General features: G+C 66.4%; 204 protein-coding genes, 1 tRNA gene, 12 pseudogenes and 1 riboswitch (1 of these 218 cut by a window edge). Of the genes and pseudogenes, 119 read left to right on the forward strand and 98 right to left on the reverse strand.

Features of this window, described 5'->3' with window-relative positions:
* Window positions 1-376, forward strand: partial view of a cupin domain-containing protein gene (locus AADZ55_RS05010; protein WP_085323426.1) — the 3' portion only. 32 nt of this gene lie to the left of the window's left edge; the window shows 376 of its 408 coding nt (coding positions 33-408); the start codon falls outside the window, past its left edge; it ends in the stop codon at window positions 374-376.
* Between the two features lie 67 nt (window positions 377-443).
* Here the strand turns inward: AADZ55_RS05010 and whiB3 are convergent, their stop codons facing one another.
* Window positions 444-752: a redox-responsive transcriptional regulator WhiB3 gene (gene whiB3, locus AADZ55_RS05015; RefSeq protein ID WP_085323137.1), complete on the reverse strand. Its 309-nt coding sequence runs from the start codon at window positions 750-752 to the stop codon at window positions 444-446.
* A gap of 373 nt (window positions 753-1125) precedes the next feature.
* On the opposite strand from whiB3, the gene AADZ55_RS05020 reads away from it, so the two are divergent.
* The 3 genes from AADZ55_RS05020 (at window position 1126) to AADZ55_RS05030 (ending at window position 3630) form a co-directional block, all read left to right on the forward strand.
* On the forward strand, window positions 1126-1953 hold the full coding sequence (locus AADZ55_RS05020; RefSeq protein WP_085323138.1) for a hypothetical protein: 828 nt from the start codon (window positions 1126-1128) through the stop codon (window positions 1951-1953).
* 80 nt (window positions 1954-2033) lie between these two features.
* The gene (gene sigD, locus AADZ55_RS05025) at window positions 2034-2609 is read left to right on the forward strand and encodes an ECF RNA polymerase sigma factor SigD (RefSeq protein WP_207568993.1); all 576 of its coding nucleotides are present in this window, start codon (window positions 2034-2036) and stop codon (window positions 2607-2609) included.
* On the forward strand, window positions 2602-3630 hold the full coding sequence (locus AADZ55_RS05030; RefSeq protein WP_085323139.1) for an anti-sigma-D factor RsdA: 1029 nt from the start codon (window positions 2602-2604) through the stop codon (window positions 3628-3630). Before sigD ends, AADZ55_RS05030 begins: the two co-directional genes overlap by 8 nt.
* Before the next feature lie 8 nt (window positions 3631-3638).
* Here AADZ55_RS05030 and AADZ55_RS05035 read toward each other — a convergent pair whose 3' ends face one another.
* Window positions 3639-4046 carry a DUF5319 domain-containing protein gene (locus tag AADZ55_RS05035; protein WP_085323140.1) on the reverse strand — a complete coding sequence of 136 codons (408 nt, stop codon included), beginning with the start codon at window positions 4044-4046 and terminating at the stop codon, window positions 3639-3641.
* A 173-nt stretch (window positions 4047-4219) separates the two neighbouring features.
* Here AADZ55_RS05035 and guaB point away from each other — a divergent pair, with 173 nt between their 5' ends.
* The 3 genes from guaB to AADZ55_RS05050 all read left to right on the forward strand — a co-directional run bounded on the left by guaB (window position 4220) and on the right by AADZ55_RS05050 (window position 8801).
* Window positions 4220-5809 carry an IMP dehydrogenase gene (guaB, locus tag AADZ55_RS05040; RefSeq protein ID WP_085323141.1) on the forward strand — a complete coding sequence of 530 codons (1590 nt, stop codon included), beginning with the start codon at window positions 4220-4222 and terminating at the stop codon, window positions 5807-5809.
* An 8-nt stretch (window positions 5810-5817) separates the two neighbouring features.
* Window positions 5818-6945, forward strand: coding sequence for a GuaB3 family IMP dehydrogenase-related protein (locus tag AADZ55_RS05045; RefSeq protein ID WP_085323428.1), 1128 nt, complete (start codon window positions 5818-5820; stop codon window positions 6943-6945).
* A gap of 119 nt (window positions 6946-7064) precedes the next feature.
* Window positions 7065-8801, forward strand: coding sequence for a GMC oxidoreductase (locus AADZ55_RS05050; RefSeq protein ID WP_085323142.1), 1737 nt, complete (start codon window positions 7065-7067; stop codon window positions 8799-8801).
* A 144-nt stretch (window positions 8802-8945) separates the two neighbouring features.
* Here AADZ55_RS05050 and AADZ55_RS05055 read toward each other — a convergent pair whose 3' ends face one another.
* Both AADZ55_RS05055 and AADZ55_RS05060 read right to left on the reverse strand, forming a co-directional pair.
* On the reverse strand, window positions 8946-9794 hold the full coding sequence (locus tag AADZ55_RS05055) for a class I SAM-dependent methyltransferase (RefSeq protein ID WP_085323143.1): 849 nt from the start codon (window positions 9792-9794) through the stop codon (window positions 8946-8948).
* A 315-nt stretch (window positions 9795-10109) separates the two neighbouring features.
* Window positions 10110-10997 (reverse strand): TauD/TfdA dioxygenase family protein, encoded by an 888-nt coding sequence (locus AADZ55_RS05060; protein WP_085323144.1) that lies wholly within the window; start codon window positions 10995-10997, stop codon window positions 10110-10112.
* A 58-nt stretch (window positions 10998-11055) separates the two neighbouring features.
* Between AADZ55_RS05060 and AADZ55_RS05065 the strand changes: the two genes are divergently transcribed.
* Window positions 11056-11622: a TetR/AcrR family transcriptional regulator gene (locus AADZ55_RS05065; protein ID WP_085323145.1), complete on the forward strand. Its 567-nt coding sequence runs from the start codon at window positions 11056-11058 to the stop codon at window positions 11620-11622.
* Between the two features lie 54 nt (window positions 11623-11676).
* Here AADZ55_RS05065 and AADZ55_RS05070 read toward each other — a convergent pair whose 3' ends face one another.
* Together AADZ55_RS05070 and AADZ55_RS05075 are read right to left on the reverse strand one after the other, a co-directional pair.
* Complete coding sequence (locus tag AADZ55_RS05070) at window positions 11677-14130, reverse strand: glycoside hydrolase family 65 protein (protein ID WP_165759317.1); 2454 nt, start codon at window positions 14128-14130, stop codon at window positions 11677-11679.
* Window positions 14127-14867 carry a beta-phosphoglucomutase family hydrolase gene (locus AADZ55_RS05075; RefSeq protein WP_085323146.1) on the reverse strand — a complete coding sequence of 247 codons (741 nt, stop codon included), beginning with the start codon at window positions 14865-14867 and terminating at the stop codon, window positions 14127-14129. The genes AADZ55_RS05070 and AADZ55_RS05075 overlap by 4 nt, the downstream gene beginning before the upstream one ends.
* Before the next feature lie 315 nt (window positions 14868-15182).
* On the opposite strand from AADZ55_RS05075, the gene guaA reads away from it, so the two are divergent.
* Entirely contained in the window at window positions 15183-16760 is a 1578-nt protein-coding gene (gene guaA / locus AADZ55_RS05080; protein ID WP_085323147.1) for a glutamine-hydrolyzing GMP synthase, read from the forward strand.
* A gap of 53 nt (window positions 16761-16813) precedes the next feature.
* On the opposite strand, the gene AADZ55_RS05085 is transcribed toward guaA, so the two are convergent.
* Window positions 16814-17455 carry a hypothetical protein gene (locus AADZ55_RS05085; protein ID WP_165759318.1) on the reverse strand — a complete coding sequence of 214 codons (642 nt, stop codon included), beginning with the start codon at window positions 17453-17455 and terminating at the stop codon, window positions 16814-16816.
* 90 nt (window positions 17456-17545) lie between these two features.
* Here AADZ55_RS05085 and AADZ55_RS05090 point away from each other — a divergent pair, with 90 nt between their 5' ends.
* A complete protein-coding gene (locus AADZ55_RS05090; protein WP_085323149.1) occupies window positions 17546-18166 on the forward strand; it encodes a hypothetical protein in 621 nt (206 codons plus the stop codon).
* Between the two features lie 5 nt (window positions 18167-18171).
* Window positions 18172-19746, forward strand: a complete 1575-nt coding sequence (locus AADZ55_RS05095; protein WP_119184873.1) for a DNA polymerase Y family protein — start codon at window positions 18172-18174, stop codon at window positions 19744-19746.
* Window positions 19747-19801: 55 nt separating this feature from the next.
* On the opposite strand, the gene AADZ55_RS05100 is transcribed toward AADZ55_RS05095, so the two are convergent.
* Window positions 19802-20854 carry a nucleoside hydrolase gene (locus AADZ55_RS05100; RefSeq protein ID WP_278248512.1) on the reverse strand — a complete coding sequence of 351 codons (1053 nt, stop codon included), beginning with the start codon at window positions 20852-20854 and terminating at the stop codon, window positions 19802-19804.
* Between the two features lie 31 nt (window positions 20855-20885).
* On the opposite strand from AADZ55_RS05100, the gene cmaA1 reads away from it, so the two are divergent.
* On the forward strand, window positions 20886-21749 hold the full coding sequence (gene cmaA1 / locus AADZ55_RS05105) for a cyclopropane mycolic acid synthase CmaA1 (protein ID WP_085323150.1): 864 nt from the start codon (window positions 20886-20888) through the stop codon (window positions 21747-21749).
* A gap of 8 nt (window positions 21750-21757) precedes the next feature.
* On the opposite strand, the gene AADZ55_RS05110 is transcribed toward cmaA1, so the two are convergent.
* The gene (locus AADZ55_RS05110) at window positions 21758-23737 is read right to left on the reverse strand and encodes an SDR family oxidoreductase (RefSeq protein ID WP_085323431.1); all 1980 of its coding nucleotides are present in this window, start codon (window positions 23735-23737) and stop codon (window positions 21758-21760) included.
* 46 nt (window positions 23738-23783) lie between these two features.
* On the reverse strand, window positions 23784-24488 hold the full coding sequence (locus AADZ55_RS05115; RefSeq protein WP_085323151.1) for a histidine phosphatase family protein: 705 nt from the start codon (window positions 24486-24488) through the stop codon (window positions 23784-23786).
* A gap of 94 nt (window positions 24489-24582) precedes the next feature.
* Between AADZ55_RS05115 and AADZ55_RS05120 the strand changes: the two genes are divergently transcribed.
* A complete protein-coding gene (locus AADZ55_RS05120) occupies window positions 24583-25455 on the forward strand; it encodes a MaoC family dehydratase (protein WP_085323152.1) in 873 nt (290 codons plus the stop codon).
* Here AADZ55_RS05120 and otsB read toward each other — a convergent pair.
* Complete coding sequence (gene otsB / locus AADZ55_RS05125; RefSeq protein ID WP_085323153.1) at window positions 25452-26618, reverse strand: trehalose-phosphatase; 1167 nt, start codon at window positions 26616-26618, stop codon at window positions 25452-25454. The two genes, AADZ55_RS05120 and otsB, sit on opposite strands and share 4 nt — an antisense overlap.
* A gap of 41 nt (window positions 26619-26659) precedes the next feature.
* Window positions 26660-28012 carry a WS/DGAT/MGAT family O-acyltransferase gene (locus AADZ55_RS05130; protein WP_085323154.1) on the reverse strand — a complete coding sequence of 451 codons (1353 nt, stop codon included), beginning with the start codon at window positions 28010-28012 and terminating at the stop codon, window positions 26660-26662.
* A gap of 232 nt (window positions 28013-28244) precedes the next feature.
* Here AADZ55_RS05130 and AADZ55_RS05135 point away from each other — a divergent pair, with 232 nt between their 5' ends.
* Window positions 28245-31532 carry an error-prone DNA polymerase gene (locus AADZ55_RS05135; protein ID WP_207568994.1) on the forward strand — a complete coding sequence of 1096 codons (3288 nt, stop codon included), beginning with the start codon at window positions 28245-28247 and terminating at the stop codon, window positions 31530-31532.
* Window positions 31533-31617: 85 nt separating this feature from the next.
* Here the strand turns inward: AADZ55_RS05135 and AADZ55_RS05140 are convergent, their stop codons facing one another.
* The gene (locus AADZ55_RS05140) at window positions 31618-32028 is read right to left on the reverse strand and encodes a TIGR03667 family PPOX class F420-dependent oxidoreductase (protein WP_085323155.1); all 411 of its coding nucleotides are present in this window, start codon (window positions 32026-32028) and stop codon (window positions 31618-31620) included.
* A 23-nt stretch (window positions 32029-32051) separates the two neighbouring features.
* On the opposite strand from AADZ55_RS05140, the gene AADZ55_RS05145 reads away from it, so the two are divergent.
* Window positions 32052-32696: a nitroreductase family protein gene (locus tag AADZ55_RS05145; RefSeq protein ID WP_085323156.1), complete on the forward strand. Its 645-nt coding sequence runs from the start codon at window positions 32052-32054 to the stop codon at window positions 32694-32696.
* 225 nt (window positions 32697-32921) lie between these two features.
* On the opposite strand, the gene AADZ55_RS05150 is transcribed toward AADZ55_RS05145, so the two are convergent.
* Window positions 32922-33386, reverse strand: a complete 465-nt coding sequence (locus AADZ55_RS05150; RefSeq protein WP_085323157.1) for a tRNA (cytidine(34)-2'-O)-methyltransferase — start codon at window positions 33384-33386, stop codon at window positions 32922-32924.
* Between the two features lie 263 nt (window positions 33387-33649).
* Between AADZ55_RS05150 and AADZ55_RS05155 the strand changes: the two genes are divergently transcribed.
* From AADZ55_RS05155 to mfpA, 5 genes are read left to right on the forward strand one after another with little or no spacing between them, the layout of a single operon-like run.
* A complete protein-coding gene (locus AADZ55_RS05155) occupies window positions 33650-36340 on the forward strand; it encodes a sensor histidine kinase (RefSeq protein ID WP_085323158.1) in 2691 nt (896 codons plus the stop codon).
* On the forward strand, window positions 36337-36729 hold the full coding sequence (locus AADZ55_RS05160) for a serine protease inhibitor (protein ID WP_085323159.1): 393 nt from the start codon (window positions 36337-36339) through the stop codon (window positions 36727-36729). Before AADZ55_RS05155 ends, AADZ55_RS05160 begins: the two co-directional genes overlap by 4 nt.
* Window positions 36686-37108: a DUF742 domain-containing protein gene (locus tag AADZ55_RS05165; protein ID WP_423202351.1), complete on the forward strand. Its 423-nt coding sequence runs from the start codon at window positions 36686-36688 to the stop codon at window positions 37106-37108. The genes AADZ55_RS05160 and AADZ55_RS05165 overlap by 44 nt, the downstream gene beginning before the upstream one ends.
* Entirely contained in the window at window positions 37089-37682 is a 594-nt protein-coding gene (locus AADZ55_RS05170) for a GTP-binding protein (protein ID WP_085323161.1), read from the forward strand. The genes AADZ55_RS05165 and AADZ55_RS05170 overlap by 20 nt, the downstream gene beginning before the upstream one ends.
* A gap of 6 nt (window positions 37683-37688) precedes the next feature.
* Window positions 37689-38249 carry a pentapeptide repeat protein MfpA gene (mfpA, locus tag AADZ55_RS05175; RefSeq protein ID WP_085323162.1) on the forward strand — a complete coding sequence of 187 codons (561 nt, stop codon included), beginning with the start codon at window positions 37689-37691 and terminating at the stop codon, window positions 38247-38249.
* Between the two features lie 4 nt (window positions 38250-38253).
* On the opposite strand, the gene AADZ55_RS05180 is transcribed toward mfpA, so the two are convergent.
* The 4 genes and pseudogenes from AADZ55_RS05180 to AADZ55_RS05195 form a co-directional block, all read right to left on the reverse strand.
* Window positions 38254-40203 carry an ATP-binding cassette domain-containing protein gene (locus AADZ55_RS05180; RefSeq protein ID WP_242669966.1) on the reverse strand — a complete coding sequence of 650 codons (1950 nt, stop codon included), beginning with the start codon at window positions 40201-40203 and terminating at the stop codon, window positions 38254-38256.
* A gap of 207 nt (window positions 40204-40410) precedes the next feature.
* Window positions 40411-40773, reverse strand: a pseudogene (locus AADZ55_RS05185) (FHA domain-containing protein); the annotation flags it as partial.
* A 24-nt stretch (window positions 40774-40797) separates the two neighbouring features.
* Window positions 40798-43434, reverse strand: a complete 2637-nt coding sequence (locus tag AADZ55_RS05190; protein WP_085323164.1) for an ATP-binding cassette domain-containing protein — start codon at window positions 43432-43434, stop codon at window positions 40798-40800.
* A gap of 29 nt (window positions 43435-43463) precedes the next feature.
* Entirely contained in the window at window positions 43464-44657 is a 1194-nt protein-coding gene (locus AADZ55_RS05195) for an NADH:flavin oxidoreductase (RefSeq protein ID WP_085323165.1), read from the reverse strand.
* A 104-nt stretch (window positions 44658-44761) separates the two neighbouring features.
* Here AADZ55_RS05195 and AADZ55_RS05200 point away from each other — a divergent pair, with 104 nt between their 5' ends.
* Both AADZ55_RS05200 and AADZ55_RS05205 read left to right on the forward strand, forming a co-directional pair.
* Window positions 44762-45607 (forward strand): bifunctional methylenetetrahydrofolate dehydrogenase/methenyltetrahydrofolate cyclohydrolase, encoded by an 846-nt coding sequence (locus AADZ55_RS05200; RefSeq protein ID WP_085323166.1) that lies wholly within the window; start codon window positions 44762-44764, stop codon window positions 45605-45607.
* On the forward strand, window positions 45604-45897 hold the full coding sequence (locus AADZ55_RS05205; protein WP_085323167.1) for a DUF3017 domain-containing protein: 294 nt from the start codon (window positions 45604-45606) through the stop codon (window positions 45895-45897). The genes AADZ55_RS05200 and AADZ55_RS05205 overlap by 4 nt, the downstream gene beginning before the upstream one ends.
* 4 nt (window positions 45898-45901) lie before the next feature.
* Here AADZ55_RS05205 and AADZ55_RS05210 read toward each other — a convergent pair whose 3' ends face one another.
* Entirely contained in the window at window positions 45902-46261 is a 360-nt protein-coding gene (locus tag AADZ55_RS05210) for a DUF732 domain-containing protein (RefSeq protein ID WP_085323168.1), read from the reverse strand.
* Window positions 46262-46479: 218 nt separating this feature from the next.
* Here AADZ55_RS05210 and AADZ55_RS05215 point away from each other — a divergent pair, with 218 nt between their 5' ends.
* From AADZ55_RS05215 to AADZ55_RS05225, 3 genes and pseudogenes are all read left to right on the forward strand, one after another.
* Window positions 46480-47916 carry an FAD-binding oxidoreductase gene (locus AADZ55_RS05215; protein WP_085323169.1) on the forward strand — a complete coding sequence of 479 codons (1437 nt, stop codon included), beginning with the start codon at window positions 46480-46482 and terminating at the stop codon, window positions 47914-47916.
* 258 nt (window positions 47917-48174) lie between these two features.
* Window positions 48175-48286, forward strand: a pseudogene (locus AADZ55_RS05220) (PPE domain-containing protein); the annotation flags it as partial.
* Window positions 48269-48409 carry a hypothetical protein gene (locus AADZ55_RS05225; protein WP_165759311.1) on the forward strand — a complete coding sequence of 47 codons (141 nt, stop codon included), beginning with the start codon at window positions 48269-48271 and terminating at the stop codon, window positions 48407-48409. The pseudogene AADZ55_RS05220 and the gene AADZ55_RS05225, both read left to right, overlap by 18 nt.
* Before the next feature lie 7 nt (window positions 48410-48416).
* On the opposite strand, the gene AADZ55_RS05230 is transcribed toward AADZ55_RS05225, so the two are convergent.
* From AADZ55_RS05230 to AADZ55_RS05240, 3 genes are read right to left on the reverse strand one after another with little or no spacing between them, the layout of a single operon-like run.
* Window positions 48417-49148, reverse strand: coding sequence for a class I SAM-dependent methyltransferase (locus AADZ55_RS05230; RefSeq protein ID WP_085323433.1), 732 nt, complete (start codon window positions 49146-49148; stop codon window positions 48417-48419).
* Window positions 49145-50284 (reverse strand): homoserine O-acetyltransferase MetX, encoded by a 1140-nt coding sequence (metX, locus tag AADZ55_RS05235; RefSeq protein ID WP_085323170.1) that lies wholly within the window; start codon window positions 50282-50284, stop codon window positions 49145-49147. Before metX ends, AADZ55_RS05230 begins: the two co-directional genes overlap by 4 nt.
* Before the next feature lie 11 nt (window positions 50285-50295).
* Window positions 50296-51672 carry a bifunctional o-acetylhomoserine/o-acetylserine sulfhydrylase gene (locus AADZ55_RS05240; RefSeq protein ID WP_085323171.1) on the reverse strand — a complete coding sequence of 459 codons (1377 nt, stop codon included), beginning with the start codon at window positions 51670-51672 and terminating at the stop codon, window positions 50296-50298.
* Window positions 51673-51797: 125 nt separating this feature from the next.
* Window positions 51798-51917: riboswitch (SAM riboswitch) on the reverse strand.
* A 178-nt stretch (window positions 51918-52095) separates the two neighbouring features.
* On the opposite strand from AADZ55_RS05240, the gene AADZ55_RS05245 reads away from it, so the two are divergent.
* Window positions 52096-53322, forward strand: a complete 1227-nt coding sequence (locus AADZ55_RS05245; RefSeq protein ID WP_085323172.1) for an NADP-dependent isocitrate dehydrogenase — start codon at window positions 52096-52098, stop codon at window positions 53320-53322.
* Here AADZ55_RS05245 and AADZ55_RS05250 read toward each other — a convergent pair.
* A pseudogene (locus AADZ55_RS05250) lies at window positions 53319-54154 on the reverse strand (alpha/beta fold hydrolase). The gene AADZ55_RS05245 and the pseudogene AADZ55_RS05250 overlap by 4 nt on opposite strands.
* A 155-nt stretch (window positions 54155-54309) precedes the next feature.
* Here AADZ55_RS05250 and trpS point away from each other — a divergent pair.
* Entirely contained in the window at window positions 54310-55329 is a 1020-nt protein-coding gene (trpS, locus tag AADZ55_RS05255; RefSeq protein WP_085323174.1) for a tryptophan--tRNA ligase, read from the forward strand.
* Window positions 55330-55332: 3 nt separating this feature from the next.
* Window positions 55333-56196 (forward strand): annotated as a pseudogene (gene yhjD / locus AADZ55_RS05260) (inner membrane protein YhjD); the annotation flags it as partial.
* A gap of 161 nt (window positions 56197-56357) precedes the next feature.
* On the opposite strand, the gene nagA reads toward yhjD, so the two are convergent.
* The 4 genes from nagA to AADZ55_RS05280 all read right to left on the reverse strand — a co-directional run bounded on the left by nagA (window position 56358) and on the right by AADZ55_RS05280 (window position 60535).
* A complete protein-coding gene (gene nagA, locus AADZ55_RS05265; RefSeq protein WP_085323176.1) occupies window positions 56358-57515 on the reverse strand; it encodes an N-acetylglucosamine-6-phosphate deacetylase in 1158 nt (385 codons plus the stop codon).
* Window positions 57512-58885: a sugar porter family MFS transporter gene (locus tag AADZ55_RS05270; RefSeq protein ID WP_085323177.1), complete on the reverse strand. Its 1374-nt coding sequence runs from the start codon at window positions 58883-58885 to the stop codon at window positions 57512-57514. The genes nagA and AADZ55_RS05270 overlap by 4 nt, the downstream gene beginning before the upstream one ends.
* A 7-nt stretch (window positions 58886-58892) precedes the next feature.
* Window positions 58893-59216, reverse strand: a complete 324-nt coding sequence (locus AADZ55_RS05275) for a hypothetical protein (RefSeq protein ID WP_085323178.1) — start codon at window positions 59214-59216, stop codon at window positions 58893-58895.
* Window positions 59217-59284: 68 nt separating this feature from the next.
* The gene (locus tag AADZ55_RS05280; protein WP_085323179.1) at window positions 59285-60535 is read right to left on the reverse strand and encodes a D-alanyl-D-alanine carboxypeptidase family protein; all 1251 of its coding nucleotides are present in this window, start codon (window positions 60533-60535) and stop codon (window positions 59285-59287) included.
* A gap of 167 nt (window positions 60536-60702) precedes the next feature.
* Here AADZ55_RS05280 and AADZ55_RS05285 point away from each other — a divergent pair, with 167 nt between their 5' ends.
* Window positions 60703-61638 (forward strand): sigma-70 family RNA polymerase sigma factor, encoded by a 936-nt coding sequence (locus tag AADZ55_RS05285; RefSeq protein ID WP_085323180.1) that lies wholly within the window; start codon window positions 60703-60705, stop codon window positions 61636-61638.
* On the opposite strand, the pseudogene AADZ55_RS05290 reads toward AADZ55_RS05285, so the two are convergent.
* A pseudogene (locus tag AADZ55_RS05290) lies at window positions 61604-62251 on the reverse strand (carboxymuconolactone decarboxylase family protein); the annotation flags it as partial. The gene AADZ55_RS05285 and the pseudogene AADZ55_RS05290 sit on opposite strands and share 35 nt — an antisense overlap.
* An 87-nt stretch (window positions 62252-62338) precedes the next feature.
* Here AADZ55_RS05290 and AADZ55_RS05295 point away from each other — a divergent pair.
* Complete coding sequence (locus AADZ55_RS05295; protein ID WP_085323182.1) at window positions 62339-62785, forward strand: hypothetical protein; 447 nt, start codon at window positions 62339-62341, stop codon at window positions 62783-62785.
* Window positions 62786-62850: 65 nt separating this feature from the next.
* Here the strand turns inward: AADZ55_RS05295 and AADZ55_RS05300 are convergent, their stop codons facing one another.
* From AADZ55_RS05300 to sdhC, 4 genes are all read right to left on the reverse strand, one after another.
* Complete coding sequence (locus AADZ55_RS05300; protein ID WP_085323183.1) at window positions 62851-63675, reverse strand: succinate dehydrogenase iron-sulfur subunit; 825 nt, start codon at window positions 63673-63675, stop codon at window positions 62851-62853.
* A complete protein-coding gene (gene sdhA, locus AADZ55_RS05305; protein WP_085323184.1) occupies window positions 63675-65429 on the reverse strand; it encodes a succinate dehydrogenase flavoprotein subunit in 1755 nt (584 codons plus the stop codon). The genes AADZ55_RS05300 and sdhA overlap by 1 nt, the downstream gene beginning before the upstream one ends.
* A gap of 104 nt (window positions 65430-65533) precedes the next feature.
* Entirely contained in the window at window positions 65534-66013 is a 480-nt protein-coding gene (locus AADZ55_RS05310) for a succinate dehydrogenase hydrophobic membrane anchor subunit (protein WP_085323185.1), read from the reverse strand.
* A complete protein-coding gene (gene sdhC, locus AADZ55_RS05315; RefSeq protein WP_242669943.1) occupies window positions 66010-66348 on the reverse strand; it encodes a succinate dehydrogenase, cytochrome b556 subunit in 339 nt (112 codons plus the stop codon). Before sdhC ends, AADZ55_RS05310 begins: the two co-directional genes overlap by 4 nt.
* A 235-nt stretch (window positions 66349-66583) precedes the next feature.
* Here sdhC and AADZ55_RS05320 point away from each other — a divergent pair, with 235 nt between their 5' ends.
* The 6 genes from AADZ55_RS05320 (at window position 66584) to AADZ55_RS05345 (ending at window position 71816) form a co-directional block, all read left to right on the forward strand.
* On the forward strand, window positions 66584-67018 hold the full coding sequence (locus tag AADZ55_RS05320; protein WP_085323187.1) for a cytidine deaminase: 435 nt from the start codon (window positions 66584-66586) through the stop codon (window positions 67016-67018).
* Between the two features lie 20 nt (window positions 67019-67038).
* Window positions 67039-68325: a thymidine phosphorylase gene (locus AADZ55_RS05325; protein WP_085323434.1), complete on the forward strand. Its 1287-nt coding sequence runs from the start codon at window positions 67039-67041 to the stop codon at window positions 68323-68325.
* Complete coding sequence (locus AADZ55_RS05330; RefSeq protein ID WP_085323188.1) at window positions 68322-69452, forward strand: adenosine deaminase; 1131 nt, start codon at window positions 68322-68324, stop codon at window positions 69450-69452. The genes AADZ55_RS05325 and AADZ55_RS05330 overlap by 4 nt, the downstream gene beginning before the upstream one ends.
* 73 nt (window positions 69453-69525) lie before the next feature.
* The gene (locus tag AADZ55_RS05335; protein ID WP_085323189.1) at window positions 69526-69816 is read left to right on the forward strand and encodes a pilin; all 291 of its coding nucleotides are present in this window, start codon (window positions 69526-69528) and stop codon (window positions 69814-69816) included.
* Window positions 69817-70308: 492 nt separating this feature from the next.
* Window positions 70309-70890 (forward strand): hypothetical protein, encoded by a 582-nt coding sequence (locus AADZ55_RS05340; RefSeq protein WP_085323190.1) that lies wholly within the window; start codon window positions 70309-70311, stop codon window positions 70888-70890.
* Complete coding sequence (locus tag AADZ55_RS05345; protein WP_085323191.1) at window positions 70890-71816, forward strand: alpha/beta fold hydrolase; 927 nt, start codon at window positions 70890-70892, stop codon at window positions 71814-71816. Before AADZ55_RS05340 ends, AADZ55_RS05345 begins: the two co-directional genes overlap by 1 nt.
* 100 nt (window positions 71817-71916) lie before the next feature.
* Here AADZ55_RS05345 and AADZ55_RS05350 read toward each other — a convergent pair whose 3' ends face one another.
* A complete protein-coding gene (locus tag AADZ55_RS05350) occupies window positions 71917-73269 on the reverse strand; it encodes a primosomal protein (RefSeq protein ID WP_085323435.1) in 1353 nt (450 codons plus the stop codon).
* 60 nt (window positions 73270-73329) lie between these two features.
* Window positions 73330-74229, reverse strand: a complete 900-nt coding sequence (locus tag AADZ55_RS05355) for an alkaline phosphatase family protein (RefSeq protein ID WP_085323192.1) — start codon at window positions 74227-74229, stop codon at window positions 73330-73332.
* Window positions 74230-74332: 103 nt separating this feature from the next.
* Here AADZ55_RS05355 and upp point away from each other — a divergent pair, with 103 nt between their 5' ends.
* A complete protein-coding gene (upp, locus tag AADZ55_RS05360) occupies window positions 74333-74956 on the forward strand; it encodes a uracil phosphoribosyltransferase (protein WP_085323193.1) in 624 nt (207 codons plus the stop codon).
* Between the two features lies 1 nt (window position 74957).
* Here upp and AADZ55_RS05365 read toward each other — a convergent pair whose 3' ends face one another.
* Window positions 74958-76550, reverse strand: a complete 1593-nt coding sequence (locus AADZ55_RS05365) for a phospho-sugar mutase (protein WP_085323194.1) — start codon at window positions 76548-76550, stop codon at window positions 74958-74960.
* Between the two features lie 3 nt (window positions 76551-76553).
* Complete coding sequence (locus AADZ55_RS05370) at window positions 76554-77360, reverse strand: purine-nucleoside phosphorylase (RefSeq protein WP_085323195.1); 807 nt, start codon at window positions 77358-77360, stop codon at window positions 76554-76556.
* Window positions 77361-77539: 179 nt separating this feature from the next.
* On the opposite strand from AADZ55_RS05370, the gene AADZ55_RS05375 reads away from it, so the two are divergent.
* The 3 genes and pseudogenes from AADZ55_RS05375 to AADZ55_RS05385 all read left to right on the forward strand — a co-directional run bounded on the left by AADZ55_RS05375 (window position 77540) and on the right by AADZ55_RS05385 (window position 80800).
* A complete protein-coding gene (locus tag AADZ55_RS05375; protein WP_085323196.1) occupies window positions 77540-78724 on the forward strand; it encodes an amidohydrolase in 1185 nt (394 codons plus the stop codon).
* Window positions 78721-79890 carry a M20 family metallopeptidase gene (locus AADZ55_RS05380; protein WP_085323197.1) on the forward strand — a complete coding sequence of 390 codons (1170 nt, stop codon included), beginning with the start codon at window positions 78721-78723 and terminating at the stop codon, window positions 79888-79890. Before AADZ55_RS05375 ends, AADZ55_RS05380 begins: the two co-directional genes overlap by 4 nt.
* Before the next feature lie 103 nt (window positions 79891-79993).
* Window positions 79994-80800 (forward strand): annotated as a pseudogene (locus AADZ55_RS05385) (hypothetical protein).
* Between the two features lie 100 nt (window positions 80801-80900).
* On the opposite strand, the gene AADZ55_RS05390 reads toward AADZ55_RS05385, so the two are convergent.
* Window positions 80901-81380 carry a gamma-glutamylcyclotransferase gene (locus AADZ55_RS05390; protein WP_085323198.1) on the reverse strand — a complete coding sequence of 160 codons (480 nt, stop codon included), beginning with the start codon at window positions 81378-81380 and terminating at the stop codon, window positions 80901-80903.
* 166 nt (window positions 81381-81546) lie between these two features.
* Between AADZ55_RS05390 and AADZ55_RS05395 the strand changes: the two are divergent.
* The 5 genes and pseudogenes from AADZ55_RS05395 (at window position 81547) to AADZ55_RS05415 (ending at window position 89541) form a co-directional block, all read left to right on the forward strand.
* Window positions 81547-83028: pseudogene (locus AADZ55_RS05395) on the forward strand (NAD(P)H-quinone dehydrogenase).
* 16 nt (window positions 83029-83044) lie between these two features.
* The gene (locus tag AADZ55_RS05400; protein WP_085323200.1) at window positions 83045-84802 is read left to right on the forward strand and encodes a glycerol-3-phosphate dehydrogenase/oxidase; all 1758 of its coding nucleotides are present in this window, start codon (window positions 83045-83047) and stop codon (window positions 84800-84802) included.
* 7 nt (window positions 84803-84809) lie between these two features.
* The gene (locus AADZ55_RS05405; RefSeq protein WP_085323201.1) at window positions 84810-85691 is read left to right on the forward strand and encodes an RluA family pseudouridine synthase; all 882 of its coding nucleotides are present in this window, start codon (window positions 84810-84812) and stop codon (window positions 85689-85691) included.
* Window positions 85688-88600: an arylsulfatase gene (locus tag AADZ55_RS05410; protein ID WP_085323202.1), complete on the forward strand. Its 2913-nt coding sequence runs from the start codon at window positions 85688-85690 to the stop codon at window positions 88598-88600. Before AADZ55_RS05405 ends, AADZ55_RS05410 begins: the two co-directional genes overlap by 4 nt.
* A 26-nt stretch (window positions 88601-88626) precedes the next feature.
* Complete coding sequence (locus AADZ55_RS05415) at window positions 88627-89541, forward strand: alpha/beta hydrolase family esterase (protein WP_085323203.1); 915 nt, start codon at window positions 88627-88629, stop codon at window positions 89539-89541.
* On the opposite strand, the gene nei2 is transcribed toward AADZ55_RS05415, so the two are convergent.
* From nei2 to AADZ55_RS05440, 5 genes are read right to left on the reverse strand one after another with little or no spacing between them, the layout of a single operon-like run.
* Window positions 89538-90311, reverse strand: a complete 774-nt coding sequence (nei2, locus tag AADZ55_RS05420; RefSeq protein WP_085323204.1) for an endonuclease VIII Nei2 — start codon at window positions 90309-90311, stop codon at window positions 89538-89540. The two genes, AADZ55_RS05415 and nei2, sit on opposite strands and share 4 nt — an antisense overlap.
* 3 nt (window positions 90312-90314) lie before the next feature.
* Complete coding sequence (locus tag AADZ55_RS05425; protein ID WP_085323205.1) at window positions 90315-94916, reverse strand: ATP-dependent helicase; 4602 nt, start codon at window positions 94914-94916, stop codon at window positions 90315-90317.
* Window positions 94917-94960: 44 nt separating this feature from the next.
* Window positions 94961-95626, reverse strand: a complete 666-nt coding sequence (locus AADZ55_RS05430; RefSeq protein WP_085323206.1) for a TetR/AcrR family transcriptional regulator — start codon at window positions 95624-95626, stop codon at window positions 94961-94963.
* A gap of 48 nt (window positions 95627-95674) precedes the next feature.
* A complete protein-coding gene (locus AADZ55_RS05435; RefSeq protein ID WP_242669944.1) occupies window positions 95675-97195 on the reverse strand; it encodes an aldehyde dehydrogenase family protein in 1521 nt (506 codons plus the stop codon).
* A gap of 13 nt (window positions 97196-97208) precedes the next feature.
* A complete protein-coding gene (locus tag AADZ55_RS05440) occupies window positions 97209-98474 on the reverse strand; it encodes a VOC family protein (protein ID WP_085323207.1) in 1266 nt (421 codons plus the stop codon).
* A 30-nt stretch (window positions 98475-98504) separates the two neighbouring features.
* Here AADZ55_RS05440 and AADZ55_RS05445 point away from each other — a divergent pair, with 30 nt between their 5' ends.
* The 4 genes from AADZ55_RS05445 to usfY all read left to right on the forward strand — a co-directional run bounded on the left by AADZ55_RS05445 (window position 98505) and on the right by usfY (window position 101229).
* Window positions 98505-98957: an Lrp/AsnC family transcriptional regulator gene (locus tag AADZ55_RS05445; RefSeq protein WP_085323208.1), complete on the forward strand. Its 453-nt coding sequence runs from the start codon at window positions 98505-98507 to the stop codon at window positions 98955-98957.
* Between the two features lie 51 nt (window positions 98958-99008).
* Window positions 99009-100358, forward strand: a complete 1350-nt coding sequence (lat, locus tag AADZ55_RS05450; RefSeq protein ID WP_085323209.1) for an L-lysine 6-transaminase — start codon at window positions 99009-99011, stop codon at window positions 100356-100358.
* A gap of 73 nt (window positions 100359-100431) precedes the next feature.
* Window positions 100432-100800 carry a hypothetical protein gene (locus tag AADZ55_RS05455; RefSeq protein WP_085323210.1) on the forward strand — a complete coding sequence of 123 codons (369 nt, stop codon included), beginning with the start codon at window positions 100432-100434 and terminating at the stop codon, window positions 100798-100800.
* 117 nt (window positions 100801-100917) lie between these two features.
* On the forward strand, window positions 100918-101229 hold the full coding sequence (gene usfY / locus AADZ55_RS05460; protein WP_085323211.1) for a protein UsfY: 312 nt from the start codon (window positions 100918-100920) through the stop codon (window positions 101227-101229).
* Between the two features lie 131 nt (window positions 101230-101360).
* Here the strand turns inward: usfY and AADZ55_RS05465 are convergent, their stop codons facing one another.
* On the reverse strand, window positions 101361-101510 hold the full coding sequence (locus tag AADZ55_RS05465; protein ID WP_165759319.1) for a hypothetical protein: 150 nt from the start codon (window positions 101508-101510) through the stop codon (window positions 101361-101363).
* Between the two features lie 107 nt (window positions 101511-101617).
* Between AADZ55_RS05465 and AADZ55_RS05470 the strand changes: the two genes are divergently transcribed.
* A complete protein-coding gene (locus tag AADZ55_RS05470; protein ID WP_085323437.1) occupies window positions 101618-102055 on the forward strand; it encodes an ATP-binding protein in 438 nt (145 codons plus the stop codon).
* On the forward strand, window positions 102052-102840 hold the full coding sequence (locus AADZ55_RS05475) for an RNA polymerase sigma factor SigF (RefSeq protein WP_085323212.1): 789 nt from the start codon (window positions 102052-102054) through the stop codon (window positions 102838-102840). Before AADZ55_RS05470 ends, AADZ55_RS05475 begins: the two co-directional genes overlap by 4 nt.
* Here AADZ55_RS05475 and AADZ55_RS05480 read toward each other — a convergent pair.
* The 8 genes and pseudogenes from AADZ55_RS05480 to AADZ55_RS05515 form a co-directional block, all read right to left on the reverse strand.
* Window positions 102811-103218 carry an STAS domain-containing protein gene (locus AADZ55_RS05480; RefSeq protein WP_085323213.1) on the reverse strand — a complete coding sequence of 136 codons (408 nt, stop codon included), beginning with the start codon at window positions 103216-103218 and terminating at the stop codon, window positions 102811-102813. The genes AADZ55_RS05475 and AADZ55_RS05480 overlap by 30 nt on opposite strands.
* 224 nt (window positions 103219-103442) lie before the next feature.
* Window positions 103443-105248 carry an acetyl/propionyl/methylcrotonyl-CoA carboxylase subunit alpha gene (locus AADZ55_RS05485; protein ID WP_085323214.1) on the reverse strand — a complete coding sequence of 602 codons (1806 nt, stop codon included), beginning with the start codon at window positions 105246-105248 and terminating at the stop codon, window positions 103443-103445.
* A gap of 104 nt (window positions 105249-105352) precedes the next feature.
* Window positions 105353-105772: a SufE family protein gene (locus AADZ55_RS05490; protein ID WP_085323215.1), complete on the reverse strand. Its 420-nt coding sequence runs from the start codon at window positions 105770-105772 to the stop codon at window positions 105353-105355.
* Window positions 105772-106662 (reverse strand): sulfurtransferase, encoded by an 891-nt coding sequence (locus AADZ55_RS05495; protein ID WP_085323216.1) that lies wholly within the window; start codon window positions 106660-106662, stop codon window positions 105772-105774. Before AADZ55_RS05495 ends, AADZ55_RS05490 begins: the two co-directional genes overlap by 1 nt.
* Window positions 106663-106696: 34 nt before the next feature.
* On the reverse strand, window positions 106697-107185 hold the full coding sequence (locus AADZ55_RS05500; protein ID WP_085323217.1) for a pyridoxamine 5'-phosphate oxidase family protein: 489 nt from the start codon (window positions 107183-107185) through the stop codon (window positions 106697-106699).
* A 132-nt stretch (window positions 107186-107317) separates the two neighbouring features.
* The gene (locus AADZ55_RS05505; RefSeq protein WP_085323218.1) at window positions 107318-107959 is read right to left on the reverse strand and encodes a nucleoside triphosphate pyrophosphatase; all 642 of its coding nucleotides are present in this window, start codon (window positions 107957-107959) and stop codon (window positions 107318-107320) included.
* Window positions 107956-108276, reverse strand: a pseudogene (locus AADZ55_RS05510) (acyl-CoA carboxylase subunit epsilon); the annotation flags it as partial. The pseudogene AADZ55_RS05510 and the gene AADZ55_RS05505, both read right to left, overlap by 4 nt.
* On the reverse strand, window positions 108276-109916 hold the full coding sequence (locus tag AADZ55_RS05515) for an acyl-CoA carboxylase subunit beta (protein ID WP_085323219.1): 1641 nt from the start codon (window positions 109914-109916) through the stop codon (window positions 108276-108278). The gene AADZ55_RS05515 and the pseudogene AADZ55_RS05510, both read right to left, overlap by 1 nt.
* Before the next feature lie 153 nt (window positions 109917-110069).
* Here AADZ55_RS05515 and AADZ55_RS05520 point away from each other — a divergent pair, with 153 nt between their 5' ends.
* Complete coding sequence (locus AADZ55_RS05520) at window positions 110070-110867, forward strand: biotin--[acetyl-CoA-carboxylase] ligase (protein WP_085323220.1); 798 nt, start codon at window positions 110070-110072, stop codon at window positions 110865-110867.
* A 41-nt stretch (window positions 110868-110908) separates the two neighbouring features.
* On the forward strand, window positions 110909-111427 hold the full coding sequence (locus AADZ55_RS05525) for a PH domain-containing protein (protein WP_085323221.1): 519 nt from the start codon (window positions 110909-110911) through the stop codon (window positions 111425-111427).
* On the opposite strand, the gene AADZ55_RS05530 is transcribed toward AADZ55_RS05525, so the two are convergent.
* Window positions 111382-112041, reverse strand: a complete 660-nt coding sequence (locus tag AADZ55_RS05530; protein ID WP_207568995.1) for a GtrA family protein — start codon at window positions 112039-112041, stop codon at window positions 111382-111384. The genes AADZ55_RS05525 and AADZ55_RS05530 overlap by 46 nt on opposite strands.
* Window positions 112042-112141: 100 nt before the next feature.
* Between AADZ55_RS05530 and AADZ55_RS05535 the strand changes: the two genes are divergently transcribed.
* From AADZ55_RS05535 to AADZ55_RS05545, 3 genes are all read left to right on the forward strand, one after another.
* Window positions 112142-113401, forward strand: a complete 1260-nt coding sequence (locus AADZ55_RS05535; RefSeq protein WP_085323223.1) for a 5-(carboxyamino)imidazole ribonucleotide synthase — start codon at window positions 112142-112144, stop codon at window positions 113399-113401.
* Between the two features lie 102 nt (window positions 113402-113503).
* Window positions 113504-114019, forward strand: coding sequence for a 5-(carboxyamino)imidazole ribonucleotide mutase (gene purE / locus AADZ55_RS05540; RefSeq protein WP_278248513.1), 516 nt, complete (start codon window positions 113504-113506; stop codon window positions 114017-114019).
* A 13-nt stretch (window positions 114020-114032) separates the two neighbouring features.
* Window positions 114033-115202 (forward strand): acyl-CoA dehydrogenase, encoded by a 1170-nt coding sequence (locus AADZ55_RS05545; protein ID WP_085323224.1) that lies wholly within the window; start codon window positions 114033-114035, stop codon window positions 115200-115202.
* Window positions 115203-115207: 5 nt separating this feature from the next.
* On the opposite strand, the gene AADZ55_RS05550 is transcribed toward AADZ55_RS05545, so the two are convergent.
* Together AADZ55_RS05550 and AADZ55_RS05555 are read right to left on the reverse strand one after the other, a co-directional pair.
* Window positions 115208-117454 (reverse strand): SulP family inorganic anion transporter, encoded by a 2247-nt coding sequence (locus AADZ55_RS05550; RefSeq protein WP_085323225.1) that lies wholly within the window; start codon window positions 117452-117454, stop codon window positions 115208-115210.
* 263 nt (window positions 117455-117717) lie between these two features.
* Window positions 117718-118905 (reverse strand): CoA transferase, encoded by a 1188-nt coding sequence (locus tag AADZ55_RS05555; RefSeq protein ID WP_085323226.1) that lies wholly within the window; start codon window positions 118903-118905, stop codon window positions 117718-117720.
* Between the two features lie 179 nt (window positions 118906-119084).
* On the opposite strand from AADZ55_RS05555, the gene AADZ55_RS05560 reads away from it, so the two are divergent.
* Window positions 119085-119753, forward strand: a complete 669-nt coding sequence (locus tag AADZ55_RS05560) for a cation transporter (RefSeq protein ID WP_085323227.1) — start codon at window positions 119085-119087, stop codon at window positions 119751-119753.
* Here the strand turns inward: AADZ55_RS05560 and ctpC are convergent.
* The 4 genes from ctpC to AADZ55_RS05580 all read right to left on the reverse strand — a co-directional run bounded on the left by ctpC (window position 119750) and on the right by AADZ55_RS05580 (window position 124617).
* A complete protein-coding gene (gene ctpC, locus AADZ55_RS05565) occupies window positions 119750-121879 on the reverse strand; it encodes a manganese-exporting P-type ATPase CtpC (protein ID WP_085323440.1) in 2130 nt (709 codons plus the stop codon). The genes AADZ55_RS05560 and ctpC overlap by 4 nt on opposite strands.
* Before the next feature lie 103 nt (window positions 121880-121982).
* Window positions 121983-122264: a DUF1490 family protein gene (locus AADZ55_RS05570; RefSeq protein ID WP_085323228.1), complete on the reverse strand. Its 282-nt coding sequence runs from the start codon at window positions 122262-122264 to the stop codon at window positions 121983-121985.
* Window positions 122265-122383: 119 nt separating this feature from the next.
* Window positions 122384-123127 (reverse strand): TIGR03089 family protein, encoded by a 744-nt coding sequence (locus tag AADZ55_RS05575; protein ID WP_207568996.1) that lies wholly within the window; start codon window positions 123125-123127, stop codon window positions 122384-122386.
* A complete protein-coding gene (locus AADZ55_RS05580) occupies window positions 123115-124617 on the reverse strand; it encodes an LCP family protein (RefSeq protein ID WP_085323229.1) in 1503 nt (500 codons plus the stop codon). Before AADZ55_RS05580 ends, AADZ55_RS05575 begins: the two co-directional genes overlap by 13 nt.
* Before the next feature lie 78 nt (window positions 124618-124695).
* On the opposite strand from AADZ55_RS05580, the gene rfbD reads away from it, so the two are divergent.
* From rfbD to AADZ55_RS05595, 3 genes are read left to right on the forward strand one after another with little or no spacing between them, the layout of a single operon-like run.
* Window positions 124696-125610: a dTDP-4-dehydrorhamnose reductase gene (gene rfbD, locus AADZ55_RS05585; RefSeq protein ID WP_085323230.1), complete on the forward strand. Its 915-nt coding sequence runs from the start codon at window positions 124696-124698 to the stop codon at window positions 125608-125610.
* Entirely contained in the window at window positions 125603-126526 is a 924-nt protein-coding gene (locus AADZ55_RS05590; RefSeq protein ID WP_085323231.1) for a glycosyltransferase family 2 protein, read from the forward strand. The genes rfbD and AADZ55_RS05590 overlap by 8 nt, the downstream gene beginning before the upstream one ends.
* A gap of 1 nt (window position 126527) precedes the next feature.
* Window positions 126528-127604, forward strand: a complete 1077-nt coding sequence (locus AADZ55_RS05595) for a sugar phosphate nucleotidyltransferase (protein ID WP_085323442.1) — start codon at window positions 126528-126530, stop codon at window positions 127602-127604.
* A gap of 54 nt (window positions 127605-127658) precedes the next feature.
* Here the strand turns inward: AADZ55_RS05595 and AADZ55_RS05600 are convergent, their stop codons facing one another.
* From AADZ55_RS05600 to cofD, 4 genes are read right to left on the reverse strand one after another with little or no spacing between them, the layout of a single operon-like run.
* Window positions 127659-128201, reverse strand: a complete 543-nt coding sequence (locus AADZ55_RS05600; RefSeq protein WP_085323443.1) for an NUDIX hydrolase — start codon at window positions 128199-128201, stop codon at window positions 127659-127661.
* Between the two features lie 38 nt (window positions 128202-128239).
* Entirely contained in the window at window positions 128240-129838 is a 1599-nt protein-coding gene (locus AADZ55_RS05605) for a class I SAM-dependent methyltransferase (RefSeq protein WP_085323232.1), read from the reverse strand.
* Complete coding sequence (locus AADZ55_RS05610; RefSeq protein WP_085323233.1) at window positions 129835-131181, reverse strand: coenzyme F420-0:L-glutamate ligase; 1347 nt, start codon at window positions 131179-131181, stop codon at window positions 129835-129837. Before AADZ55_RS05610 ends, AADZ55_RS05605 begins: the two co-directional genes overlap by 4 nt.
* A complete protein-coding gene (gene cofD / locus AADZ55_RS05615) occupies window positions 131178-132179 on the reverse strand; it encodes a 2-phospho-L-lactate transferase (RefSeq protein ID WP_085323234.1) in 1002 nt (333 codons plus the stop codon). The genes AADZ55_RS05610 and cofD overlap by 4 nt, the downstream gene beginning before the upstream one ends.
* A 385-nt stretch (window positions 132180-132564) precedes the next feature.
* On the opposite strand from cofD, the gene AADZ55_RS05620 reads away from it, so the two are divergent.
* On the forward strand, window positions 132565-132924 hold the full coding sequence (locus AADZ55_RS05620; RefSeq protein WP_423202387.1) for a WhiB family transcriptional regulator: 360 nt from the start codon (window positions 132565-132567) through the stop codon (window positions 132922-132924).
* Between the two features lie 25 nt (window positions 132925-132949).
* Here the strand turns inward: AADZ55_RS05620 and AADZ55_RS05625 are convergent, their stop codons facing one another.
* Window positions 132950-133369: a metallopeptidase family protein gene (locus AADZ55_RS05625; RefSeq protein WP_085323445.1), complete on the reverse strand. Its 420-nt coding sequence runs from the start codon at window positions 133367-133369 to the stop codon at window positions 132950-132952.
* A 173-nt stretch (window positions 133370-133542) separates the two neighbouring features.
* Here AADZ55_RS05625 and AADZ55_RS05630 point away from each other — a divergent pair, with 173 nt between their 5' ends.
* The 4 genes from AADZ55_RS05630 (at window position 133543) to manA (ending at window position 137867) form a co-directional block, all read left to right on the forward strand.
* The gene (locus tag AADZ55_RS05630) at window positions 133543-134022 is read left to right on the forward strand and encodes a DUF3499 domain-containing protein (RefSeq protein WP_207568997.1); all 480 of its coding nucleotides are present in this window, start codon (window positions 133543-133545) and stop codon (window positions 134020-134022) included.
* A gap of 101 nt (window positions 134023-134123) precedes the next feature.
* The gene (locus AADZ55_RS05635) at window positions 134124-135530 is read left to right on the forward strand and encodes a phosphomannomutase/phosphoglucomutase (protein ID WP_085323236.1); all 1407 of its coding nucleotides are present in this window, start codon (window positions 134124-134126) and stop codon (window positions 135528-135530) included.
* Complete coding sequence (locus AADZ55_RS05640) at window positions 135527-136633, forward strand: TobH protein (protein ID WP_085323237.1); 1107 nt, start codon at window positions 135527-135529, stop codon at window positions 136631-136633. The genes AADZ55_RS05635 and AADZ55_RS05640 overlap by 4 nt, the downstream gene beginning before the upstream one ends.
* 7 nt (window positions 136634-136640) lie before the next feature.
* Entirely contained in the window at window positions 136641-137867 is a 1227-nt protein-coding gene (manA, locus tag AADZ55_RS05645) for a mannose-6-phosphate isomerase, class I (protein WP_085323238.1), read from the forward strand.
* On the opposite strand, the gene AADZ55_RS05650 is transcribed toward manA, so the two are convergent.
* Window positions 137851-139230 carry an FAD-dependent oxidoreductase gene (locus AADZ55_RS05650; protein ID WP_085323239.1) on the reverse strand — a complete coding sequence of 460 codons (1380 nt, stop codon included), beginning with the start codon at window positions 139228-139230 and terminating at the stop codon, window positions 137851-137853. The genes manA and AADZ55_RS05650 overlap by 17 nt on opposite strands.
* Window positions 139231-139346: 116 nt before the next feature.
* A pseudogene (locus tag AADZ55_RS05655) lies at window positions 139347-140251 on the reverse strand (oxidoreductase); the annotation flags it as partial.
* Window positions 140252-140340: 89 nt separating this feature from the next.
* On the opposite strand from AADZ55_RS05655, the gene AADZ55_RS05660 reads away from it, so the two are divergent.
* From AADZ55_RS05660 to AADZ55_RS05750, 19 genes are all read left to right on the forward strand, one after another.
* Complete coding sequence (locus AADZ55_RS05660) at window positions 140341-141831, forward strand: amino acid permease (RefSeq protein ID WP_085323240.1); 1491 nt, start codon at window positions 140341-140343, stop codon at window positions 141829-141831.
* A 96-nt stretch (window positions 141832-141927) separates the two neighbouring features.
* Complete coding sequence (locus AADZ55_RS05665) at window positions 141928-143187, forward strand: alkane 1-monooxygenase (protein WP_085323241.1); 1260 nt, start codon at window positions 141928-141930, stop codon at window positions 143185-143187.
* Window positions 143184-143390 (forward strand): rubredoxin, encoded by a 207-nt coding sequence (locus AADZ55_RS05670; protein ID WP_085323242.1) that lies wholly within the window; start codon window positions 143184-143186, stop codon window positions 143388-143390. Before AADZ55_RS05665 ends, AADZ55_RS05670 begins: the two co-directional genes overlap by 4 nt.
* Window positions 143387-143569 carry a rubredoxin RubB gene (gene rubB, locus AADZ55_RS05675; RefSeq protein ID WP_085323243.1) on the forward strand — a complete coding sequence of 61 codons (183 nt, stop codon included), beginning with the start codon at window positions 143387-143389 and terminating at the stop codon, window positions 143567-143569. Before AADZ55_RS05670 ends, rubB begins: the two co-directional genes overlap by 4 nt.
* Complete coding sequence (locus tag AADZ55_RS05680; RefSeq protein ID WP_085323244.1) at window positions 143566-144201, forward strand: TetR/AcrR family transcriptional regulator; 636 nt, start codon at window positions 143566-143568, stop codon at window positions 144199-144201. Before rubB ends, AADZ55_RS05680 begins: the two co-directional genes overlap by 4 nt.
* A gap of 103 nt (window positions 144202-144304) precedes the next feature.
* Entirely contained in the window at window positions 144305-145783 is a 1479-nt protein-coding gene (ahcY, locus tag AADZ55_RS05685; protein ID WP_085323245.1) for an adenosylhomocysteinase, read from the forward strand.
* Window positions 145784-145812: 29 nt separating this feature from the next.
* A complete protein-coding gene (locus tag AADZ55_RS05690) occupies window positions 145813-146457 on the forward strand; it encodes a dTMP kinase (protein WP_085323246.1) in 645 nt (214 codons plus the stop codon).
* Between the two features lie 69 nt (window positions 146458-146526).
* Complete coding sequence (gene mtrA / locus AADZ55_RS05695) at window positions 146527-147213, forward strand: two-component system response regulator MtrA (protein ID WP_003899985.1); 687 nt, start codon at window positions 146527-146529, stop codon at window positions 147211-147213.
* Window positions 147214-147256: 43 nt separating this feature from the next.
* Entirely contained in the window at window positions 147257-148960 is a 1704-nt protein-coding gene (mtrB, locus tag AADZ55_RS05700; protein ID WP_085323247.1) for a two-component system sensor histidine kinase MtrB, read from the forward strand.
* Window positions 148960-150714, forward strand: coding sequence for an MtrAB system accessory lipoprotein LpqB (lpqB, locus tag AADZ55_RS05705; RefSeq protein ID WP_085323248.1), 1755 nt, complete (start codon window positions 148960-148962; stop codon window positions 150712-150714). The genes mtrB and lpqB overlap by 1 nt, the downstream gene beginning before the upstream one ends.
* A 67-nt stretch (window positions 150715-150781) precedes the next feature.
* Window positions 150782-151612 (forward strand): hypothetical protein, encoded by an 831-nt coding sequence (locus tag AADZ55_RS05710; RefSeq protein ID WP_085323249.1) that lies wholly within the window; start codon window positions 150782-150784, stop codon window positions 151610-151612.
* Window positions 151613-151649: 37 nt separating this feature from the next.
* Entirely contained in the window at window positions 151650-152291 is a 642-nt protein-coding gene (locus AADZ55_RS05715) for a ComF family protein (protein ID WP_085323250.1), read from the forward strand.
* A gap of 374 nt (window positions 152292-152665) precedes the next feature.
* The gene (gene hpf, locus AADZ55_RS05720; protein ID WP_085323251.1) at window positions 152666-153337 is read left to right on the forward strand and encodes a ribosome hibernation-promoting factor, HPF/YfiA family; all 672 of its coding nucleotides are present in this window, start codon (window positions 152666-152668) and stop codon (window positions 153335-153337) included.
* Between the two features lie 78 nt (window positions 153338-153415).
* Complete coding sequence (secA, locus tag AADZ55_RS05725; protein ID WP_085323252.1) at window positions 153416-156250, forward strand: preprotein translocase subunit SecA; 2835 nt, start codon at window positions 153416-153418, stop codon at window positions 156248-156250.
* A gap of 139 nt (window positions 156251-156389) precedes the next feature.
* Entirely contained in the window at window positions 156390-157136 is a 747-nt protein-coding gene (locus AADZ55_RS05730) for a hypothetical protein (protein ID WP_085323253.1), read from the forward strand.
* A gap of 31 nt (window positions 157137-157167) precedes the next feature.
* Window positions 157168-158730 carry an HD domain-containing phosphohydrolase gene (locus AADZ55_RS05735; RefSeq protein WP_085323446.1) on the forward strand — a complete coding sequence of 521 codons (1563 nt, stop codon included), beginning with the start codon at window positions 157168-157170 and terminating at the stop codon, window positions 158728-158730.
* A 62-nt stretch (window positions 158731-158792) separates the two neighbouring features.
* The gene (gene mddA, locus AADZ55_RS05740) at window positions 158793-159548 is read left to right on the forward strand and encodes a methanethiol S-methyltransferase (protein ID WP_085323254.1); all 756 of its coding nucleotides are present in this window, start codon (window positions 158793-158795) and stop codon (window positions 159546-159548) included.
* Window positions 159549-159720: 172 nt separating this feature from the next.
* Window positions 159721-160203: a cation:proton antiporter regulatory subunit gene (locus AADZ55_RS05745; RefSeq protein ID WP_085323255.1), complete on the forward strand. Its 483-nt coding sequence runs from the start codon at window positions 159721-159723 to the stop codon at window positions 160201-160203.
* 4 nt (window positions 160204-160207) lie between these two features.
* Window positions 160208-161368 carry a cation:proton antiporter gene (locus tag AADZ55_RS05750; RefSeq protein ID WP_085323256.1) on the forward strand — a complete coding sequence of 387 codons (1161 nt, stop codon included), beginning with the start codon at window positions 160208-160210 and terminating at the stop codon, window positions 161366-161368.
* 12 nt (window positions 161369-161380) lie between these two features.
* Here AADZ55_RS05750 and AADZ55_RS05755 read toward each other — a convergent pair whose 3' ends face one another.
* On the reverse strand, window positions 161381-161926 hold the full coding sequence (locus AADZ55_RS05755; RefSeq protein ID WP_085323257.1) for an Rv3235 family protein: 546 nt from the start codon (window positions 161924-161926) through the stop codon (window positions 161381-161383).
* 200 nt (window positions 161927-162126) lie between these two features.
* Here AADZ55_RS05755 and AADZ55_RS05760 point away from each other — a divergent pair, with 200 nt between their 5' ends.
* The 6 genes from AADZ55_RS05760 (at window position 162127) to AADZ55_RS05785 (ending at window position 169231) form a co-directional block, all read left to right on the forward strand.
* The gene (locus tag AADZ55_RS05760) at window positions 162127-163536 is read left to right on the forward strand and encodes a WS/DGAT/MGAT family O-acyltransferase (RefSeq protein ID WP_085323258.1); all 1410 of its coding nucleotides are present in this window, start codon (window positions 162127-162129) and stop codon (window positions 163534-163536) included.
* A gap of 45 nt (window positions 163537-163581) precedes the next feature.
* Window positions 163582-164448 carry a polyphosphate kinase 2 gene (gene ppk2 / locus AADZ55_RS05765; protein WP_207568999.1) on the forward strand — a complete coding sequence of 289 codons (867 nt, stop codon included), beginning with the start codon at window positions 163582-163584 and terminating at the stop codon, window positions 164446-164448.
* A 147-nt stretch (window positions 164449-164595) separates the two neighbouring features.
* On the forward strand, window positions 164596-165105 hold the full coding sequence (locus AADZ55_RS05770) for a DUF6912 family protein (RefSeq protein WP_085323260.1): 510 nt from the start codon (window positions 164596-164598) through the stop codon (window positions 165103-165105).
* A gap of 144 nt (window positions 165106-165249) precedes the next feature.
* Window positions 165250-166392: a ferredoxin reductase gene (locus tag AADZ55_RS05775; protein ID WP_085323261.1), complete on the forward strand. Its 1143-nt coding sequence runs from the start codon at window positions 165250-165252 to the stop codon at window positions 166390-166392.
* Window positions 166393-166468: 76 nt separating this feature from the next.
* Entirely contained in the window at window positions 166469-167752 is a 1284-nt protein-coding gene (locus AADZ55_RS05780) for a fatty acid desaturase family protein (RefSeq protein WP_085323262.1), read from the forward strand.
* A 192-nt stretch (window positions 167753-167944) separates the two neighbouring features.
* On the forward strand, window positions 167945-169231 hold the full coding sequence (locus AADZ55_RS05785) for a fatty acid desaturase family protein (protein ID WP_085323263.1): 1287 nt from the start codon (window positions 167945-167947) through the stop codon (window positions 169229-169231).
* Window positions 169232-169323: 92 nt separating this feature from the next.
* Here AADZ55_RS05785 and AADZ55_RS05790 read toward each other — a convergent pair whose 3' ends face one another.
* Genes AADZ55_RS05790 through AADZ55_RS05805 form a run of 4 tightly spaced genes read right to left on the reverse strand, consistent with a single transcriptional unit; the run spans window position 169324 to window position 172047 of the window.
* On the reverse strand, window positions 169324-170511 hold the full coding sequence (locus AADZ55_RS05790; RefSeq protein WP_085323264.1) for a thiolase family protein: 1188 nt from the start codon (window positions 170509-170511) through the stop codon (window positions 169324-169326).
* An 18-nt stretch (window positions 170512-170529) separates the two neighbouring features.
* Window positions 170530-171066: a hypothetical protein gene (locus AADZ55_RS05795; protein ID WP_085323265.1), complete on the reverse strand. Its 537-nt coding sequence runs from the start codon at window positions 171064-171066 to the stop codon at window positions 170530-170532.
* Window positions 171063-171386 (reverse strand): hypothetical protein, encoded by a 324-nt coding sequence (locus AADZ55_RS05800; RefSeq protein ID WP_085323266.1) that lies wholly within the window; start codon window positions 171384-171386, stop codon window positions 171063-171065. Before AADZ55_RS05800 ends, AADZ55_RS05795 begins: the two co-directional genes overlap by 4 nt.
* The gene (locus AADZ55_RS05805; RefSeq protein ID WP_085323267.1) at window positions 171379-172047 is read right to left on the reverse strand and encodes a winged helix-turn-helix transcriptional regulator; all 669 of its coding nucleotides are present in this window, start codon (window positions 172045-172047) and stop codon (window positions 171379-171381) included. Before AADZ55_RS05805 ends, AADZ55_RS05800 begins: the two co-directional genes overlap by 8 nt.
* Before the next feature lie 210 nt (window positions 172048-172257).
* Between AADZ55_RS05805 and AADZ55_RS05810 the strand changes: the two genes are divergently transcribed.
* On the forward strand, window positions 172258-172731 hold the full coding sequence (locus AADZ55_RS05810; protein ID WP_085323447.1) for a winged helix-turn-helix transcriptional regulator: 474 nt from the start codon (window positions 172258-172260) through the stop codon (window positions 172729-172731).
* Here the strand turns inward: AADZ55_RS05810 and rsgA are convergent.
* Both rsgA and aroA read right to left on the reverse strand, forming a co-directional pair.
* Window positions 172718-173710, reverse strand: coding sequence for a ribosome small subunit-dependent GTPase A (gene rsgA, locus AADZ55_RS05815; protein WP_085323268.1), 993 nt, complete (start codon window positions 173708-173710; stop codon window positions 172718-172720). The genes AADZ55_RS05810 and rsgA overlap by 14 nt on opposite strands.
* The gene (gene aroA / locus AADZ55_RS05820; RefSeq protein ID WP_085323448.1) at window positions 173707-175059 is read right to left on the reverse strand and encodes a 3-phosphoshikimate 1-carboxyvinyltransferase; all 1353 of its coding nucleotides are present in this window, start codon (window positions 175057-175059) and stop codon (window positions 173707-173709) included. The genes rsgA and aroA overlap by 4 nt, the downstream gene beginning before the upstream one ends.
* Window positions 175060-175153: 94 nt before the next feature.
* Here aroA and AADZ55_RS05825 point away from each other — a divergent pair, with 94 nt between their 5' ends.
* The 3 genes from AADZ55_RS05825 to AADZ55_RS05835 all read left to right on the forward strand — a co-directional run bounded on the left by AADZ55_RS05825 (window position 175154) and on the right by AADZ55_RS05835 (window position 177779).
* Entirely contained in the window at window positions 175154-175912 is a 759-nt protein-coding gene (locus AADZ55_RS05825; protein ID WP_085323269.1) for an SOS response-associated peptidase, read from the forward strand.
* A gap of 169 nt (window positions 175913-176081) precedes the next feature.
* On the forward strand, window positions 176082-176285 hold the full coding sequence (locus tag AADZ55_RS05830) for a hypothetical protein (protein WP_133056392.1): 204 nt from the start codon (window positions 176082-176084) through the stop codon (window positions 176283-176285).
* 57 nt (window positions 176286-176342) lie between these two features.
* A complete protein-coding gene (locus AADZ55_RS05835; RefSeq protein ID WP_085323270.1) occupies window positions 176343-177779 on the forward strand; it encodes a GNAT family N-acetyltransferase in 1437 nt (478 codons plus the stop codon).
* Here AADZ55_RS05835 and AADZ55_RS05840 read toward each other — a convergent pair.
* Entirely contained in the window at window positions 177776-178624 is an 849-nt protein-coding gene (locus AADZ55_RS05840; RefSeq protein WP_085323271.1) for an SDR family oxidoreductase, read from the reverse strand. The genes AADZ55_RS05835 and AADZ55_RS05840 overlap by 4 nt on opposite strands.
* 299 nt (window positions 178625-178923) lie before the next feature.
* Between AADZ55_RS05840 and sigH the strand changes: the two genes are divergently transcribed.
* Complete coding sequence (gene sigH, locus AADZ55_RS05845; RefSeq protein ID WP_085323449.1) at window positions 178924-179574, forward strand: sigma-70 family RNA polymerase sigma factor SigH; 651 nt, start codon at window positions 178924-178926, stop codon at window positions 179572-179574.
* Window positions 179571-179876: a mycothiol system anti-sigma-R factor gene (gene rsrA, locus AADZ55_RS05850; RefSeq protein ID WP_085323272.1), complete on the forward strand. Its 306-nt coding sequence runs from the start codon at window positions 179571-179573 to the stop codon at window positions 179874-179876. The genes sigH and rsrA overlap by 4 nt, the downstream gene beginning before the upstream one ends.
* Before the next feature lie 109 nt (window positions 179877-179985).
* Here rsrA and AADZ55_RS23470 read toward each other — a convergent pair whose 3' ends face one another.
* A complete protein-coding gene (locus AADZ55_RS23470; protein WP_085976515.1) occupies window positions 179986-180060 on the reverse strand; it encodes a 50S ribosomal protein bL37 in 75 nt (24 codons plus the stop codon).
* A gap of 202 nt (window positions 180061-180262) precedes the next feature.
* Between AADZ55_RS23470 and AADZ55_RS05855 the strand changes: the two genes are divergently transcribed.
* Both AADZ55_RS05855 and AADZ55_RS05860 read left to right on the forward strand, forming a co-directional pair.
* Complete coding sequence (locus AADZ55_RS05855) at window positions 180263-180478, forward strand: biotin/lipoyl-binding carrier protein (protein WP_085323450.1); 216 nt, start codon at window positions 180263-180265, stop codon at window positions 180476-180478.
* A 49-nt stretch (window positions 180479-180527) separates the two neighbouring features.
* Window positions 180528-182030 carry a sensor histidine kinase gene (locus AADZ55_RS05860; RefSeq protein ID WP_085323273.1) on the forward strand — a complete coding sequence of 501 codons (1503 nt, stop codon included), beginning with the start codon at window positions 180528-180530 and terminating at the stop codon, window positions 182028-182030.
* A 62-nt stretch (window positions 182031-182092) separates the two neighbouring features.
* Here the strand turns inward: AADZ55_RS05860 and whiB1 are convergent, their stop codons facing one another.
* Complete coding sequence (gene whiB1 / locus AADZ55_RS05865) at window positions 182093-182347, reverse strand: transcriptional regulator WhiB1 (protein WP_003416884.1); 255 nt, start codon at window positions 182345-182347, stop codon at window positions 182093-182095.
* 283 nt (window positions 182348-182630) lie between these two features.
* A complete protein-coding gene (locus tag AADZ55_RS05870) occupies window positions 182631-183596 on the reverse strand; it encodes a diacylglycerol/lipid kinase family protein (protein ID WP_085323274.1) in 966 nt (321 codons plus the stop codon).
* A gap of 125 nt (window positions 183597-183721) precedes the next feature.
* On the opposite strand from AADZ55_RS05870, the gene AADZ55_RS05875 reads away from it, so the two are divergent.
* Complete coding sequence (locus AADZ55_RS05875) at window positions 183722-184153, forward strand: hypothetical protein (RefSeq protein WP_085323275.1); 432 nt, start codon at window positions 183722-183724, stop codon at window positions 184151-184153.
* On the opposite strand, the gene AADZ55_RS05880 is transcribed toward AADZ55_RS05875, so the two are convergent.
* Genes AADZ55_RS05880 through AADZ55_RS05890 form a run of 3 tightly spaced genes read right to left on the reverse strand, consistent with a single transcriptional unit; the run spans window position 184105 to window position 186316 of the window.
* Window positions 184105-184587, reverse strand: coding sequence for a GNAT family N-acetyltransferase (locus tag AADZ55_RS05880; RefSeq protein ID WP_119184864.1), 483 nt, complete (start codon window positions 184585-184587; stop codon window positions 184105-184107). The two genes, AADZ55_RS05875 and AADZ55_RS05880, sit on opposite strands and share 49 nt — an antisense overlap.
* Window positions 184584-185708 carry an isochorismate synthase gene (locus tag AADZ55_RS05885; protein ID WP_085323276.1) on the reverse strand — a complete coding sequence of 375 codons (1125 nt, stop codon included), beginning with the start codon at window positions 185706-185708 and terminating at the stop codon, window positions 184584-184586. The genes AADZ55_RS05880 and AADZ55_RS05885 overlap by 4 nt, the downstream gene beginning before the upstream one ends.
* Window positions 185705-186316 carry an acid phosphatase gene (locus AADZ55_RS05890; RefSeq protein ID WP_085323277.1) on the reverse strand — a complete coding sequence of 204 codons (612 nt, stop codon included), beginning with the start codon at window positions 186314-186316 and terminating at the stop codon, window positions 185705-185707. The genes AADZ55_RS05885 and AADZ55_RS05890 overlap by 4 nt, the downstream gene beginning before the upstream one ends.
* A 195-nt stretch (window positions 186317-186511) precedes the next feature.
* Between AADZ55_RS05890 and AADZ55_RS05895 the strand changes: the two genes are divergently transcribed.
* Window positions 186512-187312: a ParA family protein gene (locus AADZ55_RS05895; RefSeq protein ID WP_085323278.1), complete on the forward strand. Its 801-nt coding sequence runs from the start codon at window positions 186512-186514 to the stop codon at window positions 187310-187312.
* Window positions 187313-187333: 21 nt separating this feature from the next.
* Here the strand turns inward: AADZ55_RS05895 and AADZ55_RS05900 are convergent, their stop codons facing one another.
* On the reverse strand, window positions 187334-188557 hold the full coding sequence (locus tag AADZ55_RS05900) for a hypothetical protein (RefSeq protein WP_085323279.1): 1224 nt from the start codon (window positions 188555-188557) through the stop codon (window positions 187334-187336).
* Between the two features lie 12 nt (window positions 188558-188569).
* Complete coding sequence (locus AADZ55_RS05905) at window positions 188570-190153, reverse strand: DEAD/DEAH box helicase (protein WP_085323280.1); 1584 nt, start codon at window positions 190151-190153, stop codon at window positions 188570-188572.
* Window positions 190154-190409: 256 nt separating this feature from the next.
* Between AADZ55_RS05905 and AADZ55_RS05910 the strand changes: the two genes are divergently transcribed.
* On the forward strand, window positions 190410-191105 hold the full coding sequence (locus AADZ55_RS05910; RefSeq protein WP_085323281.1) for a ferritin-like fold-containing protein: 696 nt from the start codon (window positions 190410-190412) through the stop codon (window positions 191103-191105).
* A 27-nt stretch (window positions 191106-191132) separates the two neighbouring features.
* Here AADZ55_RS05910 and AADZ55_RS05915 read toward each other — a convergent pair whose 3' ends face one another.
* The 4 genes from AADZ55_RS05915 to AADZ55_RS05930 form a co-directional block, all read right to left on the reverse strand.
* Window positions 191133-192200 carry a SagB family peptide dehydrogenase gene (locus tag AADZ55_RS05915; protein ID WP_085323282.1) on the reverse strand — a complete coding sequence of 356 codons (1068 nt, stop codon included), beginning with the start codon at window positions 192198-192200 and terminating at the stop codon, window positions 191133-191135.
* 13 nt (window positions 192201-192213) lie between these two features.
* The gene (locus tag AADZ55_RS05920; RefSeq protein WP_085323283.1) at window positions 192214-193710 is read right to left on the reverse strand and encodes a TfuA-like protein; all 1497 of its coding nucleotides are present in this window, start codon (window positions 193708-193710) and stop codon (window positions 192214-192216) included.
* Window positions 193707-194954: a YcaO-like family protein gene (locus tag AADZ55_RS05925; RefSeq protein ID WP_085323284.1), complete on the reverse strand. Its 1248-nt coding sequence runs from the start codon at window positions 194952-194954 to the stop codon at window positions 193707-193709. Before AADZ55_RS05925 ends, AADZ55_RS05920 begins: the two co-directional genes overlap by 4 nt.
* 426 nt (window positions 194955-195380) lie before the next feature.
* A complete protein-coding gene (locus AADZ55_RS05930) occupies window positions 195381-195929 on the reverse strand; it encodes an MmpS family transport accessory protein (protein WP_085323452.1) in 549 nt (182 codons plus the stop codon).
* 368 nt (window positions 195930-196297) lie between these two features.
* On the opposite strand from AADZ55_RS05930, the gene AADZ55_RS05935 reads away from it, so the two are divergent.
* Window positions 196298-196570, forward strand: coding sequence for a DUF3107 domain-containing protein (locus AADZ55_RS05935; protein ID WP_085323285.1), 273 nt, complete (start codon window positions 196298-196300; stop codon window positions 196568-196570).
* Here the strand turns inward: AADZ55_RS05935 and AADZ55_RS05940 are convergent.
* Window positions 196557-197243: a TetR/AcrR family transcriptional regulator gene (locus AADZ55_RS05940; RefSeq protein ID WP_085323286.1), complete on the reverse strand. Its 687-nt coding sequence runs from the start codon at window positions 197241-197243 to the stop codon at window positions 196557-196559. The genes AADZ55_RS05935 and AADZ55_RS05940 overlap by 14 nt on opposite strands.
* A gap of 199 nt (window positions 197244-197442) precedes the next feature.
* Between AADZ55_RS05940 and AADZ55_RS05945 the strand changes: the two genes are divergently transcribed.
* The 3 genes from AADZ55_RS05945 to AADZ55_RS05955 all read left to right on the forward strand — a co-directional run bounded on the left by AADZ55_RS05945 (window position 197443) and on the right by AADZ55_RS05955 (window position 201005).
* Window positions 197443-198468: a DUF3152 domain-containing protein gene (locus tag AADZ55_RS05945; RefSeq protein ID WP_119184865.1), complete on the forward strand. Its 1026-nt coding sequence runs from the start codon at window positions 197443-197445 to the stop codon at window positions 198466-198468.
* A 363-nt stretch (window positions 198469-198831) separates the two neighbouring features.
* Window positions 198832-200010 carry an adenylyltransferase/sulfurtransferase MoeZ gene (gene moeZ / locus AADZ55_RS05950; RefSeq protein WP_085323287.1) on the forward strand — a complete coding sequence of 393 codons (1179 nt, stop codon included), beginning with the start codon at window positions 198832-198834 and terminating at the stop codon, window positions 200008-200010.
* A gap of 140 nt (window positions 200011-200150) precedes the next feature.
* Window positions 200151-201005 (forward strand): TIGR02569 family protein, encoded by an 855-nt coding sequence (locus AADZ55_RS05955; RefSeq protein WP_085323454.1) that lies wholly within the window; start codon window positions 200151-200153, stop codon window positions 201003-201005.
* A 6-nt stretch (window positions 201006-201011) separates the two neighbouring features.
* Here the strand turns inward: AADZ55_RS05955 and AADZ55_RS05960 are convergent, their stop codons facing one another.
* The 4 genes and pseudogenes from AADZ55_RS05960 to AADZ55_RS05975 form a co-directional block, all read right to left on the reverse strand.
* Window positions 201012-201317 (reverse strand): MGMT family protein, encoded by a 306-nt coding sequence (locus AADZ55_RS05960; protein ID WP_085323288.1) that lies wholly within the window; start codon window positions 201315-201317, stop codon window positions 201012-201014.
* 2 nt (window positions 201318-201319) lie between these two features.
* Entirely contained in the window at window positions 201320-202105 is a 786-nt protein-coding gene (locus tag AADZ55_RS05965; protein ID WP_119184866.1) for an alpha/beta fold hydrolase, read from the reverse strand.
* A 94-nt stretch (window positions 202106-202199) separates the two neighbouring features.
* The gene (locus tag AADZ55_RS05970; RefSeq protein WP_165759325.1) at window positions 202200-202412 is read right to left on the reverse strand and encodes a hypothetical protein; all 213 of its coding nucleotides are present in this window, start codon (window positions 202410-202412) and stop codon (window positions 202200-202202) included.
* 9 nt (window positions 202413-202421) lie between these two features.
* A pseudogene (locus AADZ55_RS05975) lies at window positions 202422-202775 on the reverse strand (MerR family transcriptional regulator); the annotation flags it as partial.
* A gap of 119 nt (window positions 202776-202894) precedes the next feature.
* Here AADZ55_RS05975 and AADZ55_RS05980 point away from each other — a divergent pair.
* The 6 genes and pseudogenes from AADZ55_RS05980 to nudC all read left to right on the forward strand — a co-directional run bounded on the left by AADZ55_RS05980 (window position 202895) and on the right by nudC (window position 212637).
* Window positions 202895-203317: an Hsp20/alpha crystallin family protein gene (locus AADZ55_RS05980; protein WP_278248556.1), complete on the forward strand. Its 423-nt coding sequence runs from the start codon at window positions 202895-202897 to the stop codon at window positions 203315-203317.
* 131 nt (window positions 203318-203448) lie between these two features.
* A complete protein-coding gene (locus AADZ55_RS05985) occupies window positions 203449-203766 on the forward strand; it encodes a J domain-containing protein (RefSeq protein WP_085323290.1) in 318 nt (105 codons plus the stop codon).
* Between the two features lie 67 nt (window positions 203767-203833).
* The gene (locus tag AADZ55_RS05990) at window positions 203834-206980 is read left to right on the forward strand and encodes an ATP-dependent helicase (RefSeq protein ID WP_085323291.1); all 3147 of its coding nucleotides are present in this window, start codon (window positions 203834-203836) and stop codon (window positions 206978-206980) included.
* Window positions 206977-210294, forward strand: a complete 3318-nt coding sequence (locus AADZ55_RS05995) for an ATP-dependent helicase (protein WP_085323457.1) — start codon at window positions 206977-206979, stop codon at window positions 210292-210294. The genes AADZ55_RS05990 and AADZ55_RS05995 overlap by 4 nt, the downstream gene beginning before the upstream one ends.
* Window positions 210295-210355: 61 nt before the next feature.
* Window positions 210356-211425: pseudogene (locus tag AADZ55_RS06000) on the forward strand (potassium channel family protein).
* 315 nt (window positions 211426-211740) lie between these two features.
* Window positions 211741-212637: an NAD(+) diphosphatase gene (gene nudC, locus AADZ55_RS06010; protein ID WP_085323458.1), complete on the forward strand. Its 897-nt coding sequence runs from the start codon at window positions 211741-211743 to the stop codon at window positions 212635-212637.
* Between the two features lie 23 nt (window positions 212638-212660).
* On the opposite strand, the gene AADZ55_RS06015 is transcribed toward nudC, so the two are convergent.
* Window positions 212661-213350 (reverse strand): sensor domain-containing protein, encoded by a 690-nt coding sequence (locus tag AADZ55_RS06015; protein WP_242669949.1) that lies wholly within the window; start codon window positions 213348-213350, stop codon window positions 212661-212663.
* A gap of 199 nt (window positions 213351-213549) precedes the next feature.
* Window positions 213550-213804, reverse strand: coding sequence for a mycoredoxin Mrx1 (mrx1, locus tag AADZ55_RS06020; RefSeq protein WP_085323294.1), 255 nt, complete (start codon window positions 213802-213804; stop codon window positions 213550-213552).
* A 106-nt stretch (window positions 213805-213910) separates the two neighbouring features.
* Between mrx1 and AADZ55_RS06025 the strand changes: the two genes are divergently transcribed.
* The 3 genes and pseudogenes from AADZ55_RS06025 to AADZ55_RS06035 all read left to right on the forward strand — a co-directional run bounded on the left by AADZ55_RS06025 (window position 213911) and on the right by AADZ55_RS06035 (window position 216726).
* Window positions 213911-216013, forward strand: a complete 2103-nt coding sequence (locus AADZ55_RS06025) for an ATP-dependent DNA helicase UvrD2 (protein WP_085323295.1) — start codon at window positions 213911-213913, stop codon at window positions 216011-216013.
* A gap of 139 nt (window positions 216014-216152) precedes the next feature.
* Window positions 216153-216453 (forward strand): annotated as a pseudogene (locus AADZ55_RS06030) (hypothetical protein); the annotation flags it as partial.
* A 3-nt stretch (window positions 216454-216456) separates the two neighbouring features.
* Window positions 216457-216726, forward strand: coding sequence for a WhiB family transcriptional regulator (locus AADZ55_RS06035; protein ID WP_085323460.1), 270 nt, complete (start codon window positions 216457-216459; stop codon window positions 216724-216726).
* On the opposite strand, the gene AADZ55_RS06040 is transcribed toward AADZ55_RS06035, so the two are convergent.
* Window positions 216723-218066, reverse strand: a complete 1344-nt coding sequence (locus AADZ55_RS06040) for an ABC1 kinase family protein (RefSeq protein WP_085323461.1) — start codon at window positions 218064-218066, stop codon at window positions 216723-216725. The genes AADZ55_RS06035 and AADZ55_RS06040 overlap by 4 nt on opposite strands.
* A 265-nt stretch (window positions 218067-218331) precedes the next feature.
* On the opposite strand from AADZ55_RS06040, the gene AADZ55_RS06045 reads away from it, so the two are divergent.
* Window positions 218332-218505, forward strand: a complete 174-nt coding sequence (locus AADZ55_RS06045; RefSeq protein WP_165759321.1) for a hypothetical protein — start codon at window positions 218332-218334, stop codon at window positions 218503-218505.
* A 20-nt stretch (window positions 218506-218525) separates the two neighbouring features.
* Here AADZ55_RS06045 and AADZ55_RS06050 read toward each other — a convergent pair whose 3' ends face one another.
* Both AADZ55_RS06050 and AADZ55_RS06055 read right to left on the reverse strand, forming a co-directional pair.
* Entirely contained in the window at window positions 218526-219398 is an 873-nt protein-coding gene (locus AADZ55_RS06050; protein ID WP_242669951.1) for a TOMM precursor leader peptide-binding protein, read from the reverse strand.
* A gap of 20 nt (window positions 219399-219418) precedes the next feature.
* Window positions 219419-220822, reverse strand: coding sequence for a zinc-dependent metalloprotease (locus AADZ55_RS06055; protein ID WP_085323463.1), 1404 nt, complete (start codon window positions 220820-220822; stop codon window positions 219419-219421).
* A gap of 78 nt (window positions 220823-220900) precedes the next feature.
* Between AADZ55_RS06055 and AADZ55_RS06060 the strand changes: the two genes are divergently transcribed.
* Together AADZ55_RS06060 and AADZ55_RS06065 are read left to right on the forward strand one after the other, a co-directional pair.
* Window positions 220901-221923 (forward strand): YlbL family protein, encoded by a 1023-nt coding sequence (locus AADZ55_RS06060; protein WP_085323297.1) that lies wholly within the window; start codon window positions 220901-220903, stop codon window positions 221921-221923.
* 127 nt (window positions 221924-222050) lie between these two features.
* Window positions 222051-225032, forward strand: a complete 2982-nt coding sequence (locus AADZ55_RS06065; RefSeq protein WP_085323298.1) for a UPF0182 family protein — start codon at window positions 222051-222053, stop codon at window positions 225030-225032.
* Window positions 225033-225122: 90 nt separating this feature from the next.
* On the opposite strand, the gene AADZ55_RS06070 is transcribed toward AADZ55_RS06065, so the two are convergent.
* Window positions 225123-226121, reverse strand: coding sequence for a TIGR03617 family F420-dependent LLM class oxidoreductase (locus tag AADZ55_RS06070; protein ID WP_423202388.1), 999 nt, complete (start codon window positions 226119-226121; stop codon window positions 225123-225125).
* Window positions 226122-226362: 241 nt separating this feature from the next.
* Here AADZ55_RS06070 and AADZ55_RS06075 point away from each other — a divergent pair.
* Window positions 226363-226439 (forward strand) — tRNA-Met (locus AADZ55_RS06075).
* 85 nt (window positions 226440-226524) lie between these two features.
* Here the strand turns inward: AADZ55_RS06075 and AADZ55_RS06080 are convergent.
* Window positions 226525-227529 (reverse strand): tyrosine-type recombinase/integrase, encoded by a 1005-nt coding sequence (locus AADZ55_RS06080; protein WP_085323299.1) that lies wholly within the window; start codon window positions 227527-227529, stop codon window positions 226525-226527.
* Between the two features lie 349 nt (window positions 227530-227878).
* On the reverse strand, window positions 227879-228328 hold the full coding sequence (locus tag AADZ55_RS06085; protein ID WP_423202389.1) for a DUF6319 family protein: 450 nt from the start codon (window positions 228326-228328) through the stop codon (window positions 227879-227881).
* A 598-nt stretch (window positions 228329-228926) separates the two neighbouring features.
* Here AADZ55_RS06085 and AADZ55_RS06090 point away from each other — a divergent pair.
* Window positions 228927-230612 (forward strand): GMC family oxidoreductase, encoded by a 1686-nt coding sequence (locus tag AADZ55_RS06090; RefSeq protein ID WP_085323300.1) that lies wholly within the window; start codon window positions 228927-228929, stop codon window positions 230610-230612.
* Window positions 230613-230686 lie beyond the last annotated feature (74 nt).

The raw sequence follows: 230686 nt of genomic DNA on the forward strand, positions 1-230686 counted from the left end.
GACCGAGCTTCAGACCGTCACCCCGCCGTTATTGCCAGCGGACGGGCAAGTGATGACCGTGGTGGTCGAGTATCCGCCCGGCGATCCCGGCTTCCCGCCGCACCGCCACCCCGGCGGGCCCTGTTTCGGCTACGTGCTCGCGGGCGAAATGGTCTTTGAACTGGACGGTGAACCGCCGCGGGTGGTCACGGCCGGCGAGGCATTCTGGGAGCCCGGCGGAGATGTAATCCACTATCAGGACGCCAACAACCGCACCGACATCGCGCTGCGCTTCCTTGTGACCATGGTGATGGCTCCCGGTGAGCCGATGATCGTATTCGTTGCCGACGACGAGCTGAAACAGCGTGGTTGGACGAGGCGATCACCCGAAAGGTGACCTGCGGGGGCGAGTGCCGCACTCGCCTACCCGTGGTTGTAGGGCCGAGGAACTTTCCGCGGGTGGATTAAGCCGTGCGGCGGATACCGCGGGTACGTCCGAGGCTGCCTTTGAGGAGTAGGTCGCGCTCGGATTCGGACAGGCCACCCCAAACGCCGTAGGGCTCGCCGACCTCCAGCGCATGGGAACGGCACTCCTCGATCACCGGGCAGCGTCGGCACATTTCCTTGGCGCGCTGCTCGCGTTGCATGCGGGCCCGGCCGCGCTCGCCGTCGGGATGGAAGAACATCGACGAGTCCACGCCGCGGCACAGGCCTTGCAACTGCCAGTTCCAGATATCGGCGTTGGGTCCAGGTAGCTGCTCAGGCTGTGGCATTGCTGATTCCCTCTCTAGCACGGCACGCCCAAGTGGAGGTTGGGTTCGCGAACGCGCGAGTTGTGCAACTGAATTTGGAGTGGCGTCAACGATGACTACCTGTCAACGGTAGACGCTAAGGGCGGTGTCGAATTTCCGTCAATAGGCGTCTGAAGGCGCACAATATCAGGCCGTTGCGTGAGAATTTACGCTCCGTTCATCTGCGACGCATTCATCGCAGGTGTCGCGTGCTACCGGGAGCGAAGAGATGGAGAAATTCCGCAGGTCAGAGCACTCTGTGAGTATGCCTAAATTGGCGTAAAGATGGCTGTGAGTAATATTCCGTTAACGAAGAGACCACAAACTTTTTACTGATGAAGGCGCAGCTATCACGGTGATTGAAACTCATCACACTTCGGTGATTGAGCAAGCGCTGGTCGCTGCCGCGCTAGGAGGCCAACCCGGCAGCTGGCCACTGCCGACGGCGACTACGCCGCACCAGCTGTGGCTGCGCGCCGTGGCCGCTGGCGGGCAGGGGCGCTACGCCCTCGCCTATGGCGACTTGGCGTTGCTGCGGCGCCGCGTTCTGGCCGGCCCGTTGGCCTCGCTGGCACACAGTACGCAGGGATCGTTGTTGCGGCAGCTTGGTTGGCACACGCTGGCGCGAGGCTGGGACGGCCGTGCCTTGGCCTTGGCCGGCACCGATCGCGAGGCCCGTGCCGATGCATTGATTGGCCTCGCGGCCGACGCGCTTGGCGTCGGGCGGTTCGCTGCCGCGGCGGCGTTGTTGGGTCGCGCGGACCCGCTGGTGGTGCCCCCGCTCGTGCCGGACCGCGTGGCGGTGCGCCGGCGGTGGGTGGCCGCCGAGCTGGCGATGGCCACCGGCGACGGGGCAACCGCTGTCCGCCATGCGGAGGAAGCGGTCGAGCTAGCGCAGGCCATGGCCGTTGTGTCGGCGCGGCACCGGGTCAAAAGCGACGTGGTGCTGGCCGCTGCTCTCTGCAGCGCCGGCGCCATCGAGCGGGCCCGCGCCGTCGGAGAAGCGGCGCTCGCTGACACCGGCCGGTTCGGGCTCATACCGCTGCGTTGGGCGCTGGCTTGCTTGCTGATCGATATCGACACCGTCACAGTTCCGGCACAACAGGTGCGCGAACTAGCCAATATCCGCGATATTTGCGCAGGCCAGGTGCGGCGCGCCGGTGGATGCTGGCGTACCGCTTGAAACGCTGTTGGGCCATTATTGTCAATCCGGGAGTTAGCCCGGGATGTGTCCGCTTCGTAACGTTGGAGATATCGCCGTCGATGACAATGCAAGGGGAACGTCTCGACGCCGTGGTTGCGGAGGCCGTGGCAGGAGACCGGAACGCGCTTCGGGAGGTGCTGGAGACCATCCGCCCGATTGTCGTGCGATATTGCCGAGCGCGTGTCGGCACGGTCGAGCGGAGCGGCCTGTCGGCAGATGATGTGGCACAGGAGGTGTGCTTGGCCACCATAACGGCGCTGCCGCGTTATCGGGACCGAGGACGTCCGTTCCTGGCTTTCCTGTACGGCATCGCAGCACACAAGGTCGCCGACGCCCATCGAGCGGCCGGACGTGATCGTGCCTATCCCGCCGAATCGCTTCCCGAGCGCTGGTCAGCCGATGCCGGCCCGGAACAGCTTGCCATCGAAGCCGATTCGGTCACCCGGATGAACGAGTTGCTTGAGATCTTGCCGGCCAAGCAACGCGAGATCCTCATTCTGCGCGTTGTCGTCGGGCTGTCCGCCGAAGAGACCGCTGCCGCCGTTGGCAGCACCACGGGAGCGGTCCGAGTGGCCCAGCACCGCGCACTTCAGCGGCTGAAGGATGAAATCGTAGCGGCAGGTGACTATGCGTAATTCCGGGCCCGATTTTGGTCATGCACTCGGCGATCAACCGGCTTTGGACGAGGTGGCCCAGGCCGATCTGTTCCTCGACGCGCTCGCCGAACGCGCCACGGTGGATGTCGACGATCCCGACGACGACGCGCTGGCTGCCCTGCTAGGGGAGTGGCGTGACGACTTGAGGTGGCCGCCGGCCAGCGCGCTGGTTTCGCAGGATGAGGCGATCGACGCGCTGCGCACCGGGGTGGCGGCCCGCCAGCGCGCCCGCCGCGGCCTGGCTGCCATCGGGTCGGTGGCCGCCACCTTGTTGGTGCTGAGCGGCTTCGGTGCCGTGGTGGCCGACGCCCGTCCAGGAGACCTGCTGTACGGCCTGCACGCAATGATGTTCAACAGAGCGCGGGTCGGTGACGACCAGATCGTGTTGTCCGCCAAGGCCGAGCTGGCCAAGGTCCAACAAATGATCGCCCAGGGCCAGTGGGATCAGGCCGAGACTCAGCTCGCAGAGGTCAGCAGCACCTTGCAGGCCGTGAACGACGGGAGCCGCCGACAGGACCTGATCGACGAGGTGAATCTGCTGAATACCAAGGTGGAGACGCGCGATCCGAACGCGACTCTGCGGCCCGGCTCGCCGTCCGACTCCGCCGCCGTCCCGGCCACTCCCGGTTCGGTGGGAGACTCGTGGACTCCGCCGGCTCCCGGCACCGAGCTGCCGGCCCCCCCGGCGCCTGCATTGGCATCCGAACCACCGACGTCGTCAGGGGACCCGGTCGGCGCCGCGCCGACCGGCCCGATGTCGCCGGAGCCCAGCCCGTCCCCGTCGGGTGCCACCCCGGCCACGACGTCGCCCCCGACCCCGACGCCGTCGTTGGTCGCGCCCGGCGAGTCACCAGCCGGCACGCAGACCTCCCCGGCCGCAGGGGCGACTCAACCGTCACCGTCGTTGGAAACCGCCGATGCGGCGACGAACCCGCCGAGTCCGATGGCTCAGACGTCGGGTCAGGCAGCACCGGAAAAGCCGGCGAGTCCTGCGCCCTAGCGGGTGGCTTAGTGGCGGAACCCGTCCGCGTCTGACGTTGCTTCGTTGAGCGAGGCATCGGCATATCCCCGGCAGTAATCCCACGTGACGTAGGCGTCCGGTTCGGGGTCGTAGGCCGGCTCGTGCGGGCGGACGGTGCCGTCGATCAGCAGTTGCAGCAGATTGGAACGCAACATGTCCCAGTCGTGATAGTGGTCTTGCTGGCACTCGTCACAGCACACCACGAGTCCGCGAATTCCCTTGTGCGCCAACAGAGCTTCGTAGACAGCCAGATCGGCCAAATCGGCCTCCACCGCAAGTCGCTCTTGCTGATCGAGGGGTTGACCGGGCTCGACAGCCTCCAGCGCCGCGGATGGGTCACAGGGGTCGTCGGCAAACGGATCGGGCGGCAAACCCGGCGGCAGGTGGTCGCGCACGCCTCTACACTACGCAAGCGGGCGGCGATAACGCCAGATATTGAGATCTGGCCTCGTTTCGTGCTGATCAGTTCCTCTTCGTGCCGCGCTCCGGCGCGCATCGTCACCGGGTCGGGGGCGAGCCGATAGGATGGGCTTCTCACCCAAAAGCATGCGTATGGAGGGCCTCACCGATGTCCCGTGGCATGTCCGGCCTGGAAGACAGCTCCGACCTGGTGGTCAGCCCGTACGTTCGCGTGGGCGGCCTGACAACTGACCCGGTGTCTACCGGCGGCGACGACCCGCACAAGGTGGCGATGCTGGGGCTGACGTTCGACGATGTCTTGCTGCTGCCCGCGGCTTCCGACGTGGTGCCCGCCGGCGCGGACACGTCCAGTCAGCTCACCAAGCGGATCAGGCTCAAGGTGCCGCTGGTCAGCTCGGCGATGGACACCGTCACCGAGGCGCGGATGGCCATTGCGATGGCCCGGGCGGGTGGCATGGGAGTGCTGCATCGCAACCTGCCTGTCGCCGAGCAAGCCGGCCAGGTCGAGATGGTGAAGCGATCGGAGGCCGGCATGGTCACCGATCCGGTCACCTGCCGGCCGGACAACACCTTGGCCCAGGTCGACGCGTTGTGCGCCCGGTTCCGGATTTCCGGGTTGCCGGTGGTTGACGACGACGGTGCCCTGGTCGGGATTATCACCAACCGCGACATGCGGTTCGAGGTCGACCAGTCCAAGCAGGTCGCCGAGGTGATGACCAAGGCCCCCCTGATCACGGCCCAAGAAGGGGTCAGTGCATCCGCGGCGCTAGGTCTGTTGCGCCGCAACAAGATCGAGAAGCTGCCCGTCGTGGACGGCGGGGGCCGGCTGACCGGGCTGATCACCGTCAAAGACTTCGTCAAGACCGAGCAACACCCGCTGGCCACCAAGGACAGCGACGGCCGGCTGTTGGTGGGTGCCGCCGTCGGCGTCGGTGGCGATGCCTGGGTCCGGGCGATGATGCTGGTCGACGCCGGGGTTGACGTCTTGGTCGTCGACACCGCGCACGCACACAACCGGCTGGTTCTCGACATGGTCAGCAAACTCAGGTCCGAAGTCGGCGACCGGGTTGAGGTGGTCGGCGGCAACGTCGCGACCAGGTCCGCGGCCGCGGCCCTGGTCGACGCGGGTGCCGACGCGGTGAAGGTCGGTGTCGGGCCGGGGTCGATCTGCACCACCCGGGTGGTGGCCGGTGTCGGCGCGCCGCAGATCACGGCGATCCTGGAAGCCGTCGCGGTGTGCCGGCCGGCGGGTGTGCCGGTGATCGCCGACGGGGGACTGCAGTACTCCGGCGATATCGCCAAGGCGCTGGCCGCCGGCGCGTCGACCACGATGTTGGGCTCGCTGCTGGCCGGCACCGCCGAGGCGCCAGGTGAGCTGATCTTCGTGAACGGCAAGCAGTACAAGAGCTACCGCGGCATGGGATCGCTGGGTGCTATGCAGGGCCGGGGCGGTGCGAAGTCGTACTCCAAGGACCGCTACTTCGCCGACGACGCGCTCTCGGAAGACAAATTGGTACCCGAGGGGATCGAGGGCAGGGTGCCGTTCCGCGGTCCGCTGTCGTCGGTGATCCACCAGTTGACCGGCGGCCTGCGCGCGGCGATGGGTTACACGGGATCGCCCACCATCGAGGTGCTGCAGCAGGCGCAGTTCGTCCGGATCACGTCCGCCGGCCTCAAAGAGAGCCACCCCCACGACGTCGCCATGACCGTGGAAGCGCCCAACTACTACGCGCGTTGACAGTGACCATGGTCGAGATTGGCATGGGCCGCACCGCCCGTCGCACCTATGAACTCAGCGAGATCAACATCGTGCCGTCGCGGCGCACCCGCTCGTCGAAGGACGTTTCCACCGCGTGGCAGCTGGATGCCTACCGGTTCGAGATCCCGGTGGTGGCACACCCGACCGATGCCCTGGTGTCGCCGGAGTTCGCGATCGAGCTCGGCCGGCTCGGCGGGTTGGCCGTGCTCAACGGCGAGGGGCTGATCGGCCGGCATCCCGATGTTGAGGCCAAGATCGCTCAACTCGTCGAGGCCGCCAGCAAGGAGCCCGAACCGTCCGCGGCGATCCGGCTGCTGCAGGAATTGCACGCGGCGCCGCTGAACCCCGAGCTGCTGGGCACGGCCGTGACCCGCATCCGTGAAGCCGGCGTGACCACCGCGGTGCGGGTCAGCCCGCAAAATGCCCAGGCGCTGACACCGGTGCTGTTGGCGGCCGGCATCGACCTGCTGATCATCCAGGGCACGATCGTCTCCGCCGAGCGGGTGGCCAGCGATGGCGAGCCGCTCAACCTGAAGACCTTCATCTCCGAGCTCGACGTTCCGGTGGTCGCCGGCGGTGTTCTCGACCACCGCACGGCGCTGCATCTGATGCGCACCGGCGCCGCCGGGGTCATCGTCGGGTACGGCTCGACCCAGGGGGTCACCACCACCGACGAGGTGCTGGGCATCAGCGTGCCGATGGCCACCGCGATCGCCGACGCCGCCGCCGCTCGGCGCGAGTACCTCGACGAGACGGGCGGCCGCTACGTGCATGTATTGGCCGATGGCGACATCCACACCTCCGGCGAGCTGGCCAAGGCCATCGCCTGCGGCGCCGACGCGGTGGTGCTGGGCACGCCGCTGGCCGAAAGCGCCGAGGCGCTCGGTGGAGGGTGGTTCTGGCCCGCCGCGGCAGCGCATCCGTCGTTGCCGCGCGGGGCGTTGCTCCAGATCGCCGTTGGCGAGCGGCCGCCGCTGGAACGGGTCCTGGGCGGGCCGTCCGACGATCCGTTCGGTGCCCTGAATCTGGTCGGTGGGCTGCGCCGATCAATGGCCAAGGCCGGCTATTGCGACCTCAAGGAGTTCCAGAAGGTCGGTCTGACAGTCGGGGGCTAGAGGCCGCCGATGGCCCCGTGGTTGGACGGTGGGGCGATTGCCGTCCGGCAGGAACAGCCTCGGCAGACTTAGGGATGGCTGACCTACCGGCCGGATGTAAAGAAGGTCATACTGCAGCGATGAAGCCGGATTATGACGTCCTGATTATTGGATCGGGATTTGGGGGCAGTGTCACCGCACTGCGCCTGACGGAAAAGGGTTACCGGGTCGGTGTGGTGGAGGCCGGCCGCCGCTTTACCGACGAGGAGTTCGCCGAGACGTCCTGGAATTTGCGCAAGTTCCTGTGGGCACCCAGGCTGGGCTGCTACGGCATCCAACGCATTCACCCGCTGCGCAGCGTGGTGATCCTGGCCGGCGCGGGCGTGGGCGGCGGTTCGTTGAACTACGCCAACACGTTGTACGTACCGCCGGAGCCGTTCTTCGCCGACCAGCAGTGGCGACACATCACCGACTGGCGCAGCGAGCTGACACCGCACTACCAGCAGGCGCAGCGAATGCTGGGCGTGGTGCAAAACCCGACCTTCACCGACGCCGACCGCATCGTGAAGGAGGTCGCCGACGAGATGGGCTTTGGGGACACGTGGGTGCCGACTCCGGTCGGGGTGTTCTTCGGCCCCGACGGGACCAAGACACCCGGCAAGACTGTGCCCGACCCGTATTTCGGCGGCGCAGGCCCGGCGCGCACCGGCTGCCTGGAATGCGGCTGCTGTATGACGGGCTGTCGCCACGGCGCCAAGAACACGCTGGTGAAGAACTATCTTGGCCTCGCGGAATCGGCCGGCGCACAAGTCATTGCGATGACGACGGTGAAGGGATTCGAGCAGCGGTCCGACGGGTTGTGGGAGGTCCGCACCGTTCGCACCGGCAGTTGGCTGCGCCGGGACCGGCGCACCTTCACCGCTACCCACCTGGTGCTGGCCGCGGGCACCTGGGGCACCCAGCATCTGTTGTTCAGGATGCGGGATAAGGGCGTGCTCCCTCGCCTGTCGAAGCGCCTGGGCGTGCTGACCAGGACCAACTCCGAGTCGATAGTCGGGGCCGGCACGTTGCAGGTCAATCCGGACCTGGATCTGACCCACGGCGTGGCGATCACGTCGTCGATTCACCCGACGGCGGATACCCACATCGAACCGGTCCGGTATGGCAAGGGCTCCAACGCGATGGGGTTGCTACAGACCTTGATGACCGACGGTTCCGGTCCAGAGGGGACCGATGTCCCGCGGTGGAAGCAGTTGCTGCAGACCGCCGGTCAGGATCCGCGCGGCATCATCCGGATGATCAATCCCCGGCAATGGAGTGAGCGCACGGTGATTGCTCTGGTCATGCAGCACCTGGACAACTCGATCACCACGTTCACCAAACGCGGAAGGCTGGGCATCCGCTGGTACTCCAGCAAGCAGGGCCACGGCGCGCCGAACCCGACGTGGATCCCGATCGGCAACCAGGTCACCCGCCGCATCGCCGCCAAGATCGACGGCGTGGCCGGCGGCACCTGGGGAGAGCTGTTCAACATCCCGATCACCGCGCACTTCCTCGGCGGTGCGGTGATCGGCGACAACCCCGACCACGGGGTGATCGACCCGTATCACCGGGTCTACGGCTACCCGACGCTGCACGTGGTGGACGGCGCCGCGATCTCGGCGAACCTGGGCGTCAACCCGTCGCTGTCCATCGCCGCGCAGGCCGAGCGGGCAGCCTCGCTGTGGCCGAACAAGGAGCAGGACGATCGGCGGCCGCCCCAGGGCGAGGCATACCGTCGGCTGGACCCGATCGAGCCGGAGCACCCGGTGGTACCCGCCGACGCTCCGGGCGCGCTGCGGTGGCTGCCGATCGATCCGGTGAGCACCGCCGGCTGAGGCCCGATCAGCGCGCGTGGTTAGCTGGCCCGTCCCGCGCGGGTACCAATCAGCGAAGGGTGGTCCAAGTCAGGTACGGTGGGCGAACGCTCGCGGCAGCTATTTCCATTCGGCTGCATGGACCAATTGCGAGAACATCGGCGGCTATCCCAGTGTAGATTCCTCGCGCTTCGGCTTTCTTAGCAGCACCGCGTCTTGGTCATTATTAATCCCGCGTTCAACATAATCTACAATGTCAAAATACTGCGACCATACCTTATGGATATACTCTTTCGTATGATACGTGGACTGGTAGAAGTCGGGTAACCCATCGAGTTTTAACCTTCCTTCCGCCGACGTGATATACAGAAATCCACGTTGGCGAATCTCGTTTCGATAGGAAGCGTCTAATGCTCCAATATGATGTCCGCCGTGGACTGTCAAGATAAGAGTACTCCCTGGTCGCGCGATACGTTGAAGCTCCCGCAGCCATTCATGTTGCAAATCTTCATCCAAATGTGTAAAAACGGAGACGCAGTAGATTAGATCAAACGAGTTATCGTTGAAGGGTGATGGGGCGTGATGGCTGTTTACGCTCCATCGAATGTCGCTCAGGTTGCTTTTGCCCCAGCTCACCAGGTCCGGATCGATATCCGTGGCGTACAGGTTGCATGGTTTGGCCGGGTCACGGAAATTTTGGATGACCCTGCCGCAGCCGCAACCGAAGTCTAGGATGTCTGTGAAGGAGTAGAAATCGCGACCGGCAATACGGCACAGGTCGGCGATATCTTTTGCAACGTTCCTACCTACTTCTAGGTAGGACGCTCTACTCAGGTTCCCATGGACGCGATGTCGAAGCCTCGCCGGAGGGACAGGGTCCTTTGCGGGGCTTTGACTATCCTTCCAGTCGCGCAGTTTCGCTACTGAATACTGAAGCTGAAACTGAAGATATGCCAGCAGATTAAATACCTTGTTCGCCGGCTTGAACTCGTTGATAAATCTCTGGGCTCCCATTGCACCTGTTTCTGTTGGCAGCGCAACACACCGAGTCCGGCGGAAAGCTCACGTTGTTGCACACCGTCATTGGAACGTGTATGCGCAGTCGGTCAAAACGGCGACTATCGTCGCTCACTTTCTGCACGAAATCCTCAGAAAGACATTCTCCGCTTGGCTTTTACTCTGCGCAGCCTAACCCACGTGTTGGCTACTAGACAAGTAAGCGCATTGACACATCCTGAATGCGCGCAGCCCCGAGCTGGACATCGCTGCACGCTTCTGTGGCCTGGCACGCCGGGTCGGGCCGATCGGCGCCCGCGGTTAGCTGGCCGGTCAGCCAGCCCGGGCCAGCGGCGCCCCACTGACCACCCGGCTACGCTGTCCGTGCACGCTGACCGGCACGTCGCCCATCAAGGTGACTCGGTGCATGAGCCGGTACTGGTCGTCGTAGTCGTCGATCGCCCGATGCTGGGTTGCCCGGTTGTCCCAGATGGCCACGTCACCCGGTGCCCAGTTCCAGCGGACGGTGTTCTCGGGCATGGTGATTCGGCGTTGCAGCAATTCGAACAACGCGCTTGATTCGTGGCTGTCCAAGCCGACGAAGCTGCGCACGAAGTCGCCCGCCAGCAGGGTTCGCTCACCGGTCTCCGGGTGCACCCGTACCACGGGATGTTCGGTGCGGAAATCCGGCTTCTGGAACACGTGCCGAAACGCCTGTTGCGCCTCGGTCAGTGGTTCGGTCGTTACGTAGTCGTAGCGGTTGGTGTGCACGGCCCACAGGTTCTCGGTGAGGCACTTGAGCGGTTCGGGAAGCTCCGCGTAGGCCGCCGCGGTCGAGGCCCACAACGTTGACCCGCCATAGCTGGGCAGGGTGACTGCGCGCAGCACCGAGGCCGCGGGGTAGTCGGCGGCGAACGTGATGTCGGTATGCCAACGGTTTGCCTTGCCGAACTCGGAGTTGATCGGCGTGATGATCGGTGCGTCGTCCGCGAAGGCGACGGCGGCCGGGTGGCCGATTGGGGTGCCCAACAACCCGGCAAACGCGAGCTGCTCGGCGTCATCGAGGTGGTGCTGGCCACCGAAGAAGATCACCTTGTGGGTCAGTAACGCCGCGCGGATTTCGCTGACTGCGGCAGGGGCGAGGTCACCCCCGAGGCGTACCCCGTCGATTTTGGCGCCGATGCGGCTACCCAGCTTCTTCACGGTAATTAGGTCGGTCATGGCTTGGTCCTTCGGAGATTGACTGTAGTCAGTTGACTACATCGGGTAGTGTAGTCGCATGACTACACGCTCGGCAAGTCACCGCCAAACAATCCCTACCGGGCGGGAAGAAGTGGCGGCGGCGATCCTGGAGGCGGCCACCGACCTGTTTGCCGACCGCGGGCCGGCCGCGACGTCGATTCGCGACATTGCCGCACGATCCAAGGTCAACCACGGACTGGTGTTTCGGCACTTCGGCACCAAGGACCAACTTGTTGGGACCGTGCTCGATCACCTGGGCGCGAAGCTGACCGGTTTGCGGCACTCCGGGGCCCCCGAAGACGTCATCCAACGGGCGCTCGGTCGGCACATGCGGGTCCTGGCCCGGTCACTGCTGGACGGCTACCCGGTGGGGCAGCTGCAGAAGCGCTTTCCCAACGTTGCCGAAATGCTCGATGAGGTGCGGCCACGCCACGACAACGACTCCGGTGCGCGGCTGGCGGTTGCCAATGCCCTTGCGTTGCAGTTCGGTTGGCGGCTGTTCGAACCAATGCTGCGCTCGGCGACCGGTATCGGTGAGCTGACCGACGCCGAACTGCGCCGAGCTATTCGTGCCGAGGTGGCCCGGATCGTTGAACCGCACTGATTGTTGGGCCCGCTGCGGGTGCCCCCACCTCGGGCCACTGCGCGGCCCGCATCGTCACCCGGGCTGAGGCTGATTGCCCGGCTCGCCCCCTTGCCGCTGCGCGGCTGGGGGTGCCCCCACCTCGGGCCACTGCGCGGCCCGCATCGTCACCCGGGCCATGGCCCGGCGGTGCACCGGCTCGCGGCCCGGTGGCTGTGGTGGTGGCGGCAGCAACGGCTCACGGATGCGCACGGCGATGGTCGACGGCGAATGAGTATTCAGCGTGAGGTCTGCGCCGGCGTGCCGGATGGTCAGCTGGGTGCCGGGCCCGTCACCCAGGGTGAAGGTGACGTCGGTGTGGTTTGCGTCGACGATCAGCCGGAAGCCGCGCCACCGCAGCCGGAACCGCAACCGCGAGATGCCGTCGGGCAGTTGGGGATCGATGGACAGGATGCCCTCATCGTCCCGAAGCCCACCGAAGCCTGCGACCAGCGCCGTCCAGGCACCGGCCAGCGAGGCCATGTGCAAGCCGTCGCGGGTGTTCCGGTGCAGGTCGCGCAGGTCGATCAGGGCGGCCTCGTAGGCATAGTCATGGGCCAGCTCGAGATGCCCGACCTCGGCGCACATCACCGCTTGAGTGCAGGCCGACAACGAGGAGTCCCGCACCATGCGCCGCTCGTAGTAGTCGACGTTGCGCGCCTTCTGTTCGGGCGTGAACGCGTGGCTCTGCCACTGCATCGCCAGCACCAGGTCCGCCTGCTTGATCACCTGCGCTGGGTACAGACGCACGTAGGCCTCATGCAGTAGCAACGGATAGGTGGTGTTGGCTTCGAAATCCCACTCCGCAAGCGTGGTGAACCCTTCACACTGCTGATGGACGCCAAGCTCGTCGTCGTAGGGAATGTTGGCGGCGTCGGCAGCGTCGCGCCAGGCGGCCATCTCCTCGGTAGTGACGCCCATCGCCTCCGCCGCCTCGGGGTGACGCAGGCAGGCATCGGCGGCGGTGTGCAGATTGTGTGCCGCCATCAAATTCGTGAACACGTTGTCGCGGACGACCGCGGTGTACTCGTCGGGACCGGTGACCCCGTCGAGGTGCCAGACGCCGTGGCGGTCGTGGTGCCCGAGCGAGAGCCACAGCCGGGCGGTCTCGATCAGCACGGCCAGGCCGCACTCTTCCTCCAGTGAGTGGTCGCCGGTGACGGTGCGGTACCGCTCGAAGGCCATCGCGATGTCGGCGTTGATGTGCCAGCCCGCCGTGCCGGCCGGCCAGTAGGCCGAGCACTCCTGTCCGCGGATCGTTCGCCAGGGAAAGGCGGCACCGTCCAGGCCGAGCTCGGCCGCTCGCTCCTTAGCCATCTCCAACGTCGACGCGCGCCAGCGCAGCGCATCGGCGACCGCATGCGGCGCGGTGTAGGTGAGCACCGGAAGCACGAAACCCTCGGTATCCCAAAAGGCGTGGCCGTCATAGCCGGTCCCGGTGAGCCCCTTGCTGGGGATCGAGCGGCGTTCGGCGCGCGCACTGGCCTGCAGCAGGTGAAACAGCCCGAACCGCACCGCTTGCTGACATTCCGGGTCGCCCTCGACCTCCACGTCAGCGCTATCCCAGAAGTCGTCGAGGTAGGCACGCTGCGAGTCCAGCAGCCCCTGCCACCCGCTGTAGCGGGCGCCGTGCAGCGCGCCAGCGGCTTGGTCGCGCAGCGCCGGTCGGGAGCGCAGGCTGGACCAGCCGTAGGCCAGGTATTTGACGATGCGCAGCTTCTGTCCCGGGCGCAGCCCGCAGATCACGGTGGTTCGGGCCAGGTCGGGCCGCGCGTCGGTGGTGATCTCCACCCGCCCGGGAACCTCGACCTCGTGCTCCATCCCGGCGGCCATCATCAGTGCGCTGGCTCGGGTCCGGTGCATGAGAAGTGCGCCCCGGTCGGTGTTTTCGTGGTCGACGGCCTCCAGCGGTTTGTCCAGGATGGCCGACACTCGTGGATCGGCCGAGGTCCGTGGTTGGTCCTCGTTGGTGACGAGTTCGGACTGCACGGTCACGCGAACGAATTCCTCGACTGCCTCGACGACGTACTCGATCGCCGCGACGCTGCGATGCGCCAGCGATACCAGCCGGGTGGACACCACTTTGACCTGTTTGCCCGCGGGCGAGCGCCAGTGCGCGCGGCGAGTCAGCGTCCCGGCACGCATGTCGAGAACCCGTTCGTGGGATATCAATTTGCCGTATCGGACGTCGAACGGCTCGTCCCCGACCAACAGGCGAAAGATCTTGCCGTTGGTGACGTCGACGATCGTCTGGCCGGCTTCCGGATACCCGTATCCGGCCTCCGCGTACGGCAGCGGACGGATTTCGTAGAAAGAGTTCAAGTAGGTGCCCGGTAGGCCGTAGGGCTCGCCCTCATCGAGGTTGCCGCGCAACCCGATGTGCCCGTTGGATAGGGCGAACAGGGACTCGGACTGGGCCAGCAGGTTCAGATTGAGCTTGGTCTCGCGGACCTGCCACGGTTCGACGGGGAAGGCTTCCTCGCTGATCATGACGGCAGCAACTTGGCGAGGTCGGTTACTACCACGTCGGCGCCGCAGCGGCGTAGTTCCTCGGCCTGGCCCACCCGGTCGACGCCCACCACGAAGCCGAAGTTACCGGCACGGCCGGCCTGCACGCCAGACAGGGCGTCCTCGAACACGGCCGCCGCGTCGGGGGTAACCCCCAACAATTGTGCCGCGCGCAGGAAGGAGTCGGGGGCCGGCTTGCCGGCGATATGCTCCTCGCGCAGCGTCACGCCGTCCACCCGCTGCTGGACAAACCGCTGCAGGCCGGTGGTCGCCAGGACGTCGCGGGTGTTGGCGCTCGAAGACACCACGGCCACACCGAGACCCGCCGCCGAAACCGCCTCCAGGTAGCGCCGCGACCCGTCGAACACCCTGGCCCCGTCGTCGTGCAGGAGCTTGCCGAACATTTCGTTCTTGCGGTTGCCCAGGCCATAGACCGTCTCGGCCGCGCCCGGGTCGTCCGGAGAGCCGTCGGGTATGTCGATTCCCCGGCTACTCAGAAACGACCGGACCCCGTCTTCACGCTTCTTGCCGTCCACATACTTCTGGTAGTCCGCGGCAGGGTCGAAGGGGACGAACTCCTCGCCGGTGCGCTCGGCTCGTTCGGCTAGATAAGCATCGAACATGGCCGTCCAGGCCTTGGTATGCAGGCTCGCGGTATCGGTGAGTACGCCGTCGAGGTCGAACAGGCAAGCACGCACCTTTTCTGGCAGACCCAGCACGGGGACCTCACTTCCGGGATAGTTCGGGCGCTACCAGTTCACCATGCCCGCTGTTGTGCCGAGAGTGTCGGCGCTTACCGGTAAGTGAACCATCTTTGACAAATGGGCGGTCAGGGGTCCTCGCCGCGATGCTGACGCATACCTAGGGTGCGGACCTGAAGGCCGTAGGGGAACGTGTGTGTTGACGGCGGCGAACCTCGCCGGCCGGTTCGGCGGGGAACTGATCGACCACCTTGCGCGCCACGGCCATTGAACGTGGCCTCGATCGGAGCAGCGCCGGCGGTCGTGTCGCCCCAGCCACTAGACTGACTGGCCGTGGCCGAACCCGCTGACGTCGACATGCCTGGAACACCGGCTCGACCAGTGCTTGTCGTCGATTTCGGCGCCCAGTATGCGCAGTTGATCGCCCGCCGAATCCGGGAGGCACGGGTCTTTTCGGAGGTCATCGGCCACACCGCCTCGATCGAAGAGATCAAGGCCCGTCAGCCACTGGCGCTCGTGCTTTCCGGCGGACCGGCCAGCGTCTACTCCGACGGCGCTCCCCAACTCGATCCGGCGGTGTTCGACCTCGGTCTGCCGGTGTTCGGCATCTGTTACGGGTTTCAGGCCATGGCTGCCGCGCTCGGTGGGACCGTCGCCCACACCGGCACCCGCGAATACGGTCGGACCGAACTGAAAGTCCTTGGTGGCGAACTACATTCGGATTTACCCGAGGTTCAGCCGGTCTGGATGAGTCACGGTGACGCGGTCACAGCCGCGCCGGACGGATTCGACGTGGTGGCCAGCAGCGCGGGCGCCCCGGTGGCCGCTTTCGAGGCCCGAGATCGGAGGTTGGCAGGGGTGCAGTACCACCCGGAGGTGATGCACACCCCGCACGGGCAGCAGGTGCTCAGCCGGTTTTTGCACGACTTCGCCGGGCTGGGCGCCCAGTGGACGCCCGCCAACATCGCCAATGCGCTGATCGAGCAGGTGCGCACCCAGATCGGCGACGGCCACGCGATCTGCGGGCTGTCCGGCGGCGTGGATTCCGCGGTGGCCGCGGCCCTGGTGCAGCGTGCCATCGGCGACCGGTTGACCTGTGTCTTCGTCGACCACGGGTTGTTGCGTACCGGCGAGCGTGCCCAGGTGCAACGTGATTTCGTGGCCGCCACCGGCGCCAATCTGGTCACCGTCGACGCGGCAGAGACCTTTCTCGATGCGCTGTCGGGTGTGAGCGCCCCGGAGGGCAAACGCAAGATCATCGGCCGCCAGTTCATCCGCGCGTTCGAGGGTGCCGTTCGGGATGTTTTGGGCAACAAGACTATTGAGTTCCTGGTGCAGGGCACGCTGTATCCGGATGTGGTGGAGTCCGGCGGGGGCAGCGGCACCGCGAACATCAAAAGCCACCACAATGTCGGCGGCCTGCCCGACGACCTGAAGTTCACCCTTGTCGAGCCGCTGCGGCTGCTGTTCAAAGACGAGGTGCGTGCAGTCGGGCGGGAGTTGGGTCTGCCGGAGGAGATCGTCGCGCGCCAGCCGTTTCCCGGACCGGGCCTGGGCATCCGGATCGTCGGGGAGGTCACCGCGAAGCGGTTGGACACGCTGCGGCGCGCCGATTCGATCGCGCGCGAGGAGCTGACCGCGGCGGGCCTGGACAACCAGATCTGGCAGTGTCCGGTGGTGCTGCTGGCCGACATCCGTTCCGTTGGCGTGCAGGGCGACGGCCGCACCTACGGCCACCCGATCGTGCTGCGGCCGGTGTCCAGTGAGGACGCCATGACCGCCGACTGGACCCGGGTGCCCTACGAGGTGCTCGAACGCATCTCGACGCGGATCACCAACGAGGTCGCCGAGGTCAACCGCGTGGTGCTGGACATCACTAGTAAACCGCCCGGCACCATCGAGTGGGAGTAGCCTTCCCCGCGGCTTTTCACGACTCAGGTGGCCGGCGACGCGCCCCTGATCAGCTAGTTCACGAATTCACGCCTGCCGTAGGCAAAGGTGGCTGCGGTCCAGTCCCCACCGGCCTTCTCGACAAGGCGGCGGGCGACATCGAGATCGCCGTTGCCGGCGATCAGGATCAAGGTGTGGTCGACGGTGGTGACAGATCCGCCCAGTAGTCGGTGGTGTGCAGCTGAATCAGACGCGAACGCATCGTGAAAACGGGCGATGTCGATGTCGGGCACAGTGATGAGGATCGCGTCCGCTTCGGGCGCATGCCGCGGCAAGTAGTCGAAGGTCAGCACCACTTCCTGGTTGAACCGGCGGTGCAGTTCCTCGGCGGCGGTGTGCAACGTGGGCTCATCGACAACGCACAGATGAAACTCACGCGAGCGCTCGTAGCTGATCTGCTGTAGCTCATTCGACCAGAACACCCCATCGACCAGGGTCGATCCGGTCACCATCACGCCGGTAGGTGCGATCGTCGCAACGGCTTGTCGCTCGAACAGCTCTAATCCGTCGGCGGTGTTGTCGGTGGCGAATAGCTCCGCCGGCCGGCAGGCCGGCCCGCCGCCGTTGGCCGGTGGGGCGGTCGCAGTTCCCCATAACAGCAGGACAGCCGCCAGCGCCGACACGGTTTTGCGCGACTGCACAAGGCAGCGTCTCACGCCGCTTGCCGGGTGGCTTGACGGGGTTGGGAGGCGGGTGTTTACTCGATTCGAACATACTTTCGAAAGTAGTTGGCCAGGAGGCTGGTGATGACTGCGGCTTTCGCCTCCGACCGGCGGCTCGAATCGCTACGACAACAGATGGCTGTGCTGTCCGGAAAAGCCGCCACTCATCCGGCGGACCTGCTGCCGGAGATGTTGCCGGCAGGGCCGGCACTGTTACCCCGGGGAACGGTGGCGGTGCTGTCGGGAGCCCGGTCACTGCTGCTGAGCATGGTGGCATCGGTAACGGCGACCGGAGGCAACGCCGCGATCGTCGGCCAGCCGGATATCGGGTTGCTGGCCGCTGTGGAGATGGGGGCGGATCTGAGCCGACTCGCGGTGATACCGGATCCCGGGACCGATCCGGTTGAGGTGGCCGCTGTGCTTATCGACGGCATGGATCTGGTGGTACTCGGTCTGGGTGGGCGCCGGGTGACGCGGTCACGGGCGCGGGCGGTGGTGGCCCGTGCCCGTCATAGAGGTTGCACACTGCTGGTCACCGACGGCGACTGGCAAGGGGCGCCGACGCGGCTTCAGGCCCGGGTTTGCGGCTATGAGATCACCCCTTTTCCCAGGGGTGTGCCCACCCCTGGGTTCGGTCGGATCAGTGGGGTGCGACTACAGATCAGCGGGTGTGGACGGACGATCGGGCGGGTTCGCACGGGGTGACTTTGATGGCGTCTTCCCTGGCTGGTTCCCGAGTGCTGGCGATCTGGTGCATGGACTGGCCCGCGGTCGCCGCAGCCGCGGCCGCGGGCCAGTCCGCGACGACCCCGGTCGCGGTCACTTTGGCAAACCGGGTGATCGCCTGCTCGTCGACCGCGCGGGCGGCCGGAGTACGGCGAGGGCTTCGGCGTCGGGAGGCGGCAGCCCGTTGTCCGCAACTACACATCGCGGCCGCCGACGCCGACCGCGACGCTCGCTTCTTCGAAGGGGTGATTGCGGCGGTCGACGATCTGGTACCGCGTGCCGAGGTGCTGCGGCCTGGTCTTTTGGTCTTGCCGGTGCGCGGGGCGGCCCGCTTCTTCGGGTCCGAGCAGCAGGTAGCCGAGCGGCTGATCGACGCGGTGGCCGCGGCCGGCGCGGAGTGTCAGATCGGGATCGCCGACCGGTTATCCACCGCGGTTTTCGCAGCGCGTGCGGGCCGCGTCGTGGAGCCGGGGCAAGATGCGCGGTTTCTATCGTTGTTGTCGATCCGGCAGCTTGCCACCGAGCCGAGTCTGTCCGGTCCCGGGCGGGAAGAACTGACGGATCTGTTGTGGCGGATGGGGATTCGCACTATCGGGCAGTTCGCCGCACTGTCTCGTACCGACGTGGCGTCCAGGTTCGGTGCTGATGCGGTGGCCGCGCACCGGTTCGCCCGCGGCGAACCGGAACGCGGTCCGTCCGGGCGGGAGCCGCCGCCGGAACTTGACGCCGTGCTGTACTGCGATCCGCCGATCGATCGGGTCGACGCCGCGGCATTCGCCGGGCGCTCGCTGGCCGCCACGCTGCACCAGGCGCTGATGGCCGCTGGGGTGGGATGTACCCGGCTGGCCATTCACGCCGTCACCGCCAACGGCGAACAGCGCAGCCGGGTGTGGCGGTGTGCCGAGCCGTTGACCGAGGACGCCACCGCCGACCGGGTGCGCTGGCAACTGGATGGGTGGTTGAGCAACCGGACCACTCAAGATCGCCCGACAGCAGAGGTGACGCAGTTGCGGCTGCAGGCGATAGAGGTGGTTTCCGCCGAGGCCTTGCAGTTGCCGTTATGGGGGGGTCTGGGTGAGGAGGACCGGCTTCGGGCCCGTCGGGCGCTGCTGCGGGTGCAGGGCCTACTCGGCCCGGAGGCGGTGCAGGTGGCCGTGCTATCCGGCGGTCACGGGCCAGCCGAACGCATTACGTTGACCCCGCTAGGCGACGAGCCGACGCCGCAGGCCGACCCGGATCAGCCCTGGCCGGGCCAGCTGCCCGATCCGTCGCCGGCGGTGCTGCTCGATGATCCAGTGGAATTGCTTGATACGCAAGGAAATCCGGTGCGGGTGACCAGCCGCGGGATGTTCTCCGCCGATCCGGCGCGACTGATCTGCCGTGGTCGGGACGACCTGCTGCGCTGGTGGGCCGGACCTTGGCCGGTCGACGAGCGGTGGTGGGATCCGGATCGGGCGGCGGGCCGCACCGCCCGCGCCCAGGTACTACTGGAGAGCGAGCGTGCGCTACTACTGTGCTACCGCCAGCGGCGGTGGTATCTCGAAGGGATTTACGAGTGACTTCGCGCCGAGCGTGACGTCAGCGCGAAAATTTCGCGAAAATCTAGCAGTGACGTCACGTTCGGCGCGGGGTACCTACCTGGCGCCGCGCGAACGGCCCGACCCGTTCGATGAACCGGTCGAAGAATGCCTCGGGGTCAACACCAATGCCGATCAGCGCGTTGGGTTCTCGGTTCCCTGACCACTCGGTCACCGTCATGCCGCGAGTCAGGGTCCCCGTCAGCTCGACGTCCACCGCCGCCGGCCGGGTCGCAATCAGTCCGGGATCCAGCGCGACCGCTGCGGCCAATGGATCATGGAGGTGCGCCAGATATCCACCGCGGTCGTCACTGTGGATCTCGAAGTAGAAGCGCATCGCGTCCTCAACCACCCGAATCAACGGGTTGGATGCCATGGAACGGGTGCCGGGTTCGTCGCGCGGGCTCATCAGCATTCCCGAGGCCGGATCGGTAGCGGCCACCAATCTCGCCAGGATGTCCGGCGTCATCACAATTTTATGGGTCAGATTCAAGCCGCACAGGATCGGAAGTCGTTGCGGTTCGGTGGCTTCGGCGGACCAGGCCGCGAACACCTCAGCCGCTGCCTCCGGGTCCACGCTGATGTTCCATTCCGCCACCGCAGTGGTATTGCCCGGGTAGTCGTAGGCGCCGCCCATGATCACCAGCCGGCGCAACAATTTCGGCAGCGTGGGTTCGGCACGCAGCGCCAGTGCCAGATTGGTCAACGGGCCAGTTGCCAGGCCGATTAGCTTCCCGGGAAAAGCGTGCGCCGCGCGTACCCAGGCCGTTGCCGAATCGTAGCTGGTGAGCCGACCGTCGGTGGGCGGCAGATCGGCGTATCCCAAGCCTTTGGGGCCGTGGACTTTTCCGCGATCGGGTCTTTGCCCGTTCAGTGGCAGGTCGGCACCTCTGGACACGGGTATATCGGTGGCCCGGCACAATTCGAGCAAACCGAGGTTGTTCGCGCACACCTGGTCCACCGCGATATTTCCGCCGGTCGATGCGATGCCGACCACGTTGGCGTCGGGGCTGGCCAGCAGAAAGATCAACGCCATCGCGTCATCGATGCCGGTATCGACATCGGCGAAGACGACGTTCACCGCGGTCACGATACACCCGTTTGATGACTAGGCTGTCCCAATGGCCGATGACTTAACGCCGCACTTCGAGGACGTGCAAGCGCACTACGACCTGTCCGACGACTTCTTCCGACTGTTTCTCGACCCGACCCAGACATATAGCTGTGCGTACTTCGAGCGCGACGACATGACCCTGGAAGAGGCGCAGATCGCCAAGATCGATCTCGCGCTGGGCAAACTCGGTTTGCGACCAGGCATGACATTGCTCGACGTCGGCTGCGGCTGGGGTGCCACCATGATGCGTGCGGTGGAAACCTACGACGTCAACGTCGTCGGTCTCACGCTGAGCAAGAACCAAGCCGGTCACGTCGGGCAACTGATCGAGAAGTCCGAAAGTCCACGCTCCAAGCGGGTTTTACTGCAAGGCTGGGAACAATTCGATGAGCCGGTGGACCGGATCGTCAGCATCGGCGCCTTCGAACATTTCGGCCATGAACGCTACGACGCCTTCTTCAGGCTGGCGCACCGCCTCATGCCGGATGACGGGATCATGCTGCTGCACACCATCACCGGGCTGCACCCGAAGGAAATACACGAACGTGGCTTGCCCATGTCGTTTACCTTCGCCCGATTCCTCAAATTCATTGTCACCGAGATCTTTCCGGGCGGCCGGCTGCCCTCGATACCGATGGTCCAAGAGCGTGCCACCGCAACTGGCTTCACCGTGACCCGTGTTCAGTCATTGCAGCCGCACTATGCGAAAACCCTTGACATCTGGGCTGCCGCGCTGCAAGCCCACCGGGACCAGGCCATCGCGCTGCAATCCGAGGAGGTCTACGAGCGGTACATGAAGTACCTGACCGGCTGCGCCGCGATGTTCCGCATCGGATACATCGACGTCAATCAATTCACCTGCGAGAAGTGATTACCGAACTACCAGTGCACTCCGGGTACCAACCGGACGAGCCGTTTGACCGGTCGGGGAAACCGCACGCGGGCCGCGCGCTTGGGCTGGCGGGGAATCCGCGTGTGGTCCGCTGGCGGGAGCGAAATTCCCTGCGCCGCAGCAGAATCAGGGTAGCCCAGATACAGCTGATGCAGAAATCGCCGCGCCAGCCTGGGCGCCAAGTAATTGCCGACCTCGGCGAGCGTGCCCAGTGGGGTGTCGATGCGTGCCGGCTTCTCGACGAGCCCACGTACCACCATCGCCGCCGCGTGCTCGGCGCTGATCGCCGGCACCGGGTTGAGCCGTCGGGACGGCACGATCATCGGTGTGGCCACCAGTGGCATATGGATGTTGGTGAACGTGATGTGGTCGGATAGCGTCTCGGATGCGACCACGTCGGCGAACGCGTCCAGCGCGGCTTTGCTGGGTAGATACGAGCTGTACTTGGGATTGCGGGCCTGCACCCCGGCGCTGGAAACGTTGACGACGTGACCGAACCGGCGCTCACGCCAGTGCGGCAGCAGGGCCAGAACCATCCGTACCGCGCCGAAGTAGTTGACCGCCATCACCCGTTCGTAGTCGTGCAATCGGTCGGTGGAGTTGACCACCGAGCGGCGTATCGAGCGGCCGGCGTTGTTCACCAAGTAGTCGACATGGTCGAAGCGGCCCAGGATGTCTTTGACGGTGTGTTCCACCGAGGTGGAATCGGTGACGTCACAGCTGAACGCGTGGGCCTGGCCGCCGTTCGCCCGGATCTCGGCGACCAGCTTGTCCAGCGCGTGGCCGTTACGGGCCAGCGCGAACACGCATCCACCGCGCTCGGCGACCGCGATCGCCGACGCCCGGCCGATCCCGCTGGACGCGCCGGTGACAATGACGTGCCGGCCCACCAGCGGATCGTTGCGACGGGCACGGTCGGGGTCGAGGTGCTCGGCCCAGTACCGCCACAGCTTGGGCGCATACGTCGCGAACTCGGGCACTCCAATGCCGGTACCCTGCAACGCTTTGCGTGTTTCGTCAGAGAGGAAGGCGGGCGCCAGATCGACGACGTCGAAAACCTCGGCGGGAATTCCCAGTTGGGTGGCCGCCATGTTGCGCACCACTTTGGCGCGTCCGGTCACCTTCCGCACCGGCGTGGCCACCGAGCGGGGCAGCGACCCGCGCAGCGGGGGCAGTCCGGCCGCGTCGGCGATCCCCCGGTAGATTCCGCGCAAGCCGATGGCTTTCGGCGCGGTCAAATGAAACGTCCGCCCGTGCAGGCCTTCGGCGTGCATCAGTGCCACCAGCGCGTCGGCGACGTAGTTGACCGGGACGATGTTGGTGCGCCCGACGTCGGGCAGCAGGATCGGGGTGAACGACGGCAGAACGGCCAGCTTCGCCAATGCCGCGAAAAAGTAGTACGGCTCGCCAACGCAATCCGTCTCGCCGGTACGCGAATCGCCCACCACCACACCGGGGCGGTAGATGCGGTACCGCAGTCCGGGTGTGGAGCGCACCAGCAGCTCCGCTTCGAATTTTGTCTGATGGTACGGAGTTGGCAGTTGCTGGCCGACGTCGAAGTCGGCCTCTGTGTATTCGCCGGCGAAATCGCCGGCCACGGCGATCGATGACACGTGGTGCAGCGTCGCGTCCAGCCGCCGTGCCAGCTCGACAGCGGTGCGGGTGCCGTCAACGTTGGTGGCGCGCTGCTGGGCCTTGCCCTCGGTGCCCTCGTAGATCGCCGCACAGTGCACCAGATGGTCTACCCGACCTAGCTCGGCGAGGCTCTGCTCGGTCAAGCTGAGCTTCGGAAGGTCGCCGACGAGAGGTTTTACCCGTTCCCCCCACCCGGCGGCGAGGCGTTCGAAGCGGCCCAGTGACGGGCGGCGAACCAGGACCCACACTTCGGCGTCGGGTCGGGTATCCAGGAGGCGTGCTACGACACGACGCGCAATTAACCCCGTACCGCCGGTAACGAGATACTGCATGCCGCCCATGGTGGTGGCGGGCAGTCGCGCCCGTCAACCGCAGCGATCAGCCGAAGTTGCGGATACCGTCCCACTCCACCAGCCTCCAGCCGGTTATCGGGTTGCCGGTGATGACGACGCGGCCGATGTTCGGCAGTGGATGGGTGGTCAGCAGGTTACCCCTGGAATTCTTCGCGTTCATCAGCGTCCAGATCATGATCGCGACCCCCTGCGAGAACACGACCGGCTTGTTGTGGCCGCTGTCATAGATCCTGCGGACGGCGGCGCCGAACTGGGAATTGAACTCGGTGCCGCTGATCGACCCCGGGATGCTGTTCCGGACATCGCCGTTGAGCCAGTCTGCGGGTGCCAGCATGTAGGTCCTGTCGGCCATCGATTCGGGTTTGCCGTTGAACCAGCCGGCGCTGATTGCTTGCAGGCCAGGAAGAATCTCGACTTGCTTGCCCAGTTCGCCCGCCAACGGCCCGGCGGTCTGCTGGGCTGCGGCCATGGGGGAGGTATAGATGCTGTCGACGTCCTTGCGGGAAACCTGGTGGGCGACCTGCTGCGCCTCCGTCTTGCCGTCGGCGCTGAGGTCGGAACCGGGCAGGTCGGTATCGATGATCCCGTCGGCGTTGGCCTGGGATTGCGCGTTTCGGATGAAGGTCAAAGTGATGCTGCGTGGCTGCGGTGTTCCTCCGCAAGCGCCGACGACCACCGTCGCGACGAGCACGGCTAAGACCTTGGCGGCTTTCCAGGACAGCTTGGGCATGGCGATAGCCTGCCCTGCCGACGGCCTCGGTGTGAAGGGTTTGCGATGGTTGAGTGCGGAAACGGCTTGATTTTGGAATCGAGAGGAGACCGGCATGGCGATTGACCCGAACTCCATCGGGGCGGCGACCGAGCCGATGTTGTTCGAATGGACCGACCGGGAGACGCTGCTCTACGCGCTCGGTGTCGGCGCGGGCACCGGGGACCTGGCGTTCACCACGGAGAACAGCCACGGCGTCGACCAGCAGGTGCTACCGACCTACGCGGTGATTTGCTGCCCCGCGTTCGGAGCGGCCGGCAAGGTCGGAAAGTTCAACTGGGCGATGCTCCTGCATGGCTCTCAGACCGTGCGGCTGCACGCACCGCTGCCAGCGGCGGGAAAGCTGTCGGTGGTGTCGCAGGTCGCCGACATCCAGGACAAGGGCGAGGGCAAAAACGCGATCATCATGCTGCGTGGCCGCGGCACCGACCCGGAATCGGGGTCGCTGATCGCCGAGACGCTCACCACGCTGGTCATTCGGGGTGAGGGTGGCTTCGGGGGCGTGCAGGGGGAGCGGCCGGCCGCGCCGGAATTTCCGGATCGCGAGCCGGATGCCCGAGTGGATCTGCCCACCCGTGAGGATCAAGCGCTGCTCTACCGGCTCTCCGGCGACCGCAACCCGCTGCACAGCGACCCGTGGTTCGCCAAGGAGCTGGCCGGATTCCCCAAGCCAATCCTGCACGGGCTGTGCACCTACGGCGTGGCGGGCCGGGCGCTGGTCGCCGAACTCGGCGGCGGCGTTGCCGCCAATATCACCTCGATCGACGCCCGGTTCACCAAGCCGGTGTTTCCCGGCGAGACGTTGTCCACGCTGATCTGGCGAACCGGGCCGGGCCGGGCGGTGTATCGCACCGAGGTTGCCGGCGCCGACGGCGCTGAGGCTCGGGTGGTGCTCGACGATGGCGCGGTGGAATACGTGGCGGCTTAGCCGCCGAGCTGACGTGCCAGCCGATCGGTGAACTCGGCGACCCGTACGGGGCTGTCCAGCGCGAACAGTGCGGCGGTGGCACGGTCACCGTCCTCGGTGTGGCGCACCACGATCGGAATACCGTCGTGGTGTACCGCGTCGAACGCGTCCTCGTCGGTGATGTCGTCGCCGAGATAGATCGGGACCAGGGGCCCGGAGCTGACTTGGGAGCCCGCGCGCTGCAGATGGTCGATCACCCAGCGCAGGGTTTTTCCCTTGTCCCAGTCGACATCTGGGCGCAGCTCGATGACTTCGCGGCCGGTCGTCACCCGCAGCGCACGGCGCTGCCCCGCCGCGCGTACCGCCGCGGCCACCTCGCCGACGCGGTTACGCGCCGCGTTGCGGTAGTGCACGGCGACACCAAACCGCTTGTGTTCGACCACAACACCGGGAATTGACCCGAGTTGGTCGCACAGGGCCGCGGCCGCCAGCTCCAGCACCGGTATGGCCGCCGCGGCGGCGTCGTTCTGATGGTGTGTTCCATCGGGTGCGGTCAGCTCAAAACCATGGCTGCCGGCGTACCAGATTCCGGACAGACCCACCCGCTCGGTCACGTCGGCGAGGTCGCGGCCGCTGAGCACCGCCACCGGACACTGCCCGGCCAACCGCTGCAGAGCCTCGGCTGCGCCGGCGGCGGGTTTGGCCGAGTCGGGATCGTCGACGATGTCGGACAGCGTGCCGTCGAAGTCGAAGAACACCGCGGGCTGGCGGGCGGTGAGGCCGTCGGCCAGGCCGAGGGCCTGAAGTGCGTCGGGAAGCTGCGACATGCGCCGGTCCCCGGTGCGCACAGCGACCTCGCTCAGGTCGGTGACCACCGTATCGGCGCCGTCGCGACGCAATACATCCCGGTGTCCGGTGCGATCGACACCGATGATCAGTGCAAATCCGCTGTCGCGCGCGGCCGTGACGCCCGCCGGGTCAGCCGCGACGACCACGCACCGGCCCGGCCGCACCGCCAGGCGGTCGGCCGCGTCGATCAGCCCGTCCCGGCAGTTGCCGCTCGACGAGAAGACGCCGGTGCCCACACCGACTTCCTGCAGTTGCCGGGCCAGTGCCGGGGTGGAGTCCAACGCGGTGTCGAACAGGGCCGCGTCATGGCGGCGCGGGTCGATGGTGACCGGCATTGACCCACCCTCTCACGGGGGTCAACGGCGCTGAGATTGAGTCAGTGACGTGCGCGGGCGGGCAGCGCAGCGGCCCGCCCGCGTTGCGTGGCGCTGGGCAGTGCGCGGGATGAACGCTTGCGACGATCCTTGGTGAACAGCAGCACGGAGTCGTGGCTGAGGGCCACCAGACGCGCCATACCCAGTTCGATGCCGCTGACCAACTGCTGCATTTCGGATGCGGCCTCGTAGTCGGCGGTGATGCCGAACACCAGCTCATCGCCATAGCTGAGTACGGCGACCCCGGTGCTTAGCTGCAGCGCGGTCGGCGGGATGGGCAACACCTGGTCCATCCGTTGGCCCATCAGCCGTAACTGGTGGCGAGGACCGGGTGCGCTGGTCGCCAGGGTTACGACGCCCTGTTGCGGTAGCCGAGCTAGCGCGTGAATCACTTTGGCGCACAACGTAAACGGTACGTACCCAGCGAGACTGGTGGCTTGGCGACGGTCGCTCGGCGTGGTCCGGTTCACCCGGTTGTGCACGGTGCGCAGCCGCTGAACCGGGTCGTCGTCGTCGACTGGGAGGTACGGCAGCATGGCCGAGCTGTCATCGGTTTTCTCCAGGGTGCGCAGTGAGTCCGCGCGTGGTTGCTGACCGCGGTGCAGCAGAACCGTTCGGAAGCCCTCGGTGATTGCTGCGAGTGCGACGTCGTTGGCGCTCACCCCGAACTTTTGGCACACGCTGTCGACGGCGGCGCGGGGAACGCGCACCGTCTGGTACCGCCGCCTCGCGGTGAGCGGGCCGGCCGGCGACGTCCAGGCCGCAGACCAGCTGACGGCGCGCGCTGCGGCCTTGCAGACGGCGCCAGTGATGCTGACAGAATTCCGCCACAGCATGTCGGCCCAGTTGCGCGCGTCGATATCCGACGAAATTTGTTCGATACCAATATTGTTGACGAAGGTATTGCTGTCGGCGTCGTCGCAGAGCCTGGTGAGGAGGTGGGCCGCCGACATGCCTTCGGCCATGCAGTGGTGGATCTTCATCAAGATCGCCCACCGATTGCCTTTCAGGCCCTCGATGATCCAGCACTCCCACAGCGGGCGGTCCAGGTCGAGGGGACGTTCCAGGGCGTGGGCGATGGCCCGGAACAGCTCGGTTTCGTCGCCAGGACGGGGAAGCGCCACCCGTCGGACGTGCTGGGCGATGTCGAATCCCGGATGGTCGATCCACTCCGTCCGCAGCACTTGGGCACACCGTGGTATCGACTTAATCCGTTCTGCAAGAACGGTTTTGATCCGTTCGTAGTTGGGGGCGGCACCGTTGACGACGGCAACCGCGCCGACCGCCAGGCTCGGGTGCCGCTCCGGATCCCGGGCCTTGAGAAAACCCGCATCCAGCGTCGTCAGTTGTGCCATGACAAGTCCCCACCGTCGTTTTGGAATACGTACCAGTATCCGTCGCGAGCCCCAGCGGCGATAGGCCTGCAAAGTTAAGAACGTGTTTTTCAGTTAAAGATATGTTTAACAGCGGCGATGTGCTGCTTGGCGGCGCCGTTCGCAAACTGTTCGCGGGCCGTTTCCGAGCCGTACGAAACCCGTTCCATTAATCCGCCAGTGTCTCGAACATATGTTCGATACACTGGCGGATGTGGGTTGGCACAATGGGCCGCCGAGCTGGGCGGAAATGGAGCGGGTGCTGGACGGGAAGCCGCGACATGCCGGTGCGCCGGCGTCCGATGCGGATGGGGACGTGCCCCGGTCCCGCAAGCGTGGGGGCTACCAGCCGCTTGACCCAAAACCGGGAGCGGCCCGGAAGCTCGGATCGTCCGTCGCGTATGCCGAGCTGCATGCCCATTCGGCGTACAGCTTCCTCGACGGTGCCAGCACGCCGGAGGAGTTGGTCGAGGAGGCCGCCCGGCTGGATCTGCGCGCCCTCGCGCTGACCGACCACGACGGCCTGTACGGGGCGGTGCGGTTCGCCGAAGCCGCCGCGGAACTCGACGTGCGTACGGTGTTCGGCGCCGAGCTGTCACTGGGATCGCAGGCCCGCACCGAACAGCCGGATCCGCCCGGCCCGCACCTGCTGGTGCTGGCCCGCGGCCCGGAAGGTTACCGGCGGTTGTCGCGGCAACTGGCCGCGGCGCACCTGGCCGGCGGCGAGAAGGGCAAGCCGCGCTACGACTTCGACGCGCTGACCGAGGCGGCCGGCGGGCACTGGCACATTCTGACAGGATGTCGGAAAGGTCATGTGCGCCAGGCGCTTGCCGTTGGTGGCCCGGATGCGGCGGAACGGGCGCTGGCCGATCTGGTGGACCGGTTCACGGCCGCCCGGGTCAGCATCGAGCTGACCCAGCATGGCTATCCGCCCGACGACGAACACAACGCGGTGCTGGCCGCCCTCGCGCCGCGCTTCGGAGTCGGCGTCGTCGCCACCACTGGAGCGCATTTTGCTCATCCGTCGCGGCGCCGGCTGGCGATGGCGATGGGCGCGATCCGGGCCCGGCAGTCCCTGGATGCCGCCGCCGGGTGGCTGGCTCCGCTGGGCGGCTCGCACCTGCGGTCCGGCGAGGAGATGGCCCGGCTGTTCGCTTGGTGTCCCGAAGTGGTGACCACCGCCGCCGAACTCGGCGAGCAGTGTGCGTTCGGGTTGGCGCTCATCGCGCCGCAGCTGCCGCCGTTCGATGTGCCCGACGGGCACACCGAGGACAGCTGGTTGCGACAGTTGGTCATGGCCGGTGCTGGTGATCGCTACGGGGCGGTCAAGGGCGCGTCACGGGCGTATTGCCAGATCGAGTACGAGCTGAAAGTCATTGCACAACTGAGGTTTCCGGGCTACTTCTTGGTGGTGCACGACATCACCCGGTTTTGCCGGGAGAACGACATCTTGTGTCAGGGCAGGGGATCGGCGGCCAATTCCGCGGTCTGTTATTCCCTCGGTGTCACCGCTGTCGATCCGGTGGCCAACGAGCTGTTGTTCGAGCGTTTCCTATCGCCCGCCCGCGATGGGCCACCCGACATAGACATCGACATCGAGTCGGATCAGCGCGAAAAGGTCATCCAGTACGTCTACGACAAATACGGCCGGGACTATGCCGCCCAGGTAGCCAATGTCATCACCTACCGGGGGCGCAGCGCGGTGCGCGACATGGCCCGCGCCCTGGGCTTCTCGCAGGGGCAGCAGGACGCGTGGAGTAAGCAGATCGGCCACTGGAACGGGCAGGCCGAAGATGTCGAGGGCATCCCCGAGCAGGTAGTCGATCTGGCAAACCAGATTCGGAACCTACCTCGGCACATGGGTATTCACTCCGGCGGTATGGTGATCTGTGACCGCCCGATCGCAGATGTGTGCCCGGTGGAGTGGGCGCGCATGGAGAATCGCAGCGTTCTGCAGTGGGACAAAGACGACTGTGCGGCAATCGGTTTGGTGAAATTCGACCTGCTCGGGCTGGGTATGCTTTCGGCGCTGCATTACGCGAGAGATCTGGTGGCCGAACACAAAGGTATCGGGGTGGACCTGGCCAGGTTGGACCTCTCCGAGCCGGCGGTGTACGAGATGTTGGCCCGCGCCGATTCGGTCGGTGTGTTCCAGGTGGAGTCGCGAGCGCAGATGGCCACCTTGCCGCGCCTGCGGCCACGGGTGTTCTACGACCTGGTGGTGGAGGTCGCGCTGATCCGTCCCGGGCCCATTCAGGGCGGTTCGGTGCACCCCTACATCCGGCGACGGAACGGCATCGACCCGGTCGTCTACGATCACCCGTCCATGGCGTCGGCATTGCGAAAGACACTGGGCGTGCCGCTCTTTCAGGAACAGCTGATGCAACTGGCGGTCGACTGCGCGGGTTTCTCCGCCGCCGAGGCGGACCAGCTGCGGCGCGCCATGGGGTCCAAGCGTTCGACCGAACGCATGCGCCGGCTGCGCGGCCGGTTCTACGATGGCATGCGTACGCTACACGGCGCCCCCGACGAGGTGATCGACCGAATCTACGAAAAGCTGGAGGCATTCGCCAATTTCGGCTTCCCCGAGAGTCACGCGCTGAGTTTCGCGTCACTGGTGTTCTACTCGTCGTGGTTCAAGCTGCACCACCCGGCGGCCTTCTGCGCCGCGCTGCTGCGCGCACAGCCGATGGGCTTCTATTCACCACAGTCGTTGGTGGCCGATGCGCGCCGGCACGGTGTGGTGGTGCACGGCCCGTGCGTTGCGACCAGCCTGGCGCATGCCACTCTCGAAAACGCGGGAACCGAGGTCCGACTCGGTCTGGGTGCCGTTCGCTATATCGGCGACGATCTCGCCGAAACGTTGGTCGAGGAGCGAAAAGTCAACGGCCCGTTCGCCTCTCTGCTTGACCTGACGTCCCGGGTGCAGCTTTCCGTGCCGCAGACCGAAGCGCTGGCGACGGCCGGGGCGCTGGGCTGCTTTGGGATGTCCCGTCGGGAGGCGCTGTGGGCGGCCGGGGCCGCGGCCACTCAACGGCCGGACCGGTTGCCTGGGGTGGGCTCGTCGTCGCATATCCCGGCGTTGCCGGGAATGAGTGAGCTGGAACTGGCCGCCGCCGACGTGTGGGCCACCGGCATCTCCCCGGACAGTTATCCGACGCAGTTCCTGCGGCCAGACCTGGACGCGATGGGGGTGCTGCCCGCCGACGCCCTGGGATCGGTGCCCGACGGTGACCGCGTGCTGATCGCCGGCGCGGTGACCCATCGGCAGCGACCCGCGACGGCCCAAGGGGTGACGTTCATCAACCTCGAGGACGAAACCGGGATGGTGAACGTGCTCTGCACGCCGGGAGTGTGGGCGCGCCATCGCAAGCTGGCGCATACGGCACCGGCGCTGCTGATTCGCGGCCAGGTCCAAAACGCCAGCGGCGCGATCACCGTGGTGGCCGAGCGGATGGGCCGCATCGCCCTGATCGGCTCCCGGTCGCGCGACTTCCGCTAGCCACCCCGCGCCGAGTGTGAACTAGGTGCGAAATTTTCGCCAAAACTTCGCAGTAGACGCACCTTCGGCGAGCAGGCGTCTCATGTCAACCACTCGGCGTCGTCCACACCCGATTCAAGGTGATCTTCAGCCGGGTGCTGTACGTCGCTATGGCCTCGGTCAGACCGAACTTCGCGGCATCCTCGCGGTACTTGACCCAGTACGGTTCGTCCTGCCGGCAGTCGACATCGGTGGCGTCGACGGCAGCTGCCCCGCCGACCACGACGATCCCTCCGCCATTGCCATCCGAGTCCAGGTTCAGGCTGACCTGCGGGTGGGCCAAGATGTGAGCGACCTTGGCGGCGCGCGGCATGGTGTACACCGTTAGATCGCTGCCGTCGAAATAGAACCAGATCAGTCGCGGAACCGGCTGCCCCGATTTGGCGACGGTCGTCAGCCACCCGTAGCGGTCCGATCTGAGCCTGCTGGAAACTTCTTGGGTCAGTTCGACGCTCATGAGGTAACGGTAGTCTGCGCCACATGACCCTCAATCTGTCCGTCGACGAAGTCCTGCGCACCACCCGATCGGTCCGCAAACGCCTCGACTTCGACAAGCCGGTGTCGCGCGACTTACTGATGGAATGCCTCGAACTGGCGCTGCAGGCGCCCACCGGGTCCAACTCGCAGGGCTGGCAGTGGGTGTTCGTCGAGGACGCCGGGAAGAAGAAGGCGATCGCCGATATCTACCTGGCCAACGCCCGCGGCTACCTCAGCCTGCCCGCACCCGAATACCCCGAGGGCGACAGCCGTGGCGAGCGCATGGGGCTGGTGCGTGATTCGGCGACCTATCTCGCCGAGCACATGCACGAGGCGCCCGTCCTGATGATCCCGTGCCTCTATGGCCGGGAAGACAAGTCGCCGTTGGGCGGTGTGTCGTTCTGGGCTTCGCTGTTCCCGGCGGTCTGGAGCTTCTGCCTGGCGCTGCGCTCCCGCGGGCTGGGTTCCTGCTGGACGACGTTACATCTGCTCGACGACGGTGAGCAGCGGGCGGCCGAGGTGCTCGGCATTCCCTACGACGAATACAGCCAGGGCGGGCTGTTTCCGATTGCCTACACCAAGGGCACCGACTTCCGGCCGGCCAAGCGGCTGCCCGCCGAGAGCCTCACGCACTGGAACAGCTGGTAGCTGGCAGTCGACCCGGGATCAGCCCGGGTTGCCGTCGCTGCCGGGGGCGCCGTGGGTGCCGCCACTACCGCCGGTGCCGCCGCCATTGCCGGAGTTTCATCGCTATTCATCCTCCAGTGGCCAGCGCAGACCGCGAGTGATTCCGGCATTGGGAATGTATCCCAATGCCGGCCACGAGATCTGGGGTTTTACACCAGGTATTCCTGGCAGGGGTGGTTTCGGACTTCAGCCGGCCCCGTGATAGCCGTGCTGTCGCCAGGCCTCGTACACGGCAACCGCTGCGGCATTGGACAGGTTCAATGATCGCCGGCCAGCCAGCATGGGAATGCGCACCTGGCCGGTGATGTGCGGGTCGGTCAGGGTCACCGTGTCCAGCCCGGTGGGTTCGGGCCCGAACATCAGCACGTCGCCGGCCCGGTAGCTGACGTCGGTGAATCGTGTCACCGCCTGCGCGGTGAACGCGAACACCCGCACCGGCGACAGTGCATCCCAGGCGGCCGCGAGCGACGTGTGGACGGTGACCGAGGCCAGGTCGTGGTAGTCCAGTCCGGCCCGCCGGAGCTTGGGTTCAGACAGGTCGAAACCCAGCGGCTCGACCAGATGCAGTTCGCAGCCCGTCGCGGCGGCGGTCCGGATGGCGTTGCCCGTATTCGGAGCGATGCGCGGCGAGTAGAACAGCAGCCGGAACATTCGTCGATCATGGCAAAGCGCCCGGTACCCGGTTGTCCGGCTGGCGCACCGGGGTAAGCCGGCTCCGCCGGACACTCCAAGCTCAGGAACAATGGTGGAGACCTCGGCCGCGTGCTGGCATACTCGTCGGATTGCCAGCTGTTTACGTCCGCGCCCGGCTGGCCGGGGCGGACGGCAGGGCATATAGCAGGAAGTTTTATGAGCCTCTCAGTTCTCCGAGCGCTACGTAACAGCGGTGCGGCCGGCAGCACGGCCGCATTCACATGACCATGTTCGCCCGCCCGACCACCCCGGTCGCGGCGGCTGCATCAGGCGCCCCCATGGCTTCCTCGGCCGCGCCTGAAGAACGTCCGAAACGCCCGCCGGCCTGGTCGCTGCGCAACTGGCCGGTTCGATGGAAAGTCGTTGCGATCGCGTTGGTGCCGCTGGTTTTGGCGGTGACGTTCGGAGGATTGCGGGTCGAGGGTGCGATGGCCAACTCCAGCGGTCTACGGCTGGTCGCTGCCCGCGCGGACCTGTTACCCGCGATCACGAAATACATGTCGGCGCTGGACGTCGCCTTGCTGGCGAGTTCGACCGGACGCGACGTCGAGGGTGCGAAGAAGAACTTCACGGCCCGCAAGTACGAGCTGCAGACGAGGCTGGCGGACACCGACGTGATCCCCGACGTCCGGTCGGGGGTGAACACGCTGCTCAACGGCGGCCAGGCGGTGCTGGACAAGGTGCTGGCCAACAGCATCGGTTTGCAGGACCGGATCACTACCTATGCGCCGCTGTTGTTGACGGCCGAGAACGTCATTGACGCGTCGGTGCAGGTTGATAGCGAGCAAATCCGGGCCCAGGTGCAGGGTCTGAGCCGAGCCGTCGGCATCCGCGGGCAGATGACATTGCAGGAGATCTTGGTGACCCGTGGCGCCGACCTTCCCGAGCCGCGACTGCGCACCTCGATGATCACCCTGGCCGGCACCGAACCGTCGACCCTGTTCGGAATGAGCGAGGTGCTCGGGGTCGGCTCGCCGGACCTCAAGAACCTGCAGCAGCAAATGGTGACCCGAATGGCGATCATGTCCGATCCGGCCATTGCACTGGTCGACAACCCCGAGCTGCTGCGCTCGCTAGGGATCACCCGTGACATTGCCGAGCAGGTGATCAAGGACGCCACCGGGTCGGTGACGAAGTCGGTGCAACGCCAGGCCACCGATCGGCGGGACGCCGCGATCCGCGACGCGGTACTGGTGTTGGCCGCCATCGCGATCGCAGTCGCCGTTGTGCTGCTCGTGGCTCGCACCCTGGTCAGGCCGCTGCGGGTACTGCGCGATGGGGCGCTCAAGGTTGCGCACACCGACCTCGAGGGTGAGATCGCCCGGGTCCGCGCCGGCGACGAGCCGCTCGCCGAGCCGCTGGAGGTGTACACCACCGAGGAAATCGGTCAGGTCGCGCATGCGGTCGACGAACTGCACACCCAGGCCCTGTTGCTGGCCGGCGACGAAGCGCGGTTGCGACTGCTGGTCAACGAGATGTTCGAGACCATGTCACGGCGCAGCCGTTCGCTGGTAGACCAGCAGCTGTCGCTCATCGACCAGCTGGAGCGCGCCGAGGAGGATCCCGACCGACTCGACAGTCTGTTCCGGCTCGATCACTTGGCCGCCCGGCTGCGCCGCAACAGCGCCAACCTGCTGGTGCTAGCCGGCGCGCAGATTACGCGTGACCACCGCGAGCCGGTGCCGCTGTCGACCGTGATCAACGCCGCCGTGTCAGAGGTCGAGGATTATCGTCGTGTCGAGATCGCGAGGCTGCCCGAGTGTGCGGTCGTCGGCGCGGCGGCTGGTGGCGTCATCCATCTGCTCGCCGAGTTGATCGACAACGCGCTGCGCTACTCGCCGCCGACCACACCGGTTCGGGTTGCCGCCGCAATCGGCAGCGAAGGCAGTCTTCTGCTGCGGATCTCGGACTCCGGCCTGGGTATGACCGACGCCGATCGGCGGATGGCCAATATGCGGTTGCGGGCCGGTGGTGAGGTCACCCCGGATAGCGCCCGGCACATGGGTCTCTTCGTGGTCGGCCGGCTGGCCGGCCGACACGGCATCCGAGTCGGGCTGCGCGCTCCGGTAGCCGGTGAACAGCGCACCGGCACAACCGCCGAGGTCTACCTACCGCTGGCCGTGCTCGAGGGGACGGCCCGCGCGCAGCCGCCCAAACCGCAGGCGTTTGCGATCAGGCCGCCGAGCGCCGTACCAGCGGCGGCCGAGTCGCCGGAGGCTGCCGTTCCCGCCGCCGTGGCGCCGCTACCGCCGGTCACGTTGCTACCGCGCCGCACCCCGGGGTCCAGCGGCATCACCGACCTTCCCGCCCAGCCGACCCAGCAGCTGCGGCGTCCGCGCCGCGAGCTGAAGACACCCTGGTGGGAGAACGGATTTCAGCACGAGCCCAAACGACCGCCAGCTCCAGATCCCCAACCGGCGCAGCAACCCGCGCCGGGAAAGGCCGCATCGGACACCTCGGCGTTTTTTGCGCGGCGTTCCTCGACCGCCAAAGGCCCGGTCGACGACGATGTGATCTACCAGCGGATGCTCTCCGAGGCGGTGGGTGACCCGCATGAGCTGGCCCACAGTCCCGATCTGGATTGGAAGTCGGTGTGGGACCGCGGCTGGTCGGCGGCCGCCGAAGCCGAGGACAGGCCCGTCGAGTCGCGCACCGACCACGGCCTGCCGGTGCGCGAACCCGGAGCCCGGTTGGTGCCGGGGGCCGCGGTGCCTGATCGGGCGCTCGACCAGCAGCATCAGGGTGGTGCCATAACATCGAACGGCGGACTTCATCCCGGCCGGCAATCGCGGCACGCCGCTGCGATGCGCGACCCCGATGCGGTGCGCGCCTCCATGAGCAGTCATTTCGGCGGCGTGCGGACCGGACGGTCACATGCCCGCGAGAGTAGTCAGGGACCCAATCAGGAATGAACGCCTATTCGTCGGACAGCCCGCTTGACTGGCTGGTGTCGAAGTTTGCCCGCGAGGTTCCCGGGGTGGCCCACGCGTTGCTGGTGTCGGTCGACGGGCTCCCGGTCGCGGCCAGCGAACATCTGCCGCGCGAACGCGCCGATCAGCTGGCCGCGGTGGCTTCCGGGCTGGCCAGCCTCGCCACCGGCGCCGCGCAACTGTTCGAGGGTGGGCAGGTGCTGCAGTCGGTGGTCGAGATGCAACACGGCTTCCTGCTGTTGATGCAGGTTGGTGACGGGTCACATCTCGCGGCGCTGGCCGTGACCGGATGCGATATCGGCCAGATCGGTTATGAGATGGCCGTCCTTGTCGAGCGGGTGGGCGGCGTTGTCCAGTCATCCCGGCGCTAGCCACCGGCCCCCGGATGAGTCGGCGTCCGAGGTGAGCCTGGTCCGCCCGTACACCTGGACGGCCGGACGCACCGGTACCGACGTCGACCTCCCGCTGGAAGCGCCGGTGCAGACCCTGCGGGCGGGGCCGGCTCGCGGCTGGCCGGCCCATGACATGCGAGGCAGGATCCTCCGATTGTGCGCCGGCAATGTCTCGAGTCCGTCGGTCGCGGAAATCTCGGCCCGGCTGGATTTGCCGGTGGGTGTGGCACGCGTCCTGGTCGGCGATCTGGTCAGGTCCGGTTACCTTCGGGTGCATGCGACCTTGACCGACCGGTCGACCCGCGATGAGCGCCACGAGCTGATAGGAAGGACCCTCCGTGGCCTCCAAGCACTCTGAAGCCCATTCTGCGGCGCACTCCACCGCGTCGACGAAGATCGTCATAGCGGGCGGCTTTGGTGCCGGCAAGACCACCTTCGTCGGCGCCGTTTCGGAGATCATGCCGCTGCGCACCGAAGCGATGGTCACCGATGCCTCCGCCGGTGTCGACATGCTCGAGGCCACTCCCGACAAGCGGAGCACCACGGTCGCGATGGACTTCGGCCGCATCACCCTGGGCGAGGACCTGGTGCTCTACCTTTTCGGAACCCCGGGCCAGCGCCGGTTCTGGTTCATGTGGGACGACCTGGTGCGTGGGGCCATCGGCGCGATCGTCCTGGTCGACTGCCGGCGCCTGCAGGACAGCTTCGCGGCGGTCGACTTCTTCGAGCACCGCAGCCTGCCGTTCCTGATTGCAGTCAACGAATTCGACGGCGCGCCAAGGTATCCGGCCAGCGAGGTGCGTAAAGCGTTGACGCTGCCCGCGCGCATTCCGGTGATCAATGTCGATGCCCGCGATCGTCGGTCGGCGACCGATGCGCTGATCGCGGTGAGCGAATACGCGCTTTCCACCCTGTCACCGGCGGGCGGCTGAACACCGTTGCAGCAGTGGGTTGATTGCGAATTCACCGGCCGAGACTTCCGGGACGAGGATCTGAGCCGGCTACGGACCGAGCGGGCGGTGTTCAGCGAATGTGATTTCAGCGGCGTCAACCTGACCGAGTCCGAACACCGCGGATCGGCGTTTCGCAATTGCACATTCGAACGGACAATACTGTGGCACAGCACATTTCAGCAATGCAGCATGCTGGGCTCGGTATTCGTGAATTGTCGACTGCGGCCGGTGAAATTCGACGAGGTGGATTTCACACTCGCCGCGCTCGGCGGCAATGACCTGCGTGGTGTCGACTTGACCGGCTGCCGGCTGCGCGAGACCAGCCTGGTGGAGACCGACTTGCGCAAGTGCGTGCTGCGCGGCGCCGACCTCAGTGGTGCGCGGACCACCGGCGCCCGGCTGGATGACGCCGATCTGCGGGGCGCGACCGTGGACGCGGCGCTGTGGCGGACCGCATCGTTGGCGGGTGCGCGGGTCGACGTCAGCCAAGCGTTGGGGTTTGCGGTGGCGCACGGGCTGTGCTTGGCGGGGGGCCTGGAGGCCTAACCGTTCAGCGCTTGAGCCGGATGCGCCACCAAACGATGGCGGAGTAGCCCACCGACAGCGCGGCGAGCATCGCCATGTCGAACACCCACGCGTTGCGCGAGTGTGTCCAGTGGCTGTCCTCGGGACTGAGCGAAGCGGGCACCAGCTCCCGCAGGTTGACCGTAGCGGCCGACGCCGCATAACCCCATCGCGCGGGTACCGCCCAGGACAACTGATCGAGCACGATCCGGTCGGTCACCGGGATCAGCCCCCCGGCCAGCACCAGCTGCAGCATCAGCGACACCACCAGCAGCGGCATGATCTGCTCGTTGGAGCGCGCGATCGACGACAGGATCAACCCGAGAATCGCCGAGGCCACACATGTCGCGGCGACGGCGACGAACAGTTCGAAGCTGGGATTGCCGAGCAGCACCGCCGGCTGGGTGGGTGCGCCCTTGCCCAGGAGCACAATGCCGGTCGCGATCGCTGCCTGGATGATCGCGAACACGCTGAACACCGCGAGCTTGGCGCCAAGGTAGGCCCAGGTCGACAGGCCGACCGCCTGTTCGCGTCGGAAGATGGCACGCTCACCGATCAGGTCGCGGATGGTCAAGGCGGTGCCCATGAATACGGCCGCGATGGACAGCAGCGTCAAGATCTGGGCGGCTTCGTCGGGTGTCTGACTGGTCGGTTGGGCGATGTGGAACCCGGAGTCGCCCGGAACGGTCAGCGACAGCGCACCGAGGATGAACGGCAAACCCGCCAAGAATCCGAAGTAGGCACGGTCGGCGACGACGAGGCGAACCTGGCGGCGGGTGATCGTGGAGAACTGGCGGCGCACGCTGGTGTGCGCTGGGGCGCCCAGATCGCCCGGCGGCTGCGCCTGCGGGGGTGGGGGCGGACGGTTGCGGGCCAGGAAGCGGCGGTTGGCCTCGTCCGGGTCGGCCCCTACCTTCGCGAAAATCTGGGCCCAGTTAGTGCTTCCCATCGCCTCGCCGATCTGGCCGGGCGGGCCCAGGAACGCCGTCTTGCCGCCGGGCGCAATCAGCAGCACCTGATCGCAGACGTCGAGGTAGGCCAGCGAGTGGGTAACCACCAGCACCACCCGACCGGCGTCGGCAAGTTGGCGCAGCATCGTCATGACTTGTAGGTCCAGCGCGGGGTCCAGGCCGGTGGTGGGCTCGTCGAGGATCAGCAGGGACGGTCCGGTGAGCAGTTCCAGTGCCACCGAAGCGCGCTTGCGCTGGCCGCCGGACAGGTTGTCCACGCGGGTGTCGGCGTGCTTGGTCAGCTCGAGTTCGGCGAGCACCTGGGCGACGACCTGCTCTCGATCGGCCTTGCTGGTGTCGGGCGGCAACCGCAGCTCGGCGGCGTAGCCGAGTGCCTGGTTGATCGTCAGCTGCCGGTGCACGACGTCGTCCTGGGGCACCATCCCGATCCTGCTGCGCAACGACGCGTACTCGGTGTGGATGTTGTGGCCCTCGAAGGTGACCGTGCCGGAGCTGGGGCTGGTGTACCCGGCGATCAGCCGCGACAGGGTGGTCTTGCCGGTACCGGAGCCCCCGATGATGGCGGTCAGGGTCCCGGGTCGGGCGGTCAGCGACACCTTCTCGAGCAGCCTTTTCCCGTTGATGCTGAAGTCGACCTGATGCACCTCCAGGCCGCCGACGCGTGTCGCGGCCTCGGTGCGGCGTACCAGCGCGCCTTCGGCGAATACCAGGTCGACGTTGCCGATGGTGACCACGTCGCCGTCGGTCAGGATCGCCGAACCAACCCGGATCCCGTTGACGAAGGTCCCGTTGATGCTCTGCGCGTCGCGGATTTCCACCCCAAGGCGGGTCGGGGTCACGAACGCGTGGCGGCGTGACGCCAACACGTCGGAGATTACGATGTCGTTGTCGATCGCGCGACCGATCCACGCGCCGCCCGCGGCCGTCTGCTCGAACTCCGACTCTGCCCCATGAACATTGACCATGCTGGTCGGAAACCGTGACGACGCGGACTCGGGTTGGCTGAGGTCGACCGGCGGAACGACCGGAAGCGCGGTTGTGCGCTGAACGTCGGCACTCGGATATGGGGGCCGAGGTGGTGGCGGAGGTTTCCAGGTGGACGGCCGTCGCGGCGGCGGGCCTGGCGCCGCGCGCGGCCGGTGCGCGGGCGTGGGACGCGACGACGGGTCGGCGGGCGGGGCAAGCCGGATGTGCTCGGTCGGCGGGAGCCGTCCGATGATGCCCTGGTGATGGCCGACCTCGAAGGTGATCCACGGCCCGGCGGGCTTCCCGATGTTGATGGTCAGGCCGTCATAAATGTCGACCACCGCCACCCGCTGGCCGTCGACGAACATCCCGCTCTGCGAGTTGTTGTCGATCGCCATCCACTTGCCCTGATCGAAGCGCAGCAACAGATGCGCACGGGCGATCAGCGGGTGTGCGACACGCATGTCGGCGCGCAAATCACTGCCCACGACCACGTCGCGGCCCGCGGCGAAGCATTGCTGCGACCGGTCGGACCGAACCGTCAGTACCGGCTGCAGGGGTCGGTTCATCAATTCAGATTATGCTGTGCGCGGTCAGTGGCGCTTGAGCCGCATTCTCCACCACACGATGCCGCTATAGACGATGCACAGCACCCCGAGCATCGCCATGTCGAACAGCCATGCGCTCTTGGTGTGGTTCCAGTGCTGGTCCTTCGGGTCGGTCGGGCCGGGGGTCAGGCGGTGCACGTCGATGGTCGACGACGAGGCCGCGTAGCCCCACCGCGCGGGAGTGGCCCACGACAACTGGTCGAGGAGAAACCGGTTGGTCACCCAGATCATTCCGCCGCAAAACACCAGCTGCGCCATGATGGCGACCACCAGCAGCGGCATGATCTGATCCTGGGAACGGGCGAGCGCCGACAGGGCCATGCCGAGGATCGCCGAAGCCACACAGGTCGCGGCAACCGTGACGAACAGCTCGAAGCTAACGTTGCCGAGAATCACCGCATGGGCAATCGGCTGCCCCCAGCCGATCAGTGCGATTACGGTGGCGATCGCTGCCTGCGTCGTCGCAAACACGCTGAACACGACGATCTTGGCGGCCAGGTAGGCCCAGGTCGACAGGCCGACCGCCTGCTCACGCCGGAAAATGGGACGTTCGCCCACGAGGTCGCGGATGGTCAGCGCGGTACCCATGAACACCGCGCCGACGTTGAGCATGACCAGGATCTGTCCGGGCTGGTTGGGTGCGTTGCTGTTCGGGTCGGCGATGCCGAATCCGGTCTTGCCGCGAACGGTGAGCGTCAGCAGGCCGATGAGGAACGGCAGCACGGCCAGGAACACCGTGTAGCCACGGTCGGAGACGACCAGTCGGACCTGGCGGCGGGCGACGGTGGAGAACTGGTGAAACACGTCGGTGTGCACCGGTTCGCCCAAATCGGCGGCCGGACTGGCTTCGGCGGCGGCCGGCGGTGGCCTGTTCTCGGCCAGGAAGCGGCGGTTCGCCGCGTCTGGATCGGCGCCCACCTTGGCGAAGATGTCCGCCCAGTTGGTGGTCCCCATCGCCGGACCGATCTGGTCGGGCGGGCCCAGGAACGCCGTTTTGCCGCCGGGCGCAATCAGCAGCAGCTGATCGCACACGTCGAGGTAGGACACCGAGTGCGTGACCACCAGCACCACCCGGCCGGCGTCGGCGAGCTGGCGCAGCATCATCATCACCTGACGGTCTAGCGCCGGGTCCAGGCCGGTGGTGGGCTCGTCGAGGATCAGCAGGGACGGTCCGGTGAGCAGTTCCAGTGCCACCGAAGCGCGCTTGCGCTGGCCGCCGGACAGCCTGTCGACGCGGGTGTCGGCGTGCTTGGTCAGCTCGAGTTCGGCGAGCACCTGGGCGACGACCTGCTCTCGATCGGCCTTGCTGGTGTCGGGCGGCAACCGCAGCTCGGCGGCGTAGCCGAGTGCCTGGTTGATCGTCAGCTGCCGGTGCACGACGTCGTCCTGGGGCACCATCCCGATCCTGCTGCGCAACGACGCGTACTCGGTGTGGATGTTGTGGCCCTCGAAGGTGACCGTGCCGGAGCTGGGGCTGGTGTACCCGGCGATCAGCCGCGACAGGGTGGTCTTGCCGGCGCCGGAGCCCCCGATGATGGCGGTCAGGGTCCCGGGTCGGGCGGTCAGCGAGATGTTGTCCAGGAGTTGCTTGCCCTGGTCGATGGCGAAGCAGACCGAGTTGACCTCCAGGCCGCCGACGCGTGTTGCGGCCTCGGTGCGGCGGACCAGGGTGCCGCGGTTGAAGGCCAGGTCTACGTTGCCGATGGTGACCACGTCGCCGTCGGTCAGGATCGCCGACCCGACTCGGACGCCGTTGACGAAGGTCCCATTGACGCTGTGCGCGTCCCGGATCTCGGTGCCCAGCGGGGTCTGGGTCAAGAAGGCGTGATGGCGCGAGGCCAACACGTCGGAGATGACGATGTCGTTGTCGGTGGCGCGCCCGATCGTGGCGGCACCTGCGGGCTTGTGCAGCGCCCCGGACCGGGACGGCAACAAGGCCTGAACCATCTTGGTCGCCAGGTTCCACACCTCGGGTGGCTGGGCGCCGGGGGCCAGCTGGGTGGGCGGTGCGTGCTGCGGTAGCCCCGCTGGTGCCGGGCCGGACAGCTGGGGGCGGGGCTGCAGGTGCGTCGGAGGTGGCTCCAAGCTGGTGGGATACCTGGGCGCCCGCGGCGTGGAGCTGCTCGGGTATCTGGGTTGTCCGGACGTCCCCGTCGGGCGTTGAGGCGCAACAGGATAGGTCTGCGTTGGTGGCGAGGTCCAACTTGTCCGGCGTCCGGATTGGGGCGGCCCAGCCTGACCGGAGGGCCGGGCATCGGACGGCGTAACGATGCGCATGGACTCGGTTTCCGGCGGACGCCCGGCCATGCCCAGGTGCCGCCCGACCTCGAAGGTCAGCAACGGTCCGGCGGGGTTTCCGATGTTGACGCTCTGACCATCGTGGATCTCCACCACCGGCACCCGGTGACCGTTGCAGAAGGTCCCGTTCAGCGAACTGTTGTCGATGGCGAGCCACCGGCCCTGGTCGAACCGCAGCAAAAGATGCGCGCGGGAAATCAGCGGATGTGTGATGCGCATATCGGCGCGCAGGTCGCGTCCGATCACCACGTCGTGGCCCGCTGCGAAGGTGCGTTCTGACCCGTCGTACCGAACCGTCAGCGCTGGCGGCGGTGCTGCAGTCATTGCACCAACTGTAGCTCGCGGACCGGCCGTTATCCGGTTTTGTCAGGCGCGCCGGTGACGACGCAGCGGGTGCGGCTGTAGATGGTGGGCATGCACTGGTTGCAATGCGTACACGCCGAGCGCGCCCGGTCGCCCTCGGCGGCGATCCGGTTGATCAAATCCGGCTCGGCCAGCAGAGCCCGGGCCATTGCAACGAACTGGAATCCCTGCGCCATCGCGAGGTCCATCGTCCGCCGGTTGGTGATGCCCCCCAGCAGGATCAGCGGCATCGTCAGCTCGGCGCGGAACAACCGCGCCTCGCGCAGCAGATAGGCGTCGCGGTAGGGGTACTGGCGGAGAAACTTCTTGCCCGTCATGCGCATGCCCCAGCGCAACGGGGGCTTGAATGCACCGGCGAACTCCTTGATCGGCGCGTCGCCGCGAAACAAATACATCGGGTTGACCAGCGAACTGCCCGCGGTGAGTTCGATCGCGTCCAGCCCGCCGTCGTCCTGCAGCCAGTTGGCGGTGATCAGCGCCTCGTCGGTGGTGATGCCGCCGCGGATGCCGTCGGCCATGTTGAGCTTGGCGGTTACCGCGATCTGCTGGTTAACGGCGCGGCGGACGGCCAGCACCAAACCGCGCGCGACCTTCGCCCGGTTCTGCAACGATCCGCCGAACTCGTCGGCGCGGCGGTTAATCAGCGGGCTGAGAAATGCACTGGCCAGATAGTTGTGGCCCAAATGGATTTCGACGGCGTCGAAGCCGGATTCGACGGCCAGGCGGGCGGCGTTGGCGTGCGCGTCGAGCACGTCATCGATGTCCTCGCGGGTCGCCTTCTTGGCGAACCGCATCGCGATCGGATTGAAGAACCGCACCGGCGCCAAAGCGGTGGCCCTGTTGGAGCGGGCGTCGGCCACCGGGCCGGCGTGGCCGATCTGCGCGCTCACCGCCGCCCCCTCGGCGTGGATCGCCTCGGTGAGCCGGCGCAGCCCCGGTAGGGCCTCGGGGCGCATCCAGATCTGGTTGCCAGCGGTGCGGCCGCCCGGGGAGACCGCACAGTAGGCGACGGTGGTCATGCCGACTCCACCCGCGGCGGGCTGGCGGTGGAATTCGATCAGATCGTCGGTCACCAGCGCGTCGGGCGTGCGCGCTTCGAAGGTTGCGGCCTTGATGACCCGGTTGCGCAGCGTGAGCGGGCCGAGTTTGGCCGGCGCCAACACGTCCGGGGCCATCTCACCCATGTCAGGAGCCTAATGGCGATCGCAAGCGCGGCTGCATGGTGTCGCCGCCGAGCGCAGCGGGTCGCCATCGATGGCACCGCGGCGGACGTGCCAGACTGTCTGGCGTGGGCGCAATCACGCTGGACGGCAAGGCCACCCGCGACGAGATCTTCGTCGACCTGAAAAAGCGGGTGGCCGAATTGACCGCATTGGGCCGCACGCCCGGGTTGGGCACCATCCTGGTGGGCGACGACCCCGGCTCGCAGGCCTATGTCCGCGGCAAGCACGCCGACTGCGCCAAGGTGGGCATCACCTCGATGCGCCGCGACCTGCCGGCCGACATCTCGACGGCCACACTCAACGAGACCATCGACGAACTGAACGCCAATCCGGACTGTACCGGTTACATCGTGCAGTTGCCGCTGCCCAAGCACCTGGACGAGAACGCCGCACTGGCGCGCGTCGACCCGGACAAGGACGCCGACGGCCTGCATCCGACCAACCTGGGCCGGCTGGTTCTGGGCACCTCGGCGCCGCTGCCGTGTACCCCGCGCGGCATCGTGCACCTCCTGCGCCGCTACCAGGTCGAGATCGCTGGGGCCCATGTGGTTGTCATCGGCCGCGGCGTGACGGTGGGCCGGCCGTTGGGGCTGCTGCTCACTCGCCGCTCCGAGAACGCCACGGTGACCTTGTGCCACACCGGAACCCGCGACCTGCCCGCGTTGACCAGGCAGGCCGACATCATTGTGGCCGCGGTCGGTGTGCCGCATCTGCTGACCGCCGCCATGGTGCGTCCCGGTGCCGCGGTAGTCGACGTCGGTGTCAGCCGTACCGAGGGCGGCTTGGTCGGCGATGTGCATCCCGACGTGTGGGACGTCGCCGGTCACGTCTCGCCGAATCCCGGCGGCGTCGGGCCGCTGACCCGGGCGTTCCTGCTGACCAATGTCGTCGAGCTGGCCGAGCAACGATGAGCGTGCCGGCCGGGTTCGCGCGCGCTGTTCGCGCCCAATGGCCGATCCTGCTGGTTGGGTTGATCTTCGCGGTGGCGTTTGTGCTGGCGGGGGCCAACTTCTGGCGCCGTGGCGCGCTGCTGATCGGCATCGGCGTCGGGGTGGCGGCGGTGCTGCGGTTGATGTTGCCCGACGAACCGGCCGGCCTCTTGGTGGTGCGCGGCAAGGGGATCGACTTCGTGACGACGGTGACGGTCGGGGCGGCGATGGTTTATATCGCGTCGACGATCGACCCGTTGGGCACGGGCTGAGCCGTTAGAACGCCGGGATACCGGTGGCGGCGCCGGCCAGCACCGTCGGGCAATACATCGAGATCGCGATGCTGGTGAAGGCCGCCGCCATCTCCGGGGACATGTTGTTGGTGCCGGTGACACTCGACGCCGCCGAGGCGAATGTCCCACCCTGCTTGGACAGCATCGGACACACGGAATGGCCCAGCGCAATCGCGTTTCCCGCGTCGCCGTAGTTGACGCCGGCGCTGTTCAGCGCGCTGATGAAGGCGTTGTCGATGGAGTCCGCGTCGGCCGGTGCGGCGAATGCCGCGGCCACGGCGAGTAGCCCCGCGGCCCCGGCCAGCAGTCGAATTGTCAGCCGCCGACGGCGCCATGCCCGCATGTCATTTCCTTGTCTTTATCGGAGTCCGTTTCGGGATGTCCGTTTCGGGATGCAACCGTAGGAACCTTTCTCTATCGCAGTCACATCGAGAACACGACGGGGTGAAGGTTTGCGCACTATGCCGTTGGGCCCGGTGGCCAGCATCGAACGACACGATCGGGTCACGCTACGCCGCGACACGTTGGGCGACACTCGGTTTCGTCGGTTCGTCTGTAACAATGCGGCCCGTGATTTCGCGTCAAATGTTTCTTCGCGGCGCCGCCGGAGCGTTGGCGACCTCAGCGCTGTTTCCGACCGTGCGGGCGGGGGCGGACCCAACCGGCTGGAGCTCACTGGCCGCCGCGATTGGCGGTCGTGTGCTGTTGCCGGGTGGCGGCTCGTTCACCCAGGGCAAGCAGGTCTTCAATTCGCGCTACGACGGCTCGAACCCGGCGGCGGTCGTCACGGTCGCGACGCCCGCGGACGTCCAGAAGGCGGTCGCGTTCGCGGTGGCGAACAAGCTCAAGATTGCCCCGCGCGGTGGTGGGCATTCGTATGTCGGCGCGTCGACAGCCCCGGGCACCATGGTTCTCGACCTTCGGGGACTAGCGGGCCGGGTGAGCTTCGACGGTGCCACCGGCGATGTCACCGTGCCGGCCGCGACCGATCTGTATGCGGTCCACCAGGCATTGGCCGGTGCCCGGCGGGCGATTCCGACCGGCAGCTGCCCGACGGTGGGCACGGCGGGGCTGACGCTTGGCGGCGGGATGGGAGCCGATTCCCGCCATGCGGGTCTGACTTGCGATGCGCTCAAGTCGGCCACCGTGGTGTTGCCCAGCGGAGATGCCGTTACCGCCTCTGGGGAGGACCACCCCGATCTGTTCTGGGCGCTTCGCGGGGGTGGGGGTGGCAATTTCGGGGTGACGACCTCGATGACGTTCGCGACCTTCCCAACCGCCGACTCCGACGTCGTCCGCGTCGAATTTTCCCCATCGGCGGCGGCGCAGGTGCTTGTCGGTTGGCAGGCGTGGCTGGCCGCGGCCGACCGCAACACCTGGGGTTTTGTCGATCTCTCGGTCGGCTCGACCAAGGCGAACTGCCATGTGCTTGCGACCTGTCCGGCGGGCGCCGGCCCGGCCGTGGCCAACGCGATCAAATCCGCGGTAGGGGCACAGCCCAGCGGAATCGAGAACAAGACCCTGAGCCACGCCGACCTGGTGATGTTTCTGGCCGGCGGCAGCTCAACGAGTTCGCCGCGTGCCTTTGTTGCCGGATCCGACGTCATCGGCACCATGAACACGGCTGCGGCGCGCGCCATCGTCTCCGCGATCGGAAGCTGGCCCCCCGCAGCCGGGCGTGCCTCGGTGATCGTCGACACGCTCAGCGGCGCGGTCGGTGACGTGGACCCGGGTGCCACGGCTTTCCCCTGGCGGCGGCAGTGCGGGGTTGCACAGTGGTACGTCGAGACTGCCGGTGGCGGGCAGGTGTCCACCGCGACCAAATGGCTGAGCGACGCACATCACGCGGTGCAACAGTTTTCGGTCGGTGGCTACGTCAACTATTTGGAGGTCAATACCGCGGCGGCGCGCTACTTCGGCCCGAACCTGTCGCGGCTGGCCGCCGTCCGGCAGAAATACGATCCCAGCCGGGTGATGTTTTCCGGGCTCGAATTCTGAATCTCCATCCGGCCCGGTTAGCGGTTCACCGCACCGGGCCGCAGCGATAGACCCTAGCCGGATTCGGGGCCGGATTCAGGGCGACAATTGCAACCAGTCCTGCGTCTATTGGACAATTTGCCCTGGGATCGTCCGTACGGCGGCGATGATGATACGGGCAACTTTCACTCCGCGTTGCGCCGGTATCGGTGCTGGTTGCGGCGGGGACGAAGCGCCGGGCGGCGGTCGCGGTCGTGAGGTTGTAAGGAGTTTGGGGCGATGGATTTTCCGGTGTTGCCGCCGGAAATTAATTCCGCATTGATGTATTCGGGTGCGGAGTCGGGGTCGTTGTTTGCCGCGGCGGCGGCCTGGGATGGGTTGGCGGCCGAGTTTGGCGGCGGCGGCGTCGATGGCAGCGGTGGCGGGGCCGTATGTGACGGCGGCCGTCAACTCCGGCTTCGCCAACGTCGGTCAGCACCTGTCCGGGCTGCTGTTCACCGGCAGCGGGCCATAACGGCCTATCAGGACAGGGTCGCCCGCACGCACACCGTGACGTACGGCAGCGCAAGGCCGCCTGTGTTCGCCAGCGCCGGATGGGTGGTCAGCAACTGGCGCACCCGACCAAGCGTTTTGGTGCGGACCTCGGCCGGTGAGGTGATGCAGTAGCTGCGCGAGGCCACCAGGTCGATCAGTGCTTGCGGCGTAAGGTAATTCGTCCACTCGACCTGATGGCGCTGCACCGCCGCGAACGGTTCGGGCAGCGTCACCTTGTTGCGGACCGGGTCGCCGTCGCGGCCGATAATGTCACCCAACTCGCGCACCCAGCCGAGCCGTTCGTCGCGGGTATTCCACACCAGGCCAAGCCGCCCGCCCGGCCGCAGCACGCGGGCCACCTCCGGAATCGCTCGCGCCGGATCGACCCAATGCCATGCCTGGGCGACCAGCACGGCGTCAACGCTGTTGTCCGCCAACGGAATTTCCTCCGCCGTACCCAGCAGCGCATGAGTTTCGGGCAGCGCGCCGCGCAGCACGTCCAGCATTTCCGGAATCGGGTCGACCGCCACCACATCCAGGCCGCGTTCGACCAGCCGGGTGGTCAACTTGCCGGTGCCCGCTCCCAGGTCGAGCACGTCGCGCGCGGCGGCCGGTAGCAGCCAGTCGATCGCTTCCGGTGGGTACGACGGTCGGCCTCGCTCGTAGGCGGCCGCCGCGGAGCCAAACGACAGGGACATGTCGTGCCGGGAGCGAGTCACCGCCGGCACGCGCCTTCGCGATCAGCCAATTCGAGTGTCTGGCAAATCAATTCGCCGACTGCCTCGGTTTCCACCAGGAAGCCGTCATGCCCGTAGAGGGAGTCGACAACCTGCAACCCGGCGCAGCCCGGCAGCAGCTCGGCGAGCTCTTCCTGCAAGCGCAGCGGGTAGAGCCGGTCGGAGGTGATGCCACCGACCACGACCGGCACCGGGCACCCGCGCAGCACCGCGCTGACCCCGCCGCGGCCGCGGCCGACGTCGTGGCTGTTCAGCGTCTCGGTCAGGATCACGTAGCTACCGGCGTCGAACCGGGACAACAGCTTGTCGCCCTGGTGTTCCAGGTAGCTCTGTACCGCGTAGCGGCCGCCGGCCGCCGGGTCCTCGTTGCCCTGGTTGTTGTTGGCAAAGCGGGTGTCGAGCTCGATCTCGCCGCGGTAGGTGAGGTGCGCGAAGCGGCGGGCGAGTTTAAGGCCGGCGTCCGGTGCTCTCCCCGTCTCGTAGTAGTCACCGTGCTGCCAGTCCGGGTCGGCCTTGATGGCCGCGATCTGAGTGGTCTGGGTGCCGATCTGGTCGGCGGTGGCGCGCGCCCCGACCGCCAGCAGCAATCCCGTCCGGACCCGATCCGGATAGCCGAGGAGCCACTCCAGCGCCCGGGCGCCGCCCATGGACCCGCCCACCACGGCTGCGACCTCGGTTATGCCCATCGCGGCCAGTGCCGCGACGTCGGCCTGCACCTGGTCACGAATCGAGATCAGCGGAAACCTAGAGCCCCACGGCTTTCCGTCGCGGGCCAGCGAGCTGGGCCCGGTGGAGCCACGGCAACCGCCGAGCACGTTGGTTGCCACCGCGCACCAGCGGTTGGTGTCGATCGGTGCACCCGGCCCCGCCATCCCGTCCCACCAGCCGGGGGTGGGGTGCCCGGCTCCGGCGGGCCCGGTGATGTGCGAATCGCCGGTCAGTGCGTGCAATACCACCACCACGTTGTCCCGCGCCGGCGACAACTCGCCCCAACGCTGGACGGCGATGTGAACATCGTCGATCACCGCGCCGCTTTCCAGCCGCAGTGACCCGATGTCGACCACGCCGACCTCGCCTTCGGCGGGCAGCGTTTGGGTAGGAACGTCGGAGATCGTCACGTCAGAGCTCCTCAGAAGGCCGCCACGGCATGCGGGTCGCCGCTGGTTCCCGAAGTTTGCGGGGCTGCGCCGGATACCCGCGCCGCGGCGAATCCGAGCTCCAGATCGGCCAGGATGTCGTCGATGCCCTCGATCCCGACGGCCAGCCGTACCAGGCCCGGGCTGACGCCGGTCGCCAGCTGTTCGGCGGGACTCAGCTGGGCGTGGGTGGTCGATGCCGGATGGATCACCAGCGAGCGCACGTCACCAATGTTGGCGACGTGGCTGTGCAGTTTCAGCGCGTTCACGAACGCCTTGCCGGCCTCGACGCCACCGGCCAGCTCGAACGACAGCACGGCTCCGGTTCCCTTGGGCGCCAGCTTCTTTGCCCGCTCATGCCATGGCGAGCTGGGCAGCCCCGCATAGTTGACCGACAGCACGCCGTCGTGGGCGGCCAGGAACTCGGCGACTCGCGCTGCGTTGGCGACGTGCCGCTCCACCCGAAGACTCAGCGTTTCCAGACCTTGGGCCACCAGGAAAGCATTGAACGGCGAAGCCGCCGACCCATAGTCGCGAAGCAGTTGCACCCGAGCCTTGAGCGCATACGCGGGCGGGCCCAGCTCGGCATACACCACGCCGTGGTAGCTGGGGTCGGGTGTGGTGAAGCCGGGGAAGCGGCCCTGTGTCCAGTCGAAGTTGCCGCCGTCGACGATCACGCCGGCGATCGCGGCCCCGTGTCCGCCCAGGTACTTGGTGGCCGAATGCACCACGATGTCGGCACCCTGCGCCAAGGGCTGGATCAGGTATGGCGTGGCGATCGTGTTGTCGACGATCAGCGGTACCCCGTTGCGATGAGCGACGTCGGCGACCCCGGGGGTATCCAGGACGTCGATCTGCGGGTTGGAGATGGTCTCGGCAAAGAACGCCTTGGTGTTCGGCCGTACCGCCGCCTGCCAGGTGTCCAGATCGTCCGGATCGTCAACGAAGCTGACCTCGATGCCGAGCTTCGGCAGCGAATGGTGGAACAGGTTATAGGTGCCGCCGTAGAGCCGGGGGCTGGACACGATGTGATCGCCCGTGCCGGCCAGGTTCAAGATGGCGAACGTCTCCGCGGCCTGCCCCGAGGACAGAAACAGCGCGGCCACCCCGCCCTCGAGCGCGGCGATGCGCTGCTCGACGACGTCGGTGGTGGGGTTGCCGATCCGGGTGTAGATGTTGCCCGGAACTTCCAGTCCGAACAGCGCGGCGGCATGCGCAGTGTCGTCGAAGGTGTACGACGTGGTCGCATAGATCGGCAGGGCCCGGGCGTTGGTGGTCGGGTCAGGTTGCTGACCTGCGTGAATCTGTTTGGTTTCGAACGACCAATGCGCGGTCGGATCGGTGTCGGTGCTGTTGGTATCGGCGCTCATGAGACGTCTCCCTGCTGGCAGTGGGCGAATCGGATGTCACACGATCCGACACCCGGCGACCGCGCAGAGCGGGGTGAATGAGTGCGCATTACGTTTCCCTGTCTGGTCAGGGGCCCGTCATGGCGGACCCGCGCTTGCCGCGCAGCCGGCTGTGGCTACTCAACCTGGTCATCACCCGGGGCACCCCACCGCGGTTGGAGGGTTGCCGGCCAGCAAGCCGGGGCTTGACGCTGGCGCTCATGACCGAATCGAAGCCTAGCGCATGGCAGCTACCCAGTGCCAACTCCAAGCCAACTCCACACCGGTTCCGGGGGTCTGAACTGGCCCTTTGCCGTTCGCTACGGGCTCGGGAAGGCTCCGAGTAATCTGGCGTGACGAGCAACCGCTCGCTCACGCTCGCACGGCTGGAGGACTCGGACTCCCATGTCCAACGAACCCAAGATAAAGGTCAAAGGCCCGGTCGTAGAGCTCGACGGTGACGAGATGACGCGGGTCATCTGGCAGCTCATCAAGGACATGCTCATCCTTCCCCATCTCGACATCAATTTGGACTATTACGACCTGGGCATCGAGCACCGCGACCGGACCGACGACCAGGTGACGATCGACGCGGCCTACGCGATCAAGAAGCACGGTGTGGGCGTCAAGTGTGCGACGATCACCCCCGACGAGGCCCGCGTCCAGGAATTCAACCTGAAGAAGATGTGGCTGTCGCCCAACGGGACGATCCGAAACATCTTGGGCGGCACGATTTTCCGCGAACCCATCGTGATCTCCAACGTTCCGCGGCTGGTTCCGGGCTGGACCAAACCGATCGTCATCGGTCGTCACGCGTTCGGCGACCAGTACCGAGCGACGAACTTCAAGGTCGACCAACCGGGTACTGTCACACTGACTTTCACTCCCGCCAATGGCAGCGAGCCGATCGTGCACGAGATGGTGTCCATCCCCGAGAACGGTGGTGTGGTGATGGGGATGTACAACTTCAAGGACTCGATCCGGGACTTCGCGCGCGCGTCGTTTTCCTACGGTCTCAATGCGAAATGGCCGGTGTACCTGTCCACTAAGAACACCATCCTCAAGGCCTACGACGGCATGTTCAAGGACGAGTTCCAGCGCGTCTACGACGAGGAATTCAAGGACAAGTTCGAAGCCGAGGGACTGACCTACGAGCATCGGCTGATCGACGACATGGTGGCCGCGTGCCTGAAGTGGGAGGGTGGCTACGTGTGGGCCTGCAAGAACTACGACGGCGACGTGCAGTCCGACACCGTTGCGCAGGGCTACGGCTCGCTGGGACTGATGACGTCGGTGCTGATGACGGCCGACGGCCGGACGGTCGAGGCGGAAGCCGCGCACGGCACCGTCACCCGGCATTTCCGCCAGTATCAGGCGGGCAAACCGACCTCGACGAACCCGATCGCCTCGATCTTCGCCTGGACGCGCGGTTTACAGCATCGCGGCAAGCTGGATGGCACTCCCGAGGTTATCGACTTCGCCCAGAAGCTGGAAGAGGTCGTCATCGCCACGGTCGAGAGCGGCAAGATGACCAAGGACCTGGCGATCCTGATCGGCCCCGAGCAGGACTGGTTGCAGAGCGAGGAATTCCTCGACGCGATCGCCGACACCCTCAGCAAGAAGCTCGGTTAGCTGGCCGGTGGCTCGACGGCCCGGGCCGGCGGGCTGCACTGGTCGATGAAGTCGACGACGACCTCGGTGATACGTCCCGGCGCCTCGAACATCGGTACGTGACCGACGCCGTCGAGCACGGTGAGCCGGTGGCCGGCCGGTAGGTAGTCGGTGAAATGCCGGCTGAATCTTTTGGGGGGACCACCCGATCCTTCTCGCACAGCACCAGATGGGAGGGCGCGGCGGTATGTTCCAGCTCCTGCAGCCCCGGTAGCAGTAGCGCCTTGAGTAACAGCTGGAAGTAGGCCGGGCAGTGCGCGGCGTCGTCGACGACGCCGCTGAGTTCCCGCTCGCTCACCCCGTCCGGTGACCCGCTGATCGGCAGGGTGGCCAACAGGCGGCTGAACGGCAGCCGAAGCGCCCGTTGGCCCAGAAGGTGGGCGGCGGCCAAGATCGGCATGCCGGCGATGAACTTGCTGATCACTTCGAATTTGACCGGACTCCAGCGGGTCCAACCACCCGCCGGGGCGATGCCGGTCACGCTGCGTGCCCGCCCTCGTCTTTCGAGTTCGAAAGCGACCCAGCCGCCCAGCGAGTTGCCGACGATATGGGCGGTATCCCAGCCCAGTTCATCGAGCTCGCGCTCGACGTGGTCGGCCAGTACCGCGGAGGACAAAAACCAGGTGCCCGACGCCGGTCCGCCGTTGTGGGCGGCCATCGTAGGCGCGAAGACCTCGAAGCGCCCGGTGTCTGCCAGCTGCTCGGCGACCTTCTCCCACACCGTCTGGGACATCAGGAACGGGTGCAGCAGTAGGACCGGTTCCCCCGAGCCTAGGTGGATCGGACTGCGCATAGAGCCGACACTAAAGCCGGTACCGCCGGTACCGCAAGCGGCCTGGTGACCGCTGGTGGAGCACCGAGCGTCACGCTTGGCCCCACGCCTTACGCCGAGCGCGACGCCAGCGTGAAGCTCGCGATGTGGAAAGGCCGTGAAAGGATCGGGGCATCATGAGCACCGCGAACGGAATCCGCCGGATATTCTCCGGCGTGCAGCCAACCTCTGACTCGCTTCATCTCGGTAACGCCCTGGGGGCCGTTGCCCAATGGGTTGGGCTGCAGGACGACCACGATGCGTTCTTCTGCGTGGTCGACCTGCACGCCATCACCATCCCGCAGCAGCCCGAGGCGCTGCGGCGCCGGACCCTGTTGACCGTCGCGCAATACCTCGCGTTGGGTATCGATCCGGGCCGCGCCACCGTCTTCGTGCAAAGCCAGGTACCGGCTCACACCCAGTTGGCTTGGGTGCTGGGCTGTTTCACCGGCTTTGGTCAGGCGTCGCGGATGATTCAGTTCAAAGACAAGTCGGCGCGCCAGGGCAGCGATTCCACCACCGTCGGACTGTTCACCTACCCGGTCCTGCAGGCCGCCGACGTGCTGGCCTACGACACCGACCTGGTGCCGGTCGGGGAGGACCAGCGACAGCACCTGGAGCTGGCCCGCGACGTTGCCCAACGGTTCAATAGCCGCTTCCCGGACACCCTGGTGGTTCCCGACGTGCTCATCCCCAAGATGACCGCCAAGATCTACGACCTGGTCGACCCGACGTCGAAGATGAGCAAGTCGGCGAGCACCGATGCCGGCTTGATCAGCCTGCTCGACGATCCGGCGTTGTCCGCCAAAAAGATTCGCGCTGCCGTGACCGACAGCGAACGCGACATTCGTTATGACCCGGACGCCAAGCCGGGCGTGTCGAACCTGTTGAGCATCCAGTCGGCGGTCACCGGGACCGACATCGACGCTCTCGTCGAAGGCTATGCCGGACGCGGCTACGGCGACCTCAAGAAGGACACCGCCGAGGCCGTCGTTGAATTCGTAAGCCCGATCAAAGCCCGGTTCGACGAACTAACCGCAGATCCCGCGGAACTGGAGGCGGTGCTCGCGGCCGGCGCACAGCGGGCCCACGATGTGGCCAGCAAAACCGTTCAGCGGGTCTACGATCGGCTCGGGTTCCTTCCACGACGGGGGTAGGGCATGGACGAACCGGCCAAGCCAGGGGTCCTTGATCGGCTGCGGGCCCGGTTGGCGTGGTTCGACCATGTCATGCGCGCATATGCGCGGTTCAGCGAGCGAAAGGGCAGCTTCTTCGCGGCCGGCCTCACCTACTACACGATCTTCGCGATATTTCCTTTGTTGATGGTCGGTTTCGCGGTGGGTGGATTCGCATTGTCGCGTCGTCCGGAGCTGCTGAAGACGATCGAAGAGCGCATCCGCACTTCGGTGTCCAGCGAGCTGGGACAGCAGCTGGTGGACTTGATGAACTCGGCGATCGACGCGCGCGCTTCCGTCGGTGTGATCGGTTTGGCCACCGCGGCCTGGGCCGGCCTGGGCTGGATGTGGCATCTGCGGGAAGCGTTGAGTGAGATGTGGGCACATCCGGTTGCTCAGGCCGGCTACGTGCGCACCAAACTGTCGGACCTGGTGGCGATGGTGGGGACCTTCATGGTGATCGCGGCCACCATCGCGCTCACTGCGCTCGGTCATGCGAGACCGATGAGGGCCGTGTTGAGATGGCTTGAAATACCGCAGTTTTCAGTGTTCGACGGCATTTTCCGGGGTGTGTCGGTGCTGGTGTCGGTGCTGGTGTCGTGGCTGCTGTTCACCTGGATGATCGGCCGGCTGCCGCGGGAGCCGGTCGGTTTGGTCACCTCGATGCGGGCCGGGTTGATGGCCGCCATCGGGTTCGAGTTGTTCAAGCAGTTGGGCTCGATCTACCTGCAGATCGTGCTGCGCAGCCCGGCGGGCGCTGCGTTCGGACCGGTGTTGGGCTTGATGGTGTTCGGGTTTGTCACCGCTTATCTCGTGCTGTTCGCGACCGCCTGGGCCGCGACGGCAGCCGGAGCTGACCCCCGTTCCCAGCATGTCGACCCTCCGGCGCCGGCGGTCATCAGCCCGCGGATACAGGTGGCCGAGGGGTTGAGCACCCGACAGACGTTGACCGCAATGGCCGCGGGGGCCGTTGGCGCGCTGGCGTTTCGTCGGTTGGTAGGCCGGCGCGACTAGTCGTCCGTGTCTCGCCGCCACTCGCCATTGACCATGACGGCGGCCACTCGCAAATCATGGTCCAGCACAACAAGATTCGCGTCAAAGCCGACCCGGAGGATACCCACTCGCCCGAGCCCCAGCGTGGCGGCCGGCGTCGCCGCGGTCATCCGCACCGCGGCGGCAAGTGCGACATCGGGATCCGAACCGAGCCCAGCCACCAGACGGAATAGTTGATCCATGGTCGCGGTGCTCCCGGCGAGGGTCGACGTCCCGCTCATCCGCGCCACGCCCGACTCGACCTCGATCGGTACCGTGCCGACCCGAAAGAGTCCATCGCCGCAACCGGCCGCGGCGATCGCGTCGGTGACCATGGCTACCCGGTCGGGACCCGCGGCCGCGATCACCGCGCCCAGCATGGCGGGGTGGACATGCACACCGTCGGCGATGAGCTCCACCGTCACCCGACGGTCCTGCAGCAAGGCCAGCGCGGGTCCGGGCTCGCGATGGTCCAGTGGCGGCATCCCGTTGAACAGATGGGTGGCGACGGTGGCACCCATGCCGATGGCCTGTGTGGTCTGCTCGAAGGTCGCGTCCGTATGTCCCACGGCGACAAGAACTCCCGCGTCCGCAAAACGGCGGATCGCGGCGTGGCTCCCGGGCAGCTCGGGTGCCAGTGTGACCATCCGGAGGGTGCCGTCGGCGACGGCGAGCAGGGCGTCGATCTCGGCGGGGTCCGGATCACGTAGCTGCGTGCGATCGTGGACTCCGCACCGCGCTTCGCTCAGCCAGGGCCCCTCCAGGTGGATGCCGGCGACGGTGCCCGGCCGGCCGCGGTGGATGGTCTCGGCGAGTCTGGCCACGGCAGCGATCAGTTGAGCGGGCGCGACGGTGACCAGACTGGCCAGCGTGGTCGTGGTGCCGTGTCGCAGATGGAACTCGGCGGCGCGGGCGACTTCCTGGGCGGTGCCCTCGGTGAAGGACGCGCCTCCGCCGCCGTGCACGTGCATATCGACAAAGCCGGGAACGACAACGGAGTCGGGAAGATCCACATCGACGGGCGCAGGCGGCGTTCCGGCCCCGCAGCCGACCACGTGTCGACCCGCCGTCTGCACCCACCCCGGTCGGCAGATCCGGTGGTCGATGGCAACCGCGCCCGCGCGAATCAGCGTCACGGTGCTTTCTCGGCGGTGGATTGCTCGCCGGGCCAGCGGCCGCCGTTCTCCCAGAAATGTCGGATCTCCTCGAGTTGGCGGCCTTTGGTCTCCGGCGCAAACCGGTGGACCACACCAAACGCGACCAACGCGAAGAACCCGAACACCGCGAAAACGCCTGCGCCGCCCAGCAGACGCAGCATCGTGAGGGAAAACCCGGCAACGATCGCGTTGGCGGTCAGGTTGCAGGTAAGCATCGTGCTCGACCCCAGCGACCGCAGGCGAGTTGGGAAGGCTTCGCCGGCGTATACCCATGCCAGCGAACCGAACCCATAGTTGAAGCCGACGATGAACAGCAATACGCCAACGAACCCGAACATCAGCGCAGGGCCACCGTCCTGGCCGGAGTCGCGCGCGAACACGGCGATCAGCACGGTGTCCGCCGCAATCATCATGGTGATGCCCGACAACAGGATTGGTCGTCGGCCCATCCGGTCAACGAGAACCAGCGAGGTGCATACCGCCGCCAAGGCGGCCACCTGCACCATTGCCGGCAGACCCAACAGCGCGAAGTAGCCGGTGAAGCCCATGGCTTGGAACAGCCGGGGACCGTAGTAGATGATCGCGTTGATGCCGGTGATCTGGACAAGAACGCCGAGCGCGATCACAAACGCGGTGGCCCGTAGGTATGGCCGCCGCAGCATCTCGGACACCCGGCCCCTGCCTTCGCGCAGGGCGCTGGTCATCTCGGCCAGCTCCTGTTCGACTCGGGCCTCGGGGTTCCCGCGCAGCAGGGCCTGGCGGGCGTCGGCCACCCGCCCCTTGAGCAGGTACCACCGAGCGGTGTCTGGCATGCGAATCAACAACGGCACCAGGAGCGTCGCGGGTACCGCGGCCAGCCCCAGCATCCACCGCCAGCTGTGCGTGCCGGCGAGCAGGTAACCAACCGAATAGCCGAGGATGATGCCGCTGACCGTCGCCAGTTGGTAGGCGGTCACCAACGATCCGCGCACCGGCGCCGGTGCCAGTTCCGCGACGTATACCGGCACCACCACCACCGATACGCCGATGCACACACCTAGCAGGACTCGCGCTGTCAGCAGCATCGGCATCGAGACCGAGATCGCGCCTAGCAGTGCGAACGTCGCGTAGCCGACAAGAATCAGCACCGTCGACTTCTTTCGCCCGATCGCGTTGGCGAGCACACCACCGGCGAGCGCCCCGGCGATCTGGCCGATCACCACCATGCTGGTCAGCAGTTCTTGTTGGCGCGTGGCGAGGCCGAAATCCTCGGTGATGAACAGCAGCGCGCCCGCGATTATGGAAAGGTCGTATCCGTAGATGACCCCGACGCTGGCCGCGGTGAGCCCGACCAGCAATCCCCGTCGCACGACCGGGTCAGCCGACCCGGGACTTCAGCAACTCGATGACCTTTTCCGGGTCCTCGGGTGTGATGCACGGGCGCACCCTGGCGCCCACATCGAGGATCAGCAGCGTCCCCTTGCTTCCCCGGTGCATGTCCAGGGGGAACCAATACCGCGGGTCGCCCGCCCCCCAGTAGCGGCCCTTGCCGGATAACCAGCCCATCGGCGCTGCCTTGACGCCCCGAATGTCGCTATAGGCGACCCGCTTGGAGCTGGCGAAGGGGAAGTAGTAGCGGCGGATGGTGATGCCGTCCTCATCCAGCGTCAGGCCGGCATCCTCATACAGGGCTTCAGTCACCTCCAAATGGTGACACAGCGGCGTAGGGGGGTCAACTGCCTGTTCGGCGCCCCATTTTGGTGCCGTTTTCAGGGTTGCGGCCGGCGGTTCATCGAGCGCGCGACCATGATCAACCCGAACACAATGACCGCGCCGATCACCGCAACACCCACCCGTACCGGCAAAGCATCGGCGGACGACATGAGCCCCGCGGCCTGGTCGCGGTTGGCCAGCCGGCCGGCGGGATTGTCTTGCCTGCTGGCCATCAGCGAGGGGTCGGGTTCGATCAGCGTCCCGATCTGCGTGCCCGCGGGGGTGCCAAACCCGTAGTCCAGCAGGTGCGCCGCCTGCTCCCAAGGCGGGATCGGCTGTCGGGTCCCGTGCAGCAGCACCGCCACCAGCCGCCGGCCGTTGCGATTGGCCGCGCCCACGAAGGTCTGGCCGGCGTCGTCGGTGTAGCCGGTCTTGCCCCCGAGTGCGCCCGGATAGTTGTAGAGCAGTTGATTGTCGTTCTCCAGCTCGTAGCCCGGATGGTCGCCGTGGCCGGGGAAGTCGAAGGTGCGGGTCGCGACGATGTCGGCGAAGGTGGGGTTCTGCCAGGCGTACCGGTAGAACAGGCCGATGTCGTAGGCCGAGGTGCTCATGCCGGGCCCGTCCAGTCCGGACGGCGTGGCCACCCGGGTATCGCGGCCGCCGAGCTTGGCGGCCAGCACGTTGATCTTTTCCAGTGCGGTCGGCATCCCGCCGAGCTGCACGGCCAGCGCGTGTGCGGCGTCGTTGCCGGAATGCATCAGCAGGCCGTGCAGCAACTGGTTGATGGTGTAGATGCCACCGGCTTGCACGCCGACCTTGGTGCCCTCGGCGGCGGCGTCGTCGACGGTTCCGGCGACCGACTTGTTGAGGCTGACCGAGTTGATGGTTGCCATCGCGACCAGCACTTTGATGATGCTGGCCGGGCGGTGCCGGCCGTGCGGATCCCGGGCGGCGAGGACGGCGCCGCTGTCCAGGTCCGCCACCAGCCAAGCCTCGGCGGAGATGTCGCCCGGCACCGGCGGGGTGTTGGGTGCCGCGATGACGCCGCAGCCGCTCAGTGCGTTGCCGCCGACCGGCGTCGGCGGGACTGCCAGTGGCAGCGGCGGTTCACCGGCGCTGGGAACCTCCGACGAGTCCACCGCGGGCGGGGTGGTCACCTTATACGGGCAACTGGCCGCCCCGCCATTTGCCTCGGCGTTGGGCTCGGCCCGTGCGATCGGCAGACCCGGCGCGCCCACCATCGCGGTGGGTCCGGCGACCAGGAAAGCCGCTGCGGCCAGGCATGCCGCGGAACGAAAAAGGTGCATCGACTGTGCAGAGTAGGTGATCAGTGGCCCGATCGCAGGGAGCCGCGCTGTGGCTGGTGGGACAGAAGTTGCAAATGTAGAGATCGTGCCCTTCACCGCATTGCCCGCGAGCGTAACGCCACCGCGCATTTCGGCGCCGAACGTCGCCCTGGCGTTACGCTCGCGATATGCCCGTGGCGCAGCAGGTCACCGACTTTGAGGAGCTGCGGCCGCATCTCATGTCGGTCGCCTATCGGCTGACTGGAACAGTGGCCGACGCCGAAGACATCGTGCAGGAAGCCTGGCTGCGCTGGGACAGCGCGGCCAACGGCCGCGACACCGTTGTCGACCTGCGGGCCTGGTTGACCACCGTCGTGAGCCGGCTGGGTCTGGACAAGTTGCGGTCGGCCGCGCATCGGCGTGAGACATATACCGGCAACTGGCTGCCCGAACCGGTGGTTACCGGAATCGACCGTGCAGACCCACTGTCCGCCGTTGTTGCCCATGAGGATGCCCGGTTCGTGGCGATGGTGGTGCTGGAGCGACTCACTCCCGATCAGCGGGTCGCATTCGTACTGCACGACGGGTTCGCCGTGCCATTCGCCGAGGTGGCCGAGGTCTTGGGCACCACCGAGGCAGCCGCCCGGCAGCTGGCGTCGCGGGCCCGTAAGTCCCTGGCCGGGACGGCCGCGCGGCCGGCCCTGATATCCCGGCAACCCGATCCCACCCACAACGAGGTGGTCGGTCGGTTGATGGCCGCCATGGCCGCCGGTGACTTGGACGCCGTGGTCTCGTTGCTGCATCCCGACGTGACCTTCACCGGGGATGCAAATGGCAAGGCGCCTACCGCGGTTCAGGTCATTGTCGGGTCGGACAAGGTGGCCCGGTTCATGTTCGGCTTGGCCCGTCGTTACGGCCCCGCGTTTTACTCGGCAAGTCAGTTGGCGTTGGTCAACGGTGAGCTCGGCGCCTATACGCGGGGTACCGCGGACGACGACGGGCACTGGGCGATGCTGCCGCGGATCACCGCGATGACCGTGCGCGACGGAAAGGTCTGCGCCCTATGGGATATCGCCAACCCGGAGAAGTTCACCGGCTCTCCGCTGCGTGACCTGTCTGGGTAGCCTCGGTGAGCCACGGCACGCGGCACGCATCACCGGAGTTGAAGCCCTGTTCGGTGATGCCCAGCGCCGAGTTCATCCGGGCCCGCATGTTCTCCACGCCGATCTGGTAGGTCAACTCGATCACGCCGGCCTCGCCGAAGCGGGCCTTCAGGTCGGCGACCTGCTCGTCGGTCACCGAATGCGGGTCGGTGGTCATCGCGTCGGCGTAGGCGATGGCCGCGCGTTCGTCGTCGGTGAAGGCGGGTGCGGTGGCGTAATTGTCTATGTCCGCGAGCCGTTGCACGTCGAGGCCATCCAGACGCTGCAGCATGGCTCCGAAGTCCACACACCACGAGCAGCCGATGCTGCGGGCGGTCCAAAACACCGCCAGTTCACGGACACTGGCCGGTAGCTTCCGCGACGCTGACTGCAGCAGAGTCTCGTGCACGGCTTCGGCAATCAATAGCCGCGGGTGATGGGCGGCGACCGTGAACGGCTCGGGGACCTGGCCGAAGCGCCGCTTGGCGATCCGGTACATGGCGCGGATCAGCAGGCCGGCGCGCTTCGGGGGCAGGGGTTCGATGCGGGTTTTCTGTGTCATACCCGTCAGACGAGGTAGCCGCCGAATATGTGACAGAGAATGTCTAGCCGGCCGCCCTGATGTGACGCATCCCAAGAATCCGCCAAGAATTCGCTGAGGAATGTGCCGGAGTCTGCGGTCATGTCCTACTCGCGAATCGATGCGCTTGGGCGGCTCGAGGACTTCGAGCCCTGGGCACATTCCAACGTTCTGACGGCCAACTCACGGGTGGACCAGGGGCGGATACGTGCCGCGGTCGAGGCGGTCTTCGCTGCCCATCCCGCCCTCGGCGCGGTGTTCGAGCCGAGCTTCGACACCTGGACGACTCGCCCAGGTGGCGGATGGGCTTGGGCGGTGGAGCCCCCGGGAGTTGCAGTGGCTGAGGTGATCGCACGGCAGCGCGCTGGATTCGATATGCGCACCGGGAGATTGTTCGGGGTTTCCCTGCTCCCCGGGTCACCCGAGCGGCTGGTGCTCTCCGCCAGCTACCTGTGCGTGGACGGGCCGTCCTGGCAAGTCGTGGTCGACGACTTGGTAAAGGAATATGACGGCGGCGTCCTCGTGCCCGAGCCGTCACCCGAAACTTAGGCCAACCCAACCGCGCTCGCGCATCGTGGCCACCGTTGACGCTGGCAAGAGCGTCGGTGCCAGTTTCAGCGCGAGAACATCAGTGCGCGCTTGACCTCCTGGATCGCCTTGGTCACCTCGATGCCGCGCGGGCAGGATTCGGTGCAGTTGAAGGTGGTCCGGCAGCGCCACACCCCGTCGACTTCGTTGAGGATGTCGAGGCGTTCGGCGGCGGCCTCGTCGCGGCTGTCGAAGATGAAGCGGTGGGCGTTGACGATCGCCGCCGGGCCGAAGTAGCTGCCCTCATGCCAGAACACCGGGCAGCTGGTGGTGCAGCAAGCGCACAGGATGCACTTGGTGGTGTCGTCGTAGCGGGCGCGGTCGATCGGGCTCTGGATCCGCTCGCGGGTGGGCGGATTGCCGCTGGTGATCAGGTACGGCTTGATTGCCCGGTAGGCATCGAAGAACGGCTCCATGTCGACCACCAGGTCTTTCTCCACCGGTAGCCCACGGATCGGTTCGACCGTGATGGTCAACCCTTTTCCCGGCTTATTCGGCTTCTTCCCCTCGTTGAGTGGCAGCAGATCGCGCATCAGCACCTTGCAGGCCAACCGGTTGACGCCGTTGATCCGCATGGCATCCGAGCCACACACGCCGTGCGCGCAGGATCGCCGGAAGGTGAGCGTTCCGTCCAGATAGCCCTTGATATAGCTGAGTAGGTTGAGCAGCCGGTCGCTGGGCAAACAGGGCACCCGGAAGCTTTGCCAGCCGCCGGTTGCCGCGAAAGCCTCCGGGTCGTCGGGGTTGAATCGGGCGATCTTCACCGTCACCATCACCGCGCCCTCCGGAACTGGCGGCAAGGGCGGGTCCAAAGTCTCGACCTGCGGCTCGACAGTTTCCCCTGCGGTCATCAGTATTTCCGTTCCTTGGGTTCGTAGCGGGTCTGCACGACGGGTTTGAAGTCAAGCCGGACGTCGCTGCGCAGATCGGTGCCCTCCTTGTAGGCCATGGTGTGGCGCATGTAGTTGACGTCGTCGCGGTTGGGATAGTCCTCGCGGGCGTGGCCGCCGCGGGACTCCTTGCGATTCAAGGCGCCCACCACCGTCACTTCGGCCAGCTCTAGTAGAAAGCCCAGTTCGATGGCCTCCAGTAGGTCACTGTTGAAGCGTTTCCCCTTGTCGTGCACGGTAATTCGGGAGTACCGCTCCTTGAGTGCGTGGATGTCGGTGAGCGCCTGCTTCAGGGTCTCCTCGGTGCGGAACACCGCGGCGTTGTTGTCCATCGACTGCTGCAGGGCGGTGCGGATGTCGGCGACGCGTTCGTTGCCGTGTTCCGACAGGATGTCGCTTACCCAGCCGACGACCATTGCCGCCGGGTTCGGCGGCATGTCGACGAAGTCGTGACCCTGCGCATAGCTGGCGGCGGAGATGCCGGCCCGACGACCGAAGACGTTGATATCCAGCAGCGAGTTGGTGCCTAGCCGGTTGGCGCCGTGCACGGATACGCACGCGCATTCGCCGGCTGCGTACAGGCCGGGGACGGTGTTGGTGTTGTCCCGCAACACCTGCCCGGTGACGGTGGTTGGGATGCCGCCCATCACGTAGTGACACGTCGGGTAGACCGGGACCAGCTCGTGGACCGGGTCCACGCCTAGGTAGGTGCGGGCGAATTCGGTGATGTCGGGCAACTTGGCCGCCAGCACGTCGGCGCCCAGATGGCGGACGTCGATGTAGACGTAGTCCTTGTGCGGGCCGGCGCCGCGGCCCTCCAGGACTTCCAGCACCATCGAGCGGGCGACGATGTCACGCGGTGCCAGGTCGACGATCGTCGGGGCGTAGCGCTCCATGAAGCGTTCACCCTCACCATTGAGCAGCCGGCCGCCCTCGCCGCGCACCGCCTCCGAGATCAAGATGCCCAGCCCGGCCAGGCCGGTCGGGTGAAACTGGTGGAACTCCATGTCCTCCAACGGAAGCCCCTTGCGGAAGACAATCCCGATGCCGTCGCCGGTAAGCGTGTGCGCGTTGGAGGTGGTCTTATACATCCGGCCCGAGCCGCCGGTCGCGATCACGATCGCCTTGGCGTGGAATACATGGATGTCCCCGGTGGCCAGCTCGTAAGCGATCACCCCGGTGGCCACCGGGCCGGTCGGGGTCTGGGTGAGGGCCAGGTCGAGTGCATAGAACTCGTTGAAGAACTCCACGTCGTGGCGGACGCAGTTCTGGTAGAGCGTCTGCAGGATCATGTGGCCGGTGCGGTCCGCCGCATAGCAGGCCCGGCGGACCGGCGCCTTGCCGTGGTCGCGGGTGTGCCCGCCGAAGCGGCGCTGGTCGATGCGGCCCTCGGGGGTGCGGTTGAACGGCATCCCCATCTTCTCCAGGTCGAGCACCGCATCGATGGCTTCCTTGCACATGATCTCCACGGCGTCCTGGTCCGCGAGATAGTCGCCGCCCTTGACGGTGTCGAAGGTGTGCCATTCCCAGTTGTCGTCTTCGACATTGGCCAGTGCGGCGCACATGCCGCCCTGCGCCGCACCGGTGTGACTACGGGTGGGGTACAGCTTGGTCAGCACCGCGGTGCGAACCCGCGGACCCGCTTCTACCGCGGCCCGCATCCCGGCGCCGCCCGCGCCGACGATCACCACGTCGTAGCGGTGTTGGGAGATCAAGGCCGCCGCCCACGATGCAGTGGGGGCACCCCCAGCCGCGAGGCGGCGAGGGGGACGAAGCGATGAGGAGGAGGTGGTGTAATCATGTGCTCCTTCCAGGACTTTCAGGAAATGTTTGGGTCGAATGTCACTATCACGTAGGTACCCAGCATCAGCGTGAACAGCATGGACAACGCCAGCAGCGAGTTCAGCCAGAATCGGGTGGTGTCTTTTCGGCTGTAGTCGTCGATGATGGTGCGCAGGCCGTTGCCGCCGTGCAGCTGCGCCAGCCACAACAGCAGCAGATCCCAGGTCTGCCAGAACGGGGACGCCCAGCGTTGCGCGACGAAGTTGAAGTCCAGGCGATACACGCCGTTGTCCCACATCAGCATGATGAACAGGTGCCCGATTGCCAGGAACACCAGCGCAACGCCGGAGAACCGCATGAACAACCACGCGAATTTCTCGAAGTTGGGCATGCCGGCACGCCGCCGTGGTGACCGCGGGTTGTCCAGGCTGGCCGGACGGTCGTAACTGCGCTGCCGTACCGGCGCGATCGTGCCCTTGTCGGGTTGCGGTCCGAGCTGAAGATCGGAGGTGCTCATCGGAAGTGCTCCCACATGTGGATGCCCACCACCACGCCCGCCGGAACCATCAGCAGCAGATAGACCACGCCGATGATCCACAACATCAGCCGCTGGTAGCGGGGGCCCTGCGACCAGAAATCGATCAAGATGACCCGGATCCCGTTCAGCGCGTGGAAGAGCACCGCAGCGACCAGGCCATATTCCATCAGGCCGACGATCGGGGTTTTGTAGGTCGCCAGCACCGCGTTGTAGGTCTGCGGACTCACCCGCAGCATCGCGGCGTCCAGGACGTGGACAAACAGGAAGAAGAAAATCGTCGCGCCGCTGATGCGATGCAGTACCCACGACCACATACCGGGATCTCCCCGATACAGAGTCCGAGGTGGTCGCCGTCCGCGCGACACGGTTGTCGCCGTTGTGTTCACCTCTCGCAAACCCCTTTAAACCGCCATCGAACACCTCTAGCCGGGCAATCGAGCTTAACTTGGCCGGATTGCGGAGTGTGCCGAACAGTCCGATCGCGGCCGTGTGTCGATGCAGAGTTAGGGTGGCTTTCTGACATTGTCCCATCGCCGAGCGGGGTTGCCGATGCCTGAGGTCGATTGGGATGTGCTGCGGGACAATGCAACCCATGCGGCAGCCGGGGCGTATGCGCCGTATTCGCGGTTCGGCGTGGGCGCGGCCGCACTGGTCGACGATGGCCGCGTCATCACCGGATGCAATGTGGAGAATGTCTCGCATGGCTTGGGTCTGTGTGCCGAATGCGCGGTGGTGTGTGCCCTGCATTCGACCGGCGGCGGCCAGCTGCTCGCGCTGGCATGCGTCGACAGTCACGGATCCATGCTGATGCCGTGCGGACGATGTCGTCAGCTGCTGCTCGAGCACGGCGGTCCCGAGCTGCTGATCGACCATCCGGCTGGGCCGCGTCGGCTCGGTGATTTGTTGCCCGACGCCTTCGGCATCGACGACCTGGCGCGGCGAGGGTGCGGGCTTGGACGGCCCGGGAAGGGGGCGGACGATTGAACCTCAAGTCGGGAGCCCGGTTGACCGACTTCGCATTCGACGCGCCGACGGTAATCCGGACCAAGCGGGACGGCGGGCGGTTGTCCGACGCCGCCATCGACTGGGTCATCGGGGCCTACACCGACGGCCGGGTCGCCGACGAACAGATGGCGGCGCTGTTGATGGCGATCGTTTGGCGGGGCATGGACCGCGGCGAGATCGCCCGCTGGACGGCGGCGATGCTGGCATCCGGTGAGCTGATGGATTTCTCCGATCTGCCGCTGCCGACCGTCGGCAAGCACTCGACCGGCGGAGTTGGGGACAAGACCACGGTGGCGTTGGTGCCCATCATCGCGGCCTGCGGCGGTGCGGTGCCGAAGGCGTCCGGTCGTGGGCTGGGGCATACCGGCGGCACCCTGGACAAGCTGGAATCCATCGCGGGGTTCACCACAGACCTGTCCAGCCAGCGCGTGCGTGAACAGCTGCGGGATATCGGCGCGGCGATATTTGGTGCCGGCCAGCTGGCGGCGGCCGACAAAAGGCTCTACGCGCTGCGCGATATCACCGCAACGGTCGAGTCGCTGCCGTTGATCGCCAGTTCGGTGATGAGCAAGAAGCTGGCCGAGGGCATCGGCGCGCTGGTGCTTGACGTGAAGGTCGGTTCGGGGGCGCTGATGGAGTCGGAGGCGCAGTGTCGCGAACTGGCCTACACCATGGTCGAGTTGGGCGCGGCGCACGGGGTGCGGACCCGCGCGGTGCTGACGGACATGAACCGCCCGCTGGGCGCGACGGTCGGCAATGCGCTCGAAGTTGGCGAATCGCTGGAGGTGCTGGCCGGCGGCGGGCCGCCGGATGTGGTGGAGCTGACATTGCGGTTGGCCGGCGAGATGCTCGAGCTTGCCGGAATCGACGGCCGCGATCCCGCGCAGACGTTGCGGGACGGCACCGCAATGGACCGATTCCGTCGGCTGGTCGCCGCTCAGGGCGGTGACTTGTCGGTGCCGTTGCCAATCGGTGCGCACTCAGAGACCGTGATCGCTGCGCGGAGCGGCAAAATGGGCGAAATCGACGCGATGGCGGTGGGGTTGGCAGCATGGCGACTCGGTGCGGGACGGTCCCAGCCGGGCGGGCAGGTGCAGTTGGGCGCCGGCATCAGGATCCATCGTCGTCCCGGGGAACCGGTCGCGGCCGGTGAGCCCTTGTTCACCCTGTACACCGACACCCCGGAACGCTTCGCTGCCGCACTGGCCGAGCTGGACGGCGCGTTCAGCGTTGGGGACACGCCGCCGCAGCCGCGGCGGCTCATCATCGATCGGATCACTCTATGAGCACAGCACCGACCCTGCACACGATCAGGCAAGCGCCCAAGGCCCTGCTGCACGATCACCTCGATGGCGGGTTGCGCCCGGCCACCGTGCTGGACATCGCCGGCCAGGTCGGCTATGACGAGCTGCCGGCCACCGACGCCGACGCGCTGGCGACCTGGTTTCGCACCCAATCGCACAGCGGCTCACTGGAGCGCTATCTTGAGCCGTTCTCGCACACCGTGGCGGTGATGCAGACGCCCGAGGCGTTGTACCGCGTCGCCCATGAGTGTGTGGAAGATCTAGCTGCCGACTCCGTGGTGTACGCCGAGGTGCGGTTCGCTCCCGAATTGCACATCAATCGCGGGCTGTCGTTCGACGACGTCGTAGACGCCGTTCTGCTGGGTTTCGCCGCCGGTGAGAAGGCGTGTGCCGCCGACGGCCATCCCATCACCGTCCGTTGTCTGGTCACCGCGATGCGGCACGCCGCAATGTCCCGGGAGATCGCGGAGCTGGCGATCCGTTTCCGGGACAAGGGGGTGGTCGGATTCGACATCGCCGGCGCGGAAGCCGGCCACCCGCCGACCCGGCACCTGGACGCTTTCGAGTACATGCGTGATCACAACGCACGCTTCACTATTCACGCTGGTGAGGCGTTCGGGCTGCCGTCCATCCACGAGGCGATCGCGTTCTGCGGAGCCGACCGGCTGGGCCACGGGATGCGGATCGGCGACGACATTGACGTCGACGCTGACGGCGGCTTCCGGTTGGGTCGGCTGGCGTCGATCCTGCGCGACAAGCGGGTTCCGCTGGAATTGTGTCCCAGCTCCAACGTGCAGACGGGCGCGGCCGCAAGCATCGCCGACCACCCGTTCGACCTACTGGCCCGGGCGCGGTTCCGGGTGACCGTCAACACCGACAACCGGCTGATGAGCGACACATCGATGAGCCTCGAGATGCATCGGTTGGTGGAGGCGTTCGGATACGGCTGGATCGACTTGGCGCGCTTCACCGTCAATGCGATGAAATCGGCGTTCATTCCGTTCGACCAGCGGCTGGCTCTGATCGAGGAGGTGATCAAGCCGCAGTACGCGGTGCTCATGGGTAATGCCGCCAAGACCGCGGAAGTGTCCCAGCAGGCACACAGCTAATCATCGGCAAGTTCGCTGGTAAATCCCACCTACCGTCAAGTTACTTGCCAGATAGCTTTCGTACTGTCATCGCATGTCCCGGTTCGGATGCCGCACGCTCATGCTGGCGACGTGCGCCGTTGCCACGGCGTTCAGCATGGCGGGCTTCGGTGGCGTCGCCAAATCCGAAGCCCAGCCCGCGCCGGTGCCCGACTACTTCTGGTGTCCTGGCCAACCTTTCGACCCGGCGTGGGGGCCCAACTGGGATCCCACTACCTGTCACGACGAATTCCAACGCTACATCGAAGAGCCCGTCCCAGAAGACCCTGCGCTTGACGATCCCGGTGCCGCGCCGCCCCCAGCCGCCGGCGGCGGCGGCGCATAGCGAGCCCGCCGGCATCGCCGATACGGCGTGCCATGGTGGTGGCGTCCTGACCGCGACTGAAGCTGGCTGAATCGAATCGTCCGCCGATAGGCATCCGGCCCGGGGATCCACGCCTCGCATTCGGCGAATATGCGTATCAACTGTGGGCGCGCGCCGCAGATCTACGACCCCGGTTCAGGGCAGAATTACGCCCTCCAGCCGATGGACTGCGCCGCCGGAAATGACAGGGTCGAAGCAACCGCTTTGACAACTTGACGGACGCTTGAAGGGACCCTGTCATGACCACCGGCAGCACTTCCACCACTGGCCACAACGACGCTGTGGCTTTGGCCGCCACACCCGTTGACCGGCTCGGGCGATTGACGCTGGATCGCGTGCGGTCACGTGCATGCCGGCCGAAGCGGTATACGTTCCTTGAGGACTCCTGCATGGCGCGCGCGATGAATCGACTCTGAGCACACGTGGCGCTGCCCACGACATAACATCGCTCGCATGCTGCTCAACCGTGCCATCGCCCAAGGCATCGCGGATGGCGGCGTCAGCCTGGTGCTCCGGCGCTGGGACGTCCCCCGGGCAAAGCCGGGTGGCACGCAGCGCACGGTGGTGGGCACGATTCGCATCGACAGTGTCGCCGAGCACCCGCACAACTACCGCGTCAGTGAAGCGCAGGCGCGCGCAGCCGGCTACCCCGATGCTGCGACCGCTCAGGCTGAGCTGGAACGTCGGCCGGCGGCGCACACCTACCTGATCGGAGTGTCGTATGCGGGCCTCGACGAGCGCCAGGCGCTGGCGGCAGCCGACACGCTGACCGGCGCCGACATCGCGGCAATCGTGTCCCGCCTCGACCGGTTCGACGCCGCCAGCGACTCCGGCCCATGGACCAGGCGGTACCTGCGGCTGATCGCCGACAATGAGGCGGTGCGCGCGCCGAACCTGGCGGCCGGCGAACGAATGGACGTGCCGCGGTTCAAGCGGCGGGTGCGCCGGCTCAAAGAGCTGGGCCTGACTATCAGCCTCGATGTGGGCTACCGGCTGGCGCCGCGCGGCCGGGCACTCATGGAAGCCATCGGCTAATGCAGTTGCTACCGGAGCACATTCGCACCGACGAGGCGCATGAGTTCACGCTCCCCGACGGGCGTACGCTCGCCTACCTGGAATGGGGTGATGGCACCGGCTATCCGGCGTTCTACTTTCATGGCACGCCAAGCTCGCGGCTTGAGGGCGCCTTCGCCGATTGTGCGGCACGGCGCACCGGCTTCCGGCTGATTGCCGTTGATCGGCCCGGGTACGGCCGCTCGACATTTCAGGAGGGGCGCAGGCTGCGGGATTGGCCGGCAGACGTGTGTGCCCTGGCCGACGCGCTCGAGCTGGACGAGTTCGGCGTGGTGGGGCATTCGGGAGCGGGACCGCACCTGTTTGCCTGCGGCGCGTTCATTCCTCGGGCACGACTCAAATTCGTCGGCGCGCTCGGACCGTGGGGCCCACCAGCCGGCGATAACGTTGAGCCGGACGTCATGCGCAGCCTTAACATCGCTGACCGGTTCTATGCGCGTTTGGCGCGACGTGGACCGCGGCTATTCGGTGCCTTGTTCGCCCCGCTCGGCTGGTGCGCGAAGTACTCTCCCGGATTGTTTTCCGGTTTGATAACCGCTTCGGTGCCCGCGGCGGACAAGCACCGCCTGCGCGACGAACTCTTCGGACGCCACTTCCGTGCGGTTCAACTCGAAGCATTCCGGCAGGGCAGCCGCGGGGCAGCGTACGAATCGTTTCTTGAATACCGCCCCTGGGGTTTCGATCTCGCCGAGGTGGCCGTGCCCACTCACATCTGGCTGGGTGACCGTGACTCCTTCGTACCACGCGCGATGGGGGAGTACCTGGAGCGCTCGATTCCGCACGTCGATGTGCACTGGGCCGAAGGTAAAGGCCATTTCAACATCGAAGACTGGGACGCGATTCTCGCCGCGTGTGCCACCGATATCGGCGAGCGCCGCGGTAGTTGACGCAACCTCGGGGCCCAGGGTGGTCTGTACGACGCCTGCCCGGGGTGTTGCGTCGCGAAGTTCACCCCCGGCGGGGTCTCTTCGACCGGCTAGCGCTGGCTTATTCGCGCCTTAGCCGCGACTCGATGAACCGTTCCAATTTTTCCCACTCCCGGACCACCGCCGCATACGGAGCGCCGGGTTTGCCGACCGAGTCGGGGTCCAACACGTAGGCCACCAGCTTGCCCAGCGGCCTGGCCGCGTCCAGCGCCTTGTCGACCGTGCTCTCCTCGGAGTAGTCGCCGATATCGCGGAGCAGCTCGACGGCCAGGTCGAGCTGCTCACGGTCCACCGCGCCCGGTCCGTCGGCGAAATCGTCGGCCAGCCCGGTCAGCACGTAGACATTGTCGTCGGTGACGTCCACGGCCAGTGAGCCATCGGTAGCGGCGGTGCGGATGTCGTCGTAGGTGCTCAGGTCCGACAAGTCGTGGTCGTGCTCATCGGCAAGATAACGCGCCAGGGCCCGCTCGGAGCTGAACACACTGATCCGACCGTTGCGGCCCAGGAAGATCGGTCGATCGTCCAGGTAACAGCGAAGCGTGTAGAAGGTACCGGCACCCGTCATGATCTGGATCGGGTCGATGCCTACCTGAAGCCAGAAGTCCTCATCGGCGCCAAGTACGACGGTGTCACCGGGCGCGCGGGCTTCCGCTTCGGTTGCTTCGGCTGTTTCGGCCACCGGTTCAGACGCCTCATCGTCGGACTCGGCCGACTCCTGCGCGGCCTGCTCTGCCGCCTGTTCTTCCGCCTCGGGCTGCTCGGACTCCTCGGGCTCGTTGGGCTGCTCGGACTCCTCGGGCTCCTCGGGCTCCTCGGGCTCTTCGGCCAACTCCTCGGCGGCCTTGGCCGACAGCTCGGCATCGACCTCGGGAGTGCTGATGATCGCGTCGATGGCCTTGAGCACGTCGTCCCAGCTGCGCCCGATGACCTCGGCGATCGAATTCCAGCGCTTATGGCCGGCCTTGCCGGTGAAGTGATCGATTCCGCCAGAAACCGTGCCCAGGATGGGATTGCCGTTGAAAAACTTCGACACCGCCGCCAGCTCGCACACCGAACCGATGGAGGACACGATCGACAGCGTGGCAGCCAGCGCGGCGACCGACTCCTCGGTCGGCTTCTCGGCCACCAGTTCCTCGACGACGACCAGGTCGAACTGATTGTCGTCGGCAGGGTTGAGCTTGTGCGGGTGAACTCCGGTCAGGTCCGTCCATGCCGGGTGGTCGACCAGGTCGTTTTCGCTGTCGGTGCGCACGAACGCAACCAGGTCAGAGACGCTCTCGAAGCCGTACAGGTCGTCGTCCTTACCCAGGAACGCCTCCCACTCGTCTCCGGCATCGCGCCAGCGAGGTGCCCAGAGCGTGTAGCGATCACCGGCGGACAGGCTCAAACGGATGGGGACGAGGTCAGCAACCATGCGGCACAGAATAGCGACGGCCGGCGAGGCCGCGTCCACGGGTAGCGGGCCCGCTGGCGGTTACCCGCCCCAAATGTCGGTTATCGGGGGAGCATTCGCCGCGTTACCCGTCTTGGGTAGTCCGTACATCTGCTCCAGCGTGGACAGCACGTTGTAGTGGCTGATGGTCTCGTTGTAGGTTCCGGGCGCCACGTGCGCGCCGTAGAACACCGTCGGGATTTGATTTCGGCTGCCGCCGTCGTCTTCGTCCCAAGTCACGATGAGCAGGCTGTTGTTTGCCTTGGCCCAGTTGGCGTACGCAGACAGGTGGCGGTTCAGCCAGGCGTCGCCTTCCGCGATCGAGCCGTCGTGCATGTCGTTGTCGGCGTTGGGGATGACGAACGACACCGTCGGCAGGCTGGCGAAGCTTTCCGGCTTCGGAAATGCGGAAAACGGCACTGAGAGCGTCGGCGGCACGTTGCTGAAGTTGACCCACGGCACATGCTTGCGCGCGTACTTGCCCGCGCTGCACACGGTCGAGCCGACCTCGGGCAGGTCTTCGGCGAAACCGATGAAGGTGTGACCGGCGGCGAGCAATTCGGAACCCAAATTGGGCAGCGCGCCGCCGTTGACCGGGCACACGTTCTTCTTCAACCCGAATGTGCTGCCGGCGAACAGCGCCAGGTAGTTGGGTTCGCTTGGGTGTGTTTCCGCGAACGACTGGGCCATCATTGCGCCCTTGACGGCCAGCTCATTGATAAAGGGAGCCGACGCGTTGCCAATGATGTTGGCCTGCGAACGGTTCTCCTCCACCACGATCACCACGTGCGCGAAGGTCGGCAAAGCGGCCGCCGCCAGACCCACTCGATCCGAAACGCCGGCCCATTGGGCGGCTAGCGACACGGCCACGGCACCGAACACGGCAAGTGCTCGGTATGCCCTGTTCAGGTGACGTCTGAGGGTCTGGATCCCGAGAAGCATGCCGCGAGTATATGGACGGGGGTGGCCGGCCGAGCGGATGGACCCACGCGTATCGGCGGGCTTTAGGGGACCGAGCCCCGATTGTTATATAGGGTCAAACGCCGTGCAGGTCCATGTCATTGACCATCCGCTGGCCGCGGCCCGACTGACCACGCTGCGTGACGAACGCACCGACAACGCCACCTTCCGGGCCGCGCTGCGCGAGCTCACGCTGGTGCTGATCTACGAGGCCACCCGCGATGCGCCCAGCGAGGCAGTCCCGATCCGTACTCCGCTCGCCGAGACGGTCGGGTCGCGGCTGATCAAACCGCCACTGCTGGTTCCCGTGCTGCGGGCGGGGTTGGGCATGGTCAACGAGGCGCATGCCGCGCTGCCGGAGGCACGCGTCGGCTTCGTCGGTGTTGTCCGTGACGAGGAAACCCACCAGCCGGTGCCGTATCTGGAGTCGCTGCCCGACGACCTGTCTGACATTCCGGTAATGGTGCTCGACCCCATGGTGGCCACCGGCGGTTCGATGGCGCACACCCTCGGTCGGCTGATGTCCCGCGGAGCGGCGGACATCACAGTGCTGTGCGTGGTCGCGGCGCCGGAAGGAATCGCGGCACTAGAGAGGGCTGCGCCAAACGCGCGGTTGGTCACTGTGGCCATCGACGACGGGCTCAACGAGATCGCCTACATCGTGCCCGGGCTCGGCGATGCTGGTGATCGTCAGTTCGGCCCCCGCTGAGTCACCAGTGCCGCACTGAGGCCAACAGTTCATCGATCCGTGCCCGGGCTCGCTCGCGGGCAGCTACTAGGTCACCGGCCACCGCGCAGCGGATCTCCAAGTAGCACTTCAGCTTCGGCTCGGTCCCCGAAGGCCGCACCACCACCCTTACCGACATGTCGCCGTCGCCCCCGGTGAGGATCAGCGCGTCGCCGATATCAGTGATGGTGGCGATGAAACCGGTCAGTCGAGCCGGCGGGTCGTCGCGGAGCCGTCGCATCAGATCGGTGGCCTCGGCGGAGTCGCCGACGCGGCGTGACAGCGCGGCTACCTCGTGCACGCCGTAGCGTTGGGCGAGTTCGTCGAGCAGGTCGGTCACCGAACGACCTTGCCCTTTGCAGGTGGCCACTAGATCGCACACCAAGACCGCGGCGCTGATGCCGTCTTTGTCGCGCACAGCGGCCGGGTCGACGCAATGCCCGATCGCTTCCTCGTAGGCGTACACCAGGGTGCCGGGCAGGCCCTCATCCGCGCGGGCTAGCCACTTGAAGCCGGTGAGCGTCTCGACGTGCACCGCGCCGTAATGCGCGGCGATCGCCGCCAGCATCCGCGACGACACCAAGGTGCTGGCCACCACCCTGGGTTCGGGCGGCGACGCCCGGTCGTCGGTCCGGGACAAGATGTAATCGCCTAGTAGCCAACCAGTTTCGTCGCCGGACAGCATCCGCCATCCGGATACCGTGGGTATCCCGACCGCGCAGCGATCCGCATCGGGATCCAGCGCGATCGCGACGTCGGCGTTCACGTCGGCGGCCAGGGTGAGCAGTGCGTCGGCGGCGCCGGGTTCTTCGGGGTTCGGAAACGTCACGGTGGGAAAGTCGGGGTCCGGCGCGAACTGCGCCGCGACGGTGTGCACCTCGTTGAAACCGGCACGCCGGAGGGTCTCGACAGCCACCGCCCCGCCAACCCCGTGCAGTGCCGTCAGGGCAACTCGGACCGAACCGCTACCGCAGCGGACCCCGGCGGCGCGCTGGATGTAGCGCTCGACCAGGTCGGTGTCAGCGGGTTCGACGGCCTTCCTGGCGATCTGATCGGCCGGGGGAGCGGCGGCCATCGCTGCTTCGATTTGCCGGTCGGTGGGGGCGACGATCTGAATGCCGCCGTCGAGATACACCTTGTAGCCGTTGTCGGTCGGCGGGTTGTGCGACGCCGTTATCTGTATCCCGGCGGCGGCGCCGATGTGCCGCACCGCGAATGCCACCACCGGCGTCGGCACTGGGTCGGGCAGGCGCAACACGGAAAAGCCTTCGGCGGCAAGCACTTCAGCCGCCGCGTTGGCAAACGCGGGCGAGCCGTGCCGGGCATCGCGTCCCACGATTACCGGCGAACCAGCCAGACCTCGATCGGCAAGCACCTGTGCCACCGCCCAGGTTGCGCGCAACACCACCGCGAGGTTCATCGCATCCGGCCCGCCCCGAACCGGTCCGCGCAAGCCCGCGGTGCCGAACGCAAGTGGGCGGGCGAATCGAGCGGCGAGTTCGTCGGGGCCACAGCCGGAGAGCTCCGCGGCCGTCTGTGGATCCGGGTCGTGAGCGATCCAGTCTTCGGGTGTCACGGTTCAGAATCGGGCTACTACGTCGGCCAACAGCGAGCCCAGCCGGCCCGCCGACGCGGCCCCGGCGGCGAGCACCTCGCCGTGGCTCAGCGGCTCGCCGGTGATCCCGGCTGCCTTGTTCGTCACCAGGGATACTCCCAGCACCTCCGCGCCCGCCGCGCGGGCGGCGATGGTTTCGTGCACCGTCGACATGCCCACCAGGTCGGCGCCCAGCATTTGGAGCATCCGGATCTCCGCCGGCGTCTCGTAGTGCGGGCCGGGCAGGCCCGCGTAGACGCCTTCGGCCAGCCCCGGGTCGCATTGGCGGGCCAGGTGTCGCAGCCGCGGCGCGTAGGCGTCGGTCAGGTCGGCGAACTGGGCGCCGACCAGCGGGGACCGTGCGGTCAGGTTCAGGTGGTCGCTGATCAGGACGGGTTGGCCGACCTGCAGGTCCGCGCGCAGGCCGCCGGCGCCATTGGTGAGCACGATGATGCGCGCTCCGGCCGCACAGGCCACCCGCACCGGGTGCACGACGTGGCTCAGGTCGTGACCCTCGTAGGGGTGGATGCGGCCAACCAGCACCAGCACCCGGTGCTCGCCGATGCGCAGCGACAGCAGCTTACCCGCGTGCCCGGCCGCCGTTGGCGGCGTGAACCCGGGCAGTTCGGCCTGGGGCAGCACCGCGGTCGGGGAGCCCAGTGCCGCAATGGCGCCTGACCATCCGGACCCGAGCACGATCGCGACGTCGTGTTCGCCGATCCCGGTGCGCTCGCCGATGACCTGCGCCGCCCGCCGCGCGAGTTCATCGACAGCGGCCCGACCGTCAGTCACACCGGTCGAGCCTAGCCCGGGCTACCGGGATTGCACACGGCGCCGGTCGCCACCGTTCAAGATGCCACTTCATATCGGAGCGGTCATGATAGCCAAAGAATGGCCCGAGGGGAGCGCGCTGGCATTCGTGGGTGATCGGGTCGAGTCCCGGCGATGCTCGTCGATGAGATACTGCGAAGATGCTCGCACCCAGCGCCCAGGACTTAGTGGAGGATGTGGTGCGACGCCGTGGCGGTGAGCTGATTGAGTTGTCTCACTCGATCCACGCCGAGCCGGAGCTGGCTTTCGCCGAATACCGCAGCTGCGCCAAGGCGCAGGCGTTGGTCGCCGAACGTGGTTTCGAGATCACGAAGGCCGTCGCCGGGTTGGACACGGCGTTTCGCGCCGACTACGGCAGCGGACCGTTGGTTGTCGGGGTGTGCGCCGAGTACGACGCGCTTCCCGAAATCGGGCACGCGTGCGGGCACAACATCATCGCGGCCGCCGCGGTGGGCACCGCGCTGGCACTGGCCGAGGTGGCCGACGACCTGGGCTTGACCGTGGCCTTGTTGGGAACTCCTGCCGAGGAATCTGGCGGCGGTAAGGCACTGATGCTGCAGGCCGGGACGTTCGACGATGTCGCGGTGGCCGTGATGGTTCATCCCGGGCCGACCGACATCGCCGGGGCCCGATCCCTGGCCCTGTCCGAGGTCACCGTGCACTACCAGGGTAAGGAATCGCACGCGGCCGTCGCGCCACATCTAGGGGTCAACGCCGCCGACGCCGTGACCGTGGCGCAGGTGGCCATTGGGGTACTTCGACAGCAACTGGCTCCCGGGCAAATGGTGCACGGCATCGTGACCGACGGCGGCCAGGCGGTAAACGTCATCCCCGGGCAGGCGAAGCTGCGGTATGCGATGCGCGCGTTTGAATCGGATTCGCTGCGCGAGCTGGAGGGCAGGATGTTCGCATGCTTTGCTGCGGGTGCGCTGGCCGCTGGCTGCGAGTACGTAATCGACGAGGCCGCGCCGGCATACGCGGACCTCAAGCCCGACCGATGGCTGGTTGAGGTGTGTCGGGAGGAGATGCACCGGCTGGGGCGCGAGCCGGTGCCGTCGTCTGCCGAGGCGGGGCTACCCCTGGGCAGCACCGACATGGGCAACGTGACGCAGGCGCTGCCCGGGATCCATCCGGTGATCGGCGTCGATGCCGGCGGGGCGACGGTGCACCAACGCGCCTTCGCCGCGGCTGCCGCTGGTCTGAGCGCCGATCGCGCGGTGGTTGACGGTGCGATCATGTTGGCGCGCACGATTGTCCGGCTAGCCCAGACTCCCGATGAGCGTGACCGGGTGCTGACCGCGCAGCAGCGCAGGGTGCCACTATGAGCCTCGTCGACACCGCCGAATCATGGCTGGCCGCGCATCACGACGACTTGGTCGCCTGGCGCCGGCACATTCATCGTTATCCGGAGTTGGGTCGTCAGGAATACGCCACTACTCAGTTTGTCGCCGAGCGGTTGGCCGACGCGGGGCTGAACCCGAAGGTGCTGCCCGGTGGGACGGGACTCACCTGCGATTTCGGCCCCGAGCATCAGCCGAGGATCGCGTTACGCGCCGATATGGATGCGCTGCCGATGGCCGAGCGGACCGGCGCCCCCTACGCCTCGACGATGCCCAACGTCGCCCACGCCTGTGGTCATGACGCGCACACCGCGATCCTGCTGGGCACCGCACTTGCCTTGGCGTCCGTACCGGAGCTGCCGGTCGGGGTGCGGTTGATCTTCCAGGCTGCCGAGGAGCTGATGCCGGGCGGTGCCATCGACGCAATCGCGGCCGGCGCGTTGGCCGGGGTGTCACGGATCTTCGCCCTGCACTGCGACCCCCGGCTCGAGGTCGGCAAGGTCGCGGTCAGGCAGGGCCCCATCACGTCGGCGGCCGACTCGATAGAAATCACGTTGTATTCGCCTGGCGGGCACACGTCGCGTCCGCACTTGACCGCTGACTTGGTCTACGGGCTCGGCACGCTGATCACCGGGCTGCCCGGGGTGCTGTCCCGTCGCATCGACCCGCGCAACAGCACCGTGTTGGTGTGGGGCGCGGTCAACGCGGGTTTGGCCGCCAACGCCATTCCCCAGACCGGAATTCTGTCCGGCACCGTCCGCACGGCTAGCCGGCAAACCTGGGTTGACCTCGAGGAGATTATCCGCCAGGCCGTGTCGGCGCTGTTGTTCCCGCTGGCGATCGAACACACGTTGCAATACCGTCGCGGGGTGCCGCCGGTGGTCAATGAGGACGTATCGACCCGCATTCTCACCCATGCCATCGAAGCCGTCGGCCCCGGTGTGCTGGCTGACACCCGGCAGTCCGGCGGCGGTGAGGACTTCTCCTGGTATCTGGAGGAGGTTCCAGGGGCGATGGCGCGACTGGGTGTGTGGTCGGGCGAGGGACTGCAGTTGGACCTGCATCAGCCGACGTTCGACATCGACGAGCGAGCCCTGGCGATGGGGCTGCGGGTGATGGTCAACATCATCGAACAGTCCGCCGCCTGCTAAGGCCGTGCGCTAGGGGCACGCCGCCTGGGCCGGCATTCTGTGGGCCCTCGGTGCGGTGGATGGTGAATTGTCGCCAACCCCTGCTGGCCCGACGGTAGCTGGCATGAATGCAGAGCTGCGCCGGTTGCTCGACGCGCAAGGCGGAGTGGTGGCCGCTGGCCAGGCGCTGACCTTCCTCAGCCGGCGCGCCCTGGAGGCACACGTCAATAGTGGTGTACTGCAAAAGATTTGGTACGGCGTTTACGGCCGCGGTGAGGTGAATACCGGGTTGCGATTGCGCGGTCTGGACTTGGCCGCCGGCACGACGGTCACGGCCTGCATGGGTACCGCCGCCGCCGCGTACGGCTTCGACACCGAGGGAACAGCGGAGCTACCGTGCTGAATCCCGGTGGTCGGCGGGTGCGATCGACCGACGGCCTTGTCCTACACCGGCGTGCGGGAGCTCCGCTTACCTTGGTCGGGGGGCGGCCGGCGACCACGCCCGCGTGGACGGCGATTGAGGTGGCGCGTGGCCCGTGTAGGCCTCGAGCCCTGGCGACGCTGGACGCTGCGCTGCGCAGCGGGGCGTGTACCCGCGACCAACTGGATTGGGCAGTCAGGCGTCAGTGTGGGCGGCGGGGCATCATCACCGCGCGCGAGTTGTTCGGTTTGGCCTGCGCGAAGGCGGAGTCGCCGGATGGAGAGCGAGGCGCGCCTGGTCATGGTCGACGGCGGACTGCCGCCCCCGGTGCTGCAATACGAGATCGTGGCACGGTGGCCCGAGGCATTTCTGCGGGACCGTCGACGTGGTGCGGCACTGTTGGATCTGGGATGGGTGGTCGTGCCGATCGTGGCCGGGGATGTCAGATATCGGCAGGGCGAACTGGTCCACCGGATTGCGATGCGATTGGAGCGCGGCCGAGCGGCATGATGCCCTCACGAAGGTCCGCAGAATGCCGGCTGCAACGGCGTGTCGCTGTACAAACGCGCGCTAGCAAGCGGGTGGGTACCCCCAGCTCGCGATGCCTTTACTAGGTGGTGGTTCCCGGGCCGATGTTGCGGGCTGGGCGGGTACGCAGGTCGTGGACGTAATCACCTGGCGCGCCAGCGATCTCAGCAGCATCAGCCATCACACCCAAATAGCGTGCCGACGGTAGTCCGCCTTCCCAGGCGTCCAAAACGTACAACCACGCGAGGACGGGATCCGTTGTGGTGTCCGAGGATAGGCGCTCCACGCGGCATCGGATCTTCTTGTGGACGCCGAATTCGGAGCCTTCCCAGCGGTCCAGGTTCTTTTCGTCCGCCGGCGTCATGTCGTAGAGCACGACGAACACCTTCGACCCCGGATCTTCGACGACTGTGGCCAGCGCCCCTTCCCAGCCGATGTCCTCGCCGCCGAATGTCAGCCGCCACCCGGGTAACCAGCCGGTTCCGGCCATCGGCGAGTGGGGTGCGCGCTTGAGCATCTGCTCGGGATGCATGTTCGACCCGTAGGCGGCGTAGAGCGGCACGGGGAAAGCTTAGACGGCACCTGGTCACGCGGCGCTCATCTGATGGCCGGCTGGCTCCTCCTCACGCCGCGCTGCGGCGTGCATCGTCGCCAAGCTGGGTCTGATTGCTTGGCTCCTCCTCACGCCGCGCTGCGGCGTGCATCGTCGCCAAGCTAGGTTATGGGCTGTGGTGACCCGCATCGTGATCCTAGGTGGTGGTCCGGCCGGCTACGAGGCCGCACTGGTAGCGGCCACCTCACACCCCGAAACAACCCAAGTCACCGTGATCGACTCCGACGGCATCGGCGGGGCCGCCGTTCTGGACGACTGCGTGCCATCCAAGACGTTCATTGCCTCCACCGGGCTGCGTACCGAACTGCGCAGAGCGCCGCACCTGGGCTTTCATATCGACTTCGACGACGCCAAGATCTCGCTGCCGCAGATCCATGCCCGGGTCAAGACACTGGCGGCAGCGCAATCGGCCGACATCACCGCCCAGCTGCTCAGCATCGGCGTTCAGGTGATCGCCGGCCGGGGCGAGCTGATCGACTCCACACCCGGCCTGGCGCGCCATCGCATCCAAGCGACCGCCACCGACGGCTCCACCAGTGACCATGAGGCCGACGTCGTGCTGATCGCCACCGGGGCCAGTCCGCGAATCCTGCCGTCGGCCCAGCCGGACGGCCAGCGCATTCTGACCTGGCGGCAGCTCTACGACTTGGAAGCGTTGCCCGAGCACCTCATCGTGGTGGGCTCTGGAGTTACCGGCGCCGAGTTCGTCGACGCCTACACCGAATTGGGGGTGCCGGTCACGGTGGTGGCCAGCCAAGACCACGTGCTGCCGTATGAGGACGCTGACGCCGCGCTGGTCCTGGAAGAGTCGTTCGCCGAACGGGGCGTCCGGCTATTCAAGAATGCCCGTGCAGCATCGGTCACCCACACCGGCGCCGGGATTCTCGTCACGATGACCGATGGTCGCACTGTCGAGGGCAGCCACGCCTTGATGACCATCGGGTCGGTCCCCAACACCAGGGGCCTCGGCCTGGAGCGGGTCGGCATCGAACTCGGACGTGGCGACTACCTGACCGTGGACCGGGTGTCGCGGACGTCGGCGACAGGCATTTATGCCGCGGGCGACTGCACCGGGCTGCTGCCGCTGGCGTCGGTCGCCGCGATGCAGGGCCGCATCGCGATGTATCACGCGCTGGGTGAAGGCGTCAGCCCCATCCGGTTGCGCACGGTGGCGGCGACGGTTTTCACCAGACCCGAGATTGCCGCGGTAGGCGTGCCGCAATCGGCCATCGACAACGGTTCGGTGCTGGCGCGCACCATTATGCTGCCGTTGCGAACCAACGCACGCGCCAAGATGTCCGAGGTGCGGCATGGCTTCGTCAAGATCTTCTGTCGGCGGTCCACCGGCGTGGTGATCGGCGGCGTGGTGGTGGCGCCGATCGCATCCGAGCTGATCCTGCCCATCGCCGTAGCCGTTCAGAACCGCATCACCGTCAACGAGCTGGCCCAGACGCTGGCCGTTTACCCATCGTTATCGGGTTCGATAACCGAGGCCGCCCGCCGGCTGATGGCACACGACGATCTGGACTGAAGGGCGGCTCAAAACACGGCTGAAGAACTAGCCTTGGTGGCGCACCACCTACCGACAAGTAACTGACAGGAGCCGGTGTTTCGTGAGCAACCCGATCCACCTATCGGACAGTGTGCAGACGGGGCCCGCTGCATCGCTGGGACCTCAGCAGCGCGCGGTCGCCTGGAAGCGACTCGGCACCGAGCAATTCGACGTCGTGGTGATCGGCGGCGGCGTGGTGGGGGCCGGATGCGCCCTGGATGCTGCCACCCGTGGCCTGAAGGTGGCGCTGGTCGAAGCGCGGGACTTGGCCTCTGGCACCTCGAGCCGTTCGTCAAAGATGTTCCACGGCGGGTTGCGCTACCTCGAGCAACTGGAGTTCGGGCTGGTGCGTGAGGCGCTCTATGAGCGTGAGCTGTCGTTGACCACGTTGGCGCCACATTTGGTCAAGCCGCTGCCATTCTTGTTCCCGTTGACCAAACGCTGGTGGGAGCGCCCCTACATCGCGGCGGGCATCTTTCTGTACGACCGGCTGGGTGGCGCGAAATCGGTTCCGGCGCAAAAGCACTTTACCCGTGCGAGTGCGCTGCGACTGAGCCCTGGCTTGAAACGCAGCTCGCTGATCGGTGGCATCCGCTACTACGACACCGTGGTCGACGACGCCCGGCACACCATGACGGTCGCGCGCACCGCGGCGCATTACGGCGCGGTCGTTCGGTGTTCCACCCAGGTGGTCGCGTTGCTGCGGGAGGGTGACCGGGTAATCGGCGTGCGCGTCCGCGACTCCGAGGACGGCGCGGTTACCGAGGTCCGCGGCCACGTCGTGGTCAACGCGACCGGGGTCTGGACCGACGAGATTCAGGCGTTGTCCAAGCAGCGCGGGCGCTTCCAGGTACGCGCGTCCAAGGGCGTGCACGTGGTGGTGCCGCGGGACCGGATTGTCAGTGACGTCGCGATGATCCTGCGCACCGAGAAGTCGGTCATGTTCATCATCCCGTGGGGGAGTCACTGGATAATCGGAACCACCGATACCGACTGGAACCTCGACCTGGCTCATCCCGCGGCCACCAAGGCCGACATCGACTACATCCTCGGCACCGTCAACTCGGTGTTGGCCACCCCGTTGACGCACGCCGATATCGACGGGGTGTACGCGGGGCTGCGGCCGCTGCTTGCCGGGGAAAGCGACGAAACCTCCAAGCTGTCCCGGGAACATGCGGTGGCGGTGCCGGCGGCGGGCCTGGTGGCCATCGCCGGGGGCAAGTACACCACCTACCGGGTGATGGCGGCCGACGCGATCGATGCTGCGGTGCAATTCATCCCGGCCCGGGTTGCACCGTCGATCACCGAGAAGGTCAGCCTGCTGGGCGCCGACGGCTATTTTGCCCTGGTCAATCAGGCCGAACACGTCGGCGCCATGCAAGGTCTGCATCCGTACCGGGTGCGCCATCTGCTGGACCGCTACGGTTCGCTGATCAGCGACGTCCTGGCGTTGGCGGCCGGCGATCCCAGCATGTTGAGCCCGATCAAGGAGGCGCCGGGCTACTTGAAGGTGGAAGCCGCCTATGCCGTGGCTGCCGAGGGGGCACTGCATCTCGAGGACGTCCTAGCCCGCAGGACGCGGATTTCCATCGAATACCCACACCGTGGCGTCGATTGCGCACGCGAGGTGGCTGAGGTGATTGCGCCGGTGCTGGGCTGGACCGCCGCGGACATCGACCGCGAGGTTGCCAACTACACTGCGCGCGTCGAGGCTGAGGTGCTGTCGCAGGCCCAGCCCGATGACGTTTCGGCGGACATGTTGCGGGCCAGCGCACCCGAGGCGCGTGCCGAGATCCTCGAGCCGGTGCCTCTGAATTGAGCGCGCAGTGAAGGCCGCGCCGCTGCCGGTCCGTGACGGACTGGGGCCGGCGCGGGTGCGGCTACGCGGTGGAGCGGTACTGGCCGAGCTCAGTGCCCGGTTCGGCGCGACGGCCCGCGCCAAGGTCCTGGCCGGCGAGGTTTTCGACGCCGACGGCGCGGTGATCGACGACGCCACCGTGCTGCCCAGCGGCTCCAGCGTCTACCTCTATCGCGACCTGCCTGACGAAGTGCCGGTGCCTTTCGATATCCCGGTGCTCCACCAAGACGGCAACGTCGTGGTCGTCGACAAGCCGCACTTCTTGGCGACCATGCCCCGGGGGCGGCACGTCGCGCAGACCGCGCTGGTGCGGCTCCGCCGGGACCTGGGATTGCCCGAACTGAGCCCGGCCCACCGGCTGGACCGGCTGACCGCAGGGGTATTGCTGTTCACCACCCGGCGCGAGTTGCGCGGCAGCTACCAAACGCTGTTCGCCCGTGGTCTGGTGCACAAGACCTATCTGGCTCGGGCGGCCGTTGACCCGGGTCTGGCGTTGCCGTGCGTGGTCCGCAGCCGCATTGTCAAGCGCCGCGGACATCTGCAGGCGGTCTGCGAGCCCGGCGTTCCCAACGCCGAGACGCTGGTGGAGCTGATCTCACGCGACGGTCTGTACCGGCTGACGCCGCGCACCGGACGCACCCACCAGCTACGGGTGCACATGGCGTCGCTGGGGGTACCGATCGTGGGTGATCCGCTGTATCCCAACGTGATACCCATGTCCGATCAAGACCTCGGCGACTTCAGCGCGCCGCTGCAGTTGCTGGCACAGCGCATCGAGTTCGACGATCCGCTGACCGGATCACACCGCGAGTTCGTCAGCTGCCGACAGCTAGGAGGAGTTTCACTATGAGTGAAGACAAGGCGTTGGTCATCGTTGCCGGATACCAGGACATCGATTCGGCTCGGCACGACTTTCAAAACCTTACCGATCGAGCCAAGGACAAGAGCATCCCGCTGCAGGGTGCGGTGTTAGTCGGCAAGGACGGCGAGGGCAATCCCGTCTTGGTCGACACCGGAAACCGACTCGGCCGGCGCGGCGCGGCATGGGGCGCCGGGGCGGGCCTGGCGATCGGTCTGTTCTCGCCTGCGCTGTTGGCCTCGGCAGCGGTTGGCGCCGCGGCGGGAGCATTGGCAGGCACCTTCGCTCACCATCGGATCAAGAGCGGGCTGGCCGACAAGATTGGCGAAGCGCTATCGGCGGGCCGTGCTGTGATCATCGCGGTGACGGAGGCGCAGGGACGCCTGAAGGCGGGACAGGCGTTGGCTGGCTCACCAATGAAATCTGTTGCGGAGATCAGTCGTTCAACGCTGAGAAGCCTGGGTGCAGCGTTGCAAGAGGCGATGGGAAAGTTCAACCCGGACCGCACCCGGCTGCCGCTGCCGCAGCGCAGCTTCGGCGGCACCATCGGAAGCACCATGGCGGAGTCGGTGGGCGACTGGTCGATCGTTCCGGGTCCCTTTCCGCCCGACGACGCACCAAACGTGCTGATCGTGCTGATCGACGACGCCGGGTTCGGCGGCCCGGATACTTTCGGCGGCGCCATCCGGACCCCGACGCTATCCCGAGTGGCACGGAATGGACTGACCTACAACCGTTTCCATGTCACCGCGATATGCTCGCCGACCCGTGCGGCGCTGCTGACCGGACGAAACCATCACCGGGTGGGCTTCGGATCGGTCTGCGAACTCCCGGGCCCATTCCCCGGCTACTCGACGGTCAAGCCGCGTAGCTGCGCCGCGCTGCCGCGAATTCTGCGCGACAACGGTTATGTGACTGGCGCTTTCGGCAAGTGGCATCTGACCCCGGACAACGTCCAGGGAGCGGCGGGGCCGTTCGACAATTGGCCGCTGGGTTGGGGATTCGACCATTTCTGGGGCTTCCCGAGTGGCGCCGCGGGCCAGTACGACCCGATCATCAGTCAGGACAACTCCGTCATCGGCATACCTGAGGGTTCTGGAGGAAAAGACGGTCGCCCCTACTACTTCCCGGACGACCTCACCGACAAAGCCGTCGAGTGGCTACACACCGTGCGAGCGCAGAACGCCGAGAAGCCATGGATGCTGTACTACTCGACCGGTGCCACCCATGCGCCGCACCACGTATTCTCCGAGTGGGCCGATAAGTACCAGGGACAGTTCGACGAGGGCTGGGATGTGTATCGGCAGAAGACATTTGAACGGCAAAAGCAGCTCGGGATCATTCCACCCGACACCGAACTAACCGAGCGCCCCGATCTATTCCCCGCGTGGGACAACTTGTCGGAGACCCAGCGAAAGCTCTATGCCCGCCAGATGGAGGTGTTCGCCGGGTTCGCGGAGAACGCGGACTGGAATGTCGGCCGGCTGCTGGACGCGATCGAGGGTCTCGGCGAGACCGACAACACGCTGGTGTTCTACATCTGGGGCGACAACGGCGCCAGCATGGAGGGCACCAACACCGGTTCGTTCAACGAGATGACGTTCCTCAATGGCCTGGATCTCGACGCCGACCGGCAACTGGAGCTCATCGAACGGTATGGCGGGATCTCCGCACTCGGCGACGAGTTCACCGCACCGCACTTCGCCTCCGGGTGGGCGCACGCGAACAACACCCCATTCCAGTGGGGCAAACAGATGGCCAGCCACCTGGGTGGCACGCGCGATCCCTTGGTGGTCGCCTGGCCGGCCCGGATCCGGCCGGATGGTCATGTTCGTGGCCAGTTCACTCACTGCATCGACATCGCGCCAACCGTGTTGGAGGCCGTCGGTTTACCCGAGCCGACCAGTGTCGACGGCTTCGAGCAGGAACCGATGGACGGAACCAGTTTCCTGCACACCTTCGACGACGTGGCGGCCGAAGAGCGCCACACGGTGCAGTACTTCGAGAACTTTGGTAGCCGCGCCATCTACCAAGACGGTTGGTGGGCGTGTGCTCGGTTGGACAAGGCGCCGTGGGACCTCTCGCCGGAGACGATGCAGCGATTCGCGCCGCAAAACTACGACCCCGACCAGGATGTTTGGGAGCTGTACTACCTCCCCGACGACTTCTCCCAGGCCGTAAACCTGGCCGCCAGGCGTCCGGACAAGCTGGCCGAGCTTACCCAGTTGTGGTGGCAGGAGGCCGAACGAAACCGGGTGCTGCCGCTGCTGGGTGGGCTCGCGGTCATGTTCGGCGATCTGCCGCCCCTTCCCACCACGGCTCGGTTCAGTTTCAAAGGAAACGTGCAAAACATCCAGCGCGGCATGGTCCCACGTATCTCGGGCCGCTCCTACGCGATCGAGGCACGGCTGCATGTCCCCGACAGCGGCGCGGAGGGAGTGATCGTCGCCAACGCCGACTTCATGGGCGGGTTCGCGGTGTGGGTCGACGGACAGCGGCGACTGCACCACACCTACTCCTTCCTGGGCGTCGAGACCTATCGGCAGGTATCCACCGAGCCGATCCCCACTGGTGATGTCACGGTGCGGATGTTGTTTGATTCCGCTCGGCCCGTCGCCGCGTCGGGTGGCCGGGTGACGCTATGGGCCAACGACCGGCTGATCGGCGAGGGTGAGATGCCCCAGACAGTGCCGTTGGCCTTCACGTCGTACGCGGGGATGGACATCGGCCGCGACAACGGCCTGGTCGTCGACCGCGACTATGAGGACAAGGCACCCTATGCGTTCACCGGAACCGTCGCAGAGGTCATCTTCGACCTCAAACCCGTTCACCCTGAAGCGGAAAAGGCGTTGCACGAGCATGCATCTGTCCAAGCGGTCGGACAGGGCGCGGCGGGCTGATCAAATGCGATCGGTACCTTGACGATATGCCCTGGGCGCGATTGCTGTCGCTTGCCGTTCTCGTGGCTTGTCTGGGCGGGTGCGGCGGAGGCCGAATGCTGGCTGGCGACGGCAGTCAGGTTGGGACGTTCGAATTCGGAGGCCTGACCCGAAGTTATCGCTTGCACGTGCCTCCCGCTGAGCCCACCGGGCTGGTGATCAGCCTGCACGGTGGCGGCGGCACCGGAGCCGGGCAGGAGGCCCTCACCGATTTCGACGCCGTTGCCGACACCGCCGACCTGCTAGTCGTCTATCCCGACGGCTATGACAAAAGCTGGGCCGACGGGAGAGGGGCATCCCCGGCGGACCGCCGTCATCTCGACGACGTCGGGTTCCTGGTCGCGTTGGCAGGAAAGCTGGTGCACGACTTCGACATTGCTCCCGGGCACGTATTCGCCACCGGCATGTCCAACGGAGGCTTCATGTCCAACCGGTTGGCGTGTGAGCGCGCCGACATCTTCGCCGCGATCGCGCCGGTGGCGGGCACCCTGGGGGTAGGTGTGAAGTGCAACCCGTCGCGGCCGGTGTCGGTGCTGGAGGCACACGGTACCGCCGACCCGCTGGTTCCGTTCAAAGGCGGGTCGGTGCGCGGTCGCGGCGGGCTCAGTCATTCCATCTCGGTTGCGGGCATGGTGGACCGATGGCGGGCGGTCGATGGCTGTGCGGGCGATCCGTCGGCGGAGGTGCTACCCAACGTCGGGGACGGAACCGTTGTGCACCTATTCGATTCCAGCTCATGCGTGGCCGGCACCGAGGTGATCTTCTACCGGATCGACAATGGCGGGCATACCTGGCCGGGCGGCAAGCAGTATCTGCCGAAGGCGGTCATCGGGCCGACCACGCGCGCGTTCGACGGGTCGCAAGTCATTGCGCAGTTCTTCGCCACACACGGGCGCGATTAGGCCGCGTGTTGGCAGGCCGGGCACCAGTACCGCACCCGCTCGTTGGTGTTGTCGAAGGCGATCAGCGTGCCGCAGCGACGGCAACCCCGACCGGCCCGCCCGTAGACCCACAGTTGTCTGCCGGCCCGGGTATCGCCAGTGGTGCAGCGGTTCCAACGCCACCGGTTGGCCCAAAGCATGTCTCGGGCGCGGGTGACCAGACGGCGCGGGTCGTCGATCGCGCTGACCGGTGCGGTCGGCAAAAGTCCGCTGACGAAACACAATTCGTTGCAGTACACGTTGCCGATCCCGGCTATCACCCGCTGGTCGAGTAGCGCCTCGGCGATGGGCCGGTCGGGGGCAATGATCAGGTTGGCGGCTGCAAGCTGCGGGTCCCAATCGTCGGCTAGCAGGTCGGGCCCCAGGTGCGCGACGACGGTACCGTCATTGTCCCGGTCGAGGACCTCCAACACGCCCAGGTCGGCGCCGACCGCTCGGATAGCCTCCTCTCCTTGGTTGGCTTCCAAGATGATTCGCGTCCGGTGATCCACCCGAACCGACCGGTTGCCGACCTTCCAACCGCCGTCCATCTTCAGATGGGAGTGGATGCTGGCCGTCCCGACTCGGATGAACAGATGCTTGCCCCGACTGAGCACCTCGTCCACCACCTGGCCGGTGAGGTCGACGGTGGCAAACCGGGGCACTCGGATATCGCACCGTGTCAATGGGCGACCGGCCAGATGCCGCCGCAGGATCGCCGCGGTGTGCCAGACGGTGTCACCCTCGGGCATGGCCTACCGCAGCCGCAAACCGCGTGGCGTGCGGGCGAAGCCGGCTTCGAGCAGACCCGTCAGTGCGGTCGAGTCCTGCCCGCCGGACTGCAGCACCGGCATTCCGTCGACGCGCTCCACCAGGATCGACGCGACGCGCTTGGCGGTGACCAGGTCGGCCAGCCCAAGAGCCGCCGCGTGGTTGACCCCGGGATCGTCGGTGAAGGTCAGCAGTGACCGCCCGCCGCGCTCCAGGAACCATGCCAGCTGGCCGTTCACCAGCACGACGAGTGCTCCGGCTTTGCGGCCCGGCCGGGCGGTAGCGTCACCGCTCGACGCTGGCCACGGCAATGCCGCCCCATATGGGTTGGCCGGGTCGGCAGCGGCCAATACGACGGTTCGGTACTGCGGCCGTTCCGGGTCGGGGATGCAGCCTGGGGCGTCAAGGTAGCCGCGTAGCCGGTCTACCGTGGCGGCGACGGCGAACTGAGCGCCCCCCAACGACTCGATGAAGTAGCCACGCTGGCACCTGCCCGCATCCTCGAACGCACTGAGCACCTTGTAGAGGGTCGCGAATCCGCCCGCCACCCCCTCCGCGGCAACCGCTCCTTTGGTCAACACGCCGTGGCGATTCAGCAGCAGCTCGGCCTGGTAGTGGGCCCGCAGCGTGGAGTCCGGTTCGGGAAGCGGCAGCGCGGACCACCTTCCGGCGACGGTCGGGTCCGCACCGCGGGCTTGGGCGTGCCTGAGGCTGTACCGGCTCAGGCGCGGCGGGCGATGTCCTCGGTGTGCGGGGGCCGAACGCTTGCGGGTGCCCGCACCGCCGAGTAGCGCGCGTACCGGCGCAAACGTGTCGCCGGTCACCCTACCGGCCCAAATCAGTTCCCACAGAGCCGATTTGAGTGCCGCTTCGGTCAGGCCGTCGTGGGTTAGCTGGCGGAAGAAGTACGCGCCGCCTCCGGCCAGGCTGTCCAGGATCGCTCGGTGCGCGTCGGTGAAATCGATCTCCACCGGCGCGGCGATGGTCAACGGTGCCGTGTCAGCCGGGTGTAACGCGATCCAGCCGTCGCTACCCGAGATCGACCCGGCACCCGACCAGGTGACCTCCCCGCTCGCGAGCAGTTCGTCGAGCATCGCCGGGGAGTAGTCGCGGATCCGCGGGGCGAGCACCAGAGGTTCGAGCGCGGAGGCCGGTATCCGGACGCCGGCGAGCTGATCGATGACTGCGGCCAGCCCGGCAACGCCGGCGTGGCTCGAGTCCGTGGCGCCTACCTGATGCCAGGCTGGCAGGAATCGTCCGTAGGCGGCGGTGCTGACCGGCTCGACCTGGGCCCGTAGCGCCGCCAGAGAACGGCGCCGCAGTATGCGCAAAACGTCGGCATCGCACCACTGTTCGGCACCGGCTTCGCTGGTGCCCGCGGCGTCGACGAACTCGCCGCGCACCAGCCGGCCGTCGCTGGCCAGCCGGCCCAGCACGTCCGCGGTCACCCGCAGGCCCAGGCCGAACCGGGCGGCGGCCGCACCCGTGCTGAACGGTGTGTGGGTGCGTGCGTAGCGGCCCAGCAGCTCGCCCAGCGGGTCGGCGACCGCCTCGGTAAAGCTGGCCGGCAGGCCCACCGGAACCGCCGCGCCGACGCCGTCGCGCAGCCGGCCGATGTCCTCGACGGCAACCCACCAGTCGCGGCCGGCGAAGGACACCGCGAGCGCGCGTTTAGCGGCGCGCAAGCCCTCCAGCCAGCCGCCGACCTCGGGCACGCTCGACCGGGCGGCGATCTCGTCCTCGGTGAGCGGACCCAGCAGTCGGAGCAGATCGGCAACGCCTTCGGCGTCGCGGGCGACCCGGTCGGTCGACAGGTGCTGCAACTGGCGGCCGGTGGCGGCGATGACCTCGGGATCGAGTAGCTCGCGCAGTTCCACCCGGCCCAGCAGCTCGGCCAGCAACGTGCTATCCAGCGCCAAGGCGGCGGCACGCCGCTCGGCCAGCGGGGTGTCGCCTTCGTACATGAAGGCGCCGACGTAACCGAACAACAGTGCCGCCGCAAACGGGGAGGGTTTGGCGGTCTCGACTTCGAGCACCCGCACCCGCCGCTGGGCGACCCGCGTCATCAGTTCGACCAACGTCGGGACGTCGTAGACGTCCTGCAGGCACTCGCGGACGGTCTCCAGCACGATCGGGAAGTCGGGGTATTTGCGGGCCACTTCCAGCAGCTGGGCGGCGCGCTGCCGCTGCTGCCACAGCGGGGAGCGGCGGCCCGGGTGCCGGCGGGGCAGCAGCAGGGCGCGGGCCGCCGACTCCCGGAACCGGGACGCGAACAGTGCCGAACCGCCCACCTCGGCGGTGACGATCGGGTCGATCTCGTCGGCGTCGAAAACGAACAACTCGGCGCCCGGCGGGTTGTCCTCGCCAGCCGACACGGTGTCCGGCAGGCGCACCACGATGCCGCTGTCGGAGGCGGTCGGTTTCTCGTCGATGCCGTAGCGGTCGCGCAGCCGTCGGCTGACTGCCAGCGCCAGCGGACCGTGTACCCGCAACCCGTACGGCGAGTGCAGGATCACCCGCCAATCGCCCAGCTCGTCCCGGAACCGCTCCACCAGCAGCGTGGTGTCGGTGGGAACCACCCCGGTAGCGCCACGTTGGTCGTCCAGCAGGCGCCAGAGGTTGTCGGTGGCGTAGTCGTCGAAACCCAAACCCGCGCAACGCGTTCCGAATACGCCGCGGTCCAGGCCGGCCAGTTCGCCGGTGAGCGCGCCCAGTGCGGCGCCGAGCTCGGCGGGGCGGCCGACATCGTCGCCGCGCCAGAACGGCAACCGGGCCGGCTGGCCCGGCGCGGGGATCACCAACACCCGGTCGTGGGTGATCTCGGTGATCCGCCAGCTGGTGGCACCCAGCGAGATCACGTCACCGGGGCGGGACTCATAAACCATTTCCTCGTCGAGTTCGCCTACCCGCGAGGGCTTCTCGGTGGCTAGGTAGACGGCGAACAGCCCACGATCGGGGATGGCGCCGCCGGAAGTGACGGCCAGTCGCTGCGCGCCGGGCCGCGCGGTCAGCGTGCCCCCAAGGGCGCTGTCGCGGTCGTAGACCAGCCGTGGGCGCAGCTCGGCGAACTCGGTGGACGGGTACTTGCCGGACAGCAGGTCTAGGGTGGCCTCGAAGAGGCTGCGCGGCAGCGTCGCGAAGGGGGCACTGCGGCGCACGGTATCGAACCACCGATCGGCGTCCAGCGGCTCCAGCGCGGCCGCCGCCACCGTATGTTGCGCCAGGATGTCGAGCGGGTTGGCGGGCACTCGCATGGTTTCGATCTGGCCGGCAAGCATGCGCTGCACGCTGACCGCGCAGCCGATCAGGTCGGTGCGGTGTTTGGGAAACAGCACTCCCCGCGAAACCTCGCCGACCTGATGACCGGCTCGCCCGATGCGTTGCAGGCCGCTGGCCACCGACGGCGGCGCCTCCACCTGGATCACCAGATCGACCGCGCCCATGTCGATGCCCAGCTCCAGGCTCGACGTCGCCACCACCGCCTTGAGTTGTCCGCGTTTGAGGTCCTCTTCGACGGCGGCGCGTTGCTCCTTGCTGACCGAGCCGTGGTGGGCGCGGGCCAGCACCGGCGGCGCGCCGAACGTCTGGCCGCTCGCCATGATTTGCGCCGGGGCGCCACCGGCGACCTGTTGGTTGGCGTCCGGTGCGAGCTCAATGCCGCAACGCTCGGCATGAATTTCGTTGAGCCGTGCGGTAAGTCGCTCAGCCAATCGTCGCGAATTGGCGAACACGATGGTCGAACTGTGCGATTCGATCAGGTCAACGAGCCGCGCCTCGACGTCCGGCCAGATGGTGTTGTCCGTCAAGTTGGCCATGTCGGGCACCGGCACCTGAACGGACAGCTCAACGGTCTTCGCTGCCGGGGGCGCCACAATGGTCGTCGGGGACTGTCCGGACAGGAACCTCGCGAGCTCCTCGGGCGGACGAACGGTCGCCGACAGCCCGATGCGCTGGGCCCGGCGCTCTCCGGCCAGGTCGTCGAGCCGCTCCAGCGACAGCGCCAGATGTGCGCCGCGTTTGGTGGCGGCGATGGCGTGAATCTCGTCGACGATGACGGTCTGGACGCCGGCCAGGGTCTCGCGCGCGGCCGAAGTCAGCATCAGAAACAGCGACTCCGGGGTGGTGATCAGCACGTCGGGCGGCTGGCTGATCAGCTGGCGGCGCAGCGCGGGTGGGGTGTCGCCGGAGCGGACCCCCACACTGATCTGGGGTGGGGACAGGTCGCGGCGCCCGGCGAGTCGGGTCAGCCCCGCCAGCGGGGTGCGCAAGTTGCGCTCGACGTCGACGGCCAACGCTTTGAGCGGTGACACATACAACACGCGGGTGCCCGCCGCCCGGTCCGACCCGGGCCCCGACCTCGCCAAGCTATCCAGGGCCCACAGGAACGCCGCCAGGGTCTTCCCGGATCCGGTAGGCGCGATGACCAGCGTGTTATTGCCGTCGGCGATCGCAGCCCAGGCGCTGGCCTGGGCGCTGGTGGGCGCGGCGAAGGTACTGGTGAACCAATCGCGGGTGAGCGCGCTGAATCGGCCCAGCGATCCAGGGTCCGAGGCGCTAGCAGACGCGTCAGGCCGCGCGAAGCTCACCTAGCCATCGTGCCAACAAGCACCGACAAAAAGCGTCCCCCCGCTCACAATCGCGCGGTTGCCATCGCCTCGGCCAATTCGGGCGGAATCTCGGGCACCCGGGAGATGGCGTCCAGCAGCGCGTGCGCGCAGGCGTCGGCGAGCCGCTCCGCGTCGGTCGACGGGTCCATGATCCGCTGCCGGCACAGCTCGAAGGTGAACGCGATCCAGCCGAAAATGATCACCCGCAGGTCACGCTCGACCTCCGGCTCCAGCGTTGCGCTCCCCGGGATCCCGCTGACGACCTCGCCGATGCGGGAAATGATGTGTTCCATCTGGCGGTTCTTGGCTTCGTCGTCGATGCCGAGCAGAACCGGGTCGGACCGGCCCAAGCCGACGTAGGCGGCCCACGCGGCCTCGGGGTTCTGCTGGTGATAGGCCATGTAGGCCAGCACGCCGGTCCGAATCTCTTCGAACATCGTCAGCCCGGGGGCGGGCAGCTTGTTGGTGGCCGCGTACAGCCGGTCGGCTTCGTCCTTGACGACCGCGGCGAAGAACGCGCGCTTGTCCGGAAAGTAGTGATACATCAGTGCCCGCGACACCCCGGCTCGCTCGGCGATCTCGTCGATGCGGACCTCGTCGTACGGCCGCTTCCCAAAGACCTCCGCCCCCAGGGCGAGCAGTTCAGCGCGGCGGTCCTCTGGGGATAACCGCCTTCTGGCTGTCGCCATGTGACAGATACTACTCACCGAGACCGGACGCACCGGCAGGACGCACGGTTAGCCGAACTTCACGCCCTGCGCCAGTGGCAGCTCGCTCGAGTAGTTCACGGTGTTGGTGGCTCGGCGCATGTATGCCTTCCACGCGTCCGAACCGGACTCGCGGCCGCCGCCGGTCTCCTTTTCGCCGCCGAAGGCACCGCCGATCTCCGCACCCGACGTGCCGATGTTGACGTTGGCGATACCGCAGTCGGATTCGTCGAGGAAGCACTCGGCCTCCCGCAGGTCGGTAGTGAATATTGCCGACGAAAGTCCTTGTGGTACAGCATTGTTGAGCGCTATCGCCTCGTGGAAGTCGTCGTAGGTTAGTACGTACAGGATCGGTGCGAACGTTTCGGTCGCCACGATGGCCGTCTGGGAGGGCATCCGGACCACAGCGGGCGTGACATAGTAGGCGCCCGGTGGGCCCTGGCGGCGGTCACCGCCGATGACCTCGCCGCCGTCGGCGAGTGCCTGTTCCAGTGCTCCCACCATGTCGCGGTAGGCGGTTTCGTGGATGAGTGGGCCGACCAGCGTGTCCGGGGCCGACGGGTCACCGATCGCCAGCTGGCGATAGGCGGCGACGACGCGGGTCACCACATTGTCGGCCACCGAGCGGTGCACAATCAGCCGGCGCAGGCTGGTGCAGCGTTGCCCGGCGGTGCCGGCGGCGGCGAACACGACGGCGCGCACCGCCAGCTCCAGGTCGGCCGACGGCGCCACAATTGCCGCGTTATTGCCGCCCAACTCCAGCAGCACCCGTCCGAAGCGCCGGGCAACGCGTGGACCGACCTGCTGGCCCATCCGCACCGAACCCGTCGCCGACACCAAGGCAACCCGCGGATCATCGACGAGTTGCGCACCAAGCTCGGCGCCGCCCAGCAGCAGGCCGCCCACCGCGGAAGGCGCACCGACATCGGCCGCGGCGCGGGTGAGCAACACCTGGCAGGCCAGCGCCGTCAACGGCGTCAACTCCGAGGGCTTCCACACCACCGTGTCGCCGCAGACCAGTGCCACCGCGGCGTTCCACGCCCAGACCGCGACCGGGAAGTTGAATGCGGTGATCACGCCCACCACCCCGAGTGGATGCCAGGTCTCCAGCAGCCGGTGCCCTGGGCGCTCGGAAGCGATGGTGCGGCCATAGAGCTGGCGTGACAGACCGACCGCGAACTGGCAGATATCGATCATTTCCTGCACTTCGCCGCGTGCCTCGGAGGTGATCTTGCCCGCTTCGATCGTGACCAGTGTCGCGAGGTCGTTCTGGTGTGCGGTGAGTAGCTCGCCGAGCCGGGCCACCAGGGCGCCGCGCCGCGGGGCCGGGGTGCTTCGCCATGTCGTAAAGGTGCCGGCCGCCTCGGCGATCGTGCGATCAGCCTGCTCCGAGGTGGTCGGCGCGACGGTGAACAGTACCTCGCCGGTGATCGGTGTGCTCGCGGGCAGGCCGTGGTTGCCCGGCTCGCCAAGGGTGACCCCTGATCCGTTCGAGGCGCCGATCGCTTCGAAGGCGGCGAGCACCCGGGCACGCAACTGGTCGGACGTCATGCGCCGCTCCTCCTCATCGCTTCGTAGAGATCGCTTCGTAGAGCGCGTAGGGATCGTGAATGTCGCGGCCGATGGCCCCGGCCAACCAATCGATGTCATAGCCGGAATCGTCGGGTCCGTCACCGGTCTGCGAGTCGCGGTCCAGGTTGGAGCGGAAGATGCCGGCCGCCGAAGCGGGCAGGAAGTCTTCATAGACGATGGGTGCCGACGGGTCTCCGCCTCGGTAGTACGCCAAGCCTTGGCTGGCCATCTCTTCATCGGTTGAGGGGAAGTACCGGTTCCACACTGCGGCGGCCACCGGGGCCGGGTCGCGGCCCCCGACCAGCTGAGCCATCGCGGCGTCGTAGCGTTCGCGCCCCCGTGGGGTCAACGCGACACCGCGCGCCTCTACCTCGCCGAACCGCACCCGCAGGTCCCCCGGCGCGCGGGTGCCGTCCTCGTCGCGAAACATGCGTGGTTCGGCAAGCGCCCGAAATGAGGTCTGCCGCAACAGGACATCGGGTCCGTCGGTGCGGGGAGGCCCTTGGATGGTGTCGATCATGGTGATGCCGCGTTCGGTCATCCGGCGGTACAGATCGTCGATGTCGAGCACGCGAGGCGTCAGATGGTTGATGTGCGTGGACCCGACTCCAGCGATGTCAGCGGCCACCGCCGATACCCGCGACAACTCGTCGTACCAGGATTTTTCGATCGGTTCCCGAGACAGGGCGAACGCTGCCACCGCCGCAGCGACGAAAGCCTGCGCCTCGTCGGCGTCGCAGCCGCCATCGGCCGCGATCGTCCGGGCTTGGGCGAGCAACGCGGGTTTGAAGAGTTGCCGACGCTCGAGGAAGGCCTGCACGCGGGTGCGCAGGCTGGCATCGAAGTACCGCCGATCCTCGATCGCCAGCATCGACGTGAACACCCGAAACGGGTTGCGCGCCAGCTCGTTTGCATCGATAGGGCGGAAAGCGGTGGACACCACCGGAATTGGTGAGTCAGCGCAGCGCAGGTCGTAGTAGCCCACCGGCAGCATCCCGAAGGCGGCGAACAGGTCGGCGACGGCTGCAAGTTCGGCCGGGTTGCCCACTCGGATGGCGCCGTGGCGCTCGGCGGTGACTCGCTGAAGCGAGCCGAGCCGCTCGGCTCCCGGGTGGCACGTCACGTAGTCGGAGTTGACCTGTGCGCTCACCTCGACCAGCGTCCCGTAGGCGGGAACCTCGGCGGCATACATGGCCGACAGCCCAGCGGCGAAGCTCGCACGCAGCTGCCAGGTCGCCACCTTTTTCGGCCGACTCATAGTGCGCTGCCGCTGCGATAGTCTCCGGCCATGAACGAGGCGCTCGACGATATCGATCGAATTCTGGCGCGCGAGCTGGTCAGCGACGGACGTGCCACGCTGTCAGAGTTGGCCAGCAGAGCCGGCCTGTCGGTCTCGGCGGTCCAATCGCGGGTGCGTCGGCTGGAGTCTCGTGGTGTGGTCCGGGGATATTCGGCCCGGATCAACCCCGAGGCGGTTGGGTATGTGCTGTCGGCGTTCGTGGCCATCACTCCTCTCGATCCGTCTCAACCAGATGATGCTCCCGCGCGGCTGGAACATATCGAGCAGATCGAGTCGTGTCACTCGGTGGCCGGCGAAGAGAGCTACGTCCTGCTGGTGCGCGTCGCTTCCGCCCGGGCGCTTGAGGATCTGCTGCAACGGATCCGGACCACGGCGAACGTGCGGACTCGAAGCACGGTCATTTTGAACACTTTTTACAGCGATAGGCAGCATATACCGTAATTTATACAGCCTGAGCGTCAGGATTCCGTAAAATCCCGCTATCATGGCGTCATGACCGCCGCCGTGAAGTCGACTCGCCTTGCCGTTACGCAACCAGAACCGGACCGAGTCCATGAGGTGCTGGGGCGCAGCATCCTGGTCGACGGTTTCGACATGGTGCTCGATCTGACCCGTTCCGTCGGTTCATGTCTGGTCGACGCTAGAACGGGTCGGCGCTATCTGGACATGTTCTCGTTCGTTGCATCGTCGGCGCTGGGTATGAATCACCCGGCGCTGGCCGACGACGAGGAGTTCCATGCCGAGCTCATGGCGGCCGCACTGAACAAGCCCAGCAATTCCGACGTGTACTCGGTGGCGATGGCCCGCTTCGTCGAGACCTTCGCCCGCGTCCTGGGTGACCCGGAACTGCCGCACCTGTTCTTCGTCGAAGGGGGCGCCCTGGCGGTGGAGAACGCGCTCAAAGTCGCGTTCGACTGGAAAAGCAGGCACAACGAGGCACATGGAATCGACCCCGCACTGGGTGCTCAAGTGCTCCACCTGCGCGGAGCATTTCACGGCCGCAGCGGCTACACCCTCTCGCTGACCAACACCAAGCCGGTCATTACGGCTCGCTTCCCGAAGTTCGACTGGCCGCGCATCGACGCGCCGTACACGCGGCCCGGACTGGACGGGCCCGCGATGGACGAGCTGGAAGCCGAGTCGCTGCGCCAGGCCCGAGCGGCGTTCGAGAGGCACCCGCACGACATCGCGTGCTTCGTGGCCGAACCCATCCAGGGGGAGGGGGGTGACCGGCATTTCCGGCCCGCGTTCTTCGCTGCGATGCGCGAGCTGTGCGACGAATACGACGCACTGCTGATCTTCGACGAGGTGCAGACCGGTTGCGGGTTGACCGGAACCCCCTGGGCCTACCAGCAACTGAGTGCCGAACCCGACGTCGTGGCGTTTGGCAAGAAGACGCAGGTCTGCGGAGTAATGGCCGGTCGCCGGGTCGACGAGATCGCCGACAATGTGTTCGCGGTCCCGTCACGGCTCAACTCGACGTGGGGCGGCAACCTTGCCGACATGGTGCGCTCGCGCCGCATCCTGGAGGTGATCGAAGCCGAGGGCCTGTTCGAGCGGGCGGCCGAGCAAGGCAGCTATCTGCGCAGCCGGCTCGACGAACTCGCCGATGACTTCCCGGCAGTCGTACTCGATCCGCGCGGCCGGGGCCTGATGTGTGCGTTCAGCCTGCCAACCACCGCCGACCGCGACGAGTTGATCCGCCAGTTGTGGCAACGCGCGGTGATTGTGCTGCCGGCCGGTGCAACCGGCGTTCGGTTCCGCCCCGCACTGACCGTTTCGCGTGCTGATATCGACTCCGCGATGGCCGCGGTGCGCAGCGCGTTGTCGGCGGTGACGTAGGCAACGCCCCGTTTACCTCTGCTCAGAGGGGGTATGCGGATGCTGTACCACGACCAGGATTCGAGGTTCGCCGATGCACGAAGTCCGTGGGCCGTCACGCGGTGATCGCTTGGGGCAGCAGGACGGCGAGGTCCATGCCGCGACCCGGTTCGCCGTGGCGGCCGCGGGTGCCGGGGTCGGCTTTCTCGTCATCGCCGCGTTGTGGGTGAGCACATGCAGCGGCGTTGACACAGCGGCCTGCGGCCCGCCTCAGCGGACCCTGCTGGCGTTAGGGAGCCCGCTGATCCTGTTCGCCACCGGGCTGTGGGCGTTTCTGCGCACTTACCGGGTGTGGCGCGAGGAAGGTAGTTGGTGGGGATGGCACGGTGCCGGCTGGTTCTTGTTGACGCTGATGGTGCTGACGCTCTTCATGGGCGTACCCGCGATCGCCGCCTGGTCATGACGCCGTGACGGATTTTTTGGGAGCTATCCCTGCACAACCTGTTCGACGAGTTCTACCGTTGATGGTAATGCCTGGTAATGGGCAGATAGTGGCGGAATAGAACGAAAGGAGGATGCCATGGGGGACACCTATCGTGACCCGGTCGACCACCTGCGGACGACACGGCCACTTGCCGGCGAGTCGCTGATCGACGTGCTGCACTGGCCTGGGTACCTCTTGATCGTTGCCGGTGTGATCGGCGGCGTCGGATCTCTTGCGGCGTTCGGTACCGGACATCACGTCGAGGGCATGACTTCTGGCGTGGTGGCGATTTCCCTTGCGGTGGTTGGGTTGGCGTGGCTGGCGTTCGAGCATCGGCGGATACGCAGAATCGCCAATCGTTGGTACGCCGAACATCCCGAAGTCAGGCCGCAGCGGCTGGCCAGCTAGTCCCGTTACCGCAGGTCGCCCGCGGCGCCCAAAAATCTCGCGAAAAGCCCCACGTCGCGGGGTTATTGGTAGCTCGGAACGGGTATTACGTCTACACCATGACGAATGCCGGCCAAGTTGCGTTAGCGTGGTTACCCCATCATCGGGGAAAGAATCACGAAGGCGCCGACATAGATCCCTACTGCGACCACGATCAACGCGCCCAAGGTTATCCCGGCGATCACCGCGATGCGCTTGAGTCGACGCGTCCGGAGCGGGTCGGTCACGGCTGTCTTGTCCATGTCCGGTGGCATACCCGGTGTCGATCATGACCAACCGGCTTGAAGGCGAGACCCGGGGCGAGACTCAGGGCGAGGGTAGTGTCGACCGAAGATTGCCGGGAGGCCACATGACCGATGCGGATCTGCGCACCAACAGACGCCAACGAGGTGCCCGCGCCGTTGAGCTGAATGTTGCTGCACGCCTGGAGAACCTGGCGCTGCTGCGCACCCTGGTTGGTGCCATCGGTACTTTCGAGGACTTGGATTTCGACGCGGTGGCAGACCTTAGGCTGGCGGTTGACGAGGTGTGCACCCGGTTGATCCGCTCGGCCTCGCCGAACGCCACCCTCAGCCTGGTGGTCGATCCGCGAGACGACGAACTTGTGGTCGAGGCTTCTGCTGCCTGCGATACCCACGACGTGGTGGCGCCGGGCAGCTTCAGCTGGCATGTGCTGACCTCGCTGGCTGATGACGTCCAGACGTTCCACGACGGTCGTCAGCCTGATGCAACCGGCAGTGTCTTCGGCATCACGTTGACCGCCCGACGGGCGGCCTCCACCCGGTGACGGCGCGCGCTGCCGGCGGTTCTGCGTCGCCACATAGCGAATACGCCGACGTTCCGGAGATGTTTCGTGAGCTGGCCGGTTTCGCTGGCGACTCGCTGGAATTCCAGCGGCACCGGGACAAGATCGTGGAGCGGTGTTTGCCGCTGGCCGATCACATCGCGCGCCGTTTCGAGGGCCGCGGCGAACCACGCGACGACCTGGTTCAGGTCGCGCGGGTCGGGTTGGTCAACGCCGTGGTTCGCTTCGATGTCGAGACCGGATCCGACTTCGTCTCCTTCGCGGTTCCGACCATTATGGGCGAGGTTCGACGACACTTCCGCGACAACAGCTGGTCGGTCAAGGTTCCCCGGCGTCTTAAGGAACTGCATCTGCGGCTGGGCGCCGCCACCGCCGATCTGTCGCAACGGCTCGGGCGTGCGCCCACCGCATCGGAACTCGCGGTGGAACTCGGGATGGACCGCGCCGAGGTTGTCGAAGGTCTGGTGGCGGGCAGTTCCTACAACACCTTGTCCATCGACAGTGGTAGCGGCAGCGACGACGACGCCGCCCGGGCAATCGCAGACACCCTGGGTGACGTGGATGCGGGTCTCGACCAGATCGAGAATCGCGAGGCGCTTCGTCCATTGCTCCAGGCACTGCCCGAGCGGGAACGAATGGTGTTGGTGCTCAGGTTCTTCGAGTCGATGACGCAAACGCAGATCGCCGAGCGGGTCGGCATCTCACAGATGCACGTATCCCGGCTGTTGGCGAAGTCGCTAGCGCAACTGCGGGATCAGCTTCAGTAGCCGCGGCTGTCTTTGTCCGGCCCCGTTTTCCGGTTCCGCTGTCGGCAGCGCGCCGTCGGGGTCGCAGATCCGCAATAGCCGGCACACTGCCTGGCTAGGTACCATTCCCCAGTGCACGTCTGCGGCCGAGCACATGACGTTGATCCGGTGGAGTGCCGAAAAGCCGGCAGTACCAATGAAATCCACGCCACGCAGATCCAGCACCAGCCAGCTGCAATTCCGGGCGCAGCGCTGGACGTAGTTGGCGAGCTGATCGGCGTTGGTGGCGTCGAGCTCACCGGATACGCTGACCAAAGCGACTGAGGGTCCCCAACGGGCGGTGAACTCAGCGGTGTGGCTCTTTTGCCAAGATTGGGTCACAGGCATTGTTGGCTCCATCAGTTGACGAGCATTCGTTGCTGTGGATTACGTCAGGCGCGCGGAAAAGCCTTTCGTGGCAGCGAATTCGCCAACGCAATCCCGGGCGGCTGTGAACTCAACCTTCCTCAAACCCTACTCGCGCTGTGCGAGGTCGACAAACGTTCTCCAATCTAATTCACAGAATCACTGGTCAGATGGGAGCAGCCGTTGCCTGGTTAGCCGGCAGCGTTCTGATTGCCGGGCTACTTGATCTCGGCGAGCACCGTACCTTGGGTGATGGCGGCACCGGCCTCGACCGCCAGTCCGGTGATGGTGCCGTCCTTGTGCGCGGTGACTGGGTTCTCCATCTTCATCGCCTCAAGGACCACAACGAGGTCGCCGGTTGCGACCTCCTGTCCTTCTTCGACCGCTACCTTCACCACGGTGCCCTGCATAGGTGCGGTCACCGCGTCTCCCGAGGCGGCCGCGCCGGCGTGCGCACCCCGCTTACGTGGCTTGGGCTTGCGCCGAACGACACCGCTCGTACCGACCGGGTCGCAACCGCCGCCGTTGGACAGCGCGAGATCGGCGGGCAGCGAAACCTCGATCCGCCGGCCATCGATTTCGACGACCACCTTCTGCCGCGGCCGGGCGTCCTCGTCGTCGAGCGGTTCGCCGCCGGTGAAGGGTTCGACGGTGTTGTTCCACTCGGTCTCAATCCAGCGGGTGTGTACCGCGAAGCCGCTGTCGTCACCGATGAATGCCGGGTCGGACACCACCGCGCGGTGGAACGGGATGACGGTGGCCAGGCCTTCGACCTTGAACTCGTCCAGCGCGCGTCGGGCCCGCGCCAGCGCCTCGGTGCGGTCGGCGCCGTACACGATCAGCTTGGCCAGCATCGAGTCGAATTGGCCACCGATCACCGAGCCGGTTTCGACACCGGAATCCACCCGCACACCCGGGCCGCTGGGCGGATGGAACATCGTCACCGGTCCGGGGGCGGGCAGGAAGTTGCGTCCCGCGTCCTCGCCGTTGATCCGGAATTCGATGGCATGCCCGCGGGGGGTGGGGTCCTCGGCCAGGTCCAACTTCTCGCCGTTGGCGATCTTGAACTGCTGCAGGACCAAGTCGATGCCCGCGGTTTCCTCGGTGACCGGGTGTTCGACCTGGAGGCGGGTATTGACCTCCAGGAAGGAAATCAGTCCGTCCTGGCCGACCAGGTACTCGACGGTTCCGGCGCCGTAGTAGTGGGCCTCTTTGCAGATCCGTTTCGCCGATTCGTGGATCTCCTTGCGCTGCGCGTCCGTCAGGAACGGGGCCGGCGCCTCTTCGACGAGCTTTTGGAAGCGGCGCTGCAATGAACAGTCCCGGGTGCCGGCGACGATGACGTTGCCGTGCTGATCGGCGATCACCTGCGCTTCGACATGGCGGGGTTTGTCCAGGTAGCGCTCCACGAAGCACTCGCCGCGGCCGAACGCGGCGACGGCCTCACGGGTGGCCGACTCGAACAGTTCGGGGATCTCGTCGATGCTGCGGGCCACCTTCATGCCCTTGCCGCCGCCGCCGAAGGCCGCCTTGATCGCGATCGGCACGCCGTACTCGTGGGCGAAGGCCACCACCTCGTCGGCGTTCTTGACCGGGTCGGGGGTCCCGGGCACCAGTGGAGCCTGGGCGCGGGCCGCGATGTGACGGGCGGTGACCTTGTCGCCGAGGTCACGGATCGACTGCGGGCTGGGGCCGATCCAGATCAGGCCGGCATCGATCACGGCCTGGGCGAACTCGGCGTTCTCCGCCAGGAAGCCGTAGCCGGGGTGGATGGCGTTGGCGCCGGACTTGGCGGCCGCGTCGAGGATCTTGGCGATGTCGAGGTAGGACTCCGCCGAGGTCTGACCGCCCAGGGCGAACGCCTCGTCGGCCAGACGAACGTGCGGAGCCTCGGCGTCGGGTTCGGCGTAGACGGCCACGCTGGGCAGGCCGGCATCGCGGGCCCCCCGGATCACCCGGACTGCGATCTCGCCGCGATTGGCGACGAGAACCTTGGAGATCCTCGAGCTGGCGTGACTAGCCACTGCGCCTCCTGTAGGGCTGTTTCGTCTCTAAGAGAATTTCTTACAAGTCTTTGTCGGGGAAGTTTATGCGGAGCGCCCACGGCCCGGTCACGCGGTTCCCCAATTCAGCCCGCTTCGCGCACTCGTCGCTTGATCCGGGCCAGCATCGCCGACATGCCCCGCAACCGCAGCGGACTGATCAGCGCGGCCAGACCCAGGTCGGTGTAGAAATCCTCGGGCACCGCCAAGATGTCGGCGGCGGGTTGCTCGTCCAGACCGGCGGCGAGGATCGAGGCGAACCCACGGGTGGTTGGCGCTTCGGCCGGCGCGCTGAAGTGCAGGCGCACCCGGTTCGGATCACTCACGTCGACATGCAAAAACAGCGGGGACTGGCACTCGGGGACAGGCTCCATAGCGGACTCGACCAGGTGCGAAGGAAGCGCCGGCAGCTCGTTCGCGAATTCCAGCAGCAGCGTCAGCTTGTCCTGGCCCTGGACTTCGGCGAAGTCGGACACCACCTCGGCCAGCGGCGCGGGCAGACTCATCAGACCGGTACAGCTCCCGGTTCTTCGCCGGCAACGATCGGCACTCGCACGGTATTACCCCACTCGGTCCACGAGCCGTCGTAGTTCCGCACGTCGGGTTTGCCCAGCAGGTGGGTGAGCACGAACCAGGTATGGCTGGACCGTTCCCCGATGCGGCAATAGACAACGGTCTTGTCGTTCGGGTCGAGGAAGCCGTAGAGCTCGTCGAGCTCGCCGCGACCGCGGAACCGACTGGTTTCGTCGACCGCCATCCCCCACGGGATTGACCTCGCGGTGGGAATGTGGCCCGCGCGCAGCGCCCCTTCCTCAGGGTAATCGGGCATGTGGGTGCGCTTGCCGGTGTACTCGTCGGGGGAGCGGACGTCGATCAGCGGCTGGCTGCCCAGGATGGCCAGCACGTCGTCCTTGAACGCGCGGATCGGGGCGTCGTTGCGCTGCACGACGGGATAGCCGGTGGACGTCTTGGTCGGCACCGCGAGCGTGGTCTCCCGGCCTTCGCCAAGCCATAGGTCACGTCCGCCGTTGAGCAGTCGCACATCGGCGTGGCCGAACAACGTGAATACCCACAACGCGTAGGCCGCCCACCAGTTGCTCTTGTCGCCGTAGATCACCACGGTGTCATCGCGGGCGATGCCCTTGCGGTCCATCAGTTCGGCGAACTGTTCGCCGTTGATGTAGTCACGCACCCTCGGGTCGTTGAGATCAGTGTGCCAGTCGATCTTGACCGCGCCGGGGATGTGGCCGACGTCGTAGAGCAGAACGTCCTCGTCGGATTCGACGATCACCAGGCCGGACGAACCCATATTGGCCGACAGCCAGTCAGCGGTGACCAACCGTTCGGGGTGGGCGTAGGCCGACAGGGTGGGGCTTGGATCTGGGGGTAGCGGCACATCATTGAGCCTACCGCCGGAGATTGCGATGTCATCAGTGCTTGCGCACCACCCGTTCGGGCCCGCCCGGGTTCCAGACGGTGATGTCCAGATGGCCATCTCGAACCTCTACCGCCGATGCTCCGGTGATGTCGGTTCCAAAGAGGGCGAAGGCTTGCCCGCGCAGATCGAATCCGGTCTCGTCGAACAACGCCGCGGCGAAGCGTTGACGTAGTGCATCGTCGGGACAATCGTGCGCAAGACCGTATAGCTTCGCGTCGCCGTCGGTCACCTGGGTGTCGATGGTTGCGGTGTGCAGGCAGAACCTCGGGTCGCGCACGATATCAGCGAATTTGGTGGTGCCGGGCATGCCTGGGAGCCACAACCGGTCCTCGAATAGTCGCGGCTCCATCGGGCTGATCCGCGGGAACCCATCAGACCGGAGGGTGGCCAGCAGGCAGAGGTTGCCGGCGGCGTGATGGCGACGGGTGAAGATCGTCGTGATGTGCGGCGCTTGGGTGGCGAAATCTATCCAGGCAGTCATGGTCCGACACTACGGTTGGCTCGGCGAACGAGCCGCGGTCACGAAGATCGCGACACTGCAACCAGGCACAAGACGCGCCGGGCGGGGTCGCCGGGGATTCATTCTCGAGGCTGTCGACGTCGACGAGCACCCTCAGTTGCCAGCGTTTGGCGCCCACAGTGCGCTGACCGACAGCCCCATCCGCGCCAACAGCGACCGCAGCAGTGGCAGGCTCAGGCCAATCACATTTGACGGATCGCCATCGACACCGTCGATGAACCAACCACTCAGGCCGTCGAGGGTGAATCCGCCAGCGACCCGCAATGATTCCCCGCTTGCTAGGTAGGCCTCCAGGTCCTCCGGCGTCGGCGTTCCGAAACGCACTGTGGTTATTGCTGTTTCAGCAGCGTGGCAGGTGATTTTGTTGTCCAGCAATCGGATAACGCAGTGACCCGTGTAGAGTTCGCCGGCGCACCCTACCATCGACTGCCACTGTTGCCGTGCGTCGCGGATGGATTCCGGCTTGCCGCATAGCCGGCCATCCTTGTAGAGCATCGAATCGCAGCCGATGACAACGCAATCCGCCGCGACTCTGTGGTCCACAGCCGTTGCGACTTGCTCGGCCTTGGCCCGGGCCAGTGCAGCCACGACGTCGACCGGCGTGACATCTGACCCCAGCGCCGCGGTGGCCGCATCCTCGTCGACTCCAGAGACCACCACCAGCGGGTCGATGCCCGCCTGGCGAAGCACTTTGAGCCGACCGGGTGACGCGGACGCGAGCACCAGCCGGGTCATCGGCGCATGTGCATCATTTCCTGCAGCGTGATCCGCTGCCAGCTAAAGACGGGATAGCGCAACATATCGACCGGCAGCCCCCATCGGGCGGACTCGGGCGCCGCGGAGGGGGCCGGACTTGTGATGCTGCCCAACACCGCAATCAACGCGGCCAACTCCTGATCGGTGGGTCGTCCCTTGAGTATCTCGATATGCGGCTGGTGCGGGTGCGCAGCCGGTGCTGCGGTCACGGTCTCGTTCCCGTCGCTCACTTCGTTGGTTCCGCTCACTCGACTCAGGATCGGATTGTTCGTCTCTTTCCCGTCACTCACTCGACTCACAGCGGAATGTTCCCGTGCTTCTTGGGGGGCAGCTGCGCGATCTTGCGTTCCAGCAGGCGCAGCGCTGTGCCAATGTAGCCGCGGGTGTGCGACGGCGGGATCACCGCGTCGACGTATCCGCGTTCGGCGGCCACGTACGGGTTGACCAAGGTGTCCTCGTACTCCTGTTGCAGCTGCAGCCGCAGCGCGTCGACATCCTGCCCGTTCGCGGCTGCCTCGGTCAGCTGCTGGCGGTATACGAAGCCGACCGCGCCGGACGCCCCCATCACCGCGATCTGCGCGGTCGGCCACGCCAGGTTGACGTCGCAGCCCATGTCTTTGGAGCCCATGACGCAGTACGCGCCGCCATAGGCCTTGCGGGTGATGACGGTGATCTTCGGGACAGTGGCCTCGCCGTAGGCGTAGAGCAGCTTGGCGCCGCGCCGGATGATGCCGTTGTATTCCTGGCCGGTGCCCGGCAGGAAGCCCGGAACGTCGACCAGCATGACGATGGGGATATTGAAGCAGTCACAGGTCCGCACGAACCGGGCGGCCTTCTCCGAGGCGTCGATGTCCAAGCAGCCGGCGAAGTGTGTCGGCTGGTTGGCGACAATGCCCACCGGCCGGCCTTCGATGCGCCCGAACCCGACCACGATGTTCTGGGCGTAGCCGGCCTGAATCTCGAGGAACTCGTCCTCGTCTAGGAGGCGGGTTATCACCTCGTGCATGTCGTAGGGCTGGTTGGGTGAGTCCGGGATCAGCGTGTCCAACTCGAGGTCCTCGTCGGTGAGGTTCTCCTCGATGGGCCCGGTTGCAGCGGCGGCCTGGTAGCGCGGCGCGTCGGAAAAGTTGTTAGGCGGCAGGTAGCTCAGCAGCTCGCGAACGTAGTCGAAAGCGTCCTGCTCGCCCGATGCGGCGTAGTGCGCTGTGCCCGACTTAGCCATGTGGGTGTGGGCGCCGCCGAGCTCCTCCATAGTGACTTCCTCGCCGGTGACGGTCTTGATCACGTCGGGGCCGGTGATGAACATCTGGCTGGTCTGATCGACCATGATCACGAAGTCGGTCAGGGCAGGGGAGTAGACGTGCCCACCTGCGGCGGCTCCCATGATCAGCGAGATCTGCGGGACGACACCGGAGGCCAGGATGTTGTTGCGGAAGATCCGGCTGTACAGGCCCAGCGAGACGACACCTTCCTGGATGCGCGCACCCGCACCGTCGTTGATGCCGATGAGCGGACGGCCGGTCTTGATCGCGAGTTCCTGGACCTTGACGATCTTCTCGCCGTACACCTCGCCGAGGCTGCCGCCGAACACTGTGGCGTCTTGGCTGAAAATGCACACGTCGCGGCCGTCGATGGTGCCGTAGCCGGTGACCACGCCGTCGCCGAGCGGGCGCTTTTCGCCGAGGTTGAAGTTGGTGCTGCGGTGCCTGGCCAGCGCGTCCAACTCGACGAACGAGTCCTCGTCCAGCAACGCGTAGATGCGTTCACGAGCCGTCAGCTTGCCCTTGGCGTGTACCCGCTCGACGGCATCCTCGCCGACTGGGTGCAGCGACTCGTCCCTGCGCTTGTGCAACTCCGCCAGCTTGCCCGCGGTGGTGTGGATGTCGATGGTGTGCTCGGCAGCGGGCTCAGCGGTGTGGTCGGTAACGCTTGTCATGGGAGACGATGGTATCGGCACGGTAGCCAACGGTCGGCTCGGTGCCCGCTACGAGTTCGTCAAACGCCTGATGAGCTTGCGCCGACCGCGATGTCATCCGCGACATTCCCGCGTCGAATGGGCCGTTGTTCGGCGCCTGCCTAAGCTGACCGGATGACCGACCGCGATCAGCTCAGGCTGCCCATGGACGCCACGGCACTGCGTGCCGACGTGACCGGATCGTTTTGGCGGCAACTCGAGGTCGTCCAGCAGACCGGTTCCACGAACGCCGACCTGCTCGCACGCGCGGCGTCCGGGGCCGATATCGACGGTGCGGTGCTGATCGCCGAACATCAGACCGCCGGGCGTGGGCGGCATGGCCGCGGCTGGTCGGCCACTCCCCTTGCACAGATCACCATGTCGGTCGGCGTGGGTGTCGGCGACGTACCGGTCGAGGCGTGGGGCTGGGTGTCGCTGGCCACCGGGCTGGCCGTGGTTGACACGGTCGCCCCCCTCATCGAGGTGACCGGGGTCGAAGCGACCCTCAAGTGGCCCAACGACGTGCTGGCCGGGGGTGGCAAGCTGGCGGGCATCCTGGCCGAGGTCACTCGGCCGTTCGTGGTGATCGGCGTGGGACTCAACGTCACCCAGGCCCCCGAGGAGGTCGACGGCCCGGGGGCGACCTCACTGCTGGACGTCGGGGTGGCGGCACCGGACCGCACGCGCATCGCGAGCACGCTGTTGCGCGAACTCGGAGCCCGGATCGCCCAGTGGCGCAACGCCGATCCTCAACTGGCGGCCGACTACCGTGCTCGCAGCCTGACCATCGGCTCGCGCGTGCGCGCCGAACTCCCCGGCGGACAGGAAGTCATCGGGCTCGCGCGTGACATCGATGATCAGGGCCGGCTGTGCATCGAAGCGGATGACGAAATCGTGGTGGTTTCCGCCGGCGACGTGGTGCATTTGCGCTAACTCGCGCGGGCCTGACGGATCCTAGCGCTAGTGTCGCCACCATGAGCTATCCGGAGAACGCTCTGGCCGCTGGTGAGCAGGTCGTTCTGCACCGACATCCGCACTGGAAGCGGTTGATCTGGCCCGTCATCGTCCTGATTGTGATGACCGGGTTGGCGGCGTTCGGGTCTGGGTTCGTCAACTCGACGCATTGGGAGCAGATCGCTAAGAACGTGATCCACGGCGTGATCTGGGGGATCTGGTTGGTGATTGTCGGCTGGCTCACCCTGTGGCCCTTCCTGAGCTGGCTGACCACACATTTCGTGGTCACTAACCGGCGGGTGATGTTCCGGCATGGCGTGCTGACCCGCAGCGGGATCGACATCCCGTTGGCACGGATCAACAGCGTGGAGTTCCGGGACCGGATTTTTGAGCGGGTGTTTCGCACCGGGACGCTGATTATCGAGTCCGCGTCACAGGATCCGCTCGAGTTTTACGACATTCCGCGCCTGCGGGAGGTGCACGCGCTGCTGTATCACGAAGTTTTTGACACCCTGGGCACCGAAGAGTCGCCCAGCTGAGCGACCCGGTTGGCCCGGTTGCGCCAGGCCCGCAGCAGGGTGACATTGCCGCCCTCGAGGGTGTCCTCGAAGACTTCGGCGATGCCGCCTGCCGTAAGGGCGGATTCCAGGGCCTTGTCGGGGTTACGGGCGAACTCGTCGGGAAATACCCAGCGCCGAAACGCCCAGAAGCGGAACCCCATTTGCAGCAGGTTGCCGATGATGTAGGCGGAGATGAAGTCGGCGATGTTCTCCATGGTCAGGGACACCATCGGCACCCGCAGCTGCAGGATGTAGCTGGAAAACCACAGCGGCGCCATGCTCAGCAGCACCCCCACGCCGCTGAACGCGAAGAACAGCAGCGCCTCATGGTGGCGCTCGCGGCCGCCGCGGTCGCGGAAGCTCCACTCCCTGTTCAACACGTAGGACGCGATGACCGCGACAATGCCGGCGATCACCTTCGCGGTTACCGGCTTCGGCTCGAGAATCGTCAGCTTCAGCGTGTAAAAAATCACCGTGTCGATGATGAATGTGGTCCCGCCAACGATGGCAAATTTGATCAGCTCATGGTGGCGCTGCGCATAGGGCTGGACCACCCCGGGTAGACGCGCGATCGTGGCATCGGCAAAGGACACAACAGGGGAGTCTACGGATGAACACAAAATCGGTGCAAAATGATACATAACGATTTGGTTCCATAGCCGGCCAAACACGCCGGTCAGGTCGCATGACACCATGATGGCCGTGCCGAGTTCACGCACCCCCATGGTCGCCCCTCTAGTCGCGATGGTCGGCGGCGGTCAGCTGGCCCGGATGAGCCATCAGGCCGCCATCGCGTTGGGTCAGAACCTCCGTGTGCTGGTCGATTCCGCCGACGACCCGGCTGCGCAGGTCACACCCAATGTAGTGATCGGTTCATGCACCGATCTGGAAGACCTGCGCCGCGTCGCGGGTGGAGCCGACGTCCTGACTTTTGACCACGAGCACGTTCCGGGCGAGCTGCTGGACAAGCTGGTCGCCGAAGGCGTCAATGTCGCCCCGCCTCCGCATGCCCTGATACACGCCCAGGACAAGTTCGTCATGCGGCAGCGGCTGGATGCAGTGGGCGTCGCCGTGCCGCGCTACGCCGCCATCAAGGACCCCGACAGCCTGGACGAAATTGACGCCTTCGTTGCCCGTGTCGGTGGCCCGATCGTGGTCAAAACGGTGCGTGGCGGCTACGACGGCCGGGGCGTTCGGATGGCACGAGACCTGGCGGACGCCCGTGCCATCGCGGGCGAATACTTGGCTGCCGGCGTGTCAGTGCTGGTCGAGGAACGAGTGGAACTGCGCCGCGAATTGTCCGCGCTGGTGGCGCGGTCGCCCTTCGGCCAGGGTGCGGCGTGGCCGGTGGTCCAGACGGTGCAACGTGACGGCATCTGTGTGCTGGTGATCGCGCCCGCGCCGGCGCTGCCCGACAATCTGGCCACCGCGGCGCAACAGTTGGCGTTGCGATTGGCCGCCGAACTCGATGTGGTTGGCGTGCTCGCCGTCGAGCTGTTCGAGACGAACGATGGGGCCCTGCTGGTCAACGAGCTCGCGATGCGGCCGCACAATTCCGGACACTGGACGATGGACGGGGCTCGTACCAGCCAGTTCGAGCAGCATCTGCGTGCGGTCTTGGACTACCCGCTCGGCGATACCGACACCGTCGCGCCCGTGACGGTAATGGCCAATGTGCTCGGGGCCGCGCAGCCGCCGGCAATGAGCGTCGACGAACGACTGCACCATCTCTTTGCGCGTATGCCCGACGCCCGCGTTCACCTCTACGGCAAGGCCGAGCGGCCCGGTCGCAAGGTGGGGCATATCAACTTCCTCGGCTCCGACCTGGCCGAGTTGCGTAGCCGCGCTGAGCTGGCGGCACACTGGTTGTCACACGGGCAGTGGACGGACGGATGGGATCCTCACGCCGGCGACGATGCAGAGCGGAGCGATGAGGAGGAGCGGCGTAGATGATTCACGCCGGCGGCGATGCAGAGCGGAGCGATGAGGAGGAGCGGCGTAGATGATTCACGCCGGCGGCGATGCAGAGCGGAGCGATGAAAAGGAGCGGCGCACGTGACTGAACGGCCGCGCGTCGGGGTGATCATGGGCAGCGACAGCGACTGGTCGGTGATGGCCGATGCCGCCGAGGCGCTCGACGAGTTCGACGTTGCGGCCGAGGTTCGGGTGGTTTCGGCGCATCGCACCCCGGCGGTGATGTTCGACTATGCCCGCGGCGCGGCCGAGCGCGGGATCGAGGTGATCATCGCCGGCGCGGGCGGGGCCGCGCACCTGCCCGGTATGGTCGCCGCCGCGACGCCGCTGCCGGTGATCGGCGTGCCGGTTCCGCTGGCCCGGTTGGACGGCCTTGACTCGCTGCTGTCGATCGTGCAGATGCCGGCCGGGGTGCCGGTGGCCACGGTGTCTATCGGCGGCGCCCGCAACGCCGGTCTGCTGGCCGTGCGCATCCTAGGATCGTCGGACCCGCAGCTGCGGGCCCGGATCGTCGAGTTCGGCGACCGGCTGGCAGACACCGTGCGGGCCAAGGATGCCGCACTTCAGGAGCTTCGGGGTAAGTTAACCCGCGACTAACAAGGAGGTCGAAATGGTTGGGTGGGCCGGAAACCCGTCATTCGATGTATTCAAGCTGCCCGAGGAACACGACGAGCTACGAGCGGCTATTCGAGCTTTGGCGGAGAAAGAAATCGCACCGTACGCCGCCGAGGTGGACGAGCAGCCCCGGTTTCCCGAGGAAGCGCTGGCGGCCCTGAACGCGTCCGGTTTCAACGCAGTCCACGTTCCAGAAGAGTACGGCGGTCAGGGCGCCGACTCGGTCGCGGCCTGCATCGTGATCGAAGAAGTCGCCCGCGTCGACGCGTCTGCATCGCTGATTCCCGCAGTGAACAAGTTGGGCACCATGGGCCTGATCCTGCGGGGTTCGGAGGAGCTGAAGAAGCAGGTGTTGCCAACCCTGGCCGCCGAGGGGGCGATGGCGTCCTACGCATTGAGTGAGCGGGAGGCCGGCAGTGACGCGGCGTCGATGCGCACCCGGGCCAAGGCCGACGGGGATCACTGGATTCTCAACGGCGCCAAGTGCTGGATCACCAACGGCGGTAAATCGACCTGGTACACGGTGATGGCGGTGACCGATCCGGACCGGGGCGCCAACGGCATTTCGGCGTTCATGGTGCACAAGGACGACGAGGGGTTCACCGTCGGTCCGAAGGAAAAGAAGCTCGGGATCAAGGGTTCACCAACCACCGAGCTGTACTTCGAAAACTGTCGCATCCCCGGCGATCGGATTATTGGTGAGCCCGGTACCGGCTTCAAGACCGCGTTGGCCACGTTGGACCACACCCGTCCCACGATCGGCGCCCAGGCGGTAGGTATTGCTCAGGGCGCATTGGACGCCGCCATCGCCTACACCAAGGACCGCAAGCAATTCGGCGAGTCGATCAGCACCTTCCAGGCCGTTCAGTTCATGCTGGCCGATATGGCGATGAAGGTGGAGGCGGCGCGGCTGATGGTTTACACGGCCGCGGCCCGGGCCGAACGCGGTGAGCCGAACCTCGGCTTCATCTCGGCGGCCTCGAAGTGCTTTGCTTCCGACATGGCGATGGAGGTCACCACCGACGCCGTGCAACTTTTTGGGGGCGCCGGCTATACCACCGATTTCCCCGTCGAGCGGTTTATGCGCGACGCCAAGATCACCCAGATCTACGAGGGTACGAATCAGATTCAGCGCGTGGTGATGTCGCGGGCCTTGCTGCGCTGAGTGTGCTACGGGGTGCCGGCCGGTTCCGCCGGGCGCACGATGCCGTTCTGGTTCACCTCGTACACCCGCGCGGTCGCGATATCGAAGAAGATACCGACAACCTGCAGATCGGCGGAAGCGACCGCCGGTGCCACGATCGGGTGGCGGGCAAGCCTTTCCACCTGAACGGCGACGTTCACCACGCTCAGTTGGTCGGCTTCCGGGTAGCCGCTGGCCTCGGCGCTTCGGCGGGCCGGATGGTGATCCCGGAATGCGACCAGACTGTCGCGGGCATGTTCGAGCCAATGGCCGATGGGCGTCGTCGCCTCGCCCGCGGTGTCCTCCAATACGGTCGTCATCGCGGCGCACGCCGAATGTCCGCAGACGACAACCGAACTCACGCCGAGCTGGTTGACGGCGAAATCCAGCGCGGCGTCGACCGATCCGTCGGTCGGAACGGTCGGGACCAGGTTGCCGAAGTTGCGGACGGTGTACAGGTCACCGGGCCCGCTGGCGGTGATGACGTTCGGCAGGATCCGTGAGTCGGCACACGTCAGGAACAGTGCATACGGGTCCTGCTTGTCGGCAATGTGGGGGTGTAACACCGCCGCACCGTTGCGGTGGTACTCATTGACGCGGTCGAGAATCGACGCGTTGCCATCGCCATTGCGGTCGCCGCGCGCGGAGCGCCAGGGAACGAGTCCGATCGGATCGGACGCGTAGTGGCGCTTCGGCGGGCTAGCGTGCGCGTGATGTAGCTTCGCGGGCGACGTTTCGACGATTGCTACCACCCCGCCCCGTGCCTCGTGGGCGCGTTTCCAGTCGGAGATGGCATCGGAAACGGAGTCGTCGATGTAGTCCGCGTTCAGGTTCAGCGTGACCTCGGCCCCTTCCGGCAGCGTCGACAGCACGGTGGTCAGGCGGGGCAGCAGCAAGAAGCTCAACGTGCCGTCGATATCGATCCGCCATTGCTTCGACTGCTCGCCACCCACCGGTCTCACTTCGACGGGCGCGCGTACAACCCGGACCAGGAGGAATACAATCGCAACGGCAAGTCCAATGGCCACACCTTCGAGCAGGTTAAGGAACACCACACACACGATGGTGATTGCGTAGATTGCGAAATTGCCTGTGCGCCAGGCCAGTTTGATGTGGGCCAGCGTGATGAGCTGGGCACCGATCACGATGAGCAAGCCGGCCAGCGCGGCCTTGGGAATGAGTTCCACCAGGTTGGTGAACAGGGACGCGAACAGCAGCACCCACACGCCGTGCAGCACCGCCGACATCCGGGTCCGGGCCCCGGCGGCCACATTGGCGGAGCTGCGCACGATGACACCGGTGATCGGCAACCCACCGAGCAATCCGGATACCACGTTCGCGCTGCCCTGCCCGATTATCTCTCGGTTGAAGTCCGTGCGCGGGCCGTGATGCAGCTTGTCGACGCCGACCGCGCACAGCAGCGATTCGACACTGGCGATCAAAAAGATCGTGAGGGCGCCGACAACTATGGCGCCGATCTCGTTCGTCCATGGTTGCCCGCTCGGCAAGGTTTCGGGAAGCCGGGGCAGGCTAATGGCTTCGAAGAAGTTGCCCGAAAGGTTAATTCGCTCCACATGGAAGTCCACGACCAGCGATAACGTGGTCGCCCCGGCGATGGCTATGAGTGGGCCGGGAACGATACGCACCTTGGCGGGCAGCTTCGACCACACCAACAACAGGGCGATGACCGTGCCGCCAATGATCACTTCATGCAGCTCGTGGTTGAGGATCCCGTTGGGCAACGCCACGATGTTCTGCCACGCCGAGCTATGCGCTGTGCCACCCAGCAAGACATGAATTTGCTGCAACGCGATGGTGATCCCGATGCCCGCCAGCATGGCGTGCACCACGACCGGCGCAATGGCCAGCGCAGCGCGAGCCAGCCGACTCAGGCCGAACACGATCTGCAGTACACCCGCGCCGATGGTCATCACGGCAAGCGTCGGCCAGCCGAGCTCCTGGATCAGCCCGGCGACCACCACGGTGAGACCCGCGGCCGGGCCGCTGACCTGAACCGACGACCCACCGAGCGATCCGGCGACAATGCCGCCTACCACCGCGGCGATCAACCCGGCGATCAGCGGGGCCCCGGAGGCGATCGCGATCCCCAGCGAAAGTGGCAACGCGACGAGGAACACCACGAGTGATGCGGGAACGTCGTGCCGCAGATTGGCCAGGATCGACTGAGATCGAGATCCGGGCGTATCGGCCGAGCTGCTGACAGCGGTGCTCATGGTAAGACTCCTCGGAACGGTCGGAACGTCATCGGCGGCGGTCCGCTAGCGCAAGCTGACGACCCTCCATGACCGGCGTGAACGTGGTGTATCAATGGGGTGTCCACCGGGGCGTCGTAATAGACGGGCCTCGCAGACAGCAAATGAATGTTGCCGCCCGCGAAAGGCGCATGAAAATCCTCCACGAGGGACTGGCTGATGCTATGAACCCGGCACGGATTCATTGACAACTCAAAGAAAGCCATTGTTCTTGACTGACGAACTCAGGGGCGAGCCAGCAGCACGGCGTTGTGCGCACCGGCGGCAGGCGGCGCATCGGTGACCGCAGCGCGGAAGCTGGAGTAGCGCGCCGGAGTGCGGATCACCGTGACGGCGTCCGCACCGCTACCGACATCGAGGGCGAGGTCGTTCTCGGCGAACAGGGGGGTGTCGACGACCTGTTTCCAGGTGTAGGCGAGGCAGGCCATGAGGCCGTTGGCCTGCAGCAGTTCTACCCATTCTGCAGCAGTCTTGCTGACCAGCGCGGATTCCAGCTCGTCGGTCAACTCGGAGTAGTTGATGGACCGCGCGCGTTGTTCGCTGAACCTCTGGTCGTCCAGGAGGTCGGGCCGACCGATGAGGTGACACAGCTTCTCCCAGTGCTTGGGCACATACGCGCTGATGACGATGTACCCATCGGCGGTGCGGAACGCATCCGATGGCTGGGTGGCGAAGCCGACTCCCTTGCGCCGCTTGCCCTTAGCTGCCGGTTCAGGTTTGGGCTGGTCGCCGTCGTCCGGCCGGTTGAGGTGCATGGTCAGCTGGTTGGCTTGCAGCCCCACCGCGACGTCGTACATCGCGACCTGTACGACGTCGGCCACTCCGTGTCGCTCGCGGTTGAGCAGCGCGGCCAGCACCGCCTGGGCCAGCACGTGACCGCTGGCGTTGTCGACGAGCTGGAACGGGATTATCTGAGGCTTGCCGTCCGGGGTGGGCATCCCGGTGGTCATGCCGGCCTCGGCGGCCACCATCAGGTCGACGCCCGGCCGGCTGCCGTGCGGGCCATTGCCGCCGTAGGCCGTCAGGCGCGCGTAGATCAACTTGGGATTGCGCGCGCGCAACTCATCGGGGCCCAGGCCCAGCCTTTCCATGGTGCCCGGCCGAAACGCCTCCAGGACGACGTCGGCGGTGTCGGCGAGCCGCAGTATCTGCTGCTTGGCCTCGTCGGTGGTCAGGTCCACGGTCACCGATTTCTTGCCCCGGTTGTTGGGCAGGAAGTAGGTGGCCAGCGGCGGGCGTCCGGGCAGCACCGAGGTAATCCGACGGGCCGCTTCACCGCCGGGCGCCTCGACCTTGATGACCTCGGCCCCCAGGTCGGCCAGCACCTGCCCGGCCAGCGGCCCGGCTACGTTCTGGGTGAAATCCAGCACCCGAAATCCGTCAAGCGGTCTGGCGGGGTTGCTGTTCGGCATCGGCGGGGCCCTTCTCTAGCGTGCGGCGCTCTCCCTGTGCAGCGCCGCGGTCGCTGTCGGGTACGCCCCATCTTGTGATCCCCCCGACAGCCGGGAAGCTGCTCGTTAGTCAGCGTAACCATAGGGGCTCGCGACGCCGCAGCCACCGTCCGGCTCGTGTTGCCTCTACCATCGGCGGGATGGAGACGACGACGGACCACTGCGGTGGATCCACGCTGGATTCGCCCCTGTCGGTCGCGCGAGACGCCGAGTGGCAGCGCAACGTTCGGTGGGCCCGACGGCTGGCGTGGGTCAGCCTGACCGTCTTGCTCACCGAGGGCGCCGTGGGGCTGTGGCAGGGTCTTGCGGTCGGATCCGTCGCGTTGACCGGGTGGGCGCTCGGCGGCGGATCCGAGGGCCTGGCCAGTGCGATGGTGCTGTGGCGCTTCACCGGCGACCGGCTGTGGTCGGCGACCGCGGAGCGGCGCGCCCAGCGCGGAGTTGCGGTGTCGTTCTGGCTGGCGGCCCCCTATATCGCAGCCGAGTCCATCCGTCACCTAGGCGGCGAGCATCGCGCCGAGACCTCGGTGATCGGCATCGGACTGACAGCGATCGCCCTGCTGCTCATGCCGATACTTGGCTGGGCCAACCACACGCTGGGCGCGCGGCTGGAGTCGGAGGCCACCGCGGGCGAAGGCACCCAGAACTATCTGTGTGCTGCGCAGGCCGCCGCCGTTCTGCTCGGCCTGGCCATCACCGCCGCCTGGCCGGGCGGTTGGTGGATCGACCCCGCGATCGGGCTGGCTATCGCCGGTATTGCGGTCTGGCAGGGTATCCGCACCTGGCGTGGCCACGCCTGCGGCTGCTAGCGCGCCTCCAGCGTGGTTTGGTCCAGGCGGTAGCGGATCAACCGGGAACTGTTGGCCACCACCGCCACCGACGACGCGTTGTGCAGGATGGCCGCCAGCACGGGCGACAGCGCACCGCCCGCGCCGATCAGCAGCCCAGCGGCGTTGACCGCGATGGACATGCCATAGTTCTGCCGGATTACATCCACCGCCCGGCCACCCAGATCCCGCACGTCGAGCAGGCGGTGCAGGTCATCGTTGGCCAGCGCGACGTCGGCGGTCTCGACGGCCACGTCGGTTCCGGCCAGGCCCATGGCGATCCCGATATCGGCGGCCGCCAGCGCTGGGGCGTCGTTGATGCCGTCCCCGACCATCCCGACGACGTAGCCGTCGTCCTGCAGCTCGCGCACCACCTCGAGCTTGTCCTCCGGCATCACCTCGGCGCGCCATTCATCGATCCCCAGCTCGCCGGCCACAACCTGGGCAATCTCCGGATGGTCGCCGGTGAGCATGACGATTCGGCGGACGCCGTTGGCCCGTAACTTCGTCAGCACCTGCGCCGCTTCGGGACGCACTTCGTCGCGCAGGCTGATCAGGCCGACCAGCGTGCCGTCCACCGCGAGCAACAGCGGTGTCTCCGCCTGGCGGCGCAGCTTGTCGACCCACTCCGACGCCTTCCGCGACACCTTCACCTTCTCGGCTCGCAGCAACGACGGGCTGCCCAGCAACAGGGTCCGGCCGTCGGCCCAGGTCCGCATGCCCAGGCCGACCAGCACCTCGCACTCCTCATGCGGCGGAATGCTGATGCGGCGTTCCTCTGTCGAACGGATGACCGCCTCGGCCAGCGGATGACGGGAGTGGATCTCCGAGCTTGCGGCATAGGCCAGCACCTGCTCGGGCTCCCAATCCTTATGCATGGCAACGATATTGGTGACCACCGGACGCCCCACGGTCAACGTCCCGGTCTTGTCGAACACGATCGCGTCGACCCGGCCCGCCTGTTCGAGGTGGGATCCGCCCTTGATCAGGATGCCGCGGCGCGCGCCGTTGCCGATCGCCGCGCTGATCGCGGTCGGGGTGGACAGGCCCACCGCGCACGGGCATGCGATCAACAGCATGGTCATCGCGCGGCGCACATCCCCGGTGATCAGCAAGGTGATGGCCGAGAGGATGAACGAAGTCGGAACGAAGCGGCGGGAGAAATTCTCGCCGACCGTCTGGATCGGAGCCCGGTCGAGCTGAGCCTCTTCGACCCTGGTGATGATGCGCCCGATGGTGGTCTGGTTACCCACCGCCTGGGCGCGTACCACCACCCGGCCGCGCACCACGACCGAACCGGCGTGCACGCGCGTTCCGACCATGACGCTGACCGGCAAGTTTTCCCCGGTAATCGCGGACTGGTTGACGATCGCTTCGCCGTCGACCACATCGCCGTCGACCGGGATCGCGACGTGGTCGTGGACCACCACCTCGTCACCGATCTGCACGGTATCGATCGGCACCTGGACCTCGGTGCCCGCGTCGGGGCCCTCGGTCAACCGGACCCAGGCCGTGTCCTGGTTGCCGCGCAGTAGCTCCGAAATAGCCCGTCGGGTCCGCCGCAGCGTCAGATCCTGTAGGTACTCACCGATATTGAGCAACCACAGCACGGTGAGCGCGACCACGTTCTCGCGCAGGATGAGGCTTGCCACGGTCGCCGCGGTGACCAGTGCATCGGTGCCGGCCTTACCGGAGCGGAGTGAGCGCAATGCGCCGCGCAGGAACGGGTAACCGGTGAAGACGGTGACGCCAGTGGCCACCAGCTGGGCGCTCGACCCGAGCAACGGCGGTTGTTTCAACACGTAGCGGCGCATACCGAGCAAGGCCAGCGCCGCACCACCGAGGACCATGCGAAGCACATCGGTGTTGCGGATCTCGGACGAATGCGGTGGTCGCGCCGGGATCAGTTCGGCGGCGACGTGCGCGGCACCCGAGATCGCCGCCAGCACCGCCGAGCGGTCGCAGCGTCTGGGCGAATACCACACCACGACCGACCCGGTACGTGGGTAGGCGTGCACGACGCGCACACCGGTCTGCTTGGCGACAGCCTCCTCGACCGCGACTGCGCGCCGGGAATTGCAGCGGACCCATGCGACCTTTACCCGCATGCGTCCGGCCGCATCCGATACCACTTCCAGGGCGGGGTCGTCCGGGGCAGCGTCGTCGGATCCGACCACGTCTGGTGCGATAGCGAGGGCCATGTCGAGGCGATCAGTGGTCGTGGTCGTGGACGTCGCCGATCGCGGGAGTGGGCGCTTCCTCGCCGATGCGCTCGCGCGCTTCGGCCATCACATCGGCCACCCTGAGGCGGGCCGATTCCGCGGCCTCCTCGGCCTTGCGGGTTCCGCGCAGGCCCAGCTCGGCGGCCGATACCGCGGTCGCACGAAGCGGCGCCTTGGCCGCGGCCTTGCGCACAACGTCGTAGGCGGCTGCGCCGACCACCCCGTGGACTACCAATGTGGCCGCCTTCGCCAAAAATCCGTACGCCGCCATTGCTTGAACCTTCCTTCCGGTCTATCACTGTGAATACGTGTTGGCCACGACATTAACATCAAAATATCGCTATATCAACATGGATTCGAGCCGGTCGTCGTGGGGATTTATCGTTCGCGTCAGAGGACGCGGGTGACCTTTTCGGTTTCAATCCGGCGCTGCAGCACGGTCGGATCGGGATTGGCGACCTGCACCAACGACGCCCCGGCGGCCAGCACCGCGAGCAGGCCGTCTACCAATTCATCGGGTCCGGCCCACGAAGCGGTGGACAGCACCCGATCAGCTGCCGTCAAACCCCTTGCCGCCGCGGACGTCTCACAGTCGCGCAGGATCTGCTCGACAGATCGGCCAGCGAGCGCCGGACCCGGTTTGGGCTCGGGAACTATCTGGTCGCCGTGCACCCGCACCGCGGTCGCGTAGTCGGTCACGCCGACCGGTAGGTCGGCAGCCGGCCGACCGAACGGATCCAGCGACAGCACCGCCACCTCGCCGCCCGGCGCCGTGCTGCTCAACGCCGAGTCCGCCTCGTCCAGGCGTTCGGCGGTGCACAGCGCAATATCGACTGGGGAGCCGGCTGGGGAATCGTCGAGTATCGCCTCGGCGCCAATCCACCACACGCCGAACAAGACCGCCGCGGTCTGCCAATGGGCCGGCAATAGGATCGCAATCCGGCTGGTCGGCGTGGCGGCCAGCTCGTCGCGCAACAGGTTGCCGGTTTTGGCAGCCCAGTTGGCCAGCGTCACGGCGGATAGTTCGATGCGCTCGCCGGTGGCGTCGTCGTAGTAGGTGATGCGCGGGCCGACCGGGTCGGCGCGCAGCATCGGATCCAGGATCGCCGCGCTAAGGGTGGTCAGTTGATGCATTCCGGTGCGTCAGAGCCGGCGGTAAGGATCGGCGAGGGCGGGGGAGCGGTGTCGTCAGGGGACCCGAGGTTCGACGCGCGGGCCGGCGATACCATGCCGTTCGGGTCGCCACCCCCCAGGCCGGAGCCGGGGCCACTGTAATCGTCGGCCAGCACTACTCGCACCGATCCGGCCGGGATGGACGCGTCGGCGACCACCGGCAACCCGCCCAGTTCCTTTGCGACCTCCTGTGCGCCCAGGTCGTCGTCCTTGGCGGCACGCACCTGGCTGCCCTTCACGTGGCCGCCGTCGTTGTTGCCCACAGATCCGGCAGTAAACCCCTTGGCGCTCAACACTTTTGAAACAGCCGTCGCCAGCCCGTTGATGTCGGTGTCGTTGACCACGTTTGCCGTGGTCTTGGCGGGCGCGTAGGCCAGCTCCTCGGTTTTGCCCTGGTCCTGCTCGTGTAGCAAGCCGGCGACCCAGTCCTGGACCTGACGCGGATCCACTCGCACCACGCTTTGCATGCCGTCGTCGCTCCAGCCGGACCCGTCGAGCACCGGGATGGTGGCGAAGGCGACGTTACCGCCGGCGAGCTTCTGTAGTTGGCGGACGAAATCCATGACGTTCCACCCGGAAGAGAGCACCACCGAGCGCTGCACCGCCTGCTCCAGCCGTTTCAGGGTGGCGGGGCTGGACAGCGTCTGCCCGGAGATGACCCGGTGGGCCAGCGAGGCCATCACTGCCTGCTGGCGCACCACCCGGTCCAGGTCGCCGCGGGGCAGGTCGTGACGCTGGCGAACGAAGCTGAGCGCTTGTGGACCGTTGAGTTTCTGCTGGCCGGCTGGGAAGTCGGCACCTGAAAGTGGTTCGTACACCGGATCTTTGAGGCAGACGTCGACGCCGCCGAGCGCGTCGGCGATTAGTGAGAAGCCGAGCAGCCCGATCTCGGCGTAGTGGTCGACGGTAACGCCGGTGAGGTCGGCAACGGTCTTGATCAGAGCTTCACGACCGGCCTCGGTGCCCGCGGCCGCTGCTTCGGTCGCCGAAGCACCAGCCTGAACCAGGTTGGCCCGCTTGGTCTCTCTGGTTTGGCCGTAGACGCCGTTGATCTTGGTCTTGCCGAGGCCGGGGGCCTGAACGTAGGAGTCCCGCGGTATCGAGATTGCGGTAGCCGACTTCCCGCTGTTGGGTATCCGGATCAGGATGATGGTGTCCGTGTTGGTGGCTTCCTCGTCGCCGGCATGCAGTGTCGCCAGTTCCTCGGCCGACAAAGGGTTGCCGTGCGCATCGGTGCGGCTGTCGAGGCCCACCAGCAAAATGTCGATCGCGCCGTCCTCGCCGCCGTGTCCCAGCGAGGGCGCGGACATATGGAAGATGCCGTCTTCGAACGACCGGACGCTGCTCCACGCCACCCCGGTGCCAAGGACGATCGTAATTGCCAGTGCCGTGAAGATCGCCCGAGCGGTACGAGCCGCACGAACCGCACCAGCCACATATTGCACAGGCATCTCACTAGATTACTTGCGTAACGGCGTCAAGCCGGGTAGCCAGCCCCGGCGTGCCCGAGGCGTGCCAGACTCAAGCGCATGACGGGCAGGTCAGGAAGGCTAGTGATCACCGGGGCGGGCGGGCAGCTGGGTAGCCATCTGACCGCACAGGCCGCTCGGGAAGGCCGCGACCTGCTGGCACTGACTTCCTCGCAGTGGGACATCACCGACCCCGCGGTGGCCGAACGGATCATCCAAAACGGTGACGTGGTGGTCAATTGCGCCGCCTACACCGACGTGGACGGTGCCGAGAGCGACGAGGCAACCGCCTATGCGGTCAATGCCACCGGCCCGGAAAACCTAGCCCGCGCGTGCGCGCGGGTGGATGCTCAGCTAATCCACGTCTCCACCGACTATGTATTCAATGGCGACTTCGGTGAGGCCGAGCCCAGGCCTTACGAGCCCGCCGATGGAACAGCCCCGCAGGGCGTGTATGCCCAGAGCAAACTCGCTGGCGAACAGGCTGTGCAGGCGGCGTTCCCGGCTGCCGCCGTGGTGCGGACCGCTTGGGTCTACACCGGTGGGACCGGCACGGATTTCGTCGCCGTTATGCGCCGGCTGGCCGCCGGAGACGGTCCGGTGGATGTGGTCGACGACCAGACCGGCTCGCCCACCTATGTCGCCGATCTGGCCGACGCTCTGCTGCAGCTGTCTGACGCGGGCGTGCGTGGGCGCCTGTTGCACGCCGCCAACGGGGGCGTGGTCTCCCGGTTCGGTCAAGCCCGCGCGGTGTTCGAAGAATGCGGTGCCGACCCGCTGCGGGTGCGCCCGGTCAGCAGCGCACGATTTCCACGGCCGGCGCCGCGTCCGAGCTACTCCGCGCTGTCCGGCAAGGACTGGGCTGCGGCGGGTTTGACGCCGCTACGGCACTGGCGCAGTGCACTTGTCGCGGCGCTGGCCCTAGCTCAGGGCCCAGCTTTGGCCGATCGACGGTTACCCTCGACGCGTGACTGACTTCCTGCCGGTCGTAGCGGTGACCTACTCGCCGGGGCCGCATCTGGAGCGGTTCCTGGCCTCGCTGTCGCTGGCCACCGAGCGGCCGGTCAGCGTTCTGCTGGCGGACAACGGCTCCACCGACGGAACTCCGCAGGCCGCGGTCGAGCGCTACCCCAACGTGCGGTTGCTCCCGACCGGGGCCAACCTCGGCTACGGAACCGCGGTGAACCGGACGCTCGCCCAGCTCGGTGACATGGCGGGCGACGCTGGCGAAGCCTTCCTCGATGACTGGGCGATCGTGGCCAACCCGGACGTGCAGTGGGGCCCGGGCAGCATCGACGCACTACTGGACGCCGCCGCCCGGTGGCCCCGCGCGGGCGCACTGGGCCCGCTGATCCGGGACCCCGACGGATCGGTGTACCCGTCGGCGCGCCACCTGCCGAGCCTGATCCGCGGTGGCATGCACGCGGTCCTCGGGCCGTTCTGGCCGAGCAATCCTTGGACGACGGCCTACCGGCAGGAGCGGCTGGAACCCAGTGAACGGCCGGTGGGTTGGTTGTCGGGGTCCTGCCTGCTGGTGCGCCGGGCGGCGTTTAGCCAGGTTGGCGGATTCGACGAGCGCTACTTCATGTACATGGAGGATGTCGACCTCGGTGACCGGCTCGGTAAAGCCGGTTGGCTCAGCGTGTATGTGCCGTCAGCCGAAGTTCTGCACCACAAGGGCCACTCGACCGGCCGCGACCCCGCCAGCCACCTGGCGGCCCATCACAAGAGCACCTACATTTTCCTGGCCGACCGGCACTCCGGTTGGTGGCGGGCCCCGCTGCGCTGGGTGCTGCGGGGATCGTTGGCGGTTCGTTCGCACTTGATGGTGCGCAGTTCGGTGCGCAGGACTCGCAGACGGAAACCGAAACTGGTTGAAGGGCGGCACTGAGTTGGCAACTCACCAAGTTGATGCGGTGGTCCTGGTCGGCGGCAAGGGCACCCGATTGCGGCCGCTGACACTTTCGGCGCCCAAACCCATGCTGCCTACCGCCGGACTGCCGTTCCTCACCCATCTGCTGTCGCGGATAGCCGCGGCGGGCATCGAGCACGTGATCCTGGGTACGTCATATCAGCCCGCGGTGTTCGAGGCCGAGTTCGGCGACGGTTCCAAGCTGGGTCTGCAAATCGACTATGTGACCGAGCAGACCCCGTTAGGCACCGGCGGAGCGATCGCCAACGTCGCCAGCAAGCTGCGCCACGACACGGTGATGGTGTTCAACGGCGATGTGCTCTCCGGCGCCGACCTCGGCGCTCTGTTGGACTTCCACCAGATCAACGGGGCCAACGTCACGCTGCATCTGGTTCGGGTGGGCGACCCACGGGCATTCGGTTGTGTGCCCACCGAGGATGGCCGGGTCACCGCCTTCCTGGAGAAGACGCAGGATCCGCCGACCGACCAGATCAACGCGGGCTGCTATGTCTTCGAACGCAAGATCATTGACCGGATTCCCCGGGGCCGCGAGGTCTCGGTCGAGCGTGAGGTGTTCCCGGCGCTGCTCTCCGACCCGGGGGTCAAGATCTGCGGCTACGTCGACGCGACGTACTGGCGTGACATGGGCACCCCGGAGGACTTCGTCCGCGGATCGGCGGATCTGGTGCGTGGGATCGCGCCGTCACCGGCCCTGCACGGGCACCGCGGCGAGCGATTGGTGCACGACGGCGCGGCGGTGTCGCCCGGCGCGGTGCTGATCGGCGGCACGGTTGTCGGGCGGGGCGCCGAGATCGGCGCCGGTGTCCGGCTGGACGGCGCGGTCATCTTCGACGGCGTCCGGGTGGAGGCCGGCTGCGTGATCGAGCGCTCGATCATCGGTTTCGGCGCCCGCATCGGTCCGCGAGCGTTGATCCGCGACGGTGTGATCGGCGACGGCGCCGACATCGGCGCGCGCTGTGAGCTGCTGCGCGGCGCCCGGGTGTGGCCGGGCATCTCGATTCCCGACGGTGGGATCCGCTACTCGTCCGACGTCTAGACCAGCGCCTTGGCCCAGATCGACGCTAGCGGATGCTCGACGTCGACCGTCACGCTAGCGTCTCCCCCGCAAGCCGGAGGTGCCCCCAGCTCGATGTGTCGCCCGAGCGACCAGATGTGCCAGCGCGTAATCGCTACCGGGTGGCAACGCGTCAACCGGCCACCACCGCAAGTCCTCCGACTCGTCGCTGACTGCGATCTGCGCCCCGGCCGGCGCGTGAGCCGCGAACTGCAAGTCGAGATGCCGCGTCGGTATGCCCAACGAGCACGTCACCGGGTGGACATGCACGGCCACCAATTCGGGCGCGATGCGCAGACCGGCGATACCCGATTCTTCGGTGGCCTCGCGCAGTGCCGCGGCGACCACGCCTTCATCGTCGTCCTCGCAGTGCCCGCCGAGTTGCACCCAGCGTCCAAGGCGCCGGTGCAGGCAGAGCAGCACCCGGTTGCCGCTGTGGTCGAGCACCAACGCCGAAGCGGTGACATGACCCGGCGCGCAGTCGCGACGGCAGGCGTCGGGGCGGCCGTGCACGAAAGCCAGCACGGCGTGCCGCAACGAGTCCTGCGCCGGATCGGGCGCCTGCCACTCGCTGAGCATCGTGATCACCGACACTCGAACGTTCGTCGGCTGACTGCTCACCGGGATCCCCGCTTGGTCCGGCGATCCCGGAGTGCGACCCACGCTGCCCGGCAGGTCGCGACGACGTCGGGCGCCAAGCCGAGTCCGTCGATTAGGACCCGACGATCCACCACGTCGAGCGCCTTGTCGACCTCGTTGGCCTTCAGTAGCAGGTCGACATCGCCGATCAATTCGGCGCCGGCATACGCCGGCGACGGAACGGGTAGCTGCTCGGCTTCTGCTGGTTCCAACTCCAAGATGCCTCCGCCGTAACTGCGGCCCATGATCTCGGCAAAGGCGAACGTCGCGCTGTTGTGGAACACCGCGGCAAGTGCGGCCGGCGCTGTCTGGGTGTGGGGGCCGTGGTCGACCCGAACTCTGTGCACCGTGTCCGTGCTCGTCGCCGCCGCGGCGTTGACGGTCAGCCGCGGTGCCAGATGGATCTGGCGCAGCATGAACAGGTCGGGGACCCACAGCGACGGAGTGCTCCACCAGGGCGTGCGGATGGAGCACTTATATCCCAGATGGACGCCGGCGGCTTCACCCGCGTCGATGTGCGCCACCAGCGCCGGGTCGGTCGGGTGGTGCGGAGCGTTGAGCAGCCAGGTGCGGTGCCCCGCGGCGACATCGGCCGTCCGGCAGTCGGTGTCGTAGACCAGGCCGGACAATTGGTTGCTGCGCGAAACGAGCGGGACGCAGTGCGGTGTCAGTCCCAGATCTTGGGCCTGGGTGTCGGTGAACGTGAAGAAGCTGTTGCGACCGGTCACGATGCCCACGTCCACCCCGGCCAGACGGCCCAGCGTTGTCATAACGTCGGAGTGCTTGAGCGTTCGAAGAGTCTGGATCTGAGCGGGGGCGAGAAAATACTTGGTCCACTTCTCCTTTTCGTGCAGGAGTGCGGGCCCCGGAAGACCGTGGTCCACATCGAGGTCGGCGTGAGTCAGCGCGTCGGGGGTGCGGAGATTGACCGTGCGCATCTGCGCCGGGCCCAATCCGACGACACCGCAGAACAGCACGACCTCCTGCAGGACGCCGTCGAACACCAAGCGATCGAAGGTCACCAGCGTGATCTTGCAGAATCGGCTCAGCAGGTAGTCGCGCAACTGGGCGGCATAGCTGACCTGGAGCAACTCGGCGGGCAGCACCAAACCCACGCGTCCGCCGTCGCGCACCAGGGTTGTGCTCGCCACGACGAACGGGACCCAGGCGTTGGTCAATCTGGTAGGCGCTAGTCCTTCGCTCCGCAGCAATTCCAGGGCCGGCTCACGCTGGTCCGTTGCCCAGTTGCCGAAACGGATGTAGGGGGGGTTGCCCGCGACCCCATCCCAGCCACCAGCATCGGACCTGCTCAGCCAGGTGAACAGGTTTTCGGCGTCGACCGGTGCGAACTCCCGCGACTTCGCCGCTTCCGCTGCGATCAGCTCCACGCCATGAGCCCGGTCACTCAGTGCGGCCAGCTCGCGCAGGATTCGGCCGTCGCCACAGGAGGGCTCCAGGAGCTTTTGCCCCGCCCGACGAACCCAGCCGGCAAGAAATCGGGCAACGGGCGCCGGCGTGTAGTAGCCGCCTCGAACCTTGTCTGCCGACGCGGCGGTCTTGCCCGCGAACGTCTTCATTTGCGGATCAGCAAGTCGGCGACGCGCACCGGGGCACGTAACCCGGTCGGCTCGTCGGCGTAGCCGATCGCGATGGCGCCCAACGGCTCCCAGTCGGCAGGCAGGTCCAGCTCATCGCGGACCAGGTCGGCGGCGAAGATCGTCGAGCCGATCCAGCAACTGCCCAGCCCACGGACCGCCAGCGCGACCAGCAGGGCCTGCACGGCCGCCCCGACCGCGACCGTGAACATGGTGTGTTCGGCGTCGGTGCGAGCGGCATCGGGGTAGCTGTGTGCGCCGTCGGGCACCAGCATTGGTATGACGACCTCGGGTGCCTCGTAGAGGATCTGGCCGCGTGCCACCCGGCGTTCTATCGCGTCGGTGGGCTTGCCGTCACCGGCGAGGTCGGACCGCCACTTGTCTTTCATCCGGTCGAGCAGCCGGGTGCGGGCGGCGCGCGTCTGCAGCCACACGAATCGCACCGGCCGGGTGTGATGCGGGGCCGGCGCGGTGAGCGCCTCGGCGACGGCGGCCTCGACGAGGTCGGGCGGCACCGGATCGCCGCTGAACCGGCGGACCGACCTACGCAATAGCTGGGCCTGCTGGCGACCCAGCTCCAGGGCTTCGGCGGTACCGAGCCAGAACAGGTCGTCCGCACCCGTCCGCAACAGTTGCCGGGCGGTCGAGCCGTCGTCCGCCACGCTGAATCCGCGCACCACCGCCACCGGCGTCGCGGTCAGTTTGCCTTTGACCAAGTCGGCGGCCGCGGCGAGCTCGTCGGCGACCGCGACCTCGGTGACGACCAACTCATTGCCGTATCGGTCGACGACACCCGCGTAGTTGTGCAGCACCGCCAGACCGGCAGCGCCGACCGCGGCGTCGGTCTGGCCGTTGCGCCAGGCGCGTCCCATCGTGTCGGTGATCACCACGGCGACGGTGACGCCGAGTCGCTCGCGCAGCCCGGCGCGTAGGGTCGCGGCACTGGCATCAGGATCTACCGGCAGCAGCGCCAATTCGGACTGGTCGACGTTGGATCCGTCCACGCCGGCGGCCGCCTGAACCAGCCCGAGCCGATTCTCGGTGATCAACGTGCGGCCCTTGCGCGCCAGCACCCGCACAGCCTCATCCTCGACCAGCTTGCGGCGCAATCGGTCTCTTCGCTCCGGCTCCTCGGGAGCCGGAACCAGCCGGCCCTCGCACTTGGACACCACCTTGCTGGTAACCACCACGACGTCGCTGTCGCATAGCCACGGTGCGGCCGCGGCAACGGCGGCGCTCAGATCGTCGCCGGGACGGAACTCGGGAAGCCCGGTGACCGGCAGAATCTCGAGCGTCGAGGCGGAGCCATGTTCGCGGCCGGTCACGCCACCACGCCCGCAAGATCCAGCCCGGCGCGAACCATCTCAGCCGTCGCCTTCGGGTCTCTCATCACCAGGGGTACCGACCGCACCGTGACCCCGTCTATCTCCGCGTGGTCGCCGTCGTGCACCAGCCAGCAGTCCAGTATCCCGGTGGTGCGGCGCGCGCCGTAGTGCCGGCCCACCGCGGCTGCGGTGGAATCCACCCCGATCACCGAAAGGCACGCATCGGCCATGCCGCGCAACGGCTTTCCACCGATGATCGGCGAGTAGCCGACGATCGGCGCGGTTGCCGCCCGCAACGCCGCGCGAATGCCGGGGACCGCCAGGATGGCGCCGATGCTGACCACCGGATTGGACGGCGCCAGCATGATGATGTCGGCGTCGGCGATCGCTGCGATCGCTTCGGTTGCAGCGCTGGACTTTTCAGCTCCGACAAAGGCAAAGCTGTGCGTCGGTACCTGGGCGTGATAGCGCACCCACCACTCCTGGAAATGGATCGCTCGGCGGGACTCGTCGACCGGATCGGTGATCACCACATGGGTTTCACAACGGTCGTCGGTGGCGGGCAGCAACCGTGCGCCCGGTTGCCAACGGTCGCACAAGGCCGTGGTGACCTGCGACAGTGCGTAGCCGGCCCGCAGCATCTGGCTGCGTACCAGATGGGTGGCCAGATCGCGGTCGCCGAGCTCGAACCAGTCGGGCTGCACCCCATAGCGCACCAGTTCCTCTTTGGCGTGCCAAGTTTCGTCACGGTGACCCCAGCCGCGCTGGAGGTCGACGCCACCGCCTAGGGTGTACATACAGGTATCCAGATCCGGGCAGACTCGCAGCCCGTGGATCCAGGCATCGTCGCCAACGTTTACGACAGCGGTCAGCTCGTGGCCGGCGTCCGAGGGAATGGGAATGTGTGGTGGAGCAAACTGGCCCAGACCCAGCAGCTGCTGGACCCCGAGGAGGAAGCGAGCGCCGCCGACTCCACCGACCAGAACGGTGACCTTCACATCGCAGGACAGTACCTCCCGGGATCGGCGGGGGATGTCCGGCCGGGCGGGGGTGACCCTCGGCGGCGGACCCGGTTGGCCAACCGGTCACCATGCGTTGTGACGACTCGCACCCGACACGCCGGGACCCAACCACAACAGAACCGCGGAAATTTTATTACGAGATGATATGGAAATGCGCCACCACGCTTGACCCGAGTCCTCAACTTGTGTCTAATCACATCAGTGTCATTTCCCGGTTGGCCGGCCGGTTCCGGTGTCGCAGACCGAGATTCGATCACTTGTTCGAATTAGGTTGACTGTACATCAAAACAGTGGGAAATCATTTCACTATCTATTTCAGTGAGGAGGCGGAGGCATGTCCTATGAGCACCTTCGGGGTGTAATGGGAGGCACACCGCATACCACTACCGGCTCGGCGACCGTGTCAGCAATGGCCTCACCGATGGCAACTGTTCGACCGCATCTGAGTTTGGTTCCCGAGGCGTCGGTCCCGTTCGAGGCCGAACCCCTGCCGCCGGCAACGACCGACCAATGGCAGGACCGTGCGCTATGTGCGCAGACAGATCCCGAAGCGTTCTTCCCGGAGAAGGGCGGCTCCACTCGCGAGGCCAAGAAGATTTGCATGGGCTGCGAGGTGCGGCACGAGTGTCTGGAGTACGCCCTTGCTCATGACGAGCGATTCGGCATCTGGGGCGGTCTCTCCGAGCGCGAGCGTCGCCGCCTCAAGCGCGGGATCATCTGACTCGGCCACTCGGTCGCCGCGAGGGTCAGTCGTCGATCGTCGGGTCGATGACGGAAGGTTCCACGTCCAGATAGATGGCCACCTGAGCCACCAGGATTTCGTGCAGCAGTTCGCCGAGTTCCTCGGTGTCCTTCGCTCGTCGTTCAATCGGCTTGCGAAACAAGACGATCCGTGCCCGCGTCGCATTGCCGCGGACATCTACGCCGGCGGGGATGAGCCGGGCCAGCGCGATCGGCCCGTCGGCGATGACTTCTGGCGGCCATTGCACAGTTTCGGGATCCTTGGCTGCGATCCGCGGAATCTCGTCGACCGCGATGTCGAGTTCCGAGACCCGTTCCTGCCAACGCCGCTCGATGGGTTCGTAGGCTTCCAGTACTGCCATGTCGAACCGCTCGGCCCGGCTGCGCCACCCCGGTACCGTCGGCGGCAGCAGCGGACCGCGCAGATCACGGCCCCGCCGCCTGGCTCGGTGCGAAGCGGATCCGCCCCGCGGCCGACGGCTCCACGAGGAGCTGCGGGAATCGCTCACGCGCCGATGGTAACGGTTGAACATCGCGGCTTGGACGGATGCGCGTGTCCGGCGCTTCCGCGGGGTTTGTCCACGATAGCCTTTCGATCGTGAACGTACCCCGTCGCTGCTGTCGGCCCGGGTGTCCGCACTATGCAGTAGCGACGTTGACGTTCGTCTACTCGGACTCGACGGCGGTGATCGGTCCGCTGGCTACTGCGCGGGAACCCCATTCGTGGGATCTGTGTGTCGGGCACGCCGGTCGCATCACCGCACCGCGCGGGTGGGAGCTGGTGCGGCACGCCGGGCCGCTGCCCACCCATCCCGATGAGGACGATCTGGTGGCTCTGGCGGACGCGGTGCGCGAGGGTGGCCCGAGCGAGCGCGCGTCTCACCCGAGCGGAACCGGCGCGCCACTGAACGGCTTCGACGACTTCCCCGCCGGAACAGCACGAGCCCCCGCCGATCCCCGCCTGCACCGCACCGGGGCGCATGCCGCCGCGCCGAGCGCTGGCGTGCTCGCGCCACCCGAGCCTCGGACCGGGCGTCGGCGAGGACATCTGCGGGTATTGCCCGACCCCGCTGACTAGTCTTCCCATACTGTTCGAGACCGATTCGGCCGGTATCTTTCCCAGGCCGATAGGCTGGCGGCCAAGAGTCGCAGAAAACCTAGGTCGTCAGGAGCCCGCGCATGTCTTGGCCCGCCGCGGCTGTCCACCGTGTCGTCAAGGCTTACGACGTGCGCGGGCTGGTCGGCGAAGAGATCGACGAGACGCTAGTTGCCGATCTCGGTGCGGCGTTCGCCCGGCTGATGCGTGCTGAGTACGCCCAACGGGTGGTGATCGGCCATGACATGCGGGACAGTTCGCCGCCGCTCGCCGCCGCTTTCGCGGCCGGAGTGACCGGCCAGGGCCTCGATGTGGTGCGAGTTGGGCTGGCGTCCACCGATCAGCTTTATTTCGCCTCGGGAGTGCTGGATTGCCCCGGAGCGATGTTCACCGCGAGCCACAACCCGGCGGCATACAACGGCATCAAGATGTGCCGGGCGGGCGCCAAACCGGTCGGTGCGGATACCGGGCTGGCCGCCATCCGCGACGACCTGATCGCCGGCGTTCCAGGCCACTCGGAATATCAGGGACAACCTGGAACCCTGGCTGACCAGGATGTGCTGGGCGACTACGGGGTGTTCCTGCGGTCGCTGGTGAACACCTCGGGGCTGCGTCCATTGCGGGTGGCCGTGGACGCCGGTAACGGCATGGCCGGTCACACCGCGCCGGCCGTGTTCGGTGCGATCGACTCGATCACCCTGTTGCCCTTGTATTTCGAGCTGGACGGATCGTTTCCCAATCACGAGGCCAATCCGCTTGACCCAGCAAACCTGGTGGACCTGCAGGCCTACGTGCGCGACACCGGCGCCGATGTCGGGTTTGCTTTCGACGGCGATGCCGACCGCTGCTTTGTGGTCGATGAACGCGGCCAGCCTGTCTCGCCGTCGACGGTGACCGCGTTGGTGGCCGCGCGGGAACTCAACCGGGAGATCGGCGCCACCATCATCCACAACGTGATCACGTCCCGCGCGGTGCCCGAGCTGGTCGTCGAGCACGGCGGCACCCCACTGCGTTCACGGGTGGGACACTCCTATATCAAGGCAATGATGGCCGACACCGGCGCGATCTTTGGTGGTGAACATTCGGCGCACTACTACTTCCGTGACTTCTGGGGCGCCGATTCCGGAATGCTGGCGGCACTGCATGTGCTGGCCGCCCTTGGTGGGCAAAGCCGACCGTTGTCGGAGTTGACCGCCGACTACCAACGGTATGAGTCATCCGGTGAGATCAACTTCACCGTGGCCGACGCTCCGGCGTGTGTGGACGCCGTGCTGAAGTCTTTCGGCGGCCGGATTCATTCCATCGATCATCTCGACGGGGTGACGGTGGACTTGGGCGACGACCGCTGGTTCAACCTGCGGAGCTCCAACACCGAGCCGCTGCTACGGCTCAATGTGGAGGGCCGCGGTGTCGAGGATGTCGACGCGGTGGTGCGGCAGGTCAGCGCTGAAATCGCCGCCCAGATGGCGGGCGCGAAGGCCGGACCGTGAACGCCATTCGGGCGGTCGATCTCGAGGACGCCGCGGGCCTGATCGCTGCCGACCGGGCCGGTCTGCTGCGGGCCGCGTCGACGGCCGGCGCGCAGGTGCGTGCCATCGCCGCCGCGGCCGACGAGGGCGAGCTGGACCTGCTGCGCCGCAATGACCGTCCCCGCTCGGTGATCTGGGTGGCTGGCCGGGGTCCCGCCGAGACCGCCGGGGTGATCCTGGCCTCGACGCTGGGTGCCGCGGCCGCTGAGCCAATCGTGATCGCCAGCGCGGCCCCGCCCTGGGTCGGGCCGCTTGACGTGCTGGTCGTTGCCGGCGACGACCCCGGTGATCCAGCGCTGGTCGGCGCGGCCGCGACTGGGGTACGCAGGGGTGCGCGGGTTGTTGTGGTGGCGCCGTACGAGGGTCCGCTGCGGGACACCACGGCAGGTCGGGTCGCGGTGCTGGAACCTCGGCTGCGGGTTGCCGATGAGTTTGGTCTGTCCAGGTACTTGGCCGCGGGTCTGGCGGCTTTGCAAACCGTGGACCCCAAACTGCGTATCGATCTGGCCTCGCTCGCCGACGAGCTGGACGCCGAGGCACTGCGCAACAGTGCCGGCCGTGAGGTGTTCACCAATCCGGCCAAGGCACTTGCCGCGCGCGTGTCCGGTTGCCAAATAGCCCTGGCCGGCGACAACGCCGCAACGCTGGCGCTGGCCCGGCATGGGAGTTCGGTCTTGCTGCGGATCGCCCGCCAGGCCGCGGCGGCGACCGGGCTTTCGGATGCGGTAGTGGCGCTGCGTACCGGGCCCAATGGTTTCCAGGATGCCGGGTATTCGGGGGAGGCCCTGTTCCACGACGAGGAAATCGACGGACCGCTGCCGCAGCGGCTGCGGGTGCTGGCACTGGCGCTGGCCGGCGAGCGGACGGTCGTGGCTGCTCGGGTTGCCGGGCTCGACGACGTCTATCTGGTCGCCGCTGATGACGTGCCGGAGGTGAGCGAATCACCCGGTGGGTCCGGGGGGTTGCTCGCGCCGGCGACTCCCGGTCGCGCGGAGCAGCAACTGGCAGTATTGGCCGTTCGGCTGGAAATGGCCGCCGTGTACATGCGACTGGTGCGGGGATAGATCGCCGGTGGAACTGCTACGCGGAGCGTTACGGACGTACGCCTGGGGATCGCGCACCGCTATCGCCGAGTTCACCGGGCGCCCGGTGCCGGCCGCTCACCCGGAAGCTGAACTATGGTTCGGTGCACACCCGGGTGATCCGGCCTGGCTGGAAACGCCACATGGCGAAACCTCGTTGCTTGAGGCGTTGGTTGCCGATCCGGAGGGGCAGCTCGGCTCCGCGTCGCGCGCTCGGTTCGGTGATGTGCTGCCATTCTTGGTCAAGGTGCTGGCGGCCGACGAGCCGCTGTCTTTGCAGGCCCATCCCAGCGCGGAGCAGGCCGTCGAGGGTTACCTGCGTGAAGAGCGAATGGGCATTCCGGTGTCCTCGCCAGTCCGCAACTACCGCGACACCAGTCACAAGCCCGAATTGTTGGTGGCGCTGCAACCAGTCGAGGCGCTGGCCGGGTTTCGTGAGGCGGCCCGGACCAGCGAGCTGCTGCGGGCGCTGGCCGTCTCCGACCTCGACCCGTTCATCGATTTGCTGGGCGATCAGTCCGACGCCGACGGTCTGCGGGCCCTGTTCACCACCTGGATTACCGCACCCCAGCCCGATATCGACGTGCTGGTGCCTGCTGTGCTGGACGGCGCCATCCATTACGTCAGCTCCGGCGCAACCGAGTTTGCGGCCGAAGCCAGGACCGTGCTGGAACTCGGTGAACGCTATCCCGGCGACGCCGGCGTGCTGGCGGCGCTGCTACTCAACCGCATCAGCCTCGCCCCCGGGGAGGCCGTCTTCCTGCCGGCCGGCAACCTGCATGCATATCTGCGTGGTTTCGGTGTGGAGGTAATGGCCAACTCCGACAATGTGCTACGCGGTGGCCTCACGCCCAAGCACGTCGATGTGCCCGAGTTGTTGCGTGTGCTGGACTTCGCCCCCACCCCCCAGGCGCAGTTGCGACCGCCGATCCGCCGCGACGGGCCGGGGCTGGTCTATGACACCCCGACCGATGAGTTCGCGGTCACGCTACTGGTGCTCGACGGCGATCACCTCGGCCATGAGGTCGACGCGTCGTCGCGGCATGACGGCCCGCAGATCTTGTTGTGCACCGAGGGTTCGGCGACGGTGCACGGGAAGTGCGGGTCGCTCACGCTGAAACGAGGAATGGCGGCCTGGGTAGCGGCCGACGACGGCCCGATCCGGTTGGTCGCGCGCGAGCCCGCCAAATTGTTCAGAGCTACTGTCGGGCTTTAGCTGCCCGTCGCTCGTGAAGCCATAGCCGCATGTTGTGTGCTATCGTGCGACCGATAATGCGTGCGGGCGGCACCATGTACAAGCTGTCCAGCAAGCTGAACCGGCGCAAAAACCATTCGGCGAGAACGGGATCGGTTTCCGCGGCACCCAGGAACTGATCGAACAGGTTGCCCGCCGCGCGCCACCAGCGGGCCGTGGGTTCGGCGGTCGCATGGTGAAAAGTGATGTCGCCGATGGCATTCATCATCCACACCGGAAACGTCGTCTTGGCGGTGGCCCTATTGAATTGCCGGGCGAGGTCGCCATCTTGCGCGCCGGCTTCCAGCGCGCGTCGCAGATGGCTGCCCTGCAGGGACGTCATGGTCATGCCCTGCCCGAAGGTGGGATTGAAGCTGGCCACCGCATCCCCGAAGGGGATGATTCCGGCGGGGAAGCGGTCCAGTTTGTGGTAGCGACGCCACCTACTGACTGGAAAAGCGTGGTATGCCGGGTCACCGAGGGGTTCGGCGTGCGCCAGCGCCGCGTTGAAGTGGTCCGGGAGTAACTCTTTGGCGAGCCCAAGCATTTCGGGAAACGTTCGCGGCGGTTTGGCTTGGGCCACACCGAAGGTGGTCAGCACCCAGGTGCCGTCCTCGTAGCACAGCATCCCCAGCCCCAGCGATTGGTCGTGCGACGCGCCCGCGACCACCACCTTCTCCTCGATCAGACCTTCCGGAATGCCGAACGCGTGGCTGGCGTAGTTGATGCCGATGTCCACGGTTGCCTCGGGTGCGCGCTGGTAGCCCCATTGCGTCAACCACACCGGTAGCCGAGTACCGCGACCCGCCGCGTCGACCACAAGGTCGACGGCGACAAACTCGGGGTTCTCGCCGCGAGCGGGGGGATCCAGGAGCACGCCGGTCACCCGCTGCAGCGGGTGCTCGTACCGGGGCTCGGCGACGCCGCGCTGCACGATCTCGACGTTGTCGATGTCGAGGACTCGCCGACGGATCTGCCACTCCAGATGCGGCCGACTGGGCACATAGGCGGTGAATTCATCGCGCAACGTTTGCCCGGTCCCCAGGACATGGCCCGCGGCGCCTAGATGGATGCAGTCCGGCCGGTTCTCCAGCATGGGCACACCCGCGGCCACCATGTCCTTCAGCAGGCCCGGGAACAGACTCTCGAACTCGTTTGCCCCGCGCGCCATCAGCATGTGTACGTGCCGGTCCTGGGGGACCGTGGCGCGGTTGGCCGGTGTGCGCGGCAGGTCGTCGCGTTCGTAAACCGTTACCCGGGCGAAGAAGTCGGAGAGCACCCGCGCGGCACAGAGCCCCGCGATGCTGGCCCCGATCACTACCGCGTGGTCACCCTTGTTTGCCAACCCGTGGCTCCCCTCCGTTTCAAGCAGAGTACCCAGGCAAGGCGCGGAGCCACACCCGCACGTAGTTGACGATGGCGCAACCGATCATCGCGGGTGACGGCACCATGCACAGGCTGTCGCCACCAAAAGCGTGATGGACTGGCCGTCGCATTGTGATCACTGACATGGCAATCCCGTCGCTCATCCACACCGGGTAGATGGTCCGGGCGGTAGCCCGATTGAGCTTGCGGGCCAGTTTGCGGTCAGAAAATTCCAGCGCCCGTCGCAGGTGGCCGGCCTGCAGCGACGCCATCGTCATGCCCTGCCCGCAGGTGGGGTTAAAGCTGGCTACCGCATCACCGACCGGAACAATCCCGGTCGGGAAGCGGCGCAGCTTGTCATAGCGGCGCCATCTGCTCACCGGGTAGGCGTGGCTTGCCGCGCTACCGATGGGCTTGGCCTGCGCCAGCCCGGCCGCAAACCGCGCCGGCGGCAACGCGGCGGCCAGTTCACGCATCCCGTCGAAGGTCGGCGGCGGTTTGGCATTGGCCACGCCGAAGGCCGTGCCAACGATGACGATGCTCTCGTCGAGCAGGCCCTCGGGGATGCGAAGTTTCTGGGTGGAATAGGTGATGCCGACGTCGACGGTTTGCTCGGTTGGCCGTCGGTATCCCCACTGCGATAGCCACACCGGCAACAGGGTGCCTCGGCCGGCCGCGTCGACAACGAGATCCGCAGGGATGAACTCCGGTTGTTGGCCGGGTGTGGCCAACTCGAGTAGCACCGGTGACTCGGTTGAGCGTGGGCTCGAACCGCGGCTCGGAGACCGAGCGCTGGACGATCTCAAACAGGCCGGGGAAGAGGTTCTCGAGTTCGTTTGCCCCGCGCGTCATCAACATGTGCAGGTGCGGGTCCTGGGGGACCGCGGCGCGGCTGTCCGGGGTGCTTGCGACTTGTCGCGCTCGAATACCGTCACCGTGGAATAAAAGTCCGACAGCACCCGCGCGGCGCACAACCCGGCGATGCTGGCCCCGATGACCACCGCGTGGTTCTTCGGGTTTTCTGCATGCCCCGCCGTCCTCGCAGCGTACCCAGTACTGTGCGGTCACAACGAATGCGAGAGGACGGTGCATGGCCGGTCGATGGCGCATGAAGTCGGTAGAACAGTCGATCGCTGACACCGACGAGCCCAGTACTCGTCTGCGCAAGGACCTCACCTGGTGGGACCTCGTTGTGTTCGGCGTCTCGGTGGTGATCGGGGCCGGCATTTTCACGGTCACCGCATCGACCACCGGCGATATCACCGGCCCGGCCATCTGGATCTCGTTTTTGATCGCGGCGGGTACCTGCGCGCTGGCGGCACTGTGCTACGCCGAATTCGCTTCGACGCTGCCGGTGGCCGGCAGCGCGTATACCTTCTCCTACGCCACCTTTGGGGAGCTCCTGGCCTGGGCGATCGGCTGGAATCTCGTGTTGGAATTGGCGATGGGCGCGGCCGTGGTCGCCAAGGGCTGGTCGAGCTACTTGGGCACGGTGTTTGGGTTCGCCGGTGGCACCGCCCGGCTGGGATCGCTGAATCTCGACTGGGGCGCGCTGCTGATCGTCGCGGTGGTGGCGTCCCTGTGTGCGTTGGGCACCAAGTTGTCGTCGAGATTCTCCGCGGTGGTCACCGGCATCAAGGTTTCGGTCGTGATCCTGGTCGTGGTGGTCGGCGCCTTCTACGTCAGGGCCGCCAACTACTCGCCGTTCATTCCCGAGCCGGAATCCGGGCCGCACGAAAGCGGCATCAACCAATCGGTGTTGTCGTTGCTGACCGGGGCGCAGGGCAGCCATTACGGTTGGTATGGCGTGTTGGCGGGGGCGTCGATCGTGTTCTTCGCGTTCATTGGCTTCGACATCGTGGCCACCATGGCGGAGGAGACCAAGCACCCCCAGCGTGACGTTCCGCGCGGGATCCTCGCGTCGCTTGGGGTCGTCACCTTGCTCTACGTCGCGGTGTCGATCGTGCTGTCCGGCATGGTTCCCTACACCGCGCTGCGGACCGTTCCGGGCCGCGGCTCGGCCAACCTGGCGACCGCGTTCGCGGCCAACGGAGTGTATTGGGCCAGCGGCATCATTTCCGTCGGGGCGCTGGCCGGGCTTACCACCGTGGTGATGGTGCTGATGCTCGGGCAGTGCCGGGTGCTGTTCGCGATGGCGCGCGACGGCCTGCTGCCGCGGCAGTTGGCCAAGACCGGTTCACGTGGCACCCCGGTGCGGATCACCGTGCTGGTTGCCGTGGTGGTAGCCGCCGCCGCATCGGTGTTCCCGATCACCAAGCTCGAGGAAATGGTCAACGTGGGCACGCTGTTCGCGTTCGTCCTGGTGTCCGCCGGCGTGATCGTGCTGCGCCGGACCCGGCCGGACCTGGTTCGGGGGTTTCGGGCTCCATGGGTGCCGGTCCTTCCGATCGCCTCGGTGTGCGCATGCCTGTGGCTGATGCTGAACCTCACCGCGTTGACCTGGATCCGGTTCGGCATCTGGCTGGTGTTGGGAGCCGTGATTTATGTCGGCTACGGGCGCCGGCACTCCGCGCAGGGCCTTCGGCAAGCGCGAGAGGCCAACCGGGGGGTCGTGAACTAGGCGGTTTACAAAAAGGCCATCTATGTCTAGACATAAGACGTAGACTGCTATATTGTCAAACTCCGATGTGGTATCGCTCACGAGGAGGTTTGACAGATGACCACACAAATCGGCTTCGGCAGACCCGACGAGCCCCGGGCACTCGAAGTGGGGGAGTGGCGGGATAGGAAGCGCTACCTGTGGCTGATGGGTCTGATCGCCCCGACCGCGTTGTTCGTCATGCTGCCGCTCATCTGGGGACTGAACCAGCTCGGCTGGCAGGCCGCCGCGCAGCTGCCCTTGTGGGTGGGGCCGATCCTGGTCTACCTTCTGTTGCCGCTTCTCGACCTGCGCTTCGGGCCCGACGGCCAGAACCCGCCCGAGGAGGTGATGGAGTGGCTCGAGAACGACAAATACTACCGCTACTGCACCTACATCTACATTCCGTTCCAGTACCTCAGCGTGGTCCTAGGCGCCTATCTGTTCACCGCCTCGGACCTCAGTTGGTTGGGTTACCCGGATTCCCATGGCGGATTGGGCTGGGCCGGCAAGATCGGTGTGGCGCTGTCGGTCGGTGTTCTCGGTGGCGTTGGCATCAATACCGCGCACGAGATGGGGCACAAGAAGGACTCGTTGGAGCGGTGGCTGTCCAAGATCACCCTGGCGCAGACGTGCTACGGGCACTTCTATATCGAGCACAACCGCGGTCACCACGTTCGGGTGGCCACGCCGGAGGACCCGGCTTCGGCGCGCTTCGGCGAGACGTTCTGGGAGTTCCTGCCACGTACCGTTGTCGGCAGCCTGCGTTCGGCAGTCCGGCTGGAAGCTCAGCGGCTGCGCCGGTCGGGAGTGAGCCCCTGGCATCCGAAGGCGTATTTGCGCAACGACGTGCTCAACGCGTGGCTGATGTCGGTGGTGTTATGGGGTGTGCTGATCGCGGTTTTCGGCCTGGCGCTCATCCCGTTCGTGATCACCCAGGCGGTCTTCGGCTTCTGCCTCCTCGAGGCGGTCAATTACCTCGAACACTACGGACTGTTGCGGGAAAAGATGGCCAACGGCCGCTACGAGCGCTGCGCCCCGGTGCACAGCTGGAACTCCGACCACATCGTCACCAACCTGTTCCTGTACCACTTGCAGCGGCACAGTGACCACCACGCCAACCCGACTCGCCGCTACCAGACCCTGCGCAGCATGGCGGGTGCGCCCAACCTGCCCAGTGGGTACGCGTCGATGATCTCGTTGACCTACTTCCCGCCGTTGTGGCGCAAGGTGATGGATCACCGGGTGCTCGAGCACTACGACGGCGATATCACCAGGGTCAACCTGCACCCGCGGGTGCGGGAGAAGGCACTGGCCCGGTACGGAGCCCCGGCATGACCCGCGCCGGCAGCAACGGCTACCGGTGCCCGGTCTGCGACTACGTCTACGACGAGGCCAAAGGTGATGCCAGGGAAGGCTTCCCGGCCGGCACACGGTGGGAGCAGATTCCCGACGACTGGTGCTGTCCAGATTGCGCGGTGCGCGAGAAGCGAGATTTCACACAGCTTTCGAAAGCAGAAAGGACGAAGGCAAACAAATGAATGACTACAAGTTGTTCCGCTGCATCCAATGCGGTTTCGAGTACGACGAGGCGCTGGGTTGGCCGGAAGACGGCATTGCGGCCGGCACCCGCTGGGACGACATCCCCGATGACTGGAGCTGCCCGGACTGCGGTGCGGCTAAATCCGATTTCGAGATGGAGGAGGTTGCACGATCATGAGCGCCCCAGGCACTATTGTCGCGCCTGTGAAGCGGGTTCCCTACGCCGAGGCATCGCGAGCACTGTTGCGTGATTCGGTCCTGGATGCGATGCGGGATCTGCTGCTGATACGGGACTGGTCCGCCATCACGCTGTCCGACGTGGCCCGCGCTGCGGGCATCAGCCGCCAGACCATCTACAACGAATTCGGCTCCCGGCAGGGCCTGGCGCAGGGATACGCGTTGCGCCTGGCGGACAGGCTGGTCGACAACGTCCACGCATCTTTGGAAGCTAACGTCGGCAAGGTCTACGAATCGTTCCTACAGGGCTTCCGGTCGTTCTTCGCCGAGTCGGCGGCCGACCCGCTGGTGATCTCGCTACTCAGCGGGGTCGCCAAGCCCGATCTGCTGCAACTGATCACCACCGAAAGCGCGCCGATCATCACCCGCGCGTCGGCCCGACTGGCGACGGCATTCACCGATACCTGGGTAGCCACCACCGACGACGACGCCAACGTGTTGTCGCGTGCGATCGTGCGGTTGTGCCTGAGTTACGTGTCGATGCCGCCTGAGGCCGACCACGACGTCGCGGCGGACCTGGCGCGGTTGATGACGCCGTTCGCGGAGCGCCACGGTGTGATCAACGTCCCCTGACCTGCGGGGCTGACTGCCGGCGGCTACAGTGGCTGAAGAGCGTACCTAGGCTAAGTAGCCCGCTCGGATCCCTATGAGCTCCCAAAGAAGGATGAAAGACCCTATGACGACGACCGAAAATTCGCTGACCCCCGACGTTCGTAATGGCATCGACTTTAAGATTGCCGACCTGTCACTAGCGGATTTCGGCCGCAAAGAACTCCGGATCGCCGAGCATGAGATGCCTGGCCTGATGTCGCTACGCCGCGAGTACGCCGAGGTGCAACCCCTGAAGGGGGCGCGGATCTCGGGTTCGCTGCATATGACGGTGCAGACCGCGGTGTTGATCGAAACGCTGACAGCCCTGGGCGCCGAGGTCCGATGGGCGTCGTGCAACATTTTCTCTACCCAGGACCACGCGGCAGCGGCGATAGTCGTCGGCCCGCACGGCACCCCCGAAAAGCCCCAGGGCGTCCCGGTTTTCGCGTGGAAAGGCGAGACGCTCGAGGAGTACTGGTGGTGTGCCGAGCAGATGCTGACCTGGCCGGACCCCGACAAGCCGGCCAACATGATCCTCGACGATGGCGGTGACGCCACCACGCTGGTGCTGCGCGGCATGCAGTACGAAAAGGCCGGTGTGGTGCCGCCCGCCGAGGAAGATGACTCCGCCGAGTGGAAGGTCGTCTTGAACCTGCTGCGGACTCGTTTCGAGTCCGACAAGGACAAGTGGACCAAGATCGCCGAGTCGGTCAAGGGCGTCACCGAGGAGACCACCACCGGCGTGCTGCGGCTGTACCAATTCGCCGCGGCTGGAGATCTGGCCTTCCCCGCGATCAACGTCAACGACTCGGTGACCAAGTCCAAGTTCGATAACAAGTACGGCACCCGGCACTCCCTGATCGACGGCATCAACCGTGGTACCGACGCGCTGATCGGCGGCAAGAAGGTCCTGATCTGCGGCTACGGTGACGTCGGTAAGGGCTGTGCGGAGGCGATGAAGGGTCAGGGGGCGCGCGTCGCCGTCACCGAGATCGACCCGATCAACGCGCTGCAGGCAATGATGGAGGGCTTCGACGTCGTGACCGTCGAGGAGGCCATCGGCGACGCCGACATCGTCGTGACCGCGACCGGCAACAAAGACATCATCATGCTGGAACACATCAAGGCGATGAAGGACCACGCCATCCTGGGCAACATCGGCCACTTCGACAACGAGATCGACATGGCCGGGCTGGAGCGCTCCGGCGCGACGCGGGTCAACGTCAAGCCGCAGGTCGACCTGTGGACCTTTGGTGACACCGGCCGTTCGATCATCGTGCTGTCCGAGGGCCGGCTGCTGAACCTGGGCAACGCCACCGGACACCCGTCGTTCGTGATGAGCAACAGCTTCGCCAACCAGACGATCGCCCAGATCGAGCTGTGGACGAAGAACGACGAATACGACAACGAGGTGTACCGGCTGCCCAAGCACCTCGACGAGAAGGTAGCGCGCATCCACGTCGAGGCTCTCGGCGGTCGTTTGACCAAGCTGAGCAAGGACCAGGCCGAATACCTCGGTGTCGACGTGGAGGGCCCCTACAAGCCGGATCACTATCGCTACTAAGGCTCCGGCCGGCGCAATAGGCTGGTGCCGTGCTGGTCGCGATCGAAGGGGTTGACGGCGCGGGCAAGCGAACGCTGTCGCATGGTCTCAGCAAGGCGTTCGCGGACGCCGGAAAGTCGGTGGCCACGCTCGCATTCCCGCGATACGGACGTTCGATCACCGCTGACATCGCGGCAGAGGCTCTGCACGGTGAGCACGGTGACCTCGCCTCATCGGTTTATGGCATGGCGATGCTGTTTGCGCTCGACCGCGCCGGCGCGGTCGATGAGCTGCAGGGGTTGCGTGGTGACTACGACGTGGTGATCCTGGATCGCTACGTCGCCTCGAGCGCGGCCTACAGCGCGGCGCGCCTGCATGAGGACGCCGCCGGGGAGGCCGTGGCCTGGGTGCAACGGATCGAGTTCCAGAGATTGGGCTTGCCCAAGCCGGACTGGCAGGTGCTGCTCGCGGTGTCCGTCGAGCTCGCCGGGGAACGGTCCCGCGGCCGGGCCCAACGCGAGCCGGGCCGGGCCCGGGACAGTTACGAACGCGATGCCGAACTTCAGCGGCGCACCGGGTCGGTGTACGCCGAGCTGGCCGCCGCGGGGTGGGGCGGCCCGTGGCTGGTTGTCGATGCGGACGTCGATCCCGGCCGGCTAGCGGCGACTTTGACCGCACCGGACGGGCGAGTTTGACGGTAATTGCCCTAATCAAGCGAGAAACGCCCGTGTGGTGCGCCAGTTTTGTCCCGATGTGGTGACACCATGGACACCATGAGGCAAAGGATTTTGGTCGTTGATGACGACGCTTCGCTAGCTGAGATGTTGACCATCGTGCTACGCGGGGAGGGCTTCGACACCGCGGTCATCGGCGACGGTACTCAGGCGCTGACCGCGGTGCGTGAGCTGCGCCCCGACCTGGTGCTATTGGATTTGATGCTGCCCGGTATGAACGGCATCGACGTGTGCCGGGTATTGCGCGCCGATTCCGGTGTTCCGATCGTGATGCTGACCGCCAAGACCGACACCGTGGATGTTGTGTTGGGTCTGGAGTCGGGCGCCGACGACTACATCATGAAGCCGTTCAAGCCCAAGGAGCTGGTGGCTCGGGTGCGGGCGCGGCTGCGTCGCAACGACGACGAGCCCGCCGAGATGTTGTCCATCGCCGACGTAGAAATCGACGTGCCGGCGCACAAGGTCACTCGTAACGGCGAGCAGATATCGTTGACGCCGCTGGAATTCGACCTGTTGGTCGCATTGGCGCGTAAGCCGCGCCAGGTGTTTACTCGTGATGTGCTCCTCGAACAGGTGTGGGGCTACCGGCACCCGGCGGATACCCGCCTGGTGAATGTGCACGTCCAGCGGCTGCGGGCCAAGGTCGAGAAGGACCCGGAGAACCCGACTGTGGTGTTGACCGTCCGAGGAGTGGGCTACAAGGCCGGACCCCCGTGACCCCCGGTGACGATGCAGAGCGTCGAGAGGAGGAGCGGCGCCTTTGATGTTGGGCTCGCGGCGACGCATTCGGGGTCGCTGGGGGCGCTCTGGACCTATGACGCGCGGCTTGAGTGCGCTGAGTCGAGCCGTGGCTGTCGCGTGGCGCCGATCGCTGCAGCTGCGAGTCGTGGCGCTGACCCTTGGCCTCTCGTTGGCGGTTATTCTGGCGCTTGGCTTTGTGCTGACCAGCCAGGTCACCAACCGCGTCCTGGACATTAAGGTCAGGGCCGCGATCGACCAGATCGAGCGGGCACGCACCACCGTTAGTGGGATCGTCAACGGTGAAGAGACCCGCTCACTGGACAGCAGCCTGCAACTTGCGCGCAACACCCTGACGTCGAAAACCGACCCCGCCTCGGGCGCCGGTCTCGCCGGTGCCTTCGATGCGGTGTTGATGGTGCCGGGTGATGGGCCGCGCGCTGCCTCGACCGCCGGGCCCGTCGATCAGGTGCCCAACGCGCTGCGCGGCTTCGTCAAGGCCGGACAGGCTGCCTACCAGTACGCCACGGTGCTGACCGAAGGTTTCTCCGGGCCGGCTCTGATCATTGGGACTCCGACTTCGTCACGGGTGCCCAACCTGGAGCTTTACCTGATATTTCCCCTGGCGAACGAGCAGGCCACGATCACGCTGGTGCGCGGCACGATGGCCACCGGCGGCCTGGTGCTGCTGGTTCTGCTCGCCGGTATCGCGTTACTGGTCTCGCGTCAGGTGGTGGTGCCGGTGCGGTCGGCGTCACGGATCGCCGAACGGTTCGCTGAGGGGCATCTGTCCGAACGCATGCCGGTGCGCGGTGAAGATGACATGGCCCGGCTGGCGGTGTCGTTCAATGACATGGCCGAGAGCCTGTCTCGACAGATCACCCAGCTTGAGGAGTTCGGCAACCTACAGCGCCGCTTCACCTCCGATGTCAGCCACGAACTGCGCACGCCGCTGACCACCGTGCGGATGGCCGCCGACCTGATCTACGACCACAGCTCCGACCTCGACCCGACCTTGCGGCGGTCCACCGAGTTGATGGTCAGCGAGCTGGACCGGTTCGAGACGCTGCTCAACGACCTGCTGGAGATTTCGCGGCACGACGCCGGGGTGGCCGAGCTGTCCGTCGAGGCGGTCGATTTGCGCACGACGGTGAAAAACGCGCTCGGCAATGTGGGCCACCTGGCCGAGGAGACCGGCATCGAGTTGTTGGTGGATTTGCCCGCCGAGGAGGTGATCGCGGAGGTCGATGCGCGCCGGGTGGAACGGATACTGCGCAATCTGATCGCCAATGCCATCGACCATGCCGAACACAATCCGGTGCGGATCCGGATGGCCGCCGACGAAGACACGGTCGCCGTCACGGTGCGCGACTACGGCGTCGGGCTGCGGCCGGGTGAGGAGAAGCTGGTGTTCAGCCGGTTCTGGCGCTCGGATCCGTCGCGGGTCCGGCGGTCCGGGGGCACCGGGCTGGGTTTGGCGATCAGCATCGAGGACGCACGACTACACCAGGGCCGGCTGGAAGCGTGGGGCGAGCCGGGCGAGGGTGCTTGCTTCCGGTTGACGCTTCCCCTGGTCCGCGGCCACAAGGTCACCACCAGCCCGCTGCCCATGAAGCCGATCCCGCAGCCGGCTCCGCAACCGATCCCGCAGCCGAATCCGCAACCGATCGCACCTGCGCACAAGGAGCGTCAGCGCCCACGCGAGCACGCGGAGCGGAGCGGTTGATGCGGCGACTGGTAGCCCTGCTGTTCCTGGGCGTGGTGCTCGCCGGCTGTGCGAGTGTGCCCAGCACCTCGGCCCCGCAAGCCATCGGAACCGTCGAGCGTCCCGCGCCGTCGAATCTGCCCAAACCGACCCCGGGCATGGATCCCGATGTGCTGCTGCGCGAGTTCCTCAAGGCCACAGCCGATCCGGCCAACCGGCATCTGGCGGCGCGTCAATTCCTCACCCAATCCGCTTCCAACGCGTGGGACGACGCCGGTAGCGCAATGTTGATCGACCACGTGGTTTTCGTCGAAACCCGCAGTGCTGAAAAGGTTTCGGTGACCATGCGGGCAGACATCCTCGGCTCGCTCTCGGACATGGGGGTGTTCGAGACCGCCGAGGGTCAATTGCCAGATCCGGGTCCGATCGAGTTGGTTAAGACGTCCGGTGGCTGGCGCATCGAACGCCTGCCCAACGGGGTTTTCCTGGACTGGCAGCAGTTCCAGGCGACCTACAAGCGCAACACGCTGTACTTCGCCGACCCCACCGGCAAGACCGTGGTTCCCGACCCGCGCTACGTCGCGGTGTCCGACCATGATCAGTTGGCTACGGAACTCGTCTCCAAACTGCTGGCAGGTCCACGTCCGGAGATGGCGCATACGGTGCGCAATCTGCTTGCACCGCCGCTGCGGCTGCGCGGGCCGGTGACCCGGGCCGACGGCGGCAAGAACGGAATCGGCCGCGGTTACGGCGGTGCGCGTGTCGATCTGGAGAAGCTGTCCACCACCGATCCACACAGCAGGCAATTGCTTGCCGCACAGATCATCTGGACGTTAGCCAGGGCAGACATCAGGGGGCCATATGTGATCAACGCCGATGGCGCCCCGCTGGAAGACAGGTTTGCCGAGGGCTGGACGACGTCGGATGTCGCCGCCACCGACCCGGGCGTGGCCGACGGCGCGGGCGCGGGGCTGCACGCCTTGGTGAACGGGTCACTGGTGGCGGTGGACGGTCAGAGTGCCACCACCCTGCCCGGCGCCTTCGGGCAGATGCCGGACCAGACCGCGGCCGCCTTATCACGCAGCGGTCGCCAGGTGGCGTCGGTGGTGACGCTGCGGCGCGGCGCCCCGGACGCGGCGGCGTCTCTGTGGATCGGTGATCTTGGCGGCGAGGCGGTGCAGTCCGCCGACGGCCGCAACCTGTCGCGGCCCAGCTGGTCGCTGGACGATGCGGTCTGGGTGGTGGTCGACACCAACGTCGTGCTGCGGGCGATTCAGGAACCGGCCTCGGGGCAGCCGGCGCGGATTCCGGTGGATTCGACCGCCGTGGCCAGCCGTTTCCCCGGGGCGATCAACGACCTTCAGCTCTCCCGGGACGGGACTCGCGCCGCGATGGTGATCGGTGGGCAGGTGATCCTCGCCGGCGTCGAGCAGACCCAGGCCGGCCAGTTCGCCCTGACCTATCCCAGGCGGCTGGGGTTCGGGCTGGGTTCCTCGGTGGTGTCACTATCCTGGCGAACCGGTGACGACATCGTGGTGACCCGCACCGACGCCGCCCACCCGGTGTCCTATGTGAACCTCGACGGGGTGAACTCTGACGCGCCGGCGCGTGGATTGCAAACTCCACTGACCGCGATCGCGGCCAACCCGTCGACGGTGTATGTGGCCGGCCCGCGAGGGGTGCTGATGTACTCTGCGTCTGCCGAAAGCCGACAGGGCTGGTCGGAGGTATCCGGGCTGATGGTGGCCGGGGCGGCGCCGGTGTTGCCCGGATGAGTACTGTGCCTGCGTTTTTCGCGAGCTGACCGCACCGGCTACCCTCGCAGTGAGGAGGCGCTAGCCGATGTCGCCGAGAGTTCCCCGACTGCGTTGGGATGACCCCTTCCGTGCGTTGGACGTGCTGGGCTCGCTCTGGTCGTCGACCGGTATGTCGCTGGTCAGCGCGGGAGCCGCTCAGGCAGTTGCGGCGCCGTACCGGACGTTGTTCACGACCTTGCAGCAGCTGCTCATCGGCAAGGAAGTCACGGTTCGGATAGGGGACCACGACGTGGTGCTGACCGTCACCGAGCTGGACGCTGCGCTCGAACCGCAGGGGCTGGCCGTCGGTCAACTCGGCGAGGTCCGGGTCGCCGCCCAAGACGTCAGATGGGACCACCATCATCTGCGGAGCGCGGTTGCCGTCCTGCGCAACGTGCACATCCGTCCGGGTGTGCCGCCGGTGGTGATTGCGGCTCCCGTCGAGCTGTCATCCGCACTACCGACAGAGATTTTCGATGATGTGCTGCGCCAAGCGGCGCCGTGGCTACGCGGTGAGTTGTCCGGGGGTGGCGCGGCCCGGCTGCGCTGGGCGCACCGGCCCGAGTGGGGCGGTCTTGAGGTAGACGTCGACGTGGTGGGTACGACCTTGTGGCTGCGACCGCGCACGGTGATAGCCGGTCGACGGCGGTGGACGCTGCCGACCCGGACACCCGCCTACCGGGTGCCATTGCCTGAGCTGCCGCACGGGCTGCGCATCACCGCCGTCAGCCTCGGAGTGGATTCCCTGCAGCTGTCTGCTCTCCTGCCGGAGTGGCGCACGGAGCTGCCGCTGCGGCACCTGGAGAACGTGATCACCCAGTTGAGCCAGGGCGCGCTCAGTTTTGCGTGGCCGCCGCTGCTGAGGGGCTCCGATTGAGAGCGCTGTTGTCACCGGTGACCGCGAAACTTCTAATGTGCTCGACCTAATCCTGCCGCTGGAATGCGGCGGTTGCGGTGCGCCGGCGACTCGCTGGTGTGCCGCGTGCGCCGCTGAGCTGTCGGTGGCTGCCGGTGAACCGCAGGTGGTGAACCCCCGCGTCGACCCCAAGGTGCCGGTTTTCGCGCTCGGTCGGTACGCGGGCGCCCGTCGTCAGGCGATCCTCGCGATGAAGGAGCACGGCCGTCGCGACCTCGTGGTGCCACTCGCGTGCGCACTGGCCGTCGGTGTCGACCGCCTGTTGTCCTGGGGCATGGTCGAGAACCCGCTGACGATCGTGCCCGCCCCGACGCGTGGGTGGGCGGCGCGACGGCGCGGTGGTGACCCGGTCACCCGGATGGCGCGGATCGCCGGGACCGCCCTTGGGCGCCACCGCGACATCACCGTGGCCCCGGCGCTGAGGATGAGGGGGTTGGCCCGCGACTCGGTAGGCCTTGGTACGTCCGCGCGCGAGCGCAACATCGCGGGGCGGGTGCGGCTACGGGGGCAGGGGCCGCGCAACGAGGTCGTGATCGTCGACGACATCGTCACCACCGGCGCGACGGCGCGCGAGTCGGTTCGGGTCCTGCAGGCTGGCGGTGTGCGGGTGGGTGCCGTGTTGGCGATCGCGGCGGCGTGAGGATCTGCTGGCCTGGCCTTGGACGGCCCGCGATGCCTGGCAGCCTGGAAAGCGGTTAGCATTCGGCTAAACCGGTGAAGTTGCCAAGAGAACATGAAGAACTCGAAACAGGTCGGACAATTTGGTGGCACGGTGAGGCGAACACGGGCTAACGTCGAGGTCAGGTTTTAATGACTCACGATCGCGACTTCCCTGGTTGGATTGGCACCCGCGGTAGGAGGTGAGTATTCGACATCTTGCTCCGGCGGGCAGCCTGCGGCGGTGACTTTCTCCTCACCGCTCCTACCCCCGTCGGCGCGCATCTGAAGGCCAGGCACGCAGGGCGCGTGTGACGTGGAAAGAGAAACGAGTTGTCACGTATGTCAAGGCTAGCCGTGGATGCGGGTCAGGTTCTGGACCAATCGGTTGCCACCAAGGAGCAGGCCGAACCGAAATCGAACGCCGAGATCGTGTTCAAGGGCCGCAACGTCGAGATCCCCGACCACTTCCGCATCTACGTTGCGCAGAAGCTCGCCCGCTTGGAGCGGCTCGACCGAACCATCTACCTGTTCGACGTCGAACTCGACCATGAACGTAACCGCCGCCAGCGCAAGTCCTGTCAGCGCGTGGAGATCACTGCGCGCGGGCGAGGGCCGGTGGTGCGCGGTGAGGCGTGCGCCGACAGCTTCTACGCCGCACTTGAATCAGCGGTCGTCAAACTGGAGGGCCGGCTGCGCCGTGGTAAGGATCGCCGCAAGGTGCACTACGGCGACAAGACCCCGGTTTCGCTGGCCGAGGCCACTGCGATGGTGCCGGCGCCGGAACAGGGCTTCAACAACAGGCCGGCCGAGTCACACGATCATGACGGCGCCGTCGTCAATCACGAGCCGGGGCGGATCGTTCGGACCAAGGAACACCCGGCCAAGCCGATGTCGGTCGACGACGCGCTCTACGAGATGGAGCTGGTCGGACACGACTTCTTTTTGTTCTACGACAAGGACACCGAGCGGCCGTCGGTGGTCTACCGCCGGCACGCCTACGATTACGGCTTGATCCGTTTGGCGTGATCGGCGGTCATCACCGGGTCGTCACCTACCATGGGAGTCGCCTTATCTAGAGACTCCTACCCAGACGGGGACATAGCTGTGCTGTCGAAATTGCTGCGCCTCGGTGAAGGTCGCATGGTCAAGCGCCTCAAGAAGGTGGCCGACTATGTCGGTACCTTGTCCGACGACGTCGAGAAGCTGACCGACGCCGAACTGAGGGCAAAGACCGACGAGTTCAAGAAGCGACACGCCGACGGCGAATGCCTCGACGATCTGCTGCCCGAAGCGTTCGCGGTGGCCCGCGAAGCGGCCTGGCGGGTGCTCGACCAGCGGCCGTTCGACGTGCAGGTGATGGGTGCGGCCGCGCTGCACCTGGGCAACGTCGCCGAGATGAAGACCGGTGAGGGCAAGACCCTGACCTCCGTGTTGCCCGCCTACCTCAACGGCATCGGCGGCAAGGGCGTGCACATCGTCACCGTCAACGACTACCTGGCCAAACGCGACAGCGAGTGGATGGGCCGGGTACACCGCTTCCTCGGCCTGGAGGTCGGCGTGATCCTGGCCCAGATGTCGCCCGATGAGCGGCGCATCGCCTACAACGCCGACATCACCTATGGCACGAACAACGAGTTCGGCTTCGACTACCTGCGCGACAACATGGCGCACTCGCTCGACGATCTGGTGCAGCGCGAGCACAACTACGCCATCGTCGACGAGGTCGACTCGATCCTGATCGACGAGGCCCGCACACCGCTGATCATCTCCGGTCCGGCCGACGGCGCCTCCAACTGGTACACCGAGTTCGCCCGGTTGGCGCCGCTGATGGAAAAGGACACCCACTACGAGGTCGACCTGCGCAAACGCACCGTCGGCGTACACGAAAAGGGCGTGGAGTTTGTCGAAGACCAGCTCGGTATCGACAACCTCTATGAGGCCGCCAACTCCCCGTTGGTCAGCTACCTCAACAACGCGCTGAAGGCCAAGGAGCTGTTCAGCCGCGACAAGGATTACATCGTCCGCGACGGCGAGGTGCTCATCGTCGACGAGTTCACCGGTCGTGTGCTGATCGGCCGCCGCTACAACGAAGGCATGCACCAGGCCATCGAGGCCAAGGAGCACGTCGAGATCAAGGCGGAGAACCAGACGCTGGCCACCATTACGCTGCAGAACTATTTCCGCCTGTACGACAAGCTAGCCGGCATGACCGGCACCGCCCAGACCGAGGCGGCCGAACTGCACGAGATCTACAAGCTGGGCGTGGTCACCATCCCGACCAATAAAGAGATGATTCGCGAAGACCAATCCGACCTCATCTACAAGACCGAGGAAGCCAAATACATCGCGGTGGTCGACGACGTCGCCGAGCGCTACGACAAGGGCCAGCCGGTGCTGATCGGCACCACCAGCGTGGAACGCTCGGAGTACCTTTCGCGGCAGTTCACCAAGAGGCGCATCCCGCACAACGTGCTCAACGCGAAGTATCACGAGCAAGAGGCGGCCATCATCGCCGAGGCGGGCCGTCGGGGCGCCATCACCGTCGCCACCAACATGGCCGGGCGCGGCACCGACATCGTGCTGGGCGGCAACGTCGACTTTCTGACTGACCTGCGACTGCGTGCCCGTGGACTGGATCCGGTGGACACGCCCGACGACTACGAGGGGGCCTGGCACGAGGAGCTGCCGCTGGTCAAGGAGGAGGCCGGCAAGGAGGCCGCCGAAGTGATCGAGGCCGGCGGCCTGTACGTGCTGGGCACCGAGCGTCACGAGTCGCGGCGCATCGACAACCAATTGCGCGGCCGCTCCGGCCGCCAAGGCGACCCGGGGGAGTCGCGCTTCTATTTGTCGCTGGGCGACGAACTCATGCGCCGATTCAACGGTGCCGCGCTGGAGACGCTGCTGACCCGGCTGAACCTGCCCGACGACGTGCCGATCGAAGCCAAGATGGTCACCCGGGCCATCAAGAGCGCCCAGACCCAAGTCGAGCAGCAGAACTTCGAGGTCCGCAAAAACGTCCTCAAGTACGACGAGGTGATGAACCAGCAGCGCAAGGTCGTCTACGCCGAACGTCGCCGGATTCTCGAAGGCGAGAACCTGCAGCAGCAGGCCAAGGACATGCTCGTAGACGTCATCACCGCCTACGTCGACGGCGCGACCACCGAAGGCTATGCCGAGGATTGGGATCTGGACGCGTTGTGGCGGGCGCTCAAGACGCTCTACCCGGTCGGGATCACGGCCGACTCGCTGACCCGCAGGGACCAGGAGTTCGACCGCGACGAGCTGACCCGCGATGAGTTGCTCGAGGAGCTCATCGGCGACGCCGAACGTGCTTATGCCGCACGGGAAGCCGAGCTGGAGGAAATCGCCGGCGAGGGTGCGATGCGCCAGCTGGAGCGCAACGTGCTGCTCAACGTCATCGACCGCAAGTGGCGTGAGCACCTCTACGAGATGGACTACCTCAAGGAGGGCATCGGGCTGCGTGCGATGGCGCAGCGCGATCCGTTGGTGGAGTACCAGCGCGAGGGCTACGACATGTTCATGGCCATGCTCGACGGCATGAAAGAGGAATCCGTCGGTTTCCTGTTCAACGTCACCGTGGAGGCGGTCCCGGCCCCGGAGGTCGCCCCAGTCGACGAACCCCAGCAGCTTGCCGAATTCGCTGCGGCGGCCGCTACCGCCGCGCAGCAACGTGGAGCTGTCGGTGGCCCCGCGCGCGAAGGGGCCGCGTTGCGCACCAAGGGCATTGCCAACGAGTCGCCCGCGCTGACCTATTCCGGTCCGGCGGAGGACGGTTCGACTCAGGTGCAGCGCAACGGCGGTGCGGCCGAGAAGACGCCGGCCGGCGTTCCGGCTGGTGCGAGCCGGCGCGAGCGGCGCGAAGCCGCGCGTCGGCAAGGCCGGGGTCCCAAGCCGCCGAAATCGGCGAAGAAGCGCTAGGGGCCGCACCGCGGCAAACCCGTGGTGCGTGGATGCCCCATGTGGCCACTGCGGCCAACGTGACATTCCCGAGTTTGGGGCCTCGAAGTTGAGGCACCCGCCTCATGCGCGTCCACCGTTAGGCGTACAGCATCCAGGTATGACAACGCCACGAACACCCTTGGACGCTGCCACCGCAATCCTGCGCGACCCCAGGCTGCCCGCCGGCGATGACGAACGATTCGTCGGTTTCGGCGTGATGGGCCTTCCCTTCGCCAGCGGGCACTATCTCGCTCTGCGGCATTTTCCGGCGACATCCTTCTCGCCCGGCTACCGATCGGTCTGGCATCGTGATCCCGACGGCGCGTGGACGTTCTACGCGACGACCCCGGGGCCGCAGAGCTGTGCCCGCTATTTCAGTTCGGCGACGTCCCACGACGCCGTCCAGTGTGAGATCGACGTCGCATGGGTCACCCCGTGGTCGTTGTTCGTCGGGATCGAGGGACTTGTTGAGTGGGAGATCGATATCCGCGCAACCCTGTCGACGCGGCTGATGAGCCGCATTGGCGCCCGATTGCCGGCCACGGCGTGGACCAACCGGGTGGTCCTGGCTGCGCTGGGCCGCGCTGCGGGTCCGATGCTGCGGGCCGGACGGGTCCGGCTGGCCGGAACCGCCCCGAACGGTCAGCGATTCATGATCGCGCCAAAGTGGGTGTGGGGGGTGGCCCGGTCGCGCGCCGTGTTGCTGGGAGCCGACCTCGGACCGGTTGGACCGCTGGATCGTCAAGCCCGGCTGGCCAGCTTCCGGCCACCACAACGGGGCCTGTTCGTTGTGGGCTCCGGCCATTTCGAAACGTTCGATGCGGGCCGTCATCATGCCGTCCGGCGCACTGTCGCGATTCGCTGAACCCGGCCCGCGACGTGGGCACAATGATGCAATGGCGTCTCGTCCGGTCGAGTCTTCGGAACTGCCTACTCGCGCCGAGCTGCTGGCGGCGCTCTCGGTGGCGATCGACCTCGGCCTGGGACAGCCCGCCGAGCACATGCTGCGGGCCGCGCTGATTGCGACCAGGCTCGCCGATCGACTCGGACTCAGCCACCAGCAGCGGGATTGCGTGTACTACACGACGCTGATCATGTGGATCGGATGTCACGCCGACTCCCACGAATACGCGCGATGGTTCGGCGACGACATCGCCGTCCGCCACGATTCCTATTTGGTCGACTGGTCCGGGCTGCCGTATATGCGGTTCCTGGCAACCAATATCGGACGCGGCCAGCCGCTGCTGCACCGGTTGAGCATGATGGCAACGCTATTGGTCAACGCGCGCGGCCAGCTGTCCCAGATGATCCACTCGCACTGCACGTCTGCGGCTCTGCTGGCCGATCGAATCGGACTGGGCCCCAACGTGCAAGCGGCACTGGCGTTTGCGTTCGAGCGTTACGACGGCTCCGGCCTGCCCACCGGCGCCCACGGTGACGCGATCCCGATCCAGATGCGGGTAGCTCAGCTCGCCGAAATGGCGGAAGTTCACCACCGTACCTACGGTGTGGAGGGTGCGACTGCGATGGCTCGCGCTCGGCGGGGCGGGCAGTTCGATCCCGAGGTGGTCGACGTCTTCCTAAACGATGCCGCGGGAATCCTGGCCGGCCCGCCGACCGGGGACGCGTGGGCGGCGGCCGTGCGCGCCGCGCCGGATCACCAGCAGCCCCTTGATGACCAGTCGCTGGACACGCTGCTCGTTGCGCTGGGTGACTTCGTCGATCTAAAGTGCCCGTTCACCCTTGGGCATTCGCGAGCCGTGGCCCGGCTCGCCGGCGACGCCGCACTGGCCGCCGGGTTGGACGGCGACGCGGCCGCATTGACCCGACGTGCCGGTCACGTTCACGATCTCGGCCGCATCGGAGTGTCGAATCAAATCTGGTCCAGGCAAGGGTCGTTGACCGCGGCCGAATTCGAGCGTGTGCGGCTGCATCCGTACTTCACGGTGCGGATCCTCAACCAGGTCCGCGGGCTTCGTGACTTGGCGGAGGTCGCCGGCAATCACCATGAATGCCCCAACGGCTCGGGCTATCCACGCGCTCTTGCCGGGAGCGCGTTGAGCCTGCCGGATCGCATCCTGGCCGCCGCAGTCGGCTACCAATCCGCCCGCGAGCCAAGGCCATATCGGGAGCAGCTATCACCGGGTTCGGCGGCCCGGCGGCTACGCGCGCGGGCGCAAGCCGGTGAGCTCGACTCCGTCGCCGTCGAGGCGGTGCTGCACGTCGCGGGGCACCCTGGGGCACGGTCGAACCCGCGGCCGGACGGTCTGACCCCTAGGGAGATCGAAGTGCTGTGCCTGGTCGCCCGTGGCGCATCCAACAAGGAGATCGCGGCGGCCTTGGTGATCAGTGAGAAGACCGCCCGCAACCATGTCGAACGAACCTACGCCAAAATCGGGGTGTCGAACCGCATCGGGGCGAGCATGTATGCGCTTCGCAATGGTCTGGTGAATGCCTAGTCCGGCGAGGTTGGGACAGGCGGCCTATAGGCCAACGCGGCGTTGCGGCGGACAATGGTGGAATGAAGCGTTACTTGACGATCGGGTATGGCGCCGCAAGCTACGTGGCATTCCTGGTGGCGTTCTTGTATGCGATTGGTTTCGTCGGCGACCTCGTGGTGCCACGGACCGTGGATCACGGGATTGCAGCACCGTTCGGCCAGGCCGTCGCGGTCAACATGGTGTTGCTGGGTGTGTTCGCCGTGCAGCACAGCGTGATGGCGCGGCCGGGATTCAAGCGGTGGTGGACGCGATTCGTGCCGCCCTCGATTGAGCGCAGCACCTACGTGTTGTTGGCAAGCGCGGCGCTGGTCCTGCTGTACTGGCAATGGCGAACGATGCCGGCGGTCATCTGGGACGTGCAACAGCCAGCCGGCCGCCTGGCGGTGTGGACGCTGTTCTGGCTCGGCTGGGCGACGGTGTTGGCCTCGTCCTTCATGATCAATCATTTCGACCTGTTCGGCTTGCGGCAGGTGTACTTGGCCTGGCGCGGAAAGCCCTACACGGACATAGATTTTCGAGTCCGGTTGTTTTATCGGCTGGTGCGCCATCCGATCATGCTGGGATTCCTCGTTGCGTTCTGGGCAGCGCCTACGATGACAGCGGGGCATCTGTTCTTCGCGATCGGCACCACCGCATACATCCTGGTTGCCTTGCAGCTGGAAGAGCGTGACCTGGTGGCGGCGCTGGGCAACCAATACCGCGACTACCGGGGCGACGTGCCGATGTTGCTCCCGCTGCCACGGTGGCACCCGGCTGGAGCGGTTCGGAGAAGCTAGTTTTCGGGTCCAGCGGCGACGAGTAGGGCGAAGACCGCTACCGGCGGCGGCTTGCTGAATTGCTCGACGCTAGAGTGTTTTCATCTGCCCGCCAGAACTAACTACGCTCAGCTGCAACAAGATTGCCCATACCGCTTCTATCTCGACCGCATTTCGTCAAGGATTGATCCCTATGGACGTCAAGGAGGTGCTGCTACCCGGCGTCGGGTTGCGGTACGAGTTCACCAGTCATCGCGGTGATCGGATCGGCATTATTGCGCGGCGTGGTGGCGATTTCGATGTCGTCCTGTATGGCCGCGAGGATCCGGACGAAGCCCAACCGGTCTTTCACCTCACCGACGAAGAGGCCGAGACGGTGGCCCAGATTCTGGGCGCCCCCAGGATCGCCGAGCGGTTCACCGAGTTGACCCGTGAAGTGCCCGGGCTCGAGGCCGGGCAGATCCACGTCCGGCCGGGCAGCTTGTTCGTGGATCGGCCGCTGGGCGACACCCGGGCCCGCACCCGGACCGGCGCGTCGATCGTCGCGATCGTGCGCGACGAGGACGTGCTGGCCTCGCCGGACCCGACTGAAACGCTGCGGGCGGGAGACGTCCTGATCGTGATCGGCACCGAAGACGGGATCGCCGGGGTCGAGCAGATCGTTAAAAACGGCTGAACCGGTGGAGATTTCGAGGGCGCTGCTATTCGAGCTCGGCGTCCTGTTGACCGTGCTCGCGGTGTTGGGTGCAGTCGCACGGCGGTTCGCGTTGTCCCCGATACCGGTCTATCTGTTAGCGGGTCTCTCGCTAGGCAATGGCGGCATCCTGGGGATAGCCGCCGCCGGTGAGTTCATCGCCACGGGCGCGCCCATCGGTATCGTCTTGCTGTTGCTGACCTTGGGTCTGGAGTTCTCCGCGACCGAATTCGCCAGCAGCCTGCGCCGCCACCTACCGTCCGCCGGTGTCGACATCGTCCTCAACGCCACACCCGGTGCCGTGGCGGGCTGGCTTTTGGGCTTGGACGGCGCGGCGATCCTGGGCCTGGCCGGGGTCACCTATATCTCCTCCTCGGGCGTCATCGCGCGCCTGCTGGAGGACTTGCGCCGGCTCGGTAACCGGGAAACACCGGCCGTGCTGTCGGTGCTGGTCCTCGAAGACTTCGCGATGGCGGCCTACCTGCCGCTGTTCGCGGTTCTAGCGACGGACGGACGCTGGCTGGACGCGGTAGCCGGCATGATCGTCGCGGTCACCGCGCTACTGGTGGCGTTCGCGGCGTCCTACCACTGGGGTCATCACGTCGGCCGCCTGGTGACCCACCCCGATTCCGAGCAACTGCTGCTGAGGGTTCTTGGCGTCACCTTGATCGTGGCGGCGGTGGCCGAGTCCCTGCACGCATCGGCCGCCGTCGGGGCGTTTCTGGTCGGCCTCACCCTGACCGGGGAAACCGCTGACCGGGCACGCACGGTGCTGGGTCCCCTTCGTGATCTTTTCGCCGCGATCTTCTTCCTGGGCATCGGCCTGTCGGTTGACCCACGAGAGCTACTTCCGGTGCTTCCGGTAGCCCTGACTCTCGCCATTGTCACCGCGGCGACGAAGGTTGCCACCGGGATGTTCGCCGCTCGGCGGGACGGCGTGGCGCGGCGTGGGCAGCTGCGTGCCGGCACGGCGCTCGTTGCCAGGGGCGAGTTCTCCATGATCATCATCGGACTGGCCGGTGCATCGATCCCGGGGGTTGCCGCCCTGGCGACGTCGTATGTATTCGTCATGGCGATCATGGGTCCGGTACTGGCCCGGTATACCGGCGGTCCGCTACCGGCCGCCGCCACCGCAACGCCGAACTAGCGGCGGGCGATCTCAACCGATGTGCAGGGCGACCATCAGCCATCGGGTTCCGTTGCCACCGGACACTTGCTCCACGCGGCAGGCGATCGCGTGGATCCGGTCACCGCGGCTGTAGGTGCCGAAGACCTCGGCGGCCTTCTGCGGGGTGTCACGCCCGACCGGCTGGAGCCGCGTGCGGCGCAGCACTGCCGCGCCTTCTTGTCCGGCGCCCGTGCGGCTTACCGAGAGCACCGAGTCGACGAAGCTAGGTGCGAGCAGCGGGCGCAGCTGGGCTACCGGGCGGCGGCGGTCGATGACTTCCAGCACTCGGCGCAGCGCCGCGTCGGCGAAGATCGCCGCTTGGCGCATCGGCAGCGACATGGTCGCGGACCCGACCGCTGCCGCGCCGACCGCAGGATGTCGGGCTCGTCGGCGAGCCACATGCGGGGTGTGGGGCCGCGGCGCCGCGTGGGATGATTGCCCGCACGGCGGGATGTTTCGCGGTGGTGGCTCGTACTCGACGACGGGTGTGACGGCGAAGGTGTCGCCGGGTGAGTTCGCGATACGACTGATGGTCAACGGGCACCCTCCAGAGTCATCGATCGCATGGGGAGCCTGCTGGAGAGTGGCAGACGACTGTTGTGCGGTGTTCTAGTTGCCGGCCATCATCGCACAACGAAGGCTCGCGCGTACCCGCGCCGTGAAGTGCCCGGACTGGCCGTTACCGTGGGCGACGGCGTAGGTCGTCGCGACGAATTGACGAGGAGGGCAGGGCCGCAATGGTTACTCGGTTGTCTCCATCGGACGCCGCCTTCTATCAGCTGGAAAACACTGCTACCCCCATGTATGTCGGATTGCTGTTAATCCTGCGTCGCCCGCGTGCCGGTCTGAGCTATGAGAGTTTGCTGGAAACCGTCGAACAGCGGCTACCGCAGATACCGCGTTACCGGCAGAAAATCCAGGAAGTGAAGTTAGGCCTGGCCAGGCCGGTGTGGATCGACGATCACGACTTCGACATCACCTACCACGTCCGGCGGTCGGCGCTGCCGTCCCCGGGCAGTGACGATCAACTGCACGACCTGATCGCGCGGCTGGCCGCGCGGCCGTTGGACAAGTCGCGGCCGTTGTGGGAGATGTATCTGGTCGAGGGCCTGGATAAAAGTCGCATTGCCCTGTACACCAAGTCGCACCAAGCCCTGATCAACGGGGTAACGGCACTGGCGGTTGGACATGTCATCGCCGACCGGACGCGGCGGCCACCGCCGTTTCCCGAAGACATCTGGATCCCGGAACGCGACCCGGGCACCACCAGGCTGCTGCTGGGCGCGGTGGGTGACTGGCTGGTTCGACCGGGGGCGCAGCTACAGGCCGTCGGATCTGCGATCACCGGGTTGGCAACGAATTCTGGCCAACTCGTCGACACCGGCCGCAAGGTTCTCGATATCGCGCGTACGGTTGCACGTGGCACGGCACCGCGTAGTCCGCTCAATGCCACGGTGTCGCGCAATCGGCGATTCACGGTAGCCAGTGGAAGTCTTGAGGACTACCGGACTGTACGGGCTCGCTACGACTGCGACATCCACGACGTGGTGTTGACGGTGATCGCCGGCGCACTGGGCAACTGGCTGATGTCACGCGGCGAAGCGGTGGCACAGACCGCGACGATTCGGGCGATGGCTCCGCTATCGGTGTATGCCGATGACCAGCTCGACTCAACCGGTCCTGGTCAAGCGATGAGCCAGGTGACGCCGTTCTTGGTTGACCTCCCAGTGGGGGAGCGCAACACCGTGGTGCGCCTTTCCCAAATCGCCCATGCCACCGAATCGAACCCGACGGCCGCCAGTCTGGTCGATGCGAGGACCATCGTCACACTGTCCGGCTTTGCGCCCGCCACCTTGCACGCCATGGGTGTCAAGGTCGCCACCACTTTCTCGGCGCGGCTATTCAATCTGTTGATCACCAATGCCCCCGGAACCCAGTCGCAGCTGTACATTGCGGGTACCAAGCTGCTGGAGGCCTACTCCGTGCCGCCGCTGCTGCATAACCATGCGCTGGCCATCAGTGTGACGTCGTACAACGGCATGCTGTATTTCGGGATCAATGCCGACCGAGACGCGATGAGCGATGTCGATCTGCTGCCAGGGCTGCTGGGTCAAGCACTGGACGAGCTTCTGGAGGCTTCTCGGTAGTTGTTGGGGGTCAACATTGCTGGGGTGGATATAACATCCGTTGATGTGAGCACCGCGACCAACGACGGCGCCTCGGCGAAGGCGAAGGGAAAGAAGTCAGCTGTGCCGGCCCGACGCAAGATCTCCAACGCCGTCTACGAAGCCGAATTATTGCGGCTGCAAACAGAATTCGTGAAGTTGCAAGAGTGGGTGCGGCATTCCGGTGCGCGTCTTGTGGTCATCTTCGAAGGGCGCGACGCTGCCGGCAAGGGTGGCGCCATCAAACGGATCACCGAATACCTCAGCCCGCGGGTCGCCCACGTAGCCGCATTGCCCGTGCCCACCGACCGGGAACGCGGTCAGTGGTACTACCAGCGGTATATCGCGCATCTGCCCGCCAAGGGGGAGATCGTGCTCTTCGATCGGTCCTGGTACAACCGCGCGGGTATCGAGAAAGTCATGGGCTTCTGTACGCCGCAGGAGCATGCGCTGTTTCTACGGCAGACCCCGATTTTCGAGCAGATGCTGATTGACGACGGGATTCTGCTTCGCAAGTACTGGTTTTCAGTCTCAGAGGCCGAACAGCTACGCCGGTTCAAGGCGCGACGGAGCGACCCGGTCCGGCAATGGAAGCTCAGCCCGATGGACCTGGAATCGGTGTATCGGTGGGAGGACTATTCGCGCGCAAAGGACCAGATGATGGTGCATACCGACACCCCCGTCAGCCCCTGGTATGTAGTGGAGTCCAATATCAAGAAGCACGCGCGGCTGAACATGATGGCCCACCTACTTTCCACGATCGACTACGGCGATGTGGAAAAGCCAAAGGTTAAGCTGCCGGAACGGCCGATTGTGAGTGACAACTACAAGCGTCCGCCGCGTGAATTGTCGACGTACGTCGACGACTATGCGGCCACGTTGATCGGGGGTTAGCGTGGCGATCGCAAGCGCGGTGGAGCCGGGCGCAGCGGGTCGGCACTGGATGAGCCTCGTGGCGATCGCAAGCGCGGTGGAGCCGGGCGCAGCGGGTCGGCACCGGATGAGCCCCGTGGCGATCGCAAGCGAGCGGGTACTCGCCCGGTGATGCAGGTTTACATTCCGGCCACGCTGGCCATGCTGCGGGAACTCGTCGCCGATGGTTCGTTGTGGCCGGTCAACGGCACCGCCTTCGCCGTGACGCCGACGCTGCGTGAGTCGTATGCCGAGGGCGACGAAGAGGAACTTGCCGAGGTGGCGCTGCGCGAGGCGGCGTTGGCGTCGTTGCGCCTGCTAGCGATGGACATCGGCACCACCCCTGGCACCTTCCCGCCGCGACGGACGGTGCTGGCCGCCGAGGTCGACGACGCCACGTACCGACCCGATCTTGATGACGCCGTCGTCAGACTGGGCGGGCCAATTTCGATGGCTCAGGTCGTCGCCGCATACGTCGACAACGCCGGTGCCGAGCCGGCTGTGACGGCGGCGATCGGGGTCATCGATGCCGCTGACCTTGGTGACGAGGACGCTGAGCTGGTTGTCGGTGACGCCCAGGACCACGATCTCGCTTGGTACGCCAACCAGGAGCTGCCGTTCCTGCTTGACCTGCTCTGACGATGCCCCGAGTGTGACGCATTCTGTGCGTCCGGCCCTAGATACGGGACCGTAGGTTACGGTACCGTAGCTTTATTGGATAGGCGTGAAACCGTCTCCAACCTGGGCGGAAGCTTAAGGCCGCACGGTGAGCAGGAGCTTCCTATGAGCAAGAAATACGCGCCGGTTACCGCCAACGTCGTCGACACCAGGCGCCCCACCATCGCCGGAGCCGACAGGCATCCAGGCTGGCATGCGTTACGCAAGATTGCCGCGCGTATCACGACGCCACTATTGCCCGACGACTATCTTCACCTGGCGAATCCGCTGTGGTCCGCGCGGGAACTGCGGGGTCGCATCCTGGAGGTTCGCCGGGAGACGGAAGACTCCGCGACCCTGGTCATCAAACCGGGCTGGGGTTTCGGTTTCGACTACCAGCCGGGCCAATACATCGGGATCGGGCTGCTGGTCGACGGGCGCTGGCGCTGGCGGTCGTATTCGCTGACATCGAGCCCGGCGGCGTCCGGGTCCGCACGCACGGTGACCATCACGGTGAAGGCGATGCCGGAGGGCTTTCTGTCCAGCCATTTGGTGGCCGGTGTCAAGCCGGGGACCATCGTGCGGCTGGCCGCGCCGCAGGGCAATTTCGTGCTACCCGATCCGGCGCCGCCGTCGATTCTGTTCTTGACTGCCGGGTCGGGGATCACGCCGGTGATGTCGATGCTTCGAACGTTGGTGCGCCGCAATCAGATCACTGACGTGGCACACGTGCATTCGGCGCCGACCGAAGCTGACGTGATGTTCGGTACCGAGCTGGCCGCGCTGGCGGTCGACCACCCCGGTTATCGGTTGTCGGTGCGGGAGACGCGCGCCGAGGGCCGGCTGGACCTGACCCGGATCGGTCAGCAGGTGCCGGACTGGCGCGAACGCCAGACCTGGGCGTGCGGGCCGGAGGGCATGCTCAACCAGGCCGAGAAGGTCTGGTCATCGGCGGGCATTAGCGACCGGCTGCACCTGGAGCGATTCGCGGTGTCCAAGGCGGCACCCGCCGGGGCAGGAGGCGCGGTCACGTTCGCCCGCAGTGCCAAACGTGTAGTCGCCGATGCCGCCACGTCGCTGATGGAAGCGGGTGAGGGTGCCGGTGTGCAGATGCCCTTTGGCTGCCGGATGGGGATCTGTCAATCGTGTGTGGTCGACCTGGTGGAAGGCCATGTCCGGGATCTGCGAACGGGCCAGGAGCATGAGCCCGGAACCCGGGTCCAGACCTGCGTGTCGACCGCCTCGGGCGACTGCGTGCTGGACATTTAAGTTACCCACAGGTAACTTACGGATTCGTAGGTTACGATAGCGTAGGTTCTGCACCGCATGAGGCAGGGAGGGGACGATGGCGATCACAGACGTCGATGTATTCGCGCACCTGACGGACGCCGACATCGAAAACCTGGCCGTTGAGCTGGATGCCATCCGCCAAGACGTTGAGGACTCGCTCGGCGAGGGCGACGCCCGCTACATCCGCCGCACCATCGCCGCCCAGCGCGCGCTCGAGGTGACCGGCCGGCTACTGCTGGCGGCCAGCTCGCGACGCTCGGCCTGGTGGGCCGGCACGCTGACCCTGGGCGTGGCCAAGATCATCGAGAACATGGAGATCGGCCACAACGTCATGCACGGCCAGTGGGACTGGATGAACGACCCCGAGATTCACTCCTCGACGTGGGAGTGGGACATGGGTGGATCCTCCAAGCACTGGCGGTACACCCACAACTTCGTGCACCACAAGTACACCAACATCCTCGGTATGGATGACGACGTCGGCTACGGGATGTTGCGGGTCACCCGTGACCAGCGCTGGAAGCGCTACAACATCCTCAATTTGGTGTGGAACACCATCCTCGCCATCAGCTTCGAGTGGGGAGTTGCGGTGCAGCACTTGGAGATCGGCAAGATCCTCAAGGGCCGAGCCGACGGCGGGACCAAGGCCCGGCTGCGTGAGTTCTTCGGCAAGGCCGGCCGGCAGCTGGTCAAGGACTACGTGGCGTTTCCGGCGTTGACCTCGGTGTCGCCGGGTGCGACGTATCGGTCGACCTTGACCGCCAATGCGGTGGCCAACGTGATCCGCAACGTGTGGTCCAACGCCGTGATCTTTTGCGGGCATTTCCCCGATGGTGCCGAGAAGTTCACCAAGACCGACATGATTGGCGAGACGAAGGGGCAGTGGTATCTGCGGCAGATGTTGGGCAGTGCGAACTTCGATGCCGGGCCGGCGCTGCGGTTCATGAGCGGTAATTTGTGCCACCAGATCGAGCATCACCTGTATCCGGATCTGCCGAGCAACCGGCTTGCCGGGATTTCGGTGCGGGTGCGTGAGGTCTGTGACAAGTACGACTTGCCGTACACCACCGGCTCGTTTTTGGTGCAGTACGGCAAGACGTGGCGCACGCTGGCCAAGCTGTCGCTGCCGAACAAGTACCTGCGTGACGACGCTGATGACGCGCCCGAGACCCGCAGTGAGCGGATGTTCGCCGGTCTGGGGCCGGGTTTTGGGGGTACTGATCCGGTGACCGGACGCCGCCGCGGGCTAAAGACCGCGATTGCCACCGTGCGGGGTTGGCGGCGCGGCAAGCGTGCCGGGACGCCACCAGCGGCAGGCGCAGACGACCTTGCGGCCTAACCGAGCCTGACGTTGACGGCCCAGATGTCAGCGCCGGGATCCCGTCGGCCGCCAACGGAGCCACGTCGGGATCGGCCCGCTGGTGACCACTGTCGAGCGATGGGATAATCGGGCGGTTGGTGCCGAGAGGCAAATTCGTGTCGCCCCGATCCGGGGCGGGTAACTTACAAGATCACTGCAGGAAGGCAAACGATGGCGATCACAGACGTCGATGTATTCGCGCATCTGACGGACGCCGACATCGAAAACCTGGCCGTTGAGCTGGATGCCATCCGCCAAGACGTTGAAGAGTCTCGCGGCGAGCGCGACGCCCGCTACATCCGCCACACCATCGCCGCCCAGCGCGCGCTCGAGGTGACCGGCCGGCTACTGCTGGCGGCCAGCTCGCGACGCTCGGCCTGGTGGGCCGGCACGCTGACCCTGGGCGTGGCCAAGATCATCGAGAACATGGAGATCGGCCACAACGTCATGCACGGCCAGTGGGACTGGATGAACGACCCCGAGATTCACTCCTCGACGTGGGAGTGGGACATGGCCGGGACATCCAAGCAGTGGCGGTACACCCACAACTTCGTGCACCACAAGTACACCAACATCCTCGACATGGATGACGACGTCGGCTACGGCATGGTGCGCGTCACCCGTGACCAGCCATGGAAGTGGCGCGACACTTTCAACTTGCTGATCAACGCCATTCTCGCGATCGGGTTCGAGTGGGGAATTGCTTTGCGGCACTTGAACGCCCGCAACATCTTCAAGAGGCGGGTCGAGCGTGAAGCGGCCAAGGTCCGGCTGCGTGAGTTCTTCGGCAAGGCCGGCCGGCAGCTGGTCAAGGACTACGTGGCGTTTCCGGCGTTGACCTCGGTGTCGCCGGGTGCGACGTATCGGTCGACCTTGACCGCCAATGCGGTGGCCAACGTGATCCGCAACGTGTGGTCCAACGCGGTGATCTTTTGCGGGCATTTCCCCGATGGTGCCGAGAAGTTCACCAAGACCGACATGATTGGCGAGACGAAGGGGCAGTGGTATCTGCGGCAGATGTTGGGCAGTGCGAACTTCGATGCCGGGCCGGCGCTGCGGTTCATGAGCGGTAATTTGTGCCACCAGATCGAGCATCACCTGTATCCGGATCTGCCGAGCAACCGGCTTGCCGGGATTTCGGTGCGGGTGCGTGAGGTCTGTGACAAGTACGACTTGCCGTACACCACCGGCTCGTTTTTGGTGCAGTACGGCAAGACGTGGCGCACGCTGGCCAAGCTGTCGCTGCCGAACAAGTACCTGCGTGACGACGCTGATGACGCGCCCGAGACCCGCAGTGAGCGGATGTTCGCTGGTCTGGGGCCGGGTTTTGGGGGTACTGATCCGGTGACCGGACGCCGCCGCGGGCTAAAGACCGCGATTGCCACCGTGCGGGGTTGGCGACGGGACAAGCGTGCCGGGACGGGGTCGGCGCCCGACGTCGACGATCTGGCGGCATAGATCTTCTCCCTGAGCGTGAACTGATTGCGAAATCTCGACGGAATCTTCGCAATCAGTTCACGTTCGGCGCGCGACAGGCGTCGGCTCGGCCCTTACCCCAGGTGCTCGATGATGGTGGCGTTGGCCATTCCGCCGCCCTCGCACATGGTCTGCAGCCCGTACCGCTTCCCACGTTGCTGCAGCGCGTTGAGGAGTGTGGCCATGATGCGGGCGCCACTGGCGCCCAGCGGGTGGCCGATCGCGATGGCGCCGCCGTTGACGTTGGTCTTCGCCAAATCCGCCCCGGTGTCCTGCGCCCACGCCAGCACGACGGGCGCGAATGCCTCATTGACCTCGAACAGGTCGATGTCGTCCAGCGTTAGACCGGCACGCCGCAAGACCTTCTCGGTGGCCGGGATGACCCCGGTCAGCATGTAGAGCGGGTCGGAGCCCACCACGGTTGTGGTGTGAATGCGGGCCAGCGGGCGCAAGCCCAGTTTCTTCGCGACGTCGCTGCTGGTGAGCAGGACTGCGGCGCTGCCGTCGGACAACGGCGACGAGTTGCCCGCTGTGATTGACCAATTGATCTGCGGGAAGCGTGTTTTGACCGCGTCGCTGTAGAACGCCGGCCGCAAGGTGGACAGCGTTTCGACCGTGGTGCCGGGCCGGATGATCTCGTCGGCGGCAAGCCCGGCGATAGGGATGAGCTCGTCGTCGAAGAGGCCGTCCTTGGTGGCACGGGCGGCGTTGTCATGGCTGGCGGCGGAGAACTCGTCGAGCTGGGTACGGGAGAAACCCCACCGCGCGGTGATCAGTTCGGCGCTGATGCCCTGTGGCACCAGTCCATCGGGGTAGCGCCGCGCCATATCCGCGCCGAACGGATTGCTGCCCGGCAGTAGCGAGCTGCCCATCGGAACGCGGCTCATCGATTCCACGCCGCCGGCGACGACAAGGTCGTAGGCGCCGGCGAGCACGCCCTGGGCGGCGAAGCTGATGGCCTGCTGGCTGCTGCCGCACTGCCGGTCGATCGTGACGCCGGGAACCGTCTCCGGGAATCCGGCACCCAGCAAGGCATTGCGCGCGATGTTGACCGCCTGGTCGCCGACTTGGGTGACCGCGCCGGCGATCACGTCGTCGACCTGTGTCGGGTCCACGCCGGTGCGCGCCACCAGTTCGCGCAGGCTGTGTGCCAGCAGGTCGGCGGGCAGCACATCGTGCAGCGCGCCGCCGGGCTTGCCCTTGCCGATGGGGGTGCGAACGGCGCCGACGATGACGGCGTCACGGCCCTGGTATCCGGCCATGGGTCCTCCTAAGGAGGGCTAGGTATTGAATGCTGTACCCAGCTGTAACGCCTGGGTATGCCAAAAGCAACCCAGATGCGACGTGACTTGCGCGACACTTTGGCCAATGCGGCGTTGCCCGGTGCCGTCGAGCGTTGTGCGCGGGTCGAGCCCGCGGGTCATGCTCCGAGCTTCGCAACCAACCACCGGCGTAGGCGCGGCCAGTCGGGCTAGCCGCATCGCGCTGAGCGCGACCAGTCGATGCGTGGACACGCCGGACGGGAGCGCCTCGGCCCAGCGAAGTTGAAACATCGTTTTGTGCCGCAGCAGGTCTGCGCCCGGGTGGTCTGTCGGAAACGGCGACGGCACGCGTTTGAGGTTGGCGCCGGCGATGTCCACTCCGCCGGGTGAAACGTGCTCGATCAGCCGGGCGCCAAGGTCATTGACAAGGTTGCGGGCCGGGTCGAGCAAGTTCTGCTCCCAGTCTCCGCGTACCGCGGCGAAGCTCGCGGGGTCGAGGGTTGGCAGGCGAGCCAGTAACGCTAGCCCGGCGGGCGGAAACCCGTTGAACGTCACGCCCGCCCGCTCACGAATTGGCGGGCCTCGTCGATCAGGGCGGCCCATCTGACCTCATCGCGCGCGTCGATGAGCACCCACTCCCGGAAGGTGCGCCCGGCCGGTGCAAAAGGCTTGCCCTGGCCGGCCTCGATGAGTTGTTCGACGCGGTGACGTGGGAGCTTGACGACGAGATCTCCGGTGCGGCGGTCGCAAGAGGCAAAGAACGCTCCGTCGACCCGCAGGCACGGGAAGCCCATCATGGTGCCGGATGCCACCCCGGGTTGGTTGCGCGCGGCGGCGGCGACGTCGTGGAACAAGTCGGTGGGGTGGTCAGGCATCGGTGGTCTCCTGTTCGACGCGGAGCAGGTAGCCGGTGGCCGCGAGCCAACGCGGCCAGGCCTCCGGACGGCCGTCAGCGATCACCTCACCGCTGCGGCGACCGTCGTCCCAGTCGATTTCGCCGGCGGCCCATCGCTCGAGGAACGCCGAGGTGGTCGAGACGATCAGTTCCGCGCCGGGCGCCGCGCCGGGTTCGTGGCTGAGCCGGCGGTCGGCGAAACGCAGGGTCGTGGGTCGATCGTCGACTACGAGCCGGAACAGACCGTCGGCCACGGTCTGAATGCCGTCGACGTAGCTGACGTCGAATCGTTGCTCCGTCGCGCCGTCAGCGGTGGGATCGGAGAGGTAGCCGACACCCCATCGGCGCAGCGCGCACAGGGCATCGTCGAGCGTGCGACCCCGCTCGGTCAGTGTGTAGACGACGCTGGCGCCGATCGCGCCGGGCTGACGCGCCACCAGCCCGGCCTGCTCAAGCCGGCGTAGTCGATCGGCGAGCAGGCTGGTCCCGATACCCGGAAGCCGACTAAGCAGCTCGCCGTACCGGTGCGGCCGTGCGAGCAGCTCTTGAATGATCACCAGGGTCCACCGCTCGCCGACCACATCCAGCGCGCGGGCCAGTGGGCAGAATCGCCCGTATCCGCGCCATGGTCCCCTGGGCATTCCCGATCGCCCTCAGGATGGTGGCTGCGACGCCATCGTGGCCGGGGTGTCGAAGTAGTAGGTTTCGCCATTCGGCATAGCGTTCTCTCATTCGAAGAATTCACTCCCATAATAGGAGTCAATCGCTCGGTGATGTCAATGGCGATCTGTCCGGTCGCGGCAGCCATCAGCTGGGTATTCTCAAAGGAACCCAGACCGGGAGGTGATCGCATGACACTGTTGCAGGGGAAGCTGGCCGATCGCGCTGGCTGGTCGGCGGTCGGGGAGTGCCCGATCGAGAAGACCATGGCGGCGGTCGGCACCAAGTCGGCGATGCTCATCATGCGCGAGGCCTACTACGGCACCACCCGGTTCGACGACTTCGCCCGCCGGGTGGGCATCACCAAGGCCGCGACTTCGGCGCGGCTAGCCGAACTCGTCGACCTGGGGCTGCTGACGCGGCGGCCCTACCGCGAGCCCGGCCAGCGGAGCCGCGACGAGTATGTGCTCACCGATGCAGGCATCGACTTTATGCCGGTGATCTGGGCGATGTTCCAGTGGGGACGGCGTCACCTGCCCGGCGGCAACCGGCTCGGGCTGACCCATCTGGGCTGTGGCGCCGAGGCGGATGTTGAAATCCGGTGCGCCAAAGGGCATCCGGTGCCGCCCGACCAGCTCGGCATGCGGCTGGTCAGATCTCCCTGAGCACTACCAGCAGCCGCCGGGCGGCGCCGACGCGGCGGGCAGCTGGTCCCGCCAAGGCATCCAGCGCGCATTCGGGATCGGCCGGCGGTCCCATGTGCCCGCAGCCGCGCGGACACTCCTGGGTGGCCTCGGCGAGATCGGAGAAAGCCAATAGCACGTCGTCGGGCTGGATATGGGCCAACCCGAACGAGCGGATTCCCGGGGTGTCGATAACCCAGCTGGAACCGGGCGGCGTATCTCCCAACTGCAGCGCTACCGACTGCGTCGACGTGTGTCGTCCCCGGCCGATGTCGGTGACCTCACCCACCGCCCGATCGGCTTCGGGCACAAGACGATTCACCAACGTTGACTTACCCACCCCGGAATGTCCGAGCAGCACGGTGATCTTGTCGGCCAGCAGGTCCGCCACCGCGAGCAGCGGATCGTCGATGCCCGCGGCGATCACGGCCAGATCCAGATCGGCAAAATGCTCGCCGAACGGTTCCGGTGGGGCGAGGTCGGTCTTGGTCAGGCACAGAATCGGTGTCAACCCGCCGGCGTAGGCGGCGATCAGGGCGCGGTCGACCAGGCCGGTGCGTGGCGGCGGGTCGGCCAGCGCGACCACAATCAGCAATTGGTCCGCGTTGGCGACCACCACACGCTCGGTGGGATCGGTGTCATCGGCGGTGCGCCGCAACACCGTTCGTCTCGGCCCTCGCCGCACGATGCGAGCCAGGGTGTCGGGCCGCCCGGACAGGTCCCCGACCACGTCGACGTCGTCGCCGACAACGATCGGGGTGCGGCCGAGCTCGCGGGCGCGCATCGCCGTGATTCGACAGTTGGGCCGGCCGCCAAGCACACACCCCCACCGGCCGCGGTCGACACTGACCACCATGGCGGCCTCGGCATCGGCGTGCTCGGGACGAGTCTTGGTTCGCGGTCGCGAGCCCCTGCCGGAGCGGACCTTGACGTCCGACTCGTCGTAGTCGCCGGGTCTCAACCGCCGGGCTCTTCCTGGATTGCCCGGCTCCTCCTCGGGCCGCCACGGCTGCCCGCATTGTCGCCGGGCTGTTCCTCGACGAGCATGCCCGCCCACAGCTGCGGAAACTCCGGCAGCGTCTTGGTGGTGGCGGCGATATCGTCGACCTCGACCCCGGCTACCCGCAGTCCGACGATCGCGCCGGCCATCGCCATCCGGTGATCCGCATACGCTCGCCAGATACCGGGTCGCAGCGGTGTCGCGGTGACCACCAGGCCGTCGGGTGTTTCCCGACAGTTGCCCCCCAACCGGTTGATCTCTGCGCTCAGCGCGGCGAGCCGGTCGGTTTCGTGGCCGCGCAGATGGGCGATGCCGCTCAACCGTGACACCGATCCCGGGGACGCCAGCGCCGCCAGCGCCGCGACCGATGGTGTCAGCTCGCCTACGGCCCGCAGATCGACCTCGAACCCGTCGTATCCCGCCGGCCCGCGCACTTCGAGGGATGAATCATCCTGGGTGACAACGGCATTGAGCTTCCGCAGAATGTTCAAGATGTGGTCGGCGGGCTGGACGCTGACCGCTGGCCAGCCGGTGATGCGCACGGTGCCGCCGCTGACTACCGCCGCTGCCAGGAATGCAACCGCGTTGGTCAGATCCGGTTCGACGTCCCAGCGTCGGGCCGCGACCGGGCCGGGGCGAAGCTGCCATTGGTTCGGCGCCGAGTCATCGATATCGACGCCCGCTTGGCGCAGCATCTGTACCGTCATCGCGATGTGCGGCGCGGACGGCAGCGACGAACCGGTGTGTTGCACGGTCAGGCCATCGGTGAACGCTGACCCGGACAGCAGCAGCCCGGACACGAACTGTGATGACGCCGACGCATCGATGGCCACCGTGCCGCCGGCGACCGACCCGCTGCCGCACACCCGGAACGGCAGGCCGGTGCCGTCGACGGGGACGCCGAGTCCGCGCAGCGCATCCAGCAACGGCGCGATGGGCCGGCCCCGGGCCTGCTCGTCGCCGTCGAAGGTGACCGGAGTGGCGCCCAGCGCGGCCAGCGGCGGAACAAAACGCAAGACCGTGCCTGCCAAGCCGCAGTCCACTCGGGCGTGGGGGCCGGGTTCGATTCGACCGCTGAGGGTCAGTTCCGAACCTGCACCGTCAGCGCGCAAGCCCAAGGTCCGCAGCGCGCCGATCATCAAATCGGTGTCGCGGCTGCGCAACGCGCCGGCGATGGTGGACGAGCCGCGGCCTTGCGCGGCTGCCAGCGCCGCCAGCACCAGCGCTCGGTTGGTCTGCGATTTCGAGCCTGGAACGGTCACGGTCGCGTGCACCGGTGTCGGCGCCGACGGGGCCCGCCATGTCTTCAAGTGCTCGGTGCTGCTCACCGCTTCATCCTGCCGTGTCGGTGGGCGTCGTGGGTACAGGCACCGAAGCGAGTCCGTGCGGAGCACTATGGGAGTTATGTGCGGACGGTTTGCGGTCACCACCGATCCGGCCCTACTGGCCGAGAAGATCACGGCAATTGACGAGGCCACCGCGACCGGCGGTGGGCAGCCGAGCTACAACGTCGCACCCACCGACACGATTGCAACGGTTGTGTCCCGGCACAGCGACCCCGCCGACGAGTCCTCCCGCCGGGTGCGGCTCATGCGCTGGGGACTGGTTCCGCCGTGGACCAAGGCCGGTTCCGATGGCGCACCCGATACCAAGGGCCCGCTGCTGATCAACGCCCGCGCCGATCGGGTCGCCACCTCGCCGGCCTTCCGGAACTCGGCCAAGAACAAGCGCTGCCTGGTGCCGATGGACGGCTGGTACGAATGGCGGGTCAATCCCGATGCCGCCCTGGGCAGGCAGAACGCCAAGACACCGTTCTTCATGCACCGCAGCGATGGCGCCCCGCTATTCATGGCCGGGCTCTGGTCGGTGTGGAAGCCGAACGGTTCGGCCCCACCGCTGCTGAGCTGCACGGTGATCACCACCGACGCCGTGGGCGAGCTGGCTGAGATCCATGACCGGATGCCGTTGATGCTGGCCGAAGAGGACTGGGACGACTGGCTGAGTCCGGACGCCCCGCTGGATCCCGAGCTGCTGGCCCGCCCGCCCGATGTGCACGACATCGCGCTGCGTCAGGTGTCGACGCTGGTCAACAGCGTGCGAAACGATGGGCCCGAGCTGCTTGAGCCGGCCACGCCGCAGCCCGAACAGATCAGGCTGCTGTGACGGTGGTGACCCGTCAGGCGGCGGCGGGAACGGCCAGAGCGCGGGATTCGGTACGCCGCGTGAACTTGGCCGCAACCCGCTCGTAGGTGGTGGTCCGCCCCTGGCCGGTGAGAACGTGGACAGCGGTGATGATCGCCGCACGAGGACGGGGGACAGGACCATCATGACGATGAGGGTGGGAACAAGCACCATTTCACCTGCATTTCTCCGCGCAGCGGTGACCGCGGATGAACTGCGGGACTACGTCAAAGAGCGGGTAGCCGCAGGCAAGTATCCGCGCCGGATCTGGCTTGTCGACGAATTGCCCCAAGGGCCCACCGGCAAGGTCCAAAAGCGTGACATCACCGTCCCGACGAGTGAAAGCGCACACTAGAGCGGCCATAGTCAGGGCGCGTTTGCTTGAACTCATCGCGGGCCCGACAATCGCAGGATGCGCGAGGCGATGCTGTCCGACGACTTGTCAGACGGGATTGTCACGCTGTCACCCTTGTGTCTCGATGATGTCGAGGCGCATCTGCTTGGCGAGGACGAGCAGCTGGTGCGTTGGCTTAGCGGTGGGCCCTCGACCCGAGCGGGGGTCGAAGCGTACATCCGGCACTGCGGCGAGCAGTGGGCGACCGGCGGGCCGCTCCGATCTTTTGGCATCCGCACACTTGCCGGCAAGACAATAGTCGGAACGATCGATCTGCGTTTCGCCGGCGAGGGGTTGGCTAGCGGACAGGTTAACGTTGCCTATGGGCTCTACCCGACCTGGCGAGGGCGTGGATTCGCCACTCGCGCAGTCGATCTGGTGTGTCGGTACGCGGCCGAACGCGGTGCGACCGAAGCGGTGGTCAAGGTGGAGCCCCAGAACTCGGCATCGGCGAGGGTGGCGTTGCGGGCGGGCTTTACCTTGGTTCGGCGGATCTGTGAGCAGGACGGAACCGCATTCGACCGCTACGAGCGCGTCCTACCGGCGAGACGCGAAGCGAAGCCCGTCGGCGCCAAGATGCACGCCGATGAGGTCGACATCGACCAGCCAATGGTGCGGCGGCTACTGCATGCACAATTCCCGCAGTGGGCGGACCTGTCCATCGCACCGGTCAGCTCTGCGGGAACGGACAACGCGATGTTCCGGCTCGGCGAGCGCATGGCCGTGCGCATCCCCCGCATCCACTGGGCCGTCGAGAGCCTCCAAATCGAGCAACGGTTGCTGCCGTGGATCGCTCCGCAGCTTCGTGTCGGCAGCCCGATCCCGGTCGGATTGGGAATCCCGGGGGAGGGGTTCGATTGGCCGTGGTCGGTCTGCCGGTGGGTGGTGGGTGAGAACCCGACGGTAGGTGAGTCCGGCCGGCTCGTCCGGGACCTGGCCGGCTTCATCACCGATATGCGGGCGATCGACCCCGCCGACGGCCCGAAGGCTGGGCGTGGTGCGCCACTGGCGGAGCAGGACGAGGAGGTGCGGACGGCGCTGGAGGCCCTCGACGGGCTCCTCGATACCCGGGCGGCAACCGCGGCGTGGGATCACGCGCTGTGCCTTCCCGCTTACGCCGGGCCCCCGACGTGGTCCCACGGCGACCTGTCCCGATTCAACATCCTCACTACCGACGGACGCCTGACCGGCGTCCTCGACTTCGGCCTGATGGGCGTCGGCGACCCGAGCGTCGACCTGATCATCGCGTGGAATTTCCTCTCGGTGTCCGCCCGGGAGCAGTTTCGCGCCGCGGTCCACGCCGACGACGAGGCCTGGGCTCGCGGCCGCGCCAGGGCGCTGGCGATCGCGCTGGTCGCGCTGCCGTACTACCAGGACACCAACCGGAAGCTCGCGGCCAGCGCCCGCTACGCCATCGGTGAAATCCTCGCCGATTTCCGGCGACGGCCACGCTAGGGCCCGACGTATCCCGGCGGGTTGACTTCCTCCACCCAGAGGTCGACACCGAGCTTGCCACCCGGAGTGCAGTCATAGACCGACAAGTCGGTGACGCCGGATTCCACCAGCACGTCCTCACACAACACCGAGTTGCCGGTGTATTCGCGGGAGGGCTTGTTGAGGATGGCGTGGGCGGCATCGGCATACACCTCGGGCTTGCGGGCCCGCGCCATCGCCTCATCCCCACCCAGCAGGTTCTGCACCGCGGCTGTGGCCACCAGCGTGCGTGGCCACAACGTGTTCGACGCGATGCCGTCGCCACGCATCTCCTCGGCGATCCCCAGCGCGCAAAGCGTCATGCCGTACTTGGCCATCATGTAGGCCGTCGGCTTCAGCCACTTCTTCTCCAGCAGGATTGGCGGGGATAGCGTCAGGATGTGCGGGTTCTCGCGGCCTTTCATGTGGGGGATGCACGCCTGTGATACGGCGTAAGTGCCGCGCACCTGGATGCTGTTCATCAGGTCGAAACGCTTCATCGACACGTCGGTAATAGACCCTAGGTTGATCGCCGAGGCGTTGTTGACGCAGATATCGATGCCGCCGAACCGCTCGACGGTGTTGGCCACCGCGGACGCGACGGAATCCGGGTCGCGGATGTCCCCGACGATCGGCAACGCCTGACCGCCGGCTTCCTCAAGTTCCTTGGCCGCGGTGAACACGGTGCCGGGCAGCTTGGGGTGCGGTTCGGCGGTCTTGGCGATCAAGGCGATATTGGCGCCGTCGCGTGCGGCGCGTTTGGCGATCGCAAGACCGATCCCGCGACTGGCACCCGAGATGAACATGGTCTTGCCGTGGAGGGACATGGCGCCACCCTAGCGCTCTGCCCTATTCGACAGGACTGTGGGACGGGCCGCGTCAGTCACGGCGCCGGAAATAGCGCGCCGGTAAACACGGTTGATTGGTTAGGTTCCTGCAGCCAGGTGGCTGGCCAAACCGGTGCAGACAGCGTCGGCCGTAGCCTTTAGATTGGGACGAGGGGAGTCTGGTGTCAACGGCGACGAGCCTGTTGGGTGAGGAGCGGTTGGCTCGCATCCTCCCAAGTCCGGTGTTTCTGCCGGTGCTATCCGGTGACACCGCAAACGAAGGGACCGGGTTAATCGAGATGGCCGACATCGATGGTGTGACCGGTTCGGAGGGTCAGCAGCCTGGGCCGCCCGAGGAGACGGACGCGGAGCTGACGGCGCGTTTCGAACGCGACGCGATTCCCCTGTTGGACCAGCTCTACGGCGGCGCGCTGCGCATGACGCGCAATCCCGCCGACGCCGAGGACCTGCTGCAGGAGACGATGGTGAAGGCGTATGCGGGATTTCGTTCGTTCCGCGAGGGCACCAACCTCAAAGCCTGGCTGTACCGGATCCTGACCAACACCTATATCAACAGCTATCGCAAGAAACAACGGCAACCGGCGGAGTATCCGACCGAGGAGATCACCGACTGGCAACTGGCGTCCAACGCTGAGCATTCTTCGACCGGGCTGCGCTCAGCTGAGGTGGAGGCGCTGGAGGCGTTGCCGGACACCGAGATCAAAGAGGCGCTACAGGCGTTGCCGGAAGAGTTCCGGATGGCGGTCTACTACGCCGATGTCGAAGGCTTCCCCTACAAGGAGATCGCCGAGATCATGGACACCCCGATCGGCACCGTGATGTCTCGGCTCCACCGCGGCCGCCGTCAGTTGCGCGGTCTTCTGGCCGATGTGGCCCGCGAGCGGGGATTTATCCGCGGTGAGCAGGCGCACGAGGGGGTGTCGTCATGAGCGAATTTTGCGGTCCGACCGACGCGCACGCCGACCACGACGATTTCCACGGCAGTTTGGGTTGCGCGGAAGTGATCGCCGAGGTATGGACCCTGCTTGACGGCGAATGCACCCCGGAAACTCGCGAGAAGCTGCGCCGGCACCTTGAGGCCTGCCCGGGGTGCCTGAAGCACTACGGGCTCGAGGAACGGATCAAGGCATTGATCGCGACCAAGTGCCGCGGTGACAAGGCCCCCGACGGCTTACGGGAGCGTTTGCGGCTGGAGATCCGTCGGACCACCATCATCCGTGGCGGGCCCTAGCGCGCCCGGCTCCTCCTCAGACCGCTTCGCGGTCTGCATCGTCGCCGCGCGCAGCCTGATTGCCCGGCTCCTCCTCAGACCGCTTCGCGGTCTGCATCGTCGCCGCGCGTTAAGAATTGGGCCGCTTGCCGTGGTTGGCCTTGCTGTGCTTGCGGTCGCGCTTCTTACGGCCACGCTTGGCCATCGGAACCTCCGTCATTGCTCAGATGCTGGGCGGGCAGCAGCCGCCCGGTTGTTGCCTAGTGTCTCATGGGGCATCGGGTGCGGCCTCAGTAGACCGCGCGCCGCGGCCCCGAGGGATCCTATGATTCGATATACCTGAGCTTGATGGAAGCCAGGTGGACCAGCAGTCAGCATGCGGCATGGCCGAAAAGAGTGGGGTGAAGATGGCCGAGGATGTTCGCGCCGAGATCGTGGCCAGCGTGCTCGAAGTCGTTGTCAACGAAGGCGATCAAATCGGCAAGGGCGACATCGTGGTGCTGCTGGAGTCGATGAAGATGGAGATCCCCGTCCTGGCCGAAGTTGCCGGGACCGTCAGCAAGGTGAGCGTGTCGGTCGGCGACGTCATCCAGGCCGGCGACCTTATTGCGGTGATCAGCTAGCAGTTGAACCCGTCATACCTGCCACCCGGGAGCGACTTGGGAGTTAGTCATGGCCACTCTCGGTGATCTGCTCGCCGAACACACGGTGTTGCCGGGCAATGCGGTGGACCACCTGCATGCGGTGGTCGGGGAGTGGCAGCTCCTTGCCGACTTGTCGTTTGCCGATTACTTGATGTGGGTTCGCCGCGACGACGGTGTGCTGGTGTGTGTTGCGCAGTGCCGGCCGAATACCGCACCCACGGTGATGCAGACCGACGCGGTGGGTACCGTCGTCGCCGCCGATAGCTTGCCGCTGGTCGCCGCGACCTTCGCCTGCGGCGCTGCAGGATCGGAAAGCGATGTTCGCCAACAGATTTCATGCCAAGACAACAGCTTGAATGTTGAGGTCTCCCCGGTGCGCTATGACGACCAGGTGGTGGCGGTGTTGACCCAACATCAAACCGAACGAGCGATCCGCCGCCGGTCCGGCCAATTGGAGACCGCCTACCTGGATTGCGCCTCCGATCTGGTGCACATGCTGGCGGAGGGCACTTTTCCCGACGTGGGGGACGTCGCCATGTCGCGTTCCACCCCGCGTGCCGGTGACGGCTTCATCCGTCTCGACATCGAGGGCGTGGTCTCCTACGCCAGCCCCAATGCCCTATCGGCCTACCACCGGATGGGCAGGACCACCGAGTTGGAGGGGCGCAATCTCATCGAAGCGACGCGGACGCTGATCTCCGACCCGTTTGAGGCGCAGGAAGTGGACGAGCATGTGCAGGACCTGCTGGCCGGCGGGAGGGGTATGCGCACGGAGATCGAAGCCGGCGGCGCTACGGTGCTGCTGCGGACCCTGCCGCTGGTGGTGCATGGTCGCAACGTCGGCGCCGCGATATTGATCCGCGACGTGACCGAGGTGAAACGCCGCGACCGGGCCCTGATATCCAAGGACGCCACGATCCGGGAAATCCATCACCGGGTTAAGAACAACCTGCAAACGGTGGCCGCGCTGTTGCGGCTGCAGGCGCGACGGACGGCCAATGCCGAGGGGCGCGAAGCGCTGATCGAGTCAGTGCGCCGGGTGTCGTCGATCGCCTTGGTCCACGATGCGTTGTCGATGTCGGTGGACGAGCAGGTGAACCTTGATGAGGTCATCGACCGGATCCTGCCGATCATGAACGACGTTGCGTCCGTGGACAGGCCAATCCGGATAAATCGAGTCGGCGACCTTGGGGTACTCGACTCCGACCGCGCGACCGCGCTGATCATGGTGATCACCGAGCTGGTGCAGAACGCGATCGAGCACGCGTTCGACCCGGCGGCGGCAGAAGGGTCCGTGATGATTCGAGCGGAGCGCTCGGCGCGTTGGCTCGATGTCGTCGTACACGACGACGGGCTGGGTCTGCCCGAAGGATTCAGCCTGGAGAAGTCGGACAGCCTGGGCCTGCAGATCGTGCGGACCCTGGTCTCCGCGGAGTTGGACGGCTCGTTGGGTATGCGGGAAGCCCGCGAAGGCGGCACCGACGTGGTGCTGCGGGTACCGATCGGCCGCCGGGGAAGGCTAATGCTGTAACCGCTACGCAACAGTGCGGCCCCGACGGTTGTCGGGGCCGCACTGTTGCGGAATCTGGGTGGTCAGACTCCGGTGCGGGCCTTGGTCCGGGCGTTGCGACGCTTCAATGCGCGCCGCTCGTCTTCGCTCATGCCGCCCCAGACGCCCGAGTCCTGGCCGGTGTTTAGCGCCCAGCTGAGGCACTCTGTGGTGACCGGACACCGATTACAGACCAGTTTCGCGTCCGCGATCTGCGCGAGTGCCGGGCCACTGTTCCCTACCGGGAAGAACAGTTCCGGATCCTCGTCACGGCAGACCGCCTTGTGGCGCCAATCCATTTGTCGTTACTCCTCACTATGTGCGCAGCAGTACGCACAGGTGTTTCTTCTTGGCTGGTAACGCGTGTACAGGAAAGGTTTCTGTACCCCTACGTATCTTCTCTGTATGCAACCTTTCGATCGTTTCACAGGCGGAACAGATGTCAATAGTGTTACGTAACCGCGTGGGCTATCTCACTTCGACGATCTCTTACCAAAGCTCTTACCTAGTTGTACTACACTGCGCCGCGATTTTCGCCCATCATTTGCGTCGCAAGCCCATCACATCTTTGGTTCTTGCAGGTCAAGGCCGTTTTTTTGCGGGTGGGGCAACCACCGCCAGGGCGTCCGGAACCGCGCGGAACGTCATGGTTTCCCGTACGCCGAGGTAGTCCCCGTCGAACTGGCTGGCGATCGGGGGGCCCATGGAGGTAACGCGCAAGCACGCGACGTCATCGTCGCTGATGAGGTAGTCGAAGTCGAACTTGGGCCGCTTGGCGAACATCTGCCGGACGACCCTGAGGGCCGGGAGCACCCTCATGCTGGTGGAGGCGAACACTCCCAGGCCAGACTCGAACGTGCAGGCGGGGTTCGTCCATACCGGCCGGTTGCTTGCGTAGGTCCACGGGCTGGAGTTGCACACGAAGACGAAGTGCACCCCGGTAACCGGATCGCGGTCGGGCAGTTGCAGCGTAAGGGTCGGTTCACGGCGCGTGTTGGCCAGCGCTGCGCGCACCGCCGCGCGAATATAGCGCCCCGCCGTCACTTTGCCCCCCTTATCGCGTTCGGCCTCTACCGCGGCCACGACCTCGGCGTCGACGCCCATTCCGCCGTTGAACACCGCCCACCGCTCGCCGCAGTCAATCAGCCCGATGCGACGCCACTGCCGGTGCCGGTCGTAGTCGTCGAGCAGCTGGATGAGCTGGTTGGTTGCCGCGATCGGGTCCGGGGAAATCCCCAGCGCTCGGGCTAGCACATTCGCCGAGCCGCCGGGTACGACCGCGACCGCGGGCACCGGTCCCGCCGGTGTCGAACCGGGGCGTCCCAGGATGCCATTGACCACAGCGCTTACCGTGCCGTCGCCGCCATGCACGACGACCAAGTCCACCCCATCGGCAACCGCCGCCTGTCCGAGTTCGGTCTCGTGACCAGGGTGGTTGGTGTGCTCAACCGTGAGCTGGAGGCGGCTTTTGAGCGCGTGCGCCAGCAGGTCACGACCGGCCGGCGTGGTGGAGGTGGCGGTGGGGTTGACGATAAGCACGGCGCGCATGAGGCATGAGCTTAGGCGCGGCGACGAGGAGGAGTACGGCAATTAGGGGCAGGCGCGCGATTGGGTCAGCCGGGCACCAAGTATTCCGCGCGGGCCGGTGACGCTCGCGTGACTACGCTGGCGAGGTGACTGTTCGCGCCCCGGCCACCGTGCGCGGCGCGGGACTGATAGTCGCCGCGCAGGGGGCCGCCGCGCTGGGGGTGGCCTTGGCGTTGGTGATACGCGGTCTCGGGGGAGTGGACCAGCGCGTGGTTAGCGGCTTAGGTACCGCTGTCTGGTTTGTTCTGGTGGGCGGCGGGGTGCTCGCTGCGGGCAGCGCGCTGGTGGCCGGCAAGCGCTGGGGCCGCGGGTTGGCCGTGTTCACCCAGCTGCTTCTGCTGCCGGTGGCCTGGTACATGGCGGTGGGCTCCCATCGGCCGGCGCTCGGGATCCCGGTCGGAATCGTGGCGCTGGCGGCGCTGATCTTGCTCTTTAGTCCCGGGGCCGTGCGCTGGGCCGCCAGGGGCGATCAGGGTGGTCCGCCCAGCGCGGCCAGTCGCCCTCCGGACAGCCGATAGGTAGTCCACTCGTGTTGCGGTTGCCCGCCGATGCGGTCGTACAGCGCGATGGCATCGGAGTTCCAGTTCAGCACCGCCCAGGACAGGCGCGTGTAGCCGTTTTCGAGGCATTCACCCGCCAGCGTCGACAGCAGGCCACGAGCCAGACCGCGGCGGCGAAACCGCGGCCAGACGAACAGGTCCTCCACATAGATGCCCGGTACGCCGTCCCAGGTCGAAAAGTTGAGAAACCACAGGGCCATCGCGGCAACTTCGCCGTCAACCTCGGCGACGTGGCATCGTGCGGTCGGAGAGTCTCCGAAAAGTGCTGTAGATACCTGTGTTTCGGTGATCGTGCATTGATCTGCGGCGCGCTCGAATTCGGCCAACCCGTGAATCATGGCAGCGATGTCGGCGCTGTCCTCCGGAGTGGCGCGACGGATGTTGTTGGTCACTGCTCAACTCCCAGCGCGGTCAAAATCGTGGCGAATTTCGTTGTGGTTTCCTCAAGTTCGTCATCCGGATCGGACTCGGCGACGATGCCGCCACCGGCGTGGGCGAGGGCTATGCGTCGATCAGCCGAAAGTTGTGCGCAGCGGATAGACACCACCCAGTGGCCGTCCCCCTGGGCATCGCACCAGCCGACCGTGCCGGCGTAGAAACCGCGGTCACCTTCCAGTTCGGCGATAAGCTCGGTGGCAGCCTTAGTCGGCACGCCGCCAACCGCCGGGGTGGGATGTAGTGCCAACGCCAGATCGATTGCGGTAGTTGACATATCGCGTAGCCGGCCTGTGATCGGTGTGCACAAGTGCCAAACGGCAGCGGTGCGGTTCAATTGGGGCTCGGTTGGGATCGTCAGGTCGTCGCATAGTGGTTCCAGGGCTACGCGCATCGTGTCGACGACCAATTGGTGTTCGTGGCGGTTCTTGGCCGAACTAGCTAGTGCGGCCGCGTTGGCGGCATCGAGTTCGGGGTCGGCGGCACGTGGGGCTGAGCCGGCAAATGGCTTGCAGACGACGCGATCGCCGGATCGTGCGACCAGAAGTTCGGGGCTCGCGCCCACCAGGGCAGCCCCGGTCTCGTGGTTGCCGGCGGGGGTGAGGTCGACGAGGTAGCCGTACACGGCCGGGTCGGCCTCGACCAGCCGGCGCAGGAGGGCGCGGGCGTCCAGCGGCGCATCGGCGGTCAGCTGCAACGCGCGGGCGAGCACCACCTTGTGCAAAGAGTTGTCGGGCGCGGCGAGTTGATCCCGTGCGCGGCTGATCCTGGCTCGATAGTCGGCAAGTGACGGGAAAGTGGCGGCGACGCGCACCTTTGGCAGCGGGCCGGCCGGCCAGTCGGGCAGCGCCTGGGCGCGTAGTACGGTGTCTGGCGCCATCAAGGCGGCGGGTCTGCTCACGTCGAAAGGCAACGCGCCCAACAGTATTGGGGCCGCACCTGAGCGCAGTGCCGCTTGCGCGGCCCGTACGTCGCAGTACCGCGACTGCACCCCGTGGGCTACTAGAGTGCCTCTCGGTCCACACAGCACGAAGGGCGGTTCGCCGCTTGCGCGCATCGTCGCCACGGTGGCGCTCACCCGGCTGCGATCGGCTGCGGGTGACCGGTCAACCCGAGTACCGCTAGCTGGCGCACGCCGTGCTCGAACCCGCAGACCCCGATTGAGGCGGCGTGCATGGCGAAGCGGCTGCCTTCGGCGAGCGGCAGCTCGACCCAGCGCGTGATTACCGCGCGAGAGAAGTGGCCATGGCTGACAAACAACACGTCTCGTGCTGACATGTGCGCCAGCGCCAGGGCTACGGCCCGGTCCGCGCGATCGCTTACCTGCTCCACACTTTCACCGCCTGGGCATCCGTGCGTCCACACCAGCCAATCAGGTTCGGATTCCCGGATCTGCGGCGTCGTGAGGCCCTCATAAGAACCGTAATCCCATTCAGCGAGTAGCGGAGATACCTCGTCCACTGTCAGGCCGGCCGACTTGGCGGTGTCCAGGCTTCGTCGACGCGGGCTGCAGATGACGATCGGGTTGTCGAGTTCGAGCCCATCCAGAAGCTGGCCGGCCAGCTCGGCCTGCGTCCGCCCGGTATCGGTCAGCTCGAGCTCGGTGCGACCGGTGTGCTGGCCGGACTTGGACCAGGCCGTCTCGCCGTGGCGGAGCAGTAGCAGTCGGTGGTTGCGCACGCCCATGTCGACAGATTGTGCCGGACGACATGCCGGGCAGATTGCCCGAACCACGTCGCGGGAAGCATGCCAGGATGACACTGTGACCGCGGCGACGACGAAGGGAGAGCGCGATGAGGTGGGGGCACGCCCCCACAAGCGGGTGGGGGCACCTCCCCCTGGGGGCGTACTCCCACCCGCTTGCGGGGGAGAGCGGCGCTTGTGACTGAGACCCGGGTACTAGCGGTGGCCAACCAGAAGGGTGGGGTGGCCAAGACGACGACGGTCGCCTCGCTCGGTGCGGCAATGGTGGACAAGGGACGGCGCGTGCTGCTCGTCGATCTGGATCCGCAAGGTTGTCTGACCTTCTCGCTTGGCCAGGATCCCGACAAACTGCCAGTATCGGTGCACGAGGTGCTACTCGGTGAAGTCGAGCCCAACGCCGTGCTGGTCACCACGATGGAGGGAATGACGCTGCTGCCGGCCAACATTGACTTGGCAGGCGCCGAGGCAATGCTGTTGATGCGGGCCGGCCGCGAGTACGCGCTCAAACGGGCGCTGGCCAAACTGTCCGACCGGTTCGACGCGGTCATCATCGACTGTCCGCCGTCGCTGGGTGTGCTGACCCTCAACGGCCTGACGGCCGCCGACGAGGTCATCGTGCCACTGCAGTGCGAGATGCTGGCGCACCGCGGCGTCGGCCAGTTTCTGCGTACGGTCGCCGATGTCCAGCAGATCACCAACCCGAATCTGCGGCTGTTGGGTGCATTGCCGACGCTGTACGACTCGCGAACCACCCACACCCGTGACGTGTTGCTTGATGTCGCCGACCGCTACGACCTGCCGGTGCTGGCTCCGCCCATCCCTCGCACGGTGCGCTTCGCCGAGGCCAGCGCCTCGGGCTCGTCAGTGCTGGCGGGGCGCAAGAACAAGGGCGCGGTGGCCTACCGCGAGTTGGCGCAGGCGCTGCTCAAACATTGGAAGACCGGCAAACCGCTGCCCACCTTCGCCGTGGAGTCCTAGCCCTCGCGCCCACGATGCGGGTCAGCCCAGGGCGACCAGCGTGTCGCCACGCTGCTCGATGACCCTGGATCCGGAAACGGCCGGGATCACCGCCGAGCTGCTCGGCGGCCGGTCCACCGGGATATAGCGGCTGTTCGCGCCGCTGACCGGGTCATAGACACCGATCGCGCCGGTGACAGGCACCAGGAGTTGACCTGCCATCATCACCCCGGGCCCCACCGGCGCGGTCGTCTCGCCCGCGGCAATGGTGTAGCGCAGGGCCAGGCTGCCCGCGTCGAAGACCAGCAACGCGTCGCCAGTCCACCAGGTCACCAGGTTGCCGGTTCGCGACACCACGGCCGACGGCGACGGCGGCCTGGCGAGCAGGGTGCTCGAAACTGTGGTGCCGGTCTCGTCGATGACGTCGACTCTCGGTTGTGCGCCGATTTGTCCGGGTAGGTACACCGCGGTGTTGTTCTGCGAGACGACCAAGACCCGCGCGCCCGAACCCGGCTGGACCCCCGGTTCCGGCACAAAGCGTTGTTGGGGCTCGTCGTCTTCCTTGCCGGGGCGCAACAGTACGAGCCGCAGGTCGGCCTGACTCACGCAGGCCTCGAGCACTGACACGGTGGCCGAGCTGGCCGCCGCCGACTCCAGGGTGCATCCGGAGTGCAGTCCTCGGGACGACGGTTTCACCCGGGCGTCGGTCTCGCCGTAGGCCAACATCCGGACCATGTCTGAACGCCACAGTTCCAGGCGGGTGTTGCCGGCCGACAGCACCGTGGTGCCGTCGGAGGAAAGCCGCACGTGTGGATCGGCGTAGCTGGTTCGGGCGGCTCCGCGGCGACCGGTGGAACCATCGATGGTGCTGACCTGACCGCACCCCCGGTCGTCCCGGTAGACCGCGACGGCGTAGTGGTAGATCCAGGTCACCCCGCACATTTCGGTGTCACGGGCGTAACTCCACAGAGACTGGCCGGTGGCTGGGTCGCGCCCGTCCACCTGGCGTCCGTCGCCGGTAGCCACCGTTCCGCCCACCACCACGGGAACCCGGGTCGCCGGGCTGGCAGCGGTCCAGAGCTGCTTCAGCGAGGGCGGTACCTCCCGGGCCGGGGTCGGGGTGGGCACCGGAACCGCCGCCGGCCGGCTGATGGTGGCCCTCGCGTCGCTGGTCCACCAGATCAACAACGCGGCCACGGCCACGACGACCGCGATCGTCGCCGCCGCCGCGATATCGGCCTTGGTGCGACGTTCGGGCTTGACCATGCGTGGGCGCGGTCAGTTGGCCGGCGCAGCGACGCCGTCCTGGGCGTTCGCCGAGTGTCCGCGGCGACGACGGCGGCGCCGCGCGGCCCCGCTGCCACCGGACCGGGAGCTGGATGCGACACCGGACCCGGCACCTGACCCAGAACTGGATCCCGTCTCCGAGGTGGTGTCGCCGTTGACGACCGGGTTGGTGGCGGGGCGTCCGGTGACCGGTTTGCCGCCGCGGGTGCGCCGACGCCTGGGGGTGCCGTGGGCGCGCTGTGCGGTCTTCTGGCCGTCGCAGTCGGTGTCGCGCCGTTTGGCCTGCGATTTGCGCGGCGGGCGGACGGTGCCGCTTGCCTGGGCCGGGATGGCCAGCTCGGCGTACAGATGCGGTGAGTTGGAGTAGGTCTCGGCCGGATCGGGGGAGCCCAGGCCCAGTGCCTTGTCGATCATGCTCCAGCGGGGCAGCTCGTCCCAGTCCACCAGGGTGACCGCGACCCCGGTTCGGCCGGCGCGGCCCGTGCGCCCGATGCGGTGGACATACATCTTGTCGTCTTCGGGGCACTGATAGTTGATGACGTGGGTGACGTCGTCGATGTCGATACCGCGGGCGGCCACGTCGGTGGCCACCAACACGTCGATGGTGCCGGCGCGAAACGCCTTGAGCGCCTTTTCCCGCGCCACCTGCCCGAGATCGCCGTGCACGGCGCCCACCGCGAAGCCGCGCTCGGTCAACTCGTCGGCAACCTTCTGGGCGGTGCGCTTGGTGCGGGTGAAGATCATTGTCGCGCCCCGGTCACGAGCCTGCAGCACCCGGCTGACCAGCTCCAGCTTGTCGAGCGCGTGGGCTCGGTAGACGAACTGCTCGGTGGCGTCGTGCACCGCCGAGGAGTGCGGTGCCTCAGCCCGGATGTGCGTGGGCCGGACCATGAACGTCCGGGCTAGTGTGATGATCGGGTCGGGCATCGTCGCTGAGAACAGCATCGACTGCCGGTCGGCGGGGATTTGGCGCAGGATGCGCTCGATATCGGGCAAGAAGCCTAGGTCGAGCATTTCGTCGGCCTCGTCGAGCACCAGCACGGACAGCCCGCCCAGCTGCAGGTGGCCCTGCTGGCACAGGTCGAGCAGCCGACCGGGGGTGCCCACCACCACGTCGGCGCCGGCGCGCAGCGCCTCGATCTGCGGTTCGTAGGCCCGTCCCCCATAGATGGACACCACCGACAGCCGACGACTCGCGGCGGTTGCGTCGTCTGGGTCGGCGCCGGCGGTCAGGTACTTGGCCGCCGTGGCCAGGTCATCGGTGACCTGAATACACAGCTCGCGGGTGGGGACTACGACCAGGGCCCGCGGAGCGCCGGTGAGCGGTCTCATGCCGTTGCCGGAGGTGACGCGCTGCAACAGCGGCACACCAAAGGCGAAAGTCTTGCCCATGCCGGTGCGGGCTTGGCCGATCACGTCCTCGCCGTCGAGCGCGAGTGGCAGGGTCAGCTCTTGGATAGCAAAGGGTTGTTCAATGCCTTCTTCGGCCAGTGCGCGAACGATTTCGTCGCGGACTCCAAGTTTGGCAAACGTAGGTTTCGGGGTTGGTTCGGTTGTGCTCTGCAATGCGGTCATACGTGGGTCAGCGGCCTTTCGGTGACGGTATCGGTCTGATGTCGGTGTTTCTCTGTTGCGGTTCACGCGCGCACGAGATCCGACTCCGATTACGTCGCCGAGTCGCCGGCCCAAGCACCAATCCAGGCGGGCCAACTACATGCACGCACATTTCGCCGGTAGTGGCAGTAGGGATAGCGCCGCTACCTATGAGCATGATAGCTGGTCGGCCAGCGGGCTCCCATTTCCTGCTGAGCCTGCCGACTAGAGTGTTGCCATGACTTCGCCCTCATCCGCCGACGAAGTGGCCGATTCGCCCAGGCCACGGCTGCCGGCGGATCATCCCGGCGTCAACGAGCTATTCGCTTTGCTGGCCTACGGCGAGGTTGCGGCCTTCTACCGCCTGACCGACGAGGCGCGGATGGCGCCGGACCTGCGGGGACGGATCTCGATGGCAACCATCGCCGCCGCCGAGATGGGGCACTACGAGTTGCTGCGCGATGCGCTGGAACGTCGGGGTGTCGACGTGGTCCCGGCGATGTCCAAGTACGCGTTGGCGTTGGAAAACTACCACCGGCTGACGACGCCGAGCACGTGGCTGGAAGCCTTGGTGAAGACGTACGTCGGTGACGCCCTGGCCGCCGATTTGTATCTGGAGATCGCCGGCGGGCTGCCGGACGAGGTTGCCGACGTGGTGCGGGCGGCGTTATCGGAGACGGGACACTCTCAGTTCGTCGTTGCCGAAGTGCGCGCAGCGGTGACGGCGAGCAGCAAACAGCGCAGCCGGCTGGCTCTGTGGTCGCGTCGTCTGCTCGGCGAGGCGATCACGCAGGCCCAGCTCGTGCTGGCCGACCACGATGAGCTGGTCGACTTGGTGGTATCCGGTACCAGCGGCCTGAGCCAGCTCGGTGCCTTCTTCGATCGTTTGCAGCACACGCACGACCAACGGATGCGCGAACTCGGTCTCAGCTAAGCCAAAGTTGCCTCGACCACCACCGTCCTAGGTTGGTGCTTGGTAGGGGATTCCGAGAGCGAGGTTTCCGGTGTGGATGAACTCACGGTCGCGGCCACGGAGGAAGGGCGCGGTGATCGGTGATTCCAGCCGTGCGGTGATGCATGAGGCCAGGCCGAGGTCGGTGGCGGCCAGGGCGAGGGTCTGCAGCAGGCAGCCGGTGTCGCGATAGATCAGGCTCAGGGCCATGCCCTTGTATTTCCACGTGGTCCGCGCGGCATAGGAGGCCAGGTAAAGACTTGCCGGTGGCGGCGCCTTCAACTGGGCGGGCTGGACCGTGGTGTGACGCAAGGTTTGTTCCAGTTCGGCGGTCCAGGGCGCGAGTTGGTGCAGGGCATGGTCGAAGGGGTCGTAGTGGTAAGCGCCGGCCGCGAGCTCCGCGACGTTGCGGGCGACAAGGTAGATTTCCAGGCTGTGGCGGGCGCCGCCGGAGGGGGCCGGTCGTTGGGTCATGTCGCCGAGCGTTCCCAGTTCGTCCCGGCCGGAAAGGTGCCTTTGAACGCGTGCGGAGCGGTGCAGGAACGCGCCAAGTTGGCGCAGCGGCACGGGCTGCGGCGCGTAGCGGCGGGTGCTGCGTCGGTAGGTGAGTGTTTCGGCGAGGGAGCGGCTCGACGGCGCGTGTTGGTCGTCGGGTAGCGCGATCGTGGCGGTCGCCTCGGGGTGGTTGAGCCGCGATGGCGGAGGTTCGCCGAAGCGGGCGTCGGCTTGTGGGCCTCGGCCGGCTTGCCAGTGCACGGCCAGTTCGCACGGTGTCCAAGCGGGTGCGGTTTCGGTTACTGCAGACGGGCAGGGAGGGGATGTCCGCACGATCCCCGCATCAGTCAGCTGCGACAGCAATCCGGCGAGCCGGTCGGTACCGGGTGATTCGGTCCACCGTAGCCCGATGTCGGTGACGGTGCGGGGCTGGTCCAGCTGGCCGAGCAGGTTGACGAGAGCCGGTTTGACGCGGAATCGCCGCCGGGCATCGGGGTTAAACACCGTCGCATCATCGCGGCCCGGTTCCCATTCCAGCAGGAGGTGAGGGTTGCGTTCGTAGCGAGTCGCTGAGTCGTTCATCAACGGGTCGCGTTCAGGCCAGGGGAAGTGGGACTGCGGCGGTTGGCCTTTGGGTCAGGGTTCGCGTCGGTCCTAAGGTGGCGACCTCAATGAACGGCAGTTGGTCGTCGGCGGCTGCAACGGCAAATATCGTGGCGGCGCTGTAGAAGAAGTCGTGGGTCAGTAGGCCGCGCTGGGCCAGCTCGATGCGGTCCACCTTGGCGCCCCAGCGGGTGGCGAACAGGCGTTTCAGTTGCGCGGGATCCGGCCGGTGCAGGTTTAGGTGCGGTTTTCGACGAGCCAGCTCGTCGCGCATCGACAGGGCCCGGGCGGCCATAGCGCGCCACTCGGGCAGTCTGGGGTCCTCGCGCAGCAAATCAAGGAGGTGCTGGGTGGCCGGGAGTGTGTGGGCGAAGAACAGTGTGCGGGTGGTCAGGCGGGCCGCGACGGCAATCGGGTCATGGCCGAAGTTCCGGTCCTCTTCGGCAGTGAGCCATTTCGACCTGACCGGTTCGGGAAAGCCGGACTCGTCGATGATGCGGGTAGCCAGTGCGTAGCGATGGGCCACGATCTCGAGCGCGCGCTCGTATGACGCGGATTCCACCTCAGCGACGGCTTGCGACGCGCGCTCCCGGACGCTGCCGTTCTGGCCGCGGCGCTGGTGGGTCCAGTACCAGGCGGCGACCTGTTCCAGCGCGGGCAGATAGGCCCACCGGTCGATGGCGCACACGCTCAGCAACGACAACACGTCCAGGTCGGAGACGTCGACGACCGATTGCCCGCCATCGTCGGTGCGGATCACGACGGGGGTGGGCGGTGCCCAGCATTGCCGCCAGCGCTGCGACCACATCGTCGGGGGTGGGCCGGGGCGAATCCCGTTGCGGCGCGGTTCGCGCACGATATGATCCAGCGCGAGCAAGGCATCGGCATGTTTGATGTCGACCCGCAGGCTCTGCAACTGTCCGGCAAGTTCCCCGGCGTTCGGGGCGCCGACATCGGCCAAAAGCCGGTGCCACGTGCGCAGGGTGAACGGGATGGTGCGGGCCGCTTTGATGATCTGGTTGGCCATCGGAGCGGCGAGCACACCGGTTTTGACGGCTTCGGCCACGGTGTGGCGCATGTTGACCAGCGCGTCGACGAAGACCGGGTAGCCGTCGTTGGGCTCGCCGTGCACCATGGCAACCTCGTCATCGGCCTCCAGCAGCCCATAACGGTAACTCTCGAAGACCCAGCCATAGCCTTCCATGCCGAATGGATGCAGTTCGGCCGCGCGTAATGCGCCCATGCTGGAGGACCCGATCACGCGTACGCCGTCGGCGATCAGGGTGAGAAGTTCCTTGTGCCGGACCGGGGCATGCTGGAAGAAGAGTCCGTCGACGATGAGCAGCGTGTCGCCCGGACGCAGGCCGTAGCCGAGGGCCTGGCCGAACGAAATCGGCGGGACCACTTCGGCGGTGGGCACGGCGGCCCGAATTTCGGCGGCACCGATGGTAGGGCCGGCCGTGACGACGACCCTTGCGCCCGATGTCATGCCGACTCCAACAAAGGGGTTCGCATCGAGGGTGTGGTCGACGACATCGTCAGGCCGGGGGCAACGACCTTCACGACGGGAACACAGCCGCCGTCGAAGTCGCACACGACCGCCAGAGGTTCGGCGCCGGTCCGGGCGGCCACCGCCGTCGCCGCCGACGTCACCAGCTCCGGCAGCGAACCGTTGGCGGGGACCTGCCACGACGTCGGCGCGGCGGCAGGCTTCCGCTGCTGGCAGCCGCGGATCGCAGCATAGGTGTGTATCTGGGCGAAGCGGTGATAGATCGTCGATGGAATGTCCTCACGGGCTCCGCTGATCGCGGTCAACCGCGATTGCGCGGCCTCGGTGATCGCTCGCGACAGTGCGACGTTCGGGTCGTGGTGCAGTCCGAAGCCACTAAACGGTAGCTCCAGCATCGGCGAGGTCAGCTCAACAGCGAAGCAGTAGTAGCCGTCCCAGTTGTCGATTCGGGAGATGAGCAATTCGCTTCCGGCCTGGAGAATCATCTCGACCAGGCCAGCCGAATCCGAGTCGGCGACGTCGTCGAGTGTCACCTCGAACATGGTCGCTCCTGGCACGGCGGTGGCGATGCTGTGTCGTTCCATGATCTCGTACAGGGCGTGCAGCGCGGCTTCGTCGTAGCTGTTGCCCGAGGCCAGTCCGTAGCTGTCCATCATGAACATCGGCGGTGCCCAGCGATCGCTGACCGCCACGTTGACCAGCACGGCCGTCCACGGCAGCCAGGTGCGGCGGCCGGTCAGCAATGTTGTCGCGACCATCCAGTCGAGCTTCGCGCCGCGATGGTAGAGGCTGCCGGGCGGGCGGCGAAGCCGGGCGGGGTCGTAGGTCAGGGTTGACCCGAGATCCTGGGTGGCGGCGGACAACAGGTCTGCAGTGACGTTCTCGACGTGCCACATCTCCAGGGATTCCATTACGGCCGAGACCTGAGCCGCACGGTAGGTGGTGGCCTTTCCCTGGCTGACCGACAACGATAGCGAGGCCGGCCGCACCGCCTGCACCGTGGGGATTCCGAGATCGTCTAGCCAGGTCAGGTCGGCGACTCTGGTGATGCCGGCCCGTTCCAGCAGAGGTTGCACGGCCAGCCAGGTCTGGTCGGGGCTGATGATGCGGTGGGTACCTCGGCGATGGGCGATTGTTGCCCGGCCGGCCGAGTCCAGCGAGCGCATCGGCCAACAAGACCAATCCGGACCGGCCGGCGCCGCGGTGCGCAGCGACATGAGCATGGTTGATTCCTTGGTTTCGCCAGTTGAAGAGATGCGGGTGGTGGTGGGGATCTCACACACCTAGATGCGGAAATCCCCACCGGATTGGGCTAAACCCGTCCGTGCTTAGTCGAGGTCATCAGCCACGAAAGCAAGATGCCCGGCCGCGTACGTCGGGGCTTCCACCTCGCAGAACAGAAGTTCGTGTGCCATGCGTCACCTCCTCCCATGCATCGCTGCTGCGAAAGTGTTCGCAGACTCCGGGGTCGCCCGGTTTATAATCGCTTGATTAATTTAACGGGGCCCAGGCTTCCTGGGCTCCTACGAAAGGCCATGGCGCGAGGCGACATTCGAGTCCCCCAGCGGTATGGTCCCGAGGTCCACCAATCGGGGGACACGCCGCCCTGCCGGGTCAGCGGTGAGGTTCTGGCTGAGTTTCGACGAGACTTAGCGGGTGCACGTCGCAATGATCGCGTTGTTGGTCGACGCCACGACCGTCTGCCCCGCCGCATTGACGATCGAGCAGTTGACACGACCGTAGATGCTGGTCGCGACCACCGATTCGGTCTGCACGCCCGGGTTCAGGACGACCATCTTCGTCCACGGCAGCGATACGTTGAAGTCCGTTACCGGGAAACCCCGGGCATCGGTGTACACGACATTCACCAGATCGAAGAGCCGCTTGGTGCCGGTCACGCGGTAGACCACGGTGCGCGGGTTCAGCGCACCGGGCGGGGGCGCTGCAGTCTGAGGCGGCGCAGCGGTGGGGGTTCGCGTCGGCTCGGTGCTGGGTGGTACCACCGTGGTGACCGTTTCCGGCGGGAGTTGCTGCCGTGAGGTGGGCGGCGATGCAGGGGGTGACGTGCTGGGTGGGGCCGTCGGTCGTGTCGTGCTGGATATCACCGTTCGCGGGGCTGGTGCCCCAACGGTGGCCTTGGTCGACGCGCTATCGCCGCTGTTGATGATGACTGCGGTCGCGACGGCGCCGACTGCCACCACCCCGCCGACGACCGCGGTGACCAGGCGCCATCGACGGTCAGCCGGCCAGGCCAATTCGCCTTCCGTATTGGCCCGACCTGCCCCGAAGCCGCTCGAGCTTTCGTCGTCCGGGTAGTCCTGGACATCCCAGACGCTCTCGTAGCGGTTGTTAACAGTGTTACCGATGGTGCTGATGTTATCGAGGCCGCACCCGAGGATGGGTGTCCCGCTGCGTGTCGGGCGAGCTTAGACCTAACCGTTATACGCGGTTTCGCCGAACGCGAACTACCCGAGGCCGGGGGCGATGTGCGTCAGGGAGCGCCAGGCGCGTCTACTAGCCTGCTGCTGACACGCCCGCGACTTTAATGCCAACGGAAGGGGCCACCGTGGAGGTCAAGATCGGTATCACGGACAGTCCGCGCGAGCTGGTGTTCTCCAGTGCGCAGACGCCCAGTGAGGTGGAAGAACTCGTCAGGGACGCGCTGCGCGACGACTCGGGTCTGCTGACCCTGGCCGACGATCGCGGTCGTCGCTTCCTGGTCCACACCGCCAAGATCGCCTATGTCGAGATTGGTGTCGCAGACGCCCGGCGGGTTGGCTTTGGCATCGGGGCGGATGCCGCAGCTGGGTCTGCCGGAAAGGCCGCTACGAGCGGGTAAGCGGCACGTGTGACAGCCCGCCCCAGGCGAACTGCACGGTGCCCTCGACGGCATCCGATTTGGAAATCGGCTTGTTGGCGTCCAGCCAGTATCTGGCGCAGTCGACACTGATGCTGACCAAGCCCACCGCGATCATCCGGGCGCGGTGTGGGTCCAGCCCGGAATCGGCGCTGATCAGGGCGAACACTGCGTCGATGCATGATTCGGTGGCCACCCGCACCTGCGCGGCGACCTCGGGTTCGGTGACAAAGTCATTCTCGAAGATCAGCCGGTACCCCTGGCTGTCGTGCTCGATGAAGTCGAAGAACGCCTGGACCGCCACGTGCAACCGCTGCCGGTTGTCGGTGGTCGTGCTCAGCGCCTGCTGTACGCCGGACACCAGGTTGTCCACATGCCGATGAAGCACTGCCAGATACAGTTCAAGCTTGCTTGAAAAGTGTTGATACAGAACGGGTTTACTGACTCCCGCCCGATCGGCGATCTCGTCCATACCGGCCGCGTGGTAACCCCGGTCGACAAAAACGTCGCTGGCTACGACAAGTAACTGGCCACGGCGCTCATCGCGAGGCAGTCGGTTGCCGCGCCGGTTCGCGGCCGGAACGCCTTCGACCGGCCGAGGGCTGTCGGTCGATCTGAGGGCACGTCGTTGCGCCGTCTTGGCGAGATCGCTCATCCGTCCTCAATCTGATCGCACTAAATTTTCGAGGGCCACCGGCCGTCCCCACGGCCGCACGTTTGTCGGAATGACATTACTACCTGCAGTGTCCCACCGATCGGAAGCGGCATCATCGGTGCTGGTGGGCCAGTAGTCGGGTGGTGGGTTCGGGCGCGCCAGGGGTCCTGACCACGGGCAGCTGTGCCATCCTGGGGAAATGACGCACCCGTGGCCTGTCCACAGCACGAGTCGGGTACCCGTGCTGCATGACGAGTGGCGTGAACCGCTGCGGGCCCTGCGCGACCCGCTCGCCCCGACCGAGGGACGGGTCCGGGCACAGCGTGACCGGAAGCGTCAATGGCGCAAACAAACCTGGTTGGGGCGGTTTGTGTCCAACTACGGCTGGCGCGCCTACGCTCTGCCTGTACTGGTGGTGCTGACCGTGGTGGTGGTGTACCAGACGGTGACCGGAACGAGTGCGCCGAAGCCAGCGGCAGCCCAGACCGTCCGTGACGCGCCGGCGATCGGCGTGGTGGGTACCGCGATCCTGGACGCGCCGCCTCGAGGCCTGGCCGCGTTCGATGCCAATCTGCCGGCCGGGACGCTGCCGGATGGCGGTCCGTTTACCCAGGCGGGTGACAAGACCTGGCGTGTCGTTCCGGGCACGACGGCACAATTCGGTCAAGGTACCGCCAAGGTGTTCACCTACACCGTCGAGATCGAGAACGGTCTTGACCCCACGATGTACGGCGGTGACAACGCGTTCGCCCAGATGGTCGATCAGACGTTGACCAATCCCAAGGGTTGGACCCACAACCCTCAATTCGCGTTCATGCGGATCGACGGCGGAAAACCTGACTTCCGGATTTCGCTGGTGTCGCCGATGACGGTGCGAGGGGGGTGTGGCTACGAATTCCGGCTCGAGACGTCCTGCTACAACCCATCGTTGGGTCTGGACCGCCAATCGCGGGTGTTCATCAACGAGGCGCGTTGGGTACGCGGCGCCGTGCCATTCGAAGGCGACGTCGGTTCCTATCGCCAGTATGTGATCAACCACGAGGTTGGCCATGCCATCGGTTACCTGCGCCACGAACCGTGTGACACCCAGGGCGGCCTGGCTCCGGTGATGATGCAGCAGACGTTTTCCACGTCCAATGACGACGGGGCCAAGTTTGACCCTGACTTTGTCAAACCGGACGGAAAGACCTGCCGCTTCAATCCCTGGCCGTACCCGATTCCCTAGCCCCGGCGACGATGCGCGCCGTGCAGCGGGGTGCGGAGGAGCGGGGCAGTCCGATCTAGCCCCGGCGACGATGCGCGCCGTGCAGCGGGGTGCGGAGGAGCGGGGCAGTCCGATCTAGCCCCGGCGACGATGCGCGCCGTGCAGCGGGGTGCGGAGGAGCGGGGCAGTCCGATCTAGCCCCGGCGACGATGCGCGCCGTGCAGCGGAGCAATCCGGCCTGCCCCGGCGGGCCGGAAACAATGGTGGCCGGCTGGGCGTTGATGTCCTTGCAGGTCGTTGCCGTTGATCTACGCAACTGATGTGATGGTTGTGGACGACGCGCAGCAGAAATTGAATCGCGACACATAACCGAGGAGATGGTCGGTGTCGACATCGTTGCCGCCACTAGTTGAGCCGGCACCCGCGCTCAGCCGCGAAGAGGTGGCTCGCTACAGCCGCCATCTCATCATTCCTGACCTGGGTGTCGACGGGCAGAAGAGGCTGAAGAACGCGCGAGTGCTGGTGATCGGCGCCGGCGGGCTCGGGGCGCCGACGCTGTTGTATCTGGCCGCCGCTGGCGTCGGCACCATCGGCATCGTCGACTTCGATGTTGTGGACGAGTCGAACCTGCAGCGTCAGATCATCCATGGCGTAGCCGACGTCGGGCGCTCCAAGGCCCAGTCGGCGCGCGACTCGATCGTCGCGATCAACCCGTTGATCCAGGTGCGATTGCACGAGTTCAGGCTCGAGCCGAGCAACGCCGTCGAGCTGTTCAAGCAGTACGACCTGATCCTGGACGGCACCGACAACTTCGGCACCCGGTATCTGGTCAACGACGCCGCGGTGCTAGCCGGTAAGCCGTACGTGTGGGGGTCGATATACCGCTTCGAGGGCCAGGTGTCGGTGTTTTGGGAGGATGCTCCCGACGGGTTGGGTCTCAACTATCGCGACTTGTATCCCGAGCCGCCGCCGCCGGGCATGGTGCCCTCCTGTGCCGAGGGTGGCGTGCTGGGCATTATCTGTGCCTCGATCGCGTCGGTGATGGGCACCGAGGCCATCAAACTGATCACTGGGATCGGTGACACACTGCTCGGCCGGTTGATGGTGTATGACGCGTTGGAGATGAGCTATCGCACCATCACGATCCGCAAGGACCCGTCGACACCCAAGATCACCGAGCTGGTCGACTACGAGCGGTTCTGCGGGGTGGCGTCTGACGATGCCGCCCAGGCGGTCAGCGGTTCCACCATCACGCCGCGTGAGTTGCGCGCGTGGCTGGACTCCGGCAGGAAGGTGGCCCTGATCGACGTTCGCGATCCCGTGGAGTGGGACATCGTGCATATCGACGGAGCCCAGCTGATTCCGAAATCGTTGATCAACTCGGGCGAGGGTCTGGCCAGGCTGCCCCAGGACCGCACGGCCGTGCTCTACTGCAAGACTGGCGTGCGCTCGGCCGAGGCATTGGCCGCGGTAAAGAAGGCCGGCTTCTCCGACGCGGTCCACCTGCAGGGCGGCATCGTGGCGTGGGCTAAGCAGATGCAGCCCGACATGGTGATGTACTAAGCCCGACAGCCCAATCGGATGTTTCGGGTAAGGACGCGGAAGACCCGGTGGTCGCGACGGCGTCGGTTGGATACGTGGCGGGCCAGCACGGCGCAAGCCCCTCAACGGCACGCCGAACGATTCCCATTAGGCTGATCTGCGTGAGTGTCGAGCCGCCGCCCGAGCACGTGCTGGCGGCGTACGGTTTGACGGGTGTGCATCCCGCCCCGTTGGGTCCCACTTGGGATAGCGGCTGGCGATGCGGGGAAGTTGTGTTGTCGATGGTGGCCGACAATGCCCGCGCGACCTGGTCGGCCCGGGTGCGGGAGACCTTGTTCGTCGACGGCGTACGCCTGGCTCGGCCCGTCCGATCGACCGACGGCCGGTACGTGGTTTCTGGTTGGCGGGCAGATACATTCGTCGCGGGCGCACCGGAGCCCAGGCATGATGAAGTCGTGTCAGCGGCGGTGCGGCTGCATGAAGCCACCGGAAAGCTGGAACGCCCTCGATTCCTGACCCAGGGGCCCACGGCGCCTTGGGCGGAGGTCGACGTATTCATCGCCGCGGATCGAGCTGCGTGGGAGGAGCGGCCGTTGCAGTCGGTCCCGCCGGGCGCGGGGACCGCTCCCGAGACAGCGGAAGCGCAGCGATCGATCGATCTGATCAATCAGCTTGCCGGGTTGCGTAAGCCGACCAAAAGCCCAAACCAACTGGTGCATGGAGATCTCTACGGCACAGTGCTTTTCGCAGGCACTGCCCCGCCCGGGATTACCGACATCACGCCCTACTGGCGCCCCGCATCCTGGGCGGCCGGGGTGACCGTCGTTGACGCGCTGTCCTGGGGCGAGGCGGACGACGGACTCATCGAGCGGTGGAGCGCGCTGCCGGAGTGGCCACAGATGTTGCTGCGCGCGTTGATGTTCCGTCTGGCGGTGCACGCATTACACCCACGGTCCACCGCCGAGGCATTCCCCGGCCTGGCCCGCACTGCAGCTCTAGTGCGACTAGTGCTCTAAACCTGTTCAATCTAGCGGAAACTCGTAGCGCGCCTCGCTCAGCGCGACTCTGCCGTCCACACTGAGAACACCTTCCGCGCGCAACAACTCCAACTGCCGGGTGGCCAGGTGTAGTGCCGGGCGTCCAGATGCTCTGATCACTCGGTGCCAGGGCAGGTCTGAGGAATCGGTCCGCATGATCCAACCGACGATACGCGGACTGGAAAGTCCTGCAGCAGAGGCGATGTCGCCGTAGGTGGACACTCGGCCCGGTGGGATGGCTGCAACCAGCGCGCGCACCAGCTCGACCTGTTCGTCGGTCACCGGTGCCATGGCTAGCGCGGTCCCAGTCGACCGCGGATCACCGCGGCGACCTCGGTTGGCTTGGCCTGGGGAACCATGTGCCCGCAGTCGAAGTCCAGTAGCTCAAAATTGGTTCCTAGGCGTTCTTCTAGGGCCGCGACGAGTCGGTCGCTGACATACGCCGGCGAAGCATGGACCGCCCTAACCAGCGTGGTCGCCGTTCCAACCGGCGGCAGCACGATGTCGCGGGCGAGTTCGCTCCAGTAACACACCATTGCCGGCAGGCTGATGCGCCAGCCGTACCGCCCGTTCGGCAATGCCACGAGGTGCTCGTCGAGCTCGGCGTCGAGCACCGCCGGGTCCACATCCGCCCAAGCACCCGTCGCCTTCTCAGCGCGGGCCTCGGCTGGGTTCAGGTAGTCGGGAAAGGCCACCATGGCATCGACCAGTTCGCGCACCCGCGAACCATCGAGAGCGACCGCCGGGTCGAGCAGCACCAGCGCTGCGATCTGATCCGGACGAGCCGCGGCCAGTTGCAAAGCCACCGCCCCGCCGAAGGAGTGCCCGACGACAACGACCGGACCGTCGGCCTGATTGTCGAGTAGCGCTGCCAGCGCCGAAACGTTGGCGTCGATGGTCCACGGTGCGTCATATGGTGACCTACCGTGGCCCAGCAGATCGGGTGCTGCGATGGATATTTCGGGCAAGTGATGGGCTAGCCGCTGCCAGACCTGCCCATGCTCGGTCACTCCGTGGATGGTCAGCACCCGCACCGGCCCGGACGGGCCGTAACGGTGTACGCAAAGGTCGATGGTCACCCGTCGATGATGCCAGCACAGTCACGGCTTAGATGTCGCGTCGCAGGCCACGTCACGGCCGTCCGGCGAATCGAGGCGGGTGGCGCGACGGTGACTACCGGTCGGTTTCCCGATCGTCGTCGGCGACCGGAACGACGATGGCTTGGTCGACCAAGTCGGCTTCGTTGGCGTCCCGATCGGCGGCACCGTCGCTCAGGTAGGTGGTGTCTAACCCAGCTTCGTCGTCGAAATCGACAGCACGCTGTTGGTCCGCCGCGTCGGCTTCAGGTACTTCGTCCTGTGGACCGCCGCCTGCGACATTCGCCATGATTGACACCCCTTTAGCCTGCTTCGGTTTTCTTGCCGGACGGCCTCGATCGGCCTTCAGTTTGGCGTTGTCAGATTGCAACTGGGTGTTGTTGGCCTCCAGCTGAGTATTGCGACATTCCAGGTCCAGTATCCGGCCGACACCCGCGAGATTGACACCCTGTTCGACGAGTTCGGAAATCCGATTGAGGCGTTCGAGGTCGTCGTCGCTGTAGCGCCGGGTCCCTCCGTCGGTACGTGAGGGGCTGAGCAGGCCCCACTTCTCGTAGTGCCGCAAGGTCTGCGGGCCGATTCCCGAGAGCTCGGCTGCCACCGATATCCCGTATAAGCCACGCGCGGATCGAGAGGTTGAGTCGCCGGTCACGCGCGTCTCCCCTTCGTTTGGAGAAATCTGGTCTTGCTAGTTGCGCAAACATACCACATGTGCTAGATAGAAATCTATGTAAGCCAACATAAGTTATCAACCGCTATGGGAGGCGAAACATGATGTTGATGCGTTCAGATCCGTTCCGTGAGCTCGACCGTCTGACCCAGCAAGTGTTGGGCACTGCAGCCCGTCCGGCCGTCATGCCGATGGATGCCTGGCGAGAGGACGAGCAGTTCATCGTCGAATTCGATCTGCCGGGCGTAAAGCCCGATTCACTCGATATCGACGTCGAGCGCAACGTGCTCACCGTGCGCGCCGAACGGCCAGACCTCAATCAGGATCGCGACATGGTGTCGGCGGAGCGGCCGCGCGGCGTCTTTAGTCGGCAGCTGTTTCTGGGCGAAACCCTCGACACCGACAAGATTGAAGCGAGCTACCACGACGGCGTATTGCGGCTGACTATTCCGGTTGCCGAGAAGGCGAAGCCGCGTCGCATCGAGATCAGCCACGACGGCGAGCGCACACAGATCACCGCATAGCGACCTCGAGTGCTCACTCACTGACGCCACGCTGAGGAGGTGATGCCGCCAGAAGGTGGGCGCGCCGAGACGAGGCGCGCCCGCTTCCGCAAACCACCCGCCGATGAGTGAAAGGGCGCGGTGTCGGTGCCATGACTGACCCATACCGGATACTTGGCGTCTCGCCTGCTGCGAGTCAGGCCGAGATCGCTCACGCCTACCGGTCTCAACTGCGCAACTATCACCCGGACTCGCGGGTCGGTGGCACGAGTTCCACTTCCGACGAGCGATTGCAACAAATCATTGCTGCCTACCGATGGTTGCGTGATCCGCGGCGCCAGGACGACGGCGATAGCGTTGCCGCCCAAGTGCGCGATCTCGACACCGCAACCCGCATTGCCGTGACGCTGATCGATCCCGCCGCCGATGGTCCCGTTCTGTGGGCGGGACCGGTCTTCTGGCAGCGGTAAGGCCGCGCCACCTCGCCGTCACCAGCGGGCTGCCGCACTTGTCGGACCCTCGTGATGTCATGCCGCTATGTCACAGACCTGGGGTGTCGAAGCGCATGCGGTCCTAGCGCCGGGTGCACGCGGTCGGGTGCGGGTGCTGGGCGGCCCCGGGACTGGTAAGAGCACACTGCTCGTCGAGTCCGCGGTCGCGCACATCGCTGCCGGCGCCGATCCGGAATCGGTTCTGCTGCTTACCGGTTCGGGACGAATCGACAAGCGGGCGCGCAACGCCCTGACAATGGCATTGCTGCGGTCGCGTACCACCGGCCCTTGCCGGGCGGCGGTCCGCGAGCCGTTGGTACGCACGGTGCACGGCTACGCCTATGCGGTCGTGCGGAAAGCCGCAGAGCGTGCCGGCGACGCCCTCCCGCGGCTGGTAACCAGCGCCGAGCAGGATGCCATCATTCGGGAACTGCTTGCCGGGGACCTGGAAGATGGAGCGGCCGCTGCGACCACGTGGCCGGCGTATCTACAACCCGCGCTGAGTACCGCCGGTTTCGCCGCCGAGCTGCGAAACTTCTTGGCGCGCTGCGCAGAACGCGGCGTGGACCCGCAGGAGTTGGAACGGCTGGGCCGTCGCTGTGGCCGTCCGGAATGGACCGCCGCCGGCCAATTCGCCCGACAGTACGAGCAGGTGATGTTGCTGCGGGGTGCGGTGGGGTTGGGGGCGCCGCAGGCGACGGCACCGGCTCTGGGCGCGGCCGAGCTGGTCGGGGCGGCTTTGGAGGCTTTCGCCGTTGATCCTGAGTTGCTGGCCGCCGAACGAGCCAGGGTCCGGCTCCTGTTGGTCGACGACGCCCAGCAACTTGACCCGCAGGCAGCCCGCTTGGTCCGGGTGCTCGCCGAGGGCAGCGAGCTGGCCCTGATGGCCGGCGATGCGAACCAAGCGGTGTTCGGGTTTCGGGGTGGCGAGCCCACCGGCTTGCTGGCCGACGACCTTCCGTCGGTGATATTGACAGTCTCGCATCGCTGTGCGCCCGCGGTGGCGCGGGCCGTCACCGGCATCGCGCGGCGGCTGCCCGGACGAAGCGTCGGTCGGCGAATCGAGGGCACCGGGACCGAGGTTGGGTCGGTGACGGTGCGCCTGGCCGCATCGGCGCACGCGGAGGCGGCGATGATCGCCGACGAACTGCGACGTGCGCACCTGATCGATGGGGTGCCATGGTCGCAGATGGCGGTGATCGTCAGGTCGGTGCCGCGGGCCGCCGCACGGTTGCCGCGGGCGTTGGCTGCTGCCGGGGTCCCGGTGGCCTTACCTTCACCTGACGGGCCGTTGTCCGAGGAACCGGCGGTGCGGGCGCTGCTCACGGTGCTCGAGGCGACCGCCGGCGGGCTCGATGGCGACCAGGCGTTGATACTTCTCACCGGGCCGATCGGTCGCGTCGACCCGGTATCGCTTCGCCAGCTGCGCCGAACTCTGCGGCGTGCCCGTCCGGATCAGGTCCCGGGGAAGCTTGGTGATCTGCTGGTGGAGGTGCTACTCGGCGACGCGCCGCTGTCGGCGCCACAGTCGCGTCCACTGCGGCGAGTGCGTGCGGTATTGGCCGCGGCCGGCCGCTGCCACCGCTCAGGTCATCGCGCGGGCCAGGATCCGCGGCACACGCTGTGGGCTGCGTGGCATCGGTCGGGTTTGCAACGCCGCTGGCTGGCGGCCATAGAGCACGGTGGCCGGGCGGCTGTCCAGGCCACGCGGGATCTGGAAGCGGTGACCGAGTTGTTCGACATCACCGATCACTATGTGTCGCGCACGTCGGGGGCGTCCCTGCGCGGGCTTGTCGAGCACGTCGCGGCGCTGCAGCTGCCGGGTGGGCGACCCGAGCCGGTATCCCAAACAGAACAGGTCAGGGTCCTCAGTGCGCATGCCGCGCTGGGACATGAATGGGATCTGGTGGCCATCGCCGGTTTACAAGACGGCTTGTGGCCCAACACGATTCCGCGTGGCGGTGTGCTTGGCACCCAGCGGCTGCTCGACGAACTCGACGGTGTCACCGCGGATGCCTCGATGCGTGCGCCGTTGCTGGCCGAGGAGCGTCGGCTGCTGGTGGCCGCGATGGGCCGGGCCCGGCGACGATTGCTGGTGACGGCTACCGACAGCGATGCGGGCGGGCAGGATGCTGTGCTGCCGTCGGCGTTCTTTTTCGAGATCGCTCAATGGGCCGAAGGCGACGGTGGATCCGGCGCGGTGCAGCCGGTCGCTGCGCCGCGTGTGTTGTCGGCGGCGGCGGTGGTGGGCCGGCTACGTGGTGTGGTGTGCGCACCGTCCGGCGCGGTGGACGACGCCGCGCGCGATTGTGCGGCAACCCAATTGGCCCGGTTGGCCAAGGCCGGCGTGCCGGGCGCCGACCCGGTCGAGTGGCACGGCCTGATCCCGGTCAGCACGAGCGATCCGGTGTGCGACGGCGAGGATCTCGTCACCTTGACGCCGTCGACCCTGCAGACACTCACCGACTGTCCACTGCGCTGGCTGGCCGAACGGCACGGCGGAACGAACGCGCGCGAGCTGCGGTCTACCGTCGGATCGCTGTTGCACGCGTTGTTCGCCGAACCGGGCAAAAGTGAATCGCAACTGCTGGCCGAACTGGACCGGGCGTGGGAGCACCTGCCCTTCGATGCGCGGTGGCATTCGGCCAACGAGCTTGCCCGGCACCGCGCGATGATCCAAGCGTTCGTCGAGTGGCGAGCTCAGACCCGATCCGAGCTGACCGAGGTCGGCGTGGAGGTCGACATCGACGGAATTCTCGGGGACGGTGGCGCTGCGGGCAGCAAGGTCCGGATGCGCGGCCGGGTGGATCGCCTGGAACGCGATGCGGCCGGTCGCCTGGTGATCGTCGACATCAAAACCGGCAAGACACCGGTCAGCAAGGACGATGCCCAGCGCCACGCCCAGCTGGCGATGTATCAGCTCGCGGTGGCCGAAGGCATGTCACCCCCGGGGGCGGGGGACGAGCCCGGCGGTGCCCGGCTGGTCTATGTCGGGAAAAGCGGGGCCACCGGAGTTACTGAACGCGAGCAGGATCCACTCACACCGGCCGCCCGCGACGAATGGCGCAACCGCGTCCGGCAGGCGGCCGCGGCGACAGCCGGTCCGCAGTACATCGCTCGGCGCAACGACGGTTGCACCCACTGCCCGTTGCGACCGTGCTGTCCGGCCCACGCCGAGCGGTCGGCACCATGACCCAGACCGCGCCGCCGGTGCGCTATAGCCCAGCTGAATTAGCTTGCGCGCTAGGACTTTTCCCGCCCACCGACGAGCAGGCGGCGGTAATCGCCGCGCCGCCGGGCCCGCTGGTCGTCATAGCGGGCGCCGGTGCCGGCAAGACCGAAACGATGGCTGCGCGGGTGGTCTGGCTGATAGCCAACGGCTACGCACAACCCGACCAGGTGCTGGGATTGACGTTTACCCGTAAGGCCGCCGGCCAACTGCTGCGCCGCGTCCGGTCCCGGCTGGCCCGGTTGGCCGGCATCGGCCTGGCCTGCGATGACTTGCCGGGCTGCGAAACCGTGGGCTCTCCGGTGGTCAGCACCTACCATGCGTTCGCAGGCTCGTTGCTGCGTGAGTACGGCCTGCTGTTGCCCATTGAGCCCGACACCCGGTTGCTCAGCGAGTCCGAGCTTTGGCAGCTGGCGTTCGATGTGGTCAACGACTACGACGCCGAGCTGTGCACCGACAAGACCCCGGCGATGGTCACCTCGATCGTGCTGCGGTTGTGGGGCCAGCTCGCTGAGCACCTGGTGGATACCCGGCAGCTCGGCGATACCCACAGCGAGCTGGAAACGCTGGTGCACGTTTTGCCGGCGGGTCGCTATCAACGTGATCGCGGCCCCAGCCAGTGGCTGCTGCGGATGCTGGCGACGCAGACCGAACGCGCCGGGTTGGTGCCGTTGCTTGACGCGTTGCATGCGCGCATGCGCGCCGGCAAGGTGATGGACTTCGGCATGCAGATGGCCTCGGCCGCACGGTTGGCGGCGACGTTTCCCCAGGTTGGCCAGGAGCTGCGCAACCGCTACCGGGTGGTGTTGCTCGACGAATACCAGGACACCGGGCACGCCCAGCGCGTTGCGTTGTCGTCGCTGTTCGGCGGCGGCGTGGATGACGGGTTGGCGCTTACGGCCGTTGGTGACCCGATTCAGTCGATCTATGGGTGGCGCGGCGCTTCGGCGACGAACCTGCCCCGGTTCACCACCGACTTCCCGCTATCGGACGGCAGCCCCGCGCCGATCCTGGAGCTGCGGACCAGCTGGCGCAACCCGCCGCAAGCGCTGCATGTGGCCAATGCCATATCGGCGGAGGCGCGCCGACGCTCGGTCGCCGTACGCGCGCTGCGCTCGCGCCCGGATGCCGCGTCCGGGACCGTTCGCGCTGCGTTGCTTCCCGATGCCCAGGCCGAATGTGAGTGGATCGCCGACCACCTGCAGGTGCATTACCAGCGGGCCCGAGCGGACGGCGTCAGCCCGCCCACCGCCGCAGTACTGGTGCGCCGCAATGCCGACGCTGCACCGATCGCCGATGCCTTGCGAGCCCGCGGAATCCCGGTTGAAGTTGTCGGGCTGGCCGGCCTGCTGTCCATCCCCGAGGTTGCCGACGTGGTGGCCATGCTGCGCCTGGTTGTCGACCCGACGGCCGGCGCGGCGGCGATGCGGGTGCTGACTGGTCCACGGTGGCGGCTCGGTGGTCGGGACCTCGCCGCGCTGTGGCGGCGCGCACGGGCCCTGACTGGGGAACCGCGGTCAAAGGCATCGTCCTCGCCCGAATCGATTGCGATGGCGGCCGGTACGGATGCCGACACCGCGTGTCTGGCCGACGCCATCAGCGACCCGGGTCCCGCCAACGGGTATTCGGCGGCGGGATATGAGCGCATCGGCGCGCTGGCCGGCGAACTGGCCGCGCTGCGCGGCCACCTCGGTCATTCCCTGCCCGACCTGGTGGCCGAGGTGCGCCGTGTCGTCGGCGTCGATTGCGAGGTCCGCGCCTTGGCGGCGGCCGCGGGTGGCTGGACCGGCACCGAGCACCTTGACGCGTTTACCGACGTGGTTGCCGGGTACGCGGAATGGGCAAGCGCTACATCCAGCGAGACGTTGGCAGCGGGTCTGCTGGCCTACTTGGACGTCGCCGAGGCGGTCGAGAACGGTTTGCCGCCTGCCGAATTGGCCGTCGCCCGGGACCGGGTCCAGGTGCTCACCGTGCATGCCGCCAAGGGCTTGGAGTGGCAGGTGGTGGCGGTGGCGCACCTGTCGCGTGGAACGTTTCCGTCGACGGTGTCGCGGAGAAGCTGGCTCACCGACCCCGCCGAACTACCGCCGCTGTTGCGTGGCGACCGCGCCTCGGCAGGTGCGCTCGGCGTCCCCGTCCTGGACGTGTCAGCTGTCAGCGATCGAAAACAGTTGTCGGACAAAATCTCCGAGCATCGTCGCCAGCTCGATCAACGACGCGTCGACGAGGAGCGTCGACTGTTGTACGTGGGCGTCACCCGCGCTGAGGACACTCTGCTGGTATCCGGCCACCACTGGGGTCCCACCGGGGTAACGCCGCGCGGGCCGTCGGATTTCCTGTGCGAACTCAAGGACATCATCGACCGTTCGGCCGTAACCGGAGATCCCTGCGGGGTCGTGGAGCAGTGGGCGCCGGCGCCAGCCGACGGTGAGCGAAACCCATTGCGTGACAACGCTGTCGAAGCGGTTTGGCCCGCTGATCCGTTGTCCGCACGCCGCGACGACGTCGAGCGGGGCGCGGCGCTGGTGGCGGCGGCTATGTCGGCCGACTCGACCGGAACCACCGCCGACGTCGACGGTTGGGCCGCCGATGTCGACGCGCTGTTGGCTGAGCGCGCACGTGGGGCGCTGGGGGTACCACCCACCGGCGGACCCCCGGCCCGCGGTCTGCCAAGCCAGTTGTCGGTCAGCGGCCTGGTGGAGCTGGTTCGCGACCCGGTAGGTGCGCCACAGCGGTTGACGTTTCGTCTGCCAACACGTCCGGACCCGCGAGCGTCGCTGGGCAATGCATTTCACGCCTGGGTTCAGCAGTTTTATGGTGCTGAGCTGCTGTTCGATCTGGGTGACCTGCCAGGTGCAGCGGACCGCGAGGTGGGCGATCCCGAGGAGTTGGCCGCGTTGCAGACGGCATTCGCAGCGTCGCCGTGGGCGGCTCGCACCCCGGTGGCGGTCGAGGTGCCGTTCGAAATGCCGATCGGCGATACGGTGGTGCGCGGCCGCATCGACGCGGTGTTCGCCGACCCCGACGGCGGCGCCACGGTGATGGACTGGAAGACCGGCGAGCCGCCGCACGGGCCGGAGGCTATGCAGCAGGCCGCTGTCCAGCTCGCGGTGTACCGACTGGCGTGGGCCGCTCTGCGCGGATGCCCGGAGTCGATGGTGCGTACCGCGTTCTTTTACGTTCGCAGCGGAGTCACGGTCGTTCCGGCCGAGTTGCCCGATCCCGGCGAGCTGGCCGCGCTACTGGCTGACTGCGCCGGTCGGCGGTCGGACGCCTGACGTGGTTACCATTTGTGTCGTGCGTTTGGCATGCATTGGGGTTGGCCAATGACGGATCTCCGTGGCAAAAGGTAGCTGGCGGCGGCTGGGGGGCTCGACGAGAAGCTGACCGCCCTGCCCAGTTACGCGCTCGTCGGCGTGGTGCGCATTCCCCAGGGGCGGACCAGTCCAGCTCGAGTGATTTCGCGTCGGGTGGCCATCGCCGTGGCGGCGTTGCTCCTCACCGCCGGGACTGTCTACGTCGATCGCGACGGATACCTCGACGCGCAAGGCGATCGCCTGACGTTTCTGGATTGCCTGTACTACGCGGCGGTGACGCTATCGACGACCGGTTACGGCGACATCACGCCCATTTCCGAATTCGCGCGAGCGATCAACATCTTCATCATCACACCGCTGCGGATCGCATTCCTGATCTTGTTGGTCGGGACGACGCTTGAAGTCCTCACGGAAACGTCCCGTCAGGCCCTGAAGATCCAGCGTTGGAGGAGCAGAGTGCGTAACCATACCGTCGTGATCGGCTACGGCACCAAGGGCAAAACAGCGGTCGCCGCGATGGTCAGTGACGAGGCAGTCCCGGGTGAGATTGTCGTTGTCGACACCAATCCGGGCGTCCTCGAACGTGCCGCGGCAGCCGGTCTGGTCACCGTGCACGGTGACGCCACCAAGTCCGATGTGCTGCGGCTGGCCGGCGCTCAGCACGCGGCATCGATCATCGTCGCCGCCAGTCGTGACGACACCGCCGTGCTGGTTACCTTGACGGCGCGCGAGATCGCACCGAAGGCCAAGATCGTCGCGTCCATCCGTGAGGCCGAGAACCAGCACCTGTTGCAGCAATCGGGTGCGGACACCGTGGTGGTCTCCTCCGAGACCGCCGGACGGCTGCTGGGTATCGCCACCACGACGCCCAGCGTCGTGGAGATGATTGAGGATCTGCTGACTCCGGAAGCCGGGCTAGCCGTTGCCGAGCGTGAGGTTGAGCAGGCCGAGGTGGGCGGGTCTCCGCGGCATCTGCGCGACATTGTGCTCGGCGTGGTACGCGACGGCCAGCTGCTGCGCATCGGGGCGCCGGAGGTGGACGCCATCGAGGCCAACGACCGGCTGCTCTACATCCGCCAGGCGGGGCACTAGTGGCGATCGCAAGCGCGGCGGAGCCGGGCGCAGCGGGTCGGCACGTGTTGGACCCTGTGGCGATCGCAAGCGCGGCGGAGCCGGGCGCAGCGGGTCGGCACGTGTTGGACCCTGTGGCGATCGCAAGCGCGGCGGAGCCGGGCGCAGCGGGTCGGCACGTGTTGGACCCTGTGGCGATCGCAAGCGCGGCGGAGCGGGGCGCAGCGGGTCGGCACGTGTTGGACCCTGTGGCGATCGCAAGCGCGGCGGAGCCGGGCGCAAAGGGTCGGAGCCGGGGGCCTTAGCGTGGATTTCCAGCTGCGCAGCGTTCCGCTGATGTCGCGCGTTGGCGCCGACCGGGCCGACCAGCTGAGGACCGATGTGGAGGCGGCCGCCGCGGGATGGCCGGATGCGGCATTGCTGCGGGTGGATTTCCGCAATCGGGTGCTGATCGCCAACGGTCGGGTGCTGCTTGGCGCGGCTGTCGAGCTGGCCGACAAGCCACCGCCGGAGGCGGTATTCCTGGGTCGCATCGAGGGCGATCGCCACGTCTGGGCGATCCGGGGAGCGCTGGCGCCGCCGTCCGATGATCCTGACGTGCAAGCCGAGGTGGTGGACCTTCGTAGGCTCGGCCGGATCATGGACGACACCAGCAGCCAGTTGGTGTCGTCGGCAACGGCACTGCTGAACTGGCATGACAGTTCCCGATTCAGCGCGCTGGACGGCACACCGACGAAACCGGCCAGGGGCGGTTGGTCACGAGTCAACCCGATAACCGGGCATGAGGAGTTCCCGCGTATCGACCCCGCGGTGATTTGCCTGGTTCACGACGGCGGTGATCGTGCCGTGTTGGCTCGCCAGGCGGTGTGGCCCGAACGAATGTTCTCGCTGTTGGCCGGCTTCGTCGAGGCCGGAGAGTCGTTCGAAGTCTGCGTCGCCCGGGAGATCCGCGAGGAAATCGGACTGACCGTTCGCGATGTGCGCTATCTGGGCAGTCAGCCGTGGCCGTTCCCGCGCTCGCTAATGGTCGGCTTCCACGCCTTAGGTGACCCGGATCAGGACTTCTCGTTCAGCGACGGCGAGATCGCCGAAGCCGCGTGGTTCACCCGCGATGAGGTGCGTGGCGCGCTTGAAGCCGGCGATTGGACGAGCGCGTCGGACTCGAAACTGCTACTGCCCGGGTCGATCTCGATCGCCCGCGTGATCATCGAATCGTGGGCAATGTGCGACTGATCCGGCCTGAAGTCGCGTGAGTCCTAGTCGATCCGGTCGGTGATCGTCTGAAGGATGGTATTCGCGATCCGATCTGCCGGCTCAAGACCCAACACGCCTACGGATATCAACACCGCAGATTTCGCACGATACAGGTGGCTCCACCCCTGGGAGCTGAGTCTTAGGGTGGAGTGATCCGGCTCGTCCAAGGCGAAATCGTAGTTGGTGTCATGCAGGGCAGTGCACGCTGTCACATACGACAGCAGTTGATGAAGCACGCCGCGCGTCGTGCTCGAGTTCGGGTACACGGCAACCGCTTGACTGACTTCGTCGATCATGGCGACCCCGCCCGGCTCTAGGTCGTCGGTCGCGCCGCCATAGCCCACACTGCGGAACTCCGACCAGCCGTTGCCGAAGGTCAGGTCGCTGTTTCCCACCGCTCGGCACGGACCCGGAGCGTCCACATCTCCCTGGGACGGCTTCCGCAGATCCGCGTGTGCATGCGGCGTGAGGTATTCGAAATTGGCGATGCGCCGCACATCTTCGACGCTGACCAGCAACGAATCGATACCCGCTGCGACCGGGGGGCTCGTCGTGGCTGGTGCGCTGCGATGTGAGCACGCCGCGATCGCCGCCACCGCACAGCACACGATGACGGTGGACCTGCCCGTGCCGGTGACGATGGTGCGAATCACCGCCGGTCGCCACGTGAGCCAGCTCGCGGGAGAGTTCACGCTCTTGTGGGTGGAGCTGCTTGGCCTCATCGTTGATAAGCCATTCCCCAGGCCGTCCGCTGTCGGTTTGGCGTCTGTTACCTGCGGATTCACCGCGCCATTGCCCTTATGCCGGGGGCGACCAAACCGTTTGCTGCGCACGAGCTTGGCGGGTGGCTGGCCGGGTCGGCACCGCCTGCCGGAACAAATCCGGACTTGGCTAGCCGGCGATCTTTGCCAGCTTCGCTTCGACCTCGCCCGCGCTTGGGTTCGTCAGCGTCGACCCGTCGGCGAACTTCACCGTTGGGACGGTTCTGTTGCCGCCGTTGACCGAGCCGACGAACTCGGCGGCCGCAGGGTTGTGTTCGATGTCGACCTCGTCGTAGGAGATTCGGTTGGCCTTGAGCGCGGTCTTGAGCCGAAGGCAGTAGCCACACCATGAAGTTGTGTAAATGGTGAGCGCAGGGTTAGTCATAGCCGGTTAACGTAGCCCAGCGACGATGCATTCCGCGCGACGGCCCTATGCGAAACGGCGTGGCGACACACCCGTTTTGTCACCCGCCGCTGCCAAGATAGACGCCATGTCGATGGTCACAGACCCATTGATCGCCGGGCTGGACGACGAGCAGCGCCAAGCCGTGCTGGCTCCACGCGGACCGGTCTGTGTGCTCGCCGGCGCCGGAACTGGTAAGACCCGCACCATCACTCACCGGATCGCCGCACTGGTCGCGGGCGGTCATATCGCTGCCGGGCAGGTGCTGGCGGTGACGTTCACCCAGCGTGCGGCGGGGGAGATGCGCGCCCGGTTGCGGGCGCTCGATGCCGCCGCACGGACCGGCTCTGGAGTTGGCGCTGTCCAGGCGCTGACCTTTCACGCGGCCGCGCATCGCCAGCTGCGGTACTTCTGGCCGCGCGTGATCGCCGACACCGGCTGGCAGCTGCTGGATAGCAAGTTCGCCGTCGTGGCCCGCGCGGCCAACCGCGCCAGGCTGCATGCCAGCACCGATGACGTGCGCGACCTGGCTGGCGAGATCGAGTGGGCTAAGGCGTCGCTGATCAGCCCGGAGCAGTACGTAACCGCTGTGTCGGCAGCGCACCGAGACACCCCGTTGGACGCCGCGCAAATCGCGGCCGTCTACTCCGAATACGAGGCTCTCAAGGCCCGCGGCGACGGCGTTACCCTGCTTGACTTCGATGACCTGTTGCTGCATACCGCGGCCGCGATCGAAAACGACTTTGCTGTGGCCGAGGAATTCCGGGACCGGTACCGCTGTTTCGTCGTCGACGAGTACCAGGACGTCACCCCGCTGCAGCAGCGGGTGCTCTCGGCCTGGTTGGGTGATCGGGACGACCTGACCGTCGTCGGCGACGCCAATCAGACCATCTACTCCTTTACCGGGGCTTCGCCTCGCTTCCTGCTCGACTTTTCGCGGCGGTTCCCGGACGCTGCGGTGGTGCGCCTGGAGCGCGATTACCGATCCACTCCGCAGGTGGTGTCATTGGCCAACCGGGTGATCGCCACCGCTCGGGGCCGCGTCGCGGGCAGCAAGCTGCAGCTGTCCGGCCAGCGTGAGCCGGGTCCGGTCCCGTCGTTCCACGAGCATTCCGACGAACCTGCCGAGGCAGCCGCGGTGGCGGCGTCGATTGCTCGGTTGATCGCATCGGGCACTGCGCCCTCCGAGATCGCCATTCTCTACCGGGTCAATGCGCAGTCAGAGGTCTACGAGGAGGCATTGACCGAGGCGGGTATCGCATACCAGGTCCGCGGCGGCGAGGGGTTTTTCAACCGTCAGGAGATCAAACAGGCATTGCTTGCCCTACAGCGTGCGTCAGCCCGAAGTACCGAAGGCGCGTTGTCCGACGTCGTTCGCGCGGTATTGGAACCACTGGGGCTGACGGCGGAGCCGCCGGTCGGCACCCGCGCCAGGGAGCGCTGGGAGGCGCTCACCGCGCTGGCTGATCTGGTCGACGACGAGGTCGCGCAGCGTCCTGCGCTGCAGCTTCCCGGCCTGCTAGCCGAACTGCGGACGCGGGCCGAAGCGCGACACCCACCGGTGGTGCAGGGCGTCACGCTGGCCTCACTGCACGCCGCGAAGGGACTCGAATGGGACGCGGTGTTCCTGGTCGGATTGGCCGATGGCACGCTGCCCATCTCGCACGCCCTGACACACGGCCCCGACAGTGAGCCCGTCGAGGAAGAGCGGCGGCTGCTGTACGTCGGAATCACCAGGGCCCGAGTCAATTTGGCGCTCAGCTGGGCACTATCGCGGGCCTCGGGTGGGCGCCAGAGCCGCAAGCCGTCGCGGTTCCTCAACGGTATTGCGCCGCAGACGCGTGCCGATCCGGCGCCGAGCAAGTCCCGTCGAAACCGGGGTGCCGCACCCCGCTGCCGGCTCTGCAACAACGAGCTGAACACGCCGGCGGCCGTCATGCTGCGGCGGTGCGAAACGTGTGCCGCCGACGTCGACGAAGAGTTGTTGTTGCAGCTCAAGTCCTGGCGGCTCAGCACCGCTAAAGAACAGAATGTGCCCGCGTATGTCGTGTTCTCCGACAACACGCTGATCGCGATCGCCGAGCTGCTACCTGCCGACGACGCGGCGCTGATCGCGATTCCGGGTATCGGTGCACGAAAGCTGGAACAGTACGGGCCGGATGTCCTGGAGCTGGTTCGCGGTCGTACGTGACCGTCCGTGTGAGGCAAACCCGCAGGTCAGAAAATCGGTTGCCACCACTGGCCGCTTCCAGTTAACCTCGAAACCTGCTGCTGGCCCGAGATGGCATTGACGGCTGGCGTACGAGCGATAGGAGAGGAGGGTGGCCACGATGATCGACAACACCGCATTCGGTGCAGGCGTGGCTGCCGCGGTGCCGACCGCGGGAACCCCCCAGAGCGTCCGTACCGCCGCACCGGCGGCGACGGGCAAGCACCGTGTCGCCGCTGCGACTAACGAGTCCGTGGATCGGGGCCATACGTAAGCGCTACGTAATCAGCCCGGTTTTCGCCCGATGGCCACGGACCCGAAGTCACAGGATCCGTGGCCACAGTTTTTGGGTCAGCAGCTTCCCAACCTGGTCCGGATCACTTTCGAAGGACAGTCACCAGACCAGGAAGCAGGTGAAACAGGACGTGTCGGCACTGACAGTCCCCAGACAGACGCTGGCGGAGTTGCCATGTCACGCCGGTGAACCCGATCTGTGGTTCGCCGATACCCCAGCCGATCTTGAAGTCGCTAAGACGCTCTGTGCGAGCTGCCCGATCAGACGGCAGTGTTTGGCAGCGGCACTGGAACGGGCCGAACCCTGGGGGGTATGGGGCGGTGAGATATTCGACCGAGGCTCGATCGTGAGTCACAAGCGTCCCCGCGGACGTCCGCGCAAGGACGTCGTCGCCGCCTAGACGACGATGGCGTCTGGCTCGGCGAAACCGGGGACCAGCTCCTGCGTGAGTGCCCTGATCGGCACATGCGCGTCCAGCTGGCAAAGGATCGCGCCCACCGACGCGATGACCCGCATCGGCATCGCCAACTTGGCCGGCAGGTCCATTTGCCGCGCAGTCCTGATCTGCGCCACCGACCGGTCGATCTGGCTCACGGTCATTCGTTGCAGCCACTTGCGGGTGTAGTGGAAGACCTCGACCTCGACGGGCTCGACGTACTGGCGCAGCATCTCGTCGATCTCGCGAACCGACACCTGTTGTCCTCGTTGGATGAACCCGGCCTTCTCCATGGTTGGCAACAGCAGGTCATAGTTCTTCTCGCGGGCCAGTCGAATCGTCATCCCGAGCTCCACGGGGAATCCGCCGGGCATCGGCGCCACGGCGCCGAAGTCGATGACGCCCATCCTGCCGTCCGGCAGCAGCATGAAATTCCCGGGATGGGCATCGCCGTGCAGCAACTGCAGACGGCGAGGTGCGTCGAAGGTGAGTTCGGTGAGCAGCGTACCCATCAGGTCACGCTGCTCGGTGGTCCCATTACGGATGATCTCTGCCATCGGCACGCCATCGATCCATTCCTGGATCACCACCTTCGGAGCGCTCGCTACGACGTGAGGCACCACGAAGCGTGGGTGGCCGTGATAGCCCTTGGCGAAAGCGCGCTGGTTGTCGGCCTCCAACCGGTAGTCGAGTTCCATCTCAGTGCGTGCCACCAGTTCATCGACCACGCCCTGGACGTCGGCGCCCGGTGAGAGCTGTTTGAGCACGCCAACCATTCGCTGCATGGTCTTGAGGTCCGCGCGCAGCGCCTCGTCGGCGCCGGGATATTGGATCTTGACGGCGACCTCGCGGCCGTCGGACCAGATCGCTTTGTGCACCTGGCCGATGCTGGCGGACGCCACCGGGGTGTCATCGAACGCGCTGAACCGTTCCCGCCATTTGGTGCCCAGCTGTCCATCGAGAACCCGGTGCACCTTGGTGGCGGGCAGCGGTGGGGCGTCCTTCTGCAGCTTGGTCAGCGCTTCCCGGTAGGGCTCACCGAACTGAGCAGGAATGGCGGCCTCCATCACCGACAACGCCTGGCCGACCTTCATCGCCCCGCCCTTGAGCTCGCCGAGGACGGTGAACAGCTGATTGGCGGCCTTCTCCATCAGCTCAGCGGTGACCTCGTCTTTCGACTTGCCGGTCAGTCGCTTGCCGAAGCCAAGCGCCGCCCGACCGGCGAAGCCGACCGGGATGCTGGCCAGCTTCGCATTGCGCGCGACGCGGCCACGTTTGATGTCTGACACACTCCCATCATCCACGACGGTTGTCCGGTCGGCGTGTTGAACTGGCAACAACCGTGTGCATGGCGCACGGTTCAGCTCGCCCCGAGCCGAATAGTGGGGGCTGAGCAGCGCAAACGCGAAGTCCAACTTGTGCAGCCGGAATCGCCGGGTCCGACAGCGGACACGGGTGGTGGTCGTTCAGTCACGCCATCGAAGCGTGCATCTCATATGTAGTCTCGTGCTGGTCGCGATGGTGCGATGGATTGGAAACCCATGTCCGGAGGGTGGACCGCAAGAGACCATGTCAGCAAAATCAACGCAGCACGACGCCGCCGACGCCCTGTTCCGAGCGATCATCGAAACGCTGGACAAGCACCGCAATGAGCGCACCTTGACAGAGGGGGTGCTCGACGCGTTGGCCAGAGCCTATGCGTCGATCTCGACGAACGTGCCGGAGCAGGGACGACTGGGCTAGATCGGGTTGCCCGATCGGCGTCAACACGGACACAGCGGATGCCGGGTCCATTGACGGGCCGCTATGGAGCCAGCGTTGAGATCGAACTCCAAGGTGGCATTCAGCGCTGACGGCGGATCCGGGGCCATATCCTGGCCACGCACCGCGGCGATCACACGGTTCACCTGGCTGAGCGCCAGCGCCGCGGTCGCCAGCAGGGTGGCCCGGTCCGCCACCCCGACGGTGTCCCGCAGTTGGGCGGCGATAGCCGGCCACGCGGCATCGCGGTCGCTGCGGTGCAGGTCCGCGCAACCCAGGCAGCTGGTCACTCCGGGGATCACCAGGGGTCCGACCAGCCCGGTGCCGTCGCGAACTCGAACGGCAAGATGTGGAACGCCCGCACTGTGCAGATCGCGCACCATATGCGGATCGGCCACCAGATTGTCCGACAGCACCACCAGATCCGCGGCGCCGGGAGTCACCGCCGCGTGCGGTTGGCTGCTGTGCTTGATCCGGGCACCCGAGCAGCGCAGCGCTTGCACGAGCAAATCTGACAGCGGCCCGCGACCGTGCACCCGGATGGACGGCGCCCGACGCCGGGAATCCCGGTGTCCGCGGGTCGCCACACCGGCGCCAACCAATTGCGCGACGAGGTTCGCCAGGTTGTCACCGTCCACCAACCCGCGGTCCTCGGCTTGGCGCTGCAACTCGGCTATCGGCACCGGTGATCGCATGGACTGCAGCAGTGCGGCCAAGCCCGTCGCGGTCAGTCCGTGCGGTGGACGGACCAGCACGGCCCGGCGGGGATCCCAGCCCACCTGCACGGCACCGTCGGGCCGCAGCAGCACCGGCATCGCCGGGTTCAACGAATACAGAGAAGGCGCGGCCTGCCGCATGACCTGAGACTGTGCCATGCCGCGAGCAGGCACACCGCTCAGTTATCCACAGCACCGCCGTCGTGGCCGGGCTCGTTGATTCCGCGGGCGTCTTGGTCCCGCTCGAGTTCGGCGATCGCTTCGTCGATGCCGCTGGTGTCGCCGCCGATGATGCGGTCGATGAAGGCGGCCGGGTCGTCGAGATCGTCGGCGGCGGGCAGCAGGTCCGGGTGCTGCCAAACGGCGTCGCGGGCGTCCATGCCGGCGGCTTGCGTGAGGCGCTGCCACAGCGCGCCGGCCTCCCGCAGTTTGCGTGGCCGCAGCTCCAGCCCGACCAGCGTCGCGAACGTCTGTTCGGCGGGGCCGCCGCTGGCCCGGCGTCGGCGCAGCGTCTCGCTGAGCGCTGCCTCACCAGGAATTCGCTCGCCCAGCGCGGCAGTTACCACGGTCTGCACCCAGCCCTCGATTAGGGCGAGCAGTGTCTCGAGCCGTTCCAATGCCTGCGTCTGGGCTGGCGTCGCCTTGGGCTCGAAGACTCCCTGGCTCAGCAGTTGTTCCATGGCAGCGGGATCGGCCATCGACGTCGGATTAAAATCGCGGGCCAGCTCCTCGATCCCGGTCATGTCGATCTTCATGCCCATCGCATAGGCCTCGACGGCGCCGAGCAGTTGACTGGCCAGCCACGGAACGTGGCTGAACAGCCGGTGATGCGCGGCCTCACGGGCGGCCAGGAACGTCAGGATCTCGCTGCGGGGCTGCTCAAGTCCGGCGGCAAAAGATTCGACGGCGTTGGGCAATATCGCCGCCACCCCTTTGGGACCCAGCGGAAGACCGATGTCGGTGGACGTCAGCACCTCGCGGGACAGCCGGCCCAGCGCCTGGCCCAGTTGCGATCCAAACGCTATGCCGCCCATCTGCGACATTATCGACAGCAGCGGGCCGGCCACGCTCTTGGCCTCTTCCGGCAGCGACGACGCCCACACCGTCGAGATCTGCTGGGCCATGGGATCGCACAGCCGCTTCCAGGTCTGCAAGGTGTTGTCGACCCAGTCGGTCGGGCTCCAGCCCACCGCGCTCGTGGCGCCAGCGGGCAGCGAAGTTGCCCCGTTGAGCCAGGTGTCGGCCAGGTGCACCGCATCGGTGATCGCCGTGTTCGTCGATGCCGGGATGGGCGCGATGAACCCGATCGAACTCGACGCGACTTGTCGGGCCAGGTCGTAGTTCACCGGACCCGAACTCTTGCCCGAGGCCATCGCCGTGCCGACGCCGCCGAACATCTCACCCAGCCGGGTGAAGATTTGCCCCAGGTCGGCCATGTCGAAGTCTCCGCTGATGCCGAACGCACCCAGCGGATTGGCGCCCGATCCGGAATCGGGATCGTTCTTCCCGCGCTTGTCGCGCTCGGAGTCGTCTCCGGAGGAGAAGCCGAAAGGCACGTCACCCATGACCTCAACGGTACTCACCGCGGGAACAGATAGCGTCATCTGCGGTCACGCTCGCAGCTGAACCAGCTCCGGCCAGCTCCGTCTAGTGTATGCGGCGTGAACAGGCGGATTTTGACCTTGCTGGTCGCGCTGGTGCCGATCGTGGTGTTCGGTGTGTCGCTCGCCGTGGTGACCGTGCCGTTCGTGTCATTGGGACCCGGCCCGACGTTCAACACGCTCGGCGAGGTGGACGGCAAGCAGGTAGTCCAGATCGTGGGAACCCAAACGCACCCGACGTCGGGCCACCTCAACATGACGACGGTGTCCCAGCGCGACGGTCTGACCCTGGGTGAAGCCTTGACCCTGTGGTTGTCGGGCCAAGAGCAGCTGGTGCCGCGTGATCTCGTCTACCCTCCGGGCAAGTCGCGGGAGGAAATCGACAAGTCCAATAGCGCTGATTTCAAGGATTCCGAGGACAGCGCCGAATACGCCGCCCTCGGATATCTCAAATATCCGCGTGCAGTCACCGTCGCGACGGTTAGCGATCCCGGTCCGTCGATGGGCAAGCTGAAGTCGGGCGATGCCATCGACGCGGTCAACGGCACTGCGGTGGCCAATGTCGAGCAGTTCACCGCATTGCTGAAGAACACCAAGCCCGGACAGGTGGTGACGATCGACTTTCGTCGCAAGAACGAGCCGGCGGGCGTTGCGGAGATCACGCTGGGCACAAACAAGGATCGCGACTACGGCTTCATGGGTGTCGCGGTGCTTGATGCGCCGTGGGCGCCGTTCGTCGTGGACTTCCACCTCGCCAATGTGGGCGGGCCTTCGGCCGGCCTGATGTTCAGTCTGGCGGTTATTGACAAGCTCACCACCGGCGACCTGGTCGGGTCCACGTTCGTCGCGGGCACCGGCACGATCTCGGTCGATGGCAAGGTGGGCCCGATCGGCGGCATCACGCACAAGATGGAGGCCGCGCGGTCTGCGGGTGCGACGGTGTTCCTGGTGCCCGCGAAGAACTGCTACGAGGCGACCTCCGACAACCCGCCGGGCCTGCGGTTGGTAAAGGTTGAGACGCTCAGTCAAGCGGTGGACGCGTTGCACGCAATGACGTCGGGCGCGCCGACGCCGAGTTGCTAGTCCGGCAATCGGGCAATCGGGCACAGCCCGCCGACGATGCAGACCGCGGAGCGGTCTGAGGTGCGGTGCGTAGAGTTGTGACCGTCTAGGAGATCTCAATCGGCCAGGAAGAGCAGGGAGCGTAGTAGTGGGAATGCGGCCCGCCGCAAGGATGCCGAAGCTGACACGGCGTAGCCGGATTCTGATCATGATCGCGCTGGGCGTGATCGTGCTGCTACTCGCCGGTCCGCGGTTGATCGACGCATACGTCGACTGGCTGTGGTTCGGTGAGCTGGGCTACCGCTCGGTGTTCACCACCGTGCTGGTTACCCGCATTGTGGTGTTCCTGGTTGCTGGGTTGGTGGTCGGCGGCATCGTGTTCGCCGGGCTCGCCCTGGCCTACCGCGCCCGCCCGGTCTTCGTCCCGAATAGCGACAGCGATCCGGTCGCACGGTATCGCGCTGTCGTGCTGACACGGCTGCGGCTAGTGGGCATTGGAATCCCCGCGGCGATCGGCTTGCTGGCCGGCATCGTCGCGCAGAGCTACTGGGTTCGCATCCAGCTGTTCCTGCACGGCGGCGACTTCGGGGTCAGGGACCCGCAGTTCGGCCGGGATCTTGGCTTCTACGCGTTTGAATTGCCGTTCTACCGACTGATACTGAGCTACCTGTTCGTCTCGGTATTTCTGGCGTTCGTGGCGAACCTGGTAGCCCACTACATCTTCGGCGGCATTCGTCTGTCTGGACGCACCGGCGTAATGGGCCGCTCGGCGCGTGTCCAGTTGGTCAGCCTGGTTGGTGTGCTGGTGCTACTCAAGGCACTTGCCTATTGGCTGGATCGATTTGAGCTGCTGTCGCACACGCGTACCGGTAAGCCGTTCACTGGAGCCGGGTACACCGATATCAACGCGGTACTGCCGGCCAAGCTTATTCTGATGGCGATCGCACTGATTTGCGCGGTCGCGGTGTTCTCCGCGATCGTCCTGCGGGACTTGCGGATTCCGGCCATCGGCTTGGTCTTGTTGCTGCTGTCGTCGCTGATTGTGGGCGCCGGCTGGCCGTTGATCGTCGAGCAGATCAGTGTCAAACCCAACGCCGCGCAAAAGGAAAGCGAATACATCAGCCGAAGTATCATTGCGACTCGGCAAGCATATGGCCTGACGTCTGACGTGGTGACCTACCGCAACTACAGCGGCGATAGCCCGGCAACCGCGCAGCAGGTTGCCGCCGACCGCGCGACCACCTCGAACATCCGGCTACTCGACCCGACGATCGTCAGCCCGGCATTCACCCAGTTCCAGCAGGGCAAAAACTTCTACTACTTCCCCGACCAGCTGTCGATCGACCGCTACGTCGACCGCAACGGAAACCTGCGTGACTACGTCGTCGCGGCACGTGAGCTCAACCCGGACCGGTTGATCGACAACCAACGTGACTGGATCAACCGGCACACCGTGTACACGCACGGAAACGGATTCATCGCATCACCGGCCAACACGGTGCGTGGCATCGCCAACGACCCGAATCAAAACGGCGGATACCCCGAGTTCCTGGTCAACGTCGTTGGCGCCAACGGCACTGTGGTGTCCGACGGGCCGGCGCAGCTGGATCAGCCGCGGATCTACTTCGGCCCGGTGATCTCCGACACGTCCGCCGACTATGCGATCGTCGGAAAGAACGGCGACGACCGCGAATACGACTACGAGACCAACGTCGACACCAAGAGATACACCTACGCCGGGAGCGGTGGAGTCGCGCTTGGTGGTTGGTTGGCGCGGAGTGTGTTCGCTGCGAAGTTCGCCGAGCGAAACTTCTTGTTCTCCAGCGTTATTGGCTCCAACAGCAAGATCTTGTTCAACCGCGATCCCGCGCAGCGGGTGGAGGCGGTGGCGCCGTGGCTGACAACGGACAGCGCTGTGTATCCCGCGATCGTCGACAAGCGATTGGTGTGGATCATCGACGGCTACACCACGCTAGACAATTACCCGTACTCCGAACTCACCTCGCTGTCCTCGGCGACCGCGGATTCCAACGAGGTGGCTTTCAACCGGTTGGTCCCGGACAAGAAGGTCTCCTATATCCGCAATTCGGTGAAGGCCACCGTGGACGCCTACGACGGAACGGTCACGCTGTACCAGCAGGACGAACAGGATCCGGTGCTCAAGGCTTGGATGCAGGTCTTTCCCGGCACGGTCAAGCCCAAGAGTGACATCACACCGGAGCTAGCCGACCACCTGCGCTATCCCGAGGACCTGTTCAAGGTGCAGCGCATGCTGCTGGCTAAATATCACGTCAACGACCCGGTGACGTTCTTCTCCACATCGGATTTCTGGGACGTGCCGCTGGATCCGAATCCGACCGCCAGCAGCTATCAGCCGCCGTATTACATCGTCGCGAAAAACATTGCCAAGAACGACAATTCGGCGTCGTACCAACTGACCAGCGCGATGAACAGATTCAAGCGCGACTATCTGGCCGCCTACATCAGCGCCAGTTCCGACCCCGCGACGTACGGCAAGATCACGGTGCTGACCATCCCGGGCCAGGTCAACGGGCCCAAGCTGGCCAATAACGCGATCACCACCGATACCGCGGTATCGCAGGATCTGGGTGTGATCGGCCGCGACAATCAAAACCGAATCAGGTGGGGCAACTTGCTTACCCTTCCGGTGGCAGAGGGTGGCCTGCTGTACGTCGAACCCGTCTATGCATCCCCGGGGGCCAGCGACGCCGCCTCCTCGTACCCGCGGCTGATCCGCGTGGCGATGATGTACAACGACAAGGTCGGATACGGTCCCACCGTCCGGGATGCGCTCACCGGCTTGTTCGGGCCGGGTGCCGGTGCGACGGCCACCGGGATCGCGCCCGCCGAAGGCGGTGTAGCGCCGGCCCCCCCTGCGAACCCAACGCCGCCGCCCGGTGGACCTCAACCGCAGTCGCCGCCGACGGCCGTGCCTCCGGCGCCCGACGGGTCTGCCCCCTTATCGCCGGCGAAAGCCGCTGCGCTGCAGGAGATCCAGGTTGCGATCGGCGCGGCGCGGGACGCGCAGAAAAAGGGTGACTTCGCCGCCTACGGGGCAGCGCTGCAGCGACTCGACGACGCCATCACCAAGTTCAACGACGCCAACTAGGCGGCGGTTCCTCGCGCGAGTGACCGTGTATGTACCGGGACACGCCGCAATCCCTGGCATTCTGCGCGCTCGTCGACTGAGCCGGCGTGCCTATCGCTGCATTCGACGGGCGACCTCGCCGTAGCGTTCGAAGCGCTCCCGATCGCCGATGGCGTTGTACAGCACGAGACGCGTTGCGATCCCGGCGAATTTCTTGGTCAGCGCGTCGGCCAACGCGTCCCACGTCGATTCGGTGGCAAACGCGGCGATGTGCTCGTCGGTGATCTGGGCCGCCATGCCGGTGAAGTCCCCGGCCTTCTGCTTCTCCCGAATCCGCGCGGTCGTCCCCTCGAACCCGGCCTCGTCCCAGATGAACGCGTAGTTGGGTGTGCTTCCGTAGAACGCCAAGCTGCCGCGCACCAGTTCGCGTTCGTTCTCGCGTTCTTCGTCGGTGTCGCCGACGATTGTCATCGCCGGCACGATCACCGCGATGTCCGATGGTGAGCGCCGCGCTTTCGCAGCCCCCTCGGCGATGTTCGGCAGCACTTGACGGGTGAGATAGCCGGGTTCGCCAATCGGATGGATGTGCACCCCGTCGGCCACTTCGCCCGCCATCCGCAGCATCCACGGATTTACCGCGGCAATGTCGACCTTGGGATCGGGTGCGTCGATGGGCCCCGGGCTCCATTGCGGCGTTATGAAGTCGAGATCGTAGAACTCGCCGTGGTGATCAAGCGTGCCCGTTCGGAAGGCGGCGAAGCAGGCCTTCACGGCGAGCACGTAGTCGCGCAATCGCGGACCGGGGCGGTGGAAGGCCATACCGTAGCGCCGCACGATGTGCCTGCGCACCTGGGTGCCGAGTCCGAGCCGGAACTTCCCGCCGGTTGCTTCCTGCAGCTCCCACGCCGCGGCCGCCGTGACGAAGGGACTCCGCGGAAACGCCAACGCGATCCCGGTGGACAGCTCAAGGCCGGGCGCGGCCTGCGAGGCGACGGCGGCGTTGAGATAGGCCGTGCGGCCGGTCTCGGTGAACAGCACCCCGGAGAACCCCGCGGCCTGGGTCCGACACGCCAGGTCACCGATCTGGCCCAGCGGTTGCGGAATCATCATCACGTCGATGCGCACGGCGCAAACAGTACGCCCGAGATCCCGCGCCCCGATTTCGCCGGCGGTCAGCACATGCTGTGGAACGGTTCTGCCGCGAGTTGTCCGGGTTCGGCGAACTGGCCGATACGTATCGTCTGGCCTAGCGGACGCCTGGATCGCGAACGCAGCCGACGTCGGCGAATCCAACCCGCGAGCGGGCGATTTGGTGTGGTTCCCACGTGTTGGGTAACCTTGCGTTTACCAACGCGGGGTGGAGCAGCTCGGTAGCTCGCTGGGCTCATAACCCAGAGGTCGCAGGTTCGAATCCTGTCCCCGCTACCAGCGGAAATGGCCCTCGGAGGAGACTCCGGGGGCCATTTTCATGCCCGATGGCCACGCATTTGGCCACATTAGTGGGCGTAGACATCTAGCTGCTGCCTTCGTCGGCCGGACCCCAGCCGCTGCCGACAAGGAATGCCGCCGCTGGTTCGGCGGCGTCTCGGTGATCGTTTCGCAGAACATGGGCGTAGGTCTGCAGAAAGAATTCAACATTGGCGTGGCCGATCCGCTGGCTGATCACCTTCGGGCTTATGCCGGCTTTGAGGGCACCGGTCGCGTAGGAGTGCCGCGGATCGTGGAAGGTGATCCGCGAGAGTCCCGCGGCCGCTGCGAGACGATTGAAGCGCTGTCTGATGGAGTCGGGGTGCGGTGGGCGGCCGTCGTCGAAGGTGAAGACATAGTCGCCGGGGTGGTAGTCGTGGCCGAAGAACACTCGCTCGCGGTTCTGGGTTTCCCGCCAGTCGCGTAGAGCGGCCACTGTAGCCCGATCGATCGAGATCGTCTGGTCGGCGTTCATTGTTTTGCCACCTTCCTTGTCTCGCGCGTGGCCGCCGACGACGACGCGATTGTCGTGCACGGTGATCTCGGCGGCATCGAGGTCTACGGCCGTCCACCTGAGTCCGCAAATCTGGCCTCGGCGGATCCCGGTGGTCAGTTCCAGCAAGAACAGCGCGGCGAACCGGTCGTGCTGGATGGAGTTGAGGAAGGCCTGAATCTGGTCAGGCTTCCACACTTTCCGGCGCGTTCGGGGGCGTTTGGGCGGCTTGACGTTGCTTGCTGGGTTGTCGTTGATGTATTTCCAGGCAACTGCGTCGACGAGTGCGCGGTGGATCATCGCGTGGATGTTGCGCACCGTTTTGGGTGCCAGGCCAGGTGGCATCGGCTTCGGAATAATGCCGGACCTGTACCGCCGCAACGCTGCCCGTGCTGCGTGGATGGTCGTCTTTCCCCCCGCCAACCCGGCCGCGCGGGATTCGTCGAGTGGCGGTTCGAGGCCGACCTCGGCGAGCCACTGGGCGCACAGCCGGTTGAGGTGCCGGTGGAGTTCGGGCAGACGCGCAGGCGGAGCGCTGCATCTTGGTTGAGGTGCCATTGCTAAGCGCCGCGAGTACGTGGTCTACAGCCCGCGCGGCTCGGCTGAGGCGTAGAGCAATTGCTTCCATCGACTGGACGAGTGTTCTGTCAGCCCCCACCGTCGCCATTAGCTGGATGGCCGTGAGGTGCGGAACTGACGCGTTGATGCCCGCCAGGTACAAGTCCGCGACCGAGGTTGCGTTGTAGGTTTGGACGAAAGTGCCCCCACCCACCAACAGTCGTCTGGCAGTTTCCAGCACGGGATTACCCGTCATACGCAGGTATCCTCGACGATTTTCAGTTCTGCCTCGGCCAGGCTTGGGCGAGCTCCCGCGCGGTCGGGGAATGCCGCGAAGCAGCCCAGGATCTCAGTCCAAGTTGGCGAGGACCTTGCGGGCGGCTTCGAGTTCGGCTTCGAGTGCGGCGACCCTGGCGGCCTGCTGGGAGCGCGCTTCCCCGATTACCTCGTCGATCGGGGTGGAGAGATCCTGGTGCAGTTCCTTAGCCGCGCGGGAAACGGCCGCGGCCGCGACGGCAACGTTGCGGGCCAGGTAGGCGCTGCCCTGCTTGAGCTCGGCGTGCCATTCGCCGTCCGCGGCACCAGTGACAGTAAGGGTCAGTTCGAGAGTTTTGGTCCTCTTGCTCGCCGCCTTCTTTGCCGTTGCCTTCTTCGGTTTCTCCGCGGTGGAAGTTTCAGAGGTCGGCGCGTCGGGTGTCGGCGCACTCCCAGGCGAGTTGACGTCGACAGAGCTAATCAGGGCGTCGGAAGTGTTGGGGTCGGCGTGCAACACTTCTGCTGCCGGAGTGTCTGCAGTCATCGTCACAGTGAGCTCCTTCTCAAGTTGGCGCGCAGTGGGCGGGCGGTGAAGGCTATTAGAACACACGTTCGGCACCCGTACGTACTTGCCGCGCGCACCAACTCATCGCCAGCAATCGCCCTAGGGGCAGGGGGATAGTCGGTTGCGCCTGTCTCCATTTGTCGTTGATATGTAGACCGAATCAAGCGTGAGCGCACTGCTGCTCGCGTTCATGGGGCACAAAAACTCACCTCGGACGCCCGAGGGTCGGAAGCGCTAGCGGCGGGCACCTAGCGGTCGAGCACGTCTTCTGGCCGTGGAGATTGAGCCGAGACCTTGGGCGGCGTGACTGCACTGCGCTGCACCTTTCCCACGACGACGGCCTCGTAGATCCTCAGGACGCTCGATATGCCTGGCGGACTTCGGAGCGTTGCGCCCTTGTTAGCAAACCTGGCGGTTACTGTCAGGCCCGCTCAGGGGCCGGGACCGCGCCGCCGCACCGGCCACTAAGGCTGCCCAGGCCTGAACCGCGACAGCACGCACGGGAACGGGAGCGTACGGGGCCGGCCATCGCGCATACTAGGACGCGCATCCGACGCAATGGAGGACCGAAGCCGGAATGAGCCCGGTCGCCGAATTCGACTTCATCATCGTGGGAGCAGGCAGTGCGGGCTGCCTGCTCGCCAATCGGCTCAGCGCCAACCCTGATTGCCGTGTGCTTTTGATTGAGGCCGGCGGCAACGATGACTGGTTCTGGATCAAGGTGCCGGTGGGCTATCTGTACACAATTGCCAACCCCCGCGCCGACTGGTGTTTGACGACCGAGGCCGACCCGGGTCTCGCCGGACGCAGCATCCACTACGCGCGGGGCCGCGTGATCGGCGGCTGCTCGTCGATCAACGCCATGATCCACATGCGCGGTCAGGCTTGCGATTACGACCTGTGGGCGCAGGCCACAGGTGACGAGCGATGGCTCTGGGGTGGCCCGGACTGCCCAGGCGAGACACTGGCCATCTACAAAAAGTTGGAGGACTACTTCGGCGGAGCCGACGACTGGCACGGCGCCGGTGGTGAGATCCGCGTCGAGCGGCCGCGTGTGCGCTGGAAGATCTTGAATGCCTGGCAGGCCGCTGCCGCCCAGGTGGGCATTGCTCCGATCGACGAGTTCAACCGGGGCGACAACGCCGGCAGTGCGTACTTTCATGTCAACCAACGGCGTGGCCGTCGCTGGTCGATGGCCGATGCTTTCTTGCATCCCGTCGCCCACCGACCCAATCTCACCGTCTACACACAGACCCAGGCCTTGCGGCTTCTGATGGACGACCAGGTCCACGAGTACCAGCGTCGCGGTGCCTGGACCACTGCGCAGCACCGCGTCACCGGCCTGCGGCTGCTCAAAGGCGGCCAAATCGTCGACGTACGAGCCCGTCGGGAGGTGATCCTGAGCGCCGGAGCTATCGGCTCGCCGCATCTGATGCAGGTCTCGGGTCTGGGCCCGGCTGCTCTACTGACCCAGCATCAAGTTCCGGTGGCCGTCGATCTGCCAGGCGTGGGCGAAAACCTCCAGGATCACCTGCAACTTCGAACGGTCTACCGGGTGCGCGGCGCCCCGACTGTCAACACGCTGTACCGGAACTGGATCAGCCGTGCGGGCATGGGACTTCAGTACCTGCTGATGCGATCAGGGCCCATGACCATGCCGCCTTCCACGCTGGGGGCGTTCGCCAAGAGCGACCCAGCGATGGCCAGTGCCGATTTGGAGTGGCATGTGCAGCCCTTGTCTTTGCCGAAGTTCGGCGAACCCCTGCATCGGTTCGGGGCGATCACTCCCTCGGTCTGCAATCTGCGACCCAGCTCGCGCGGCCATGTGCGCATGGCCAATGCAGATCCGCTGACCAGCCCGAAGATTTTCTGCAACTACCTCTCGACTGACGCCGATCGTCGCACCGCCGTGCGCGGCCTCCGGATGACCCGGCAGATCATGGCGGCGCCGGCTCTGGCCCGCTACCGCCCGCAAGAGTTGCTTCCCGGCCCGCAACTGGTGAGCGACGAAGAGCTGCAGAAGGCGGCCAGTGAACTGGGTACGACGATTTTCCACCCGGTGGGCACCTGCGTGATGGGAGCCTTTGACACCCGCGGTCGGCCGCGGTCGGCCGCCACGGTGCTCGACACCGACTGCCGCGTGTATCGCGTCGCCGGCCTTCGAGTGGTCGATGCTTCGGCGATGCCCACCATCACCTCCGGCAACACCAACGCGCCGGTGATGCTCATCGCAGAGCGCGCCGCGCGCGCGATCCTGGGATAGGTCGAATTAGACGAGAACTATGCACCCGGTTGCGAGGCGCTCGGGCCGATGTCGGGGTGAGGAGATTTCGCGCG

Source organism: Mycobacterium decipiens (genome assembly GCF_963853665.1).
In the GTDB taxonomy this organism is placed as follows: Bacteria; Actinomycetota; Actinomycetes; order Mycobacteriales; family Mycobacteriaceae; genus Mycobacterium; species Mycobacterium decipiens.

Excerpts from the sequence above, each read along its gene's own strand:
- whiB1 (WP_003416884.1), bottom strand. The coding sequence starts at position 182,347 with ATGGATTGGCGCCACAAGGCGGTCTGCCGTGACGAGGATCCGGAACTG.
- AADZ55_RS05140 (WP_085323155.1), bottom strand. The coding sequence starts at position 32,028 with ATGAGCGTCGAACTGACCCAAGAAGTTTCCAGCAGGCTCAGATCGGAC.
- AADZ55_RS05320 (WP_085323187.1), top strand. The coding sequence starts at position 66,584 with ATGCCTGAGGTCGATTGGGATGTGCTGCGGGACAATGCAACCCATGCG.
- rsrA (WP_085323272.1), top strand. The coding sequence starts at position 179,571 with ATGAGCGAATTTTGCGGTCCGACCGACGCGCACGCCGACCACGACGAT.
- ctpC (WP_085323440.1), bottom strand. The coding sequence starts at position 121,879 with ATGCGGGTAAAGGTCGCATGGGTCCGCTGCAATTCCCGGCGCGCAGTC.
- AADZ55_RS05775 (WP_085323261.1), top strand. The coding sequence starts at position 165,250 with ATGAGCAAGAAATACGCGCCGGTTACCGCCAACGTCGTCGACACCAGG.
- AADZ55_RS05375 (WP_085323196.1), top strand. The coding sequence starts at position 77,540 with ATGCTCGCACCCAGCGCCCAGGACTTAGTGGAGGATGTGGTGCGACGC.
- AADZ55_RS05335 (WP_085323189.1), top strand. The coding sequence starts at position 69,526 with ATGTCCCGGTTCGGATGCCGCACGCTCATGCTGGCGACGTGCGCCGTT.
- AADZ55_RS06045 (WP_165759321.1), top strand. The coding sequence starts at position 218,332 with ATGTCAGCAAAATCAACGCAGCACGACGCCGCCGACGCCCTGTTCCGA.
- AADZ55_RS05835 (WP_085323270.1), top strand. The coding sequence starts at position 176,343 with ATGCGCGAGGCGATGCTGTCCGACGACTTGTCAGACGGGATTGTCACG.
- AADZ55_RS05480 (WP_085323213.1), bottom strand. The coding sequence starts at position 103,218 with ATGGAGCCAACAATGCCTGTGACCCAATCTTGGCAAAAGAGCCACACC.
- AADZ55_RS05060 (WP_085323144.1), bottom strand. The coding sequence starts at position 10,997 with ATGACCGACCTAATTACCGTGAAGAAGCTGGGTAGCCGCATCGGCGCC.
- AADZ55_RS05180 (WP_242669966.1), bottom strand. The coding sequence starts at position 40,203 with ATGGTCAATGTTCATGGGGCAGAGTCGGAGTTCGAGCAGACGGCCGCG.
- AADZ55_RS05445 (WP_085323208.1), top strand. The coding sequence starts at position 98,505 with ATGAACGAGGCGCTCGACGATATCGATCGAATTCTGGCGCGCGAGCTG.
- AADZ55_RS05215 (WP_085323169.1), top strand. The coding sequence starts at position 46,480 with ATGCGGCCCGTGATTTCGCGTCAAATGTTTCTTCGCGGCGCCGCCGGA.
- AADZ55_RS05155 (WP_085323158.1), top strand. The coding sequence starts at position 33,650 with ATGACCATGTTCGCCCGCCCGACCACCCCGGTCGCGGCGGCTGCATCA.
- guaB (WP_085323141.1), top strand. The coding sequence starts at position 4,220 with ATGTCCCGTGGCATGTCCGGCCTGGAAGACAGCTCCGACCTGGTGGTC.
- AADZ55_RS05205 (WP_085323167.1), top strand. The coding sequence starts at position 45,604 with ATGAGCGTGCCGGCCGGGTTCGCGCGCGCTGTTCGCGCCCAATGGCCG.
- AADZ55_RS05810 (WP_085323447.1), top strand. The coding sequence starts at position 172,258 with ATGACACTGTTGCAGGGGAAGCTGGCCGATCGCGCTGGCTGGTCGGCG.
- nei2 (WP_085323204.1), bottom strand. The coding sequence starts at position 90,311 with ATGCCCGAGGGTGACACCGTCTGGCACACCGCGGCGATCCTGCGGCGG.
- AADZ55_RS05940 (WP_085323286.1), bottom strand. The coding sequence starts at position 197,243 with ATGAGCGATCTCGCCAAGACGGCGCAACGACGTGCCCTCAGATCGACC.
- AADZ55_RS05210 (WP_085323168.1), bottom strand. The coding sequence starts at position 46,261 with ATGCGGGCATGGCGCCGTCGGCGGCTGACAATTCGACTGCTGGCCGGG.
- AADZ55_RS05520 (WP_085323220.1), top strand. The coding sequence starts at position 110,070 with ATGACCGACCGCGATCAGCTCAGGCTGCCCATGGACGCCACGGCACTG.
- trpS (WP_085323174.1), top strand. The coding sequence starts at position 54,310 with ATGAGCACCGCGAACGGAATCCGCCGGATATTCTCCGGCGTGCAGCCA.
- lat (WP_085323209.1), top strand. The coding sequence starts at position 99,009 with ATGACCGCCGCCGTGAAGTCGACTCGCCTTGCCGTTACGCAACCAGAA.
- AADZ55_RS05860 (WP_085323273.1), top strand. The coding sequence starts at position 180,528 with ATGGCCACTCTCGGTGATCTGCTCGCCGAACACACGGTGTTGCCGGGC.
- AADZ55_RS05665 (WP_085323241.1), top strand. The coding sequence starts at position 141,928 with ATGACCACACAAATCGGCTTCGGCAGACCCGACGAGCCCCGGGCACTC.
- AADZ55_RS05605 (WP_085323232.1), bottom strand. The coding sequence starts at position 129,838 with ATGAAGACGTTCGCGGGCAAGACCGCCGCGTCGGCAGACAAGGTTCGA.
- usfY (WP_085323211.1), top strand. The coding sequence starts at position 100,918 with ATGGGGGACACCTATCGTGACCCGGTCGACCACCTGCGGACGACACGG.
- AADZ55_RS05355 (WP_085323192.1), bottom strand. The coding sequence starts at position 74,229 with ATGCTTCTCGGGATCCAGACCCTCAGACGTCACCTGAACAGGGCATAC.
- AADZ55_RS05090 (WP_085323149.1), top strand. The coding sequence starts at position 17,546 with ATGACTGCGGCTTTCGCCTCCGACCGGCGGCTCGAATCGCTACGACAA.
- AADZ55_RS05785 (WP_085323263.1), top strand. The coding sequence starts at position 167,945 with ATGGCGATCACAGACGTCGATGTATTCGCGCATCTGACGGACGCCGAC.
- AADZ55_RS05470 (WP_085323437.1), top strand. The coding sequence starts at position 101,618 with ATGACCGATGCGGATCTGCGCACCAACAGACGCCAACGAGGTGCCCGC.
- AADZ55_RS05710 (WP_085323249.1), top strand. The coding sequence starts at position 150,782 with ATGTCGCCGAGAGTTCCCCGACTGCGTTGGGATGACCCCTTCCGTGCG.
- AADZ55_RS05560 (WP_085323227.1), top strand. The coding sequence starts at position 119,085 with ATGGAGACGACGACGGACCACTGCGGTGGATCCACGCTGGATTCGCCC.
- AADZ55_RS05620 (WP_423202387.1), top strand. The coding sequence starts at position 132,565 with ATGGGAGGCACACCGCATACCACTACCGGCTCGGCGACCGTGTCAGCA.
- cmaA1 (WP_085323150.1), top strand. The coding sequence starts at position 20,886 with ATGGCCGATGACTTAACGCCGCACTTCGAGGACGTGCAAGCGCACTAC.
- AADZ55_RS05055 (WP_085323143.1), bottom strand. The coding sequence starts at position 9,794 with ATGGGAGCCCAGAGATTTATCAACGAGTTCAAGCCGGCGAACAAGGTA.
- AADZ55_RS05045 (WP_085323428.1), top strand. The coding sequence starts at position 5,818 with ATGGTCGAGATTGGCATGGGCCGCACCGCCCGTCGCACCTATGAACTC.
- mrx1 (WP_085323294.1), bottom strand. The coding sequence starts at position 213,804 with ATGACTAACCCTGCGCTCACCATTTACACAACTTCATGGTGTGGCTAC.
- whiB3 (WP_085323137.1), bottom strand. The coding sequence starts at position 752 with ATGCCACAGCCTGAGCAGCTACCTGGACCCAACGCCGATATCTGGAAC.
- AADZ55_RS05915 (WP_085323282.1), bottom strand. The coding sequence starts at position 192,200 with ATGAACGACTCAGCGACTCGCTACGAACGCAACCCTCACCTCCTGCTG.
- ahcY (WP_085323245.1), top strand. The coding sequence starts at position 144,305 with ATGACGACGACCGAAAATTCGCTGACCCCCGACGTTCGTAATGGCATC.
- rfbD (WP_085323230.1), top strand. The coding sequence starts at position 124,696 with ATGACGGGCAGGTCAGGAAGGCTAGTGATCACCGGGGCGGGCGGGCAG.
- AADZ55_RS06050 (WP_242669951.1), bottom strand. The coding sequence starts at position 219,398 with ATGGCACAGTCTCAGGTCATGCGGCAGGCCGCGCCTTCTCTGTATTCG.
- AADZ55_RS05455 (WP_085323210.1), top strand. The coding sequence starts at position 100,432 with ATGCACGAAGTCCGTGGGCCGTCACGCGGTGATCGCTTGGGGCAGCAG.
- AADZ55_RS05830 (WP_133056392.1), top strand. The coding sequence starts at position 176,082 with ATGAGGGTGGGAACAAGCACCATTTCACCTGCATTTCTCCGCGCAGCG.
- AADZ55_RS05500 (WP_085323217.1), bottom strand. The coding sequence starts at position 107,185 with ATGACTGCCTGGATAGATTTCGCCACCCAAGCGCCGCACATCACGACG.
- AADZ55_RS05195 (WP_085323165.1), bottom strand. The coding sequence starts at position 44,657 with ATGGGTGAGATGGCCCCGGACGTGTTGGCGCCGGCCAAACTCGGCCCG.
- AADZ55_RS05995 (WP_085323457.1), top strand. The coding sequence starts at position 206,977 with ATGACCCAGACCGCGCCGCCGGTGCGCTATAGCCCAGCTGAATTAGCT.
- AADZ55_RS05240 (WP_085323171.1), bottom strand. The coding sequence starts at position 51,672 with ATGAGCGCCGATACCAACAGCACCGACACCGATCCGACCGCGCATTGG.
- AADZ55_RS06080 (WP_085323299.1), bottom strand. The coding sequence starts at position 227,529 with ATGGCACCTCAACCAAGATGCAGCGCTCCGCCTGCGCGTCTGCCCGAA.
- mtrA (WP_003899985.1), top strand. The coding sequence starts at position 146,527 with ATGGACACCATGAGGCAAAGGATTTTGGTCGTTGATGACGACGCTTCG.
- AADZ55_RS05300 (WP_085323183.1), bottom strand. The coding sequence starts at position 63,675 with ATGACCGCAGGGGAAACTGTCGAGCCGCAGGTCGAGACTTTGGACCCG.
- AADZ55_RS05435 (WP_242669944.1), bottom strand. The coding sequence starts at position 97,195 with ATGACGTCCGACCAGTTGCGTGCCCGGGTGCTCGCCGCCTTCGAAGCG.
- AADZ55_RS05570 (WP_085323228.1), bottom strand. The coding sequence starts at position 122,264 with ATGGCGGCGTACGGATTTTTGGCGAAGGCGGCCACATTGGTAGTCCAC.
- nudC (WP_085323458.1), top strand. The coding sequence starts at position 211,741 with ATGTCGCGCGTTGGCGCCGACCGGGCCGACCAGCTGAGGACCGATGTG.
- AADZ55_RS05110 (WP_085323431.1), bottom strand. The coding sequence starts at position 23,737 with ATGCAGTATCTCGTTACCGGCGGTACGGGGTTAATTGCGCGTCGTGTC.
- AADZ55_RS05030 (WP_085323139.1), top strand. The coding sequence starts at position 2,602 with ATGCGTAATTCCGGGCCCGATTTTGGTCATGCACTCGGCGATCAACCG.
- AADZ55_RS05070 (WP_165759317.1), bottom strand. The coding sequence starts at position 14,130 with ATGATCAGCGAGGAAGCCTTCCCCGTCGAACCGTGGCAGGTCCGCGAG.
- rubB (WP_085323243.1), top strand. The coding sequence starts at position 143,387 with ATGAATGACTACAAGTTGTTCCGCTGCATCCAATGCGGTTTCGAGTAC.
- AADZ55_RS05575 (WP_207568996.1), bottom strand. The coding sequence starts at position 123,127 with ATGCATCAACTGACCACCCTTAGCGCGGCGATCCTGGATCCGATGCTG.
- AADZ55_RS05490 (WP_085323215.1), bottom strand. The coding sequence starts at position 105,772 with ATGAGTCTGCCCGCGCCGCTGGCCGAGGTGGTGTCCGACTTCGCCGAA.
- AADZ55_RS05310 (WP_085323185.1), bottom strand. The coding sequence starts at position 66,013 with ATGAGCACCTCCGATCTTCAGCTCGGACCGCAACCCGACAAGGGCACG.
- AADZ55_RS05970 (WP_165759325.1), bottom strand. The coding sequence starts at position 202,412 with ATGGCGAATGTCGCAGGCGGCGGTCCACAGGACGAAGTACCTGAAGCC.
- AADZ55_RS05635 (WP_085323236.1), top strand. The coding sequence starts at position 134,124 with ATGTCTTGGCCCGCCGCGGCTGTCCACCGTGTCGTCAAGGCTTACGAC.
- AADZ55_RS06085 (WP_423202389.1), bottom strand. The coding sequence starts at position 228,328 with ATGACTGCAGACACTCCGGCAGCAGAAGTGTTGCACGCCGACCCCAAC.
- AADZ55_RS05295 (WP_085323182.1), top strand. The coding sequence starts at position 62,339 with ATGTCCTACTCGCGAATCGATGCGCTTGGGCGGCTCGAGGACTTCGAG.
- AADZ55_RS05350 (WP_085323435.1), bottom strand. The coding sequence starts at position 73,269 with ATGGTTGCTGACCTCGTCCCCATCCGTTTGAGCCTGTCCGCCGGTGAT.
- AADZ55_RS05855 (WP_085323450.1), top strand. The coding sequence starts at position 180,263 with ATGGCCGAGGATGTTCGCGCCGAGATCGTGGCCAGCGTGCTCGAAGTC.
- AADZ55_RS05545 (WP_085323224.1), top strand. The coding sequence starts at position 114,033 with ATGGTTGGGTGGGCCGGAAACCCGTCATTCGATGTATTCAAGCTGCCC.
- AADZ55_RS05840 (WP_085323271.1), bottom strand. The coding sequence starts at position 178,624 with ATGTCCCTCCACGGCAAGACCATGTTCATCTCGGGTGCCAGTCGCGGG.
- sigD (WP_207568993.1), top strand. The coding sequence starts at position 2,034 with ATGACAATGCAAGGGGAACGTCTCGACGCCGTGGTTGCGGAGGCCGTG.
- AADZ55_RS05095 (WP_119184873.1), top strand. The coding sequence starts at position 18,172 with ATGGCGTCTTCCCTGGCTGGTTCCCGAGTGCTGGCGATCTGGTGCATG.
- AADZ55_RS05160 (WP_085323159.1), top strand. The coding sequence starts at position 36,337 with ATGAACGCCTATTCGTCGGACAGCCCGCTTGACTGGCTGGTGTCGAAG.
- otsB (WP_085323153.1), bottom strand. The coding sequence starts at position 26,618 with ATGCCGGTCACCATCGACCCGCGCCGCCATGACGCGGCCCTGTTCGAC.
- AADZ55_RS05550 (WP_085323225.1), bottom strand. The coding sequence starts at position 117,454 with ATGAGCACCGCTGTCAGCAGCTCGGCCGATACGCCCGGATCTCGATCT.
- AADZ55_RS05800 (WP_085323266.1), bottom strand. The coding sequence starts at position 171,386 with ATGCCTGACCACCCCACCGACTTGTTCCACGACGTCGCCGCCGCCGCG.
- AADZ55_RS05760 (WP_085323258.1), top strand. The coding sequence starts at position 162,127 with ATGGTTACTCGGTTGTCTCCATCGGACGCCGCCTTCTATCAGCTGGAA.
- AADZ55_RS05120 (WP_085323152.1), top strand. The coding sequence starts at position 24,583 with ATGGCGATTGACCCGAACTCCATCGGGGCGGCGACCGAGCCGATGTTG.
- lpqB (WP_085323248.1), top strand. The coding sequence starts at position 148,960 with ATGCGGCGACTGGTAGCCCTGCTGTTCCTGGGCGTGGTGCTCGCCGGC.
- AADZ55_RS05380 (WP_085323197.1), top strand. The coding sequence starts at position 78,721 with ATGAGCCTCGTCGACACCGCCGAATCATGGCTGGCCGCGCATCACGAC.
- AADZ55_RS06025 (WP_085323295.1), top strand. The coding sequence starts at position 213,911 with ATGTCGATGGTCACAGACCCATTGATCGCCGGGCTGGACGACGAGCAG.
- AADZ55_RS05415 (WP_085323203.1), top strand. The coding sequence starts at position 88,627 with ATGCCCTGGGCGCGATTGCTGTCGCTTGCCGTTCTCGTGGCTTGTCTG.
- AADZ55_RS05680 (WP_085323244.1), top strand. The coding sequence starts at position 143,566 with ATGAGCGCCCCAGGCACTATTGTCGCGCCTGTGAAGCGGGTTCCCTAC.
- AADZ55_RS05870 (WP_085323274.1), bottom strand. The coding sequence starts at position 183,596 with ATGCGCGCCGTGCTTATCGTCAACCCCACCGCCACCTCCACCACGCCG.
- AADZ55_RS05900 (WP_085323279.1), bottom strand. The coding sequence starts at position 188,557 with ATGGTCAAGCCCGAACGTCGCACCAAGGCCGATATCGCGGCGGCGGCG.
- AADZ55_RS05465 (WP_165759319.1), bottom strand. The coding sequence starts at position 101,510 with ATGGACAAGACAGCCGTGACCGACCCGCTCCGGACGCGTCGACTCAAG.
- AADZ55_RS05340 (WP_085323190.1), top strand. The coding sequence starts at position 70,309 with ATGCTGCTCAACCGTGCCATCGCCCAAGGCATCGCGGATGGCGGCGTC.
- AADZ55_RS05280 (WP_085323179.1), bottom strand. The coding sequence starts at position 60,535 with ATGCACCTTTTTCGTTCCGCGGCATGCCTGGCCGCAGCGGCTTTCCTG.
- AADZ55_RS05990 (WP_085323291.1), top strand. The coding sequence starts at position 203,834 with ATGTCACAGACCTGGGGTGTCGAAGCGCATGCGGTCCTAGCGCCGGGT.
- AADZ55_RS05890 (WP_085323277.1), bottom strand. The coding sequence starts at position 186,316 with ATGGGCGTGCGCAACCACCGACTGCTACTGCTCCGCCACGGCGAGACG.
- AADZ55_RS05920 (WP_085323283.1), bottom strand. The coding sequence starts at position 193,710 with ATGACATCGGGCGCAAGGGTCGTCGTCACGGCCGGCCCTACCATCGGT.
- AADZ55_RS05735 (WP_085323446.1), top strand. The coding sequence starts at position 157,168 with ATGGCGTCTCGTCCGGTCGAGTCTTCGGAACTGCCTACTCGCGCCGAG.
- AADZ55_RS05535 (WP_085323223.1), top strand. The coding sequence starts at position 112,142 with ATGATGGCCGTGCCGAGTTCACGCACCCCCATGGTCGCCCCTCTAGTC.
- AADZ55_RS05825 (WP_085323269.1), top strand. The coding sequence starts at position 175,154 with ATGTGCGGACGGTTTGCGGTCACCACCGATCCGGCCCTACTGGCCGAG.
- AADZ55_RS05190 (WP_085323164.1), bottom strand. The coding sequence starts at position 43,434 with ATGACTGCAGCACCGCCGCCAGCGCTGACGGTTCGGTACGACGGGTCA.
- AADZ55_RS05730 (WP_085323253.1), top strand. The coding sequence starts at position 156,390 with ATGACAACGCCACGAACACCCTTGGACGCTGCCACCGCAATCCTGCGC.
- AADZ55_RS05345 (WP_085323191.1), top strand. The coding sequence starts at position 70,890 with ATGCAGTTGCTACCGGAGCACATTCGCACCGACGAGGCGCATGAGTTC.
- AADZ55_RS05515 (WP_085323219.1), bottom strand. The coding sequence starts at position 109,916 with ATGACAAGCGTTACCGACCACACCGCTGAGCCCGCTGCCGAGCACACC.
- AADZ55_RS05505 (WP_085323218.1), bottom strand. The coding sequence starts at position 107,959 with ATGACCCGGCTGGTGCTCGCGTCCGCGTCACCCGGTCGGCTCAAAGTG.
- AADZ55_RS05525 (WP_085323221.1), top strand. The coding sequence starts at position 110,909 with ATGAGCTATCCGGAGAACGCTCTGGCCGCTGGTGAGCAGGTCGTTCTG.
- AADZ55_RS05910 (WP_085323281.1), top strand. The coding sequence starts at position 190,410 with ATGACTTCGCCCTCATCCGCCGACGAAGTGGCCGATTCGCCCAGGCCA.
- sdhC (WP_242669943.1), bottom strand. The coding sequence starts at position 66,348 with ATGTGGTCGTGGGTACTGCATCGCATCAGCGGCGCGACGATTTTCTTC.
- AADZ55_RS05115 (WP_085323151.1), bottom strand. The coding sequence starts at position 24,488 with ATGCCCAAGCTGTCCTGGAAAGCCGCCAAGGTCTTAGCCGTGCTCGTC.
- AADZ55_RS05285 (WP_085323180.1), top strand. The coding sequence starts at position 60,703 with ATGCCCGTGGCGCAGCAGGTCACCGACTTTGAGGAGCTGCGGCCGCAT.
- AADZ55_RS05670 (WP_085323242.1), top strand. The coding sequence starts at position 143,184 with ATGACCCGCGCCGGCAGCAACGGCTACCGGTGCCCGGTCTGCGACTAC.
- AADZ55_RS05805 (WP_085323267.1), bottom strand. The coding sequence starts at position 172,047 with ATGCCCAGGGGACCATGGCGCGGATACGGGCGATTCTGCCCACTGGCC.
- sigH (WP_085323449.1), top strand. The coding sequence starts at position 178,924 with ATGGCCGACATCGATGGTGTGACCGGTTCGGAGGGTCAGCAGCCTGGG.
- AADZ55_RS05225 (WP_165759311.1), top strand. The coding sequence starts at position 48,269 with ATGGGTTGGCGGCCGAGTTTGGCGGCGGCGGCGTCGATGGCAGCGGTG.
- AADZ55_RS06070 (WP_423202388.1), bottom strand. The coding sequence starts at position 226,121 with ATGATGATTCCGCAACCGCTGGGCCAGATCGGTGACCTGGCGTGTCGG.
- AADZ55_RS05905 (WP_085323280.1), bottom strand. The coding sequence starts at position 190,153 with ATGACCGCATTGCAGAGCACAACCGAACCAACCCCGAAACCTACGTTT.
- AADZ55_RS05145 (WP_085323156.1), top strand. The coding sequence starts at position 32,052 with ATGACCCTCAATCTGTCCGTCGACGAAGTCCTGCGCACCACCCGATCG.
- AADZ55_RS05555 (WP_085323226.1), bottom strand. The coding sequence starts at position 118,905 with ATGCCGAACAGCAACCCCGCCAGACCGCTTGACGGATTTCGGGTGCTG.
- AADZ55_RS05430 (WP_085323206.1), bottom strand. The coding sequence starts at position 95,626 with ATGGCGACAGCCAGAAGGCGGTTATCCCCAGAGGACCGCCGCGCTGAA.
- AADZ55_RS05960 (WP_085323288.1), bottom strand. The coding sequence starts at position 201,317 with ATGGCACCGGTGACCGACGAACAGGTCGAGCTGGTGCGCGCGCTGGTT.
- mddA (WP_085323254.1), top strand. The coding sequence starts at position 158,793 with ATGAAGCGTTACTTGACGATCGGGTATGGCGCCGCAAGCTACGTGGCA.
- AADZ55_RS05780 (WP_085323262.1), top strand. The coding sequence starts at position 166,469 with ATGGCGATCACAGACGTCGATGTATTCGCGCACCTGACGGACGCCGAC.
- AADZ55_RS05130 (WP_085323154.1), bottom strand. The coding sequence starts at position 28,012 with ATGGCACAACTGACGACGCTGGATGCGGGTTTTCTCAAGGCCCGGGAT.
- AADZ55_RS05745 (WP_085323255.1), top strand. The coding sequence starts at position 159,721 with ATGGACGTCAAGGAGGTGCTGCTACCCGGCGTCGGGTTGCGGTACGAG.
- AADZ55_RS06090 (WP_085323300.1), top strand. The coding sequence starts at position 228,927 with ATGAGCCCGGTCGCCGAATTCGACTTCATCATCGTGGGAGCAGGCAGT.
- AADZ55_RS05985 (WP_085323290.1), top strand. The coding sequence starts at position 203,449 with ATGACTGACCCATACCGGATACTTGGCGTCTCGCCTGCTGCGAGTCAG.
- AADZ55_RS05945 (WP_119184865.1), top strand. The coding sequence starts at position 197,443 with ATGACGCACCCGTGGCCTGTCCACAGCACGAGTCGGGTACCCGTGCTG.
- AADZ55_RS05980 (WP_278248556.1), top strand. The coding sequence starts at position 202,895 with ATGATGTTGATGCGTTCAGATCCGTTCCGTGAGCTCGACCGTCTGACC.
- AADZ55_RS05660 (WP_085323240.1), top strand. The coding sequence starts at position 140,341 with ATGGCCGGTCGATGGCGCATGAAGTCGGTAGAACAGTCGATCGCTGAC.
- AADZ55_RS05330 (WP_085323188.1), top strand. The coding sequence starts at position 68,322 with ATGAGCACAGCACCGACCCTGCACACGATCAGGCAAGCGCCCAAGGCC.
- AADZ55_RS05410 (WP_085323202.1), top strand. The coding sequence starts at position 85,688 with ATGAGTGAAGACAAGGCGTTGGTCATCGTTGCCGGATACCAGGACATC.
- AADZ55_RS05580 (WP_085323229.1), bottom strand. The coding sequence starts at position 124,617 with ATGCCTGTGCAATATGTGGCTGGTGCGGTTCGTGCGGCTCGTACCGCT.
- AADZ55_RS05600 (WP_085323443.1), bottom strand. The coding sequence starts at position 128,201 with ATGCTCAGCGAGTGGCAGGCGCCCGATCCGGCGCAGGACTCGTTGCGG.
- AADZ55_RS05245 (WP_085323172.1), top strand. The coding sequence starts at position 52,096 with ATGTCCAACGAACCCAAGATAAAGGTCAAAGGCCCGGTCGTAGAGCTC.
- AADZ55_RS05925 (WP_085323284.1), bottom strand. The coding sequence starts at position 194,954 with ATGCTCATGTCGCTGCGCACCGCGGCGCCGGCCGGTCCGGATTGGTCT.
- AADZ55_RS05150 (WP_085323157.1), bottom strand. The coding sequence starts at position 33,386 with ATGTTCCGGCTGCTGTTCTACTCGCCGCGCATCGCTCCGAATACGGGC.
- AADZ55_RS05050 (WP_085323142.1), top strand. The coding sequence starts at position 7,065 with ATGAAGCCGGATTATGACGTCCTGATTATTGGATCGGGATTTGGGGGC.
- AADZ55_RS05440 (WP_085323207.1), bottom strand. The coding sequence starts at position 98,474 with ATGAGTCGGCCGAAAAAGGTGGCGACCTGGCAGCTGCGTGCGAGCTTC.
- AADZ55_RS05065 (WP_085323145.1), top strand. The coding sequence starts at position 11,056 with ATGACTACACGCTCGGCAAGTCACCGCCAAACAATCCCTACCGGGCGG.
- AADZ55_RS05790 (WP_085323264.1), bottom strand. The coding sequence starts at position 170,511 with ATGGCCGGATACCAGGGCCGTGACGCCGTCATCGTCGGCGCCGTTCGC.